This window comes from Streptomyces sp. JLBG701, assembly GCF_058544905.1.
The window spans coordinates 10,543,814-10,771,302 of sequence record NZ_CM178588.1 but is presented as its reverse complement, the minus strand read 5'-3'; the positions used below and the strand labels follow the sequence as shown (position 1 = coordinate 10,771,302).

Annotated in this window: 196 protein-coding genes, 1 other RNA gene and 12 pseudogenes (1 of these 209 cut by a window edge); 115 read left to right on the top strand and 94 right to left on the bottom strand. The window is 70.1% G+C overall.

Features of this window, described 5'->3' with window-relative positions; translation table 11 throughout:
- Positions 1-436: the 5' portion of a tyrosinase family protein gene (locus tag AC5DRG_RS49260; protein WP_491813370.1), read on the bottom strand. It extends 395 nt beyond the left edge of the window; 436 of the gene's 831 nt are visible here — the first part of the coding sequence; its start codon is at positions 434-436; its stop codon lies off the left edge, out of view.
- Between AC5DRG_RS49260 and AC5DRG_RS49255 the strand changes: the two genes are divergently transcribed.
- The gene (locus tag AC5DRG_RS49255; protein ID WP_491813401.1) at positions 323-634 is read left to right on the top strand and encodes a hypothetical protein; all 312 of its coding nucleotides are present in this window, start codon (positions 323-325) and stop codon (positions 632-634) included. The two genes, AC5DRG_RS49260 and AC5DRG_RS49255, sit on opposite strands and share 114 nt — an antisense overlap.
- Positions 635-986: 352 nt before the next feature.
- Here the strand turns inward: AC5DRG_RS49255 and AC5DRG_RS49250 are convergent, their stop codons facing one another.
- The 8 genes from AC5DRG_RS49250 to resB form a co-directional block, all read right to left on the bottom strand.
- Complete coding sequence (locus AC5DRG_RS49250) at positions 987-2,759, bottom strand: VanW family protein (RefSeq protein ID WP_491806857.1); 1,773 nt, start codon at positions 2,757-2,759, stop codon at positions 987-989.
- 437 nt (positions 2,760-3,196) lie between these two features.
- Positions 3,197-4,300, bottom strand: coding sequence for a zf-HC2 domain-containing protein (locus AC5DRG_RS49245; RefSeq protein ID WP_491806856.1), 1,104 nt, complete (start codon positions 4,298-4,300; stop codon positions 3,197-3,199).
- 108 nt (positions 4,301-4,408) lie between these two features.
- Complete coding sequence (locus tag AC5DRG_RS49240; protein ID WP_491806854.1) at positions 4,409-4,963, bottom strand: hypothetical protein; 555 nt, start codon at positions 4,961-4,963, stop codon at positions 4,409-4,411.
- Positions 4,960-5,946 (bottom strand): WD40/YVTN/BNR-like repeat-containing protein, encoded by a 987-nt coding sequence (locus AC5DRG_RS49235; protein ID WP_491806853.1) that lies wholly within the window; start codon positions 5,944-5,946, stop codon positions 4,960-4,962. Before AC5DRG_RS49235 ends, AC5DRG_RS49240 begins: the two co-directional genes overlap by 4 nt.
- Before the next feature lie 586 nt (positions 5,947-6,532).
- Complete coding sequence (locus AC5DRG_RS49230) at positions 6,533-8,152, bottom strand: multicopper oxidase family protein (RefSeq protein ID WP_491806851.1); 1,620 nt, start codon at positions 8,150-8,152, stop codon at positions 6,533-6,535.
- 75 nt (positions 8,153-8,227) lie between these two features.
- Entirely contained in the window at positions 8,228-8,695 is a 468-nt protein-coding gene (locus AC5DRG_RS49225) for a hypothetical protein (protein WP_491806850.1), read from the bottom strand.
- A gap of 83 nt (positions 8,696-8,778) precedes the next feature.
- Complete coding sequence (ccsB, locus tag AC5DRG_RS49220) at positions 8,779-9,885, bottom strand: c-type cytochrome biogenesis protein CcsB (RefSeq protein WP_491806849.1); 1,107 nt, start codon at positions 9,883-9,885, stop codon at positions 8,779-8,781.
- Positions 9,882-11,570, bottom strand: a complete 1,689-nt coding sequence (gene resB / locus AC5DRG_RS49215; protein WP_491806848.1) for a cytochrome c biogenesis protein ResB — start codon at positions 11,568-11,570, stop codon at positions 9,882-9,884. Before resB ends, ccsB begins: the two co-directional genes overlap by 4 nt.
- A 140-nt stretch (positions 11,571-11,710) precedes the next feature.
- Here resB and AC5DRG_RS49210 point away from each other — a divergent pair, with 140 nt between their 5' ends.
- From AC5DRG_RS49210 to AC5DRG_RS49175, 8 genes are all read left to right on the top strand, one after another.
- Positions 11,711-12,925 (top strand): L,D-transpeptidase, encoded by a 1,215-nt coding sequence (locus AC5DRG_RS49210; protein ID WP_491806847.1) that lies wholly within the window; start codon positions 11,711-11,713, stop codon positions 12,923-12,925.
- 79 nt (positions 12,926-13,004) lie between these two features.
- Entirely contained in the window at positions 13,005-14,432 is a 1,428-nt protein-coding gene (locus tag AC5DRG_RS49205; RefSeq protein WP_491806846.1) for a FixH family protein, read from the top strand.
- Positions 14,433-14,547: 115 nt separating this feature from the next.
- Positions 14,548-15,840 (top strand): M23 family metallopeptidase, encoded by a 1,293-nt coding sequence (locus tag AC5DRG_RS49200; protein WP_491806845.1) that lies wholly within the window; start codon positions 14,548-14,550, stop codon positions 15,838-15,840.
- A 429-nt stretch (positions 15,841-16,269) separates the two neighbouring features.
- Positions 16,270-17,004, top strand: a complete 735-nt coding sequence (locus AC5DRG_RS49195) for a hypothetical protein (protein WP_491806844.1) — start codon at positions 16,270-16,272, stop codon at positions 17,002-17,004.
- A 224-nt stretch (positions 17,005-17,228) separates the two neighbouring features.
- Complete coding sequence (locus AC5DRG_RS49190) at positions 17,229-18,098, top strand: DUF5134 domain-containing protein (RefSeq protein WP_491813369.1); 870 nt, start codon at positions 17,229-17,231, stop codon at positions 18,096-18,098.
- A gap of 253 nt (positions 18,099-18,351) precedes the next feature.
- Complete coding sequence (locus tag AC5DRG_RS49185; RefSeq protein WP_491806843.1) at positions 18,352-18,765, top strand: cupredoxin domain-containing protein; 414 nt, start codon at positions 18,352-18,354, stop codon at positions 18,763-18,765.
- A gap of 441 nt (positions 18,766-19,206) precedes the next feature.
- Positions 19,207-19,500 (top strand): heavy-metal-associated domain-containing protein, encoded by a 294-nt coding sequence (locus AC5DRG_RS49180; protein ID WP_491806842.1) that lies wholly within the window; start codon positions 19,207-19,209, stop codon positions 19,498-19,500.
- A gap of 111 nt (positions 19,501-19,611) precedes the next feature.
- Positions 19,612-21,894, top strand: coding sequence for a heavy metal translocating P-type ATPase (locus tag AC5DRG_RS49175; protein WP_491806840.1), 2,283 nt, complete (start codon positions 19,612-19,614; stop codon positions 21,892-21,894).
- Here the strand turns inward: AC5DRG_RS49175 and AC5DRG_RS49170 are convergent.
- The 3 genes from AC5DRG_RS49170 to AC5DRG_RS49160 form a co-directional block, all read right to left on the bottom strand.
- Positions 21,887-22,411 (bottom strand): hypothetical protein, encoded by a 525-nt coding sequence (locus AC5DRG_RS49170; protein WP_491806839.1) that lies wholly within the window; start codon positions 22,409-22,411, stop codon positions 21,887-21,889. The genes AC5DRG_RS49175 and AC5DRG_RS49170 overlap by 8 nt on opposite strands.
- Positions 22,408-22,647: a hypothetical protein gene (locus AC5DRG_RS49165; RefSeq protein WP_491806838.1), complete on the bottom strand. Its 240-nt coding sequence runs from the start codon at positions 22,645-22,647 to the stop codon at positions 22,408-22,410. The genes AC5DRG_RS49170 and AC5DRG_RS49165 overlap by 4 nt, the downstream gene beginning before the upstream one ends.
- Before the next feature lie 479 nt (positions 22,648-23,126).
- The gene (locus AC5DRG_RS49160) at positions 23,127-23,444 is read right to left on the bottom strand and encodes a metal-sensitive transcriptional regulator (protein ID WP_491806837.1); all 318 of its coding nucleotides are present in this window, start codon (positions 23,442-23,444) and stop codon (positions 23,127-23,129) included.
- A 319-nt stretch (positions 23,445-23,763) separates the two neighbouring features.
- Here AC5DRG_RS49160 and AC5DRG_RS49155 point away from each other — a divergent pair, with 319 nt between their 5' ends.
- From AC5DRG_RS49155 to AC5DRG_RS49135, 5 genes are all read left to right on the top strand, one after another.
- Entirely contained in the window at positions 23,764-25,623 is a 1,860-nt protein-coding gene (locus AC5DRG_RS49155) for a PA domain-containing protein (protein WP_491806836.1), read from the top strand.
- A gap of 401 nt (positions 25,624-26,024) precedes the next feature.
- The gene (locus tag AC5DRG_RS49150; RefSeq protein ID WP_491806835.1) at positions 26,025-26,720 is read left to right on the top strand and encodes a TlpA family protein disulfide reductase; all 696 of its coding nucleotides are present in this window, start codon (positions 26,025-26,027) and stop codon (positions 26,718-26,720) included.
- Positions 26,717-27,490, top strand: coding sequence for a cytochrome c biogenesis CcdA family protein (locus AC5DRG_RS49145; protein WP_491806833.1), 774 nt, complete (start codon positions 26,717-26,719; stop codon positions 27,488-27,490). The genes AC5DRG_RS49150 and AC5DRG_RS49145 overlap by 4 nt, the downstream gene beginning before the upstream one ends.
- 111 nt (positions 27,491-27,601) lie before the next feature.
- Positions 27,602-27,811, top strand: a complete 210-nt coding sequence (locus AC5DRG_RS49140) for a hypothetical protein (RefSeq protein ID WP_491806831.1) — start codon at positions 27,602-27,604, stop codon at positions 27,809-27,811.
- Between the two features lie 19 nt (positions 27,812-27,830).
- A complete protein-coding gene (locus AC5DRG_RS49135; protein WP_491806830.1) occupies positions 27,831-28,109 on the top strand; it encodes a hypothetical protein in 279 nt (92 codons plus the stop codon).
- 110 nt (positions 28,110-28,219) lie between these two features.
- Here AC5DRG_RS49135 and AC5DRG_RS49130 read toward each other — a convergent pair.
- Positions 28,220-29,410: pseudogene (locus AC5DRG_RS49130) on the bottom strand (IS110 family RNA-guided transposase).
- A gap of 239 nt (positions 29,411-29,649) precedes the next feature.
- Here AC5DRG_RS49130 and AC5DRG_RS49125 point away from each other — a divergent pair.
- From AC5DRG_RS49125 to AC5DRG_RS49105, 5 genes and pseudogenes are all read left to right on the top strand, one after another.
- A complete protein-coding gene (locus AC5DRG_RS49125; RefSeq protein ID WP_491806829.1) occupies positions 29,650-30,105 on the top strand; it encodes a hypothetical protein in 456 nt (151 codons plus the stop codon).
- Complete coding sequence (gene lnt / locus AC5DRG_RS49120) at positions 30,087-31,697, top strand: apolipoprotein N-acyltransferase (protein ID WP_491806828.1); 1,611 nt, start codon at positions 30,087-30,089, stop codon at positions 31,695-31,697. Before AC5DRG_RS49125 ends, lnt begins: the two co-directional genes overlap by 19 nt.
- Positions 31,698-31,776: 79 nt before the next feature.
- A pseudogene (lgt, locus tag AC5DRG_RS49115) lies at positions 31,777-32,575 on the top strand (prolipoprotein diacylglyceryl transferase).
- Entirely contained in the window at positions 32,572-32,823 is a 252-nt protein-coding gene (locus AC5DRG_RS49110; RefSeq protein ID WP_491806827.1) for a hypothetical protein, read from the top strand. Before lgt ends, AC5DRG_RS49110 begins: the two are co-directional and overlap by 4 nt.
- 127 nt (positions 32,824-32,950) lie before the next feature.
- A complete protein-coding gene (locus AC5DRG_RS49105; RefSeq protein WP_491806826.1) occupies positions 32,951-33,370 on the top strand; it encodes a plastocyanin/azurin family copper-binding protein in 420 nt (139 codons plus the stop codon).
- A gap of 102 nt (positions 33,371-33,472) precedes the next feature.
- Here the strand turns inward: AC5DRG_RS49105 and AC5DRG_RS49100 are convergent, their stop codons facing one another.
- Entirely contained in the window at positions 33,473-33,862 is a 390-nt protein-coding gene (locus AC5DRG_RS49100) for a DUF302 domain-containing protein (protein WP_491806825.1), read from the bottom strand.
- A gap of 274 nt (positions 33,863-34,136) precedes the next feature.
- On the opposite strand from AC5DRG_RS49100, the gene AC5DRG_RS49095 reads away from it, so the two are divergent.
- From AC5DRG_RS49095 to AC5DRG_RS49070, 6 genes are read left to right on the top strand one after another with little or no spacing between them, the layout of a single operon-like run.
- Positions 34,137-34,388: a hypothetical protein gene (locus AC5DRG_RS49095; protein ID WP_491806824.1), complete on the top strand. Its 252-nt coding sequence runs from the start codon at positions 34,137-34,139 to the stop codon at positions 34,386-34,388.
- A complete protein-coding gene (locus AC5DRG_RS49090; protein ID WP_491806823.1) occupies positions 34,385-35,161 on the top strand; it encodes a PspA/IM30 family protein in 777 nt (258 codons plus the stop codon). Before AC5DRG_RS49095 ends, AC5DRG_RS49090 begins: the two co-directional genes overlap by 4 nt.
- Complete coding sequence (pspAA, locus tag AC5DRG_RS49085; RefSeq protein WP_491806822.1) at positions 35,158-35,436, top strand: PspA-associated protein PspAA; 279 nt, start codon at positions 35,158-35,160, stop codon at positions 35,434-35,436. The genes AC5DRG_RS49090 and pspAA overlap by 4 nt, the downstream gene beginning before the upstream one ends.
- A gap of 11 nt (positions 35,437-35,447) precedes the next feature.
- Positions 35,448-36,356, top strand: a complete 909-nt coding sequence (htpX, locus tag AC5DRG_RS49080; protein ID WP_491806821.1) for a zinc metalloprotease HtpX — start codon at positions 35,448-35,450, stop codon at positions 36,354-36,356.
- A 16-nt stretch (positions 36,357-36,372) separates the two neighbouring features.
- A complete protein-coding gene (locus AC5DRG_RS49075; RefSeq protein WP_491806820.1) occupies positions 36,373-37,839 on the top strand; it encodes a glycosyltransferase in 1,467 nt (488 codons plus the stop codon).
- Positions 37,840-37,859: 20 nt separating this feature from the next.
- Positions 37,860-38,876: a galactose-1-phosphate uridylyltransferase gene (locus tag AC5DRG_RS49070; RefSeq protein WP_491806819.1), complete on the top strand. Its 1,017-nt coding sequence runs from the start codon at positions 37,860-37,862 to the stop codon at positions 38,874-38,876.
- 61 nt (positions 38,877-38,937) lie between these two features.
- Here the strand turns inward: AC5DRG_RS49070 and AC5DRG_RS49065 are convergent, their stop codons facing one another.
- The 6 genes from AC5DRG_RS49065 to AC5DRG_RS49040 form a co-directional block, all read right to left on the bottom strand.
- Positions 38,938-40,083, bottom strand: coding sequence for a lysylphosphatidylglycerol synthase transmembrane domain-containing protein (locus tag AC5DRG_RS49065; protein ID WP_491806818.1), 1,146 nt, complete (start codon positions 40,081-40,083; stop codon positions 38,938-38,940).
- 33 nt (positions 40,084-40,116) lie between these two features.
- Positions 40,117-40,737, bottom strand: a complete 621-nt coding sequence (locus AC5DRG_RS49060) for a class I SAM-dependent methyltransferase (RefSeq protein WP_491813368.1) — start codon at positions 40,735-40,737, stop codon at positions 40,117-40,119.
- A gap of 74 nt (positions 40,738-40,811) precedes the next feature.
- Positions 40,812-41,135 (bottom strand): metal-sensitive transcriptional regulator, encoded by a 324-nt coding sequence (locus AC5DRG_RS49055; RefSeq protein WP_491806817.1) that lies wholly within the window; start codon positions 41,133-41,135, stop codon positions 40,812-40,814.
- Entirely contained in the window at positions 41,132-42,787 is a 1,656-nt protein-coding gene (locus AC5DRG_RS49050; protein ID WP_491806816.1) for an MFS transporter, read from the bottom strand. The genes AC5DRG_RS49055 and AC5DRG_RS49050 overlap by 4 nt, the downstream gene beginning before the upstream one ends.
- The gene (gene ftsH / locus AC5DRG_RS49045) at positions 42,784-44,811 is read right to left on the bottom strand and encodes an ATP-dependent zinc metalloprotease FtsH (RefSeq protein ID WP_491806815.1); all 2,028 of its coding nucleotides are present in this window, start codon (positions 44,809-44,811) and stop codon (positions 42,784-42,786) included. Before ftsH ends, AC5DRG_RS49050 begins: the two co-directional genes overlap by 4 nt.
- Complete coding sequence (locus AC5DRG_RS49040; RefSeq protein WP_491806814.1) at positions 44,808-47,576, bottom strand: heavy metal translocating P-type ATPase; 2,769 nt, start codon at positions 47,574-47,576, stop codon at positions 44,808-44,810. The genes ftsH and AC5DRG_RS49040 overlap by 4 nt, the downstream gene beginning before the upstream one ends.
- A 206-nt stretch (positions 47,577-47,782) precedes the next feature.
- Here AC5DRG_RS49040 and AC5DRG_RS49035 point away from each other — a divergent pair, with 206 nt between their 5' ends.
- Positions 47,783-48,061, top strand: coding sequence for an SHOCT domain-containing protein (locus tag AC5DRG_RS49035; protein WP_491806812.1), 279 nt, complete (start codon positions 47,783-47,785; stop codon positions 48,059-48,061).
- 51 nt (positions 48,062-48,112) lie between these two features.
- Complete coding sequence (locus tag AC5DRG_RS49030) at positions 48,113-48,328, top strand: hypothetical protein (RefSeq protein ID WP_491806811.1); 216 nt, start codon at positions 48,113-48,115, stop codon at positions 48,326-48,328.
- Between the two features lie 191 nt (positions 48,329-48,519).
- On the opposite strand, the gene AC5DRG_RS49025 is transcribed toward AC5DRG_RS49030, so the two are convergent.
- From AC5DRG_RS49025 to AC5DRG_RS49015, 3 genes are all read right to left on the bottom strand, one after another.
- Positions 48,520-48,729 carry a hypothetical protein gene (locus AC5DRG_RS49025; protein WP_491806810.1) on the bottom strand — a complete coding sequence of 70 codons (210 nt, stop codon included), beginning with the start codon at positions 48,727-48,729 and terminating at the stop codon, positions 48,520-48,522.
- A 54-nt stretch (positions 48,730-48,783) separates the two neighbouring features.
- Complete coding sequence (locus AC5DRG_RS49020) at positions 48,784-48,975, bottom strand: hypothetical protein (RefSeq protein ID WP_491806809.1); 192 nt, start codon at positions 48,973-48,975, stop codon at positions 48,784-48,786.
- A gap of 169 nt (positions 48,976-49,144) precedes the next feature.
- A complete protein-coding gene (locus tag AC5DRG_RS49015) occupies positions 49,145-49,591 on the bottom strand; it encodes a transposase (protein WP_491806808.1) in 447 nt (148 codons plus the stop codon).
- On the opposite strand from AC5DRG_RS49015, the gene AC5DRG_RS49010 reads away from it, so the two are divergent.
- The 12 genes from AC5DRG_RS49010 to AC5DRG_RS48955 all read left to right on the top strand — a co-directional run bounded on the left by AC5DRG_RS49010 (position 49,553) and on the right by AC5DRG_RS48955 (position 59,823).
- The gene (locus tag AC5DRG_RS49010; RefSeq protein ID WP_491806807.1) at positions 49,553-50,536 is read left to right on the top strand and encodes a cytochrome b N-terminal domain-containing protein; all 984 of its coding nucleotides are present in this window, start codon (positions 49,553-49,555) and stop codon (positions 50,534-50,536) included. The genes AC5DRG_RS49015 and AC5DRG_RS49010 overlap by 39 nt on opposite strands.
- Positions 50,536-50,865, top strand: coding sequence for a hypothetical protein (locus AC5DRG_RS49005; RefSeq protein WP_491806806.1), 330 nt, complete (start codon positions 50,536-50,538; stop codon positions 50,863-50,865). Before AC5DRG_RS49010 ends, AC5DRG_RS49005 begins: the two co-directional genes overlap by 1 nt.
- Positions 50,866-51,303: 438 nt before the next feature.
- Positions 51,304-53,868 (top strand): heavy metal translocating P-type ATPase, encoded by a 2,565-nt coding sequence (locus AC5DRG_RS49000; RefSeq protein WP_491806805.1) that lies wholly within the window; start codon positions 51,304-51,306, stop codon positions 53,866-53,868.
- Positions 53,869-54,014: 146 nt separating this feature from the next.
- Positions 54,015-55,157, top strand: coding sequence for a DUF475 domain-containing protein (locus tag AC5DRG_RS48995; RefSeq protein WP_491806804.1), 1,143 nt, complete (start codon positions 54,015-54,017; stop codon positions 55,155-55,157).
- A gap of 330 nt (positions 55,158-55,487) precedes the next feature.
- Positions 55,488-55,736 (top strand): DUF2933 domain-containing protein, encoded by a 249-nt coding sequence (locus AC5DRG_RS48990; protein WP_491806802.1) that lies wholly within the window; start codon positions 55,488-55,490, stop codon positions 55,734-55,736.
- Between the two features lie 41 nt (positions 55,737-55,777).
- A complete protein-coding gene (locus tag AC5DRG_RS48985) occupies positions 55,778-55,951 on the top strand; it encodes a hypothetical protein (RefSeq protein WP_491806801.1) in 174 nt (57 codons plus the stop codon).
- Positions 55,952-56,032: 81 nt separating this feature from the next.
- A complete protein-coding gene (locus AC5DRG_RS48980; RefSeq protein ID WP_491806800.1) occupies positions 56,033-56,734 on the top strand; it encodes a methyltransferase family protein in 702 nt (233 codons plus the stop codon).
- 7 nt (positions 56,735-56,741) lie between these two features.
- Complete coding sequence (locus tag AC5DRG_RS48975; RefSeq protein ID WP_491806798.1) at positions 56,742-57,077, top strand: hypothetical protein; 336 nt, start codon at positions 56,742-56,744, stop codon at positions 57,075-57,077.
- On the top strand, positions 57,074-57,433 hold the full coding sequence (locus AC5DRG_RS48970; protein WP_491806797.1) for an ATP-binding cassette domain-containing protein: 360 nt from the start codon (positions 57,074-57,076) through the stop codon (positions 57,431-57,433). The genes AC5DRG_RS48975 and AC5DRG_RS48970 overlap by 4 nt, the downstream gene beginning before the upstream one ends.
- On the top strand, positions 57,328-57,759 hold the full coding sequence (locus AC5DRG_RS48965) for an ATP-binding cassette domain-containing protein (RefSeq protein WP_491806796.1): 432 nt from the start codon (positions 57,328-57,330) through the stop codon (positions 57,757-57,759). Before AC5DRG_RS48970 ends, AC5DRG_RS48965 begins: the two co-directional genes overlap by 106 nt.
- Positions 57,756-59,336 (top strand): ABC transporter permease, encoded by a 1,581-nt coding sequence (locus tag AC5DRG_RS48960; RefSeq protein ID WP_491806795.1) that lies wholly within the window; start codon positions 57,756-57,758, stop codon positions 59,334-59,336. The genes AC5DRG_RS48965 and AC5DRG_RS48960 overlap by 4 nt, the downstream gene beginning before the upstream one ends.
- A 160-nt stretch (positions 59,337-59,496) precedes the next feature.
- Complete coding sequence (locus AC5DRG_RS48955) at positions 59,497-59,823, top strand: hypothetical protein (protein ID WP_491806794.1); 327 nt, start codon at positions 59,497-59,499, stop codon at positions 59,821-59,823.
- Between the two features lie 73 nt (positions 59,824-59,896).
- Here the strand turns inward: AC5DRG_RS48955 and AC5DRG_RS48950 are convergent.
- Positions 59,897-60,512 (bottom strand): annotated as a pseudogene (locus AC5DRG_RS48950) (histidine phosphatase family protein).
- Between the two features lie 291 nt (positions 60,513-60,803).
- Here AC5DRG_RS48950 and AC5DRG_RS48945 point away from each other — a divergent pair.
- The 3 genes from AC5DRG_RS48945 to AC5DRG_RS48935 all read left to right on the top strand — a co-directional run bounded on the left by AC5DRG_RS48945 (position 60,804) and on the right by AC5DRG_RS48935 (position 63,002).
- Positions 60,804-61,028, top strand: a complete 225-nt coding sequence (locus AC5DRG_RS48945; RefSeq protein ID WP_491806793.1) for a CbtB domain-containing protein — start codon at positions 60,804-60,806, stop codon at positions 61,026-61,028.
- 19 nt (positions 61,029-61,047) lie between these two features.
- A complete protein-coding gene (locus tag AC5DRG_RS48940; protein ID WP_491806792.1) occupies positions 61,048-61,815 on the top strand; it encodes a CbtA family protein in 768 nt (255 codons plus the stop codon).
- A gap of 428 nt (positions 61,816-62,243) precedes the next feature.
- A complete protein-coding gene (locus AC5DRG_RS48935) occupies positions 62,244-63,002 on the top strand; it encodes a zinc metalloprotease (protein WP_491806791.1) in 759 nt (252 codons plus the stop codon).
- Between the two features lie 80 nt (positions 63,003-63,082).
- Here AC5DRG_RS48935 and AC5DRG_RS48930 read toward each other — a convergent pair whose 3' ends face one another.
- Positions 63,083-63,541: a hypothetical protein gene (locus AC5DRG_RS48930; protein ID WP_491806790.1), complete on the bottom strand. Its 459-nt coding sequence runs from the start codon at positions 63,539-63,541 to the stop codon at positions 63,083-63,085.
- A gap of 155 nt (positions 63,542-63,696) precedes the next feature.
- Here AC5DRG_RS48930 and AC5DRG_RS48925 point away from each other — a divergent pair, with 155 nt between their 5' ends.
- Positions 63,697-63,894 (top strand): TetR/AcrR family transcriptional regulator C-terminal domain-containing protein, encoded by a 198-nt coding sequence (locus AC5DRG_RS48925; RefSeq protein ID WP_491806788.1) that lies wholly within the window; start codon positions 63,697-63,699, stop codon positions 63,892-63,894.
- 256 nt (positions 63,895-64,150) lie between these two features.
- On the opposite strand, the gene AC5DRG_RS48920 is transcribed toward AC5DRG_RS48925, so the two are convergent.
- From AC5DRG_RS48920 to AC5DRG_RS48910, 3 genes are all read right to left on the bottom strand, one after another.
- Positions 64,151-65,332, bottom strand: coding sequence for an FAD-dependent oxidoreductase (locus AC5DRG_RS48920; RefSeq protein WP_491806787.1), 1,182 nt, complete (start codon positions 65,330-65,332; stop codon positions 64,151-64,153).
- Between the two features lie 133 nt (positions 65,333-65,465).
- Positions 65,466-66,056, bottom strand: a complete 591-nt coding sequence (locus tag AC5DRG_RS48915) for a hypothetical protein (protein WP_491806786.1) — start codon at positions 66,054-66,056, stop codon at positions 65,466-65,468.
- Between the two features lie 270 nt (positions 66,057-66,326).
- A protein-coding gene (locus AC5DRG_RS48910) for an IS3 family transposase (protein ID WP_491806785.1) occupies positions 66,327-67,579 on the bottom strand; the annotation gives its coding sequence in 2 pieces (ribosomal slippage) (positions 66,327-67,297 and positions 67,297-67,579; 1,254 coding nt in all).
- Between the two features lie 443 nt (positions 67,580-68,022).
- Here AC5DRG_RS48910 and istA point away from each other — a divergent pair.
- Both istA and istB read left to right on the top strand, forming a co-directional pair.
- Positions 68,023-69,587: pseudogene (istA, locus tag AC5DRG_RS48905) on the top strand (IS21 family transposase).
- Positions 69,588-69,661: 74 nt separating this feature from the next.
- Positions 69,662-70,504 carry an IS21-like element helper ATPase IstB gene (gene istB, locus AC5DRG_RS48900; protein WP_491806784.1) on the top strand — a complete coding sequence of 281 codons (843 nt, stop codon included), beginning with the start codon at positions 69,662-69,664 and terminating at the stop codon, positions 70,502-70,504.
- Between the two features lie 239 nt (positions 70,505-70,743).
- Here the strand turns inward: istB and AC5DRG_RS48895 are convergent, their stop codons facing one another.
- From AC5DRG_RS48895 to AC5DRG_RS48870, 6 genes are all read right to left on the bottom strand, one after another.
- The gene (locus AC5DRG_RS48895) at positions 70,744-71,043 is read right to left on the bottom strand and encodes a transposase (protein WP_491806783.1); all 300 of its coding nucleotides are present in this window, start codon (positions 71,041-71,043) and stop codon (positions 70,744-70,746) included.
- A gap of 127 nt (positions 71,044-71,170) precedes the next feature.
- Entirely contained in the window at positions 71,171-71,674 is a 504-nt protein-coding gene (locus tag AC5DRG_RS48890) for a MarR family winged helix-turn-helix transcriptional regulator (RefSeq protein WP_491806782.1), read from the bottom strand.
- Positions 71,675-72,120: 446 nt separating this feature from the next.
- Positions 72,121-72,618: a DoxX family protein gene (locus AC5DRG_RS48885; protein ID WP_491806781.1), complete on the bottom strand. Its 498-nt coding sequence runs from the start codon at positions 72,616-72,618 to the stop codon at positions 72,121-72,123.
- 46 nt (positions 72,619-72,664) lie between these two features.
- The gene (locus AC5DRG_RS48880; RefSeq protein ID WP_491806779.1) at positions 72,665-74,551 is read right to left on the bottom strand and encodes an amidohydrolase; all 1,887 of its coding nucleotides are present in this window, start codon (positions 74,549-74,551) and stop codon (positions 72,665-72,667) included.
- Between the two features lie 114 nt (positions 74,552-74,665).
- Positions 74,666-75,376 carry a YoaK family protein gene (locus AC5DRG_RS48875; protein ID WP_491806778.1) on the bottom strand — a complete coding sequence of 237 codons (711 nt, stop codon included), beginning with the start codon at positions 75,374-75,376 and terminating at the stop codon, positions 74,666-74,668.
- Between the two features lie 107 nt (positions 75,377-75,483).
- On the bottom strand, positions 75,484-76,146 hold the full coding sequence (locus AC5DRG_RS48870) for a hydrolase (protein ID WP_365411271.1): 663 nt from the start codon (positions 76,144-76,146) through the stop codon (positions 75,484-75,486).
- Between the two features lie 956 nt (positions 76,147-77,102).
- On the opposite strand from AC5DRG_RS48870, the gene AC5DRG_RS48865 reads away from it, so the two are divergent.
- Together AC5DRG_RS48865 and AC5DRG_RS48860 are read left to right on the top strand one after the other, a co-directional pair.
- Complete coding sequence (locus tag AC5DRG_RS48865) at positions 77,103-77,594, top strand: MarR family winged helix-turn-helix transcriptional regulator (RefSeq protein ID WP_491806777.1); 492 nt, start codon at positions 77,103-77,105, stop codon at positions 77,592-77,594.
- Positions 77,595-77,810: 216 nt separating this feature from the next.
- The gene (locus AC5DRG_RS48860; RefSeq protein ID WP_491806776.1) at positions 77,811-78,062 is read left to right on the top strand and encodes a hypothetical protein; all 252 of its coding nucleotides are present in this window, start codon (positions 77,811-77,813) and stop codon (positions 78,060-78,062) included.
- A 1,143-nt stretch (positions 78,063-79,205) separates the two neighbouring features.
- On the opposite strand, the gene wrbA is transcribed toward AC5DRG_RS48860, so the two are convergent.
- The gene (wrbA, locus tag AC5DRG_RS48855) at positions 79,206-79,826 is read right to left on the bottom strand and encodes an NAD(P)H:quinone oxidoreductase (protein ID WP_491806775.1); all 621 of its coding nucleotides are present in this window, start codon (positions 79,824-79,826) and stop codon (positions 79,206-79,208) included.
- A gap of 251 nt (positions 79,827-80,077) precedes the next feature.
- Here wrbA and AC5DRG_RS48850 point away from each other — a divergent pair, with 251 nt between their 5' ends.
- On the top strand, positions 80,078-80,833 hold the full coding sequence (locus AC5DRG_RS48850; protein ID WP_491806774.1) for a pirin family protein: 756 nt from the start codon (positions 80,078-80,080) through the stop codon (positions 80,831-80,833).
- A gap of 183 nt (positions 80,834-81,016) precedes the next feature.
- Here the strand turns inward: AC5DRG_RS48850 and AC5DRG_RS48845 are convergent.
- Positions 81,017-81,262 (bottom strand): annotated as a pseudogene (locus AC5DRG_RS48845) (aldehyde dehydrogenase family protein); the annotation flags it as partial.
- A 143-nt stretch (positions 81,263-81,405) separates the two neighbouring features.
- Between AC5DRG_RS48845 and AC5DRG_RS48840 the strand changes: the two are divergent.
- Positions 81,406-81,726 carry a hypothetical protein gene (locus tag AC5DRG_RS48840; RefSeq protein WP_491806772.1) on the top strand — a complete coding sequence of 107 codons (321 nt, stop codon included), beginning with the start codon at positions 81,406-81,408 and terminating at the stop codon, positions 81,724-81,726.
- 405 nt (positions 81,727-82,131) lie between these two features.
- Here AC5DRG_RS48840 and AC5DRG_RS48835 read toward each other — a convergent pair whose 3' ends face one another.
- The 7 genes from AC5DRG_RS48835 to AC5DRG_RS48805 all read right to left on the bottom strand — a co-directional run bounded on the left by AC5DRG_RS48835 (position 82,132) and on the right by AC5DRG_RS48805 (position 90,270).
- On the bottom strand, positions 82,132-83,049 hold the full coding sequence (locus AC5DRG_RS48835; RefSeq protein WP_491806771.1) for a hypothetical protein: 918 nt from the start codon (positions 83,047-83,049) through the stop codon (positions 82,132-82,134).
- Positions 83,046-85,151, bottom strand: coding sequence for a PEP/pyruvate-binding domain-containing protein (locus tag AC5DRG_RS48830; RefSeq protein WP_491806770.1), 2,106 nt, complete (start codon positions 85,149-85,151; stop codon positions 83,046-83,048). The genes AC5DRG_RS48835 and AC5DRG_RS48830 overlap by 4 nt, the downstream gene beginning before the upstream one ends.
- Before the next feature lie 15 nt (positions 85,152-85,166).
- On the bottom strand, positions 85,167-85,868 hold the full coding sequence (locus AC5DRG_RS48825; protein WP_491806769.1) for a DedA family protein: 702 nt from the start codon (positions 85,866-85,868) through the stop codon (positions 85,167-85,169).
- Between the two features lie 5 nt (positions 85,869-85,873).
- Entirely contained in the window at positions 85,874-86,653 is a 780-nt protein-coding gene (locus tag AC5DRG_RS48820) for a hypothetical protein (protein ID WP_491806767.1), read from the bottom strand.
- 808 nt (positions 86,654-87,461) lie between these two features.
- Entirely contained in the window at positions 87,462-88,679 is a 1,218-nt protein-coding gene (locus tag AC5DRG_RS48815) for a thiolase family protein (RefSeq protein WP_491806765.1), read from the bottom strand.
- Positions 88,676-89,452, bottom strand: coding sequence for a CoA-transferase subunit beta (locus tag AC5DRG_RS48810; RefSeq protein ID WP_491806764.1), 777 nt, complete (start codon positions 89,450-89,452; stop codon positions 88,676-88,678). Before AC5DRG_RS48810 ends, AC5DRG_RS48815 begins: the two co-directional genes overlap by 4 nt.
- Positions 89,449-90,270, bottom strand: a complete 822-nt coding sequence (locus AC5DRG_RS48805; protein ID WP_491806763.1) for a CoA transferase subunit A — start codon at positions 90,268-90,270, stop codon at positions 89,449-89,451. The genes AC5DRG_RS48810 and AC5DRG_RS48805 overlap by 4 nt, the downstream gene beginning before the upstream one ends.
- Before the next feature lie 881 nt (positions 90,271-91,151).
- On the opposite strand from AC5DRG_RS48805, the gene AC5DRG_RS48800 reads away from it, so the two are divergent.
- Complete coding sequence (locus tag AC5DRG_RS48800) at positions 91,152-92,513, top strand: MFS transporter (protein WP_491806761.1); 1,362 nt, start codon at positions 91,152-91,154, stop codon at positions 92,511-92,513.
- A 34-nt stretch (positions 92,514-92,547) separates the two neighbouring features.
- Here the strand turns inward: AC5DRG_RS48800 and AC5DRG_RS48795 are convergent, their stop codons facing one another.
- Positions 92,548-93,534: an ISL3 family transposase gene (locus tag AC5DRG_RS48795; RefSeq protein ID WP_491806760.1), complete on the bottom strand. Its 987-nt coding sequence runs from the start codon at positions 93,532-93,534 to the stop codon at positions 92,548-92,550.
- Positions 93,535-94,341: 807 nt separating this feature from the next.
- Between AC5DRG_RS48795 and AC5DRG_RS48790 the strand changes: the two genes are divergently transcribed.
- The gene (locus AC5DRG_RS48790; RefSeq protein WP_491806758.1) at positions 94,342-94,545 is read left to right on the top strand and encodes a hypothetical protein; all 204 of its coding nucleotides are present in this window, start codon (positions 94,342-94,344) and stop codon (positions 94,543-94,545) included.
- Positions 94,546-94,658: 113 nt separating this feature from the next.
- Here the strand turns inward: AC5DRG_RS48790 and AC5DRG_RS48785 are convergent, their stop codons facing one another.
- The 4 genes from AC5DRG_RS48785 to AC5DRG_RS48770 all read right to left on the bottom strand — a co-directional run bounded on the left by AC5DRG_RS48785 (position 94,659) and on the right by AC5DRG_RS48770 (position 98,983).
- Positions 94,659-96,125 carry an aldehyde dehydrogenase family protein gene (locus tag AC5DRG_RS48785; protein WP_491806757.1) on the bottom strand — a complete coding sequence of 489 codons (1,467 nt, stop codon included), beginning with the start codon at positions 96,123-96,125 and terminating at the stop codon, positions 94,659-94,661.
- 76 nt (positions 96,126-96,201) lie between these two features.
- On the bottom strand, positions 96,202-97,188 hold the full coding sequence (locus AC5DRG_RS48780) for a hypothetical protein (RefSeq protein WP_365414023.1): 987 nt from the start codon (positions 97,186-97,188) through the stop codon (positions 96,202-96,204).
- 37 nt (positions 97,189-97,225) lie between these two features.
- On the bottom strand, positions 97,226-97,753 hold the full coding sequence (locus AC5DRG_RS48775; protein WP_491806756.1) for a cupin domain-containing protein: 528 nt from the start codon (positions 97,751-97,753) through the stop codon (positions 97,226-97,228).
- 465 nt (positions 97,754-98,218) lie between these two features.
- On the bottom strand, positions 98,219-98,983 hold the full coding sequence (locus AC5DRG_RS48770) for a hypothetical protein (RefSeq protein ID WP_491806755.1): 765 nt from the start codon (positions 98,981-98,983) through the stop codon (positions 98,219-98,221).
- A gap of 30 nt (positions 98,984-99,013) precedes the next feature.
- Here AC5DRG_RS48770 and AC5DRG_RS48765 point away from each other — a divergent pair, with 30 nt between their 5' ends.
- Complete coding sequence (locus AC5DRG_RS48765; protein ID WP_491806754.1) at positions 99,014-100,414, top strand: VWA domain-containing protein; 1,401 nt, start codon at positions 99,014-99,016, stop codon at positions 100,412-100,414.
- 206 nt (positions 100,415-100,620) lie between these two features.
- Complete coding sequence (locus AC5DRG_RS48760; protein WP_491806752.1) at positions 100,621-101,481, top strand: AAA family ATPase; 861 nt, start codon at positions 100,621-100,623, stop codon at positions 101,479-101,481.
- Positions 101,482-101,611: 130 nt separating this feature from the next.
- Here the strand turns inward: AC5DRG_RS48760 and AC5DRG_RS48755 are convergent, their stop codons facing one another.
- Positions 101,612-103,555, bottom strand: coding sequence for a maleylacetate reductase and hydroxyquinol 1,2-dioxygenase domain-containing protein (locus AC5DRG_RS48755; RefSeq protein WP_491806751.1), 1,944 nt, complete (start codon positions 103,553-103,555; stop codon positions 101,612-101,614).
- A gap of 132 nt (positions 103,556-103,687) precedes the next feature.
- Positions 103,688-104,569, bottom strand: a complete 882-nt coding sequence (locus tag AC5DRG_RS48750) for a helix-turn-helix domain-containing protein (RefSeq protein WP_491806750.1) — start codon at positions 104,567-104,569, stop codon at positions 103,688-103,690.
- Between the two features lie 390 nt (positions 104,570-104,959).
- Between AC5DRG_RS48750 and AC5DRG_RS48745 the strand changes: the two genes are divergently transcribed.
- From AC5DRG_RS48745 to AC5DRG_RS48720, 6 genes and pseudogenes are all read left to right on the top strand, one after another.
- Positions 104,960-107,380 (top strand): SpoIIE family protein phosphatase, encoded by a 2,421-nt coding sequence (locus tag AC5DRG_RS48745; RefSeq protein ID WP_491806749.1) that lies wholly within the window; start codon positions 104,960-104,962, stop codon positions 107,378-107,380.
- A 96-nt stretch (positions 107,381-107,476) separates the two neighbouring features.
- Positions 107,477-107,859 (top strand): annotated as a pseudogene (locus tag AC5DRG_RS48740) (hypothetical protein).
- Between the two features lie 261 nt (positions 107,860-108,120).
- Complete coding sequence (locus tag AC5DRG_RS48735; RefSeq protein ID WP_491806748.1) at positions 108,121-108,993, top strand: SAM-dependent methyltransferase; 873 nt, start codon at positions 108,121-108,123, stop codon at positions 108,991-108,993.
- 349 nt (positions 108,994-109,342) lie between these two features.
- Positions 109,343-109,834 (top strand): DUF2975 domain-containing protein, encoded by a 492-nt coding sequence (locus AC5DRG_RS48730; protein ID WP_491806747.1) that lies wholly within the window; start codon positions 109,343-109,345, stop codon positions 109,832-109,834.
- The gene (locus AC5DRG_RS48725; protein ID WP_491806746.1) at positions 109,834-110,055 is read left to right on the top strand and encodes a helix-turn-helix domain-containing protein; all 222 of its coding nucleotides are present in this window, start codon (positions 109,834-109,836) and stop codon (positions 110,053-110,055) included. Before AC5DRG_RS48730 ends, AC5DRG_RS48725 begins: the two co-directional genes overlap by 1 nt.
- 3 nt (positions 110,056-110,058) lie before the next feature.
- On the top strand, positions 110,059-110,997 hold the full coding sequence (locus AC5DRG_RS48720) for an ISAs1 family transposase (RefSeq protein ID WP_491806745.1): 939 nt from the start codon (positions 110,059-110,061) through the stop codon (positions 110,995-110,997).
- Positions 110,998-111,016: 19 nt separating this feature from the next.
- Here the strand turns inward: AC5DRG_RS48720 and AC5DRG_RS48715 are convergent, their stop codons facing one another.
- Positions 111,017-112,213, bottom strand: coding sequence for a cysteine desulfurase-like protein (locus AC5DRG_RS48715; RefSeq protein ID WP_491806744.1), 1,197 nt, complete (start codon positions 112,211-112,213; stop codon positions 111,017-111,019).
- 168 nt (positions 112,214-112,381) lie between these two features.
- Here AC5DRG_RS48715 and AC5DRG_RS48710 point away from each other — a divergent pair, with 168 nt between their 5' ends.
- The gene (locus tag AC5DRG_RS48710) at positions 112,382-120,325 is read left to right on the top strand and encodes an alpha/beta fold hydrolase (protein WP_491806743.1); all 7,944 of its coding nucleotides are present in this window, start codon (positions 112,382-112,384) and stop codon (positions 120,323-120,325) included.
- 25 nt (positions 120,326-120,350) lie between these two features.
- Here AC5DRG_RS48710 and AC5DRG_RS48705 read toward each other — a convergent pair whose 3' ends face one another.
- Together AC5DRG_RS48705 and AC5DRG_RS48700 are read right to left on the bottom strand one after the other, a co-directional pair.
- The gene (locus AC5DRG_RS48705) at positions 120,351-121,505 is read right to left on the bottom strand and encodes a HupE/UreJ family protein (protein WP_491806742.1); all 1,155 of its coding nucleotides are present in this window, start codon (positions 121,503-121,505) and stop codon (positions 120,351-120,353) included.
- Positions 121,506-121,625: 120 nt separating this feature from the next.
- A complete protein-coding gene (locus AC5DRG_RS48700; RefSeq protein WP_491806741.1) occupies positions 121,626-125,591 on the bottom strand; it encodes a metallophosphoesterase in 3,966 nt (1,321 codons plus the stop codon).
- A 273-nt stretch (positions 125,592-125,864) separates the two neighbouring features.
- Here AC5DRG_RS48700 and AC5DRG_RS48695 point away from each other — a divergent pair, with 273 nt between their 5' ends.
- Entirely contained in the window at positions 125,865-127,022 is a 1,158-nt protein-coding gene (locus AC5DRG_RS48695) for a S1 family peptidase (protein ID WP_491806740.1), read from the top strand.
- A 41-nt stretch (positions 127,023-127,063) separates the two neighbouring features.
- Here AC5DRG_RS48695 and AC5DRG_RS48690 read toward each other — a convergent pair whose 3' ends face one another.
- From AC5DRG_RS48690 to AC5DRG_RS48665, 6 genes are all read right to left on the bottom strand, one after another.
- Positions 127,064-127,537 (bottom strand): pyridoxamine 5'-phosphate oxidase family protein, encoded by a 474-nt coding sequence (locus tag AC5DRG_RS48690; RefSeq protein ID WP_491806739.1) that lies wholly within the window; start codon positions 127,535-127,537, stop codon positions 127,064-127,066.
- Between the two features lies 1 nt (position 127,538).
- Positions 127,539-128,024, bottom strand: a complete 486-nt coding sequence (locus tag AC5DRG_RS48685) for a DUF1579 family protein (protein ID WP_491806738.1) — start codon at positions 128,022-128,024, stop codon at positions 127,539-127,541.
- A gap of 192 nt (positions 128,025-128,216) precedes the next feature.
- Positions 128,217-128,735 carry a hypothetical protein gene (locus AC5DRG_RS48680; RefSeq protein WP_491806737.1) on the bottom strand — a complete coding sequence of 173 codons (519 nt, stop codon included), beginning with the start codon at positions 128,733-128,735 and terminating at the stop codon, positions 128,217-128,219.
- 49 nt (positions 128,736-128,784) lie between these two features.
- The gene (locus tag AC5DRG_RS48675; RefSeq protein ID WP_491806736.1) at positions 128,785-129,207 is read right to left on the bottom strand and encodes a hypothetical protein; all 423 of its coding nucleotides are present in this window, start codon (positions 129,205-129,207) and stop codon (positions 128,785-128,787) included.
- A gap of 12 nt (positions 129,208-129,219) precedes the next feature.
- Entirely contained in the window at positions 129,220-129,450 is a 231-nt protein-coding gene (locus AC5DRG_RS48670) for a hypothetical protein (protein ID WP_491806735.1), read from the bottom strand.
- A gap of 77 nt (positions 129,451-129,527) precedes the next feature.
- On the bottom strand, positions 129,528-130,544 hold the full coding sequence (locus AC5DRG_RS48665; RefSeq protein WP_491806734.1) for an ArsR/SmtB family transcription factor: 1,017 nt from the start codon (positions 130,542-130,544) through the stop codon (positions 129,528-129,530).
- A 37-nt stretch (positions 130,545-130,581) separates the two neighbouring features.
- Between AC5DRG_RS48665 and AC5DRG_RS48660 the strand changes: the two genes are divergently transcribed.
- Entirely contained in the window at positions 130,582-130,731 is a 150-nt protein-coding gene (locus AC5DRG_RS48660) for a hypothetical protein (protein WP_491806733.1), read from the top strand.
- Between the two features lie 67 nt (positions 130,732-130,798).
- Here AC5DRG_RS48660 and AC5DRG_RS48655 read toward each other — a convergent pair whose 3' ends face one another.
- Positions 130,799-131,401 (bottom strand): hypothetical protein, encoded by a 603-nt coding sequence (locus AC5DRG_RS48655; RefSeq protein WP_491806732.1) that lies wholly within the window; start codon positions 131,399-131,401, stop codon positions 130,799-130,801.
- Positions 131,402-131,484: 83 nt separating this feature from the next.
- The gene (locus tag AC5DRG_RS48650; RefSeq protein ID WP_491806731.1) at positions 131,485-131,937 is read right to left on the bottom strand and encodes a hypothetical protein; all 453 of its coding nucleotides are present in this window, start codon (positions 131,935-131,937) and stop codon (positions 131,485-131,487) included.
- A gap of 191 nt (positions 131,938-132,128) precedes the next feature.
- Here AC5DRG_RS48650 and AC5DRG_RS48645 point away from each other — a divergent pair, with 191 nt between their 5' ends.
- Entirely contained in the window at positions 132,129-133,328 is a 1,200-nt protein-coding gene (locus tag AC5DRG_RS48645) for a sensor histidine kinase (protein WP_491806730.1), read from the top strand.
- A gap of 21 nt (positions 133,329-133,349) precedes the next feature.
- Here the strand turns inward: AC5DRG_RS48645 and AC5DRG_RS48640 are convergent, their stop codons facing one another.
- Positions 133,350-133,493, bottom strand: a complete 144-nt coding sequence (locus AC5DRG_RS48640; protein WP_491806729.1) for a hypothetical protein — start codon at positions 133,491-133,493, stop codon at positions 133,350-133,352.
- 224 nt (positions 133,494-133,717) lie between these two features.
- Here AC5DRG_RS48640 and AC5DRG_RS48635 point away from each other — a divergent pair, with 224 nt between their 5' ends.
- Positions 133,718-134,320, top strand: a complete 603-nt coding sequence (locus tag AC5DRG_RS48635) for a response regulator transcription factor (RefSeq protein WP_491806728.1) — start codon at positions 133,718-133,720, stop codon at positions 134,318-134,320.
- 62 nt (positions 134,321-134,382) lie between these two features.
- Here AC5DRG_RS48635 and AC5DRG_RS48630 read toward each other — a convergent pair whose 3' ends face one another.
- Positions 134,383-135,429, bottom strand: a complete 1,047-nt coding sequence (locus AC5DRG_RS48630; protein WP_491806727.1) for a LacI family DNA-binding transcriptional regulator — start codon at positions 135,427-135,429, stop codon at positions 134,383-134,385.
- Between the two features lie 108 nt (positions 135,430-135,537).
- Between AC5DRG_RS48630 and AC5DRG_RS48625 the strand changes: the two genes are divergently transcribed.
- Together AC5DRG_RS48625 and AC5DRG_RS48620 are read left to right on the top strand one after the other, a co-directional pair.
- Positions 135,538-136,716: a phytanoyl-CoA dioxygenase family protein gene (locus tag AC5DRG_RS48625; RefSeq protein ID WP_491806726.1), complete on the top strand. Its 1,179-nt coding sequence runs from the start codon at positions 135,538-135,540 to the stop codon at positions 136,714-136,716.
- A gap of 14 nt (positions 136,717-136,730) precedes the next feature.
- A complete protein-coding gene (locus AC5DRG_RS48620) occupies positions 136,731-137,750 on the top strand; it encodes a Gfo/Idh/MocA family protein (RefSeq protein ID WP_491806725.1) in 1,020 nt (339 codons plus the stop codon).
- A 60-nt stretch (positions 137,751-137,810) separates the two neighbouring features.
- Here the strand turns inward: AC5DRG_RS48620 and AC5DRG_RS48615 are convergent, their stop codons facing one another.
- From AC5DRG_RS48615 to AC5DRG_RS48600, 4 genes are read right to left on the bottom strand one after another with little or no spacing between them, the layout of a single operon-like run.
- On the bottom strand, positions 137,811-138,830 hold the full coding sequence (locus AC5DRG_RS48615; protein WP_491806724.1) for a Gfo/Idh/MocA family protein: 1,020 nt from the start codon (positions 138,828-138,830) through the stop codon (positions 137,811-137,813).
- Positions 138,831-138,858: 28 nt separating this feature from the next.
- Positions 138,859-139,761, bottom strand: a complete 903-nt coding sequence (locus tag AC5DRG_RS48610; RefSeq protein ID WP_491806723.1) for an ATP-binding cassette domain-containing protein — start codon at positions 139,759-139,761, stop codon at positions 138,859-138,861.
- Positions 139,762-139,766: 5 nt separating this feature from the next.
- Positions 139,767-140,846 carry an ABC transporter permease gene (locus AC5DRG_RS48605; protein WP_491806722.1) on the bottom strand — a complete coding sequence of 360 codons (1,080 nt, stop codon included), beginning with the start codon at positions 140,844-140,846 and terminating at the stop codon, positions 139,767-139,769.
- Complete coding sequence (locus tag AC5DRG_RS48600) at positions 140,846-141,859, bottom strand: sugar ABC transporter substrate-binding protein (RefSeq protein ID WP_491806721.1); 1,014 nt, start codon at positions 141,857-141,859, stop codon at positions 140,846-140,848. Before AC5DRG_RS48600 ends, AC5DRG_RS48605 begins: the two co-directional genes overlap by 1 nt.
- 326 nt (positions 141,860-142,185) lie before the next feature.
- Between AC5DRG_RS48600 and mmsA the strand changes: the two genes are divergently transcribed.
- Both mmsA and AC5DRG_RS48590 read left to right on the top strand, forming a co-directional pair.
- Positions 142,186-143,685 (top strand): CoA-acylating methylmalonate-semialdehyde dehydrogenase, encoded by a 1,500-nt coding sequence (mmsA, locus tag AC5DRG_RS48595; RefSeq protein WP_491806720.1) that lies wholly within the window; start codon positions 142,186-142,188, stop codon positions 143,683-143,685.
- A complete protein-coding gene (locus AC5DRG_RS48590) occupies positions 143,685-144,464 on the top strand; it encodes a GntR family transcriptional regulator (protein ID WP_491806719.1) in 780 nt (259 codons plus the stop codon). The genes mmsA and AC5DRG_RS48590 overlap by 1 nt, the downstream gene beginning before the upstream one ends.
- Positions 144,465-144,561: 97 nt before the next feature.
- Here AC5DRG_RS48590 and AC5DRG_RS48585 read toward each other — a convergent pair whose 3' ends face one another.
- The 8 genes from AC5DRG_RS48585 to AC5DRG_RS48550 form a co-directional block, all read right to left on the bottom strand.
- Positions 144,562-145,419 (bottom strand): sugar phosphate isomerase/epimerase family protein, encoded by an 858-nt coding sequence (locus tag AC5DRG_RS48585; RefSeq protein ID WP_491806718.1) that lies wholly within the window; start codon positions 145,417-145,419, stop codon positions 144,562-144,564.
- 154 nt (positions 145,420-145,573) lie between these two features.
- Positions 145,574-146,473: a sugar phosphate isomerase/epimerase family protein gene (locus AC5DRG_RS48580; protein WP_491806717.1), complete on the bottom strand. Its 900-nt coding sequence runs from the start codon at positions 146,471-146,473 to the stop codon at positions 145,574-145,576.
- Positions 146,470-147,417, bottom strand: coding sequence for an NAD(P)-dependent oxidoreductase (locus AC5DRG_RS48575; RefSeq protein ID WP_491806716.1), 948 nt, complete (start codon positions 147,415-147,417; stop codon positions 146,470-146,472). Before AC5DRG_RS48575 ends, AC5DRG_RS48580 begins: the two co-directional genes overlap by 4 nt.
- Positions 147,418-147,421: 4 nt before the next feature.
- Positions 147,422-148,639: a Gfo/Idh/MocA family protein gene (locus AC5DRG_RS48570; RefSeq protein WP_491806715.1), complete on the bottom strand. Its 1,218-nt coding sequence runs from the start codon at positions 148,637-148,639 to the stop codon at positions 147,422-147,424.
- Positions 148,640-148,657: 18 nt separating this feature from the next.
- Positions 148,658-149,443 (bottom strand): HpcH/HpaI aldolase family protein, encoded by a 786-nt coding sequence (locus AC5DRG_RS48565; protein WP_491806714.1) that lies wholly within the window; start codon positions 149,441-149,443, stop codon positions 148,658-148,660.
- Complete coding sequence (gene iolD / locus AC5DRG_RS48560; protein ID WP_491806713.1) at positions 149,440-151,404, bottom strand: 3D-(3,5/4)-trihydroxycyclohexane-1,2-dione acylhydrolase (decyclizing); 1,965 nt, start codon at positions 151,402-151,404, stop codon at positions 149,440-149,442. The genes AC5DRG_RS48565 and iolD overlap by 4 nt, the downstream gene beginning before the upstream one ends.
- 43 nt (positions 151,405-151,447) lie before the next feature.
- Positions 151,448-152,890 carry an aldehyde dehydrogenase family protein gene (locus AC5DRG_RS48555; protein ID WP_491806712.1) on the bottom strand — a complete coding sequence of 481 codons (1,443 nt, stop codon included), beginning with the start codon at positions 152,888-152,890 and terminating at the stop codon, positions 151,448-151,450.
- A 155-nt stretch (positions 152,891-153,045) separates the two neighbouring features.
- Positions 153,046-154,110: an NAD-dependent epimerase/dehydratase family protein gene (locus tag AC5DRG_RS48550; protein WP_491806711.1), complete on the bottom strand. Its 1,065-nt coding sequence runs from the start codon at positions 154,108-154,110 to the stop codon at positions 153,046-153,048.
- A gap of 187 nt (positions 154,111-154,297) precedes the next feature.
- Between AC5DRG_RS48550 and AC5DRG_RS48545 the strand changes: the two genes are divergently transcribed.
- A complete protein-coding gene (locus AC5DRG_RS48545) occupies positions 154,298-155,119 on the top strand; it encodes a maleylpyruvate isomerase family mycothiol-dependent enzyme (protein ID WP_491806710.1) in 822 nt (273 codons plus the stop codon).
- A 30-nt stretch (positions 155,120-155,149) separates the two neighbouring features.
- On the opposite strand, the gene AC5DRG_RS48540 is transcribed toward AC5DRG_RS48545, so the two are convergent.
- Positions 155,150-156,841, bottom strand: coding sequence for a hypothetical protein (locus tag AC5DRG_RS48540; RefSeq protein WP_491806709.1), 1,692 nt, complete (start codon positions 156,839-156,841; stop codon positions 155,150-155,152).
- 138 nt (positions 156,842-156,979) lie between these two features.
- Here AC5DRG_RS48540 and AC5DRG_RS48535 point away from each other — a divergent pair, with 138 nt between their 5' ends.
- Entirely contained in the window at positions 156,980-157,765 is a 786-nt protein-coding gene (locus tag AC5DRG_RS48535; protein WP_491806708.1) for a carbonic anhydrase, read from the top strand.
- A 60-nt stretch (positions 157,766-157,825) separates the two neighbouring features.
- Here the strand turns inward: AC5DRG_RS48535 and AC5DRG_RS48530 are convergent, their stop codons facing one another.
- Positions 157,826-158,278: a flavodoxin family protein gene (locus tag AC5DRG_RS48530; protein ID WP_491806707.1), complete on the bottom strand. Its 453-nt coding sequence runs from the start codon at positions 158,276-158,278 to the stop codon at positions 157,826-157,828.
- A gap of 84 nt (positions 158,279-158,362) precedes the next feature.
- Here AC5DRG_RS48530 and AC5DRG_RS48525 point away from each other — a divergent pair, with 84 nt between their 5' ends.
- On the top strand, positions 158,363-159,043 hold the full coding sequence (locus AC5DRG_RS48525; protein WP_491806706.1) for a lipoprotein: 681 nt from the start codon (positions 158,363-158,365) through the stop codon (positions 159,041-159,043).
- Positions 159,044-159,095: 52 nt separating this feature from the next.
- On the opposite strand, the gene AC5DRG_RS48520 is transcribed toward AC5DRG_RS48525, so the two are convergent.
- Both AC5DRG_RS48520 and AC5DRG_RS48515 read right to left on the bottom strand, forming a co-directional pair.
- Positions 159,096-160,523: an alkaline phosphatase family protein gene (locus AC5DRG_RS48520; protein WP_491806705.1), complete on the bottom strand. Its 1,428-nt coding sequence runs from the start codon at positions 160,521-160,523 to the stop codon at positions 159,096-159,098.
- A gap of 326 nt (positions 160,524-160,849) precedes the next feature.
- The gene (locus AC5DRG_RS48515; RefSeq protein ID WP_491813367.1) at positions 160,850-162,838 is read right to left on the bottom strand and encodes a DUF1996 domain-containing protein; all 1,989 of its coding nucleotides are present in this window, start codon (positions 162,836-162,838) and stop codon (positions 160,850-160,852) included.
- Positions 162,839-163,207: 369 nt separating this feature from the next.
- Between AC5DRG_RS48515 and AC5DRG_RS48510 the strand changes: the two genes are divergently transcribed.
- From AC5DRG_RS48510 to AC5DRG_RS48495, 4 genes are read left to right on the top strand one after another with little or no spacing between them, the layout of a single operon-like run.
- Positions 163,208-163,696, top strand: a complete 489-nt coding sequence (locus tag AC5DRG_RS48510) for a hypothetical protein (RefSeq protein ID WP_491806704.1) — start codon at positions 163,208-163,210, stop codon at positions 163,694-163,696.
- Positions 163,693-164,304 (top strand): hypothetical protein, encoded by a 612-nt coding sequence (locus AC5DRG_RS48505; RefSeq protein WP_491806703.1) that lies wholly within the window; start codon positions 163,693-163,695, stop codon positions 164,302-164,304. Before AC5DRG_RS48510 ends, AC5DRG_RS48505 begins: the two co-directional genes overlap by 4 nt.
- A complete protein-coding gene (locus AC5DRG_RS48500) occupies positions 164,301-165,524 on the top strand; it encodes an MAB_1171c family putative transporter (protein ID WP_491806702.1) in 1,224 nt (407 codons plus the stop codon). Before AC5DRG_RS48505 ends, AC5DRG_RS48500 begins: the two co-directional genes overlap by 4 nt.
- Positions 165,521-167,101: an amidase gene (locus AC5DRG_RS48495; protein ID WP_491806701.1), complete on the top strand. Its 1,581-nt coding sequence runs from the start codon at positions 165,521-165,523 to the stop codon at positions 167,099-167,101. The genes AC5DRG_RS48500 and AC5DRG_RS48495 overlap by 4 nt, the downstream gene beginning before the upstream one ends.
- Before the next feature lie 309 nt (positions 167,102-167,410).
- On the opposite strand, the pseudogene AC5DRG_RS48490 reads toward AC5DRG_RS48495, so the two are convergent.
- A pseudogene (locus AC5DRG_RS48490) lies at positions 167,411-167,719 on the bottom strand (SbtR family transcriptional regulator); the annotation flags it as partial.
- Positions 167,720-168,220: 501 nt separating this feature from the next.
- Here AC5DRG_RS48490 and AC5DRG_RS48485 point away from each other — a divergent pair.
- Together AC5DRG_RS48485 and AC5DRG_RS48480 are read left to right on the top strand one after the other, a co-directional pair.
- Entirely contained in the window at positions 168,221-171,079 is a 2,859-nt protein-coding gene (locus AC5DRG_RS48485) for a helix-turn-helix transcriptional regulator (RefSeq protein WP_491813366.1), read from the top strand.
- Between the two features lie 244 nt (positions 171,080-171,323).
- A complete protein-coding gene (locus AC5DRG_RS48480; protein ID WP_491806700.1) occupies positions 171,324-171,581 on the top strand; it encodes a hypothetical protein in 258 nt (85 codons plus the stop codon).
- 4 nt (positions 171,582-171,585) lie between these two features.
- Here the strand turns inward: AC5DRG_RS48480 and AC5DRG_RS48475 are convergent, their stop codons facing one another.
- The gene (locus AC5DRG_RS48475; RefSeq protein WP_491806699.1) at positions 171,586-173,064 is read right to left on the bottom strand and encodes an RNA-guided endonuclease InsQ/TnpB family protein; all 1,479 of its coding nucleotides are present in this window, start codon (positions 173,062-173,064) and stop codon (positions 171,586-171,588) included.
- 342 nt (positions 173,065-173,406) lie between these two features.
- Between AC5DRG_RS48475 and AC5DRG_RS48470 the strand changes: the two genes are divergently transcribed.
- From AC5DRG_RS48470 to AC5DRG_RS48455, 4 genes are all read left to right on the top strand, one after another.
- Entirely contained in the window at positions 173,407-176,316 is a 2,910-nt protein-coding gene (locus tag AC5DRG_RS48470; RefSeq protein WP_491806698.1) for a helix-turn-helix transcriptional regulator, read from the top strand.
- A gap of 188 nt (positions 176,317-176,504) precedes the next feature.
- The gene (locus AC5DRG_RS48465) at positions 176,505-177,119 is read left to right on the top strand and encodes a class III lanthionine synthetase LanKC N-terminal domain-containing protein (RefSeq protein ID WP_491806697.1); all 615 of its coding nucleotides are present in this window, start codon (positions 176,505-176,507) and stop codon (positions 177,117-177,119) included.
- Positions 177,120-177,224: 105 nt separating this feature from the next.
- The gene (locus AC5DRG_RS48460) at positions 177,225-178,148 is read left to right on the top strand and encodes a hypothetical protein (protein WP_491806696.1); all 924 of its coding nucleotides are present in this window, start codon (positions 177,225-177,227) and stop codon (positions 178,146-178,148) included.
- A gap of 113 nt (positions 178,149-178,261) precedes the next feature.
- Positions 178,262-178,735, top strand: coding sequence for a hypothetical protein (locus AC5DRG_RS48455; protein ID WP_491806695.1), 474 nt, complete (start codon positions 178,262-178,264; stop codon positions 178,733-178,735).
- Between the two features lie 36 nt (positions 178,736-178,771).
- On the opposite strand, the gene rnpB is transcribed toward AC5DRG_RS48455, so the two are convergent.
- From rnpB to AC5DRG_RS48435, 4 genes and pseudogenes are all read right to left on the bottom strand, one after another.
- Positions 178,772-179,148, bottom strand: an RNA gene (gene rnpB / locus AC5DRG_RS48450) — RNase P RNA component class A.
- A gap of 15 nt (positions 179,149-179,163) precedes the next feature.
- Positions 179,164-179,406 carry a 2Fe-2S iron-sulfur cluster-binding protein gene (locus tag AC5DRG_RS48445; RefSeq protein ID WP_491806694.1) on the bottom strand — a complete coding sequence of 81 codons (243 nt, stop codon included), beginning with the start codon at positions 179,404-179,406 and terminating at the stop codon, positions 179,164-179,166.
- 128 nt (positions 179,407-179,534) lie between these two features.
- Positions 179,535-180,719, bottom strand: a pseudogene (locus AC5DRG_RS48440) (MOSC domain-containing protein); the annotation flags it as partial.
- 238 nt (positions 180,720-180,957) lie between these two features.
- Positions 180,958-181,929: an aldo/keto reductase gene (locus AC5DRG_RS48435; protein ID WP_491806693.1), complete on the bottom strand. Its 972-nt coding sequence runs from the start codon at positions 181,927-181,929 to the stop codon at positions 180,958-180,960.
- A gap of 246 nt (positions 181,930-182,175) precedes the next feature.
- On the opposite strand from AC5DRG_RS48435, the gene AC5DRG_RS48430 reads away from it, so the two are divergent.
- Complete coding sequence (locus AC5DRG_RS48430; RefSeq protein ID WP_491806692.1) at positions 182,176-183,084, top strand: helix-turn-helix transcriptional regulator; 909 nt, start codon at positions 182,176-182,178, stop codon at positions 183,082-183,084.
- 91 nt (positions 183,085-183,175) lie between these two features.
- On the opposite strand, the gene AC5DRG_RS48425 is transcribed toward AC5DRG_RS48430, so the two are convergent.
- Positions 183,176-183,676, bottom strand: coding sequence for a flavin reductase family protein (locus tag AC5DRG_RS48425; RefSeq protein WP_491806691.1), 501 nt, complete (start codon positions 183,674-183,676; stop codon positions 183,176-183,178).
- Between the two features lie 400 nt (positions 183,677-184,076).
- Positions 184,077-185,336, bottom strand: coding sequence for an acyl-CoA dehydrogenase family protein (locus AC5DRG_RS48420; RefSeq protein ID WP_491806690.1), 1,260 nt, complete (start codon positions 185,334-185,336; stop codon positions 184,077-184,079).
- 70 nt (positions 185,337-185,406) lie between these two features.
- Here AC5DRG_RS48420 and AC5DRG_RS48415 point away from each other — a divergent pair, with 70 nt between their 5' ends.
- From AC5DRG_RS48415 to AC5DRG_RS48385, 7 genes and pseudogenes are all read left to right on the top strand, one after another.
- Entirely contained in the window at positions 185,407-185,979 is a 573-nt protein-coding gene (locus AC5DRG_RS48415; RefSeq protein ID WP_491806689.1) for a TetR/AcrR family transcriptional regulator, read from the top strand.
- A 23-nt stretch (positions 185,980-186,002) separates the two neighbouring features.
- Positions 186,003-186,827 carry a siderophore-interacting protein gene (locus AC5DRG_RS48410; RefSeq protein WP_491806688.1) on the top strand — a complete coding sequence of 275 codons (825 nt, stop codon included), beginning with the start codon at positions 186,003-186,005 and terminating at the stop codon, positions 186,825-186,827.
- Between the two features lie 81 nt (positions 186,828-186,908).
- Positions 186,909-187,067, top strand: coding sequence for an SDR family NAD(P)-dependent oxidoreductase (locus AC5DRG_RS48405; RefSeq protein WP_491813365.1), 159 nt, complete (start codon positions 186,909-186,911; stop codon positions 187,065-187,067).
- Between the two features lie 31 nt (positions 187,068-187,098).
- Positions 187,099-187,191 (top strand): annotated as a pseudogene (locus tag AC5DRG_RS48400) (3-oxoacyl-ACP reductase); the annotation flags it as partial.
- A 19-nt stretch (positions 187,192-187,210) separates the two neighbouring features.
- Entirely contained in the window at positions 187,211-187,507 is a 297-nt protein-coding gene (locus AC5DRG_RS48395; RefSeq protein WP_491806687.1) for an SDR family oxidoreductase, read from the top strand.
- A gap of 217 nt (positions 187,508-187,724) precedes the next feature.
- Entirely contained in the window at positions 187,725-189,233 is a 1,509-nt protein-coding gene (locus tag AC5DRG_RS48390; RefSeq protein WP_491806686.1) for an MFS transporter, read from the top strand.
- Between the two features lie 410 nt (positions 189,234-189,643).
- Positions 189,644-189,949, top strand: coding sequence for an SDR family NAD(P)-dependent oxidoreductase (locus AC5DRG_RS48385; RefSeq protein ID WP_491806685.1), 306 nt, complete (start codon positions 189,644-189,646; stop codon positions 189,947-189,949).
- A 186-nt stretch (positions 189,950-190,135) separates the two neighbouring features.
- Here AC5DRG_RS48385 and AC5DRG_RS48380 read toward each other — a convergent pair whose 3' ends face one another.
- From AC5DRG_RS48380 to AC5DRG_RS48370, 3 genes are read right to left on the bottom strand one after another with little or no spacing between them, the layout of a single operon-like run.
- Positions 190,136-191,722: a Na+/H+ antiporter gene (locus tag AC5DRG_RS48380; protein WP_491806684.1), complete on the bottom strand. Its 1,587-nt coding sequence runs from the start codon at positions 191,720-191,722 to the stop codon at positions 190,136-190,138.
- Positions 191,719-191,859 (bottom strand): hypothetical protein, encoded by a 141-nt coding sequence (locus AC5DRG_RS48375; RefSeq protein WP_491806683.1) that lies wholly within the window; start codon positions 191,857-191,859, stop codon positions 191,719-191,721. Before AC5DRG_RS48375 ends, AC5DRG_RS48380 begins: the two co-directional genes overlap by 4 nt.
- A gap of 18 nt (positions 191,860-191,877) precedes the next feature.
- Positions 191,878-192,261: a DUF2255 family protein gene (locus tag AC5DRG_RS48370; RefSeq protein ID WP_491806682.1), complete on the bottom strand. Its 384-nt coding sequence runs from the start codon at positions 192,259-192,261 to the stop codon at positions 191,878-191,880.
- A 372-nt stretch (positions 192,262-192,633) separates the two neighbouring features.
- Here AC5DRG_RS48370 and AC5DRG_RS48365 point away from each other — a divergent pair, with 372 nt between their 5' ends.
- The 6 genes from AC5DRG_RS48365 to AC5DRG_RS48340 all read left to right on the top strand — a co-directional run bounded on the left by AC5DRG_RS48365 (position 192,634) and on the right by AC5DRG_RS48340 (position 201,380).
- On the top strand, positions 192,634-193,776 hold the full coding sequence (locus AC5DRG_RS48365) for a LacI family DNA-binding transcriptional regulator (protein ID WP_491806681.1): 1,143 nt from the start codon (positions 192,634-192,636) through the stop codon (positions 193,774-193,776).
- A 374-nt stretch (positions 193,777-194,150) separates the two neighbouring features.
- A complete protein-coding gene (locus AC5DRG_RS48360; RefSeq protein ID WP_491806680.1) occupies positions 194,151-195,542 on the top strand; it encodes an ABC transporter substrate-binding protein in 1,392 nt (463 codons plus the stop codon).
- A 1-nt stretch (position 195,543) separates the two neighbouring features.
- Complete coding sequence (locus AC5DRG_RS48355; RefSeq protein WP_491806679.1) at positions 195,544-196,440, top strand: carbohydrate ABC transporter permease; 897 nt, start codon at positions 195,544-195,546, stop codon at positions 196,438-196,440.
- On the top strand, positions 196,437-197,366 hold the full coding sequence (locus tag AC5DRG_RS48350) for a carbohydrate ABC transporter permease (protein ID WP_491806678.1): 930 nt from the start codon (positions 196,437-196,439) through the stop codon (positions 197,364-197,366). The genes AC5DRG_RS48355 and AC5DRG_RS48350 overlap by 4 nt, the downstream gene beginning before the upstream one ends.
- 35 nt (positions 197,367-197,401) lie before the next feature.
- Positions 197,402-199,528 (top strand): beta-galactosidase, encoded by a 2,127-nt coding sequence (locus AC5DRG_RS48345; protein ID WP_491806677.1) that lies wholly within the window; start codon positions 197,402-197,404, stop codon positions 199,526-199,528.
- A gap of 46 nt (positions 199,529-199,574) precedes the next feature.
- Positions 199,575-201,380, top strand: a complete 1,806-nt coding sequence (locus AC5DRG_RS48340; RefSeq protein ID WP_491806676.1) for an RICIN domain-containing protein — start codon at positions 199,575-199,577, stop codon at positions 201,378-201,380.
- Positions 201,381-201,474: 94 nt separating this feature from the next.
- On the opposite strand, the pseudogene AC5DRG_RS48335 reads toward AC5DRG_RS48340, so the two are convergent.
- Positions 201,475-202,311, bottom strand: a pseudogene (locus AC5DRG_RS48335) (NAD(P)-dependent alcohol dehydrogenase); the annotation flags it as partial.
- Between the two features lie 567 nt (positions 202,312-202,878).
- Between AC5DRG_RS48335 and AC5DRG_RS48330 the strand changes: the two are divergent.
- The 14 genes and pseudogenes from AC5DRG_RS48330 to AC5DRG_RS48265 all read left to right on the top strand — a co-directional run bounded on the left by AC5DRG_RS48330 (position 202,879) and on the right by AC5DRG_RS48265 (position 219,376).
- Entirely contained in the window at positions 202,879-204,222 is a 1,344-nt protein-coding gene (locus AC5DRG_RS48330; protein WP_491806675.1) for an amidohydrolase, read from the top strand.
- Positions 204,212-205,270 carry a LacI family DNA-binding transcriptional regulator gene (locus tag AC5DRG_RS48325; protein ID WP_491806674.1) on the top strand — a complete coding sequence of 353 codons (1,059 nt, stop codon included), beginning with the start codon at positions 204,212-204,214 and terminating at the stop codon, positions 205,268-205,270. Before AC5DRG_RS48330 ends, AC5DRG_RS48325 begins: the two co-directional genes overlap by 11 nt.
- Positions 205,271-205,328: 58 nt before the next feature.
- Positions 205,329-206,090 carry a glutamine amidotransferase gene (locus AC5DRG_RS48320; RefSeq protein WP_491806673.1) on the top strand — a complete coding sequence of 254 codons (762 nt, stop codon included), beginning with the start codon at positions 205,329-205,331 and terminating at the stop codon, positions 206,088-206,090.
- Positions 206,090-206,806 carry a purine-nucleoside phosphorylase gene (deoD, locus tag AC5DRG_RS48315; RefSeq protein WP_491806672.1) on the top strand — a complete coding sequence of 239 codons (717 nt, stop codon included), beginning with the start codon at positions 206,090-206,092 and terminating at the stop codon, positions 206,804-206,806. Before AC5DRG_RS48320 ends, deoD begins: the two co-directional genes overlap by 1 nt.
- 88 nt (positions 206,807-206,894) lie before the next feature.
- Complete coding sequence (locus tag AC5DRG_RS48310; protein WP_491806671.1) at positions 206,895-207,989, top strand: BMP family lipoprotein; 1,095 nt, start codon at positions 206,895-206,897, stop codon at positions 207,987-207,989.
- 16 nt (positions 207,990-208,005) lie between these two features.
- The gene (locus AC5DRG_RS48305) at positions 208,006-209,586 is read left to right on the top strand and encodes an ABC transporter ATP-binding protein (protein ID WP_491806670.1); all 1,581 of its coding nucleotides are present in this window, start codon (positions 208,006-208,008) and stop codon (positions 209,584-209,586) included.
- A complete protein-coding gene (locus AC5DRG_RS48300) occupies positions 209,583-210,716 on the top strand; it encodes an ABC transporter permease (protein ID WP_491806669.1) in 1,134 nt (377 codons plus the stop codon). The genes AC5DRG_RS48305 and AC5DRG_RS48300 overlap by 4 nt, the downstream gene beginning before the upstream one ends.
- Positions 210,716-211,678, top strand: coding sequence for an ABC transporter permease (locus AC5DRG_RS48295; protein WP_491806668.1), 963 nt, complete (start codon positions 210,716-210,718; stop codon positions 211,676-211,678). The genes AC5DRG_RS48300 and AC5DRG_RS48295 overlap by 1 nt, the downstream gene beginning before the upstream one ends.
- On the top strand, positions 211,675-212,847 hold the full coding sequence (locus tag AC5DRG_RS48290; protein WP_491806667.1) for an esterase-like activity of phytase family protein: 1,173 nt from the start codon (positions 211,675-211,677) through the stop codon (positions 212,845-212,847). Before AC5DRG_RS48295 ends, AC5DRG_RS48290 begins: the two co-directional genes overlap by 4 nt.
- 509 nt (positions 212,848-213,356) lie before the next feature.
- A pseudogene (locus AC5DRG_RS48285) lies at positions 213,357-213,789 on the top strand (cytochrome P450); the annotation flags it as partial.
- A gap of 126 nt (positions 213,790-213,915) precedes the next feature.
- Positions 213,916-215,280, top strand: a complete 1,365-nt coding sequence (locus tag AC5DRG_RS48280) for an FAD-dependent oxidoreductase (RefSeq protein ID WP_491806666.1) — start codon at positions 213,916-213,918, stop codon at positions 215,278-215,280.
- Between the two features lie 107 nt (positions 215,281-215,387).
- On the top strand, positions 215,388-216,353 hold the full coding sequence (locus AC5DRG_RS48275; RefSeq protein ID WP_491806665.1) for a DUF1152 domain-containing protein: 966 nt from the start codon (positions 215,388-215,390) through the stop codon (positions 216,351-216,353).
- Between the two features lie 48 nt (positions 216,354-216,401).
- Positions 216,402-217,991, top strand: a complete 1,590-nt coding sequence (locus AC5DRG_RS48270; RefSeq protein WP_491806664.1) for a serine hydrolase — start codon at positions 216,402-216,404, stop codon at positions 217,989-217,991.
- 281 nt (positions 217,992-218,272) lie between these two features.
- Positions 218,273-219,376 carry a hypothetical protein gene (locus AC5DRG_RS48265; RefSeq protein WP_491806663.1) on the top strand — a complete coding sequence of 368 codons (1,104 nt, stop codon included), beginning with the start codon at positions 218,273-218,275 and terminating at the stop codon, positions 219,374-219,376.
- Positions 219,377-219,403: 27 nt separating this feature from the next.
- Here AC5DRG_RS48265 and AC5DRG_RS48260 read toward each other — a convergent pair whose 3' ends face one another.
- A complete protein-coding gene (locus tag AC5DRG_RS48260) occupies positions 219,404-220,054 on the bottom strand; it encodes a hypothetical protein (RefSeq protein ID WP_491806662.1) in 651 nt (216 codons plus the stop codon).
- Positions 220,055-220,192: 138 nt separating this feature from the next.
- Complete coding sequence (locus tag AC5DRG_RS48255) at positions 220,193-220,597, bottom strand: type II toxin-antitoxin system PemK/MazF family toxin (RefSeq protein ID WP_283968348.1); 405 nt, start codon at positions 220,595-220,597, stop codon at positions 220,193-220,195.
- A 166-nt stretch (positions 220,598-220,763) separates the two neighbouring features.
- Between AC5DRG_RS48255 and AC5DRG_RS48250 the strand changes: the two genes are divergently transcribed.
- The 4 genes from AC5DRG_RS48250 (at position 220,764) to tgmB (ending at position 223,746) form a co-directional block, all read left to right on the top strand.
- A complete protein-coding gene (locus AC5DRG_RS48250; RefSeq protein ID WP_491813363.1) occupies positions 220,764-221,870 on the top strand; it encodes an IS701 family transposase in 1,107 nt (368 codons plus the stop codon).
- A gap of 241 nt (positions 221,871-222,111) precedes the next feature.
- Complete coding sequence (locus AC5DRG_RS48245) at positions 222,112-222,423, top strand: YkvA family protein (RefSeq protein WP_491806661.1); 312 nt, start codon at positions 222,112-222,114, stop codon at positions 222,421-222,423.
- Between the two features lie 131 nt (positions 222,424-222,554).
- Positions 222,555-222,746 carry a putative ATP-grasp-modified RiPP gene (gene tgmA, locus AC5DRG_RS48240; protein ID WP_491806660.1) on the top strand — a complete coding sequence of 64 codons (192 nt, stop codon included), beginning with the start codon at positions 222,555-222,557 and terminating at the stop codon, positions 222,744-222,746.
- Positions 222,747-222,762: 16 nt separating this feature from the next.
- Positions 222,763-223,746, top strand: coding sequence for an ATP-grasp ribosomal peptide maturase (tgmB, locus tag AC5DRG_RS48235; RefSeq protein ID WP_491806659.1), 984 nt, complete (start codon positions 222,763-222,765; stop codon positions 223,744-223,746).
- 16 nt (positions 223,747-223,762) lie between these two features.
- Here the strand turns inward: tgmB and AC5DRG_RS48230 are convergent, their stop codons facing one another.
- The gene (locus AC5DRG_RS48230) at positions 223,763-224,938 is read right to left on the bottom strand and encodes a serine hydrolase domain-containing protein (protein WP_491806658.1); all 1,176 of its coding nucleotides are present in this window, start codon (positions 224,936-224,938) and stop codon (positions 223,763-223,765) included.
- A gap of 266 nt (positions 224,939-225,204) precedes the next feature.
- On the opposite strand from AC5DRG_RS48230, the gene AC5DRG_RS48225 reads away from it, so the two are divergent.
- Together AC5DRG_RS48225 and AC5DRG_RS48220 are read left to right on the top strand one after the other, a co-directional pair.
- On the top strand, positions 225,205-227,259 hold the full coding sequence (locus AC5DRG_RS48225; RefSeq protein ID WP_491806657.1) for a SpoIIE family protein phosphatase: 2,055 nt from the start codon (positions 225,205-225,207) through the stop codon (positions 227,257-227,259).
- A gap of 102 nt (positions 227,260-227,361) precedes the next feature.
- A pseudogene (locus AC5DRG_RS48220) lies at positions 227,362-227,463 on the top strand (IS982 family transposase); the annotation flags it as partial.
- Positions 227,464-227,489: the final 26 nt, after the last annotated feature.

Here is a 227,489-nt window from a genome sequence, read left to right as displayed (position 1 = left end):
CGAGCGTGCCGCCGACGTACCCGTGGGCGTCGTTGTGGCTGGCTTCGAGCTTGAGCCGCATGCTGTGGTAGTCCGGTGCACCGATGATGTCGGAGTCGCCGAACGCCAGCAGGGGCACTCCGCCCTGTACCGCTCGGGTGAGCGTCCGCGGCGGGTCGAAGGGGTTCGCGTGCTTGGGGTCGAAGGGGTCGTCGCCGCGGTAAGGGTCGGCGTTGGGGTCGTAGAACCCGGCGCTGAGCCACGGCTCTCCGACGTCTCCCGCTCTCGCTCCCATCACCTCGGGCGTGAACAGCGGGCTCGGGTCCGTCGTCCAGTCCCAGTAGTGCAGCGACAGTCGTGGTTCCACCAGCCGGATCAGCTGCTCGAAACGGTTGCACAGTTCCCGGTGCCAGGGGAGAAATTCCGGCCCTCCGTGAACATGGGTTGCCTGGTGAATCTCGTCCTGCTTGAACCAGAAACTAACTCCCCCGACGGGCAGTTCGTCCCGGGTTCCGGGATTGTGGCGGGCGTTCAACTCCTTGATGGCTCCGATGAGAGCAGCAACTTCGTCTGCGTCGACCTGAGCGATGTTGCGTCGGATCCCGTCACCTCTGATCACAGCGCCACCCTTTCACGTAAGTCGATTTTGCCCTGATAGATCCCAATATCCGCCCACACGAGTGACGTCGCAATCGGGGCCTGACAGCGCAACCCCAACTGCGTGACCGCCGCCCCAGGCGGTCCGAGCTGAGCGGTCGTTACGCTCCATAACACTGCAGCAGAAGACGACCGGGGCGATGCTGCAGCTCCGGGGGGGGGTGAGGTCCCGGCCCCTCGCTACCAGCAGTTGGAACGTGTCGAGCTTGACACCGCGCGTCGGCGCTCAAGGCTGTGCGCACACGAGGCACCGAGCGACGGGACGCCTCACAGTGCGGCTGTCGGGCGAAGGCGTCGACCAACTCCTCAGCGAACTCGCGCCCCCTCGTGCCGTCAGCGACGGCCAGACATCATTCGGCGGTCTCTCCGTCGCAGGTGACCTCGTCGCGTGGCACGTACCGGGTCTTGAAGGTCTCCCGACCGACTTCCTTGCCGCCGTCCTTGAAGACCCGGTCGACCGCCACGTCGAAGCCCTCGAGCGGGGTCTGCGGCACGCAGCTGTCTCCGGCCGCTCCCTCGCGGGTTCCCGGCTGCTTCACGTTGGTACGCGGGCCCTTGACCGATTCCACGGAGTCGTACTTCTTGGTGCCGAGGAAGGTGACCGTCACGGAGCTGTCCGTGGCCCGCGCGTCGATGTAGATGGCGTTGCCCGAGTCGTTCCTGAACTTCAGGTCGAGGCTGCCCCAGGCCACCGTGGCCTCGCGGCCCTCCGGGTAACGCTCGATGTAGAACGAGTGCGCCCCGTACTCCACCGGCTTCACCCCGGCGAAGAAGACGGCGTTGAAGACCGTGGTGGCGACCGTGGAGACACCTCCCCCGGCGGCCTTCTCGAACTGGTTGTTGTTGATGATGATGCCTTCGACGAATCCGTTGGCCTCGGTCCGCTCCCCCACGGTGCCGTTCAGGCTCCAGGTCTTGCCGGGCAGAACGACCGACCCGTCGATCAGTTCCGCGGCGCGGCCTATGTTCGTGACGCGGTAGGCGGCGGGCTCGAAGTCGACCGTGAAGGTGGATATCTTCTCCTTGATGCCCAGCCGGCCGACGTTGTCGCGGGTCAGCTTCGGCTCCACCTTCTCGGTGGCAACCGCCCCGGTGCGGGCCGCCCCGGTGCGCGTCAGCAGCGGCAGTACAGCCTCCCTGACCGCCTTGGCCGTGACCTTCTGCCCGGCCTTGGCGTCCGAGGCCACCACCACCCGCCCACCGTCCAGGCTCAGCTTCGCGTCGACCGCCTTGTCGGTGGCCGAGGCGAGCGATCCGGCCACCGACGGCTCGGCCCGGAGCCCCTCACCGTCGAGCACCGGCTTCAGCCGGTTCCCCCCGTCCGGCTTCATCGTCAGGTGCCTGCCGAGCGTCGCCGGGCTGATCTCGACCTTCCGGCCGCCCGTGGTCAGCGTGACCGGAGCCGACATCGCGGGCGTGGCGAACTCCTTCATCGCCCGGTTCACCTCCGCCGCGCCGACCCGGGGTTCGGTGGTACGGACCGGCAGACGGACTGCCTCCGTCCCCTGGCCGGGGACGGTCGAGGCCAGAACCTTGAGCGCGCCGTCCACGTCCAGGGACTGCCCGGACACCGGCTTCGCGGACACCGGCTCGCCCTCGTGGAATGTGACGCCGCCCTCCCGGACCTTGCGGTCGTGCGCCTTCGCCGTCCTGGCCAGAGCCGCGCGGGCCTTCGCCTCGTCCACACGGACCACCGGCTCGACCTCGCGATCAGCGCTGGTGAACAGGCGGCCGATCACGGTGAAGGGGTCGGACCCCGATTGCGCTGCGCGGGCGACGGTCTCCTCGCTGTCCAGGGAGAAGCCGGCCACGTCGATGGCGGCGGTGCGGTCGCCGATGCGAACCTTCACCGGCTCCGACCAGGCCCCGCCCAGGCTGCTGTCCAGCTTCTCCCGCGCCTGCGAGCGGCTCAGCCCGCCGATGTCCACACCGCTCACCCGGGTACCTCCGGGAACCTCGCCACCGGAGGCCAGCAGGCCCGCCGCATACAGCCCGCCGAAGCCGACACCCGCCGCGCCGGCCACCACCAGGGCGACACGGCCTATTCGGCGACGACCGGGCGGCGTGGTGTCGGTCGTGTCGGTGGGGTCGGCGGGCGGGCCGAGAAGCGATGAGCGAAGCACTGGTTCTCCTCGTCTGTGACGGTCGCGTGGCGCGGGCAGGGCTCGCACGGCGGGCCGCATGCCGGGTGATGATATGAGGACTTTTGCGGTGATTCTGTTAGCCCCGTCACCGAGGTCCACGAGGGGGGCGACTGTCAGCTCCCTCTCGGCACGGCGGTTCGCCGCGGGCGGGACCTCGATGCGTCGTGAGCGGCCCCGCAGCGGGCTCACCGAGCGACGGCCGGGGCGGTTGAAGTCGTACGACATGCACCGGCTACGACGGCTTCGGCCGCGCCGCCGACACGACACAGGGCGGGCCGACCACCTGAACGACGGGCACGACAACTCCTCTTCTCCGGCCGGCGTCGCTCGACCGGTCGATCCACACCCTATCCCCTGGCAAACTAAGTTACTTAGTTAATAGCCCCTACACCTGATGGGTGGGAGGTCGCACGTGCTTACCGGCCGCCGATACGCGGTCGTTCAACGGAACGGGGCTGTCGGCGACGCGGAGACGGCAGGAAGCGGGGCGCGGTCTCCCCGTACTCCTCCCAGATCACTCCGAAGCGGGCGGCGACCTCCGACTCCTCCCGGATGGCCAGGCGGCGGTAGATCCAGACCAGCACCGGGAACATGACGAGCGTCGGCAGAGTGGGCCACATGAACAGGAACCCGGCCATGATGGCGAGGAATCCGGTGTACTGCGGGTGGCGGACATACCGGTAGGGATCCCAGGTGGCCAGCCAGCCGAGCCGCGCGGCGGCGCGCAGGTGCCGCCACCCGGCGGTGATGAGCACGAAGCCGACGATGATCAGTGCGTAGGCGGCGAGGTGGAAGGGGCTGAGGTGCGGGTCGCCCTGCCAGCCGATCAGGTCATTCCACAGGTGGCCCTGGTCGTGGCTGAAGCCCAGGTCTGGGAACCAGCCGCCCAGCGGACCGGCCAACAGGTAGACGGTCAGCGGGAAGCCGTACATCTCGGTGAACAGCGCCACCACGAAGGCGGAGAAGCCGCCCAGCGCCTTCCAGTCCCGGGCGGTCCTCGGACGAAGGAAGCTCGCCGCGAAGGCCACCAGCAAGAGCGTGTCGACGACCACCAGGACCCACAGGCCGTACCCATACTGATCGTTCACCGTGCCGCCTTTCGCGAGCACTCCCAGGTGCGCCACAGTCTCGTCCGTGCCTGAGCGCCTGGCCGCGTACGGCGGAGAGATCCGTGCCCGTCCGACGAGACCTCCCTGTTCGGACCGGCCGCCCTTACGTCCGCCGACGCGGCCGCCGCTCCGCAGTGGGGCCGCTTCGTCCACGACCGGCACCTTCTCGTGCGTCCTCCGGGCCCCTCCCTCGGTGGCGGGGTGGCGTGCACCGTGGCCCACGGCCGACAGCGGCAGAGCATCGCGAAGCAGCCGGACCACGTCGGCGAGATCGTCGGACTCGGACCGGCACGTGGAACAGCGGGCGAGATGAGCCCTGACCATCGCGTCCTCCTCGGGCTCCAGTGCCCCGATCAGGTACGCCCCGAGCCACTCGCGCATCTCGTCGCACCCCGCTGCGGGACTCGGCATGCGCCCTCACCTTCTCTCGTTGCATCCGGCGTTCCGGGGCACGGTCAAGTACCGACGGCCCCGGGGCTGCCGCCACCTCGACCACCCCGGACACGCGACCACCCGCCGTCACGAGTCAGCCAGGGCGGCGTCGCGGTAGTCGGGCGGCAGCGCCCGGTCGACACGGGTCGCGAGGGCCGGTGCGCACTCGCGCATGCTCTGCCGGGTGACCAGGAGCAGGGACAGCGTGTTTCCGGTCTCGTCGTCGATCGGGAAGCGGGCCTCGGGGTAGCGCCGGGAGAAGTCGATGATCGTGTCGACGTTGTGGGTGAGCGACGTCCGCTCACCGTCTCCTCCCTTGGCACCGCATGTCGCGTCGATGTCGTGGAGAGCTTGGTGCACGGGCCGCACCTGGGCGGTGGGCGGGGTCACGAAGGACGCGGTGGGGGTCGGCGCGGCGGCGCTGGAGGATCCGCCGCCGCGGCCGGACCCGTCCCACAGGGCCACCACTGCCGCGGCGGCCAGGGCGATCACCACGATGGCGGCCACGGCCGGCAGCAGCAGGCCCGGCCTGCGGCGGGCCGGTCGGGCGGCGGTCCCGGTCGCTGCGCCGTCCACCGGGTCGGATGTGCCGTCAGGGGCGGTGGCCCGGTCGCCGTCGCCCTCGCCGTGGGGCGTCGTCACGCGGTGACCTTCCAGGTGGTGCCGCCGTCGGCGCTGCGGTAGGTCACGGCGTTCTGGCCGTCCAGCACTCCGGCGTACAGGGTGCTGCCGGTGGCGTCGTAGCCGACCGCGCTGGTGCCCTCGGGCAGGTCTGCCTTCTTCCAGGTCTTGCCGCCGTCGGTGCTCAGCTCGCCGGCGTCCATACCGACGGCGATGATCTGGTTGACGTCCTTGGGGTTCCAGGCGACGGCCATCGCGCCCATCGGGCCACCCAGGCTCTTCCACGTCCTGCCGCCGTCGCTGCTGGTCATCATCCCGTTGGACATGTCGGGGGCGATCAGCCGCCGCGGATCCTTGGGGTCGACCAGGATGGTGCCCATGAAGGAGCGGCCCGCCTCGGCGTTGACCGTCTTCCAGGTCTTGCCACCGTCGCTGGAGCTGAGCAGCCCGGCCTCCGGGGAAGCGACGTAGACGGTGTCGCCGGACGCGCCGATGCCGTGCGCATCGCTGACCGCGCTCGCGCCGGTCACCTTGGTGAAGGTCGCTCCGCCGTCGGTGGACCGGAACAGCCCCGGGTGCCCGCCCACCAGCACGGCGTCCGAGGTGGTCGCCCAGCCCATGGGGTCCGCCCCGCTCAGCGAGGGCACGTCCTTCCAGGTGCGGCCGTCGTTGCCGGAGACGGCGGCCGCCGCGTGCCCGCCGACGAAGAGCCGGTCGCCGACCACCGACACGGTGTGCAGGTCCCCGCCCACGAAGGGCTCCGTCGCCGACCCGGCCGACGCGCCGCCGGAATCGTCGCGGCTGGTCACCCAGAAGATCCCGCCCGCCGCGACCACTACCACGGCCAGGGCCGCACCGCCCCAGCGCAACCGCTGAGCCCGCTGCTCGGCGCGCCGCGCCTCGGCGACCCGCTCGGCCGCCGCTGCCCGGCGCCGCTCGGCCTTGGTGGCGGGCCCGGTGGCTCCGGCCGACGACTTCGTCTTGCGGGACGATGTGGAGGTCATGAGCGTGCTTCCTTCGTAGGGGGTCGTGACCGGAGGGCAGAAGGGGGAGGTTGGCCCGAACCATCCGCATTTCACTCGGTTCGCGTGTCCCGGCACTTCCGCCCCCGAGGGCGGAAGCCGCCACCAGGGGCGTCACAGCCTCCCGTCAGCCTGACAGCCAGGAATACTACTAGGCACCTAAGATACTTAGGTAGGTCGACAGGTGCCATTGCCGTCCCGCCAAGGTTCGCGCCAAGGCGTCGTACGCCCGTCGCCGACTACCCGCTCGGGCACCCTCGGCCCCGCGCCGGAAGCAGGCGTACTACTGAGCATCATCGAGAAGCCCCTCTCCTGGGACCCGCCGACCGAGACGATGAGCGGGTCACCTTGCTCGGACGGTCCTCTGGACGGGGAAGGTGACCCTCCCATGCTCGCCCAGGTCGGGACGCGGACCGCTGAGCCGCGTCACCGCCGGGTCGTGAACCGGCCGTTGCGGCCACCGCTGTGAAGTCGTGCCGTCCCAGAGGGACTTGGGCCACATGCGCGCCGCCGGTCCGGACGGGCCCGCCGAGACCGGCGGGCCCGTCCGTGAGACGTACGGAGAACGTCAGGCCTTGTAGGCCACGTTCGCCATCATCCCGACCTCGCCGTGGTACGCGTTGTGGCAGTGCAGCATCCACTGGCCCGGGTTGTCGGCGTCGAAGAAGACGGACAGCTTCTTCTTGGGCAGCACGATCGCGGTGTCCTTGCGGGGCCCGGAGTCGCCGATCTGGTACGTGTGGCCGTGCAGGTGCATCGGGTGCCACATGTCGGTGGTGTTGACGAAGTCGAGCCGTACGCGCTGGCCCTCCTCGATGAGGATCGGGTTCGCCTCGGGGTTCTCCATGTCGAACGGCTTGCCGTTGATGGCCCAGTTGTACTTGTCCATGCCTCCGGTCAGCTTGACCTGGTGCGTGACGTCGGTCTTGGCGGACTTCAGCCGTACGTCGTCGGCGGCACGCAGCTGGGACGCCGTCATGATCATGCCGTCGAGTTCCTTCGGGCGGACGGTCGCGGACGGCTTGCTCCCCGAGCCGGTGCGCACCAGGGCCAGACCGTTCGCGTTCTTGCCCTCGGCCACGGCGACCAGCGGGAAGACCCCGTCGCCGAGGGTGACGAGGACGTCGTACCGCTCCCCCATGCCGACCAGCAGGGCGTCCACCTCCTGGTGCTGGACCGGGAAGCCGTCGGTGTGGGTGATGGTCAGCTTGTGGCCGCCTAGGGCGAGCCGGTACGCGGTGTCACCACCCGCGTTGATGATCCGCAGCCGCACCTTCTTGCCGGGCTTTCCGGTGTAGATGTCCGGGTCGGCCGCCACCCTGCCGTTGATCAGATGGTGAGGGTACTTCACGTCGCCGGCGTCGCCGCCGAGCAGCTTGCTGGTGGCGCCCATGAGCATGAACTTCGACATGCCGCCGGACGAGGACGCGGAGGCCGACGGGGACGCGGAATCGCCGCCCATGTCCATCCCGCCCATGTCCCCCATGTCGTCCGAGCTGCTGGCGCTGGGGCTGCTGCTGTCCATGTCCATGCCGTCCATGTTGCCCATGCCCTGCTTGAGCTCGGCGAAGACCTCATCCGGCGTGCCGGTGACGCCGTCGACCCAGTCGTCGAGGAGCACGACCCACTCGTCGTCGTACGACAGCGGCTCCTTGGGGTCCTCGACGATCAGCGGGGCGTACAGGCCGCGGTCGAGCTGGACGCCGACGTGCGGGTGGAAGAAGTACGTGCCCGGGGCGTCGGCGATGAACTTGTAGGTGAAGGTGGAGCCGGCCCGGACGGCGGTCTGGACGGCGGGCGGCACGCCGTCCATGTCGTTACGGAGCGCGATGCCGTGCCAGTGGATGGACGTGGCCGTCTTGTTCGGGAGCTGGTTGGACAGTTCGGCGACCAGGGTGTCGCCGACCGAGAGCCGGACTTCCTTGCCCGGCGTGCGTCCGTCGAAGGCCCAGGTCTTGGGCGTGACGCCGCCGCCCAGGTCGATCATGGCCGATGCCGCGGTCAGGCGAAGCTTCTGCTGCCGTCCCGTGCCCTTGCGCTTCTTCGCGGCGGCGGCGACCGCCGAGCCGGAAGGATTGACCAGGGCGTTACTGCCGGAGCCGGAACTACTGCTGCACGCGGCGAGCGCGCCGGCGCCCGCGACTCCCAGTCCGGCGAACAGGACGGAGCGTCGGTTGATGCTGTTCATAGCGTGGTGTCCTCTGTTTCGAAACTGCCGATGTGGTCGCGAGGGGACGGCACATCGCGCGCCGTCCGGCGCGGCCTATATGCGCAGTTGCGAGAGGACGGACAGATCTGGCGGGGCTCGGCCGACCGTGGCGCCGGGCGCGCGTCCTGCCACGGCCTCACGAAGATCCGCGAGCGGCGAGAACTCGTTCTCGGCGGGGACGGCGAGCTGTACGGAGTCGACACTCGCCGTGGCGCAGTGCTGCATGCCCGGCGCGGCACAGCCACCGGTGTCGGCGGTGTTCGGGGAGGAGGGTTCCCAGGAGGTCGGCGTCCCCTCGTCCGGCATGACGTGGCCGGCATGGGCGGCACCCGTCACGGACGAGGCGCCCATCGCGGACATGGACGAGGCGTCCATCGTGGACGAAGCGCCCAGCACGGGGGCGGCGCCCATCGCGGCCGTCTCGTGATGGACGAGCACGGCCAGCGCGACGAACAGGGTGAGGAACACCCCGTACACCCAGCGGACGGTCGTACCGCCGCCGCGAGCTGTCCGCATCGTCATGGGCTCACCTGTCATGTGCCTTCGTCGAGGTCGCCACTATACCCCTGACGGGTATTCCAGGATCTGGTCGACCGATGCCGTTCCTACTTGGTCGGCAGCCCTCCGTACGAGTGCAGACCCGTGATGAAGATGTTGACGCCGTAGTAGTTGAAGACGAACGTGGCGAACGCCACCATGCCGAGCACCGCCGCGCGCCGCCCCTTCCACCCGGCGGTGGCACGGGCGTGCAGGTACGCGGCGTAGGCGACCCAGGTGATGAAGGCCCAGGTCTCCTTGGGGTCCCAGCCCCAGTAACGGCCCCACGCGGCCTCCGCCCACACCGCGCCCGCGATGACCGCGAAGGTCCACAGGGGGAAGACCAGGGCGGTCAGCCGGTACGCCAGCTTGTCCAGCGTGCGCGCGGACGGCAGCCGACGCCACAGCACAGCCCCTCGTCCCTCGCTCCCGCCCGCGGCGACCGCCCGCTCCCAGCGGTCGCGGATCAGGTACAGACCGCTGACCACGGCCGCGGTGTGGAACACGCCACCGGAGATGATCGCGGCGGAGACGTGGATCCACAGCCAGTACGAGTGCAGGGCGGGCACGAGCTGCGCGGAGTCGACGTACAGCACCGACACCGCGAGGCCGAGGGTGAGCAGGACCGAGAAGAGGACCGGGACTCCCAGCCAGCGCACGGGCTTGCGTGCCGCAAGCAGGCCGACGTACGCGGCCGACGCCATCAGAGCGAAGGCGGAGGAGAACTCGTACATGTTGCCCCACGGCGGCCGGCTCACCGCCAGGCCGCGGGCCAGCACCGAGCCGAAGTGGAGCAGGAGCGCGAACACGGTCAGCGAGACGGCGATCCGCCCGACGAGGTCGGCCTTGGGGCTGCCGCCGGCGGCTCCGGGACCGTCTCCCTCCTGGACCTGGGGTTGTTCCAGAGACGCGGTCGCGGGCGGCGCCAGCACTTGCGTGCCGCTTCCTGTTGCACCGCCCACGGCCGCGCTCCTTGTCCGGCCGCTCTTGCGCGCGACCGGAGTCCGCCGATCCGCCGAAGAGAGGGTGGAGGTACGAACGCCCGGCCCCCTGCTCCCGAACACCCACTCCGCGCAGGCGGCGACGAAGGCGAGCAGGTAGACGGCGATCGCCGAGTACATCAGCCCGTTGGCGAACTGGGCCAGGTTCTGGTCCGCGAGGGAGGTGCTGCTCACTTCTGCTCCTGGTGCAGGGGCTCGGGGGTGCTCACGTCCGGTCCGGCGGTCCGCAGGGTGGGGAACCGCTCACTCAACTCGTGGGCGACTTCGGCCACTTCCTCGGCTGTCCGGTCGGTCCCGCCCGGGTCCAGTCCGGCGACCGCGATCCGGACACGGCCGGACAGCATGGGCTCCACGCGCACCCACACCCGCCGGCGGCGGATGAACAGCGACGCGCACAGGCCGAGGCCCATGGCGACGGCGCTCCACAGGGCCGTGCCGTTGCTGGGGTTGCGGGCGATCTGGAAGCTCGCCCACTGCTTGATGCCGTCAAAGGTGAGCGAGCCCGCGCCGCCGGGGAGTCTCATCCGGTCGCCGGGGCGCAGCGCCCGCGCGAAGGGGGAGCCGTCGGTGTCCCGGAACTGCTTCATGCGGCTGGAGTCGAGCTGGTAGACGTTCTGCGGGCGTCCGCTGTCCAGGCCGAGGTCGCCGTGGAAGGCGGTCAGGACCAGCACCGGGTCATCCGGGGCGGGGAACGAGGACAGCGAGCCGTTCTTGGTCGGTTGGACGGTGGGCAGGAAGAGTCCGGCGAAGCCGAGACCGTCCCGCTTGCCGTTGCGGTCGACGGCGTCCGGTGCCTTGATCACGCCTACCGAGGTCAGTTTGCCGTCCTGCGGCAGGAACGCGGCGGGCCCCTGCCAGGCGACCTGGCCCTTGCCGTCGCGGACGGTCACCACGGGGGCATATCCGTGGCCGACCAGGAACACCTTGGAACCGCCCACCTCCAGGGGCTTGTTTACCTCGACCCGGGCATCGCGTGCCCGCCCGCCGTCACTCCCGGTGTAGCTCAGGCGCGCGACGAAGGAACTGGCGGTGCCACGCTGCGGACCACTGCGCTGGTACGTGGCGGAGAACCCCTTGAGCCGGAAGCCGAACGGCTGGAGACCGTCGGCGGAGGCCAGAGCGCCGGGGGTGAAGTCGTCGTACTGCGTGAGGGTGTTGGTGAAGGTGCCCCCTTCGAGGACGAGCTTCTGGCCGGTCGTGCCGAAGAGGCCGCCCACGGCGAGCGCGACGAGGAGCCCGAACAGCGCCGTGTGGAACACCAGGTTTCCGGCCTCGCGCAGGTACCCCTTCTCCGCGGCGACCGAGCCCTTCCCCTCCAGGTCGACGGCGACCCGGAACCGGCGCCGCCGCAGCAGGTCCGCGGCGGTGAGCAGGACCTCGCCCCGATCGCCCGACGCCGTCCAGACGGCATGCTGCGGCAGGCGGTCCAGCCGGCTCGGCGCGGCCGGCGGCCGGGACCGGAGCGTGCGTACGTACTGCCCGGTCCGCGGCACGACGCAGCCCGCGAGCGAGATGAAGAGCAGCAGGTAGACGGCGGCGAACCAGGGCGACGAGAAGACGTCGAAGAAGCCGAGCCTGTCGAGTACCGGTGCGAGGTCCGGATTGCGCTTGCGGAAGTCCGCGGCCTGGGCGGGTTGCCGGCCTTCCTGGGGTACCAGGGAACCAGGGACGGCGGCGAGCGCGAGCAGGAGCAGCAGGACGAGCGCCGTGCGCATCGTGGTCAGCGAGCGCCAGACCCTGCGCAGCCAGCCGACCGGCCCGAGCCCCCTGGGCTCGCCGGCCTGCGGCTCGGGATCGCTCGTAGCGGTATCGCCTTGTACGAGAGGATCGACGAGACTACGAAAGTTATTAGTAGCCACGGGGGGAGTCTGGCACACGACAGAAACCGTTCACCAGCCACCCCCGTCAACCGCGAACGGAGACCGGGAACCGGGGGCCGTCGGCGATCGTCTACGAAATCACTTAGAGCCTTAGGGAATAGGGAATGGAGAAGGGCCTCATGCGACAGCGCCTGACAGCACGACTGGGCCGCCGGACCGCGAAATCACTCGCGCTCGCCTCGGCCGCCGCCGTCGTCCTGGCCGCCTGCAGCACCGGCGGCAAGGCGGACAGCGGCTCGGACGTGGCGGCCGACGACGCCAAGAACGGCGGATCGGCCGCGATAGTCGTGCAGCCCGGCGCCGACAGCGAGAAGGTGCCGGTCAGCCGGAAGGTCACGGTGCGTGCCCAGGGCGGCTCCCTGTCGTCCGTCGAGGTCAGCTCCCCCGGGCCGGGCAGGCTGTCCGGCACCTGGTCGAAGGATAGGTCCGTGTGGACCTCGACCACGTCGCTCGCCCCCGGCGCCACCTACACGGTGAAAGCGGCGGGCAAGGCGTCGGGCGGGTCCTCCCTCACCAAGACAGCCTCCTTCAGCACCGAGGCGGCGAAGAACTCCTTCGTGGGCGAGTACTACCCCGACAAGGGCACGAAGGTCGGCGTCGCGATGCCGGTGTCGATCACCTTCAACAAGGCGATCCACGACAGGGCGGCGGTGGAGCGCAGGCTCAAGGTCACCTCCTCCCCCGCGGTCGAGGGCGCCTGGAGCTGGATGAAGGACCGTGACGGCAAGGACCGCGTCGACTACCGCCCCGAGAAGTACTGGAAGCCCGGCACCGACGTCACCCTGCGCATGGACCTGGCGGGCGTCGACGCGGGCGGCGGCGTGTACGGCACCCAGCAGCGCGTCGTGAACTTCACCATCGGCGACGCCGTGACCAGCACGGTCGACGTCAGGAAGAAGACCATGACGGTGGCGAAGAACGGCAGGACGCTCCGCACCCTGAAGGTCTCCACCGGCAAGAAGGACTTCGAGACCTGGAACGGCACGATGGTCGTCCTGAGCAAGGTCCCGACCATCCGCATGAACTCCGACAGCGTCGGCATCTTCGGCCCCGAGGCGTACGACCTCGGCTCGGTGAAGTGGGACGTCCAGCTCACCCCGTCCGGCACCTACGCGCACGCGGCGCCGTGGAACGAGGGCAAGTTCGGCGTGGTCAACGGCAGCCACGGCTGCATCGGCATGAGCACGAGCGACGCCAAGTGGTTCTACGACCAGGTCCACCTCGGCGACCCGGTCACCGTCGTCAACTCCGTCGACACGGTGGCGACCAACAACGGCTACGGCGACTGGAACGTCGACTGGGCCACGTGGAAGAGCGGCAGCGCCCTGGACTGACCCACCGATTCCCCTATACCCCCCAGGGGTATATCCTCGCCGTATCGGCCATCACCGACCATGAAGGCGGGCGAGGACCATGAACCGGCTCATCACCGCGGCGGCCGGCGGGCTGCTGGCGCTGTTCGCCATGTACTGGGACGACTCGCTGCACACGGACGTGGGCCGGGACACCTTCTGGAGCGCGCCGCACGTGTTGCTCTACGGCTCCCTGACGGTGACTCTCGCCGCCACCGCGTGGTGGGGAATCGGGAGGATGCGCGGTCAGGGCCTCCGGGCGGCCTCAGCGGACCCGCTGCTTCGGTGGGCCGTCGTGTCCGCGGGATCCATCGGAATCTCGGCTCCCGCGGACGCGGCCTGGCACATCGCGTTCGGCCGGGACGCTGTGTTGTGGAGCCCGCCCCATCTGCTGGCCGTCATCGGCACGTTCGCCCTCGCCGTCACCCTGCTCCGGGCGATCGCCGGCGAGGGCGGCGGCCCCTCGCTGGTGCTGGGGAGCGGGCTCGTGCTGGCGGCCTCGCTGGCGCCGGTCATGGAGTACGAGTCCGACGTACCGCAGTTCTCGGCCGTCTGGTTCCTGCCGGTCGCCGGGACCGGGATCACTCTGGCGATCGCGCTGATCCGCCGGTTCGACCCTCACCCCTGGGCCATCACGCGCGCTGCTCTGGTCGTCACCGCGGTGCGGCTCGCGGTGATCCCGGTCCTCGCCGGTCTCGGACACTCCACGCCGATCGTGCCGCCGGTGCTCGCCGTCGCCTTCGCGGCCGACCTGGTCCACAGGTGGCGTACGTCCTCGTGGTGGCTCGCGCTCGTCGTCCCGCTCGCCGTACATGCGGTGTACCTGCCGCTGCTTCCCGTCCTGCCGCACGGTACGACCGTCGCGGCCGACCTGATCGTTCCGTCCCTGCTCCTCTCACTGGGCGGCTCGGCACTGGTCGTACTCGCCGCCGAGGGGCTGCCGCGCACCCGGCTCCCCCTCGTACAGGCGACGGGGCTCGCGCTCGCCGCGCTGACGGTGGCACTGCCCCTGCTGTCCGCGGGGCGCGCGGCCGCCCACGACCCCGGTCAGGGGACCGAGGCGGGCCAGGCCCAGTGGCGGGTGACGGTGCGCGGATCCAAGGTCGACGTCTCCGTCACTCCCGAGCAGAGCACCACGGATGGGGCCGCCCTTGTCGCGCGACGGGCCGGGCAGAAGCTGACCGTACCCCTCACATCGTCCGGCAACGGCGTCTACCGCGGGGCCATCACGGTGCCGGAGTCCGGCCGTTGGTTCGTCTACGCCACCTTCCGTGACACCGGGGCGTCGACGACGGAGACGTGGATCCCGGTCGAGTCCGGTTCCTCCCAGCTCCTGCACGAGGCCCGGCCGCTCTACGTGCCTCCCGCCCCGCAGAAGGACGGCGCGGGCCGGACGGCCGCCACCGTCACGCTGTACGGACTGTCGGCGGTGATCCTCCTGGCCGTCGCACGCTCCGGCCGCCGCACCTCGTCACCGGTAGCGGCCTGAGCCACTTCAAGATCTTACGTAGTAGGTTAGTATCCCCCGACCGGGGGTCCGGCGGTCTCACCACTGGGCAGTCACCGCTCTCCCTTCGGCTGTCCAAGCGAAAGAGAAGGTGCCGGTGGACGAGCGTCATGAGTCGGGGATCTGGGCTCCGACAGTCCCCGTTTCCGGCACCCCGCAGACGGCATCGCCGGACAACCCCTCGTGGGGAGTCCCGTACGAGCCCTACGGCCACCCCGCCCACAGCCTCGGTACGGCGGCCGCCGACTACGACCCGCTGTTCGGCTCGATACCCGGCCCGTACGACGTCTGCGCCCCTGATCACCAGCCCCTCGCCTACGGCACGTGGCACTACGGGAACGATGGCTACGCCACGGCTCAGCCATGGGAGGCCTCCGGCTACGGCACCGAGCCGAACGGCCAGTGGAACGAGGGCCATTGGCCGGATCACACCGATCACGACTTTCCCCAGGGGAGCCCGGACGACGCCGACACGCTCGATCCGCACGACGCTGCCCCCCGCGCAGATCTCTGCGGCGTCCCCGCTCAGGAGCCGTCGGGCCGGCCCTCGCCGCACGATGAGCCGGCCGCGCACCAGGCCCGGCCCGAAGCCGAGTCCGCCCCCGGTACTCCGCCGGACCGGCCGACGACGCGCCGCGCGGGCGGCGGTGGCCGCCGAGCGCCTCGCCGGGGATCCGCGTTTCTGACAGTCGTCGCCCCCTCGGTGGCGTTCGTGGGCATGGCCGGCATCGCCGCCGCCTCCGTCGGCTTCGGGGGCGGCGGCAAGACCGCGCAGGCCGCCGCCCCCGACCCGGCTGTCGAACCCTCCGCGGCCAACAGCGGGTTCGACACCCAGCTCAGCACACTCAGCCGGGAAGCCGACGACTTCGCCGAGCGCGCCAGCCGTACGCAGGAGCGGGTCGACCTTGATCAGCGACGGCGTGAGGAGCAGAAGCGCAGGGAGGCCGAGGCGGCGCGCAAGAAGGCCGAGGCGGCCCGCAAGGAGGCGCTGCGCCCGAAGTTCGTGCTCCCCGTCACGCAGAAGGGAGTCGGCGAACTGTTCGGAGCGGCCGGATCGATGTGGTCGAGTCTGCACACCGGACTCGATTTCCCGGTGCCCATGAACACGCCCGTGATGGCGGTGACCGACGGCACGGTCGTGGCCAAGTGGAACTCGTCCTACGGGAACATCGTCGAGGTGACCGCCCCTGACGGCACGCAGACCTGGTACGCCCACCTCGCCAGTGCCCGGATCCGCTCCGGCTACGTCAAGGCGGGCACCGTCATCGCCTACGCGGGCAGCTCCGGCAATTCCTCAGGCCCTCATCTCCACCTGGAAGTCCACCCGGGCGGTGGCACCGCGATCGATCCGCTGCCGTGGCTGCGCAGCCACGGCCTCGAACCGACGTAGACGAGACGTCCGAGCAACCGGGGCGGTGACCACGCATCTCACGCACGGATGGGAACCGGAGAGCCGCGAGCGGTGTACACAGAGTTGAAAGGGATTTGCCGGCGCGCGGCCCAACAGGGATGAGCCGGAGGAGACCGATGCGGTCCCGTGCGGTAAGGCTGTCCCGTCGGGGAGGAGGCTCGGGGCGTGAGCGATGTTCTCAGCGGCGGCCCGGAGCGCCCGCCGTGGAAACCGCCGCGTTGGCTGATCGTGTCAGCGATGGCCGCGGTGGCAATCGCGGCACTTGTGGTGAGCCTCATCGCCGTGAACAGGGAAAGCACCCCGCGGTCGGCAGCGCCCCGGAGCTCGCCATCGCCTTCATCGCCTGCCGGCAGCCCCTTCCCTGACGGTCCGGACGCCTCCGTCGCACGGGATGAGACACCCGGCCTGGTGATCACGGGAGTCGCCCTGGAGCAGGGTGCACTGAACCGGCACGACCGGACGGCGAGTGCCGGTCCATGGACGGTGACGGTGCGGCGTACGGACGGATCGCTGGCGCGCGACGGCGCGGTGGTGACGTTTCCTGTGTCGAAGCCCCGAGTCGGCCGCCCGATCCGGATCGGCGGCGCAGCGGGGTGGGACCGGAACGGTGAGATCGTCTGGCCTCTCGCAGACTCGTACGCGCGTATCCGAGGGGACCTGCCGCGATCGCGGCTAGTGGCGATCGCCACCGCGACCACGGTCGCGTCCGGGCGTCCGGAGGTCAGGGCGCCGTCGGGATTCTCGGTGGTGGTGACGGGCTTCATACGCCCGCACGTCCTGCGGGAGGCACGCTACGGCTCGGGCGAGGTGGGTGAGTCCGAGGAACTCTCCAACGGCCTGACCTTCACCGGCGTGGCCCGCTGCGGCGGCTTCGAGGACCGGCTGTACACCGTGGACTCCCAGCCTGCCGGCACTGTGCGCGGCAAGCCCGCGGTCGTGGCCTCGGGGCTCGGCGGCAACGCCGTACTGGCATGGGAGCCGGAGCCCGGCGTCGTCGCCTACGTCGGCTACAGCGGTGCCCCTCTCGACGACGGCGCCATCGCCGCGCTGCGTCGCATAGCCGAGCGCACCCGCCTGCTGAGCCCGCGGCAATGGCAGGACACCCGCCCCACGACGCTCGACCAGGTCAACGACTTCGGTTGATGCGGCCTGGTCACCGCGCGGCCCAGCACGAGAACCGACCACCTGAGCAAGTCGTCAGCCAGGCCGCGACACGAAATCCCATCGGCCACCTGAACACCGTCCGGCCCCGAAACGTACTAAGGGCACTAGCAGTCAATGTCCACGCGGCGCCCCTGGGCGCTTCGTAGGACGAGGCGGCGCCGGAAGCGCGGGCCCGCCGTGCTCGGACGATCGGGAAGGTGAAGATGGGAATTCTGGCGCTCAGTTGGGCCGTGGCGGTGGTCGCCGCCCTAGTGGCCGCCGTCAGCGCGGTCCGGGTGGCAACCACGGGCGGTGAGGCCCGGTACGCGGCGGGCGGCGACCTGCTGATGGGTCTGTGCATGGCGGCCATGGCGCTGCCGGCGACCGTCGGCTGGTACGCGGGCTACGGCGCGTGGTGGGCGGTGGCGTTCGGCATCCTCGGGCTCGGCGCCGTGGCGATGGCGGTCAAGCACACGCGCACGTGCGGGTGGAAGCACGGCCGCCACTGGGTGCACCTCATCGTCGGCAGCGCGGGCATGGTGATCATGACGCTCGCCATGACGAGTACATCATCCGGACCGGTGCTCGCCCTGGGCGGCTCCTCCATGGCGAACATGCCGGGCATGGAGAACATGGCGAGCACGACCGGCACGCACGAGATGGCCGGTATGGAGTCCATGGAGGGGATGGGCTCAATGCCGGGGATGGACATGTCGGGCATGGCGAGTACCGCTGTCGACGCGGGTTCCTCCGCGGGGTCCGGTTCCCTGTGGCGGTTCGTGATCGCGGCCCTCGCCGTGTACTTCCTCCTTTCGATCGGCGCGTCCGTGTGGGCCAGGGTCCGCGGCACGGGTGGCAGCGGACGGGGAGCCCGCTCCAGGTCCACGTGGGGCCGCTGGCTGCTCGCCATGCCGGACACCGTGCTCGTCTTCCTGGCGTCGCTGACGATCTCGGTGTGGGACAGGACGGGGATGGCGCAGCGGTCCGGGCACGGACGGCGCCGCAAGCTGGGAGCCGCGCCGGACGCGGCCCTGGCGGCCCATATCGGCATGGGCGGCACCATGTCCGCGATGCTGCTGATGATGGCCGCGTGACAGCCGGTCATCGCTGACCGGCCTGGTGACGGCGCCTTCCCGGTGCGGGAGCGCAGACCACCGTGATCGACATCGGCGCCGCATCTCCGGGGACAGGAGTCAGCAGCGACCCGAATCTGCGAAGCCAATTCGTATTCAGGCTTCGGGACGGCGAGAATGGACACAAGCGATCCATGTGCCCGGGCGGGCTCGGACTCCGTGATCACCACCAGCGCAGGCCACCCGCGGGCGCCCGTCCGAAGGGTCCGGTCCTATGTCGCCTTCACAGCTCGGCAGGCGTGTCCTCCCGTTGGCGCTCGGAGCAGCCGCCGTCCTGCTGCTCGCGACCGCCTGTTCCGACGGGGACAACGAACCCGCCACGACTTCGCCCAGCCCGGCCACGTCGTCCTCGAGCCCCTCGTCCGCCCCCGCCGGCGCGGCTCGCATCACGATGGAGAACTTCGCGTTCAGCCCGGCGAATCCCCAGGTGAAGCCCGGCGAGAAGATCACCGTGGTGAACGAGGACTCCGCCGCACACACCGTCACGGCCGCGGAAGGCGACGCCTTCGACACCGGGAACATCGCGGGCGGAAAGTCCGGGACGTTCACGGCTCCGTCCAAGGCCGGCGAGTACGCCTTCGTCTGCACCTTCCACCCGAACATGACAGGCACTCTGATCGTCCGCTGAGCCGGCCGAGGCCATGCTGCCGCGGCGTCAGACCACGGGGACGGCGGATGCCGCGGGCACGCCCATCTCCGTCCTGACGCGGGTCGCTCTCACGCCGAGAAGCCCGAAAGCCACGGCCGGCCCGCCCCGGAGCAGGCCTATGGACCCGGCCGAGAAAATCCGGCGCCCGCCGGCGTCAGCGACCACCGCTCGGGGCGCACCGTCCAGATCCCGGCGGTGCATCCCGCTCACCGTCGCCTCGATGTGACGTTGTCGCCGCAGCTCGCGACGCCTACTAAGCAGATCAGTGGACAGGATCCGCTCCAATCAGATCGCGTGGGCAGCACCACAGGGTGGCGAAATACCCCCAGGGGGTATAGCGTTGCCATCCGTTGGGAGGACAGGGCGGCCAACCGCCTTTCCCGGCGAGCAACCCACGCATCCACACCTGAGGAAGTAGCCATGACCACTGAGACGAGCGCCAGCTCCTGCTGCGGCTCCGGTTCCTGCGGCTCCGGCACGACGGTCGATGTCCAGGGCGTCGGCGTCACCACCGTCTACAAGGTGTCCGGCATGACCTGCGGCCACTGCGAGGGGGCTGTCTCCCAGGAGATATCCGCCCTGGACGGCGTCACCGCGGTCCAGGCCGTCGCCAAGACCGGCGAGGTCACCGTCACGTCCGCCGCCCCGCTCGACGAGGAGGCCGTCCGCGCCGCCGTCGACGAGGCCGGCTACAAGCTCGTCAGCCGCGCCTGACGACGCCTTCGGGGCCACCACGACCCCGGACACGCGAATTCCTCCCGCGCCGGGACGTACCGCTCCGCTGATACGGACGCCGTACGTCCCGGCCTCCCCCTGGAGATACGCATGACCAGCACGGCTCCCGAAAAGACACTCCCCGGCACGGCGCCCACGCCCGCCGCCGAGGTCGAGCTCTCCATCGGCGGCATGACCTGCGCCTCCTGCGCCGCCCGCATCGAGAAGAAGCTCAACCGCATGGACGGCGTCACCGCGACCGTCAACTACGCCACCGAGAAGGCGAAGGTCTCCTTCCCGGAAGGCGTCGAGGTCGCCGACCTCATCGCCACCGTCGAGAAGACCGGCTACACCGCCGAGGAGCCGCCCCCGCCCGCATCCGACACGGGAGACGAGAACGAGGCGCAGGCCGCTCCGGCGGAGGACGGCGAGCTGTCGTCCCTGCGCGAGCGCCTGTACATCTCGCTGGTGCTCACCGTGCCCGTCGTGCTCATGGCGATGGTTCCGGCCCTACAGTTCGACAACTGGCAGTGGCTGTCGCTGACCCTCGCGGCTCCCGTCGTGGTCTGGGGCGCCTTCCCGTTCCACAAGGCGGCCTGGACGAACCTGCGGCACGGCGCCGCGACCATGGACACGCTGGTGTCGATCGGCACGCTCGCCGCGCTCGGCTGGTCGGTGTGGGCGCTGTTCTGGGGACACGCCGGGATGCCGGGCATGCGCCACGGCTTCGAGTTCACCGTCTCCCGCGGGGACGGTTCCTCCTCCATCTACCTGGAGGCCGCGGCCGGGGTGACGACGTTCATCCTCGCGGGCCGGTATCTGGAGGCTCGCGCCAAGAGGAAGTCGGGTGCGGCGCTGTGGGCGCTCATGGAGCTGGGCGCGAAGGACGTCGCGGTGCTGCGCGGCGGCAAGGAAGTGCGCGTCCCGGTGGGGCAGTTGGCGGTCGGTGACCGCTTCGTCGTACGGCCCGGGGAGAAGATCGCCACTGACGGCACCGTCGTCGAGGGTGCGTCGGCGGTGGACGCGTCCATGCTGACCGGCGAGTCGGTGCCGGTGGACGTGACCGTCGGGGACGCCGTCACCGGGGCGACCGTGAACGCCAGCGGGCGGCTCGTCGTCGAAGCGACCCACATCGGCACGGACACCCAGCTCGCGCGGATGGCGAAGCTCGTCGAGGACGCGCAGAACGGCAAGGCCGAGGTGCAGCGCCTCGCCGACCGGATCTCCGGGGTCTTCGTACCGGTCGTCATCTTCATCGCGATCGCCACGTTCGGGGCGTGGTTCGGGGCCACCGGCGACACCGTGTCCGCCTTCACCGCCGCCATCGCCGTCCTGATCATCGCCTGCCCCTGCGCCCTCGGACTCGCCACGCCGACCGCGCTCATGGTCGGCACCGGCCGCGGCGCCCAGCTCGGCATCCTCATCAAGGGCCCCGAGGTCCTGGAGTCCACCCGCCGCGTCGACACCGTCGTCCTCGACAAGACCGGCACGGTCACCACGGGCCGCATGACCCTCCAGGACGTGTACGTCGCCCCTGGCGTGGACAAGGACGAACTGCTGCGACTGGCAGGCGCGTTGGAGCACGCCTCCGAGCACCCCATAGCCCAGGCCATCGCGGTCGGCGCAAGCGAGCGGACCGGAAGCCTTCCCGTCCCGGAGAACTTCGAGAACATCGCCGGCCTCGGCGTCCAGGGCGTCGTCGACGGCCACGCGGTGCTCGTCGGCCGCGAGAAGCTCCTCAAGGAGTGGGCCATCGACCTCCCCCAGGAGCTGGCCGAGGCCAAAGCCGCCGCGGAGACGGAAGGACGTACCGCTGTCGCCGTCGCCTGGGACGGCGAGGCGCGTGGTGTCCTCACCGTCGCCGACGCCATCAAGGAAACCAGCGCCGAAGCGGTGGCCGAACTGCGCAGGCTGGGCCTGACGCCCGTCCTGTTGACCGGCGACAACCAGCTCGTCGCCGAGTCCGTGGCCAAGGCCGTCGGCATCGACGAGGTGATCGCCGAAGTCCTGCCCCAGGACAAGGTGGACGTGGTCAAGCGGCTGCAGAGCGAGGGCCGTACGGTCGCGATGGTCGGCGACGGCGTCAACGACGCCGCCGCCCTCGCCACCGCCGACCTGGGCCTGGCCATGGGCACCGGCACGGACGCGGCCATCGAGGCGGGCGACCTGACCCTCGTACGCGGCGACCTGCGCGTGGCCGCCGACGCGATCCGCCTCTCCCGCAGGACCCTGGCCACCATCAAGGGCAACCTCTTCTGGGCCTTCGGCTACAACGTCGCCGCCATCCCGCTCGCCGCCCTCGGCATGCTCAACCCAATGATCGCGGGCGCCGCGATGGCCTTCTCGTCGGTCTTCGTGGTCACCAACAGCCTGCGGCTGCGGTCCTTCAAGTAAGTACGCAAGCAACGCCGATGACCGAGGCGCCCGACCCTTCCGGCCGGGCGCCTCGGCGCTGGGAGTTCTCCGTATCCGTTCGCTCAGTCATCGCCGAGCGTGTCCAGGAAACGCCCCACATCGGCGTCGAACGTTCCAGCATCGGCACGCGGCCGGTGCGTTCCAGGAGGACGGTCTCCACCGGGACGCCGGCACGAGCAAAGCCGCCAAGACGCGACACGGGCGAGACGGAATCACGACCCGCGTTCACCACACGGCCCGGGCACCGCACCTTCTCGACCCCCGCGAAGGTGTCCTCCCCCGCCACCGCGCAAGCCGTGGGCAGGACACCGCGAGCACCCGCTCCGTCGATCAGCGGCGCCGCCACGACGGGTGGGACACCGGCGGGGTCCCACCAGCCGGGGCCAGAGACGAACCGCCGCAGCCGTGGCGTTGTCGCGATACGACGGCCCAGCGGGGCGGGCGCGGGCACACCCGCGCTCAGCGCCTCGAAGAGGGGGGAGGACAGAGCGGTCACGCGATCCGTGCGGGCGAGGGCGGGGAGGCTCTCCAGTGCAGCCGGCGTCCGCCCACTCCGTGTACGAAGAGGAACGTCTTCGCGCCCGAGCCGTGGCCGACATAGTGGAAACGGCGGCCGTGCAGGGAGAAGTCCCTTTCCCTCACAGCCCAGTCGGTGTCCCGCCGGCCCGGGTCGGCGGGCTTGGCGAAGTCGTCCACCCAAGCAACGGTGCGCTGGTACGGCAGGTTTGACACGCGGTATCTCCCGTGCCGAAGTACGGAAGCGCGCGCACGGGCAGGTCGCGTAGGAGTAGCGCTCTCCTCTGCCTGTGCGCGCGGCTGGTGGAGACGCTTCGAGTCGGGGCTCTGCCCGCCTACGGCCTCGCTGGTCGACGTTTCGCTCCCGGCGACGGCGGTCCGAAGCCGCCGCGCTGCTGCGGACCACCAGGGCCGACACCCAGTAACGGACAGTGCAGCAGCGCGGCTCGATGGGGAGGCGTGTCCCCTCCCTTTCCCGCCAGGAATACTAACCTTCTTAGGGGATGCGCGTCTCCCAGTCGCCTGAATCCCGGTCAGGGCCCGTCGGCTCATGCGGCATCCGGCAGGCCATGGCACGGGAGGGAGGAGCCGGTCAGCCGCAGCGCCCGCCCCAGAGTGCGCTGACGTCGTCCCGCCGACCAGGACGGCGTCAGCCCTCAGCGCCACGGAGGAGCGCACTAAGCCCCGGACCGGGATCACGTGCGCAGGAGCCGCGCGATGGCCTGCGACGCTTCGGTGACCTTGTCCCGGGCCACGTCTCCCCCGGCCGCCATGGCCTCGCGCACGCAGTGGTCCAAATGTTTCTCCAGCAGCTGCATGGCCACCGCCTGGAGACCCTTGGTGGTCGCCGCGACCTGCGTGAGTACGTCGATGCAGTACTGATCCTCCTGCACCAAGCGCTGCAGACCACGAATCTGCCCCTCGATACGACGGAGTCGTTTGAGGACGGCCTCCTTGTCGTCGTGGTAGCCCGGTGGCACCTGCTCAGCCTCGACTTGCTCAAGTTGCCCCATACCCCCCAAGGGTATTACGTGGCAGCGTCGGGCGGAAGGCGAACGCACTCGGCGCCGTCGTCCGTCAACGGCATGCTCTGAACCGGCCACGCCGACCTGCGATCTTCACACACTCGAAGGGCTTCCTATTCGCACGTCCTCCTCCACTGTCAGCCAGCCGTCGCGCGCCTCGCTCCCCCAAGTCCCGGCAAAATACGATCTCGTTAAAGACCTTTCCGTTGACCAACGCACTAAGTACCTTCGCGATGCCGGTCAGTTGGTGACCGGCATCACCTCGTTCAAGGGCCGGTGACCCCGGCCGCACGAGTGGAGGTCCAGCATGCGCAAGACCCACAGACGCACCGGCGTGGGCGTGTTCGCGGCGATACTCTTCGCCACGACCGCTCTCGCCGGTTCCGCACAGGCACATGACGGCGTCTCGGCGACCGACGGCGCCATCGACAACGCGGCGGCCACCCACGGCCACGACCAGCACGGCGGCAACGAAGAACACCTGCCGGCCACGCAGAAGAACGTCCGTCTGGTCAGCAAACTCAAGCTGAGCAACGTCGTCGAGGGGAAGATCGCCGACGTCGGCGTCTACAAGGGCTACGCCTACCTCGCCTCCTGGGGCGGCGTCGGCTGCGACAACACCGGCGTACACGTCGTCGACATCCGCAAGCCGAGCAAGCCCAAGGAAGTCGGCTTCATCCCGGCACCGGCGGGCAGCGCCCCCGGCGAGGGCATCCAGACCGTGCACATCTCCACGCCGTCCTTCAACGGCGACGTGCTCGTCAGCAACAACGAGATCTGCGGCGACACCGGCGTCGGCGGCATGAACATCTACGACGTCACCGACCCCACCAAGCCGAAGACGCTCGCCGAGGGTGTCGGCGACTTCACCCTCGATGGCGAGACGACGGAGATCGCCCGCCAGATCCACAGCGTGTTCGCGTGGGACGCGGGCCGCAAGGCGTACGCCGTGATCGTCGACAACGAAGAGGGCACCGACGTCGACATCATGGACATCACCGACCCGGCCAAGCCGCAACTCGTCGCCGAGTACGACCTCGACGAGACCTTCCCGCAGATCCTCCAGGCCGCCCCGGAGAACCTCACCGAGGTCTTCCTGCACGACATGGTCGTCAAGAACATCCGCGGCCGCCAGGTCATGCTGGCCTCCTACTGGGACGCCGGCTACGTCGCGCTCGACGTGACCGACCCCGAGAACATCAAGTACATCGGCGACACCGACTTCACCGACCCCGACCCCGAGGGCGCCGAGCAGGGACGCACCGTCGCGCCCGAAGGCAACGGCCACGAGGCCGAGTTCACCCTCGACAACCGGTACGTCATCGGTGCCGACGAGGACTTCGGCCCGTACGCGCTGTCGGCCCGCAACCTCGACGACGACACCGCCGTAACCGCCGGACAGGGCATTCCCCTGGAGGCGGGCAGGACCATCACTGGCGGCACGGTCTATGTCGGCCTGGGCTGCAACGACAGCCCCGCCGTCCCCGCGGGCGACCCGGCGGCCGTCGACATAGCCGTCGTGGAGCGCGGCGTGTGCACCTTCACCGAGAAGGTCGCAGGCGTCGAGGCGGCGGGCGGCTACGACGCCGTCCTCGTCTTCAACCGCACCGGCTCGGACGCCTGCGACGCGCAGAGCGGCATGAGCGTCGAGGGCACCCTGCCGACCTTCGGCGTCGCGCCGCGCAGCCAGGGCTTCGCCGCCTTCGACCAGCCCTACAGCAACGAGGACTGCCTCGCCGGCACCGGTCCCGCCGCCCTGCCGGTGGACATCGGCACCAAGGGCGACCGGCTCACCTTCACCTCGTACTTCGACGGCTGGGGCTACGCGCACCTCTACCGCAGCAAGGGCGGGAAGATGACCGAGCTGGACACGTACGCCATCCCGGAGGGCCAGGACCCCGCGTACGCCTCCGGCTCGGGCGACCTGACGGTCCACGAGGTGGCGACTTCCGGCGTCCGGCCCGACCTGGCGTACTTCGCCTACTACGCGGGCGGATTCAGGGTCACGAAGATCAAGAACGACAAGCTCGTGGAGGTCGGCCGCTTCGTCGACGAGGGCGGCAACAACTTCTGGGGCGTCCAGACCTTCAACTCCTACGGCAAGGAGTACGTGGCGGCGTCCGACCGGGACTACGGGCTCTACATCTTCGAGTACACCGGCCACTGAGTCGGCCTGGCCCGGCGGGGTCCTACACGGCGTCAGCGCCACAGCCGGGGCCCCGCCCGGCACGTCAGCCGGTGGTCCTGGAGCAGTAACCGGACACGACGAGCCGCAGCTTCAGACACAGGCCCAACACCTGCTTGAACAGGACCACTTCGGCCGTCCCCACTCCGCACACGGACCGGCAGGGGCGGCTCGAACGAATCGAAGCCACCTCTCGGAAACCCATAACAGGAAAGATACCCCCCAGGGGTAATGAGTCCAGCAGCGGCACCGCCACGGCACCCCGGGCACATGAGGGCCACCCCGCCCGCCCCCTCCGCCAGACCCCCGGGTCAAGGACACCCGAGCAGCTTACCTAAGCTACTTAGAAGCTTCTGACCAAGCTGTCGGCGAAGGAGACAGCCGTGCCCCCTACGGCACCCCGGACACAGTCCGCCCCCACAGCACCGTCGGCGGGCCGAGGCGCCGGCCGTCCACGCGCCCGTCACCGGGGCCTACGGCAGGCGACGGGCGTGATCGCGGCCGCTCTGCTGCTGGCCGCGTGCGGGACGGGCACGACATCCGGCTCGTCGGGCACCACGAAGGCGGCCGGCTCCGGCCAGCAGGCGCTCACCCAGTACCCGGCGGGCAAGCGACCCAGGGCACCGATGCTCAACGGCACGACGATCGCCGGCGACAGCCTGGACCTGGCCGACCTGCGCGGCAAGGTGATCGTGCTCAACGTGTGGGGTTCCTGGTGTGCGCCGTGCCGCGCCGAGGCCCCCGCCCTGAAGAAGGCGTCCGACGAGACACATGACCTCGGCGTACAGTTCGTCGGCGTCGACACGCGCGACACCGACGCGGCGGCCAAGGCCTTCGAACGGAACTACGGCATCACGTACTCCAGCTTCCGTGACCCCTATGGCAAGTTGCTGCTGGGCTTCAACGGCCGCATTCCGCTGTCGGCGGTCCCCAGCACCGTGTTCATCGACCGCGATGGACGGATCGCCGCCCGCATCATCGGCCGGACCACGTACACGACGCTGAGCGAACTGGTGAAGGACCTCGCCGCCGAGAAGGCGGGGAAGTCGGAGAAGAACGGCGGAGGTACGGCCAAGTGACGCTCGCCGCCGGCGTCGGCGACACGGTCATGGCAGGCTCGCTCGCTCTCGCCCTCCTCCTGGCTCTCGCCGCCGGAGCCCTGTCCTTCTTCTCCCCGCGCTGCCTACCCTTGGTCCCGGGCTACCTCTCGTACGTCGCCGGGATGTCCGGCGCGGATGCCGCCGACGCCGCGAGGCACACCGCGCGATGGCGGGTCCTGGTCGGATGCCTGCTCTTCGTGGTCGGCTTCGCCGCCGTTTTCACCAGCTACGGCGCACTGTTCGGCGGTGCGGGCGCCGTACTGCTGACACAGCAGCGCACGCTCGGCATCGTGCTGGGCTCGCTCACCATCGTGCTGGGCCTGGTCTTCGCCGGACTCCTCGACAAGCTGCCGTGGGCCGGGTTCAGCTGGCGCCCCTCCTTCCGGCCCGGCGCAGGGCTCGCGGGCGCGCTGCTGCTGGGAGCCCTCTTCGCGATCGGCTGGACGCCTTGTATCGGCACCACCCTCGCGGCCGTCCTGTCCATGGCGGCCGACAGCGCGAGCGCGGGACGCGGGGCGGTTCTCTCGTTCACGTACAGCCTCGGCCTCGGCATTCCCTTCCTGCTCGCGGCGGCGTCGTTCGACGGCGCGATGCGCCGCTTCACCTGGGCGCGGCGTCACGCGCGAGCCGTGATGCGCTTCGGCGGACTGCTGCTGGTGGCGGTGGGCGTCATGCAGGTCACCGGCTGGTGGGGACAGCTGATCGCCCGGCTCCAGACGCTGATCACCGGCTTCCAGCTGCCCCTGTGAACCGCTGCGGCCCCTGCCCGGACTGGCACCAGCCAGCCGCGTAACCTAAACTACTTAGTAGAGAAGTCATCGATAGGGCCCGTGCGACCCGCCGCCCACCGGGAGGTCCTCATGCCTCAGTCCCTGTATCCGCTACTACTGCTGGCCTGCCCGCTCGGCATGGGCCTGATGATGTGGTTCATGATGCGCGGGGGCTCGCACGCATCGCGGCGAGGCGACTCACCCTCAGCGCAGGCCGACCTCGCCGAGCTGCGCAAGGAGATCGCCGAGCTGCGCGCCACCCAGAACCAGAAGGACACCCGCCAGCCGCTGCGGAACTGAGTCAGAGACCCACAGCCCCATGGCCGCGGCGGCAGTGCCGATCTCCGCACTGCTCTTCGTCGGCATGATCTACGACACCACGCGCCTGATCACACCTCGCCAGACCCATCGGCCACCACTCGCCCGACTCCGAGGGCGGCGCGCGGCACTGGAGGCCGAGGAGCGGTGGTGCACCGGGCTGCTCCTGCACGGCCGGATCGACGGACGCTCCTATCAGCGGCGAATGAGTGGTCTCGCCCGCGGGAACCGCGTCACCCACCGCCGACGCGACGGACGGTCGAGCCGTCATTGCTACTAAGTAGATTAGCGAATTAGGATGGCGGCCAGCCGCCGACCGGAGGCCAGACTCCCCCGATGCCAGGTCTACCGGTCGGCGGTCTGATCTCAAGGAGCTTCCCAATGCTGATGTCAAGCCGCTGCCGTCACAGGTGGTGTGGCTTGGTAGCACGCTCCGTCGCGGATCATGGCCCACAGGACGTTGAGGCGGCGGCGCGCGAGCGCCAGCAGTGCCTGCTTGTGTCCCTTGCCTTTTGCGCGCTTGCGCGCGTAGAACGCCTTGGAGGCCGGGCAGCTCTTCAGGCTGGAGAGTGCGGAGGGGTACATGGCGCTGAGAAGGCCGCGGTGGAAGCGGCGAGGTTTGCGGAGATTGCCGCTGACGCGGCCGGAGTCACGCGGGGCAGGCGCCAGGCCGGCGAAGCCGGCGAGCCGGTCGGCGCTGCCGAAAGCATCCATGTCGCCACCGGTGGCCGCGATGAACACGGCGCCCATCGTCTTGCCCATACCGGGCAGGCTGAGGATCACCTCGGCGTGCGGGTGCTCGCGAAACCGGGCCTCGACGAGGGCATCCACTTCGGCGATCTCCTCATCGAGGGCCATCACCCCCTTCGCGAGGCGGACCACCATGGCGCCGGCCAGCTTCTCTCCAGGAAGGGATGTGTGCTGGGCCTCGGCCGCCTCCACCGCCGTCCCGGCCAGCGTGGAGGCACCTCGGACCTTGCGGTTGCGCAGCCATGTCTCAATCCGCCTGGCCCCGCTGCGGCGGATCGCGGCCGGTGTCTGGTAGCCCGTCAGCAGGACGACAGGACCCTTGTTGGTCAGGTCCAGCGACCGTTCCAACGCCGGGAAGATCTCAAGCAGTTGAGCGCGGAGCCGGTTGATCTGGCGAGTGCGGTCGGCTACGAGGTCGGTGCGGCGGTTGGTCAGAGTGCGCAGGTCGACGGCGACTTCGTCGCCGGGCCGCAGCGGGCCGAGGTCGCGACGCATGCGGGCTTGGTCGGCGATGATGAAGGCATCCTTGGCGTCCGTTTTGCCCTCGCCGCGGTAGGAGGCCTAGGCACGGTGCACGGTCAGGCCGGTGATGAAGACCATCGGCTGGCCGTGGCTCAGCAGCAGGCCGATCAGCAGGGCGGCCCCGCCGCCGTTGAGGTCGACAGCCCACAGGACGTCAGTGTCGAGGGCCAGGACATCGCCGATCAGTTCCAGCAGGGCGGATTCGTCGTTCAGGACCCGGCGGGACAGCAGCCGTTCGCCGTCCTGGTCGATCACCACGCAGTGATGGTGTTCCTTGCCGATGTCCACTCCGGCCCATATCCGGGGCACGGTCACCTCCGCCAGCTCGTCACGTGTTCACAGCCCAGCAGACGACCTCGCCGACGTTGCCCTACGCAGCGATCGAGTCGCATCTCCCAATTGGCGGTCGAGTCGTCGCGGGGCTCTGGGTGGCCAAGCTCCTTGAGCCAGCTGACGGTCTCACCCTCATCAGCCATGCCCAGAGCCCCTGGGTCCCGCTGATCTTACGAATGATCATTTCGAACCCACCAGAAAGGTAGGGCACTCCCATGCGCACCTGGCCCGCCCGCAGATGGGCCGTGGCGGCGGCGGTCACGGTGATCGCGGCGCTCGTCATCGGCGTCCCGACGGGAGTGGTGCCGACCCCCTTCTACACGCGCATGACCCCGGTGCTGTGGTGGAACTACCCGGTCTGGCTGGTCAGCTCCGTGCTCGAGGGTCTCCTCGTGGCCACCTACGTACGCGTCGGCCCGGTCGAAGCCCCCGAAACCGCGCCGCCCGAGCGTCCCCGCACCGCACGCGCCCTCGGCGCGGGACTGCTGTCCGCCTTCGCGGTCGGCTGTCCGATCTGCAACAAGCTCGTGGTGCTGGCGATCGGGGTCAGCGGCGCCCTGTCGTACTTCGCGCCGGTGCAACCGGTGCTCGCGGTGGCCTCCGTCGCCCTGCTGGTGCACGTGCTCGTGCGACGGCTGCGTACGGCGACCGTGTGCCGAGTGCCTTCGTGAGGATCGGCCGCCTGCGCGTCCGGCGTCCCGCCCCCGCCACGCTCCGGTCCTGGACGGCCGCCACCGTCGGCGGCCTTCTTCTCTACGCCTCGTTCCCACCGGTCGGCCTGTGGTTCCTGGCTCCGCTCGGCCCGGCCCTGCTGATCCTTTCGGTCCGCGGACGGCGCGCCAGGTCCGCCTTCACCGCGGGCGGCATCTTCGGTACGGCTTTCTTCGCCCCGCTGATCGTCTGGCTGGCCAACCTCGGCGTACTGCCCTGGCTCGCCCTGACGGCGGTCCAGGCCCTGGTCCTCGCGCTCGCCGCGATGCCGCTGCCGCGCCTGATCGCCCTGCCGGGTTGGCCGGTCTACACCGCCGCGTGGTGGGTGGCCCTGGAGGCGATACGCGGCCGGGCTCCGCTGGGCGGCTTCCCCTGGGGCCGGCTGGCCTTCGGGCAGGCGGACGCCCCCTATGCAGGCTGGGCCGCAGTCGGCGGCCGCCCAGCCCTCTCCCTCGTCGTCGCGTTCCTGGGGTCACTGCTGGTGTACGGCGTGACGGCGTGGCACGGCGGCCGCGGGGAGCTCAGCGCGGCCGCATGCCTCGGCGCGGTCGCCCTGATCGCGGTGCCGCTCACCCTCCCAGGCCCGGGGACATCCGGGCCGAGCGCCGTGGTCGCCGTCGTCCAGGGCAACGTCGAACGCGAGCGCACGCTGGAGGAGCAGGCCCGGGTGCGCGGCGTCGCGGAGAACCACGCCCGCGAGACCAAGTCCCTGGCCGACGCCGTACGCCGAGGCGAGGTCCCGCGCCCGGACATCGTCCTGTGGCCGGAGAACTCCCTCGACAGCGACCCCGAACGCGATCCGGTGCTCGGCTCCCTCGTCGCCGACTCGGTCCGGGAACTGGACAGCCCCCTCCTCATCGGCGCCATCCTGGAAGGCCCCGGAGACCGGGCGTACAACGCCGGCCAGCTGTGGCTGCCCGGTCAGGGCCCGGTCTCCGCCTACGCCAAACGCCAGCTCGTACCTTTCGGCGAGTACATCCCGGCCCGCTCGCTCTTCGGCGGCCTCGGCGCACTCCAGCTCATCCCCCGCGACTTCGTGCCGGGCACCTCGACGGCCCCGCTGGTCGCGGGGCGGGTGCGGCTCGGTGACGTGATCTGCTACGAGATCGCGTACGACGACCGGGTCCGCGACACCATACGGGCGGACGCCAACCTCCTCGTCGTACAGACGAACAACGCGACGTACGAGCGCGGCATCCAGGCCGGGCAGTCCGAGCAGCAACTCGCGATGGCCCGCATCCGCGCGATCGAGTACGGACGGGCGGTCGCCCTCGCCTCGACGAGCGGGGTGAGCGCCGTCGTCGCACCGGACGGACGGGTCATGGACCGGCTGGGGACCTGGCGCGGGGGCCATCTGGTGGAACGGGTGCCGCTCGCTTCCGGGCTCACCCTCTCCGAGTGGCTCGGCGTGTGGCCCGAGGTGCTGTTGGGGGCGACCGTTCTCGTCGGCCTGGCGCTCTCGCTGCGTCGCTCACGGGGCACCACAACCGCACCTCAGAGCCCTGCTTCCGCACCCGAGCATGACCAGCCATTTACTAATCTACTTAGCTGAATCTTCTATAGTGTCGGTATGGAACTCGCCGCACACCCCCAGCCCCTCCACCGGGGTCCTTCACCTGGGGCCGATCCCCCTGAGGGCGTACGCCTTCTGCATCATCCTGGGCGTCTTCGTCGCCGTCTGGCTCGGCACACGGCGCTGGGTGGCGCGCGGCGGCAAGAAGGAGACGATCGCCGACATCGCCATCTGGGCGGTGCCCTTCGGGATCGTCGGCGGCCGCCTCTACCACGTGATCACCAGCCCGGACGCGTACTTCGGCGCGGGCGGCGAGCCGATCAAGGCCCTGTACGTCTGGGAGGGCGGCCTCGGCGGGCGCCATCGCCCTGGGCGGCTTCGGCGCGTGGATCGGGTGCCGACGGCACGGGGTTCCGTTCCCCGCGTACGCGGACGCGGTCGCGCCCGGCATCGCGCTCGCGCAGGCGATCGGGCGGTGGGGCAACTGGTTCAACCAGGAGCTCTTCGGGCGGCCGACCTCCCTCCCCTGGGGCCTGGAGATCTCTCCGGACAATCGACCCGCCGGCTACGCGGACGTGACGACGTTCCACCCGACCTTCCTCTACGAGTCCCTGTGGGACGTCGGCGTCGCGGTGCTGGTCATCTGGGCGGGCGCGCGCTTCGCCCTGGGCCACGGGCGGACCTTCGCGCTCTACGCGGCCGCGTACACGGTCGGCCGGTTCTGGATCGAGTACCTGCGGATCGACGAGGCACACCACTTCCTGGGCCTGCGGCTGAACGACTGGACCTCGATCATCGTGTTCGCCGGCGCCGTCACCTACCTGGCGATCTCCGCCCGGCGACGGCCGGGCGTGGAGGACATCTCAGCGACAGACGCCGGGGCGGACGCCCCCGAAGCAGAGAAGGCGAGCGCATGAGCGGCAGCAACAGCATCAAGCACAACAAGCTCAAGGTCGGGAAGCTGCACACCCGGTCCGTGCCGAACAGGATCTTCGGATGGTCCCTGTTCTGGGTGAGCCTGGTGGTCGTCGTAGTGAACTGGATCGAGGAGTTCAGCGACCTCGAAGTGCTGCCCGGCGGCCACTCCGTGTTCTACCTCGCGGGCGGCATCCTGGCGGCCGTCATCGGGCTCTGGCGGGCGGGCGTGATGGACGCGAAGTCGTAGCCGAAGGGCACCGTCCGCGCCCTGAACAGCGCGGCCCAAGCTTCCGTATCTCCCATAGAGGGCCTCTCGCCGTAGATGGAGATAAGCCCGACGGCTCGCGAGCGGGCCCCCGAAGGGGATGAGCCACATGGCGATCTCGACACGAGTCGCACTCCGTACGACGGCGCTGGCATTCTCCGCCGCTCTCGTCCTGGCCGCCTGCTCCAGCGGTGGCGGCGATCAGGGCAACGACGCGGAAACCAGCGCCGGCACGGGTAAGACCGGCACGGGCACCCAGGTGACGGTCACCGAGACCGAGTACACGCTGAAGTTGTCCCGCACCTCCTTCACTCCGGGCACGTACACCTTCACGGCCGACAACGCAGGCCAGGTCGCGCACGCTCTGGAGGTGGAGGGACCCGGTGTGTCGGAGGCGCAGACCAAGACCATCCAGGGTGGTCAGAAGGCAACGGTGACCGTGACGCTCGAGAAGGGCAGTTACGAGCTGTACTGTCCCGTGGGCGGTCACAAGGGGCTCGGTATGGAGCAGCGCATCGAGGTCGGCTGAGGCGCATCGGCCGTGAGGTCTGGGTCAGCCCTGGTAAGCCACGTTCGCAGTCACCCGACAGGGGCCGCAGCCCTCCGGGGCCCTGGCCGATCCCCCGCGGCCTTACGCAAGGGACGTCAGGGCGGCCTCCAGCCGGGCGTTCGCCTCGTCGGCCACCGGTTTGAGGGCGTCCAGCCGGGTGAGGTCGACCATGGACTGCGGGTCCAGTGCCTGGACCACGGTCTTCTCGCCCGCCCTGTGGACGATCACGTTGCACGGCAGCAGCAGCCCGACCGGGCGATCCGTCTCCAGTGCCCGGTGGGCCAGCGGCGGGTTGCAGGCACCCAGGATCAGGTAGTCCTCCATCTCGGTGCCGAGCTTCGCCCGCAGCGTCGCCGTCACGTCGATCTCGGTCAGCACGCCGAAGCCCTGCGCCGCCAGCGCGGCGCGGACCCGCTCCACGGTCTCGCCGAAAGGCGCCGCCACTTCGACCCTCATCCGGTCGTACGCCATGTCCGTCGTCCCCTACCGACCCTAAATACCCGGGCGGGTATACGTGACCGGAGGTCACACCCGCACGCGCAGCCGACGTGCCGGGGCACGGCAGGGGTGGCGACAGGGCCGTATGGCCTACAGGCGCGCCCCCGGACGGCCCTACCCCCGCCGGGTATGGGGCGGGGAGGCTGGTCAATACGACAGACCTTCAGGACGCGGCCGCACCGGCAGTACCGCTACTGGTGTCGGCGCCTGCGGGGTCCGCCACCTCACTGAGGAAGGAGGCAGGACGATGATCCGCTTCATAGCCGCGAACTGGGTCTGGGTCCTGCTGGTCGTCGGCATGCTGGCGATGCACTTGGGCCACCGCGGACACGGGGGCGGCGGATGCGGCGGCCACGCCGGACACACGGGCACCGGCGCGCACGAGCACGCCCAGCACCGCCCGCCCGGTGAGCAGGACGAGCCCGCGTGGACTCCGCCAAACACTCGCCCCGACCTGACCAAGAGCCACGATGGGCATCAAGGAGGCGACGAGCGATGAGCATTCTGCGCCGTCTCGCCGAGCTGTTCCGGATCAAGGCGGGCAAGGCCCTGGACAAGGCCGAGGACCCTCGTGAGCTGCTCGACTACTCCTACGGCAAGCAGCAGGAACTGCTGCAGCAGGTCCGCCGCGGTGTGGCGGACGTGGCCACCAGCCGGAAACGGGTCGACCTGCAGATCGGTCAGCTCGAACAGTCCGCGGGCAAGCTCCAGACTCAGGCGCAGCAGGCGCTGGCCGTCGGACGTGAGGACCTGGCCCGCGAGGCGCTGACCCGCCGGGAGGCCGTGACCGGGCAGATCGGCGACCTACATGGCCAACAGGCGTCGCTGACCGCCCAGGAGGAGAGGCTGACGCTCGCCTCCGAGCGGCTCCAAGCCAAGGTGGACGCGTTCCGTACCCGCAAGGAGACGCTCAAGGCCAGCTACACCGCCGCCGAGGCCGAGACGCGCATCGGCGAGGCGGTGACCGGGCTCTCCGAGGAGATGGGCGACGTCGGTCTGGCCATGCAGCGCGCCCAGGACAAGACCGAACAGTTGCAGGCCCGCGCGGGCGCGCTGGACGAACTGCTCGCCACCGGCGCCCTGGAGGACGCCACCCTGCCGCACGGCCGGGACGACATCCAGGCCGAGCTGGACCGGATCGGCGGGACCGGCGAGGTGGAGGCGGAGCTGGCCCGGATGCGTGCCCAGCTCCCCGCGGCCGAACCGCCGCTCTCCCTGGACCCGGTCCACCCGCAAACCGCACCGCGCACCCGGGAGGAGGACCAGCCGTGATCATCCGAATCCTGGGCGAGGGCCAGTACGAGCTCGCCGAACGGCATCTCGACACTCTGAACTCCCTCGACGACGCACTTGAAACCACCGTGGAACACGGCGACGAGGCAGCCTTCACCGCCGCTCTACGGGCGCTGCTGGACGCGGTGCACGCCCTGGGCGCACCGCTGCCCGCGGACCGGCTGGTCCCGTCCGCGCTGGTGATGCCCGACGAGGAGGCGTCCGTGGAGCAGGTGCGGGCCCTGCTCGGCGAAGACGGCCTGATTCCCGGCTGAAGGTGACAGCGATGCGCTCCAAGTTCCGGCCCGACCGGCAACTGACGGTACGGATGCTGGTGACGATGTTCCTGCTCGGGCTGCTGTACGTGGCCTTCGCCGCCGCGCTGGTGGTGCTGCTGCGCTCGGTGGTGTGGGTGGTGCTCATCGCGGGCGGACTGCTGGCCGCCCAGTACTGGTACGCCGACAAGATCGCCCTGTTCGCGATGCACGCCCACGAGGTGAGCGCCGAGGAGCAGCCGATGCTGCACGGGGTGATCGACCGGCTGTGCGCGGCAGCCGACATGCCCAAACCCCGCGTCGCCGTCTCCGAGATGGACCTGCCCAACGCCTTCGCCACCGGCCGCAACGCCGACCACGCGGTGGTGTGCGTGACCACCGGGCTGCTGCGCCGGCTGGAGACGGAGGAGCTGGAGGGGGTGCTGGCCCACGAGCTGTCGCATGTGGCGCACCGCGACGTCGCGGTCATCACGATCGCCTCGTTCCTGGGCGTGCTGGCCGGGCTGATCGCCCGGTTCGCGTTCTACTCCCAGCTGTTCGGGGGCCGTGACCGCCGCGACGACCAGAACACCGCCGCCCTGCTCGCCCTGGTCATGGCCGTGTCCATCGCCGTGTACGCGATCAGCTTCCTACTGATCCGGGCGCTGTCGCGGTACCGGGAGTTGGCCGCCGACCGGGCCGGGGCACAGCTCACCGGCCGCCCGTCCGCGCTTGCCTCGGCGCTGGTCAAGGTCACCGGCGAGATGGGCCGCATCCCCACGAAGGACCTGCGCACCGCGCAGCCCTTCAACGCCTTCTTCTTCACCCCCGCCCTCACCGCGGGATCCGCACTGTCCAACCTGTTCTCCACCCACCCCAGCCTCAACAAGCGGCTGGCGGAGCTCGAGAAGGTCTCCGCCCAGTTGGGCGAGCGGACCTGACGGAAGGGACCCGAGCATGCTGCAGACCGTGGAGGTCGGCCGACAGCGCCTGGACACATACCGGGCCTGCTGCGGGGACGCGGAGATCGACGAACTGCACGCGCTGGCCGCACGGCTTCAGGGGGCACGAATCCTGCAGGTCAACGCCACCTCCTACGGCGGCGGAGTGGCGGAGATCCTGCGCTCCCAGGTGCCGCTGATGCGGGATCTGGGACTGGTCACCGACTGGAAGACCATCACCGGCACGCCGGAGTTCTTCACGGTCACCAAGGCCGTCCACAACGCGCTGCAGGGCGATCCCCGGGGTGTGGACGAGGCCGCGTGGCAGGTCTACGAGAAGGTGTCCGCCGACCTCGCCGCCCAGCTGGAGGAGTCGTACGACCTGGTGGTGGTGCACGATCCGCAGCCGCTGGCGCTGCCGCACCTGCGTGGCCGCGGCGACGCCCGCTGGGTGTGGCGCTGTCACATCGACAGCTCCCAGCCCAACCCCTCTGTCTGGGACCGGCTTCGGCCACTGCTCGCGGACTACGACGCGGCGGTCTTCACCCTGGGTGCGTTCGCACCGCCGGACCTGCCCACCGGCCGGGTGGAGATCATCCCGCCCGCGATCGACCCGCTCAGCCCCAAGAACACCCGCCTGGAGCCCGGCTTCGCCACCCGGGTGCTGGACTGGATCGGGGTGGACACCACCCGCCCACTGCTGACCCAGATCTCCCGTTTCGATCCGTGGAAGGACCCGGCCGGGGTGATCTCCGCCTACCGCCTGGTCAAGCGGCAGGTACCCGGCGTCCAGCTCGCCCTGGTGGGGTCGATGGCATCGGACGACCCCGAGGGCTGGCAGGTCTACCGGCAGATCGGCGCCGCGGCGGCCGACGATCCGGACATCTACCTGTTCACCAACCTCACCGGTGTCGGCAACATCGAGGTCAACGCCTTCCAGCGGCACGCCGACGTGGTGATCCAGAAGTCGCTGCGGGAGGGCTTCGGGCTGGTGGTCTCGGAGGCCGTCTGGAAGGGCACCCCGGTGGTCGCCGGCCGGGCCGGCGGCATCCCCCTGCAGTTGCCCGACGGCGCCGGGGGGCGCCTGGTCGCCTCGGTCGACGAGTGCGCCGACGCCGTGCTCGCCCTGCTCGCCGACCCCGCCACGGCCCGCCGGACGGCCGAGGCCGGGCGGGAGGTCGTCCGCCGCCGCTTCCTGCTGCCCCGTCTGATCGGGGACGAACTGCGGCTGCTCGCCAGCCTGCTCGACGGGCCCGCGCCCACGCCCCTGGTACTCCCCGTCGCGGGTGTGGCCGGCGAGGACCGCGACCCGGTCTGCGGGATGCGCGTCGGCGACGAGACGTCTCACCGAACCCCGTACGACGGGACGCTGTTCCGGTTCTGCTCCCCGTCCTGCCTGCGCCAGTTCACCGCCCGCCCGCAGCTGTACCTGCGTGCGGTTGCCCGGGAACGCGCCGGCGGCCGTGCCCGTCCGGAAAGTTGAGCCGATGTCCGAGCTGCGCCGTGACCCCTTCACCCGGAACTGGGTCGTCATCGCTCCCACGCGCAAGCAGCGCCCCCGCCGGATGCCCGTCCCCGCATCCGCACCGTCCGCGGCGCAGGCCGACTGCCCCTTCTGCCCGGGCCGCGAGCACGAAACCCCCGCAAGAACTCTGGCGTACGCCCGCCTCCGGCAGCGCCTGGGCCGTACGGGTCGTCCGCAACCGCTTCCCGCTCCTGGAACCCGACGGCCGCCGAGCACAAAGCCCCCGCGGCGAAGGGCTGTTCACCCGCACCGACGGCCTGGGCAGCCACGAGGTCGTCATCGAGTCCCCGCACCACGACTGGGACCTGCCCGACGGAGACGACGACGCCGTGGCCGCGGTGCTGCACGCCTACCGGACCCGCGTCCGGGTGCTGCGCGCCCGCCGGCCCGGCTTGGTGCTGCCGTTCCGCAACCACGGCGCCTCCGCCGGCAGTTCCCTGCCCCACCCGCACTCCCAGATCGTGGCCACCCCGATCGTGCCGCTGCGGCAGCGGCAGCACTTCGACGTCGCCCGCGCCCACTACGACGACACCGGCCGCTGCCTGTACACCGATGTCCGCGACGCCGAACTCGCCGACGGCGCCCGGGTCATCGCCGCCAGTGAGCACACCGTGGCGCTCGCCCCCTTCGCCCCGCGCGCGCCGTACGAGACGTGGCTGATGCCCCGCGTCCACCACGCCTCCTTCGCCGACACCCCCGACGCGGTCCTGGCCGACACCGCTCGGCTCCTACGGCGGGTGCTCGCCGCCCTGCGCCACCTGCTCGGCGACGTCGCCTACAACTACCTCATCGCCGGCGCCCCCAACGGCGAGGAAGGCACCGACTACTTCCTGTGGCACCTGCAACTGCTCCCCCACCTGACCGAGACCGCCGGCTTCGAACTGGGCACCGGCATGCCCGTCGTCACCGTGCCGCCCGAGCAGGCCGCCGCCGACCTGCGCGACGCGCTGTCCGCCGGCCTCTCCGGGACGGCTGCGGCCCGGGATGGGCGGTAACGACCTGGGGCGGTCGTAAGCGACTCAGGACGCACCGCACCGCGATCCGCCCTGTGCCAGGTCATCGCGGGGAGTCCGGGCCTTCGCCCGGTCCGCCTGTATGGGTTGGTCCGGCCTTCCCGGCGTGGACGGTCAGGGCGATCCAGCTCGCCCAGCCGATCGGCTGCAGCACCCAGTAGCCGACGATCCGATACAGCAGGGTGGCCGCGATGGCCTGGTCCGGGCGCAGGCCGGAGGCGGTGAGCAGGGTCGCCAGGCTCGCCTCGACGACGCCGATGCTGCCCGGCGTCAGGCGCAAGCTGCTCGGTATCTGGGTGAGCGCATAGGCGAGCAGCAGGCCGCGCCACGGGATGCCGATGCCCAGCGCCCACAGGCTCGCGGCCAGACAGGCGGCGTCGAACGCCCAGTTGAGCAGCGCGAGGCCGAAGGGCCGCAGCCAGGGCCGGAAGCCGGGCTGTACGGCGCGGGCTCGCACCATCAGCCGCGCGAGCGCCTCCTGAGCCTGGCGGACGCGCCGGGATCGCCGCCCGACGCCCGCCCAGGCGCGCCGGACCGCTGCACGCAAGCCCGCGAAACGAGTGATCGCCAGCGCCGCCAGACCGACGCCCACAGCGAGCCCCAGCACTCCCAGGGCCGGGCGCAGCACCGCGCCGGGGCCGCCCAGGCCCGAGGTGAGCGCCCCGGTCGCCAGGAGGACGAGCAGGCTGAGCGCCGACAGCGCTCCGGCGACAACCAGCACCGCGGCCGCGAGCACCTGTCCCACGCGGCGTCGGCGCAGTTGCCTGAAGAGCCAGGCCGCGGAGAAGGCCGCACCCCCGGGCAGCGCGCCGGCCATGGCGTTCGCGGCCACGGCCAGCGCCGTCATGGTCTTCAGGCTCAACCGCGCCCCTCCGGCGCGCAGCAGCCAGCGTTGTACGGCGGCGAAGCACACGAGAGACGCGGCCTCGAAGGCCATCGCGACCACCAGCTTGGGCGGGCTCACCCGGGCCAGGAGCCGGGCCGCCCCGGCGAGTTCGTGCCGGTGGGCGATGGCGAGCACCAGTACCCCCGCCACCACGACGGCGGCGCCCAGCCACCCCGCCCAGGCCGGGAGCCTGGGCGATCTCGGCCCGGCGGCCGTCGGCACCCGCGGGGGAGGGCGATGCGGCATTCGCCTGTGCCCACCGCCGGGGCGAGCGCGCGGCTCGGCGGGATGTCTGCGGGACATGACCGTCTCCGTGACGCCGTCGGGGTACATCGCTCAGGTCTGTCGGGGTCGGTAGGCGGCGGCGCCGATCAAGTAGTGGTCGGCGCGCCAGGTCCGGTGGCTGTGGTCGGTCATGAGACCGCGCCGGTCGAGTTCGGTGAGGAAGTCGGCCGGGGTGAACCGGTCGTCGCGGGGGTGGTCGAACAGCAGGCGGTAGGTGCGGGTGGCCAGGGCGAGGGCGGTGACCTCGTCGAAGTAGAAGGTGCCTCCGGGACGCAGGACGCGGGCGATCTCGTCGAGCGCCGAGCGCCAGTCGGGGACGTGGTGGATGATCGCGAAGTCGAACACCGCGTCGTAGGTGTGGTCCTCGGCGCCCAGCGCCCCCCGCAGATCGGTCGCGCTGCCGGTGGCCAGCCGGACGCGGTCGGCCACCGGAGCCAGGCGACGGCGTGCCCGGCTGATCATCGCGGGGTCGAGGTCGACGGCGTCGACCCGTGCCGCGCCCATGTCCCGCAGGAGCAGCTCGGTGCCGTATCCGGGGCCGCAGCCGATCTCCAGGACGTGCGCGCCAGGCGGCAGCGGGCCGCCGAAGCGCCGCATCGCGGGCACCTCGTACCAGCGTTGCAGCCAGCGCCGGGGCGGGGAGTTGACCAGTGCGGTCTCCATCCGGTTCATCAGCACGGCTCTTCCTCCTTCGTGGGCGCGCAGTGGATCGCGCCGGCGCTCGGCGAGAGTGGGCGGCCCGCGGTTCACAGCCGCAGGGCGCGGCGCAGGGCGACCGTGATTTCGTCGAACTTGGCGTCGGCAGCAGCGGGTTCCGTCTGCGCGGCGTCCAGCACGCAGTGCCGTACGTGGTCGTCCAGCAGGCCGAGGGCGACCTCGTGCAGGGCGTGGGTGACGGCGCTGATCTGGGTGAGTACGTCGATGCAGTACCGGTCGCCGTCGACCATGCGGGTGATCCCGCGTACCTGTCCCTCCACCCGGTGCAGGCGGGCAAGGTGGTCGGTCTTGTGGTCGTGGTACCCGGGCGGTGCCGGGTGCTGGGCATGGTCGCTGCCGGTGGTGGCGGTCATCGCCGCTCAACTCCCTCCTGTCGCCGGGCGGCCGGGGCCGCCGCGCGATCGTCATGCGGTGCGGGCGTGGTGCGTACGGCGGCGATCGCCAGGACGCCCGCTGCCGCGGCGATGGCCGCGTTGATCAGCAGGCCGTCGGCGATCCCGTCGGTGAAGGCGGTGCCGGTGGGACGGGTGCGGGCCAGGTCGCCGGGCCACTGGGCGGCCACGATGGCGCCCATGACGACGATGCCGAGCGACAGCCCGATCATGCGGAAGGCGTTGAGGGTGGCACTGGCGACGCCCATGTGGTGGTCCGGGATGTGGCCGAGCGTGGCGGTGGTGATCGGGGCGGTGGACAGCCCGATGCCCAGCCCCGTCACCAGCAGTCCGGGCTGCAGCTGGAGGGCACCCCAGCTGGGAGTGATGCCGGCCAGCAGCACCAGCCCGACGGCGGTGAGGGCCATGCCCACGGCGATGAGGGTGCGGGCGCCGAACCGAGGGACCAGCCAGCCCGCCATGGGGGCCACGACGGCGCCCAGCAGGGTCAGCGGCAGCAGGGCCAGCCCGGCCCGCAGGGCGGTGTCCCCGGCCGCGAGCTGCAGGTACAGGGAGAGGAAGAAGAACACGCTGCACATGACGGCGAGGCTGGCCATGCCCAGCAGGTTGCCGGGCAGGAAGTTCGGTCGGCGCAGCAGGGACAACTTCAGCAACGGCGCCGCCGCGCGGCGTTCGACGAGCCAGAAGAGCGCGAAGGCGGCCGTCGCGGCCACGAGCAGGACCCACAGGCCGACCGAGGTCCAGCCATAGGCGTTGGCCTGGGTCAGGGCGTAGATCAGGGCGGACAGGCCGACGGCCGAGGCGAGCCCGCCGACGAGATCGATCCGTCCGGTGCGGGCCACGGGCGGCGGGGCGGGCAGCGTGCGGCGGGCGATGAACCAGACCACCGCTCCCAGCGGGGCGTTGATCCAGAAGATGGACCGCCAGCCGAGTCCAGTGGTCAGCAGGGCGCCCACCAGTGGGCCGCCGGCCAGCGCGGCGGCACCGACACCGGACCACACCCCCAGCGCCAGGGAACGGGACCGGCCGGGGAAGGAGGTGGTCAGCAGGGCGAGGGCCGCCGGGCCCATCAGGGCCGCCCCGGCGCCCTGGGCGGCGCGCAGTCCGATCAGCGCGCCGCCGTCCGGGGACAGCCCGGCCGCCAGCGAGGAGACCGCGAAGATCACCAGCCCGGCCAGGAAGACTGGCCGCGTGCCGAGTCGGTCGGCGAGCATGCCGCCCCACAGGGTGAGCACCGCGAAGGTGAGGGTGTAGAGGTTGACCACCCACTCCAGCCCGGCCAGGCCCAGCCCGAACTCGCGCCCGAGCGGGGGCAACGCGACGGTGACTGCGGTGTCGTCGATCAGCACCAGGAACCAGGCCACGGAGACGACCGCCAGCACCCATCGACGCCCGGCGGTGCCCGATCCGCCCGTGCCCAACTCGTCACCGGCATCCCGGGCGGACCGGGGGCGAGCAGCCCGGGGCGCCGCCCGGTGTCCGCCGGCACTGGTGTCGTCCGGCAAGCGGCCTCCCGTACTGCTGCGCACGGACAGCACTTGAGGACTCGTCACGAGCGACATCCGCAGGCGGATCCCGGTCAGGAGCGTGACGCCGCGTCGGCCGGTGCTCATCGCGAGTCCTCCGGCTTCCTCGCCGCCGGTGCTGTCCCGGCGGACGCCGGGGCCGCCGAGCCGCCCGGCCCGCTGCGGTGCGCCGCGGGCTCCTTGGCCACGGAGACGCGGCGGGGCGCCATCGTCGTGCCGACCGCGTGCTCGTCGGGAGGCTTGGTGCCGAGCAGGTGGTAGACGGCTGTGCCGGCGACGGTCTCCTGCTCCAACAGCAGCTCGACCAGGCCTCGCAGCGCGTCGCGGTGGCTCTCCAGCAGGCCGGTGGCCTGCTGTTCGGCATCGCGGAGCAGGCGGGCGACCTCGGTGTCGATGGCGGCCTGGGTGGCCTCGGCGAAGGGGCGGCTGGAGAGGGCGGAGCCGCCTTGGCCGAGGAAGACCGAGCCGCCCTGGGGGTAGCCGACCGGGCCGAGGGCGGGTGAGAGGCCGAACTCGCGGACCATCTTGGTGGCGAGTTCGGTGGCCCCGGCGAGGTCGTTGGCGGCGCCGGTGGAACCCTGGCCGAGTTCGACGAGTTCGGCCGCGCGGCCGCCCAGGCGGACGGCGAGGGTCTGGGTGAGGTAGTCCTCGCCGTACAAGTGGCGCTCTACGAGCGGGAGTTGTTCGGTGACGCCGAGGGTCTGGCCGGCAGGCAGGATGGTGACCTTGGCGACCGGGTCGGCGCTGGGGCTGAGCGCGGCGACCAGGGCGTGCCCTGCCTCGTGGACGGCCACGGCGTGTTTCTCGGCGGGCAGCAGGACGTTGGAGCCCTCGCGGCGGCCGAGCAGGATGCGGTCGCGGGCCTGGGCGAAGTCGGCGGCGGCGATGACCTCGCGGCCGTCGCGTACGGCGGCGATGGCGGCTTCGTTGGCGAGGTTGGCCAGGTCCGCGCCGGAGAAGCCGGGGGTGCCGCGGGCCACCACGTCCAGGTCGACGTCCGGGTCCAGTTGCTTGGCCTGGCAGTGCACGGCGAGGATCGCGGTGCGTTCGGCGAGGGTGGGCAGCGGGACGGTGACCTGGCGGTCGAAGCGGCCGGGGCGCAGCAGGGCGGGGTCGAGGACCTCGGGCCGGTTGGTGGCGGCCAGGACGACGATGCCCTCGGCTCCTTCGAAGCCGTCCATCTCGGACAGCAGCTGGTTGAGGGTCTGCTCGCGCTCGTCGTTGGACACCACCTGACCGGCGCCCCGGCGGCCGCCGAGGGCGTCGATCTCGTCGACGAAGACGATGGCGGGCGCCCGCTTGCGGGCCTCGGCGAACAGGTCACGCACGCGGGCGGCGCCCACGCCGACGTACATCTCGACGAAGCTGGAACCGGCCACCGACAGGAACGGCACGTCCGCCTCGCCGGCGACGGCCCGGGCGATGAGGGTCTTGCCGGTGCCGGGCGGGCCGACCATGAGCACGCCGCGCGGGGCGCTCGCCCCGGCCCGGTGATAACGCTCGGGACGGCGCAGGAAGTCGACCACCTCGGCTACCTCCGCCTTCACGCCCTCGTAGCCGGCGACATCGGCGAAGCCGGTCTTGGGCCGTTCGGCGTCGAAGACCTTGGCCTTGGACTTGCCGACGCCGCCGAGCGCGCCGTGCTGCATCTGGGCCATGGCGCCCTTGGACATGCGCCACCACAGCCAGCCGATGATCAGCATGGGTGCCAGGATCAGCGTCCAGGACAGCAGCTGGGAGCCGCGGGACGGTGAGGGCGTGGACGCGGTGATGGTCACCTTCTTGGCCTGCAGCTTGTTCAGCAGGCTGTCCCCGGTCAGCTGCACCGGGATGGTGACCGTGTAGCGGTGGCCGTTGGTGAGGGTGCCGTTGGCCTGTCCGTCGGTCTTGATCGTGACCGTCTTGACCTTGCCCGTGTCGACCTGTTTGAGGAACTGCGAGTAGTTCAGGTCCATCTTCGGCGTGCCCTGCACGTTGGGCATGTTCACGAACAGCAGGACGGTGAACAGGGCGGCGAGGGGCCACAGCCAGTGCCGCCAGCGGGGTGGCGGCGACGGCGCGGTGGGGGTCGGCCGGTCGCCCTCCGGGGGCGGGCTGGCCTGCCGGGTCATGACCGGTCCCCGGCCTTATAGCGGTGCGGGTCGGCGCGGAAGGTGCCGGCGCAGTGGTCGGAGCAGAAGTAGTACGTCGCACCGTCCACGTCCTCGCGGTCGGCGGCGGCGTCCGGGCTGATCTGCATGCCGCACACCGGATCGGTGACCGGGGAGGAGATCTCGTGGTGCTGGTGGTGGTTGTGGCGCCGGATGCTCATGCCGTCCTCCGGTGTCGTGACGGGTTCGGGTAGCGGATGCGCGGCCGGGACGTCCACCCGAGGCTCGACCGCGGCTGCCGCGGTGGCGGGCAGCGGGGCGGAGTGATGGCGGCGCAGCCGGTTGGCGTTGGTGACCACAGACAGCGACGACAGGGCCATGGCGGCGGCGGCCAGGATCGGGCTGAGCCGCAGGCCCAGCCACGGGTAGAGGACACCGGCGGCGATCGGGATGCCGATGGCGTTGTAGGCGAGGGCGAAGAACAGGTTCTGCCGGATGTTGCGCATGGTCGCCCGCGACAGCCGGACGGCGGTGACCACCCCGGCCAGGGAGCCGGAGATGAGGGTGATGTCGGAAGCCTCGATGGCCACGTCGGTGCCGGTGCCGATGGCGAAGCCGACATCCGCCTGGGCCAGGGCGGGGGCGTCGTTGATGCCGTCGCCGACCATACCGACCCGGCGGCCCTCGGCCTGCAGTCGGCGGATCGCGTCGGCCTTGTGCTCCGGCAGCACCTCCGCCAGCGCCCGCTCCACGCCGACCTGGGCGGCGATTGCGGCGGCGGTGCGCCGGTTGTCGCCGGTGAGCATGACGACGTCCACGCCGAGCCCGCGCAGGGCGGCGATGGCGGCGACGGAGTCCTCCTTGACCGTGTCGGCGACGCCCAGGACCCCGGCAGGCGCACCGTCCACAGCGGCGAGGACGGGCGTCTTGCCCTGGGCGGACAGCTCGGCCGCGACGGGGGTGAGGGCGGCGGTGTCGATGCCCGCGTCGGACAGCAGCCGAGAGGCGCCGACCAGGACCGCGTGCCCGCCCACGGTGGCCTGCACGCCCTTGCCGGTGACCGAGTCGAAGCCGCCCACCGGGGGCACGTCCAGGCTTCGCTCCCGGGCACCGGCGACGATGGCGGCGGCCAGCGGATGCTCGCTGTCCCGCTCGGCCCCGGCCACCAGGGCCAGCAGCCCCGACTCGTCGATCCCGGCCAAGGGCCGTACGTCGGTGAGCACGGGCTTGCCCGCGGTGATGGTGCCGGTCTTGTCCAGCACCACGGTGTCCAGCTTGTGGGCGGTCTCCAGCGCCTCGGCCGAGCGGATCAGGATGCCCGCCTGGGCACCTTTGCCGGTGCCGACCATGATGGACATCGGGGTGGCCAGGCCCAGCGCGCACGGGCAGGCGATGATCAGTACGGCGACGGCGGAGACCAGCGCCAGGGTCAGCGCGGGGGCCGGGCCGACCGTGAACCAGACGGCGAAGGTGACCACCGCCAGGGCGATGACGGCGGGCACGAAGTATGCCGAGGTCGCGTCCGCGAGGCGCTGGATGGGGGCCTTGGACGCCTGGGCCTGCTGCACCATCCGGACGATCTGCGCCAGCACGGTGTCCGCGCCCACTTTGGCCGCCCGCACCCGCAACGATCCGGTGCCGTTGACCGTGGCGCCGATGACGGTGTCCCCGGCCCGCTTGGTCACCGGCATCGGCTCCCCGGTCACCATGGATTCGTCCACCGCGGAGGATCCGGACAGGACGCTCGCGTCGACCGGGATCTTCTCACCGGGGCGGATCACGACCTCGTCGCCGACCTCGACGTCCTCCACCGGGATCTCGGTCTCGGCCCCGTCGCGCACCACCCGGGCGGTACGGGCCTGAAGGCCCAGCAGGGCGCGGATCGCCTCGCCTGTGCCGGCCTTGGCCTTCGCCTCCAGCAGCCGCCCCAGCAGGATCAGGGTGAGAATCACCCCGACCGCCTCGAAGTACACCTCGCGTACGTCCTCGGGCAGCATGGAGGGGGCCAGGGTGACCAGCAGGCTGTACCCATACGCGGCCGCCGTGCCCAGCGTGATCAGGGAGTTCATGTCCGCGGCCCGGTGGGCCAGGGTCAGCCAGCCGGTGCGGTGGATCGGCCAGCCGGTGTAGAACATCACCGGCGTGATCAGCGTGAGTTGCAGCCAGTGGTTGAGCAGGATGCCCGGCACCCAGTCGGCCCCGAAGAGTTCGTGTGCCATCACCGCGAAGAGCACCGGCAGCGTCAGCACCGTGCCGAAGGCCACCCGCCTGCTCAGATCCCGGATCTCCGCGCGCCGCTCGGCGGCCTGCGCCGCCTCCTCCTCGGCCGCGGCCGCCTCGCTCGGCCCCGCGGCCGCGGGCGGCCCCTCCGCAGTGGCGGCCGGTCCCCCGTCCGTTTCCGCGCCGCCGGCCGCCGGTTCGACGACCAGCGTGCCGTGAATCATGTTCATCCCGCACGCGAAGCCGAAGGAGCCCGCCTGCCGCGGGGCGAGACGGACGGTGGTGCGCTCGAAGGCCGGCAGCGCCGCGCTGGTCGCCAGCTCCGGGAAGACCACCCGCGAGGTGCAGTCCCCCGACTCCTGCCGGTCGAACGCCAGCTCCAGCGGCACGCCCTGCCGCACCCGGATGACGTCGGGGCTGTAGCCACCCCGAACCGTCACCTCCACCCGCTGCACCCCGTCCTCCATCTGGGCCGTACGCGCACGGCGCGGGCCGAAGAAGAACCAGCCCAGTGCGCCGATCACAGCAGCGGAGGAGAGGACGACGACGAGATCGGCCACACCCATGACGGACTCCTTCGAGCCGAGGAAGGCGGTATGCCATCCACCTTCTCCCCGGGTACCCCCACCACGTAGGGGTCGTCTGTCCTCGCAGCAGGGCCGATCGGCCCCATGTGCCGACTCACTACTACGAGGGACCTTGGTAGTACCACTGCGATCAACGCGGGGCGACAGAGTCCTTCCGCTCTTCGTCGAGAGAAGGGATCACGACGATGTTCTGGTACAACCACGACCTCAACGGCTGGGGATGGTTCGGAATGTCCCTGAGCATGGTTGTCTTCTGGGGGCTGATCATCACCGCCTTCGTCCTGCTCCTCCGCAGGCCGCCCGAGCACACCGGCGTCTCCGCCCCGCCGCCCGCTCCCCCCGCCTCCGGAACCCCGGAGCAGCTGCTCGCCGAGCGGTTCGCCCGCGGCGAGATCGACGAGGAGGAGTACCGGCGCCGCCTGGAGGTGCTGCGCACCGGCGGGCCCACCCTGACCAAGCAGTGACCAGAGCCCCGTCAGGGGCGGGACCGCTCACCTCAGAGAGGATGAACTGCCATGCGAGCGATTACGCGAATCGGCGTCGGCCTCGCGGCTCTGGCCGCCGTGGCCCTCGTACCGGCGACCGCGAGGGCCGACGCTCCCGCGGATCCGGGTTCCGGGTTCGGCCAGCACGTGCGGCAGTGCGCGCAGACCATGGGGTTCTCCGGAACCCACAACCCCGGCATGCACCAGGGCCACGCCGGCTGGGACGGCACGACCTGTGCCGACTGAGCAGGCACCTGCGGTACAGGCGTGAGGACGCTCGGGTCCACGCAGACCCGAGCGGCGCCTCGTCACCACGGCTTCCTGTACGCCGATCTGCCGCTTTCCGGTGTGCCGCCATGGAATGAGGCGGTGGGGAGAAGCGCCCTGGCAGCACTCTGGGTGTCACAGCGAATGGAGACTGTGATGCACGCATAGCTTCATGAGAACACGGCGCAGTCGAGGGGCCTCGACAGCGTTTCGAGACGTGGTGGCGTCGTGGCCGCAGCAGCAGCCCTGCTGCTCATCGGGCTGTTCTCCGGCACCGCCCGGGCCGACGAGGAGGAGAGCGACGAGGCGTCGATGCTGGCCGAGCAGGCCATCTCGCTGATCGCCAACGACGCCGGCGACGGCCGGGTCTCCGAACGCATCGAGGACGCCCTCATGGCACCGAAGAAGGAGGGCGTCGACCTGGCCCTGGTCCGTCAGGCGCTCGACGTCGTCGAGCGGCCCGGCCGCACCGAGGCAGCCGACGCCCAGGCCAGGAAGCTGCTGCTGAACGCGCTCGGCGGCAAGCTGCCCTCAGCCCCGAAGCCCGGGACGTTCGCCACCGGGACCGAGACCGGCACCAGCACGATCCTCGGCGAGTTCCGGCCCGCCCGCGGCGTCTCCGACAACGGCGACGCGGTCCTGCTCGGCCTGGCCGGCGCCGCGACCGCCGGTGGGCTGTGGCTGTCCCACCGGCTGCGTCCCCCGCACACCATCCGCCAGCTTGAGCACGACACCGCCGGGGGGGGGAGCGATGACACCGCCGAGGGGGGAGCGATGACACCCCCTGTGTCAACCTCAGACCGCTTGAGCCAGTTCGGGCTGGGGCAAGAAGTGTTGTGCCGCGCCGTGTCGGGCGGGGTCGTAGGGTTCGTGGTGGAGCCAGCAGCGGTAGATCACGCGGACCCATGCGTGGGCCAGGACCCGGGTGGCGTGCGGGTGGTCCATGCCGCGGGCTCGGGCCCGCTGGTAGACGTCCGCCGCCCAGGCACTCTCGTGGCGGCTGTTGTCCGCGAAGGTCGTGATGGCCTGGCGGAGGCGTTTGTTGCAGGCCCAGCGGTAGGAGACCCCGCGCATGCGGCCGGACGCCTTGGTGACCGGGGCGACGCCGGCGAACGCGGCGACGGCGTCCGGGCTGTCGTAGGCGTCGCGGGAATCGCCCCACTCGGCCGGTTCCGCCGCGCCGTCGACGCGGTCGACGAGCGGATGGGCATCAAGGCCCTGGCGTATCCGGTCCCCGAGCACGCCAACAACCTCACCTGGAGCCTGGGCGGACTGACCGCGGTCTCGTTCGTGATCCTGCTGGTCACCGGCATCTACATCGCGCAGTTCTACTCACCCATGCCGGAGAACGCCAACCAGTCCGTCCGCGACCTCGTCACCGACGTCTGGCTGGGCGGCTTCGCCCGCGGCCTGCACTACTGGGCCGCCCAGACGATGTTCGTCATGGCACTGCTGCACCTGCTGCGCGTCTTCTTCCACGCCTCGTTCAAGAAACCCCGCGAGGGCAACTGGATCGTCGGCGTCGCGATGTTCCTGCTCACCTTCCTGGCCATCTTCACCGGCACGGTCATCAAGTGGGACCAGGAGGGGTACGAGGCGCTCATCCACAACCTGGACGTCGCCGAGCTGCTGGGCGGCGCGGGCGTCTGGTTCACCTCGGACCTCGCCGACCGGGTGCCGCTGCTGCTGCGCCTGTACACCGCCCACGCCGTGATCATCCCGGGGCTGATCCTGCTGCTGTTCGTCTGGCACGCCCTGCTGGTCAAGCGGCACAGAATCTCACCGCACCCGGATATCCCGGCGCCGGAGAGGGAGACGCCCGAGCCGTTCACCGCCCACCTGATGCGCGTCGCGTCGTTCGGGCTGGTGCTGCTCGGAGTGCTGTCCGCGCTGGCCGTCCTGGTGCCGCCGGTGATCGGGCCGACCCCGGTGGAGGGGATCGAGGTCACCCGCCCGCTGTGGATGTTCTGGTGGTTCTTCCCGATGGAGCAGTGGTTCGGCGTCGCCTCCATCGCCTTCGTCATCGTCGGCGTGTTCGGGCTGCTGTTCCTGGTGCCGTTCCTCGACCGCGGTCCCAAACGCCGGTGGCGGGAGCGGAAGGTGGCCACGGCCGCGGCTGTCGTCGTGCTCCTCGCACTGGCTGCGGTCACCGTGAACGTGTGGGTGAACAATCCGAGGGGGCACTGATGTATGCCGTCGACGCGCGGCGCGCCCGGCGCTGGTTCTGGGCCCTGCTCACCATCGCGGTGCTCGCGATGGGCGCCCTCTACCAGGGCCTGCGCTCCGCTCCCGGCCCCGGCACCGGCCTCTTCGTGGCGGTCAGCGCCCTCGTCCTGGTCGCGTCCACCGCCCAGGCGGGGCGGATCCTCACCGCGCTCGCCGGCCCGCCCCGCTTCCCGCGCCGGAAGCCGCCCGGCCGCGATGTCCCGGTCACAGAGTCCCGTCCCCAGGGGCGGAAGGAGACCCGAGCCATGGCACACCACGCTCCTCGCCGACATCACACGCGCCACCGATAGGTCATCTCAAAGAGCGCAGCACCGCGGTGCCCGGACCAGAACATTGCCGGCGCCGCGCCGGGGCGCCGGCTGCCCGTCGTCGCCGGGAATTTCCTAGTAGGGACCTCCGGCCCACTACTAATGACATTAGCCCTATATGGAGTGGTCGCCGACGGGATCAGCATGGGACGCGAGCGCGCTGTGGCAGGTCGAGTTCCCGACCACCCAGGACCGCCCCGTGCCCCGCCAGCGCGCCGGGCCGCTCCGGGACTATCCAACGCGGGCGATTTTGGTCGAGCTCGCCGACCGCCCGCTTCGGCGTCTGCGGCGGTACGGCGTTACGCCGCCTCGGATACACAGGTCACCCTGCGGAGCCTTACTAAAGCAATTAGTTTATTAGCGAGGGCTGCGCTCGATGCTCCACACGCACACCACCCGCCACCCGAAGGAGGAGTATCCATGCAGCATCACGTGGATCACCCGATGGGCCACCGCAAGGAGCGCAGCACCGCGGTGCTCGAACTGGGCGCGCTTCGGTGGGCGTCCCAGCAGAACGTCGCCGCCGCCGTCCTGGGGCGCCGACCCGGAGTGCTGGACGTCGAGGTCAACCCGGTGTCGGAGACGGCGACCGTGGTCTTCGACCCGAATCGCACCTCGCTGGCCGAGCTGCGCCGCTGGGTGGAGGAGTGCGGCTACCACTGCGCGGGCCAGTCCGTGCCCGCCCACCTGTGCGACCCGATGGCCGAGCCGGACCCGCCCGCGGCCCACGACGGGCACGCGGGACACGAGGGACATACGGCGGTCGCCGAGCCGTCGGCTCCCGTTGCCCACAAGGAACATGTCGGCCATGCCGGGCACGCGGGACACGTCGGCCATGCCGGGCACGCGGGACACGTCGGCCATGCCGAGCACGATGCGCACGCCGCACCGGAGGCGATGCCCTCTCCGCACGAGGTGATGGGTCACGGCGGGCACGGCGGCATGTCGATGGCGGCGATGGTGGCCGACATGCGCAACCGCTTCCTGGTGGCCGTACTGTTCTCCATCCCCATCGTCATCTGGTCGCCGATCGGCGAGGACGTCTTCGGACTGGACGTCCCAGTCCCATTCGGCCTGCGCGAGGACGTGTGGGCGCTGCTGCTGAGCCTGCCAGTGATCTTCTACTCGTGCACGATCTTCTTCGACGGCGCCGTACGCGCGCTCCGCGCCCGCACCCTGGACATGATGGTGCTGGTCGCGGTCGCCGTCGGCTCCGGCTGGACGTACTCGCTGATCGTCACTCTCACCGGCGGCGGCGACGTCTTCTATGAGGCGGCCACCGTGCTGGCCTCGTTCGTGCTGCTGGGCCACTGGTTCGAGATGCGCGCCCGGGGCGGCGCCAACGACGCCATCCGCACCCTCCTCGACCTCGCCCCGCCCAAGGCGCTCGTCCTGCGCGACGGCGAGCCGGTCGAGACCCCCACCGCCGAGGTTGCGGTGGGCGACCTGCTGCTGGTCCGCCCCGGCGCGAAGATCGCGGTCGACGGCGTGGTGGAGGAGGGCGAGAGCGACGTCGACGAGTCGATGGTCACCGGCGAGAGCCTGCCCGTGCACAAAGCCGTGGGGTCCCAGGTCGTCGGCGCGACCATCAACGCCAACGGCACTCTGCGGGTGCGCGCCACCAAGGTCGGCGCCGACACCGCCCTGGCCCAGATTGTCCAACTCGTCCAGCAGGCCCAGAACTCCAAGGCCCCCGGACAGCGGCTCGCGGACCGGGCCGCGTTCTGGCTGGTCTTCGTCGCCCTGCTCGGCGGTGCCGCGACGCTGGCCGTGTGGCTGCTGGCCACCGACCGCCCGCTCGGCACCGCGATGCTGTTCGCCATCACGGTCGTGGTCGTCACCTGCCCCGACGCCCTGGGCCTGGCCACCCCCACCGCGATCATGGTCGGCACCGGACTGGGAGCCAAGCGGGGCGTGTTGTTCAAGAACGCCGTCGGACTGGAGGCATCCGCCCGCATCCAGGTCGTCGTCATGGACAAGACCGGCACCCTGACCAAGGGCGAACCCGAAGTCACCGACGTCATCACCGCCGACGGCATGACCGAGACCGAACTGCTGCGCCTGGTCGCCGCGGTGGAACGGGAGTCCGAACACCCGCTGGCCGAGGCCGTCGTCCGCCACGCCGACGCACAGGCTGTGGGCGCGGTGCGCGCCGCGGGCTTCGAGAACGTCCCCGGACACGGCGCGATCGCCGATGTCGAGGGTCACCGCGTGGTCGTCGGCAACCACCGCCTGGCCGAGCGGGAAGAGATCGACCTGGGTGAACTGGCCCAGCGGCGCAAGGAGTTGGCCACCACCGGCCGCACCGTCGTCATCACCGCCGTCGACGGACGTGCCGCCGGTCTGATCGGTATCGCCGACGCGCCCCGCGAGACCTCCGCGCAGGCCGTAGCCGAACTGCACGCCCTCGGCGTCGAAGTGGTCATGCTCACCGGCGACAACCAGGCCACCGCCGACCGCATCGCCGGACAGCTCGGTATCGACACCGTGATCGCCGAGGTGCTGCCCGGCGACAAGGCCGCCAAGGTCGCCGAACTACAGCAGGGTGGCCGCAAGGTCGCCATGGTCGGCGACGGCGTCAACGACGCCCCCGCCCTCGCCCAGGCCGACCTCGGCATCGCCATCGGCGCCGGCACCGACGTCGCCATCGAGACCGCCGGCCTGGTGCTGATGCGCTCCGACCCGCTCGACGTCCCCACCGCCCTGCGCATCGGCCGCGGCACCCTGCGCAAGATGCGCCAGAACCTCGCCTGGGCCATCGGCTACAACTCCATCGCCCTGCCCATCGCCGCCGGCGTCTTCGAACCCGCCCTCGGCCTCGCCCTGCGCCCCGAGATCGCCGCGCTGTCCATGTCCGGCTCCAGCATCATCGTCGCCGTCAACGCCCTCGCCCTCAAACGCCTGCGACTGCCCACCGCACCGCCCGAGCCCGCCGAATCCACGCCGCGTACACCCATGGCTTCCGGACCGGCCCGCAGCACCTGACCAGGCGCCGACAGACAGGGCGCGACCCGGTGCGCACGTCGCGCGCACCCGTGCCCGGCCCGCTCCGCGCACCCCAGACGCCGAACAGCGCTCCCACGGCGCGGACTCCGCGCGCCGTCCACCACCCGTCAAGGGGAGGTTTCCCGGTGCAGACCCTGCGTACGTTCGGCTGGTCCTTCGGCGCCACCGCGCTCGGCCTCGTGGTCGCCCTGCTGGCCTGGGGCCCGGCGGGCCTGGCCGCGGTGGGCGTCCTCGCCATACTGGAGGTGTCGTTGTCGTTCGACAACGCCGTCGTCAACGCCACCGTGCTGCGGCGGATGAACGCCTTCTGGCAGAAAATCTTCCTCACTCTCGGCATCCTCATCGCCGTCTTCGGCATGCGGCTGCTCTTCCCGCTCCTTGTCGTCTCCACCACCACGGGCGACACACCGGCCTCCGTCCTGGACATGGCCATCAACCGCCCCGATACCTACGCCGAACACCTGGAGCACGCGAACGCGGCGATCGCCGCGTTCGGCGGGATCTTCCTGCTGATGATCGCCCTCGACTTCTTCCTCGACGAAGAGCGCGAGGTCCGCTGGCTGCGGGCCGTCGAGGGGCCGCTCGCCCGCGCCGCGCGGCTGGACCACCTCTCCGTCCTCGCCGCCCTCGCCGTGCTCGCCACCGCAGCCCAACTGCTGGCCGGCCCGAAGCAGAGCACGGTGCTGCTCGCCGGGGTGCTCGGACTGGTCACCTACCTGGTCGTCGACGGCCTGTCCCAGCTCTTCCAACGCGAGGGCGACCGCCCGGAGTCCGCCGACGAGTCACCCCAGGCCGCGTCGGCCCCGCGCGCGCCGGCCCGCGGGAGGGCGGCGTTCTTCCTCTTCCTGTACCTGGAGGTCCTCGACGCCTCGTTCTCCTTCGACGGCGTGATCGGTGCGTTCGCCATCAGCCAGAACATCTTCCAGATCGCCCTCGGCCTGGGCATCGGCGCGATGTACATCCGCTCCCTGACCGTGCACCTGGTCCGCCGGGGCACCCTGGACAGCTACGTCTACCTCGAACACGGCGCCCACTACGCCATCGGCGCCCTCGGCGTCATCCTCGTCGTCTCCATCCGCTACGACGTCCCCCAGGCCGTCACCGGCGCGATCGGCGTCGCCTTCATCCTCGCCGCCTTCCTGTCCTCCCTCGTCCGCAACCGCCGATCCCGGCAGGCCGCCGGCATCCTCGCGGCGAGCACGCCCCCGGGCCCCACCGCTTCCGTCCGTACCGGGCCAGAACCCTCACCGGGCGGCACCGAAGCCTGAGCGCTCCGCTGGAAGTCCGGTGCGTCGACCGCGGGTCCGTCGTGGCTGGTCGCGCCCGTGCGGCGGAGCCGCACATCGATACAGCCCCGCGCCCCTTTGGGGCGCTGCCGCACCGCACCGGACTGCGCCGGACCCGCTTACCGGGCCTTACAGGCGACGCCGACGGGCGGAACCGGGGCCGAACGGCCCTGCGCGGAAGGGACCCCCGGCCCACTACAGGCCCGCTCGGCCTCTGCCTGCGGAGCTCGCGCGGGAGCAGGATCAGCAGAATCCGAAATACCCGGTGGAGGTATACCAACCGTCCACCAACGGACATTGGAGGAGGACGCCATGCAGCACAAGAACTACGGCCCGTACGCGATCGCCGCGGCCATCCTCGTCGTGGGACTCGTCGCCCTGGGCGCGCCCCTGAACACCCTGCTGCTCCTGGCCCTCTTCGCCGCCTGCCCGCTGATGATGATGCTCATGATGCGCGGCATGCACGGAGGCGACGGCCACGACCAGCACAGCGGCCACGAAGGCCACCAGCACGACGACCGCCCCACCGACAGCCAGGACCGACTGCACAAGCACCTGTGACCGGCCCCCGCGCCGGTCCCGGGTGAAGGAGGTGGTGAGGCGTGATCACCACGCTGATCGGTGCACTGCTGTTCGCACTGGTGCTCACCGGCCTGGTCCGCGACACCGCACGGCTGTGCACCCTCTCCGCCCGGCACCGGCCGTCACTGGCCCGGCTGGGCGGCGGCCGGCCGCAGCCGTCGCCACCGAGCGGCAGCTCGCCCACCAGTTGCTGACCGGCCGGATCGACGCCGCCACCTATCGCCACCGGATGACCCGTCTCGCCCACCGCACGCCACACCCTGAGGGAGTTCGTCATGGCTGACGCCGCCTACGGCCTGTGGCCGCTGGTGATCCTCAACACCATCCTGTTCATCGTCTTCGCCGCCGGCTTCTTCCACCCGAAGACCAAGCGGGACTGGCGGGCCATGGGCGCCTACTCGGCGTTCCTGGTCGCCCTGTTCACCGAGATGTACGGCACCCCGCTGACCATCTACCTGCTCGGCAGCTGGCTCGGCTCCCGCTTCCCGCTGCTGAAGGACACCCACGCGGGCGGGCACCTTTGGAACGACCTGATCAACTGGCAGGGCGACCCGCACCTGAGCCCCTTCCACCTGGCCAGCTACGTCGGCATCGGCGTCGGCTTCTGGCTGATCGCCACCGCCTGGAAGGTCCTGCACGAAGCCGCCCAGCACAAGACGCTGGCCACCACCGGCCCGTACGCCTGGGTGCGTCACCCGCAGTACGACGGCTTCCTGCTCATCATGATCGGCTTCCTGCTGCAGTGGCCCACCATCCCCACCGTGATCATGTTCCCGGTCCTGGTGTACGTGTACACCAGGCTGGCCCGCAGCGAGGAACGCGAGGTGGCCAAGGAGTTCGGCGACGACTGGACCGCCTACGCCGTCCACACCCCCGCCTTCTGGCCCCACCTCCACCGTCCCGACCAGCCGCATCACGGCCCCACGGGAACGGGCGCCGACCCATCCAAGTCCCGCCCGCCCGCCGCCCGGAGGTGAACCCGTCATGGAAACCCTGGCCTGGGCCCTGGTAGCGGCACAGATCCTCACCATCGCCGCCTGCGCCACCCACTTCACCCGACGCCACCGGCGCTGGCCCACCGAACTCCCGCGCACGATTCACCGCACGGCCCCGGTCCTGCTCCTCACCGGCGCGCTGCCCCTTGCGGCTCTCCTCCCCATCGACGCACCCGCCCTGCTCTGGGACCTGTGGGGCGCCGGCTACACCGCCGCCGTCCTGGTCCACTCCGCCGCCGACACCTGGCGGGACCTGCCCGCCGCGCAGACCGCAGCCCAGTCACAGGGCACGACAGGCGTCCAAGTACGGGGGCGAGCAGCGTGAGGGTCGACACGGTCTCAGGCACGGGCTCCGCATCAGCCGAAACCACCGGCGGCACGCTTCTGGAAGCCCACGGAATCGAAAAGGCCTATCCGCGCGGAGTGTGGCCGCTGCGCCGCCGGGCCGAAGTCCTGCGTGGAGCCGACGTCACCCTGGCACCCGGCGAGATCGTGGGCCTGGTCGGCGAGAACGGCTCCGGCAAGAGCACCCTGATGAAGATCCTCGTCGGCGCGCTGGCCGCGACGCCGGCAGCGTGTCGTACGCCGGACGGCTGGGCTACTGCCCGCAGGAGCCCGTTCTCTACGAACGCCTCACCTGCGACGACCACTTCGAACTCTTCGGCCGCGCCTACGCCTTGACGGACGAGGCCGCCCGGCGCTCCCGCAGGTCCCTGTACGAGGCGCTCGGCTTCGAACGCTACGCCGCCACCCGCGCCGACCAACTGTCCGGCGGCACCCTGTCCAAGCTCAACCTCGGCCTGGCACTGCTGGCCGACCCGGACGTGCTGCTCCTCGACGAGCCGTACTCGGGCTTCGACTTCGACACCTACCTGCGCTTCTGGGACCTGGTCGCCGAACGCCGACAGACGGGCCGCTCGGTGCTGATCATCAGTCACTTCGTCACCGACGAACAGCGCTTCGACCGCATCCTGCAGCTTCGCGACGGCAGGACGGTGCCGAAATGACCCCGCTGACCGCCGCAGCGCGAGGGACCGGTCCGCTGCTCGTACGCCGCTTCCTGACCGACTACGCCCGCAACCGCGTCAACTTGCTCATGCTGCTCCTGGTACCGGGGGTGTTCGTGGCCGCGGCCTCCGGGTCCATCGCCAAGATCGGCGAACTGCTCAGCGGGACCGCCGCGCCCGGCGCGCAGGTGCAGACCGCCACCGCCGGGTGGGCGGCCGGTTTCATCGCGGCCGTCGCCATGTACTTCCAGGTCCGCGCCGCCCGTGCCGCCGACCGCCAGCTGGTGCTTGCCGGGCTGCCCGCACGCCGCCTTGCCACCGCCCGCGCGGTCACCGGCCTGGCGCTCGCCGTAGTGGCCTCAGCCGCGGCGGTGCTCACCCTCGCGGCCCGCACCGGCATCGCCCACCCGGGCCAGGTCATCGCCGGCACGTTCATGTTCGCCGTCATCTACCTGGCCGTCGGCGCCCTCCTCGGTGCCCTGGTCACCGGTCCGGTGAACGGCATCGTGCTGATCTTCTTCGTGTGGATCGTCGACGTCATGTTCGGCCCGGTCTTCGGCTCGGCGACCCGTCCGGTCGGCCGGGCGTTCCCGACCCACTTCGTCACCCTGTGGATGACCGACCTGCCCTCACACCACGCCGGTCGCGTCGGCGACCTCGGCTGGGCACTGGCCTGGACGTTCGGCGCCGCGCTCCTGGCGTGGACGGTGGTGACCCTGACCTCCCGCATCGCCCGCGCTCCCCGAAGCGTCCACCCGGGCACCATCACCGGTCAACTTCGGGCCGCGCTACGGGCGGGACTGCTGGACTGGGGCCGCAACCGAGTGCTGTGGGTGCTGCTCGCCGCCGTACCCACGATGTTCATCGTGCTCGCCACCGCGCTCGCCCCCGGCAGCAAGACCCGCATGACGGTGGACGAGAACGGCCGCCAAGTGAGCAGAGTCGTCGACCTCTCCTTCGCCGCCGGAGTCCACCCCGCCTTCATGGCCCCGATCGCCATCTCCACGCTCGCCGTCCTGGTCGGCATGTTCCTCACACTGGACTCCCGCGCCGCCGACCAGCGCCTGGTCCTGGCCGGGCAGCGCCCCGGCCCGTTGCTGGCCGCACGCCTCGCCCTCATCGCGATCGCCGCCCTGCTCATCGTCGGCGTGTCCCTGGCGGTCACCGCCGCCGTCGCCGACATCCGCCAGTGGGGCAGCTACATCGCCGCCAACATCCTCCTCGCCCTCACCTACGCCCTGCTCGGCGTGATCCTCGGGCCGGTCTTCGGGCGGATCGCCGGGGTGCTGGTCGCTTTCATGGTGCCCTTCCTCGACCTCGGCATCTACCAGGACCCCATGCTCTACGCCATGCCACCCACCTGGGCCCACTTCCTGCCCGGCTACGGCGGTTTCCGCGTCCTGACCGACGCCGTCCTCACCGGCAGCTTCGACCAGACCGGCCCGCTGCTGATCGCCCTCGCCTGGCTCGCGGGCATCACCGCGGCCGCCGCCGTAGTGTTCCGCCGCGGCATGCGCACCGCCCGGCGTACGAATGTGACGCGTCGTCCGCCGATCCCCAGGGCGCGACCAGCATGAGCATCACGGAAGCCGTGCGCCCCGTCGCGCACACCCGCAGACAGAAGCCGCAGGCGCGTCGCCGAGGATGAAAGGGACGGCATCCATGCTGCCTGCCGACTGGGACACGGTCCGGATGTTCGTGCACGTGCTCGCCGCCACCGTCTAGGTAGGCGGCCAGTTGACGCTGGCGGCGCTTGTACCAGTACTGCGGCGCCTCGGCTCGGACGTGCCGCGCGCGGCCGCCCGCCGGTTCAACCAGGTGGCCTGGCCGGCGTTCGCCGTGCTGGTGGCCACCGGCGTCTGGAACATCGTCGCCGAGCGGGACGAGATCACGGGAGGGTACGAGGTGACGCTCGTCGTCAAGCTCGTCACCGTCGCGGTCTCAGGTCTGACCGCGGCACTGCACGCACGGGCCCGCACCACGACCGGACTCGCCGTCTTCGGCGCTCTCACCGCGATCAGCGCACTCGCCGCTCTCTTCCTGGGCGTCATGCTCGCCGACTGACATCGCCACCGTGCTCCCGCTCGGGTTCGGCCCGGCCGGAGACGGTCTCGGGCACGCCGATCGGCTCCGTCATTCACTGACGTGGGGAGTTACCCGCCGAGGCGACCTGTGCCGTATCGACTCCGAGGCCGAGGGGACGTCCGCACGGCAGGTTCCATCGACCGGTCCTCCCAGAGAACTCGGTAGCAGAAAGCGGCACGCCGTCGAGCCGCCGGAAGACCGGGGCGGCAGCCCGAGAGCGTGCACCATCGCCGCGCGAATCACGGGAGGTTCGACCACCGCCGTGGTCCGGCCGCGCTCCTCCGCACGGGCGTCGAGCCAGGCGCCCACCCTGGCCATCAGGTCGCGGAGCGACTCCCCGCCGTGCGGGGCGGCTTCCGGTTCCGCCAACCAAGCGGTGACGGCGCCCGGTTCCGCCTCGGCTACCTCGTCCAGCGTCCGCCCCAGCCAGGAGCCGACGTCGAGAACGCGCAGTTGCGGCGCCTCTTCCGCTCGCAGTCCGAGAGCGCCGACGGTCTCGGGGCAGCGCGCCGACACGCCGTAATAACAGCGCGCGAACGCCGGAACAGACACCGCGCCCTCGCCCGTCCGCCGGAGCGCCACAGAATCCACAGAGGACCCGCCATCGAATCGGCCCACCGCTGCGCCTCACCCAACGCCGGTGAGATCAACATCACGCGCACCGTCACCCTCAAGCCCCCTCCCTCCCGTGATCGTCCCATCCACCGGGCACCGCACGGCAGTTGGGCCCCGGGGGCGCGTGGCGGGCACCCCCCCGTACGCCGTAGCGGCGCTGACCTGCACCCGGTACGGTCGCATGGACATGACGACGGTGCGACGGAAGCCGGTGAGACTCCGGTACGGCCGCGCCACTGTGTACTCCGCCCAAGCCCACGGCTGGGCACCGACGGGGAAGTCAGACCCCGCACCGTCGTAACGGCACCAATGACCGGGACGCGTGTTCCCCTGGAGGTTCTGCCATGGCTCAGTCCGCTGCGCCCACACCCGTCGTCGGCACCGCACCGGCGATCACCCCCGTCTCCCTCAAGGCCATCGCGCCCTGGGCCCTCTTCTTCGGCATCCTCATGTTCGTCCTGCTCTACTTCGTCGGCACCGAACAGGGCGTGACCTCGGTCTTCTCCGGCCAGGGCGTGCACGAGTGGGTCCACGACGGCCGGCACCTGCTCGGCTTCCCCTGCCACTGAGCGCGAGAAGGAGAACATCGTGGAACCCATCTCCGTACGAGCCCTGCTCGTCCGCGGCATGATCGCCGGACTCGCGGCCGGCGTACTCGCGCTCCTCGTGGCCTACTTCCTGGGCGAGCCCCAGGTCGACGCGGCCATCGCGTACGAGGACTCCCACAGCAGTGAACACGGCATGGAACTCGTCAGCCGCACCATGCAGGCCACCGGCGGCCTGGCGACCGGCGTCCTCATCTACGGCGTGGCACTCGGCGGTATCGCCGCGCTGGCCTTCTGCGTGGCGTGGGGCCGCATCGGTCGGTTCAGCCCGCGAGCGGCAGCGGCGCTGGTCTCCGTGGGCGGGCTCCTCGCCGTCTACGTGGTCCCGTTCCTCAAGTACCCGGCCAACCCACCGGCGGTCAGTGACCCGGACACACTCGGCAAGCGCACCGCCCTGTACTTCCTGATGATCGCCCTCAGCGTGCTGCTCGCCGTGGGAACCGTCATCCTCGGACGCCGGCTGGCCCCGCGTCTGGGCAACTGGTACGCCACAGTCGCCGCTTCGGCGGCCCTCGTCGTCCTGGTCGGGCTCGCATACGCGTTCCTCCCCGCGGTGAACGAAGCACCCGCCGACTTCTCCGCAACACTGATGTGGCGGTTCCGCGTCTCCGCACTCGCCATTCAGTGCGCACTGTGGGCCGGCTTCGGGCTTCTCTTCGGTCACCTCGCCGAACGGCTGCTCGTACCCGCGCCCGCCGGAGCCGGAAAGGGAGACTCGACGACCGCTCAGCGTGTTCCCGCGGCACCCTGAGACTCGAACGAACACGGAATATCAACAAGCCCAGAAGCAACAGCAAAACGGCACTCACCCCGGAACGGCCGCCGTCGCCAGCAAGCGACGGTGGCCGTTCCGTGCGTACACAACTGCCCTGCATCACGAGGTCGCTTCGGCGAAGGACGGCGCGAGCGGCCACACGCGGCCTCCGGCCGTGCAGGTCACGCCGCTGGATTTAACAATCCGTGCCCATGACAAAACTGCGGTGACTCCCCTAATCTACTTAGCGGTTGATTACCCCTGATCGACAGGAACCCCACTGGCATGTCTACGTTGCATGCCGTCCCGTCGACCGGTCAGTCACCAACGCAAGGCAGGACGCGATCTTGGCTGTGTCGGCGACAACAGGGGTGCCTTCAGGGTCGCGTGTGGCTTTCATCCCCCGACCACTGAGGAGACCCCTCGTGCGCACGAAGCTGCTCGCCGCGGCAACCGCCGCCACTCTCGCCACCCTGACGTTCGCCACCACCGCGCAGGCCAACCACTCCTGGGGCGGCTACCACTGGGCACGTACCTCGAACCCCTTCACCCTCAAGCTCGGCGACAACCTCAGCTCCACCTGGAAGAGCTACCTGAGCACGGCCTCGTCCGACTGGTCCACGTCCTCGGTCCTCGACACCACCATCGTGACCGGGCAGTCCAACAACAGCTGCCGGGCCACCACCGGCCGGGTCGAGGTGTGCAACAGAACCTACGGCAACAACGGCTGGCTGGGCCTCGCCTCGATATCGGTGACCGGCAGCACCCACATCAGCTCGGGCACCGTCAAGCTCAACGACACCTACTTCAACACGTCGACGTACAACACGCCGTCCTGGAGAACCATGGTGACGTGCCAGGAGGTCGGACACACCTTCGGCCTGGACCACCAGGACACGACGCAGACCAACGCCAACCTGGGCACCTGCATGGACTACACCAACACCCCCGACGGGCCGCCCAGCAACCTCCACCCCAACACACACGACTACGACCAGCTGGCCACCATCTACGCCCACCTCGACTCGACCAGCACCGTCGACCAGTCGGCGGCCGTCCCGCAGGTCGGCAACGACAAGGCCAGCTGGGGCAAGCGCGTGGCGCACTCCGCACACGGCGACACCTACGTCCGTGACTTCGGCGGCGGCAAGTCGGTGATCACCTTCGTGATCTGGGCAAGCTGACACCTACGCCTCGGGGCTGAGGCGGCCGGAACGTTCCGGCCGCCTCAGCCGATTCGCCTCGGGACGCCCGACTCCCCTTCTCAGTGGGCCATGACCGGCCCGTGTGACGGATCCGGGCGTCCCGCCGGCAACAGCAACGCACCGAGGGCGGCGACTGCGGCGGCGATGATCGCGCAGGCGGTGAAGGCGTCATCGAAGCCTCCGGTTCCGGCCGCCACGCCCGCGCCACCGCCCTCCAGACTCGCCCCGGCGATGGTCGAGATGACGGCGACACCGAGCGCCGCGCCGAGCTCGTGCGACGTACTCACCAGACCGGAGGCGAGGCCCATGTCCTGGTGCGGCAAGCCGTTCATCGCGGCTGTGGTGGCGCAGACGAACGCGGTGCCGAGAGCGAGCGACAACAACGCGAACCCGGGTACGAGGTCCGTCCAGACGCCGCTGTCCGCGTCCAGGCGGGTCAGCAGTGCCGCGCCGACAGCGGTCAGCGCGAAGGCGACGACGCCGACGACCTGCACATGGCGCTCACCGAAGCCGCCCATGCCTGGGTCCAGGGCGTGCGGGACAACCCCGACGTCCTGGCCATGCGCAAACCTCGTCAGCCGCGAACTGCACCACTTCCCCGAGCTCGGAACCGCCTGGCAGAAGCAGGCCCCCGGACGCCACCACCCGGCCGTGGCGGGCGCTGCAACAGCGCGTGGCCAAGGGCCGACTCGCCATCCCGGACCTGGAGGTGGCGATCATCCAGCTCTACTCACTGGTGCTCTATCCGCACCTGGTCTTCAGCGCGTACGGCACCGAGATCGACACCGCCCTCACCGACCGGCTGATCTCACGTGGGGTGGAGATGTTCCTGGACCACTACATGCCGACCGACGCAGAAGCTGTCTCCTGACGCCTGGCGATCGGCGCCTTGCCATGCGATGCCGTCAGCGAAACGCGGCCGTTGTTCCCATGTGGGCCGCCTGTGGTTCCGCGTCGACCGCCCGCGGTCTTCGGGGCGAACAGCCGCTCGGCCGGCGCCCCGAAGACAAGCCCTAAGGAGTACGTGAGGCTGCTCTACGTCGGCTCCTGGCGGGAATCACCGCCGACGGGCCAGGGCCGCACTGACGCGCCCGAGCCGACCCTGCCCGACCCAAGGGTGCGACGGCTCAGCCCCTGCTCGCAACAGCGTCCGCCAGCCTCGATGCCGCGAACTCGGTGCCGCAGGTGAACCGCAGCAACGGTCCGAAGGTCGCCGCCGCCTGGATGCCGGTGAAGTACAGCCCTGGCACGGACGACTGCAGGCCGGTGTCGAGGTGCGGGAACCCTCCTGTACGAGCCAGCCGGGCGCGCAGTTCAGGGGCGAGGAAGTCCAGCCCGTCGAGGCGGACCCGGTAGCCGGTGGCGGCCAGGACGTGGCCCGTCTCCAGTGTGCGCGTACGCCCTTCGCGATCCCTCGTGGTGAGCAGTACGCCCTCCCCATCCCCGTTCCGCCGCGCCCCGGTGATGTGCTGTCCCAGCCTCGTGGGCACGACGCCGTCCAGGCGCGGTTTGAGCCACCACGATCCGAACGGCCCGAGCACCCGCCGCACCAGCCGCAGGCGGGTGGCCGCGGGGAGGAAGCGGAAGGCCGCGGCCTGATGGACGACCGCGTAAAGCGCCCAGGAGCGCCCCAGCGGGGTGTCCGGCTGCCAGTGCGGCCCCGGTGTGGGACCGGATCCGAACACCAACTTGTCGGTTCGCGCGAGCAGTTTGACCCTCGCCCCGGCCTCGTGCAACAGCGCCGCGCTCTCCTGCGCCGACTGCCCGGCCCCCAGCACGACGACATCCCGCCCGGCAAAAGCCACGAGGTCGGCGCGCTGGGAGCTGTGCGAGACGAGCCCGTCGGGCACCAGGCCGGCAAGCGCGCCCGGAACGTAGGCGAACCCCTCCATCCCGCTGGCCACCACCACGACGCGCGCCTGCACCTCCTCACCGGAGGCGAGCTTGAGCCGGAACCCCTCGGAGTGCCGGTCGACCCCCAGCACTCGGACGTGCTCCACCTCGGGCACCAACTCCTCGGCGAACCACCGCCCGTACCGCGCGAACATCTCGACCGGAACCTGGTCGTGGCCGGACAGCCGGTCCTCCCCCGCCTGCCGGGCGTAGTCGTCCAGTGTGAATCCCGGTTCCGGCGCGCACAGCACCGACGCACTCGGCGGCGACTTCAGCAACATGCCCGCGGGCATGTTCTCGGCCCAGCTCGCCATCGGCGAGCCGAACACCCTGACACTCAGGCCGCGCGCCTTAAGGTGCGCGGCGGTGGACAGGCCGTACGGGCCCGCCCCGATGACGACAACGGTCTTGGACATGAATTCCCCCTTGGCGCAGGGCATTTGATCAACCCGCGCTCCGGCATGACATGGCAGGTCAGAACTGGACGCACACCGAAAGCCGCCGCGCACCGCAGCCATGACACGACGGCTCGGGACGCCGTGCCGGCAGTCAGATCGCGCGCAGCGGCAGGGAGAAGGGCGGACCGCGCCGGACGACGGCGCCCGCGAGGAGGAACTGAGCCGGAGAGCGTGGCGCGGACCGGGTATCGAAGTGGCGCCGCCCGGCAGCAGCGGCCGCGGTCAGGTCCAAGGACGTACGAACCGGCACGAACAGCCTGCGCAGCAGCTCGCGCAGATGCTCCCACTCGCGTGCGGCCACGTACAGCACGCGCCGTCGGCAGGTGTCGACACCGCGCAGCAGCACCGCGCACCACGAAGTCAGCACCACATGAGCGGCGACCACCGGCCAGCCCGCATGCGCGAAGGTCGGCCACAGGGCGTGGGCGGGGGTGTGGACCGCGTCGTCGGCCCGGACGAACCAGTAGCCCACCGCCACCTGCGCGACGGTCGCCAGCACCAACTGCCTCACCAGCGGCTTGTCCTGACCAGCGCCCGGCAGCGCGATGCCGAAGAGCACGAGAGCGGCGGCGGCGCGCACGCCCCACGAGGGGCTGGAGTCGAACGCCAGATGATGGACGGTTCCCGCAACGGCCGTACCGAGCACGGAGAACAGCCCGGCACGGGCAGCGGCCACTGGCACCGGACGCGGCACCCTGCCGAGACGTCGCACACGAGACACTTCCACCGAACCCCCCATGACTCACCCATGATGAGTTGGACCCGCGCTCGTGTCACCACCGCGTCGGGCGCCAAGGGCCGCTGTCACTGTCTCGTTACGCCTCCTGAGGGTCGCACCTGCTTGTAGGTACCGCAGCGAGCGCCGTGCTCCCCTCGCCCCCACACACCTCGAATCCGGTCTCCGAGATCAGGCCCACGCCCAGTTTGAACCGCCCCGGGTTCGTTGGAGATCTCAGTTGGTGGCTGTGAGCTGGGGTTTCGTGGTTGCTCGGTAGTAGTTGGCTTCGTATTCAACGGGCGGAATGTGCCCTATCTCACCGTGGAGCCGGCGGTGGTTGTACCAGTCGACCCACTCGGCGGTGGCGAGCTCGACGTGCGAGAGCGTCTTCCACGGCCGCTGCGGTTTGATGACCTCGGTCTTGAACAGACCGATCGTCGACTCCATCAGCGCGTTGTCGTACGCGTCGCCGACCGAGCCGATCGAGGCCGCGATGCCAGCCGCGTCGAGGTGTTCGGCGAGGCGAAATGAGGTGTATTGCGACCCGGCGTCGGAGTGGTGGACCAACTCGCCAGGGGCCGGCGGACGGCCGTCGCGGTCGCGCTGCCACAGCCCCATGTCCAGGGCGTCCAGGACGAGTTGGGTCTCCTTCGACAACGACGCGGACCAGCCGACAATGCGACGCGAGAAGGTGTCCACGACGAACGCGACATAGACGACGCCCGCCCAGGCCGCGACGTGTGTGAAGTCGGCGACCCAGGTGCGGTTCGGAGCCGGGGCGACGAACTCGCGGTCGAGCAGGTCCGGGGCCCGGGCGGCGGCCGGATCCGGCATGGTGGTGATGACCTTCTTGCCGCGGACGGCGCCGGCGATGCCGAGCTCGCGCATGAGGCGCTCGATCGTGCAGCGGGCCACCTCGTGGCCCTGGCGGTTGAGCTGTCGCCAGACCTTCCTGGCGCCGTAGACCCGGTAGTTGGACTGGTAGACCTCCTTGATCTGTTCCTTGAGTTCTTCGTCCCGCACGGTTCGTGGCGAGGGCGCCAACCGGCGTTTCCTGGCTGCGTAGTAGGTGGAGGGGGCGATGCTGATGCCGTGTGCTGCCAGCACGGTGCAGATCGGCTCGACACCGCCGAAGCGGTCCCGCATCTCGTCGATGAACGCTACGAGCGCGTGTGTGGCCGGTCGAGCTCGGCCGCGAAAAAAGCCGAGGCCGCCTTGAGGATCTCGTTCGCCCGCTTCAGCTCGGCGATCTCCTTCTTCAGGGCCTTGACCTGCGCGGCCTCCTCGGTCGTCGTCCCCGGCCGCTGCCCGGTGTCGATCTGGTCCTGGCGGATCCACTTGCGCAGCGTCTCGCGCGAACCGATGCCCAGCTTCTCCATCACCGCGTTCAGCGCGGCGGTCTCGGTCGGATAGCCGTCGCGGATCTCCGCGACCATGCGGACCGCGCGCCTGCGCAGCTCGGGCGGGTACATCGAGGGTCGTGCCATGACTCGGAATCCTTACACGGAATCGAGTCTCCGTTCGAACCGGGGCGGTTCATGCGCTTTCGTCCGGATGCGGGGAGGCGCTGCGCGGGGTTCCGATGCGAGCCTCGCGGCTCGCATCCCTCCCCCAAGAGCGGTCACTCTCACAGCCAGTTCCGTGACCTTGCGCTCCAAGACGTCAGGGCGCGCAAGCGCCTCATTCCACCCACGGCTGGCCATCATCTCGACCTCCGCAGGTCCTTGATCCCCCGAGCTTGGGTGGTGAGAGCGGATAGCGCAAGATCCTTGTAGGCGGACACCTCGGGTCCCGCTCCGCGGACAGCTGATCTCCCTGTTCACAGGGCTGTTCGCGTGAATCCCGAATACCAATTCCGAACTGGTGATCCCTCCGGGGGTTGGCTCGGTGCTGCCACGCACGAGTCGAGCTGTCCATCCCGGAGGGATCGTTGAGGAAGTCTGACAGGGAGATCCTGGAAATCTTCGAGGCCCTGGATGCCACCGAGTGTGCGCATTCGGCCGCCCAGCTGGCGGGGGTCGATCCGAAGACCGTGCGCAGATACGCACGGATGAGGGACAGGGGCCGTCCGGTCGACGCGGCGGTCGTGCGGCCGAAGCTGATCGACCCGTTCATGCCGAAGATCGAGGAGTGGGTCGAACGCTCGCAGGGCAAGGTGCGCGCCGACAAGCTCCACGAGCGGCTGGTCCTTCTCGGCTTCACCGGCGACGAGCGGACCACCGGCCGGGCCGTCGCAAGGGCGAAGGAACGCTGGAGGGCCGGCCATCGCCGCACCTATCGCCCGTGGATCACCGAGCCGGGGCTCTGGCTTCAGTTCGACTGGGGCTGGGGCCCGAAAGTCCCAGGTCGCAGCGGCGGTCAGTCCCGCGAGACATTGCTGTTCTGCGCGTGGCTGGCCTGGTCGAGGTTCCGGGTGGTGATCCCGACCTGGGACCGCACTCTGCCGACGGTGGTCTCCTGCCTGGACTCCGCCCTGCGGGCGATCGGCGGGGTCCCGATCTATGTCCTGACCGACAACGAGAAGACGTTGACCATCGACCGGGTCGCCGGGATCGCGGTCCGCCATCCCCAAGTCGTCGCCGCGGGCCGCCACTACGGCCTGCAAGTACATACGTGTGTCCCGTTCGACCCGGAATCCAAGGGCGGTTCCGAGGCGACCGTGAGGATCGCGAAGGCGGACCTGGTGCCCACCGACGCAAACCTGCGCGGTGAGTACGGCAGCTTCGCCGAACTCCGCGGCGCCTGCGCGGTGTTCTGCCAGCAGGTCAACAACCGCGTCCACCGCGAGACCGGGAAGACCCCTTCCTCGATGCTGGACATCGAGAAGTCCCGGCTGCACCCGCTGCCGGCCTCCCCTCACACCCTCGCGCTCGGCGAGTCCCGCCAGGTGTTGCGGGACCAGACGGTCCGCTTCGGTCCGTGCGCTATTCGACCCCGCCCGGCCTGGTCGGCCAGGAAGCCTGGGTGCGGGCGGACGGCGACGAACTCGTCATCGTCGTCGACCTGTCCCACCTCGCCCACCGGCCCGAGTGGATGCAGGGCCCCGCGGGCCTGACGGAGGTCGCCCGCCACCAACTGTCCCTGCCCGGACGGCCGGTGATCGACCTCTCCCACTACCCCGATCACCCGCAGGAGATGGACGGCGGCCCCCGCCAGCCCAGGCCGAAGCCCGTCAACGACGCGGAGAAGGCATTCCTCGAACTCGGTCCCGGCGCGAGGTCCTGGCTGATCGAGGCGTCCGCGGCCGGCACCACCAGGATCCGGGTGAAGATGGCGGCCGCCGTCGAACTCGCCGCCCTGGTCGGCGTCGGGGAGGTCGACATCGCGCTCGGTCTGGCGGCGACCGCCGGCCGGTTCGCGGAGGACGACCTCATGTCGATCATCCAGCACCGCCGTCACGGCTCCCGCCCGGCCGACCTGGTCGTCGCCGACGAATCCCACTCCGTCCAGCCAGGCACCTCGGCCTGGGCCGACTTCGGCCGCAAGCCCGCCTGATCTCCCGGTCCCGGGCCGCAAAGCGGGCCGGGACCGGGGCCCTTCAACAACCACAACCGGAAAGGACGTTGATGATGACCGCACCCGTGATGGAGTCCGCCGAGGTCGTTCCCGCACCCGCTCCGAGCCCGCTTCCTCCACCGCCTCTGGCTCCGCCGATCCCCGCCGAGCTCGATTCCGTCCTGCGGCGGATGCGGTTTCCCTATCTCCGGGCGGCCGCCCCCGATGTCCTCGCGACCGCCAGGTCGCAACGCTGGGACCCGGCCGAGGTGGTGAGGATCCTGCTGGAAGCGGAGATCAAGGGCCGCGACGAGGCGACCCGCCGCAACCACCGCAAGATGGCCCAGCTGCCGTCCGGGAAGACCTTCGAGTCGTGGCGGGAGGCCGACTCCTCGATCCCGGCGCCGACCCAGCAGGCCCTGATGACGCTGGAGTGGATCTCCCGGGCGGAGAATTTGGCGGTCGCGGGACCCAGCGGTACTGGAAAGAGCCACCTGGCGGAAGCCCTGGCGAACAAGGCGATCGACCAGGGCATGAAGGTGTCCTGGTTCACCCTGGAGTCGCTGACCGCCCACCTCGGGCGGGCGACCGTCGACAACACGGTCTCCAAGGCCGTCGCGAAGATCACCCGGTGCGACCTCATCGTCGTCGACGACATCGGGATGCTGCCGTCCGGGCAGGCTGCCGCCGAGGCGTTCTACCGCGTCATCGATGCGGCATATGAACGCCGGTCCGTAATCGTGACCTCGAACCTTCATCCGTCAGGATTCGATTCGATCATGCCCAAGACACTGGCCACCGCCGCCGCCGACCGGCTCCTGCACCATGCCCACATCGTCCTGACCGAGGGTTCGTCGCTGCGGCTGACCCAGGCCACCAGCGGTCAGGGCGTCGTCCCGCTCGCCCCGGCCGGCTGACCGCCACCCGAGGGACGAAAAGTCATACCGGACAGGGAGATCAACTGTCCGCCAGCAAGGACCTGAGATGACCGCTCACCCGGACGGGCTGATGTCCATGGACACGTGGGGCCACAAGCGCGCAACAGCGAAGAGCGTCGAACTATCCGCAGGACGGAGATCTTTCTTCGGATGTATCGCACCGCCGATCCGAAGCCGCAGATCAAGGTGCGCCTGTCGGCGGACCGCCACTGAGCTGCTCAATGGGTGGGCGATGACTTCGGCGCGGATGGCCAGCATGTAGGAATTGTCGCGGTCGGCCAGGGCTGCTCGCAGCTAGGCGTTGGTGCCGTAGGCGGCATCGGCCACCACGATCGACGGCGAGATGCCCCAGCCGGCGGGGTGTGGAGCATGTCGAGGGCAAGGCGCCACTTCTCGCGGTGCGTGACCTTGGGCGGGACGCTGGTTTTCGCCCGGCGGTCGGTGTCCGACGCCCACTCTGTGGGCAGATTCCGGCGCCCTTGCAGCGGACAGGAGGCAGTATCGCCCGCCCGCGACATCCCTGCGATTGCCTATCACGGACACGAGATGGCAAAGACTGTAATTGCTGGATCGTGACCGGCGCGCCCGACATGAAATTCCTCACGCGAAAGGGCAGTTACTGGGGTGCGGCCAAGGGAAGCAACGTCAAGCTGAAATGCCCGCGTGTCCCGACTCTGTACTGTCCGCCTTCGTACTGTTGGCCGACCGGCCGATCAGTGCCTCACTGATCTCGCGCAGCTGCTCCACCTGGGCAGGGGTGAGACGCTCGAGGAGGCGAGAGCGCACACATGCGAGTTGGAGGGGAGTCGCCGCCCGCAGGGCATCTTTTCCAGCGTCGGTCAGCCTGGCGAGGACGATACGAAGGTCGATAGGATCCGGTGCACGCTCCACCCAGCCGTGCTCCTGTGCGCGGTCCACCAGGTGGGAGAGTCTGCTTGTTGATATCCCCATCCGCCGAGCCAGCTTGGTCAAGCCCAGTTGCCCCTCAGGAGCTTCCGACAGCCAAGAAAGCATCTCGTAGTGGATCTGCCACATGCCGCTCTCGCGTCGAAATTCCTGCCCGACCCGCTCGCTGAGCCAGCGCGCCGCACTGTTGAAAGCACGCAGAGACTGCTGCGCGTCAAATATGGTCGGTTCGATTCTCTCCACAGGGGCTCCCTGAATTTCGTGACGCTGCAACGCTCGGCGCCAACGGCCCGCAATAGCGACCCATTCGCCCAACAAAGCCAACCAGTCGAAGCTTCCCTTGCTATCCCGGCAACGGATGCGTTATTTGTGCAGCAGGCATGCTGATCGTGCAGGATCCTTGCGCATGCAACGCGCGCTCGATGGCCAGGTGCAGGCGCATCTTGACCGACATGCAGAGTCGGAGCCCCACTGCGGACGTCCGGCTGCGCGTCCCGGCCCTTGCGGGTGGCCTTCGGTTCCGGTGCAGCAAGCCAGCTTTGCGATGACGTTGGGGCCCCTGACCCACTGCGGCGAGGCATCAGCCAGACTGGCCCGCACAAGCCCTACCTGGCTGAACGGTGGGCGGAGGGCTGCGACAACGCGCAAACACTGCGCGATGCGATCCTTCTCAGGCCGGCCATGTCGCGTTACTGCCGCTGGTCGGCGGGTTGTGCGAGGAGTGCTCGGGTGAGGAGTCCGCTGGCGATCCCGAGGGCGGTGGCGGCGAGGGCCCACCACCAGGCCCAAGGGGTGAGTCCCATGGCGTGGTCGACGGACCAGCGGCCCGGTCCGGTCAGGGTGAGGGCTGCGGGGGTGACCACGAGGACGAGGGGGTATTCGTAGCCGTCGTTCTGGACCCAAAGACCGTTGTGCCACTTGACGGTGATCGCGACGGTCATCACGCCGATGGCGGTGACAGCCGCCAGCGGGGTAAGCGCCCCGGCGGCCAGCAGCAGGCCGCCGACGATCTGGCCGCCGCCGGCGGCCAGTGCGGTCAGGCGCCCACCGCGGAAACCGTCGTGACGGAACTCCTCGATGCTGCCTGCAATACCGCCTCCGTTGAGGCGGAAGCTGACTTTCTGGACTCCGTGCCCTGTGATCAGTAGGCCGATGGCCAGTCGAAGGATGAGCAGTCCGGCATCCACGGCGAGCTCCTGACTTCTAACGATATGAACGGGTGGGTGGGGTGGGTCAGAGGACGAAGCAGGCGTCGAAGATCTCCGGGCTGGCTTCGGGGGTGAAGCCTCGCTGCACACGCCACTGACGGTGCTGCTCGGATTCCGCGACGGCCTGACCGAGGAGTTCGGCCTGACGGGCGCCGGAGATGGTGGGCTTGACGGTGGCTTGGTAGCCGCCGAAGTGCGCCACCGGGCTCCACAACGGGCTGATCGTCGGGATTGGCTCGTCCAGGCCCTCGTACTCGCCCGTGGCGTACACGATCCGTCCGCCGACCACCGTCAGCAGCGACTCGATGTGCGGAATGTCCTGCTCGGGGACGGAGAAGAAGTCGTCGGACAGGATCGCCAGGTCGCCGAAGAAGCCTGGCGCCAGGATGCCCTTGACGTTCTCCTCGCCGGTCAGCCGCGCTCCGTTTTGGGTGTACATCGCCAGCGCGGTCTCCCGGCTGACCCGATTCTGCGGCGGGTAGAGCGTCAGGTCGCCGACGGTGCGGCCGGCCACCAGCCAGTGCAGCGCCACCCACGGGTTGTAGGAGGACACCCGGGTGGCGTCCGTGCCGGCGCCGACCGTCAGGCCCCGGTCGAGCATGGCGCGGATCGGAGGGGCTTCTGCGGCGGCGCCTGCGCCGTAGCGGCGTACGAACGCCTCACCCTGGAAGGACATCCGGTTCTGTACCGACATCGCGCCGCCCAGTGCCGCGATCCGGTCCAGGCTCTCGCGCGAGACGGTCTCGGCGTGGTCGAACAGCCACCGTGTGTCGGCCGGGAACAGGCCTTCGGCGGCCAGCTTCTCGAAGACCGACAGATTGCGGCGGATGGTCTCGTCGTAGGTGGCGTGCAGGCGGAAGCCCCAGCCGTTCTCCATCAGCAGCCGTACGGCCTTTTCGAACTCGGCCTCGTACTCGCCCAGCTGCGGGCGGGGTTCGGAGAAGTTCTCGAAGTCCGCTGCCGACCAGATCAGGTTCTCGCCCGCGCCATTGAGCCGCAGCCACTCGTCGCCGTCGCCGGGGCGGACCATCTCGATCCATCGCTGCAGGTCGGCGATCTCCTGTCCAGCGGTCTGCGGGAACAGGTGATAGGCGATACGCAGCGAGAGTTGGCCGGCCTTGGCCAGGTCGATGACGGTGCCGTAGTTGTCGGGAAAGTTCTGGAAGCCGCCGGCCGCGTCGATGGCGGAGGTGAGGCCGAACCGGTTGAGTTCGCGCAGGTAGTGGCGGGTGGAGGTCTTGAGGTCCTCACCCTGCAGAGTCGGGGCTTTGGCGAGGGTGGAGTACAGGATCAGGGCGCTGGGGGCGGCCAGCAGCATGCCGGTGGGTTCGCCGTCGTGACCGCGGACTATCTGCCCGCCGCGGGGGTCGGGGGTGTCCTTGGTGAAGCCCGCCGCCTGCAGGGCGGCCCGGTTCATGATGGCCGACTGGTACAGGTGCAGGACGAAGACAGGGGTGTCGGGGGCGGCGGCGTTCAGTTCCGCGACGGTGGGCAGACGTCGCTCGGCGAACTGGTCCGCCGACCAGCCGCCGACCACGCGGACCCACTGGCCCTTGGGCGTGCGGGCGGCCTGCTCGCGCAGCATCGCCAGGCCCTGACGCAGGGTGGGCACACCGTCCCAGCGCAGCTCCAGCACGTAGTTCAGGCCGCCGCGGATGACATGCAGATGGGAGTCGTTCAGGCCCGGCACCACGCGCCGGCCCAACGCGTCCACGACCCGGGTATGCGCGCCGACCAGGGGTACCACCTCGGCATCGTCACCGACGACGGTGACTTTGCCGTCCTTGATCGCCACCGCGCTCGCCTGCGGTCGACCGGGATCACCGGTGTAGACCTTGGCGTTACGCACTACCACATCGGCCGCACCGGCGACGGCCTCGGGGGTCAGACCAGCAACAGGCATTGTAGGCATCAAGCCCACCTCCATCGTTGTATGTCGAGTTCTGCTGCTCAGGGGCAGCAATCAGCTCCGGCCGGGCAGGATCGGGCGGTTGGCGTCCGGTGATCCGGTCGGCTTACGGCTTGTTCAGGCCGCGTCCGGCTCCGCGGCGGGAGCGGGCCGCACGGCAAGTGCGGTGGCGGCAACGGCAGTGGTGCTGGCGAGGAGAGGCCATCCGAGGCCGTGGTGCAGGACGAGCCAGGCGCCGACCAGCGCGCCAGCCAGCATGGCCAGGACGGCGGTGACCCGGCGGCCGACGCGCGGGTTGGTGCCCCCCGCGAGCGAGGAGTCGAAGGCCAGGCCGGTGATGGTCAAGGTCAGCACCGTGGTGGTCATGTCCGGCACCGCGAGCTTGCGTACCGTGCCGTTGCGCATGCCCATGGCCAGCGCGATGAGCGCGATCAGCTCGTACAGCCTGCCTGCGGGGGCAGTGAAGGCAATCACGGTGGCTGTGGCCAGCAGCAGCGCCTCCAGGACGAGGACGGTGCGGACCCAGTGGTGGCGCGGTCGTTGACGCATCGCGAGTTCGAGCCGGCCGGCGCCTACGGCTCCGGCCATGAACGCCCCCAGTGACACCAGGGACCCGGCCACGGAGAAGCCGGGGGCTCCGACCGCGGCGAAGCCCAGGATGACGACGTTGCCGGTCATGTTCGCGGTGAAGACGTGTCCGAGGCCCAGGTAACTGATGGCATCGATCAGGCCGCTTACAACAGTCAGCACGGTCAGCACAACCGGCAGAACATCGCTGCGGCCGTGCCGGTTCCGGGAGCTGTGGCTTGTTGGTTCGCCACTGTTCACGGTGACTCCTTGGAATGGTTGCCCGTTCGGTGGGCGGGGCGGCCGGTCCTCCTGCTTGGGTGGAGGCCCGCCGCCCCGCTGTACCCGGTGGGGCAGTGAGACAGGGGTCAGCCGGCAGCGTGGGCGCCGATGACCGACTGGGCGTAGACGACGCCGAGGCCGTAGGCGCCGCCGTGCTCCTTGACGATCTCCATGACCGCGCCGTAGGTCTCGCCGCGGGCCCAGTCGCGCTGCAGCTCGAGCAGGACCTGGATCCAGGTGACCGGGACAGCGCCGGCCTGGATCATGCGCTGGATGGCGTGCTCGTGGGCCAGCGGGCTGACACCGCCGGAGGCGTCGGTCACGACGTAGACCTCGTAGCCCTGGCCGAGCGCGGACAGCGCCGGGAGAACCAGGCACACCTCGGTCCACAGACCCGACAGGATGATCTTCGTGCGGCCCGTGGCCTTGATGGCCTCTACGAGCGCGCTGTCCTCCCACGCGTTCATGGTGGTGCGGTCGATGATCTCCTGGCCGGGGAAGACCTCGGCGAGCTGCGGCAGCAGCGGGCCGGAGAACGACTCGGCGGCGACCGTGGTCAGCACGGTGGGGACGTTGAAGGCCTTGGCGGCCTTGGCCAGACCCACGGTGGCGTTGATGATCGCGCCGCGGTCGCCGCTTCCGGTGCCGAAGAACATCTGCGGCTGGTGGTCCACGAACAGCATCACCGAGTTGTCCGGCGTCAGCAGGTCCGGGCTCGGAGCGGCGGTGACCTCAGAAATGTTGACCATGATGGCTTCCTCTCTGTGTTCATGTGCCTGTGGGGGTTCGGTGGCACGGTGCTCGGCCGGGGGGTGCCCGAGCGCGTTCCGGGCCTTGTCGAACAGACCCCGCAGTCGATTGGTGGCCGTTGACATGACGACCTCCCTTGACGCTGCCGGGCGGTTGGTTCCGACCCGGCCTGTGCACATCATTAATACCTCTTGCGAGCGAGATATTTCCATACAAGAGATTTAATTTTTGACGACCTCGGATCGACGTGAGAGGTACCTGCCGACATGGATGCCGACGCCGAACGCGGATGCCACGAGGAGGCCCAACCGCCCCCAGGGGTGCTTCGCGCCGCACGGGGCGCCCGGACATTGACCCCGAACGCCCTCCGCCGCAGGGCCGCGCCTGGGGCGGCCCTGCATCCAAGGGCCCGAATTGCCCGGCCGTTCGCGGACCTCGATCTCAGATACTTGGTCGCGATGAAGCAGGGAGTGCACGTGGACGATGCCGCCTACCTGTCCGGCCACCCAGGCATCAAAGGAATCGCAGCACCCTCGAACCGCACGCCGAGCGTGATCGACGTCCGAGGCCCGCGACTGGGCGGCGGCACCGACCATCTGCGACAAAGACCACAGGAAGGCCTTCGTCGGGATACCCAACGCGACCGGCACTCCCAACTCGGCACAGAAGAGCCCAATCCGCACTTCTCTCGTGCCCTGGATGATCCGAAAGGGAAGGGTGCATCGTGCCCAGCACCAACGTGTCGGCGCCCCATACGAGACGAGGCATCGAGGCCGGTCTCAGCGTGATGACGCAGCCGACAGCTGACGCACGGCCGCTCCCGCGAGTGGCTGTCGCGACCGGAAGTGCCCATACGCAACGACGACCACATTTTGGTTTCGCTAGCTAAATACTCTCGCGTGAGACATTGGGTACGCTGAACCCGGCAGGCGCAGTTAGTGGAGAGCGAGCGAGGATGTCCAGCAACGTCCAGCACGATCCGGCGGCCGCACGCGCGGCGGTGGACGACGACGAGATAGTGACGTGGTGGGGGTTGGTCATCGAGGGCTACCTTGTGACCAATGGCAAGCTCATGGATGAAATCGCCGAACGTTTCGCTCTTACGCCCGCGTCCTTCGACATCCTCCTGCGCCTGGTCCGCACCGAAGGGTTCCGGAAGCCGATGACCCAGCTGGCCCGGGAGGTAGCGCTGTCCAGTGGGGGGTTCACCAAAGTCGCCGATCGGCTCGTAGCGGCCGGGCTGATCAAACGTGAGCCGTGCGAGACCGACCGGAGGGTGACCTATGTCACCCTGACCACCAAGGGGCGCGGGCTTGCCGAACGTGCCCGCGCAGCCTGTGCCGACGTCCTGAGGGAACGCGTTCTGGCGCCACTGGGAGAGAAGCGAGCCAAAGAACTCGCCAATGCGATGCGCGTGCTGAGAGAGGCCAACAGCACGGAGTCATGAACGGGGCTTCTCCCGAACCCCGGCCCTGTCCGGGTGATCTTTGAGTATCAGCTCGCGGCCTCAGATGCGGTGGATCGCAGAGGCGGAAAATCGTGGGCTCGAATACACGTCGCCACACCCCACGCCGCGTACTGGTACTCGGTGCCCACGCGCGCGAGGCCACGTGTGCTTTCAGAGGGCGTGGCCCACTGGTCGTGGAAGACCTTCGCTGGACTGGTGGCGATCCAAGTCGCGCGGTCCATGGCACTGATCGTCGCGATCCGCGTGTTCCTGACCCCCGAGAACGCCGGCCTGTTCGGCTCGGCACGCGACAGCCTCGTGAACGTGCTCGTCGTGCCGGCCTTGGTGTACATCCTGTTCAAGATCCCTGTACCAGGGTCAGCACGGACCAGCGCCGGTGCGGGCAGTCGTACGGGACGCACCGGCACCAGCCCAAGTTACGGTTTCTGTCAGCGATTTCGTGAATGACCAGGTCGAGCCGCCGCTCCGGCGGGGCTTCCCTGGCCATCAGGGCTGCGTGCTGATCGCCCGGTGAGGAAGACTGCGGAGTGCCCCGCAACGCCGGCGGGGCACTCCGCAGTGCCTACCGCCGGTTAGGCGCAGCCGAAACCGCGAGGGTATGACGACCCGGTCTGGCTCCTTCACCAACGGCGCATCCGGATCCAGCGGTTCACCCTCGGCGTACCGCGCATGTTCACCGTGGCTCCGGAGGACTCCGGAGTCGTGGTTCTTCGCTCCAACTCCCGTACAGACCAGGTGAATGCGCTGCGGTCGCTCGATGTGGCCGAAGGCGGAGACCACATGGCGGCCGATATCTGGCGCATGTCCACAGGCCGCAGGCCCGTACCCCGCTGCTTCTGGGGCCAAAGTGTCAACGGAAGCCTTGATCGCTCCGGTCAGCTGAGGACGGACTGTCAGTTCCACGACTCAAAGTGAGTTTCCCCTGCCAGCTCCGCATCCCGTCGCGACGTCACACAGCGGGCAATCCGGCGGCGCGCGGACAACACTGGCTGCATCTTCTGGTCCGTGTCCAGGCTCCGGAACTGGCTCAGCCAACTATTCCTGGTCGTGGCCGACCCGGGTCGCGCGATCGGATGTAGGTCCCTGGCTGGAACATTTCCCTGGCGTGCCGAACAGTGCCCGATCAGTCCGCCGCCGACGCTCCAGCAGCAAGAGGAAGAACGCCCCTTCGGGATCTTCAGATCGAGGTCGCCGGCCTTCGTGGTCAGCAGTCGGACACCATGTCCGTTTGCGACAGATCGTGCGATGGTCGGAGTGCCCGCCCGGGGCGGCATCGATGGCCTCGGCCACCTCCGCCCCGATGAGCTCCTGCAGGATGTGCTCGCACAGCACCCCGCTTGCGTGCGCTGGTGCAGACACGCGGGCGGGGGCAGCGGTGAGCACGGGCGCCCGGTGCCCGCTCAGGTGTGAACCCGGGGATGGGGTCCGATGTGCGGTTCGCGGTGGAGTACCCGCATGTACGCCAGGCAAGAGGCGGGCGTCTGCCTGCCGACAGAACGAAGATCGGTGGGATCCGTGACGGCCGTCGGCCGCACCTCCTTGTGCGGCCGACGGACCGGATCTTGGGGCGCTTCCGGAGAAGCGGCCGGTTCAGACGGCGGCGAGGCCGGCCTTGAGGCCGGAAGCGATCTTGACGACGCGCTCGGCCTGGACGCGGGCGGCGTTGCGGGTGGTGTCGTCGACCGGGTTGTTGCCCTGGGCGTCGACGTGAGAGGTGCCGTACGGGTTGCCGTCGGCGAACTTGGCGGGGTCGGTGTAGCCGGGGGCCACGACGATGCCGCCGAAGTGGTGAACGGAGTTGTACAGCGCGAGGAGGGTGGATTCCTGGCCGCCGTGGGCGGTGGCGGTGGAGGTGAAGGCGCTGTACACCTTGTCGGCCAGCTTGCCCTGGGCCCACAGGCCGCCGAGGGTGTCGATGAACTGCTTGAGCTGCGAGGCGACGTTGCCGAAGCGGGTGGGGGAACCGAAGATCACCGCGTCGGCCCACTCCAAGTCGTCGGGCGTCGCAACGGAGATGTCGGCGGTGGCGGCGGCGTTGGCGGCCCAGGCCGGGTTGGAGTCGATCGCGGCCTGGGGGGCCAGCTCGGCGGCCTTGCGCAGGCGGACCTCGGCGCCGGCCTTCTCCGCGGCCTCGGCGATCTCCTTGGCGATCGTGGCGACCGTGCCGGTGGAGGAGTAGTAGATGACGGCGAGCTTGGCGGGGGTGCTCACAGCTGTGATCTCCGTTCGTTTGGTGTCTTGTGCGCGGTGTCGGTTGAAGATGCCCATGACAGCTTTCGCCCTAGTGCGGAACACTCATCGGGTGGTGGTTGAACCGTAAACCATATTGGTTGAACCGTAAACCACCTCGGCCCACATCTCGGCGGTGCGGGAATAGCCGCGCCTACGGATTGGTATAACGTTCAACTACATGTGCGGTCTGATGGCCCGCCCCCATCGACGACAAGGACAAGGACAACGCCATGGCCTCCGCCCTCGACATCCACCGCGCCGGCGAACGTTTCCACACCCGCGCCGGCTGGCTCGACTCCCACCACTCCTTCTCGTTCTCCCACCACTGGGATCCCAAGAACACCCACTTCGGACTGCTACTGGTCTCCAATGACGACGTCGTCGTACCGGGCACCGGCTTCGACACCCACTCCCACCGCGACATGGAGATCATCACCTGGGTGCTCGACGGCGGTCTGGTCCACCAGGACTCGACAGGCCACAACGGGGTGATCTACCCGGGCCTCGCCCAGCGGATGAGCGCCGGCGCCGGCATCCTGCACAGCGAGAAGAACGACTCCTGGACCCTCACCGGCGAGCTCGCCCACCAGGACCCCGTCCACTTCATCCAGATGTGGGTCGTCCCCGACGAGACCGGCATCAAGCCCGGCTACGAGCAGCTCGACATCAACGACGAACTCGCCCGCGGCGGCTGGACGACCCTCGCCTCCGGCATGCCCGAGCACAACAATCAGCGCGCCATCGGCATCCGGCAGAAGCACGCCGCCCTGCACGTCGGCCGCATCCGCCCCGGTGAGACCGTCCCGATCGTCACCGCCCCCTTCACCCACCTCTTCCTCGCCCGCGGCAGCGCCGAGCTGGAGGGGGCAGGCCCCCTGGCCACCGGTGACGCGGTCCGCATCACCGGCGCGGAGGGCCAGCGCATCACCGCGGGCCCCGACGGCGCCGAGGTGCTGATGTGGGAAATGCACGCTGCCGCGGCCTGACAACCCACAGACCCGGGAACGTTCTTCCCGCTGACCTGACGGGGTGTCGACGTGAAGTCCGCCTCGGCGTGTGCGGGGGGTCTGCCGGGCCGTGGCACCGCCGCCTCCAGCGCGGCTGTCCGGCCCTGACGGCGCAGCCGCTGCCATGATGCTCGATGTGGCGGTGGCAGCGCCCTGAGCCGCTCACGCAAGGGAGACGACGACCGACTTGGTCTTGGTGTACGCCTCCAGTGCCTCCGGGCCGGATTCCCGCCCGTAGCCGGACTGCTTGACGCCGCCGAAGGGCATGGCGGAGTCCCGCATGGCCCAGTCGTTGACCCATGCGGTGCCGGTCTCAAGTCGTGGGGCGACCCGGTGGGCACGGCTCAGTCCGGTCGTCCGCAGACCGGCGGCCAGTCCCTACGGCGTGCTCTTCGCGAGGGCGATCGCCGCCCTCGCGGTGGTGTTCAAGTTCGTCGAATCCGCCCAGGCCCGCCGGCACGCGGTCACCGGAGCGCGTCTCGTCGCCCTGGTCCGCGGGGGCGCCAAAGCAAGTCCCAGGTGGCCACCGTGGCACGGCGCAGGAGGGGCCCATGGTGAGCGAGTACGAAGGACACCAATACGTCGGTGTCGACCTGGACCGCAGACGGTCGGTGATCGTGCGTCAGACAGACGACGGTATCCAGCTGAGCGCGGTACGCATCCTCAACGACCCAGTTACCCCAGGCCTGCAGATCGAGCAGGCCGAAAGCCACCCGGACGTGGTACTGGAGGGCACCTACGGCTGGTTCGGGCGCGGCAGGCGCGCGGTCGGGCAATTGTCTGACCCCCTGCACGGCGCAGTCGTGGTTTTGATTGACCCGGCCTGCCGCACGTCGCACCGCTCCCTGCGGCCCCACGCCGCGAAGGAATGACCGGCAGCCGAGCACGGCCCTGCCCTCACGATGGCATCCCGCCGGGTGGTGCAGCCGATCAACGGACCGGAACTCGCAGGTCACGCCGGGCACTTCGACCGGCTGGGGCACTCCCGGCGTCTGACCGGGCCACTTCGCGTGACGCGCCGACGGGGAGATCGTCGCGAGCCAGGTACCGGAGGGCGGAGCGCATGATCGCTTGCACCACCTCGCGGGACGTGACCGCCGTCACCCCGTCAAGGGCTGGAGAACAACGACACCACAACCGCATCCCCGGCGAACCACTCCAGACACCCGCCGTCACCGTCTCCCCGGCGGCGAGCTGACCACCTCTACCCAGAACCTCGCATTATAGCCGGAAACAGGGCACTTCACGTACACCGCCCCTTCAGGAATGACAGATGTTCAGCTCCGCTGTTCGGCCTGTCCCTCGCCCAGGACGACGGCGCTGGTGCGGTTGGTGTTGGCGTCCTGGAGGCAGCCACGCAGGCGCATCACGTCGTGCGGCGGCAAGGCGGGGCGGATGACACCGGCGTAGACACCGTCCCGCATGTGGTCCAGCTGCGCGTTGTCGTTCTGGGCGGCGGTGGACCGGCGGCAGGTCTCCCACAGGTCGGTCGCGGCGAGCTGGACGGCCTGGGGACTCTGGTCGCCGTGGGTCTCGACCCGGAAGACCATGGTGGTGCTCCCCACGCCGGGGGCCGGTTCGGGCCGGGTCTGGGTCGCGTCCGCCAGGGCGTACCACAGCAGGGGCACCAGGAGCAGGCCGCCGACGGCCATCGCGACGGCGAGCGCCTTCCGGCCGGTGCGGGCCGGCGGTACGGCCGGGCGACTCTCCAAGGGGACGGTCGCGGTGATCGGCGGGGCGGTCAGCGCCGTCAGGCGTCCGGCCAGCCACCGCTCGGCGCCCGGCCGCGCGGTGGCTCCGGCCACCTTCTGGATGACCAGGGCAAGCCCGGACAGGGCCGCGCCGGCCACCATCAGCACAGGGACGAAGACGAACGTGCGGTGGGTGCCGTTCAGCTCCGTACGGTCGACGGCGGCAAGCCAGTTGAAGCGGTTCGGCACCGGTTCACGGGTCTGTTCGAGGCGCTTGCGCACCTCCTCGATGCGGGCGTCGGACTGCTCCAGCCGATCCTCCAGGCGGGTCAGGCGGGTGAGCAGCAGGACGGTGGCGAGGAAGACCTCGACAACGATGAGCAGGGCCGCGGAGATCAGGGCTCGCTGCCATTCCCAGCGGGTCAGGTAGAGCACGGTGTAGTAGCCGGCGTAGACGGCCGACAGACCGCCGAAGGTGTAGCCGACCAGTCTGATGACCTTCATGCCACCGACTCCTCACGTATCGAAGCGGGTTCCGACGCCATGCCGAGGGCGTCGCCCACGGTCACCTCTCCTGTCCCGCCGTCCACGGTCAGCGGCGTTCCGGAGGGGAAGCGGTCGACCGCTCCGGGCACGCCCACCGCGGTGGGCACCCGGTATTCGCGGGCCAGCACGGCGAGGTGGGACAGGGCGCTGCCAGTCTCCGCGACGAGCCCGGCGAGGCCCGGCAGCAGAGGGGCCAGGGCGGGGTCGAGAGAGCGGACGACCAGCACGGGACGGTCGGGGCGTGCGCCGTGGCCATCCCAGGCCGTACCTGTGCCAAAGCCGCTGCCGGCCCCCTGTCCCTCGCCCGAGGCCCGGTGTCCGGGCGGGAGTTGGGGCACGGGACGACCCTCGGCCAAGCGGAAGACGGCGGGCAGCGGACCGGTGTCCGGCCGGGGCAGCCGCTCGGCGAGGTCGGCCGGCAGTCCTTTGCCGTCCGCCGCCCTGACCAGCTCCTCCCAGCGCAACAGCACCGGACGGGACAGCCCGAGCTCGCACTCACCGGCGTCGAGTCGCTGCGCGAGCTCCCGCACCATCTGCGCCTGCATCTCCTGCACCCAGCGGATGCGTAGCCGCAGCCCTTCCCGCACAGGCAGCGCGCCCACGCCCCGCGGCGCCGTGGTCCACCCGATCTGTCCGGGCAGCGGGGGACGGTCGCCGAGGGTCGGAGGCAGCAGGGCCAGCAGAACAGGGTGGCGTTCCATGAGCTGCTCGTCGCTCAAGCCCCGCCTACGGCCCTCGGCCAGTTCAGCGAGCGCCTCCCCCGCTGCCGTGACACCGGTGCCCGCGCCGAGCAGCGCGCCCGCCAGGGACTCCTGGGCGTGCAGAGAGGACAGGACCTGTCGACCCCAGGCGATGGCGTCCAGCAGCTGCCCGCTGAGCATCTCCCGGGGTGGGGGGAAGTCAGCCAGCTGCCGGTCCGTGTCCGCCATGAGGTCGATCGCCAGCAGCGGCAGTGCCGAGCGCAGCCGGCCCGTGCGCCAGGCCGCGGACGCACGCCGTGCCCCCGGCGCCGGGTTGATGAAGTCCAGGACCGGATGAGCGGACGGTACGGCGCCCAGCAGCCGTAGATCGGCGGCGGCCCGTCCTTCCACGGTGGTCACCAGCGGAAGTCTGCGCAGCCGACGCCGCGGTGCCGCCCCGGCGATGTCGAGGGCGAGGGTGAGGCCGTGGGACATCGGGGCGACCCACAGGTCCTCCTCCAGCGGCTGGAGCACCCCGGGCAGGGTCTCGGCGACCGGACCGGGGCCCAACAGGCGTGCGCCGCGCGGCGGTCGGGTGGGCATCGCGGTGATGGGCCGGGCCTGGAAGAGCCACAGCTTTCCGTCGGCGTCGAAGCCGAACTCCATGTCCTGGGGACCGTCGAACGCCCGCTCGGTCTTCTTGGCCAGTTCCACCAGCTTCACCCGCCGCCGATGGGACAGGAGCCGGTGGCCACGTGCCTCGGCCGGATCGGTGCGCACCAGTCGGGCCAGGCGGGTCAGTTGGTAGCGCACGCCCTGGGTGCTGCCGTCGACGAGTTGGTGCGGTCCGCCGGGCACCGCGCTGATGAGGATCCGGTCAGTGCGGCCCTCGACGGGGTCGGCGCCGAACATCACACCGCCGACGGCGGATGCGAGCATCGGCTGCACCAGCACCGCCATTCCGTCATCGTCCGGGATCTCCCCCGGTGGGCGCAGCGGCCTGACCCGTCCGGCGGAGTCAAGGACGATCTGCACCGCGATGGCGAACTCCTCCCAGCCCCGTACGTTCAGCAACGACTCGAACCGCCCCGCCATGGAGGAGTCCTCGGTGTCCTCGTGCGCCGAGGAGGAACGTACGACCAATGGCCGCTCCCGGTCCTCCGGGCCGGCCAGCGCCCGCCAGGCGGAGCGCACCGCATCCTCCCCGGTGGCCGCCCCGGGCGCCCGATCGGCGGGCACCAGCACGAAGCCCGGCAGCACCGACAACCCCGCCACCGCGGCACGCGCCAGATTGGCTGCCTTCGCACCCGTGACGGCCGCGTTCTTGGCGTGTTCTGCGTCCAGCGGTACGACCGCCAGTTCCGCAACCTCGAATCCCATGGGCCACTGCTCCTTTCAAGAGGTCGACTGTGAAGAGGTGGAGAGGACGGGCACCGGATCTTGTCCGGGGCGCCGAAGGGCCTCACCGGACGCCACCACGGGAGCCAGCGTCCGCGCGCTGCCGCGACGGCGCTTGAGGATCCGCGCGGCCACGAAGAGCGCCACCGCCAGGACGGCGAGCACCGCCAGGCCGATCAGACCAGCCGAGTGCAGGAACTCCGTGGCGGCGGCTCCGGCGAAGTAGCCGAGGAGCACGTTGCCGATGCCCCAGGTCAGCGAGGCGAGAGTGCTGAAGACGAAGAAGCGGCGGTACGGCATGCCGGACGCCCCGGCGGCGAAGGGCAGGAAGGTCCGTACGAATCCGATGAACCGGCCCAGGACGACCGCCGCCCCGCCATGACGCGTCAGGAAGCCATGCGCCTGGCCGATCCGGGTGCCGGGCCGGATCCGGCGTACCAGTCGGGCGTTCGGGCGTCGCCCGTACCAATGGCCCAGGGCGTAGCCGAGACTGTCGCCGGTCATGCCACCGGCCACGACGAAGGCGGCGAGGAGCACAGGGTTGAGATCACCTCGGCCCGCGATCGCGGACGCGACGAGGATGACGGTCTCGCCGGGCAGCAACAGACCGATGAAGGCGCTGGTCTCACCGGCCGTCACGGCGAACACGACGATGTACGACCACCATCCGGCCGCCTCGATCAGAGCACCGACGTCCATGACCATCAGCCCGCCTGCCGCAGCGGTACGCGCTCCGAGGCGACCCCAGGCCGCGTCACGGCACGCGAGCCGTCCACGGCCCCGCCCGACTGCCTCTCTTCCCGCCCGGGGAGGCGCCCTGTGGCGTACCACGCCAGGAGCGGTCCGACTGCGGCCGGCAGGGCAGCGAGCAGAGGGCGGTCCGTGGTGGCTACCGCCGCCGCGACCGCGGACAGCGCGATCAGCATCACGCCGGTCCGGGGCCAGATCTTCGTGGTGGCGGTGGCAACCGCCCATGCCATCAGGACGTACCAGCCCGCATGTACACCGGGGAGCGCCAAGTAGTCGCGGATCAGGGACGTCTCGCGCACCGGCCATCCCCGCACCGCGGCGAAGACGCCGAGACCGGCCGCACCGGACAGCAGCAACGCGGTGGCAAGGCGCACGTAGAGTCCTTGGTCCCGCCGGGCCAGCCAGAGCAGAATCAGCACCGCCATGGGCACGGGGGCGAAGGCAACGATCCAGGCCAGTGCCTGTGCCGCAGCGTGTGCGAACGCCGCTCCCCACTCCGCGACGGACGCCCCGTAAGGGCCGAGACGTCCGGCGGCGGACGACATCCAGCCGCCCTCGGCGAAGGCCTCCGAACGGGCGGACACGGTGAGGAGGACGACATGCACGAGCAGCACCGCCACCACGCCCCCCGCCGCGCACAGCGGGATGCGGATCTCTCGCTGCGCGGTCCGGCCGGACACCGGCGTACGCCGTGTGCCACGGTCGCGGGGGACGTAGGTGACGACGCAGCTCATCGGGAGGCTCCGGTACCGTGCGCCGCGCCACTGAGGCGCCGCGCCCTGGCCGCTTCCCACAGCGGTACGACGCGATCGGTCTTCTGATCAACCGTTCTCGGCGAGGGGGACGCGCCGTCCTGAAGCAATGCGGACTGGGTCACGGCAGGCTCCTGATCAGTCAGGGGCGCGTCACTCAAGGGACGCGCCGACCACCCCCGTTCACTGATCAAGCCAACCGGGCAATACTCTCCGAGTATTTCCCGCTCCTTATATGACGTGCGACACTCGGCGGGCGGCTTCGGGTATCACTGGCCACTCAAGCCTTCGCAACTGACCGGCATCAATTCCTTGGCCTCTAAATGCACCGCGGCGAAGCCCTTTGATCCGGCCAGTCAGAAGGCGCCCTTCGGCGGCGAGGCTGGTGAGGGCCGAGAGCCCTTGGCAACGCTCTCGTCTTTACGCGATGTCTCTCGCTGCTCCTCGTGGCGTTCGTCTCGTTCGTCTTGGGAATCACGCCGCGCAGTCGGAACTCGATTCGCGCTCTCGTCGGCCTCTCGGTGCCGGTGATGAAAGGAAAGGAGCCCGCCCGAGAATAAGAGGGCAACCGGCGGCCGGCCCGCAACGAGAATCGGTCGCCAAGCGAACGTAGGTGCTGCCGCCATATTCGCTGCCAAGGAAACGCCGAAGCCAAGGATCGTTGCCGGCAGAGGCAGCCCGTCGACGGTGGAGACCGCTCAAACCGCCCGAGCCACCGGGTGTGCCTCGAGATCGCCGACCTGACAGGGTGAGCGAGGAAGTACGGGGCAGCTGGAGGCCGCAGTTGGGGTCAGCGCTCGAGCACGAGGGCAAGGCCCTGTCCGACGCCGATGCACAGCGTGGCGACGCCGGTGCCGGATTCCGCTGCAGCAAGCTGGTGGGCGACGCCGCCAACCAGGCGGGCGCCAGAGGCACCCAGGGGGTGGCCGATCGCGATCGCGCCTCCGCGCGGGTTGAGGATTTCGGGGTCGAACTCCGGCCACTCCGCGACACACCCCAAAACCTGTGCTGCGAATGCCTCGTTCAGCTCCAGGGTGGTCACATCGGTGAAGGTGCGGCCGGCCTTGGCCAGGGCCCGCTTCACTGCTTCGACGGGGCCGAGGCCGAAGTACTGCGGTTCGATGGCGGTGACAGCTGCGGCACTGATACGGGCCAGTGGCTGACGCCCGCACGCCCTGAGGCCTTCATCGTCGACCAGGAGCAGGGCGGCTGCGCCGTCGTTGAGGGGGGAGGCGTTGCCTGCGGTGACGGTGCCGTTCTCGGTACGGAATGAAGGCCTCAGCTTGGCCATGGCATCGAGAGAGGGGTTGTCCCGCACGCTCTCGTCACGGGAGAAGAGCACCGGTTCGCCTCTGCGCTGCGGGACCGGAACCGGTACGACCTCCGCATCGTAGAGGCCGTCCTTCCATGCCTGGGCAGCCTTCTCATGGCTGGCCAGCGCGAAGGCGTCCTGCTGTTCCCGGGTGATGCCGTGCTTCTCTGCGATCAGCTCCGCGCTCTCACCCAGCGGGATGGTCCACTGCGGCTGCATCTTCGGGTTGACCATGCGCCAGCCCAGCGTTGTGGAGTACAGCTCGGCGTGCCCGGCCGGGAATGGCCTGTCGTTCTTGGGCAGGACGTAGGGTGCGCGGGTCATCGACTCGACTCCGCCGGCCAGGGCAACGGAGGCGTCGCCGAGCGCGATGGCTCGCGCGGCTTGGATGACGGCCTCCAGCCCGGAGGCACACAATCGGTTGACTGTGACTCCTGGCACCGTCACCGGCAGACCGGCCAGCAGCGTGGCCATGCGGGCCACATTGCGGTTCTCCTCCCCGGCGCCGTTGGCGTTACCGAGGAAGACGTCGTCGATCCGGGCCGGGTCGAGGTCGGGTGTGCGGGCCAGCAGTTCACGGATGGCGTGGGCAGCCAGGTCGTCCGGGCGCAGGGAGGCGAGGCTGCCGTTGTACCTGCCGACCGGGGTACGGACGGCGTCAACGATGTAGACGTCGCGAAGACGGTCGTTGCTCATGCGGCGTCGCTCCTTCCGGCGGCCTTCAGCGCTCGCAGAGCGGTGAGTTCCTCGGGGGTCGGGGGTTCGGTGGTGATGACCTTGTCGGCGCTCTTCAGCTCCCAGCCGGTAGCGGCACGAACCTGCTCGACAGTCACCCCAGGGTGCACCTCGGTCAAGTGGAGTTCGGCGGTGGCCGCGTCGGGACGCAGGATGCCGAGGTCGGTGATGACAGCGACCGGGCCGGCGCCGGGCATGCCGAGCTTGGCCCGGTCGCCAGGGCCGCTGCCATGGCCGAGGGTTGTCATGAAGTCGATCTTCTTGACGAAACTTCGGGTGCTGTGGCGCAGCACCATCAGTACCTTGCCGCAGTTGGCGGCGATCTCCGGGGCTCCGCCGGCTCCGGGCAGGCGCGCCTCGGGCTTGTCCGGGCCGCGGTCGACGACCGTGGTGTTGATGTTGGCGTAGCGGTCGATCTGCGCGGCGCCGAGGAAGCCGACGTCGATCCGGCCGCCCTGCAGCCAGTAGTTGAACATCTCCGGCACGGAGACCACCGCGTCCGCGGTCTCGGCGAGTTCCCCGTCCCCGATGGACAAAGGCAGCCGGGTGGGCTTGGAGCCGATCGTGCCCGACTCGTAGATCAGCACCAGGCCGGGGTTGACGGTGGCGCGGGCGAGGTTGGCGGCCGTGCTGGGCAGCCCGATGCCGACGAAGCAGTTCCTCGCCCCGGTCAGCGCGCGGGCGGCGTTGACCTCCATCAGCTCGTCCCGGCTGAATTCCATGCTCTCGGTCATCGGGAGACCGCCCGGGCGCCGAGCACGTTCTCGTCGAGCCACGCGGTGAAGGCCTCGCGGTTCCGGGAGATCGGGTCCCAGTCCCGGTAGAAGTCGTTGTCGCGCACCGAGTATCCGGCCGCGTACGAGGGGTGGGCGCCGCCGGGCACGACGGCGACCACGTCGATCACCCAGGTAGGCAGGACCACGCCGCCCGGGTGGAGCTCGAGATCGTCCACGACCTCTTCCACGGTCACGAGGGACCGCTTGGCGGCGAGCACCGCCTCCTTCTGCACGCCGGTCAGGCCCCACAGCTGGACGTTGCCGTTGCGGTCGGCCTGCTGGGCGTGGATGACGGTGACATCCGGGTTGAGGGCGGCGACGGCGGCCAGTTCCTCGCCGGTGAAGGGGCAGACGACGGTGGAGACGGTGTCGGTGCGCTTTGGCAGGTCACTGCCGCGGTAGCCACGCAGGGCCGCGAACGGCAGCTTCTGTGCCCCGGCGACATAGCGGTTGGCCATGCCGGCGTGGCTGTGCTCATCCAGCTCCAGCGGTCTCGGCCAGCTGTTCTCCACTGCGTCCCGGAAGCGGTGCAGCGAGCCCACTCCGGGGTTGCCGCCCCAGGAGAAGACCAGTTTCCGCACCAGCCCGGCACCGATCAACTGGTCGTAGATCACATCCGGGGTCATCCGGACGAGAGTGAGGTCGGTGATCCGCTGGCGGATGATCTCGTGTGCGGCCGCGTACGGGATCAGGTGCGTGAAGCCTTCCATCGCGACGGTGTCCCCGTCATGGATCAGCTCCGCCACCGCTTCCTGCAGCGTGAGTTGTTTGGCCATCGCTCTTGCCCATCGTTCGCGTAGTGATCATTACTGCCGCTCGGGTCCCGGCCCCAGCCTCCGGCGCGGAGTCGCCTGCTTGGCAACCGCTCCTCGGTCCTGCCCGTGGTGCGCCTGACAGAGGCGGCCGGTGAGACCGGCGGTGCGGGGACGTGCCCTGCCCGCCTGCCCACTGTGCTCTTGGTGCGTCGGCCAGTGTTTTCAGGGGCGTGGCCCGGTCCGCGGCCCAGGGGCGCGCTGGGCACCCAGCCCGTGCGGACTAACTGAGGAGGAATCCCCGCATACGGCTCTCCGTACTGCGCGGCCTGGCAATGCCCAGGATTGTTCGGCATCGCTGCTGAAGAAGTATGGATCGCATCACCGCCGGATCTCCTGCACGATCCTGCCGCCGCCGCTGCACGAAACACGCGGCGGTGCCATCCGTGCCGGCGCAACTCGGCCAAATTCATGCCCGGCTGGGCATGCAGCACACGCGTGAGGTGCTCCTGGTGGGGGCGCGGACCCCTCCGGCTCCCCTGCCGAAGCACCGACTCGAGCGCCCCGCACCCTCCTCGGCGCCGCCGCGCCGGGCTGCGCCGCTTCTGCTGATCCTGCCCACGCGACATCTTGCGCGTTTCGTGCAGCTTCGACAGCACGATCGTGCAGGAGTTCTCCCTTTCGCGTGCTGATACTCCGTGCAGCCGGGGCGCAGCACGCAGAGAGCCGCTCGTGGGAATGCCATCCGCCTCCGCCACTCGCCATCCGACAGTCAGCCGGGGGCCGGCGCAGGTGTGTCCTCGGTATCGCGAACGACAGTCGCTGACCTCAGCGATGCCTTCTGTCAGCTTACCGCCGCCGAAACGGCACCCAGCGTCCAAGGAAGTTCACCGAGGGAGACGTTCATGAAAATGCCCACCAGCCGTCTAGAGGAGTTCGTAGTGCCCGAATCCGGCCCCGAAGTGCCGGTATCTTCGACCGCCGGATCCGCGCGGCGCTACGAGGTGCGCATCGTCGTGCTTCTCGCCCTCGGCTTCGGTCTCGTCGGACTGGACCGCAACATCATCGCCCCCTTGTTTCCCGCAATGGTCAAAGACCTCGGCCTGAACTACCAGGACCTCGGCGTCATCAGCGGCGTTCTGGCCATCTGCTGGGGCCTGGCATCGATCTTCGCCGGAAACCTCTCCGACCGCATCGGGCGACGCAAGATCCTCATTCCGGCGGTCGTCGGGTTCTCTCTCGTCTGCGGCTTCACCGGGGCCGCGTCCGGCATGGGAATGCTGCTGGTGCTACGCGGTGCCATGGGACTCTTCGAAGGCGCCTACACGCCGACGAGCATCGCGCACACCTCGGAGTCCTCGACACCGTCGCGCCGCGGATTCAACATGGGACTCCAACAGAGCCTGTTCGCACTCCTCGGCCTCGGCATCGGCCCGATCATCGCCACCCAGCTGCTCGTCGTGGTCCCCAGCTGGCGATGGGTCTTCTGCCTGGTGACACTGCCCGGGTTCGTCCTCGCCTTCCTGTTGTACCGAACCGTACGGGAGCCCGAGCACACGGCCGTCGCGAGCCGCGAGCGGGCAAGTGCCGAGGCCGCTGAGATGAGCAGGGGCACCCGCCCGGCCTGGCGCAGGGTCTTCGCCGAACGCAATGTCGTCCTGGCCACAGCCATGTTGTTCGGCAACTTCTCCTGTGTCTTCGTCATGATCACCCTCATGCCGAACTACCTCACCGACCATCTCGGCCTGTCCGCCACTGACATGGGACTCGTCCTGTCAGCCTTCGGATTCGGCGGGTTCGCCGGCTACGTCGCGCTGCCTGCGCTCTCCGATCGGCTGGGCCGGAAACCGGTTCTCGTCGCGGCCTTCGTCGTCGGCATTGCCGCGCTCGTCGTATTCCGTACCCTCGACGCGAACCTGCCGGCCCTGTACGTGCTGCTGTTCGTCGCCGCCATCTGCGAGTTCGGCGCCCTGTGCCTGCTGTCCGGCCCAGTGGTCACCGAGGCCGTGCCCTCAGCCCTGGTTGCCTCCGCAGCCGGATTGCCGATCGGCATCGGCGAGATCACCGGCGGCGGGCTCACTCCGGTCATCGGCGGGTTCATGGCCCAGCACTTCGGTATCCAGTCCATCATCTTCGTCGCGATCGTCGGCCTCGCAATCAGCTTGACGATGTCGCTGTTCCTGCGCGAAACGGCGCCCGCCCGGGTCAGGTCCCACAGTGACCAGGAGACAGCCCGCACAGGTGTCACCGGAGCCACGACAGGGTGACGACCGCCGCGGCGGTCGTCACGGCCGATTCGACTCATACGAACCAGCTTTCTCTTTCTCCGTAGGCATCGCCTGCACAGATCCACCTTCCGGGGAGGGCGGCGTCAACCGCCCTCTCCGAGGGATGTCGGTGGCCAGTTGGAGTGGCTCTTCCAAGATTTTCGTGAAGGCAGTCTGTGCCACACCCGCTGTCGGTGCATCCCTCGCTCCACCGCTGGTTGAGATAGGGGGCATAGCGGGCGATACCGTGGCGGCCACGGCGCGGGTGCTGGGCGATCATGTCGTCGGCGGTGGCGGCCTGTGCGTAGCGGCGTACCGTCTTGCGGTCCAGGCCGAGTTGGGCGGCGATGCGGTCGATGCCGACGCCCTTGTCGTACAGGGCGTGGACCTCAGCGTGCCGACGCCGGGTCTGTGCTGCCTGCACACCCTCGGGCCTGGCGGCCTCGACCGGGGCGGGCCGGGGCTCGGCAGGCGGGTCCAGGCAGTTGCGGTGCGCGGCGACGGCCTTCTCGACGGTGTCGCACAGGTTCTTCCAGACATGCCACCGATCTGCGATCTGGACAGCATCGGGAGCTGCGGCGGAGGCGGCCGAAGCGTAGGCGCCGGCACGGTCCCGGCAGATTGCCTCGATGCCCTCCCGTGTGGCAAGCCAGCGGGCGAAGGTGTCCGCTTCCCGGTCTTCCAGCAGGTCAACGGGTGCGCCGGTCTCGCAGTCCACCAGCACACTGCCGTACACGTACGAGCGTTTGAAGGCGAAATCGTCCACACCGAGCACGCGGGGCGTCGGCGCGGGCGGGTCCGGCGTCAGCATGACCAGGCGCAGGATGGTGGTCCTACTTACCGGCGCGGGCAACAGCGCCGCGAGCCTCGCGCCCGGAAGGCCGGACAGCACAATGCCGATCGCCGCGAGCAGACGGTGAAGTGGCGGCGCGCGCCTTTGGTAACGCTCCGTCAGCCCCTCAATCTGCTCGGCGAACGTCACCCGCTCACAACGGGAGTTGTCGCAGAACAGGCGCCGCACCGAGTGATCACGACCATGCTCCCGCCGACCGCGCCGTCGGCCAACGTCCGCCGGTATCCGCTGTGTCGCCGTCTTGATCGGGCCCCGCAGTCCGGGCACGGCAGCTCCACCTCGCCGCGGGTACGCGCCACGATGCGTAAGCCATGGGTGCGGCGGTAGGTCGTCGGCAGCCGGGCGGGATGTTTCTGCTTCGCCCGGCACGATGCGGCGGTCGGGCGGATGCCGAGGGGACCGAGCTCGTCGAAAGCGAAGGTGCGGTCCGGGCGCTCGTTGATGGCCTACTCGATCCGCTCCATTTCGGCGTCGGAGTCCGATTCCGAGTCCGTGGGACTCTTCCAGATAGCCGATGGGGAAGAACCGTCAAGCGGCTTCAGCGGGTTGATCGTCTGGTGGGATGGGGGCGGCGACGGTTCCGCGTGCACCAGAGGAGCGATCACCAGAGCCGTGCTGCCGTCGGCCGGGGCCAGCTGCGGACTGGTTGAGCCCGCCTCCCTGCAGGCGCCAGATACGGACACCAGCCGGCGAACGTTCCCGGTCAACGCGCCAGCTGGTCCGATGCTCCATGGTCGTGCGCGCACACCAACGCGCGGCGGGGCCCCGAAGAGGGGCCCCGGCCAACGACTGCAGACCATGCCCTGCGCCGGTCCCGCGGCGAACCGATCACACCGGCCGAAAGGCAGCGGCCCGACGAGAACTACCGCTTCTGGCGGCACGGCTCGCACCCTCACCCACGACGTCGAGCGCGAGCGGCTCCGGCCACCGGCGGCGATCTGCCCGTCTTCCGGCAGGCGTCGTCCGACCCCTGAGATGGACCGCACGCAACTGGCGCGACATCTGATCGAGAAGGTCCACGTGACGGTCATCGACGACAGCGAACGCCACCGCCCGGATCATCAGGGGCCGGTGAACACCGCACGAGAGGCGAACTCGTCTGCCCCGTCACCTCTTTGGTCAACTGCCCAGCCGGGCCTGGATGCGCTCGCGGCTGCGTTCATGCTCCTTCCGAGCTGACACAGGCGGCCAGGTACCTCGTCGGACACTCGGCTCAGGATGCCGAGTCGAAGACGACCCGGCCGGTGTCCATCTCGTGAACGCGAGGCCCGGAGCCGGACGGCGAGCAACGCTCAGTCCTGGTCGTACAGCCTTGGCAGTTCGGCATCGACATTGATCCACACCGCTTTGGCCTCGGTGTACTCGTGCATGGCCTCGAAACCCATCTCGCGGCCGTACCCGGACCGGCCAACGCCGCCGAAGGGCGAGCCGGGGTTCACCCGCTTGTAGGAGTTGACCCACACCATGCCGGAACGCAGCTCACGGGCGACCTTGTGGGCGCGGGAGAGATCACGGGTCCACAGCCCGCCGCCGAGGCCGTACTCGATCGCGTTGGCCAGGTGCAGTGCCTCCTCGTCGGTGCGGAATCGGTGCACTGCCACGACGGGTCCGAAGACCTCCTCCCGGGCCACGCGGTGCGCCGGATCGGCCGCGATCACCGTGGGCTCCAGGTAGCAGCCGTCGGCGAACTCCGGGCCTTCGGGCGCCTTGCCGCCGGTGAGGATCTCGTCACCGTCGGCGCGCGCCGCGTCCATGTACGTAAGGACGCGGTCGCGGTGCATGGCCGAGGTGAGCGGACCCATCTGCGTCGTCGGCTCCTTGGGGTCGCCGAGGCGCACGGAGCGGGCCAGCGTCGTGAACCGGTCCAGAAAATCGTCGGCGATCGACTCGTGCAGGATCAGCCTGCTGCCCGCGATGCACGCCTGACCCTGGTTGTGGAAGATGGCGAACGCCGAGCCCTGCACCGCGGCGTCGAGGTCCGCGTCGCTGTACACGATGTTGGCGCCCTTGCCGCCCAGCTCCAGGTGCACCCGCTTGAGCGTGTCAGCCGCCCCCCGGGCAACGCCCTGGCCGACGGCCGTGGACCCGGTGAAGGAGACCTTCCCGATCCCGGGATGTTCGACGATGCGCGCGCCGGAGGTCGCCCCGTACCCGGTGACGATGTTCACCACACCCGGGGGGAAACCGACCTCGGCCATCAGCTCGGCCACCCGCAGGGTGGACAGCGGAGTGAGTTCGGACGGCTTGAGCACCACCGTGTTGCCGGCGGCCAGCGCCGGGCCCATCTTCCAACTGGTGAACATGAGCGGGAAGTTCCACGGCACGATCTGCCCGACCACGCCGATGGGTTCGCGAACGACGTAGTCGAGGAAGCCGCGCTCGACCGGAATCACCGAGCCCTGCATCTTGTCCGCCATGCCGCCGAAATAGCGGAACGTGGCCGCCGTGCGCGGAACGTCCAGGACCCGGGTGTCGCGGATCGGGTGCCCGGTGTCACGGGTCTCCAGCAGCGCCAGCTCCTCGGCATGTTCCTCGATCGCGTCGGCGAGCTTGAGCAGCAGCCGGCCGCGCTGCTCGCCCGACCAGTGCCGCCAGGTCTCGAACGCCTTGGTGGCGGCGTCCACCGCCCGGTCCACGTCGGCGGCACGGGCCTCGGCCACCTGAGCCAGCAGGCTGCCGTCATGCGGGTCATACACATCGATGGTGGTGCCGTCGGCGCCGTCGACGAACTCGCCGCCGATGAAGAGCTTGGTCTGCACAGTGTTCTCTCTCCGCGGTGGATCGGGGCGCGCCACGCGTCGCCGTGGGCGCGTGGCGCGGCCCGGGAACGGGGGGTCAGAAGTCGATCGGGTACGTCGGCGTCTTGCCGCTGGCGATCAGGTCGGGCAGGTCGGGGCTGGCGTTCTCCCAGACCAGCAGCATCGACCTCTTGGGCGAGTAGCCCTGGTGGCGGATGTCGGCCGGCATCGCGGACACATCGCCGGCCTTCATCACCACGCGGGACCGCACCGCACCGGTGTCCCGGTCTTCGACCTCCCAGGTGATCTCGTCGGACAGCTGGACGAACCACTCGACCCGATCGTTGCCGTGGATGATCGGCAGGATGTACTCCTCGGTGGTCGGGCAGAACAGCGAGTCCTTGCACGCGCTGGCCACCGACGGGTTCCACGTGACGTCCGACCGGGAGAGGTAGGCGAAGAGGTTGAAGGAGGACACCTCGCCCTCGAAGCCCTCTTCCGCCTCCACCAGCGGCTCGTCCTGCACCACGTCGGCGAGCATCCGATTCACCGGGTAGCCGTTGTCGTCGCTGCGCAGCGGTGCGTCACCGGGCAGGCCGACCATGCGCTGCGCGGTGACCCTCTCCCGGCGGACCGCCTTGGTGTTGTCGCCGTTCTTGATCCCGAACGCGGAGCCGGTCTCGTGGGGGGAGGCGAACGGGTCGAACGTCTCGTTGGTCCAGTCGTCCAGGACGGACGTGAACGTCTCCCGGATCAGCGGGGTCTCGACGGTCTCGCTGTAGTCCAGCTCGGCCTTGCGGTAGGCGTCGTTGTAGCGGCCCGCGAAGATGTCGACCTTGCCGTAGTGGTTGACGGTGCCGAAGACTCCGTCGAAGTTGACGGTGCCGTAGAAGAAGTCCCACGCGATGTCACGCTGCATCGCGCGCAGGAAGGAGTCCACGCTCATCATGTGGCTGCCGGTGGGCCAGGTGATGTAGGCGAAGTACTCGTCCCGGCGGAAGTGGAACTGACCGAGGGTGTACTCGCGGTAGCCCACCTCGTTGGGCTGGGACGCGATGACGGCGGGTTCAGCGGTCGTGGTCATGGTTCGGTCTCTCCCTGCGTGTGGAAAGGCTGTTGGCTCAGAGCGACTGGGCGATCTCGGCCCAGCGGTACTGGGTGTCAGGACTTGCGATGGTCTGCTGAAGGATCACGCTCGCCCGCCCGGCCGAGAAGCGGTACGCCGCGCCGGCCGGCAGCAGCGTCATGTGGCCGCGGCGCGCCACGATGCGTCCCATACGGCGGCCGACCGGTTCCCCGGCCAGCGCCACCGAGCCCTCGGCGTCGGCCGGCAGGGGACTCTGGTCCAGCTTGACGAGGGTGATCTCCACTTCGCCGTCCATCACCAGGGCGAACTCGTCATGGGCCGCCGTGCGCCACTCGCTGATGCCCTCGGCGCGGATCGCCTCCAGGACGTACTGCATGTTCTTGCCGACAGCGACCTTCTCGTACGGCTTCGCATGGCTCGCCACCTCGAACACGTTCGAGAAGGCGTAGTGCCGCGGGTCGTCGTTGACGATCTCGACGCCGCCCTTCTCGTAATGGCCGAGCGAGCCGAACCGCGTGACGTATGACGACTTTTCCTTGCCTTTGAGGGCTGACAAAGCCATGCCTCACTCCACTTCTTTCAGCGATTCTTTCGTCAACGAATGACCATTAAAGAGAGCAGTAACTTTGCTACTGCACATAAAATTTCTCGCCGTTCTCAATGCGCCGAGAGCGCATCGCGGCGGCAGGCAAGTCGGAGACGTGCCGCACCGAATCCGCCGGATCGGCCGGCTCAGGGGCGCTCTCGAACGGCGTGCGACTGCGGCTCAGGCACACGACCTGTGGGGTGATTGCGGGGTCCCGCACCGAACGCGGTCCTCGCCCGTGGGGCGGAGAAGACGGGTTCCTGCATTTGGCTCTCCGTGATGCGCGGCTCTGGGTGCGTGTCGTGCACCACTCCGACGAGTATGCGCAGCGCCGTATGCGGGGTCCTGCACGTTCCTGCCGCCCCGTCTGCACGAAAAACGCGTGTGCTGGTGCCGGAACGCGGCGGCAACGGGACGCCGGTCCCGGGGGCTAGCGCCGGGCTAGCGCACGCGGGCGTGAAGCAGGGGCGTCGGCCCGACCGCGACCGCGCGCAGCTGGGCGAGCAGGTCTGCGGCGTCCTGCTCGTCGGCAAGTGTTGCCCGCAGGGTGTCGGCGCCCGCGCGGGCCAGCTCGAGCGCCTGCTCCTGGGCGTGCTCGAGAGTGCCGAAAAGACCGGTGGTCTTCGGGTGGCGCGTACCGGAGAGCGCAGGGTCGCGCTGCGCGCGCGCCTCAGCCTCGCTCATGGTGCGGCCGATGGACACCGTCAGGGCGACGGAGAGTACCGGGGAGCGCCTTTGGCCGCCGCGCCGCTCAGACGCGTCGGCCAGCGCCTTCAGCATCGCGCCCCGGTCCGCCGCCCGGTCGGCGACGACCACGTGGCCGGCGGCCTCCTCGTCGTACCAGGGCACGAAGACCCTCTGACGCCACTGTTCGGGCCCGCCGACAGCAACGACCAGCCGGTCCCGGAGCCCTGCCGGTGCATGGATCTCCAGCAGCAGGTCGTGGGGCAGCTCGCCGTCACACAGTGCCGTGACGCGCTGTACCAGGGACTCCGCCCTGCCGCCGACGACGAGTCCCACCCGGCCTGGTCGCGCGCTCTCCACCAGGGCGGCCACATCCGGCACCGCAGTGCCCTCTGGAGCGGGCAGCCACACGTACCGGAAGCCGAGGCGGGCCGCGAGCAGCGCGGCGTGCCGCAACCGCTCGCTGTCGTGCTCCGCCCGGAGTGTGAGCCCGAGGTCCAGGAGGGTGTTCGGCACTATCATAAATAACTCCCATCAATTACCATTTCTGGCATGTCTCATAACGATCGTAAATCGTACAGCCACCCGGTGCCACCGTCCACGGCTGCGGGAATTGTGGTCGCTTTCTGCGGGGGCCTGCGCGCTGCAGGTGTTTCCGTGTCAACGGGAGAGACGATCGATGCCCTTGCCGCGCTGGCGGCGGTGGATTCCTCACGGCGCGACCTCGTGCGGGCTGCGCTGCGGGCGGCACTGCTCAAGGGGGACGCTCAGGGCCATGTCTTCGACCGGCTCTTCGACCTGTTCTTCCCCGCGTCGCGCGCCGAGCGGCGGGAACCCGAGCCGGACCCAGCCGGTGGCAGCCGTCCATCCGGCGTGGGGGACCTGCGGGACCAACTGGCCGAGGCATTGCACCGGGGCGACGACGACTCGGTCGCCGTCGCGCTCGATGACGCGGTGGAGCGCTGGGCGGGCATCGACGACCAGGCAGCGGGCAGCGAGCGGCACCACTTGCAGCGCGTGCTGCGTCGCCTGGATCTCGGCCGTGTCCTCCACCAGCTCATGCGCGGTGCGCCGGACCGGACGGAGCTGGAGCGGCAACTCGACAATGCGCAGGCGCAGGCGCAGCTGGAAGAAGTGCTGCGCATTCTGGAGAAGCTCGTCCGTGAACGCCTGCATGACGCGGGAGGCCACGACGCGGTGCACCGGCCTCCCCCGGAGGAGTTGCAGGATGTGCCCGTCATGTACGCGTCTGCGGATGAGTTGGCCGCGCTGCGCGCCGTCGTACGGCCGCTCGCCCGGCGTATCGCCACGCGGCTGGGACGTCGGCGTAGCCGTGGGCGCGGGCATCTCGACATGCGGCGCACTATCCGTGACAGCATGAGTTATGGCGGTGTTCTGCTGACGCCGCGGATGCGGCGGCGCCATCCGTCCAAGCCCGATCTCGTGGTGCTGTGCGACGTGTCCGGATCTGTCGCGCGGTTCGCGCCCTTCACGCTGTCGCTCCTGCACGCGCTGCACGAGGAGTTCCGCCGGGTACGGTCGTGGGTCTTCATCGACGGAATCGTCGAGGTCACCGACTTCCTTCAGGCATCGCCCGGCGTTGTCGACGTTCATCACCTGCTGGGGCGCCGCGGCCTGATCGCCGCCGACGGCCGCAGCGACTACGGACGCGCGTTCGGCGAGTATCTGCGGCGCTGGCCGGAGACCATCACGGGGAAGACCACCGTGCTGGTGATCGGGGATGCCCGTACCCACGACCGCGTGCCCGCGCTCGCGGAGGCCAAGGAGTTGCACCGGCTCAGTCGGCGACTGTACTGGTTCAATCCCGAACCGCGCCTCGAATGGGACACCGACGACTCCAGGCTGTCCATCTACGCCGCGCACGCCACCCGGGTCTTCGAAGTGTCGACGCTGCGCCAACTCGGCGACGCCGTCACCCACATCGCCGTCTGACACGTGATGCCGGATCCTGCCGTCACCGCTGCGGCGCCCTCGCACCCGTCCGGTTGTCCAGGCCCTGCTACGCCCCGACCGCCAGGTTCGCCGGCCCGCGAACGCCGGTCCCCACCACCCCTTCCTGGATTTCCCGGCACCTACGGCCGTCGATCAGGAAGCGCTGTGATCACGCCAACGCACACCGCACGAACAGGACATCATTCATGACAGGGTTCTTGACCATAGGCGACGTACACAAGGAGCTCGCGGCGACGGGCTATCTCGCCGACGACTCCATTGCGACCACCGCTTTCCTCGCCGACCGGCTGGGAAAGCCGCTGCTGGTCGAGGGACCGGCCGGCGTCGGGAAGACCGAGTTGGCCAAGGCAGTGGCGCAGGCCACCGGCGCCGAACTGGTGCGGTTGCAGTGCTACGAAGGCCTGGACGAGGCGCGGGCACTGTACGAGTGGAACTACAAGAAGCAGTTGCTGCGCATCCAGGCAGCACGCGACGGCTCCGCCTGGGAACAGGTCCACGACGACGTGTTCGGCGAGGAGTTCCTGCTCGACCGTCCCTTGTTGACGGCCATCCGCCGCCCTGAGCCCACCGTGCTGCTCATCGACGAGGTGGACAAGGCGGACCTCGAGATGGAGGGCCTGCTTCTTGAGTTGCTGTCGGATTTCCAGGTGACCATCCCGGAATTGGGGACGATCGCCGCCGTACGGCGTCCGTTCGTCGTGCTCACCTCCAACGCCAGCCGTGAGCTTTCCGAGGCGCTCAAGCGCCGATGCCTGTACCTGCACATGGACTATCCGACGCCGCAGCGGGAGCGCGAGATCGTGCTCGCCCGCGTGCCGCAGGCCGCCGAGCAACTGGTGGAGCAGATCGTCCGGACCGTGGCCGCGCTGCGCGCTCTCGACCTGCGCAAGGCGCCATCGATCGCAGAAACCATCGACTGGGCGCGGACCCTGATCGCCCTTGACCGTGAAGAGCTGGACAGTGAAACGGCCCGGGGGACGCTGGGCGTCGTACTCAAGAACGTCGCCGACCAGGAGCGGGCCGTCGAGGCGTTGTCCTTGGGCTGATGGTTGCCGAAGCTCGGCCTGTTGGGCAGCCGCGTGCTGCCCAACAGGCCCGCGGCTGCTGTGGCGACATGCGCAAAGCCCGGTGGCGGCAAGGATTTCCTTGCCGCCACCGGGCTTTGCGCGAAGAGGTCTACGAGGCGGAGGCGAGGCGGAACGTGTAGTCCAACCGCTGCCAGGGGCCGTCGAGGAGGCGGCCGTCGGGGGTGGGGCCCTTGTGTTCGTGGAAGTCGGCGATCAGGGTGTCCTTGACGCCGAAGACCGTGTCGCCGTCGATGTAGTCACCGCCCGCGACGAAGAGCTGGGTGATGAGGGCCTTGTGGCCGGGAGCGCTGATCATGAAGTGGATGTGCGGGGCGCGGTAGGGGTGGCGGCCGCTGTTCCTGAGCATCTGGCCCACCGGGCCGTCGTCGGGGATGGGGTATGCCACGGGCACGATCGACCAGAAGGTGAGCCGGCCGTCGTTGTCGGTGTGGAAGCGGGCGCGCAGCACGGGGCCGTCCAGGTCGGGCAGCTGCACGTCGTAGAAGCCGTCTTCGTTGGTCTGCCAGACGTCGACGACCACATCGGCCAGTGGTGTGCCCTCGGTGTCGGTGACCCGCACATCCGCGTACAGGGGCGTTCCTGGCAGGCCGTCGGCGATGTCGTCGCCGTGCTCACGCGGCGGCGGGCCCTCGACGTAGAACGGGCCGAGAACCGCGGAGGCTGTGGCCTGCGCAGTACGGGAGTTGGTGAGGGCGTCCACCGCGCTGGAGATGCCGAGCGTGTCGGAGAGCAGGATGAACTCCTGCCGGGTGGGGCTGCACATCTGTCCGGTGCTGGTCAGGAAGTCGATGGCATGGTGCCATTCGTCCTGGGTCAGGTCGTTGTCCGCGGCAAAGCTGTGCAGGCGACGTACCAGGTCGGTGAGCAGCTGCCGGGACCGGGGCTCGGGAGAGCGGCCGAAGCTCGCCGTGACCTGGCCGAGCAGCGTGTGCAGCTGCGCGGCGAGCGGGTCGGCAGGCAGCGGGCGGTCGCCGGACCAGGCGTTGTCCAGCAGGGCGGTGATGCCCTCGCGGGTCACGGGCCGGGGGTTGGGATAGGGCTTGGCGGTGGCCAGTTCCACAGCGCGGGGAAGGTCGTCGGCGGCCAGGCCCAGCTCGCGCAGGGACAGCGGGCCGCCGAGCTGGGCGATCAGGTCGTACACGGCGGTGGGCGCGTCCGGGAGGACTCCGGCGGCCGGCCCGGCCAGCGCACCGGCGATCCGCCGCATCGCCTCCGCGGCGCCGGGTGCGTTGTACGCCATGGCATGGGGCAGTACGGCCGTGTGCGTGGGCGCGTGCGGCAGGTTGAAGGAGCCGCCGAGGGTGTGGCACAGCTTGTGGTGCAGTCCCATGCCGACCGTGCCGAGGCAGGTACCCGCCAGCCAAGCGGCCTGCAGCGCGTCGGCGCGGGCGTCGCGGTCGGCGGGATCGGCGACGATCCGCGGCAGGGCGCTGCCCAGCAGCGAGATCGCCCGGAGTGCCAGCTCGTCGGTGACGGGGTTGGCCTGTGGCGCGTACAGCGCCTCGACGGCATGTGCCATGGCGTTGATGCCACTGGTCACCGACAGGGGTACCGGCAGTCCGAGCGTGAGCTCAACGTCGTAAATAACCGTCTTGGGCAGAATCTCCGGGGAGGAGCGGGTGGTCTTGACGCCGTTTTCGGTCTCGCCCAGGACAGGAGTGACCTCGGAGCCGGCGTAGGTGGTGGGGACGATGATCTGGGGCAGCCCGGTGCGCACGGCCAAGGCCTTGGACAAGCCGGTGGTCGAGCCTCCGCCGACCGCGACCAGACAGTCCGCGTCCAGGTCGTCGGCGATCTGGCGGGCGTGTTCGGTGACGTCGACCGGGGTGTGCATCGTGGCACCGGTGAACGTACCGGCTGCCAGGGGTCCCAGCGTCTCGCGCGCCCGCTCGGCCAGGTCGGCCTGGCCAGGAGTGGCCAGGACCAGTGCCCGGGCCCGGCCCAGATGCTGGACCTCCTGGCGAAGACGGTCCAGGGTTCCCTCGCCGAACACAATTCGTGCGGTGGTACTGGAGTAGAGGAATTCCCGCATGCGGCTCTCCGTACTGCGTGGCATGGCGATGCCCGGCTTGTTCGGGATCGCTGCTGAGGAAGTATGGAGGCGATCGCCGCCGGATTTCCTGCACAATCCTGCCGCCGCCGCTGCACGAAATGCGCGACGGTGTTATCCGCGCCGGCGCAGCTCGGCCGGGGTGCTGCCCAGCTGGGCACGCAGCACACGCGTGAGGTGCTCCTGGTGGGAGAAACCGCAACAGGCGGCGACGTCGGCAATGGGCAGCCCGCTCGTGCGCAGCAGCCGCGCGGCCTGCTCCACCCGCAGCCGCATCAGGTAACGGTGAGGGGGCTGCCCGGTACGGGCCTTGAAGGCATGGGCGAACCGGCTGACGCTCAGCCCCGCCGCAGCCGCCAGCTCCTCCAGCGGAAGCGGATCCGACAGCCGCGCGTCCATCAGCTCCCGCGCCACGGTGAATTGCCGGTCGGTGAGGCCGACAGGCTGGGCAGGGGCGGCGGGAGCGCGACGGCGGTCACTGTGGCACCAGGCCAGCTGGATGGCGATAGTGAGGCCGAGCTGGTCGGCGTAAGTGCGGCTGGTCGGCTCCCGGTCGCGCACCACACCGTCCAGGGCCAGGACCAACTGCTCCAGCAGAGGATCGGTGACGCCGAACTCCTCGGTCAGCCGCACCGTCCCGTCCGACTCGCCGGCGGCCTGCTGCAGTGTCTCTTCCGAGAGGTAGACGTGGACGGTCCGCAGCTGGTCACCCAGCTCCACATCCAGCGCGGTCCCCGCCGGGTGCAGGAACAGCCCGCCCGGCGGTACCCGACGGGTGTCGGTCAGTCCCCGCCGTCCGCGGCGTACCGTGACCGGGCCGTCCAGGTGCAGGATCAGCAGGTGGCTCGGCGCCCCGTCGAATGCGTTCCGGTACGGCTGCTCGGCCTGAGTGGACAGGTAAAGCCCATTCCAACCAAGGCCGGCACTCGTACGCGACGGACGTACCCACGGTTGTCTGAGGATGCCAAGGGTGTCCTGGACGCTCAGCTCTTGCATCGGATCCGGCTCCCTGCCCGACAACACTGGCGGACTCTCCCACTGCGGGTAGGTTAGTCAGCCCAGAATACGGGACAAACCATCTGCGGTGAAGCCCGTGGGGCGCAGGAGGCTCCCCTGCCGATCACCCGCCGGTCGTGTAATACAGGCCGACGGCTCGAGGCCCGGTGGCGACACGCCCCCTCCCGCCGTGCAGCAGGAGCGCTGGCCACGTCAGGACTGCAGCACGCCGGACAACCCCGCCGACAGCGTCGCCATGTGCGCGTCTTGAGCGAGGAGAAGCTGCGAACGCGCGGGGGTCGTGCTTGGCAGGAAGCCGCCGACGGGGTTTGGAGGCACTATGGCGATAGACGAAGCACGACATCGTCAAGGGCGAGATGAGCGGTGATCATGCGATATCGGACCACGCCTGGCGACCGGCCGGGCGACATCCCGGGCGCCGCATTCGCAGCCACGGCCACCACCGATGAGTGGGGCATCGTGACGGGGTGGAGCGAGGGCGCCCGGCAGATGCTTGGCTACAGCTCTGAGGACATCGTGGGCATGCCGGCGGCCGACATACTCGCCGAGAACGTGAAGGAGCTGGCCCGGCAGCCCCTGGACGGACAGATGGAGAGGTGGAGCGGAAGGGCAACGCTCCGGCACCGGGACGGCCATCGCGTGGAGGCACTGCTGCTCGCGAACCGCCGGGTGGCACAGGACGGAACCGCCGAATGGTTCCTGGTGTCGGCCGTGCCGGGTCCGCCCGCTCCCCGCCACAGCCACAGGCTGGTGGAGTGGGCATTCGCCCAGTCGCCGTACGCCCTCGCCATCTACGACACGGATCTGCGGCTGGAGCGGGCGAACACCGACATGGAACGCATACTCGCCCTTCCCGAAGACCAGATGCGCGGGCTGCGCATATCCGAGATGGCAACGGGCCCCGAGGCCGACAGGACCGAGGAAGCCATGCGGCTGGCACTGACCAGTGGCGAACCGCAGCTGCTGGAGAGCTACTTCCGCGCACCCGGCGAAAGCCGTAAACACGCCTGGTCGGTCTCGGTCGCACCGCTGAACGACCACACCGGCCGGCTGCGCGGTGTGTGCCACGTGGCGCGGGACATCACCGCGCAGTACGAGGCCCGGCAGCGACTGATGCTGCTCAACGAGTCCGGTACCCGCATCGGCACCACGCTGGACATCACACATACAGCACAGGAACTGGCAGACGTGGCCGTCCCCCGGCTCGCGGACTACGCATCCGTCGACCTGCTCACGTTCCTGCATCGTGGCGACGAGCCGCCCGCCGGACTGCCGACCGGCCTGCTCACCCTGCGCCGCACCGCCCAGCAGTCCGTCCTTGAGGACTGCCCCGAGGCCCTGGTCAAGGCCGGAGCCGTCATCACCTATCCGGCGTTCTCCGCGCCGGTCGAGTGCCTGGCCACAGGTCGCCCCGCAACGTACGGCATGACCGACTCCGCCATCACCCGCTGGGCGGCCCACGACCCTGCCGTGGCCGCCTGGATCAGCGAGTACGGGATGCACTCGGTGATGACAGTGCCGCTGCGTGCCCGCGGCGTCACTCTCGGCATAGCGTTCTTCGCCCGCCACCGGCGCTCGGCGCCCTTCGAAGAAGACGACCTGCTGCTGGCCGAGGAGCTCACCGCCAGAGCGGCCGTCTGCATCGACAACGCCCGCCGCTACACCCGTGAGCGCACCACCGCCGAAACCCTGCAGCGCAGCCTGCTTCCCCGGACACTCCCGCAGCAGGCGGCGGTTGAGACCGCTCACCGCTACCTGCCCGCCGGTGCCCGGGCCGGCGTAGGCGGTGACTGGTTCGACGTGATCCCGCTCTCCGGTGAGCGGATCGCCTTGGTCGTCGGCGACGTGGTCGGCTATGGCCTGCAGGCCTCCGCCACCATGGGCCGGTTGCGCACCGCCGTACGCACCCTGGCCGACATCGACCTCCCGCCCGACGAGCTCCTCACCCACCTCGACGACGTCGTCGTTCGCCTGTCCGCCGAAACGTGCACCACCGAGGACGCCGAGATCGCCGGAGAGGTCGGCGCCAGCTGCCTGTACGCCGTCTACGACCCGGTCTCCCGCCGCTGCACCCTGGCCCGGGCAGGCCATCCACCGCCGATTGTGGTCGCCTCGGACGGGACTGCCCACACCCTCGACCTGCCTGCCGGCCCGCCACTCGGCCTAGGGGGCCTGCCCTTCGAAGCGAGCGAGATCGAACTGCCCGAGGGCAGCCTCCTTGCCCTGTACACCGACGGCCTGATCAAGAGCCGCGGCCGCGACGTCGATGAGGCCCTCGACACCCTGCGCAGTTCCCTGGCCCGGCCTGCCTCCTCCCTGGACGCCCTCTGCGACGCCGTGCTCGAAGCCCTGCTCCCTGCACGCCCTGAAGACGACATCGCGCTGCTCCTCGCCCGTACCCGCGCACTCCATGCCGACCAGGTCGCCACCTGGGACGTCGCCTGCGATCCCGCCGTCGTCGGCCAAGCTCGCCGGGATGCCTCCGGCCAGCTGACCGCGTGGGGGCTGGACGAGGCCATCTTCATCACCGAACTGGTGGTCAGCGAACTGGTCACCAACGCCATCCGCTACGGCCAACCTCCCATCCAATTGCGGCTCATCCGCGGCGACAGCTTGATCTGCGAAGTCTCCGACGCCAGCAACACCGCACCGCACATGCGCCGGGCCCGCGTCTTCGACGAGGGCGGCCGCGGCCTGCTCCTGGTCGCCCAGCTCACCACACACTGGGGAACCCGCCACACCCGCACCGGCAAGACCATCTGGGCCGAGCAAGTCCTCCCAGCTCACTGACACAGCGGCGACGGGCGTCTCACTGTGCAATCGCCCGCCGCCGCCCAGCCACATGCCTGCGCCGTCACCTACTCGTCGACCGGCTTCTCCGCCGCGATCGCGCAGGAGATCACCGAAGCCGCCGAAAGGGCCGACGCCGAGATACGTCTGCTGACGGCGGCCGAAACCGGCCTGCGAGGCGGCCATCGCCTCCAATGAGACCTGGGCCGCGCACGCCGCCGCCAGCGCCGGTATCCCCGTGGCCACTCCGGCTGACGTCGAGTGGGCCAATGCGGTGATCTCCATGCACCACTTCCGGCGGCCTCATCGTCTCCCCCGGCTACACCGACCCCGTCAAGTTCGTCGACGGCAACCCCTACGGCACCTCCCACGTGGACACCCAGGGCAACCACCCCATCGGCGATCAGACCCGCGACGCCGTCGGCCACCAGGCCGAACGCGTGGTCCGGGTCGCGACCGCCCTCAAGGCAGGTCTCTGACGATCCTCATGCGGGTGTGCCTCGGCGGCCCTCGCCGGGGCACACCAGCTTTCCTTCCCAACTGGGTCTCATTCTGCGGGCCGCACACCAGGATGCATGTGCGCAGCGGCAGCGCCTGAAGCTGGTGGAGAGCTCGCCGACTTCGGCATCCGGCCCGACGGAGAGCGCCGAGATCACGGCATCGACTTCGTCACACCCCACCAACGCGGCCACGACTCCAACAGACACTCTCACTGGCCCCGAACCAAGGGAGAGTGATCCATGGAGCACAGGTCGACCCAGACCGCAGTGGGCCCGATGGTGATCGTCGCGATCGACCAGGGCGAGGAACACCCGTTGATCCACGACGAATTGGCCCACCGCATACTGCCGACCAGGATGAAGGCACTCGTGGCCCTCCCACACTGGCGCCTGGTGCGACGTTGGATGGTGGGAGCCATGGAGAAGAAGGCGCCCGGCATGTGGGCGAGCTTCCTGTGCAGGAAGCGGTACATCGACGACAAGTTGCTCGATGCCGTGGAGGAGGGCATCGACGCCACCGTCATCCTGGGAGCGGGCCTCGACACCCGGGCCTACCGGCTGTCTGCCCCGACCAAGGCTCCGGTCTACGAAGTCGACCTGCCGGACAACATCGAGCGCAAGCGGACCCTCTTGCACAAGCCGTACGGGAAGGCCCCCGACGGCGTCACCCTGGTGCCGGTCGACTTCGAGACCCAAGATCTCGCGAGCGCCCTCTCGGCCCAGGGCTACGGCAGCGACGCAAAGACCTTCTTCGTCCGGCAGGCGGTGACTCAGTACCTGACCGAGGACGGCGTGCGAAAGACCTTCGACTTCCTGGCCACGGCGCGCCCCGGCAGCGGTCTGGTCTTCACCCACCTCCGCAAGGACTTCCTGGACGGAACCGCTCTCTACCGCGCCGAGGCCCTCCACCAGCAGTACAAGGTGAAGCGTCGGCTGTGGCACTTCGGACTGAACCCCGATCAGATCCCCGCTTTCCTCGCCGAATACGGCTGGCGCGATGCCGAGCAGCCGAGCCCGCAGAAGTTCACCGACCGCTACGTCAAACCGGCCGACCGGAACCTGCAAGTCTCGGAATCGGAAGTTGAGCGATCGGTCTACGCCGAGAAGATCTGACGCTGCCGCCCCTTGGTACTCCGGCGGGAATGGTCAAGTCCCACTGGAGTACTCGCGCTGAGCATCACAGCCCCGCAGCAGTACTGAACCGAGCGCTGCCGACTTGATGCCGGCCGATCCGCATCACGGCACGCCGCCGATCAGGACCCTCGACTCGGATGGCGTCCGATTTATGGCTAAGCAAGGTCGACTTCGGCAAGATCGAAAACCTTCGCATCGCGCCATGCCGCGGGAGGGGGCGGCGGCATCCCGCCATGGCGCGAAACCGCCGCCCGCCCTCCGACCCAGCCTTTGCTTCACCTATCGAGATTCGATAGATTCCCATCGTAGCTCGATGAAAGGATGGGCCATGGGAAAGCTGACAGTGCGCGCGCTGCGCGCCGTGCTCGTGGTGGTGCTCACCGGCACCTTGTTCGTACAGGCATTGATGGTGTGGGCGTTGGTCAGCGGGAGTGACCCGGAGGACGGGTCGCTCCCGCTGACCCCGCTGCGCGTGATCACGATCCTGGGCATCGGGACGGCCCAGGTCGCCCTGGTCTGTGTATGGCGACTGGTGACGATGGTGCGACGCGGAACCGTGTTCTCCCACGCCGCCTTCCGGTACGTGGACGTCATCATCGGCGCGATCGTCACGGCTGCTCTCGTGTGGTTCGCGGTCACGGCCCTGAATGCGCCCGGCCAGCGGGACGACCCGGGCGTCACCCTCATCATGGGCGGGATTGGCGTGGCCATCCTGGGAGTCGCCCTCATCGTGCTCGTGCTGCGGATGCTGCTCGCCCAGGCCGTCGCCCGCGACGTGGAAGCGGCGCAGATGCAGGCCGAGTTGGACGAGGTGATCTGATGCCGATCGCCGTCGACATCGACGTGATGCTGGCCAGGCGGAAGATGTCCGTGGGCGAACTCGCAGACCGCGTAGGGATCACGCCCGCCAACCTGGCGGTACTCAAGAACGGCCGCGCCAAGGCGGTGCGCTTTGCGACGCTCGGCGCGCTCTGCGAGGTGCTCAAGTGCCAGCCCGGCGACCTGCTGCGCTGGGAGGCCGAGGACACCGCGGGCGAATGAACCGTGCCTGCCGACGCGCCCTCGCCGATTCCGCTCGCCTTTGACCAACTCCGCGAGCATCCCGGGGCCGTACCCGGGGAGATCCCGGGCCTGCTGGAGCCTCTGGCCGAGGTCCCCGACCCTCGCGATCCGACCGGCGTACGGCACGCTCTGGTCGTCATGCTTGCGCTGACCGCGTGCGCGGTTCTGGCCGGAGCGACCTCCCTGCCGGCGTGGGGTGAGTGGATCACCGACGCCCCGCAGTCCGTCCTGGAGCGTCTCGGCGTACGGACCGATCCGCTGTCCCCGAAGTGGTGCCTGCCGGCGGAGGCGACGGTACGTCGGCTGCTGGGCCGCATCGACGGCGACGCGTTGGACCGGGCGGTGGGCCGCTGGCTGGCCGACCGGCGCGCTGGGGCCGATGGCCGGCTGCACGCAGTGGCGGTCGACGGCAGGACCCTGCGCGGAGCGGCCAGGGCCACGGGCCGCAAAGTTCGTCTACTCGCCGCCTGCGACCACCTCGCCGGCCTGGTCCTGGCCCAACTCGACGTTGGCGAGAAGACCAACGAGATCCCCTGCTTCCGGCCGCTGCTGGAGACGCTCGCCGATCTGGCGAGCGTGGTCGTGACCAACGACGCCACGCACACCCAGCGCGAGCACGCCAGCTACCTGCTCGGCCGAGGCGCGCAGTACATCGTGATCGCGAAAGGGAACCAGAAGAAGCTCCACAAGCAGCTCAAGCCCCTTCCCTGGAAGCAGATCCCGCTGCAGGGCCGCGCCCACGACACCGGCCACGGCCGCGGTGGGATCCGGCTGTCGGCGTCCAACTTCCCGCGCCAGTACCTGCGCCACATCAACGCGGAGCTGTGGCTGGCCCAGCTGGGCTCCACGCACACCTGGGACGACCCGGCCACCTTCACCGAGGACACCACCTGGGCGATCGAAGCCCCCTGGGCTCCCTGAGACGTCGGACGCGGACCGGTCAGAGGCTTCCCAATGCCTCCAGCAGCCGGTCCACGTCCTCGACGCAGTTGTACGGCGCCAGCCCGAGGCGTACGCCGCCCACGTCCCCCAGTCCCAGCCGGCGCGCGGGCTCCATGGCGTAGAACGTGCCGGCGGGGGCGTCGATGCCCCGCTCTGCCAGGTACTTCGCCACGGCTGCCGGTTCATGGCCGGCCAGGGTCAACAGCAGGGTGGGGGTGCGCTGTTCGGCCCTGGAGTGGACGGTGAGGCCGCGGATGTCCGCCAGGCCTCCTTCGATGCGGCTCCGCAGGGTCTCCTCGTGGGATTCGAGCGCTGTGTAGGCGGCGAGCAGGCGTGCGCGGCGGGAGCCCGACGCCTGCGGTGACAGGGCCGCGAGGAAGTCCACGGCCGCGCGGGCCCCGGCCAGCAACTCGTAGGGCAGCGTGCCCAGTTCGAAGCGTTCGGGGACGGCGTCGGTCGAGGGTGCCAGCTTGTCGGGGTGCAGCGTCTCCAGCAGGTCCGGGCTGCTCGCCAGGACGCCGAGGTGCGGGCCGAGGAACTTGTACGGCGAGCAGACCAGGGTGTCCGCGCCCAGCGCGGTCAGGTCGACGGCCGCGTGCGCGGCGTAGTGCACGGCGTCGACGTGCAGCAGAGCCCCGGCCTGGTGGGCCAGGCCCGCGATGGCGGGGAGGTCGGGCCGGGTGCCGATGAGGTTGGACGCCGCGGTGACGGCGACCAGCCGGGTGTGCGGCGAGAGTGCGGCCGCGATGTGTTCGGGGTGGAGTTCGCCGGTGAGCGGGTCGAAATCGGCCCAGCGGACGGTGGCGCCGACCGCCTCGGCCGCCTGGACCCAGGGGCGGATGTTGGCATCGTGGTCGAGGCGGCTGACGACCACCTCGTCGCCAGTCCCCCAGGTCTTGGCGAGGGCGCGGGACAAGTCGTAGGTGAGCTGGGTGGCGCTGCGGCCGAACACGATGCCGCGCGGCTGCGCGCCGACCAGGTCGGCCAGTGCCTCGCGGGCGGCGGTGACGATCGCCTCCGCGTTGCGCTCGCCTTCGGTGACGAAGCCACGGTTGGCCAGGGGATGGGCCAGTGCGTCGACCATGGCGTCGATGACCGGCTGCGGGGTCTGGGTGCCGCCGGGTGCGTCGAAGCGGGCGGTGCCCGACTTCAGGGCGGGGATCTGCGCGCGGAGGGCGTCGACGTCGAGGGCCATGCGTACTCCAGTCGGGAGGGAGAGCGACAAAAGGGTGGGGCGGGGGCCGGTGTTTCACCGCCCATCCTGCCCGCGATCATCCGAACCTCCCTATGCATGTCCTGTCACAGAACTCGCATTCGGCTGACGTACGGTTGCCGGAAAAGTCCTGTGTTCGAAAGGGTGGGGATGACGGGGGATTTCCGGGGCGAGTTGGTGCGTGCGTTGCCCGGCACTTTGAGGGAGCACGCCGCTCGACTGGGAGGCAAGACCGCCTACCGGGATGCCCATCGGACCGTCACCTATGGGGAATTGGAGGAGCGGACCGGTCGGATCGCGGGGCATCTGGTTCAGCTCGGGGTGCGGCGTGGGGAGCGCGTCGCGATCCATCTGGGCAATCGGGTTGAGCTGGTGGAGTCCTGTCTGGGTGCGCTGCGAGCCGCGGCTGTCGGCGTGCTGATCAACCCCGGTGCGTCGGAAGAGGAGTTGGCGTACGCACTCGACGACTGCGGTGCGATGCTGGTCGTCACCGAGGAGGCGCTGCTGCCGGGAGTGGAGCGGCTCGCGGCGGGGCGACCCGGGTTGCGGGTGGTGGTCGTAGGACCGCGCGACTCGGATGCGGGTGCGGTCGCCTTTGAGGATCTGGCCGGCACGGATTCGGGTCTGCTGCCCCGGGACGACCTGGGGTTGGACGATCCGGCCTGGATCCTCTACACGTCGGGGACCACCGGCGAGGCCAAGGGTGTGGTCTCCACGCAGCGGTCCGCTCTGTGGTCGGTGGCGGGGGCGTATGTGCCGGCGTGGGGGCTGCGGGAGGCGGATCGGCTGTTGTGGCCCCTGCCGATGTTCCACTGTTACGCGCATTCCCTGTGTCTGTTGGGGGTGGTGTCGGTGGGTGCGAGCGCCCGTCTCCTGGAGCGGGGTGCGGACGTCGCCCAGGCTCTGACCGCCGAGCCGTTCACGCTGCTGGCCGGGGTGCCCGCCACCTACCGGCTGCTGCTGGAGTCCGTGCGTGGGACGGCCGCCCCTTTGTCCTCCTCGTTGCGCGCGTGTGTGACAGCGGGCTCGCCGTGTCCGCCCGGGCTGCGGGCCGAGGTCGAGGAGGTGTTGGGCGCTCCGCTGCTGGACGGCTACGGCTCCACGGAGACCTCCGGGAAGATCGCGGTCGATCTGCTCGACGAGTCCGGCGACAAGGCGGCCGGCGGTACTCCGCTGCCGGGGCTCGCGGTGCGGCTGGCCGATCCGTTCACCGGGGACGAGGTCGCCGACGGGGTCGAGGGGGAGATCTGGGTTCGCGGTCCCTCTGTGATGGCCGGCTATCACGAGCGGCCGCAGGCCACGGCGGAGGCCTTCACCGACGGCTGGTACCGGACCGGTGACCTCGGACGGCTCACGGCGCGGGGGCGGCTGAGGGTCACCGGCCGGGTGAAGGAACTGATCATCCGGGGCGGTGAGAACGTCAACCCGACCGAGGTGGAGCAGGTGTTGCTCGCCTGCCTCGGTGTCGCCGACGCGGCCGTCGTGGGCCGCCCGCACGACGTGCTCGGTGAGGTGCCAGTCGCCTTCGTGGTGCCCGGGCCCGACGGTGTCGACACCGCGCGGCTGATCGACGTCTGCCGGGAGCGGCTGTCCGGGTTCAAGGTGCCGGACGAGATCCACCAGACCGCGACCGTCCCGCGTACCGCCTCGGGGAAGATCGTCCGGCCTGCGCTCGCCGAACTGCTCGCCGAGCAGCTTGTCCGGCAGCGGGCGGATGCCTCGGCCGCGCTGGCCCGGCGGCTGGCGGCAGAGTCGGACGCGGTGCTGGAGCTGGTTCTCGAAGAGATCGCGCGCACGGCCGGGGTGCCCGCGCACGACCTCGATCCGGAGCGGCCGTTCACCGCGCTGGGGTTGACCTCGCTCGGCGGTGTGCTGCTGCGGGACCGGCTGGGCGCGGCGACCGGGCTCGACCTGCCCGCCACGCTCGTGTTCGACCACCCCACTCCCGCCGCCGCGGCGGACTGGTTGCGCCGGACGCTGGGCGGCGACTCCCGCCCCCGGCCCGCGCGCACGCCCGGCGAGGGCATGCACAGCGAGCGGGGAGAGCCGATCGCCATCGTGGCCATGGCCTGCCGCTATCCGGGCGGCGTCACCTCCCCCGAGGACCTGTGGCGGCTGCTCGTGGACGGCTCCGACGCGACCTCCGACTTCCCCGACGACCGCGGCTGGGACGTGGCCGGGCTGTACGACCCCGACCCGGACCGGACGGGTACCTCCGTCACCCGCAGGGGCGGATTCCTGCACTCGGCGGCCGACTTCGACGCCGCGTTCTTCGGCATGTCGCCCCGCGAGGCCCTGGCCACCGACCCGCAGCAGCGGCTGCTGCTGGAGACCGGATGGGAGCTGCTGGAGCGGGCGGGCCTCGATCCGGCCGGGCTGCGCGGTAGTGACACCGGTGTGTTCGTGGGCCTGATGCACACCGACTACGCGGGCCGTCTGCTGCACCGCGGCGGGCATGAGCTGGAGGCCCATCTCGCCCTCGGCTCGGCGCCCAGCGTGGCCTCGGGCCGGATCGCGTACACCCTGGGCCTGCGCGGGCCGGCCGTGACGCTGGACACCGCCTGTTCGTCGTCGCTGGTGGCGCTGCACGCCGCGGCTCGGAGTCTGCGCGAGGGCGAGTGCTCGCTCGCCGTCGCCGGCGGGGTGACGGTCATGGCGACGCCCGAGCCGTTCCTCGCGTTCAGCAGGCTGCGCGGACTGGCTCCCGACGGCCGGTGCAAGCCCTTCGCGGCGGCGGCCGACGGCACCGCCTGGGGCGAGGGCGTCGGCCTTCTCCTGCTAGAGCGCCTGTCCGACGCACGGCGGCACGGGCATCAGGTGCTCGCGGTGCTGCGCGGCTCGGCCGTCAACTCCGACGGTGCCTCCAACGGCCTTACCGCGCCCAACGGTCCGGCACAGCAGCGGGTCCTGCGTACGGCGCTCGCGGACGCGGGGCTGGCCGCGGCGGACATCGACGCGGTGGAGGCGCACGGCACGGGTACCGCGCTCGGCGACCCCATCGAGGCACAGGCCCTGCTCGCCGTCCACGAGGACCGCCCCGCCGAACGCCCGCTGTGGCTGGGTTCGTTGAAGTCCAACCTCGGGCACACACAGGCCGCTGCCGGAGTCGGCGGCGTCATCAAGACCGTACTGGCGATGCGGCACGGACTCCTGCCCAAAACCCTGCACGCCGACGAGCCCTCACCCCGGGTGAACTGGTCCTCCGGCGCCGTACGGCTGCTGACCCGGCAGCAGGAGTGGCCGCATGTGCCGGGACGGCCGCGTCGGGCCGGGGTGTCCGCGTTCGGGATCGGCGGGACCAACGCGCACGTCATCGTGGAAGAGGCCGAGGAGAGCGAAGAGGCCCGGGACAGGACAGTCGTACGGCCCCCTCGCCGGGCTGCGACACCTCCGCTGCTGTTGTCCGGCGCGAGCCCGGCCGGTCTGCGGGCCCAGGCCGCACAGGTTGCCGCCGTGCTGCGTGAGCGGGGCGAACTCGACCCGCTGGACGTGGCGTTCACCCATGCCACCGCCCGGGCCGCCCTCCCCCATCGGGCCGCCCTGCCGGCTGACGACCGCGAGCGTCTGCTCAACGCCCTGGAGTCCCTGGCGTCGTCCGCCGCTCCGCACCCGGCGGGCGCTGCTGGCCGGCTGACCCTGCTGTTCACCGGGCAAGGTGCCCAACGGCCCGGAATGGGAAGGGAGTTGCACGAGGTGTTCCCGGCCTTCGCGGTCGCCTTCGACGCCTTGTGCGCGCGCTTCGACGCCCATCTGGAGCGCCCGTTGCGCGCGGTCATGTGGGACGCCGGGCAGGAAGCGCTGTTGGACCGTACCGATTTCGCGCAGGCGGCCCTGTTCGTCTTCGAGGTGTCCCTGTTCAGACTCCTCCAATCATGGGGTGTACGGCCGGACTTCCTGGCCGGGCACTCCGTCGGCGAGCTGGCGGCGGCGCACGCCGCCGGGATCCTGTCCGAGGCGGACGCCGTCGAACTGGTGGCGGCGCGCGGGCGGTTGATGCGCGAACTGCCGCAGGGCGGTGCCATGGTGACGCTGGAGGCCACCGAGGCGGAGATCATGGACGAGCTGACCGCCGGTGTCTGCGTCGCGGCCGTGAACGGCCCGCGCGCGGTCGTCGTCTCCGGCCAGGAGGAGGCCGTCCTCGCCCTCGCCGAGCACTTCGCGTCGCTCGGGCGCCGTTCGACCCGGCTGCGGGTCAGCCATGCCTTCCACTCCGCGCTGATGGAGCCGATGCTCGCCGAGTTCGGGAACATCGCGGGCAAGGTGACCTACCGGGCGCCGCGCATTCCGGTGGTGTCCGGGCTGACGGGGCGTCAGGGTGTCGGCGATGAGCTGCGTTCGGCCGAGTACTGGGTGCGTCAGGTGCGTGAGGCCGTACGGTTCGGGGACGTCGTACGCCATCTGGTGGACGAGGGGCGGGTGACGGCGTTCGCCGAGATCGGCCCGGACGCGCAGCTCACCGCCCAGGCCGTCACTGCTCTGGCCGACGCGGGCGAGGGCCTGCTGTTCACGGCCGCGGCCCACCGGGGTGGCACCGAGACGGAGCCGCAGGCGCTGCTGTCCGCACTGGGTCGGCTCCACGTCCACGGCGTGTCGGTGGACTGGCCCCGGGCGTACGCCGACAGCGGCGCCCGGCGGGCCGACCTGCCGACCTACCCCTTCCAGCGCCAGCGTTACTGGCTGCCGGACACTCCCGTCGAACCAGTGGTCTCCGGCCATGCCATGCTGCGCCAGACCCTCACCGTGCCCGGCACGCAGCAGGTGCTGAGCAGCGGCTGGCTGTCGGGGGCGGCCCAGCCGTGGCTGCGCGACCACGTCATCGCCGGCCACACCCTCGTACCCGGCGCCGCCTTCTGCGACCTGGTCCTCCACGCGGACGACGCCTGCGGTCTCGACGTACTCGAAGACCTCGCCCTCCTGGCGCCGCTGCTCCTGCCGGCCGCCGACGCCGAACGCGTCCAGATCCAGGTGGCCTTGGGCGAGCCGGACGCCACCGGGCGCCGCAGCGCGGACGTGTACGCCCGACCGGAGTCGTCCGGCGCACTCGGCTCCTGGACCCACCATGCGACCGGACGGCTCGGCCCGGCCGTCCCGGGAGAGCGGGACCGGGCGGCTTCACCGGCCGCGTGGCCGCCGCCGGATGCCACACCCGTCGATGTCACCGGCGCCTACGAGCGGTTGGCCGCCGCCCAGCACGCCTACGGGCTGGCGTTCCGGGGCGTGAGCGCCCTGTGGCGGCGGGGAGAGGGGCTGTTCGCCGAAGTCGGCCCGGTGTCGGACGCACAGGCCCGGCAGTTCTCCCTCCATCCGGCGCTGCTGGACGCCGCCCTGCACGCCGGGCTGCTCGCCGAACCGCCCACCGGCCAGGCGAGGATGCCCTTCGCCTGGAGCGGGATGAAGCTGTACGCCACCGGTGCCACGGCGCTGCGCGTCCGCATCGAAACCACCGGGGCGCACACCGTCGCCGTGGACCTCGCCACCCCCACGGGCACGCCAGTGGCCCGACTGGAATCCATGACCACTCGTCCGCTCCCGGACCCGGGAGCAGGCGCCACCGTGGCCCGAGACCTGTACCGACTGGATTGGACCGCTATCCCGACGCCGGACGAAGTGTCCGAGTCGAAGGTGGAGTGGTCCCACCTGATGGTGGTGCAGCCCGACGACCTCGGCCTGAGTGCCGTACTCCCCCTGCCACCGGCGGACACGCCTGCCTCGGAGACGGTCGTGGCCTCGCTGACCACGGACGGCGTCGACGGCGCCGAACCGGCCGCCGCAGCGCACGCCCTGGCCGCACGCGCCGTGGAACTGCTGCGCACGCGGCTCGCCGGTCCGGGCAGGCTGGTCGTGGTGACGCGTGATGCCGCCGCCGAGGTGCCCGATCTGCCCGCCGCCATGGTGTGGGGTCTGCTGCGGGCCGCGCAGGCGGAGTACCCCGGGCGCCTGATTCTCGTGGATGTGGACGGGCGGCCCGAGTCGCTACGACTCCTGCCTGCGGCCCTCGCCACCGGCGAGCCCCAACTGTCCATCCGTGACGGCGTGTTGAGTGTCCCCCGACTGACACCCACGGCCGGTCCGACGACCGGTGGCACGCTCGGCACGGGCACCGTCCTGATCACCGGCGGCACCGGATCCCTGGGCACACGCCTGGCCCGGCATCTCGTCTCCCGGCACGGGGTCCGGCATCTCGTGCTCGCCAGTCGGCGTGGACCACAGGCGCCGGGCGGGCAGCAGCTCAGGGCCGAGCTCGAACAGGCGGGAGCCCAGGTCGACCTGGTGGCCTGCGACACCGCCGACCGGGGCCAACTGGCCTCCCTCGTCAAGGAATTCGGGCACGGCCTCACGGCCGTAGTGCACGCGGCCGGCGTACTGGATGACGGGGTCCTGGAGGCGATGACGCCCCAGCGGCTGGCGACGGTCCTGCGGCCGAAGGCCGACGCGGCCTGGGATCTGCACGAACTGACCAAGGACCTCCCGCTGACGCACTTCGTCCTGTTCTCCTCGGCGGCCGGCCTGCTCGGCAACCCCGGCCAGGCCAACTACGCGGCGGCGAACTCCTTCCTGGACGCCCTCGCCCGGCATCGCGCCGCGCTCGGGCTGCCCGCGCTGTCCCTGGTGTGGGGACCCTGGGCGGATCCAGACGGAATGGCGGCCCGTACCGAGCGGATCCAGACCGGTGCGGTGCGCGCGGTGTCTCCCGAGCAGGGACTGGCCCTGTTCGACGCCGCGTTGGCCGACGGCGAGGCCGTCCTGGCGCCGCTGCCCCTGGACCGCACGCCCGGCTCACTGACGGCCGGGACGCCGATTCCGCCGCCGCTGCGCGGCCTGCTGCGTCAGGCCCGGCCGACCGCGTCGCCCGGATCCCCCGGGGACGACCACCCCGACAACGCCGCCGGGGCCTGGCTGGACCGGCTCGCGCCGCTGCCCGTGCCCGAACGGGCGCCCGCCCTGCTGGAGTTGGTCCGCGCCGAGGTCGCGGCCGTGCTCGGGCACCCGGACGCGAACGCCGTCGACCGCGGCTTCCCCGAACTGGGCCTCGACTCGCTGATGAGCGTGCTGCTGCGCAATCGGCTCAGCCTCCTGACCGGCCTGCCGCTGGCGGCGACCCTCGCCTATGACCGACCGAGCGCGCAGGAACTCACAGAGCACCTGTACGAGGAGTTGAGCGCCGTCCTGCCGACGGAAGCCGCCTACTCCCGGGCGACCACGACCAAGACGGCGCCCACTCCCCCGACGACGCCCGTCGAGAGTGTGGCTTCCCTGCCCGGCACACGCCGCCACCGCGTCGGCCAGTCCTTGCCCGCCCTCTACCGCCGGGTCTGCCAAACCGGCGACGTGATCTCGGCGATGCACATGGTGGCGACCGCATCCCTCGCCGCGCCCACCTTCGGCCCCGACGCAGCCGCCGGGCACACGGTGGCGCCACTGACGCTGGCCAGGGGCGCGAGCGGCCCGGCGCTCGTCTGCGTTCCGGGTTTCGCCACCACCCTCGGCAGACCCTGGCACGCCGGACTCGCACCCGGCTTCGACGGCGAACGGGACGTCCTCGAACTGCGCCACCCCGGTATCGACCACGGCGACGCGGTGCCACGAGACCTCGACACCTTCGCCGAGCTGCACGCCTCGACCGTGCGACAGCAGCTCGGCGAGCGTCCGTACGTCGTCGTGGGCCACTCCATGGGTGGCACGGCCGCCCACGCCCTCACCACGCGTCTCGCGGCGGACGACACGCCCCCCGCCGGGCTCGTCCTGATCGACTCGTACCACATCACCCCTGCCCGGGAAGCCGAACCATGGCTGCTGGCCCTGCCCGCCCTGTCGGTCGGCGACCACTTCGACACCGTGGTCGATGACCTCACCCTGCTGGCTCTGGGGGCCTACACCCGGATGTTCCGCGGCTGGGAGCCACAACCCACCGATGTCCCCACCCTCTTGATCCGTGCCACCCAGCCGCTGCCCGACATGCCGCAGGAGTGGAAGTCGTCCTGGCCAACCCCCCACGACACGACGGCCGTTCCCGGTACTCACCTCAGCGTCCTCGACGACCACGCCCCCACGACCGTAGAGGCCATCCGCGCCTGGACGGCAACGCTCGGCTAGGCGCAGGCCGCGCAGCCCACCCCCGTCACGCCGCGACGGCTACCCGGTCCCAGAACCAGTACAGGCTGACGATCACGATGGGCGCGGTCAGCGCGGGCAGGGCCCAGCGGTGTGCGGGGGTGCGGCGCAGGAGGAGGAGCAGCGGGAACACCACGGCGATGATGCCCAACTGCACTGCCTCGATACCGACGTTGAAGCTGAGCAGCGACAGCAGGAGTTCCCAGGACCAGCTGTCGTCGATGCCGAGCGCGCCCGCGAAGCCCAGACCGTGTACGAGACCGAAGACGAAGACGGTCGGCAGCCGCCAGCGTTCGGTGCCTTCGCGGTCGCGCAGTACGAGGTTGGCGAGCGCCACGGCGGCGATGGAGGCCGCGATGACCGGCTCCACCAGTGAGGCTGGCACGTTGACGGCGCCCGTGGCCGCCAGCAGGAACGTCACGCTGTGCGCGGCGGTGAACGCGGTCGCCGTCCTGACGACGTCGCGCAGGCCGCGGGCGCCGATGAGCAACGACAGCAGGAAGAGGATGTGGTCCAGGCCGAACAGCAGGTGTTCCGCGCCGAGCACGAAGAACTCCGCGATCTGGTGGGACTCGTGGTGCCCGCCGGCTTCGAGGGTGGGCTCGGCGGCCGTCAGCACCTGGGAACCCCGCCGGCCGTCGATGTCGTAGTGAACGATCGTCTCGGTGCTGTGGACGAAGCTCTCGCCGTCGGGGAACAGGGCGCTGGAAACTGTGTAACTGCCCTCGGCCGCCGGGCAGTTGTAAGCCAGGACGAGGACGGCGAACGGCCGGGTGCCCCGGGTGCGGACGTCCGCGGCACTGGTGTTGCGTGGTGTGCAGGCGGTGCCGTCGCGGGCGATCTCGAAGCGTCCGGTGACGTATTCGGTGACCGCGTCGGCGTTGGTCTTGAGTTGGTGGAGCTGCGCGGTGCGGCCCTTCGCCTCGTATGCCTCGGCGTAGAGCCAGGCCGACTTCATCAGCAGGTCGTATTCGAGGTCGAGGGTCGCCTCGACGTGGTCCTCGGTGCCCTGTACCTCGACGTAGGCGGTGGATGTCGCGTCGTGGGCGACCGCGGGTGCCGGATGGACGAGTACGGCGAAGAGGACCGCGACGGTGGTCAGGAGCGCCGCGCGAAGCCGGCCGGGGCGCGGCCGTGGCGGTCGGGTTGAGGGATCGGGCATGGAGGTCCCGGTTCTCGTGGGCGAGTTGGTGGAGTTCGGTGGGCCCGCCGTCCCGGGCCGGTCAGGGCCGGGACGGCGGGCGTGGTTGCCGGAGTGTGCTGCTACCGGCGGGTCAACTGGTCATCGGCTGGCGGTGGTTGGCGTGAACCACGGGTAGTAGGGGCTGTCGGGGTCCCAGGTGCCGGGGCGGCCGTCGGCGTCCTTGGTCACGAAGACGCTCGGCTCGGAGGCGGTGACGCCGCCGCCGGTGGAGCGGGCCGTGACGAACCACGCGTGGGTCGTGCCGGGCTTGAGGCCCTTCCAGGTCACCGAGGCCACCTCGCCGGAGTCGACCTTCGTCCTGCCGATGACGTCCACGGGGTTGTAGAGCGCCAACGAGTCGGTCCGGAAGGTCGTTTCGCGGGTGGTGAGGTCGACGGGGAGGACCATGTTGTCCTCGGTGCCGTCGTAGCGGTGGAGGGTGTCGTACTCGGTGGCGCCGAACTCGTCGAGCAGCGGCGAGTAGGTGTCGACGGTCAACTCGGAGCGGTCGACGTCGAATTGGAGCATCCGGAAGAAGCTCGCGCCGAACTGGAGTTGGGTGTCGGGCTGGTAGCCGCCGATCTCCGTGAGCCCGAGGCGGTCCGCGGAGACCGTGTAGAACTGGTAGTCCGCGAGCAGCTCGACGACGTCGTGGGAGATCTCGCCGACCTTCGGCTTCACGTTGGTGCCGACGCCGTGTTCGTGGCCGGCGAGGATCAGGAACACGTTCGGGTTGTCCTGGACCACCTTCTTGTACAGCATCGAGCCGTCGGGCGCGGAGAACGTGGCGCCGCGTCCATCGGGGTTGCCGCTCGGTGCGAGGTAGTCGTGCGAGAGCAGGATGCCGTTGCGGTCGGGGTAGCGCTTGAAGACCGAGTCGGCCCATTCGGCCTCCTCGCGCGTCACCCCGTACGACAGGCCGACCACGACGAAGTCGACGCCGCCGGCGGAGAACAGGTCGTAGTGGTTCTGGTTGTCGCCCTCGCGCCACGGGCCGCCGTACTCGGCGTGCTCCCAGCCCTGCGAGAGCGCCTGGTAGCGGTCAGGGCCGTAGTACTGGTTGTAGATCGCGTCCGGGCCGTTCTCGGTGCCCGACTGGTTGTCGTGGTTGCCCGCGATCACACCGTTGGGTACGCCCGCGTTGTCGAGGATCTTCTGCTGCTTCGAGGACACCTCGAACTCACCGACGGCCTGCTGCTGCGCGGCCTCGTCGGCGGGCTTGCGGATGTTGTTCTCGATGATGTCGCCGGTGTGGGCGACGTAGGCGATCTTCCGCTCGTCCTTGTTGGCGGCGACCCAGCGCGTGACATCGCCGTACGCCTTCTCCCAGACCGCGCGCTCCTCGGCCGTCTCCTGTTCCACCGCGCCCTCGGAGAGGTACTGCGTGTCGGTGTAGTGGACGATCGAGAAGTCGTACGAGGAGGGGTCGGCGAACTGGTTCGGGTCGCCGGCGTCGATGTCGTCGGCGAAGGGGTCCTCGCCGGTCACCATGGCGTGGACGCGCTGGTGGTCGACGTACTTGGGGTCGACGACGACGGTCAGCACGGTGTTGCCCTCGGCGGCGCCGCGGGCGCCGGTCAGGACGTCCCACTTCTTCGTCCCGGTGTTCCACACGCGCAGCGCGGCGAGCCGTTCGGGGTCGATGACGCCCTCCCAGCGCAGCACCGGCGCGTCGACGTGGCCCTTCACCTGGATGTCGAAGCGCTGGAAGGTGACGTCCTCGGCGGCGGGCGCGTCGAGCGTCTTGCCGTCGGCGGGGGCGAGGCCGGTGGGCCTGACCTTCTTCTCGCCCCTGACCTTGAGCGTGGTGGGGACGGACGTGGCGGTGCCCTCGTAGACCTGGTTCGGGGTGAGGATCTCGGCCTCGGAGAACGTGGCGCTGACCGGGCCGCCGTCGGGTTCGGCAACCTTCGCCGAGAGGGTCACGTCGCGGCCCGCGTCGGTCGTGCCGGAGGCCGGGGTGAGGTCGGCGGGGGTGTCGGGGATGCCGGCGGAGGTGAACTTCACCTCGCGGGCGCCGGTGTTGGCGAGGCCGTCGGTGCCGGACACCGACAGCGTGTGCTCGCCGGCCGACAGTCCGGGGCCGACGGCGGCGCCGAGTTGGATCGGGGTGCCGTCGAGCTTGACGTCGGGTCCGCTGACCACGCCGGAGAGGTCCTCCAGGCGGACGTCGAGGACGACCGACGCGGTGATCTTCTGGCCGGCGGCCGGGGTGCTGGCGGCGACCGCGGGTGCGGAGTTGTCGGTGACCAGGACGCGGGTCGCGGTCTTGTCGGTCCTCGATGTGGCGGCCAAGGTGTGCTTGCCGTCGTCGAGCCCGCTCGTGTCGAGGTCGGCGCGCAGGCCCTGGGCCGGGCCGTCGACGTAGAACTCCAGGTCGATCTCCGTCAACGGGTTGACGTTGTCACCGCAGTTGCCGTCGCCGAGGCTGTACGACCCCTTGAGCATCCGGCCGGTGGCGGTGCCGTTCGCCGGGGTGAGGGTGATGCCGGAGAGGGCGAAGTCGTCGTGGTTGTCGCCGCACGACGTCGGGTACGTGCCGGTGACGAAGTCGATGGTGTTCCAGCCGGGGACGAGCCACTCGTTGGGGAAGGTCAGGTTGACCTGGCGGCTGACGAAGTCGCTGTCGAGCAGCTGCTTCTGTCCGTTGACCAGGATGTGGTTCTGGTAGCGGGCCTCGATCGAGTTGGTGCCCACGGTGAAGCCGAGGGTCGCGTTCCCGGAGCCGAGGGTGTCGGAGACATGCACGGCCGGGGCGTCGATCGTGTAGTGCAGGTCCACTTCGCGCAGGCGGGCGTCGCTGGTGCCGCAACTGCCGTCGCCCATGGCGTACGAGGCCGCGATGTCGTGGCCCGTGACGGTGCCGCCGTCGAAGGTGAGGGCGAGGTTCGCGATGTCGAAGTCGTCGCGGTTGTTGCCGCACGTCTCCTTGTACGGGCCGGTGACGACCTTGATGGTGTTGTCGCCGGGGACCAGGTGGCGGGCCGGGATCACGATGTCGACGCGCTGGCTCACCCAGGTGCCGCCCAGGTCGATGCGCTTGCCGTTGACCAGCAGGTAGTTGTCGTACTTGTCGTCGATCGAGTTCGACCCGACGTCGAAGGAGAACGTCGCCGCACTGTTGCCGAGGTGCGCCTTGGTGAGGGGCGCCGCGCCGTCCACGGTCAGCGACTCGACACCGCCCTCGGTACCCGCGGGGAAGGTCGCGAACACCGGCTGCGGGCCCTTCACCAGGGTGCCGTCCTTGGGCATGAGCCGGGGCGCGCCCGCTGGGGCGTTGTTCACCGTCACGGTGTTCTCGACGGTCTTGCCCGAGGTGGTCGTCGCGGTGAGGGCGTGCTCGCCGTTGGTGAACTTCGCGGTGTCCAGGGCGGCTTCGAGGCCCGTGGTTCCCTGGGGGTCGCCGAGGACGAAGAAGGTGAGCGTCGCCTTCGTCAGCAGTGAGGTGTTGGTGCCGCAGCTGCCGTCGCCGAAGGAGTACGTGTACTCGTTCTCCTCGCCGTCCGCGACCTCGCCGAGCAGCTCCAGGGTGATGTCGGAGAGGACGAAGTCGTCGTAGTTGGTGCCGCAGGCGCTGTCGACCGTGCCGGCGAGGATCTCGATGCTGTTCTCGCCCTTGACCAGGTGCTCGTTCGGGATCTCGATGGTGCCCCGCTCGTTGACGAGGTCGCCGATGTCGGCCCGGTAGTCGCCGTTGACCAGCACGTGGTTGTGGTAGCGGGCCTCCGTCGAGTTCGACCCGACGTCGAAGCTGAGCCGGGACACCCCGACCGTCCGCTCGGCGTCGACCGCCTGCCCGTCGACCGAGAGTTCCGTGACGGAGTCACCGGCCAGGGTCGGCGTGGCCTCGATCTGTTCCGTGCCCTCCAGATACGCCCCGTCGCCGGGGGTGAGCGTCGGCAGACTCGTGCTGTCCGCCGACTCGCTCAGCGCCGGTGTATCGGCGTCGGCGTAGGCCGTCGTCAGGTTCCCGCTGACGAGGAGCAGAGCGGCGAGAGCCGCCCCCGCGAGCCGTCGTCCGCCTGAACCGCCACCCGGCCGTCTTCGCCCCTGAGTTGACCCCATCAGCAGTCGCCCCTCCCGATCGCCGCAAACCGACGGGCACGCAGTGACGACGCGATGCACGACATGCCCATGACGGATCCTGGGCAGCGCGGATGAACGGAGTGAAATCTTCCGTCAACCATCAGGAGAAGGAGACCTCGCCGAGAACAGGGCCAGATATTGGTATGGACCTGCCAAGGGTCACCCGCTATTCTCGTTCACGCAGCTCTGAGAGCGCTCTCACTTGCCCTTCGCCCCACTCACCGATCACCGGATCGACGAAAGGCAACTCCCTTGAGACGCAGAACAGTTCTCCATGCCGCGCTGTCCACCGGCCTCCTCATGAGCGCCGCGGCCACCGGGCTCACCGAAGCCGCCGCCGACGACACGTCCCTCGCCCCTGCCTCCGCTTCGCAGGCACCGGCCTCCCCCGCGCTGATCGCCGGTATGCAGCGCGACCTCGGCCTCACCAAGAACGAGGCGATCACCCGACTCACCGAAGAGTCGACGGCACGCAACGTCGAACGCGCCGCCCGGCGTGCCGCCGGCTCCTCGTACGGCGGCTCGTGGTTCGACGCGAAGAGCGGACGGCTCGTCGTGGCCCTCACCGATGCCACTCGTCGCGATGCCGTCGAGGCCAAGGGTGCACGAGTCGCCCTCGTCGAGCACAGCGAGCGTCAGCTCGACGCCACGATGGCCCGCGTCGACGCGCTCAACGCCCCCGACGGTGTGGGCAGTTGGCACGTCGACCCCAAGTCCAGCACGGTCGTCGTCAATGTGGTCTCCACGCACAAGGACGACAACGATGTCCGGGACTTTGTCGCCCGCGCACGCAAGGCCGGTCCCGTCAGCGTGCGGGAGACGAAGGAGGTTCCTAGCACGTTCGCCGCGGGCACGGTGGGCGGCGACCCCTACTACACGGGCAACGTCCGCTGCTCCATAGGGTTCTCCGTGTACGGCGGCTTCGTCACCGCGGGCCACTGCGGACAGCCCAGCGCCGCGGTGTACGGCTGGGACGGCAGCTATGTCGGCAACTTCCAGGGCTCCTCGTTCCCCGACAACGACTACGCCTGGGTCAACGTCGGCAGCGGCTGGTGGACGGTACCGGTCGTGCTCGGCTGGGGCACCGTCTCCGACCAACTCGTCCGCGGCTCGGGCGAGGCGCCGATCGGGGCGTCGATCTGCCGGTCCGGTTCGACCACGCACTGGCACTGCGGCACGGTCCTCGCCAAGAACGAGACGGTCAACTACAGCCAGGGCGCGGTCTATCAGATGACCAAGACCAGCGTCTGCGCCGAACCCGGCGACTCGGGGGGCTCGTTCATCAGCGGCGACCAGGCACAGGGCGTCACCTCGGGCGGCTGGGGCAACTGCAGCAGCGGAGGCGAAACCTGGTACCAGCCGATCAACGAGATCCTCAACCGCTACGGGCTCACACTCCACACGGCGTGACCCCATCGCACCGGCCCGCCCCCTCGCGGGCCGGTGCGACGTCAGGTGAGCGGCACGGGGACGCGGTGGTCGGGGCGGCCGTCCTTGGCGAGGATCCAGTGCGAGTCGGCCGTGGCCCGGTAGAGCCGTATCCCCGCGCTCGGCCCGATGTCCTGGCTCGTCCAGGCCCGGCCTCCGTGGGCCAGCGAGCGGCGGGAGAACGCCTCGATCCCCCGACGGGCGCTCTCACCACCCTCCATGAGCTTCGCGACGGCGTGCATGTACACGCCTTGTCCGGTGCCGATCGCCGCCTGCGAGTCGAAGACCACGATGCCGACCTCGGGGCGTACGGCGATGTTGTGCGAGTGCGTGGCGTGGGGCGAGGAGACCCAGAAGAACTCGGTGAAGTCGATGTGCGCGAAGTAGACGGGCGAGCCCCATGGTCGTCCCGCCGCGTCGGCGGTGGACAGGACGAGGTAACGGCCGGCCTCGATGATCTCCCGTACGGTCCGCGCGGCGGGTCCACCGGCGTTCATGTCAGCCCACCCTGCGGTAGGTGAGGGCGAAGTCGTGCTCCCATGCGCCGCCGTCGTGGCCCATTTCCCAGGCACCGGTGATGGTGTTCGCGTCCTCGCTGAACGTGCCGACGAAACGCTGCCGGAAGTCCAGGGGCGTGAAGTCGGACGACTCCCGCGTGAGCGTCCACACACGCTTGGTGAGGCTCATCGCGTACAGGCGCGCCACGCCGCGGGAGTCGTAGTAGTGCTGGGTGTACGCGCCGGTCTTCGGATCCGCCCCGACGATCATCAGGCTGTCGGGTACCTCGGGGATCGGGATCTCGGTGCGCTGGAGCAGAAACCGCCGGCCCAAGGCCCACTCGAACCGGCTGCGCGCCCTGAGCCCGTCCCCGGCCACGTCGGACGGTCCCGGCCCGTCCCCGGGAAAGCGGGCTTCCACGGCCCACTCACCGACGAAGACGTCCAGGCGGGCCAGCATCTCTTCCCGCTCTTCGGTGTCGGTCACGACGACCACTCCGCTCTCACGTCACGGTTGCGTTCCTCTCATGGATACAGACCGCGACGGGCGGGCGGACTCATCGCTCAGAGGGTGTTTTTGCGGTCTGGGTGCAGAGCACGACCGGCTCGCCGCGAATTGCGTCGGCGAGTCGGTCGAGTGCCGCTGCTCACGCCTCGGTGGCCGGTTTGAAAGACGGGGTCAGAAGCCGCACGGCCAGAGATAGTCGTACGGATACGGATTGAACGAATATGGCACATTGTCGGCGGGGATGTACTCCCTCGAAGTTCCGTCCGCGCTCGTGAAAAATGCGTAAGCGTCACCGGTTTGGTTGTTGGTGACGCCGCCGGCGTCGATGAAGGCACCCAGCGTCCGCTCGCTGCAATAGTAGAGCTCGAAAACGGCGTGCTTGCCGTCGCCCTGTCCAACCGCGATGCACAGATACCCGCTCGGGCAGTTGTTCAGACGGGAGCTCCGCTGGGCGTTGGTCTGGTTCCTGTAGACGTGCTCTGCGGGAAGCGAGTTGGTGTAGAGGGGGGACACGGTGGGCGTCCAGGCAGCTATCCCGATGTCGCCTGCGGGTGAAGATGACTCTCTTGTCGCTGCGGCCGCGGTTGACAACTGGGCTGTCAACGTCATGGCCGCGAGCAGGAAAATCGCAGCCATGAGCGCCAGCACCCCCTTCCGTGCAAGGCGGTGTCCATCCGTGAGAACTGTCATCTCTATCGCTCCTCTGCCGATTTGCCAATGGATGGTGTGCCTTACTCCGTCAGCACTCCCGTAGGCCATCGATCTTGTTCGTGACGTTCTCGATGTAGTAGCTCGCCATCACTCCCCCATAGCTGCGGGGAGTGATGACCCATAGCCAGTAGGGGTTTCCTCCGACGGTCTGGCCCAGCTGCTGGCAGTAGACGTAGACCGAATCCGTGGACGAGACCGTGTCCGCCACGTGGGGGCAGTTGGTGACCGACGGGTATTCGGTGCACTGCCACGGGGTTTGTTCGCGGACGTTCACGTTGTTCGCCCACACCCCGTAGTAGCCCTCCCCGTGGCCGTCCGCATGGGCCACGCCGGCCGTCGACAGGCCCGCGCCCGCCGCGGCCAGCACCACGGCGCTCGCGGTCGCCGCGGTTCTGACGGTGAGGCTGCGGCCGACCGATCGAAGCGCGGCCGCCCTGTGTGTGTCCGACACTCGAATTCCCCCTCAGAGATCCCTGTCCGCCACCTCGATGGCGCCCTGCGGATCCGAGACCCTGTTGTACGTCATGGAGACCGTGTAGCCACTGTCGTGGTAGCCGCCGGGCGCCCAGCCGTCCCACGGGCTGTCTCCCGCAGGGGCTGCCGCCGCCGTACCGGCTCCGGCCAGCAGGCCGCCGATCGCCAGTACCCCGGCCGCGAGTGCGGCTGCCAGCTTCTTGCGCGTCATCTGCGTCATCCCCCATCTGCTCGTGCGGTGCGTGCGCTCATGCTGTCGTCCGTCGCCGCGCTGCCGCCACACGTTGAAAACCTGCTCTAAACGTCGGGCGGAGTGCCCCGTGGGCTCTCGAGGAGGGCGAGCCCGGCGGGTGTGATCGTGTGCAGGACGTACTTGCTGCGGCGCACGCTCAGCAGCAGGCCGGCCCGGCGCAGCACGGCGGCGTGATAGCTCGCGGCCGCACCGGAGATGCCGAACCGCTCGGCGAGTTCGCCGGTCGTGCGGCCGGTCACGACGTCCTCCAGGATCGCGGCTCGGGTGCGGCCGATGAGGGCGCCCAGTTCGGCGCCGCGTTGCGTGCCGGGGTGGTCAGGATCCCGGTCGCGGGCCCAGCCGAGGGTGTGCTGGATCGGATAGACCAGTACCGGCGGCAGCTCGGGATCGGCGAGGGTGACGGCTCTGCGGGAGCAGAAGAAGGACGGCTGAAGCAGCAAACCCCGTCCGCCGAGCCGCAGTTCGCGGTCGATCGGGTAGTCGGCCTCCAGCACGGGCGGCTGCCAGCGCAGTACGGGCCGCAGGCTCGCCAGGAGCCCTTCGGTTCCGCCTTCCAGTACGGCTCGGGCGCGGACTGCGCGGTCGGCGTCCACCTGCCCCCGGATGTGCCGTCGAAAGGGAGCGATCGCATGACGGTGGTAGGAGCGCAGGGCATCTCCCAAGCGGCGCAGGGCGGCGGGGTCGCCGTCGGCCAGGGTCCGGGAGCCGACGCGTAAGAGGTGTAATCGGCCCGGGGTGAGGGCGAGTCGGGTCAGATCGCCTCGCAGGACGGACCGGGGTGTGCTGAGTACGGTCTCGACCGCGTCGGCCAGGTCGACGGTGCCGCCCAGGTCGGGGGTGAGGAAGTCGGGTGAGTAGCCGCGTGGCGGCAGCAGGGCGGCGAGCATGCGGTGGGTCGGGGGCAGCCGGCGCCGGACGATGCGTCGCCACTCGCCGAAGGCCAGGGGGTTCTCCTCCGTGATCAGGATCTGGAAGCTGTTGGTGATCTCCCACAGGGGGTCGGGGGCGGCGGCGACACGGACGCGCGCGATGTCTTCGGTGGTGAAGTGCACTCGCAGCATGGGATCTCCGATGGTGGTCGGTCATCGGTGAGCGGCGGTGGACCGGTCGGGCGCGCCGGCCGGCCTACGACGAGCCCTGCCGCCCGGGACACACCGGCTGCTCTTCTCCGGTGAACCCAGCCTGCCCGCAACGGCGTTCAAGGACATCGCACGCGTGGAGACGGCCGTGCTGCTCCGCCGGGAGTAGCGCCGCTCCCCGACGGCCGCCGTAGCGATCCGTCGGGGAGACTGCGGGGCTGTGGGCGCTCGGTCGCTCACGGCAGGAAGACCAGTTGGACGGCGACGCACACATCGATGACACCGCACCACTCGGCGAACGTACGCGAGACGATTCCGTCGAGTCGGTCGAGCCTGAGGTGCGCGAAGTCCCACACGCCGTGGAAGAACCAGCCGGCCGCCACCAGCCAGCGGCCCACCTCGGGGTCCAGGACCAGCCCCAGCACGGCGAGCGCGCAGAACACGAGCGCCCCCACGGTCTGGATCCGGAAGACCGTCCGCCCGTGCGGAGTGCCCCGGAGGGCTCCGAAGACCAGGAAGGCCAGCGCGAGGGCGATCAGGGTCTCGGACTGGGAGACCAGGTCCTGCGCCCGCAGAGCGACCATGAGCACCAGGCCCACTCCGAGGGCGGGCCAAGTCAACCGGGGCTTACCGAGTTGATGGACGATCAGGTAGAGCAACGGCAGCAGCGGCAGGGCCTCACCGAAGGCCTCGACCGATCCGTCCACGTCCCCCGATCCGCCTGCGATCACGCCCACGATGGAGAGCGTGAGCGCGAGGATCGTGGGCCAGCGCCGGATCAGGAACTGGGCCGGGGAGCGGTCTTCGGGTGTTGCTTTTTCAGGTGTCGCGGCAGTCATGACGTACCTCCTGGGCACGGTTGTGCGAGAGCGGTGCGGTGTGCGGAATGAGGGATGCGGGTCGGCCAGGAAAGCGGCGCGGATCAGCCGCCGTACGCGCTCGGGCGGCGGAGCATGACGAGGAGCATGAGCGGGAGCATCGCGAGGTGCTCGAAGGCGATCATCGACTCGACGTCGACGACGCCCAGCCAGAGCAGCGGGATCAGTGCGAGTGCGGGCGCGAACATCGCGCCGCTCATCTCCAGGCAGTCCGCCCAGCGGTGACCGCGGTGGCGCATCCAGACGACCATGGCGACGGACATGTCGAAGGCCATTTCCAGGGACGTCAGTTCCGGGTGGAGTGGCGCGGAGAACTCCACTCCCGCGAGTGCCAGGACGCCGCGCGTCGCCGAGCCGAGGACCAGCATTCCCACGGCCATCGCGACGAGCATCTCCAGGTAGTGGCGGGCGAAGTGCCACCGGCGGTGCGCCGTTGTGCCGCGGCCGGGCGTGGTGTCCGTGGCCGGGGTGCGGGACGTCTCGTTCTGTACGTGCATGACGGTGCTCCTCCATACGGGGGTGGGGTACTTCTCACGCCCTCCACACTGCCGACGGGCGCGGACCGCCCGTAGTGTCGAAGTGGCATGTGTGCGCGTGGAGTTGTCACCGCCCCGGCATGACATCTGTCATGGCGAAAGCAGTGGTTCGGCACTCGGTCCGGCCGTTCCTCCGCTGCGACAATGACCGGATGCGTGACAAGCCGGACGAGCGCGGGGCGGCGGGGCTGAGCAGCCTGCGCCGCTACACGTGGTGGGCCGTGCCCGGCACCACCGCGTTCGTTCTCGTCCTCCTGATCGGCGACTGGATCCTGGACGGCGACTGGCCGTTGTGGACCCGGGCCCTCGGTGCGCCCGCCCTGGTGGTCGAGACGTTGGCGAGCGTGGTGCTGCTCAGCAGGCGGCTGGAACCTGCGTCGGTGGCCCCTCGCCCGTCCATGGGCTGGCTGCTCACCGCGGCCGGGGCAGCGGTCGTACTCGCCGTGCTCCCGCTGACGCAGCGGGAATACGGGGTGTGGGCGGTGGCGCCCGCGGTGCTGGTGGCGATCGTCGCGACCTATGTCACGCCGCGCCCCAGACGGCAGTTGATCGCCGGGGCGGTGGTTCTTGCTGCGCTACCGGGAGGTGTCGTCAGCCTGGCCGCCGGGGACGGCGAGCTGGCGTACGCGACGCTGTTCCCGGCCGGGCTGGTCGCCACCACCGTCTGGCTGATGCTCGGGCCGGTGTGGGCCTGGGACATCGCGGGCCGACTGGACAGGGCGCGGTGGCTGGAGGCGGAACTGGCCGTCAAGGACGAGCGGCTCCGCTTCGCCGGGGACCTGCACGACATTCAGGGCCACCACTTGCAAGTGATCGCGCTCAAGAGCGAGTTGGCGGCCCGGCTCGTCGCGGCCGACCCTGCGCGCGCCGCCGCCGAGATGAGGGAGATACGCCAACTGTCCGCCGAGGCCCTGCGCGACACCCGTGCCGTGGTGCAGGGCTATCGCCGTACGACGCTGGACGACGAGATCGCCAACGCGACCCGGGTGCTGGCGGCGGCCGACATCCACGCCGGCATGACCCTCGCCGAGCCGGAGACCGAGGCCGACCTGGCCGAGTCCGTCCGTCACCTGCTGGGGCTGGTCATGCGCGAGGCCGTCACCAACGTGCTGCGGCACAGCCGGGCACGGAACGCCGCGATCGACTACCGCGTCACCGGGGGTGTCACCCGCCTGAGCGTCAGCAATGACGGCGCGGACGCACGCCCTGGCGCCGGGGACGGGACCGGACTGCGCACGCTGGCCGAGCGGTTGAGGGCCGCTGGCGGCGAGCTGAGCTGGGAGCGCGACGGCGAACGCTTCAGCCTCATCGCCGAGTTGCCCGCGCACCCTGCGGAGGGGAAGGCGTCGTAGAGGCGTCGTCCGCGAACTCCCCTAGCGGGACTGCGCGGTGAGCAGCCACGACACCCTCGGCGGAAGGTGCAGCACGATGTTGTCGCCTCCGGCGCGCCGGGGGACGGCGTGCGTCGTGGGAACGTCCTCCGTCAACTCCCTTAGCGGGCCTGCTCGGTGAGTCACCGAGGTGCACCCGTGGGCCGCGCGACGCCATGTGGTCGCTGCCGGGCACCCAGCGCACGACGGCGTGCGTCTCAGGGGCGCCCTCCGCCAACTCACCGAGCGGGCCTGCACGGTGAGTCACCGAAGTGCACCGGTGGACCGCACGGCGCGATGTCGTCGCCGCCAGCCCACCCGGCGGGCCCCGGCGTGCGATGATGCCGCCGCCGACGAAGGGGGGAGGCGACATGATCCGGCTGTTGCTCGCCGACGACGAGGATCTTCTCCGGAGTGCCCTGGCCGCCCTCCTCGCGCTGGAGGACGACCTGACGGTGGTCGCCGAAGCGGCCACCTCCACCGATGCCGTACGGCTGGCCCGCGAGCACCGTCCCGACATCGCGCTGCTCGACCTGGAGATGCCGCCCACCGACGGTCTTCGCGCCGCCGAGGAGATCCGGGCCCACCTCGACATCCCCGTCATCCTCGTCACCCGGCATGCCCGCCCCGCCGTGCTGCGCCGCGCCCTGACCGCCGGTGTCCGGGGCTTCGTGCCCAAGACCACCCCGGCGGCCCGACTGGCCGAGATCATCCGGGACATCGCCGCCGGACGCCGCTACGTTGACCCGGACATCGCCGCCTCCGCCCTGACCGAGGACGACTGCCCCCTCACCGACCGCGAACTGGAGGTCCTGCGCGCCGCCCGCACCGGCGCCTCGGTCGCCGAGATCGCCGCCGCGGTCCACCTGGCCCCCGGCACGGTCCGCAACTACCTCTCCGCCGCCATGTCCAAGCTGGGCGCGACCACTCGCCACGCCGCCGCCCACGAAGCCTGGCAGCAGGGCTGGATCTAGGGGTCGTCCCGTGACTGCCCGGGCGCAAGCGGTCCACACCCGGGCGAAGCTCGCAGCGGGTTTCAGTCGACGACCGCCACGGACGGAGCGCCCGGTGGCATGTTGAACGGCGTGACCACCTGGATCGCCGAGGGCAGGGAGGGGCCGTCGTCGGGGAGTGCCTTGTGGGCGCGCATGATGATCTGGCAGGCGCGGCGCATGTCCTGGCGGAGGTCGTGGTGGAGGACCGCGGAGAGGCGGCGCTCGCGCAGCAGGCGGGTGTTGTCGTGGTCGAGGTCGTGGGCGATGAACACGGCGCAATCCCGTCCGAGCGCGTCGAAGGCGTCGAGGGTGGCGAGGTTGCCGCCGCCCGCGGAGTAGACGGCGATGATGTCGTCGTCGCGCTTGAGCGCCTCCAGGACGAGATCGTGCTGGGTGGCGTCGAGGCCGTCGCTGTCGGTGACCTCCACCAGGGATCGCCGGGGGTCGGCGAGGCGCATCGCGCTGCGGAAGCCCATCTCGCGTTCCTCCTCGCCTCGGAAGGAGCCCCGGCTGATGGTGGTGAGCACGTTGCCGGGCCGCTTGCCCAGCCACTGCCCGAGGAGGTAGGCGGCGGTGGCGCCGGCCGCGCGGTTGTCGATGCCGACGTACGCCAGGCGTGGGCTGTGGGGCAGGTCGGTCACCAGGGTGACGACGGGGATGCCGGCCGCGACCAGCCGGCCCACCGCGGCCGCGATCTCCGGCTCGTCGGGTGCCTTGAGGATCACGCCCTGCGTGCCACGCTTCGCGATCTTGTCCAGGGTTCCGATCAGTTCGGCAGGAGGGCAGGTCTCGCGGAAGTGGAAGCGTGAGCGCACGTGGGCGGGATGCAGGGAGGGCAGTTCGGCTTCGAGCGCCTCGCGTACGGCGGTGGAGAACCGCTCCGGGGTCTGCATCACGATGTCGATCATGAAGGTGCGGCCCCCGAGCCGGACCTGGCTCTGCTGACGGTCCAGATCCTTGATGGCTTCGTGCACCTCCCTGACGGTGCCCTCCGTCACATTGCCCCGCTCATTGAGGACGCGGTCGACCGTGGCCGTGCTCAGTCCGGCCTGCCTGGCGATTTCCCTGATCGGGTAGCGGTGTCGCATGACTGATCCCAGAGTCTGATGATGGACTTTTGATGCACTGATAAGCATTGAATGATGGGTTCGTGTTCTCAAGACTGGCAGAAATGCCCGGACTGCGAAAGGACCTGGATGTCTTCCACAGCCGCCGGAGTGCGGACTTGGTTGACCGAGGCGGACTGCGATCTCGACGCGTTCCGCTCGCTCGTGGAGCAGCGCACCGACCCCGCCGAGTACCCCTCGGCCGAGCGGGTCGAGCAGAACGTCCCGCTCTACGACAGCGATCGGCTCCGCGCTCTGGCGACCTCCACGGACGGCCGCCGGAGCGTGCAGGACGAGTTGGTCCGGGCTCTGCTGGACGGGCCCGGCATCGTGGTCCTCAAGGGCGCCTTCACCGACGCGGCCGTCGTGGACCGGGCGTCCGAGGCCTTCCGCGCGCTGATCGAGGAGGAGCGTGCGAGCGGCGTGGCCCGCGGCGACCACTTCGCCGAGCCGGGCGCGAACGACCGGGTCTGGAACGCCCTGGACAAGGTGGCCGTACGGGCGCCGGAGGTGTTCGCCGACTACTACGCCAACGACATGCTGGCCCTGATCTCCGAGGCCTGGCTCGGCCCCGCCTACCAGGTGACCTCGCAGGTCAACGTGGTCAATCCGGGTGGGGCCGCGCAGAACGTCCACCGTGACTACCACCTCGGCTTCCTCTCCCAGGAGCGCGCCGCCGCCTACCCCGCGCACGTCCACCGCCTCTCCCCCGTGCTGACCCTGCAGGGCGCGGTGGCCCACTGCGACATGCCCGTCGAGTCCGGCCCGACCCTGTACCTGCCGCACTCGCAGAAGTTCGAGCCCGGCTATCTCGCCTGGCGACTGCCGCAGTTCGTGGAGTACTTCGACGCCCACCACGTCCAACTCCCCCTGGAGAAGGGCGACGCCGTCTTCTTCAACCCGGCGCTCTTCCACGCCGCCGGACATAACCGGTCGGCCGACATCAGGCGCATGGCGAACCTGTTGCAGGTCTCCTCCGCCTTCGGCCGGGCCATGGAGACGGTGAACCGCGAGGCGATGGCGAACGCACTGTTCCCGGTGCTGCTGCGCCGCAAGTCCGAGGGCGCCTCGGAGGACTGGCTGCGCCGCGTGATCGCCGCCACCGCCGAGGGCTACCCCTTCCCCACCAACCTGGACCTCGACCCACCGGTCGACGGTCTCGCCCCGCCCTCCCAGGCGGACACCGTCCGCCAGGCCGTCGCCGAGGGCTGGGACCCCGAGCGACTGCGCCAGGAACTGCAGGCGGCTGCCAAGCGCCGCCAGAGCTAAGAGGACACACAGTCATGACAGATGAACCCCTGCGGATCGGCGTCCTGGGCGCCGCCCGGATCGCCGACCTGTCGATCGTCGGACCGGCCCATGCGACCGGCCACCGCCTCGTCGCTGTGGCCGCCCGCGACCGCGCCCGGGCCGAGGCCTTCGCCACCACACACGGCGTGGAACGAGTCGTCGACTCCTACGCCGACCTTGTCGCCGACCCGGAGGTCGAGGTCGTCTACAACCCGTTGGCCAACAGCCTGCACGGGCCGTGGAACCTGGCCGCTCTCCGGGCCGGCAAGCACGTCCTCACCGAGAAGCCGTCCGCGAGCAACGCGGCGGAGGCGGCCGAGGTCCACGAGGCTGTCGCCAAGGCGGGCACGGTGTTCATGGAGGGCTTTCATTACCTGTTCCACCCGGTCATCCTGCGCCTGCACGAGCTGCTGGGCAGCGGGGAGTTGGGCGAGCTCCGGCACGTCGAGACCATGGTCGCCATGCCCGCGCCACCGGACAGCGACGTACGGTGGTCGCTTCCGCTGGCGGGCGGCGCGCTGATGGACCTCGGGTGCTACAGCCTGCACGCCCAGCGCGTGCTCGCGCCCTGGGCGGGCGGGGCGCCCCGGCTGGTCGCCGCGCGCGGCGGTGAGAAGGCGGGGGCCGCGGGAGTCGACGAGTGGCTGGATGCCGATCTGGAGTTCCCGGGCGGCGCCACGGGCAGCGCCCGCTGCCACATGGCCCACGACACCTGGCAGATGAGCTGCCGCGTCGTGGGCTCGCGCGGCGAAGCCACGGTGGTGAACTTCGTCCAGCCCCACCTGGACGACCGGGTCATCGTCCGTACGGCCGCCGGTGAGCGCACCGAGGAACTCGGCCGCCGGTCCTCGTACACCTACCAACTGGAGTCCTTCGCCGCCCACTTGCGGCACGGCGCACCGCTGGCACTCGACGCCGACGACGCGTTGACCACCATGCGGCTCATCGACGACTGCTACCGGGCGGCCGGGTTCCCGGTCCGGCCGCGTACGCTCCTTCCGCACATCGGCTGAGCGGTACACGGCAGTTGAGGGCGGTACCCGTGGGTACCGCCCTCAACTGCCGTGTACCGCCTACTGGTAGAAGCCCGGCCGCTCGATCAGCTCGACCTCGACGCGCCGCCCCTCCCGCTGGGAGAGCACACCCGCCTCGCATACGGCGGCTGCCGCGTAGCCGTCCCAGACGCTGGGGCCGGTGACCTCGCCGCGCCGGGTGGCGTCCACCCAGCCCTGGACCTCACGGTCGTAGGCGTCCTCGAAGCGTTCGACGTAATCCGGTGTGATGCGTCCGCCCCAGCGGCCGGCGGCGCTCAGCCGCGGCCCGTGCTCGTCGCCGATGCGTACGGTGCCCCGCTCGCAGACCGCTTCGGCGTGCACCTGGTAGCCGTAGCCGCAGTGGCCGAAGATCTCGACGTCGACCAGGGCGCCCAACTCGGTTTCGAAGAGGACGAATTGAGGGTCGTTCATGCCGGCCGGAGCATGTGATGTCGGGGCCGGCTTGTGCACGGTGACCGCGGTGATCTCCTGATCGAGGAGCCAGCGGGTCACGTCCATCTCGTGCACCACCGAGTCGTTGATGAGCATCTCGTTGGTGAACCACGGCGGCATGGACAGGTTCCGGTGCCGATGGTGCAGCATCAGTGCCCTGCCCAGCTCCCCGCTGTCGAGGAGCTGCTTCAGCTTCATGTATTCGGCGTCGTACCGCCGCATGAAGCCCACCTGGATACGCCGGTGGCCGAGCCGCTGCTCCGCCTCCAGGACGCGCTGGGCGGAAGCCGCGTCGGGGGTGAGCGGCTTCTCGCACAGCACCGGCAGGTCACGGCCGAGGGCTTCGAGCAGGGCCGCCTCGTGGGCCGGCCCCGGGGAAGCGATGAGGACGGCGTCCACATCCTGCGCCGCCATGGCTGCCGCGGGTTCTGTGTACGCCGTGCAGCCTTCGATGGCGTCCGCGAGCGTTTTGGCGCGCTCCGCCTCGATGTCGACGACGGCTGTTACGCGTGCCCCGCTGACGACGTCGTGGAGTCTGCGCACATGGTCCGCGCCCATCTTGCCGGTGCCGACGACGGCAACACCCAGTGCTCGCTGAGGTGGCATGTTCGTGATGTCTCCGGTGCTGGTGAGGTCAGTTGGCCTGGGGAGCGCCGACCTGAAGGGCGTCCGCTTCGGGGAGTTCCTCGATGTCGACGCCGCGGACCTGGGCCAACTCGTGTTTGAGCGCGGCCAGTTCGGTGCCGCCGGCCATGTGGTTGGTGAGTTCTTCGAGGGTGATCTCGACGCGTTCGGCGGACAGTTCCATGGTGCCCAGGCGCAGCACGCTGAAGTGATCGCCGACCATGTAGGCGTGGTGCGGGTTGTGGGTGATGAAGATGACGCCCAGGCCTCGGTCGCGGGCGGCGGCGATGTACTTCAACACCACGCCGGACTGCTTGACGCCGAGGGCGGCGGTCGGCTCGTCCAGGATCAACACGCGGGCGCCGAAGTACACGGCGCGGGCGATCGCCACGCACTGGCGCTGGCCGCCGGAGAGGGTGCCGATGGGCTGGTCGAGGTCGTCCAGGATGATGCCCATGTTGCGGAGTTCCTCGTCCGCGGTCTTCTTCATCTTCTCGATGTCGAGGCGGCGGAAGGGCCACGGGCCCTTGGTCATCTCGGAGCCGAGGAAGAAGTTCCGCCACACCGGCATCAGGGGTACGACGGCCAGGTCCTGGTAGACGGTGGCGATGCCGAGGTCGAGGGCCTGGCGCGGGGTGGAGAAGTGCACCGGTTCGCCGTCGACGAGGAAGTCGCCCTCGGTGTGCTGGTGCAGCCCCGAGATGATTTTGATCAGGGTCGACTTGCCGGCCCCGTTGTCACCCAGAACACAGGTGACCTGGCCGGGATGAACCCTCAGGTCGACGCCGTGCAGGGCGTGGATGTTGCCGTACGCCTTGCCCGCGTTGCGCAGTTCCACGAGGGCGGCTTCGCCCGTGGACACGCTGTCGTCGAGGATCGCGCCGTGCGTGCCGGTTCCGTTGATGCTTGTCATTCCGTTTACCTCCGGGTCGCTGTGCGCTGGACCCACAGATTGATCAGGACGGCGCCGAGCAGCATCACGCCGAGGAACGCCTTGAACCAGTCCGGGTTCCAGCCGGCGTAGACGATGCCCTGCTGCACCATGCCGAACATGAACGCACCGAAGACCGGACCGATCGCGCTGCCGGCACCGCCGGTCAGCAGACAGCCACCGATCACGGCCGCCGAGATGTAGATCAGCTCCTGCCCGACGCCCTCACCGGACTGCACGGTGTTGAAGGTGAAGAGCTGGTGCATGCCGACGAACCAGGCACCGAAACCGACCAGCATGAACAGCGAGATCTTCGTGAAGGCCACCGGCACACCGACCGCCCGCGCGCTCTCCTTGTTGCCGCCGACCGCGAAGACCCAGTTGCCGTACTTGGTGCGCAGCAGGACCCAGGTGGCCAGGGCCGCGAAGACCAGCCACCACACGATGGTGATCTTCACCTGGACCCCGCCGAGCTCGAAGGACGACGCGAAGATCTTCTTCGCCTGGCCGAAGCCGTCCATGGAACTGATGTCGTCGGTCGCCACGTTGCCGGTGACCAGCTTGGTCACCGCGAGGTTCACACCCTGCAGGATGAGGAAGCTGCCCAGAGTGACCAGGAAGCTGGGCAACCCGGTCTTGACCACCAACCAGCCGTTGAGGAAGCCGATCCCCAGCGCCACCAGGAGCGCGACGATCACGCCCACCCAGGCGTTCATGGTCAGCTGGTAGCTGAGCATGGCCGCGGTGAGCGCCGAGGTGATCACCGCGACGCCTGCCGACAGGTCGAACTCGCCGCCGATCATCAACAAGGCCACCGGCAGCGCCATGATCCCGATGGTCGACGACTGGTACAGCACGTTCGCCATCGAGCTGCCGTCACGCACCGGCGGCGCTGTCACGAGGAAGAACACGTACACCGCGATCGCACCGAGGAAGACGCCCACCTCAGGACGGGCCAACAGCCTGAGCACCAAGGGGCGTTCCTCGGTCCGCCCATCCTTCGCATGGGCCGGCGGAGCCGGCGACGGGGAGCCCGTCGCCGGTGCCGTTGTCTGGGTCACGGTCATCACCGGGTTCCCTTCGCGGCGAACTGGGCGATCTCCGCGACGTTGGTCTTGTCGACGAACGCCGGGCCGGTCAGCACGGGTGCCTCGCCGCCGCCCATGTAGTTGCCGTTGTTCTTGTAGAGCCACAGCGAGTCGACCGACAGGTAGCCCTGGAGGTAGGGCTGCTGGTCGATGGCCCACTGGATCTTGCCGGACTTGATGGCGCCGACCGCGTCCTTGTTGAGGTCGAACGTGGCGAGCTTGGTGTCGGTGCCGGCGTCGGCGATGGACTGGATGGCGGTCATCGCGAACGGGGCGCCGAGTGTCGTCACGTAGTCGATGGAGCTGTCCTGCTTGAGCTTGGCCGTGATCGTCGACTTCACCGAGGGCATGTCGGTGCCGTTGACGTAGAGGATGTCGGTCTTGCCCTCGAACGTCTTCTTCACGCCCCCGCAGCGGGCCTCCAGCGCCACCTGCCCCTGTTCCATGATCACGCAGACGGTGTGCTTGGCGCCGGCCTCGTTGAGCCTGCGGCCGAACGCCTCGCCGGCGATGCTCTCGTCCTGGCCGAAGTACTCGAGCAGGCCCTGCTCCTTCCAGTCCTGCACGCCGGTGTTGAAGCCGACGACGGGGATGCCGGCCTTCACGGCCTGGGCGACCACGGCCTTCATGGCGTCAGGCTTGGCGAGGGTGACGGCGATGCCGTCGACCTTCTGGTCGATGGCGTTCTGGACCAGGTTCGACTGGTTGGGGCCGCTGGGGTCGCTGGAGTAGACCAGCTTGACGTTGTCCTTGGCGGCGGCGGCCTCGGCGCCCTTGCGAATCGTGTCCCAGAAGGTGTCACCAGGGGCGGCGTGCGTGATCATCGCGATCGTCATACGGGGAGTGGTGGCCTTGCCGGCCGAGACAGCGCCCGCGCTCTCTTCGGCCTGCTTACCTCCGGAGCTGCTGGAGCATCCGGCGACGAGCAGTGCGGCGGCGGCCGCCGCTGCGACGACGGGGGCGATTCTGCGGGGGTGGAAGGAACGGTCCATCTTTCCGGCACCTCACTGTGCTGCAGGGGAAAGGGAGAGGCGGCTGATCGAGCGAACACCGCGGATCACATGCCGTTAACACGGCTGTTTCCTATGACGAGATAGAACCGTCACGCCACCCTGAGGTCAACGTTTGTAATGACATCATTTATCCATCAGGGCAAGATGTCAGAACAATTACTTGACGCTGGTTGCGCTTGACCTCTAGACCTGAAATGAAATCAGGCAAGAGATCCGTGAATGAACACATCCTTTGATGTAATAACCATGGGTCGAACGGGCGTCGAGATGTATCGTCCGGCCGTCCGAAAGGAAACCCGCACCCGATGAAGAACCTCCACCACTGGATCAACGGCAAGCCCAGCGAAGGTTCGTCCGCCCGCTACGGCCCCGTCCACAACCCGGCCACGGGCCACCAGGAGAAGCAGGTCCCCTTCGCCTCCGTCGACGAGGTCGACGCGGCGGTGGCCGCCGCGAAGGACGCCTACGCGACCTGGGGTCTGTCCTCGCTGGCGAAGCGGACCACGATCCTGTTCAAGTTCCGGGCGCTGCTTGACGCCAACCGGGACGCGATCGCCGAGCTGATCACCGCCGAGCACGGCAAGGTGCACTCCGACGCGCTCGGCGAGGTCGCGCGCGGCCTGGAGATCGTGGACCTGGCGTGCGGGATCACCGTGCAGCTGAAGGGCGAGCTGTCCACCGAGGTCGCCAGCCGCGTCGACGTGTCCTCGATCCGCCAGCCGCTGGGTGTCGTCGCCGGGATCACGCCGTTCAACTTCCCGGCGATGGTCCCGATGTGGATGTTCCCCCTCGCCATCGCGTGCGGCAACACCTTCGTCCTCAAGCCCTCGGAGAAGGACCCCTCGGCGGCCCTGAAGATCGCCGAGCTGCTCGCCGAGGCCGGCCTGCCGGACGGCGTCTTCAACGTCGTGCACGGCGACAAGGTCGCCGTCGACCGCCTCCTGGAGCACCCGGACGTCAAGGCCGTCTCCTTCGTCGGCTCGACGCCGATCGCCCGCTACATCCACACCACCGCCGCCGCCAACCACAAGCGCGTCCAGGCCCTGGGCGGCGCCAAGAACCACATGCTGGTCCTCCCCGACGCCGACCTGGACGCGGCCGCCGACGCCGCCGTCTCCGCGGCCTACGGTTCGGCGGGCGAGCGCTGCATGGCCATCTCCGCGGTCGTCGCGGTCGGTGCGATCGGCGACGAGCTGGTGGACAAGATCCGCGAGCGCGCCGAGAAGATCAAGATCGGCCCCGGCAACGACCCCACCTCCGAGATGGGCCCCCTCATCACCAAGGTGCACCGCGACAAGGTGGCCTCCTACGTCACCGGCGCCGCGGCCGAGGGCGCCGAGGTCATCCTGGACGGCACCGGCTACACCGTCGACGGCTACGAGGACGGCCACTGGATCGGCATCTCGCTCCTGGACAAGGTGCCCACCACCGCCAAGGCCTACCAGGACGAGATCTTCGGCCCGGTCCTGTGCGTGCTGCGCGTCGACACCTACGACGAGGGCGTCGCCCTCATCAACAGCTCGCCGTTCGGCAACGGCACCGCGATCTTCACCCGGGACGGCGGCGCCGCCCGCCGCTTCCAGCTGGAGATCGAGGCCGGCATGGTCGGCGTCAACGTCCCCATCCCGGTCCCCGTCGGCTACCACAGCTTCGGCGGCTGGAAGGACTCCCTCTTCGGCGACCACCACATCTACGGCAACGACGGCACCCACTTCTACACCCGCGGCAAGGTCGTCACCACCCGCTGGCCCGACCCCGCCGACGCCCCCACCGGCGTCGACCTGGGCTTCCCCCGCAACCACTGATGAAGACCGGGCGCCGGAAGACGGCCGACGACGGTACGACCGTGCTCGCCATCGCCATCGACCGCATGAGCCCGGTACCGCTGTACCACCAGTTCGCCCAGCAGTTGGAGCAGGCCATCGCGCATGGCCTGCTCCTCCCGGGCACCCTGCTCGGCAACGAGGTCGAACTCGCCGAACGGCTCGGTCTGTCACGGCCGACCGTCCGGCAGGGCATCAAGGCCCTGGTCGAGAAGGGCCTGTTGGTACGGCGGCGGGGCGTCAGCACCCAGGTCGTGCACAGCACGGTCAAGCGCCCTCTGGAACTCACCAGCCTCTACGACGACTTGGTTGAGGCCGGGCAGGCACCGAGCACACGGGTGGTACGCAACGACCTCGTGCCCGCGTCCGCCGAGGTCGCCGTGGCTCTGGGCATCAGGGAGGGCGACAGCGTGGTCCGGTTGGAGCGGATCCGGTACGCGAACGGACTCTCCGTGGCCGTCCTGCGCAACTACCTGCCGGCCGGCCTGCGGCTCGACCTGGACACGGAGCTGCTGGAGGCCACGGGTCTGTACCGGATCCTGCGCGCGGCCCGTATCACTCTCCACAGAGCTCACCAGTCGATCGGCGCCCACGCGGCCACCGCCGAGGAGGGCGAACACCTCGGGGAACCCGAGGGCGCGCCCCTGCTCGCCATGCGGCGCACGACGTACAACGCCGCTGGGGAGGCCGTGGAGTACGGCACGCATCTCTACAACACGGCGCGCTACGTGTTCGAGTTCCAACTGCTCATGAGGAGATGAGGAAGCAGGGCCTGGGCGGCCCATCCGCAGCGGCAGGCAGAGGGAAACAGGGGTGGCGGGGACGACCGTGGTTTCGTCCCCACCACCCCTGTGGCTTTTACTTCACCTCGTTCACCAGCGCCGCCGCGGTCCGGTACGCCGCCGCGGCGGCCTCCCGCACCGGCAGCGCTCGGTGCGCGTCGGAGAGGATCTCCACGCCCCAGGGGCCGCGAAAGCCGGCCGTCCGGAGCGCGGCGACGATCCCCGGGAGGTCGAAGGTGCCCTCTCCGCACAGGCGGCGGCGATGCACGGTGTCCTCGAAGAGAGTGCCGACGACCTGGCTGTCGGCGTCGTTGAGCTCCACGCCCACGATCCGTGACCCGGGTACCTTGGCCAGGTCGGCGGGCGGGGTGTGGGCGCGTTCGGTGTGCCAGACGTCGATGATGAGCCCGCCCGCCGGGTGGCCGGCGGTCTCGACGAGCCGGAGTCCGTCGTGCACGGTCTTGAGGTTGGACCAGGGCAGGGGCTCGACGCCGAGCCGGGCGCCCACACCGTCGGCCTGCGCCGCCAGTGTGGCGAACTCCTTGGCCCAGACGTCCAGGTCCCAGGGCTCGTCCGCCACGTCGGGGCCGATCTTGAAGGTGCGTGCGCCGAGCGCCTCGATGGCCCGCAGCATGCCGACGCGGACGGTGTCCGACGCGGCCCGCCGGGGTCCGTCGGCCCACCAGTCGGTGAGGAGCTCCAACTCGATGTGGTTGATTCCGTTGTCCGCGAAGAGCGACCGGATGCCGGCGAGCCCGTACTCGCGCTCGGCCTCCGCCAGGTCCCAGTACAGCAGCCCGAAGGCCGTGAATCCGGCGTCGCGCGCCGCTTCCACGCGTTCCCGCAGGTTCAGCGGACTGCGCTGGTCTTCCTGATCGGGAGCGGCGTCGCCGGCGGTGGTCCAACAAGTGGCCAGAAATTCGTCAGCGGTCATTTCTGTTTCCCGGATTCCCTATGTTCGGATTCCTCATATTCGGAAAAGACGCGGCACCCAATCGCCTCGGCATGGTTGGGTGCCTCACCCTCTCCGGTCAATCCCTCAGAACACATCAAAAATACATCAGGACCGTATTCAGACCTGTATACGGCTACGCGACACCGCGCAGAACCGAGCGCAGATGCTCGGCGCTGGCCCACACATCCTCAACCGGCCCCTTCGCCTTGGGCTCCTCGGTCAGGATGGTGTCCTGTTCCAGGACGTACCAGCCGTCGTAGCCGCGCGCGCTGAGGTGGGTGACGATGGCTTCGACGTCCACGTCTCCCGCTCCCAGCGGGCGATACATGCCCTTGCGTACGGCCTCGGTGTAGCTGAACTGTCCGGACTGGACCTTGGCGGCGAGGGAGGCGTCCACGTCCTTCATATGGGTGTGGGCGATGCGCTCGGGCGCCTGGCGGGTGAGCTCGGCGGGGTCGGTGCCGCCGATGAGCAGGTGCCCGGTGTCGAGGCAGAGCGAGATCGCCGAGTGCTCCAGGACCCGCCGGACCTCGTCGCCGTTCTCGATCATCGTGCCGACGTGCGGGTGCAGGACTGCGCGTACGCCGCGTTCGGCGGCCAGCGCGGCGAGCCGGTCGAGGTTGGACAGCAGCAGCTTCCAGCCGTCGGCGTCGAGCTCGGGTCGGGAGTCATAGCCGTCCTGGCCAGTGACGGCTGACAGGACGAGCACCTCCGCCTTCGAGGCGGCGTAGCTCTCCAGGAGCTGTTCGGTCTCGGGCAGCGGGTCGTGTCCGGGCACGTGCAGCAGCAGCGGGGTGAAGCCGCCGACCGCGTGCAGGTCGTGGTCGGCGAGCGTCCTGGCCATGGCGTCCGGCTCGCCGGGCAGGAAACCCTCGGGGCCGATCTCGGTGGCGGCCAGGCCGACCTCACGCATTTCGTTCAGTACGCGCTCGGGCGTCAACTGGTAGCCCCAACCGGGGACTTCGCACACGCCCCAGGAGATGGGAGCGCCGGCGATCCTGTTCAAAGACGGGTTCACGGGTGAGGTGGTCATGCCGTGGCCTTTCGGAGGTTCCAGTCGGGGTTGGCGACCGCGGCCGGCGGGCGGCCCGCGAGGACGTCGGCGACACCGCGGGCGGCGTCGACGAAGGTCAGGGTCATCGCCCGGCGTGTCATACCCATCAGGTGCGGGGTGAGGACGACGTCGGGGTGGTCGAACAGCGGGTGGTAGAGGGCCGGTTCGGGGTCGAAAACGTCCAGCCCCACGCCCGAAAGCCGGCCCGACTCCAGGGCGGCCAGGGTGGCGTCCGGATCGAGCAGGCCGCCGCGCCCGCAGTTGATCAGGATCGCGCCCGGTTTGACGCGGGCCAGCAGCCGCTCGTCCACGAGGTGCCGGGTCTCCTCGACGAGCGGTGCGTGCAGCGTGAGCACGTCGCTCGCCTCGGCCAGTTCACCGAGGTCGGCGCAGGCGAACTCGGCGGGAGGCGGGCTGAAGGGGTCGTAGGCGAGTGTCCGCATGCCGAAAGCGGCGGCGAGTTCGCCCACTCGGCGGCCGATACGGCCGTAGCCGACGATCCCCAGGGTGGCGCCGTCCAGGTCGCCGACCGGTATGGCGTTCCGCGTGGCCCAGCGGCCGTCCCGCACCAGCTCGGTCAGCGGTTTCAGCCGCTTGGTCAGGTGCAGGGCCATGGCGAAGACGCCCTCGGCCACGGCCCGGCTGCCGCTGTTCGGGGTGATGACCACGGGGATGCCTCGGACGGAGGCCGCGGCGACATCGACCAGATCGACGCCGACACCGGTACGGGCGATGACCCGCAGCCGGGGAGTCTGCCGGAGGAAATCCTCGTCGACCCGCCGGTCGGCGCGGACGATGGCCCCCTCGGCGACCGCGAGGTCGTCGGGCGTGGGATCGGTGACGAAGGTGACCCGCTCCCCCAGGATCGGGCCCACCGTGTCGGTGTCGACGGGGCCGAGGGCCACCACGACATGATTGCTCATACGATCAACTCCGCGCCGGATGACCGAAGTTCGCCCCCGGCACCTCGGGCACCGGCTGCCAGGAGCCGCTCTCAGCGGAGGCGGCGGCCGCCGCGATCACCTCGGCGACGGCGTGCGCGTCCTCGATCGTCGAGTTGTGGTGCTCGATGCCGGCGACAGCGGCGAGAAACTTCTTGGCCTCTATGACCTTGAGGTCGTCGTAGCCCATGCTGTTGCCAGGGCCGGGCTGGAAGCTGGCGTAGTCGCCCATGTATCCGTTGCCGAGCACCGTGGTGTAGCCCTGGTGGGGGCCACTGCGGTCGAGGGCGACGCGTAGTTCGTTCATGCGCTCGAAGTTCCAGGCGACCGAGCCGTCGGTGCCGTAGATCTCGAAACCGATGCCGCACTGCGGGCCGACGATGATGCGGGACGCCTCCAGGGTGCCGACGGCTCCACCGCTGAAGCGGACCAGCGCAGCGCTGTAGTCGTCGTTCTCCACGGTGGCCATCTCGCCGTCCTCGATCACCGCGAAGTGCGTGCCCGAGCCCATAGGCAGGATCGGGCGCTCGGTGTAGACGGTGCTGGTGAGGGCGGAGACCTCGTCGATCGGGGCGACGACGTAGCTGACCAGGTCCACGACGTGGCTCAGCAGGTCGCCGAGCGCGCCGTGCCCGGCCAGATCCCGCTTGAAGCGCCAGGACAGGGCGCCCTTGGGCTCGGAGGCGTAGCCGGAGAAGAAGGTGGCGCGGACGTTGGTGATACGGCCCAGGCGGCCCTCGGCGATCAGCTCGCGGGCCCGCTCCACGGCGGGGGCGTGGCGGTAGTTGTAGCCGATGGAGGTGACGACCCCGGCGGCGCGGGCGGCCGCGGCGACCTCGGCGGTCTCCTCGGCGCCGCGTCCGACGGGCTTCTCGATCCAGAACGGCTTGCCTGCCTTGGCGGCGGCGATGCCGATCTCGTGGTGCAGGAGGTTGGGCGCGCAGATCGAGACGACCTCGACGTCCGGGTCGTCGAGGACGGCGCGGTATTCGGTGCCGGCCTTCTCGTAGCCAAGGACGTCACGCGCGTAGGCCGCCCGGTCCGCGGCCGTGTCGGCGGCGTGGACGAGGCGTGGCTTGATGCCGAGTTCGGGGTAGACGGACGGCAGGGCCTGGTAGGCGCGGCTGTGCAGCTTGCCCATCCAGCCGACGCTGATCAGTCCGACGCCTATCTCGCGGGCGGCGCCCGGGGTGTTGGGGGTCATTGATGTCTCCTGGTGGTACTAGGCCCGGGCGTCGCCGAGGGCGGCCGACAGGGCAGCTGCGAGCAAGGTGGAATCGGAGCCGATGCCGATGAACGTCCAGCCCTCGGCCCGCTTGGCGGCCGCGGCCGCGCCGTCGGGGACGAGGATTCCGGACGCCTTGCCGTGGTCGGCGGCGGCCTTGTGGACGCGCTCCAGCGCCTCCCGGTAGACCGGGGCGCTGAACTCGCCCGGCACGCCGAGGTCATGGCTGAGATCGCGGGGGCCGACGAACAGCACGTCGGCGCCGTCGAGGGCCGCGATGGCCTCGACCTCGTCCAGCGCGCTCGCCGACTCGATCTGGACCACGCCGAGGATCTCCCCCTCACGGTCCAGGGCTTCGGGGTCGAGTCCGAAACGGCAGGACCGGTTGTAGGTGGCCACGCCCCGATCCCCCGCCGGCGGGTACCTCAAGTGCCGTATCGCTTCCTGGACTTCGGCCGCCGTGTCGAGGCGCGGGAGCATGACTCCGGCGACGCCCTGGTCGAGGACGCGGCCGATGCGGATCCGGGCCACGGACTCGACGCGTACGACGGTCGGCACTCCGTAGGCCGCGGCGGCGGGGACGGTCGTACGGACCTGCTCCTCGCCTCCGGCGCCGTGTTCGAGGTCGAGCAGCACCCAGTCGGCTCCGGCCGCGGCGCACACCTCGGCCGAGACCGGGGAGGCGAGGCCGACGAAGGTGCCCAGGGTGGCCTCGCCGGCGGCGAGCCGGGCGCGCAGGCGGCCGTGGTCGAGGGGAGAGTGATCGAAACGTGCGGAGCTCATCCGTACCACCTCTGGGAAGCCAGACCCTCTTCGTACTCGCCGCGCAGCTGCGCGACCGCTTCCTGCTCGGAGACCTCGGCCGGGGCCACGTCCCACCACACGCCGGCGCCGGGCAGGTCGGCGTGCGGGATCACGGGGACGACCAGGACGACCGGGCCGTTGTGGTCGCGGGTCTCGGCCAGCGCGGTACGCACCTCGTCGGCGGTCGTGGCGCGGAGGGCGCGGGCGCCGAGGCCCTCCGCCGTCTTGACGAGGTCGACCTGGAGGTAGTCGCCTTCCAGGCGGGCGGGCTTGCCGGAGCCGATCTCCAGGCTGCCGTCGCGGTAGCGGAACTCGTTGCCGAACTCCCGCCCGTTGCGCCCCATTTGGAGTCGGTGGATGACCTGGTAGCCGTGGTTCTCCGGGATCACGATCGTGATCGGGAGCCTCTCCTGGGCGGCCGTGACCAGCTCGGTCGGCGCCATGAGGAAGGTTCCGTCGCCGAGCAGGGACAGCACACGCTTCGACGGGTCCGGCTCGGCGAAGCGGACGCCGATCGCGGCGGGCAGTTCGTAGCCCATGCAGGAGAAGCCGAACTCCAGGTGGGCGAACCGGCTTTCGGTGGCGTCCCACACCTTCTGCAGGTCACCGGGCGGACCGCCGGCGGCGGCGATGATCGTGTCGCCGGGCTGTGCGTGCTCCTGGAGAACGCCGATCAACTGGCCCTGAGTGAGGACCGCGTCGGTGTCGCGTACGACATCGGTGTCGTCGGGCAGCGACGCGAAGTCGAAGGAGGTGTCCGGGTCGAGCGCTGCGGCACGCTGCCGCTGCCACTGCTCGTCGAGGGTGCGCACCTTCTCCTGCCAACTGGCCGACGTGGTGGTGCCGTTCGCCCGCACGACCTCCGTCAGCGCGGCCAGCGCCCGCTTGGCGTCGGCCACGATGCCGGTCGCGCCCAGGCGGCCCGCGTCGTGCACGTTGACGTTGATGCTCGCGAAGCGCACGTCCGGGTTCTCGAAGATGGAGTGCGAGGCGGTGGAGAAGTCCGTCAGACGCGAGCCCACCGTGAGGACGAAGTCGGCTTCCCGGGCAAGGACGTTGACCGCCGGAGTGCCTTCCAGGCCGATGCCACCGAGCTGCCACCACGCGCGGCGCTGGACGGCGCCCTTGCCCGCGAAGGTCTCCGAGACGGGGATGCCCGCTACGTCGGCGAGGGCCTCCAACTCCTCGGTGGCACCGGAGTACACGACCCCGCCACCGGCGATGATCAGCGGCTTCTCCGCCTCGGCGAGCATCCGCGCGACCACCGCGACCTCGTCGGCGTCCACCGCCGGGCGGCGGATCGGCCAGTCGCGCTCGGCGAAGAACGCGACCGGGTAGTCGTACGCGTGGGACTGGATGTCCTGCGGGAGGGAGACCACGACCGCGCCGGTGTCGACGTCGGTGAGGGCTCGCATCGCCGCGGGCAGCGCGGTGAGCAGCTGCTCGGGCCGGGTGATCCGGTCGAAGAAGCGGGAGACGGGCCGGAAGGCGTCGTTGACCGAGGTGTCGGCCTCGATGGGGTGTTGGAGCTGCTGAAGTACGGGGCCCTGGTGGCGAGTTGCGTAGGTGTCACCCGGCAGCAGCAGAACGGGCAGCCGGTTGACGGTGGCGAGGCCCGCGCCGGTCACCATGTTGAGGGCGCCGGGGCCGATGGAGGCGGTGACCGCCAGCGTGGAGTGCCTGCGCGTCGCCTTTGCGTAGGCCGTCGCGATGTGGACCAGTGCCTGCTCGTTGCGGCCCTGGACGAAGGGGAGTTGGTCGCTGAGCTGGTCGAGGGCCTGGCCGAGGCCCGCCACGTTGCCGTGGCCGAAGATGCCCAGCGCGGCCGGTATGAGTCGCCGGCGGTGGCCGTCGGCCACGGAGTACTGGCGGGAGAGGTAGGTGACGACGGCCTGGGCGACGGTGAGGCGCACCGTGCCCTGTTGCGTCCGGTCGGTCATGAGTCGGCTCCTGATCGGGGGTGTGTACGGGGACGCGGCTGGGTCACCAGGGGCGGCCGTGCAGCACGATGGTCTTGACCTCGGTCATCTCGCTGATGGCGGCGCGGGGGCCTTCCTTGCCGTAGCCGCTGCCCTTCAGGCCGCCGTACGGCATGAGGTCGGCGCGCCACAGGGGGGTCCAGTTGATGTGGACGGAACCGGCGTCGATCTCCCGGATGGCGCGGACCGCGCCGGCGACGTCGGAGGTGAAGATGCCGGCGCCGAGGCCGTAGGCGGTGCCGTTGGCCTGGGCGATGGCGGTCTCCCAGTCGGCGGCCGAGCTGACGGCGATCGCCGGACCGAACAACTCGTCCTGGCTGAACGGCGATTCGGGGTCCACGTCGGCGACCACGGCAGGCTTCACCACGGCGCCGTCGCGCTCTCCGCCGGTCAGGACGCGTGCGCCGTCCGCCCCGGCCTGTGCGATGGCCCGCTCCACCCGTTCCGCCTCGGCGGTCGTGATCAGGGAGCCCATGGTCGTCTCGGGGGACGACGGGTCCCCGGTCCGTATGGCCTCGACCTTGGGGACGAGGGCGTCGAGGAAGTCGCCGGTGATGTCGGGGTGCGTGATCACTCGCTGGACGGAGATGCACACCTGTCCGGCGTTGACGTAGCCGCCCAACGCGACGGCGCTGGCGGCCAGTTCGAGGTCGGCGTCGGGCAGGACGACGACCGGGCAGGAGGCTCCGAGTTCGAGGGAGAGCTTCTTCACCCCGGCGACCCGCGCGATGTGCTCGCCGGTCGTCGTGGAGCCGGTGAAGGAGATCTTCCGTACGCGGGGGTCGGTGACGAGGAGGTCCCCCAGCACTCCGCCGGAGCCGACGAGCACCGACAGCACGCCCTCGGGAAGCCCGGCGTCCACGAAGCACTCGGCGATTTCCAGCGCGGTCAGCGGGGTCGAGGTGGCCGGCTTGAGGACGACCGCGTTGCCCGCCGCGAGCGCGGGGGCCAGTTTGTGGAGCACGAGCAGAGACGGGTAGTTGAACGGCGTGATGGCCACGACCACTCCGCACGGCTGGCGCAGCGTGAAGCCCACCTTGTCCTGCCCGGTGCCGCGGTTGGCGTCCAGCGGCAGGGTCTCGCCGTAGAGCTGGGTGCCCTCGAAGGCCGCGAGCCGGATCAGGTCCCCGGATCGTGACGCCTCGCCGGTGGCCTCGGTGATGGTCTTGCCCGACTCCGCGCTGATGGTCTGCGCGATCTTGGCGGCTCGCTGGTCGGCGAGGTCCGCCGCGCGCAGCAGGATCGTCATCCGCTCGTGAGCGGGTGTACGCCGCCAAACCGCGGCCCCCCGCTCCGCCGCGGCCAGGGCGACCTCGACGTCCTCGGGGCCGGCCACGGCCACGGTGCCGACGGTCTTGCCGTCGAAGGGCGAGGTGACGTCCCAGGTCCGTCCCGACCCTGCCGATTTTTGCCATCGGCTTCCGATGAGTAGTTCCACAGGCGCCATTGCCTTCTCCCTCCAGAAACCGTCAAGGCTGGCCCGGGGCGCTGATCAGCCGACGGCCAGGCCGTTTACATGGGCGCAACGGTAGGTGGGCCTCAGGGCAATACTGAAGGGGTGGAATCCATCATTATCACGTCATTGCATACATCTTTTTTCCATCAACTGTTGTGTACTGCTCGGTGTGCCCGCCAAGCTTCGTAGTGCTCCAGGACCGTCTGCTCGATCGGCCGGTAGGTGACGCCCAGCTCGCGCACACTCCTGCTGTTGTCCACGCGGAATCGGATGCCGAGGTGCTTGCGGATGTAGTCCTGGGTCAGACCGAAAGCCGGACCCAGGATGCGTACCGGCCAGTGCGGGAGTGCCGTACGCGGCAGACGGAGATCGCGCGGGTACCGGGTGCGGAGGATGCGGGCCATGTCGTGGAAGGACGTCATCGTCTCGGCCGCGAGGATGTAGCGGCCGTGCGCGTCAGGGTTCTCCGCCGCCGCGATGTGCGCGTCGGCGACGTCTCGCACATCGACGGTCGTGAAGCTGAAGTCCGGTGCGCCGTAGAAGAAGTAGCCCTTGAACAGCTCGTCCAGCAGGAACAGGCTGCCGGACTCCGACGCGGGGGCGAGTGAAGGGCCCAGGATCAGGCCGGGGTTGACGGACACCATGCGCCAACGGTCCTGGGCCGCCTCCGCCTCCCAGGCGGCGCGTTCCGCGACCGTCTTCGCGTAGTGGTACGGGTTGTTCTCCACCGTGCTCGTGGTGTTGAAGTACCTCTCCGACAGCACCTGGTCGTCCATGTCCAGGACGTCGGCGTAGTCGCCGAAGACCGCGCCGACGGTGGACGTGAAGACCAGCCTGTCGACCGTCGGCGTCCTCTCCACGCTCGCCAGTACGTTGCGCGTGCCGAGCAGGGCCGGGTCGACCATGTCCCGGCGCCCGTCCTTGATCTTCTCCGGCATGAGGAACGGCGACGCCACGTGAAAGACCACCCGGCAGCCGCACATCGCCTCGTCGAAGGAGTCCGGCGTGAGCAGGTCCGCCTCGAACAGGGTCAGCCGGCCGGGAAACTCCTGCTCCAGTTCCCGTAGCGGCCGCACCTTCGCCGTGTTCGCCGTGCTGCGCACCGTCGTGTGGACCCGATACCCCCGCTCCAGCAGCCGCCGCACCAGATGGCTGCCCACGAACCCGCTGCCGCCGGTCACCACAACCGTCGTCTCCGCACTCGCACCCACGTACTCGCTCCTCCGCCGGGCCGGTCACTTGTCGATCAGGGTCGGGCATGCGACGGCCGGAAGGGAACAGCGGACCACGGAGCCGCACAGAGCAGCAGGTCGCCCAAGGTCTTGTCACCGCCTCGCCTGCCTGTTCTCCTGTACGCCGTTGATCGGCGCGAGTGGCGAGGGCGAGGAAGGCAGCGGCGTGGAATCAGTGGCTGGGCAGAACGTACGGGGCGCTCTGCCCGAGGGGCTCGGCGGGGCCGTACGGGACACCGCCGAGGAGATCGCCGTACTGCTGCGACAGGGCGCCGACATGGAGTCGCGGGTGCCCGGGGCCGAGTGGACCGTCGGTCAGGCGGCGGCGCATCTGGCGCTGGCCAACGAGCTGATGGCGGACATCGCGGCGGGGCGCCCGCGCGCTTACGGGGACGGCACGCCGCAGAGCCTCGCCGCGGCCAACGAGCGGGCGCTGGCGGAGTTCGGCGAGCGGGACGCCGAGCCGCTGGCCGCGATGATCGTGGCACAGGCCGACGCCTGCGTGCGGGCGCTGGAGGAGGGCACTGTGGAGGGGACCGTTGTCGCTCCGCTGGGTCCCATGAGCCCGGACGTGCTGGGCTCCTACCTGCTCACGCACATGCTCGGTCACGGCTACGACCTGGCCCGTGCCCTGGGTCGTACGCACATGATCGACCGCGTCCGGGTCGGGCTGACCCTGCCGTTCATGTTCACGGCCATGCCACGCGTGACCAACACCGCCCGCACGGCCGGGCTGACCGCCTCCTACGCGATCCGACTTTGGGGCGGCGGCGGGTTCGGCGTGACGGTGGCCGGCGGCGCGGTGTCCGTCAGCCCGCGGCCCTCGGCCCGCCCGGACTGCATCATCCTCATCGAACCGGTCACCTTCCTGCTCATGGCACTCGGCCGCCAGGGCCAGGCGGGCGCCATCGCCCGGGGCCGCATCCTCGTCCGGGGCCGCAAACCCTGGCTCGCTCCCCGCTTCCCGGCTCTCTTCACAGCGCCCTGATTCGGGCGCGGGCACGGATCCGCCAGCGCTTCACAGTTCCGTCGGGCAACAGCCGGACGCTGCGGCAGGCCCCGCCGTCCGTTCGGTACGGCAGAAGCAGGACGCCTCGATCGGGACGTCCGCCATCGCCGCGGCGATCTTCAGTTGCTGGGCCACGATCTGCGCCTCCCCCGTCTTGCCGAGGCGGGTCAGGCACTCGTGGAAGCCCTGCAGGGCCCAGACGTTGCCGGGGTGCTGGACGGCGCGTGGGAGTGTGTCGTCCAGGCCCAGGTCGGCGCGGTAGACCGCCTCGGCCTCAGGGACGCGCCCCTGTTCCAGGAGCAGGGCACCATAGGCGTGCCGGACGGGCTGCATCCAGCCCCAGGGCTCGTCGTAGGGAAGGTGGTCGGCCAGGTCGATCGCCCGTTCCAGCACGGCGAACGCGATGTCGAAGTGGCCCTTGCGGTACTCCAGTTCACCGTCGAGCATCGCCGCGGCGACGGCGAGGACGTCGGCGCAGGTGTTGTTGAACAGGGTGCGCGTCTCCGGGACCCTGGCCCGCGCCGCGCGCAGCAGCTCGCGTTCGGTCCCGGCCTCGGTGATCCGGCCGGTCGCCGACAACGCGACGCCACGGGCGTAGTGCAGCATCGCGGTCGTCACGCTGTAGAGCTCGGGGTCGGTGGGCAGGGGCAGTTGGAGGATGTCCGCCCAGCGGCCGAAGCGGATCAGCACGTGGACCCGCATGGCCAGGAAGCCCTCCAGCCAGTCGGCCATGGGCGGGCTCTGCACGCGCAGCAGGTCCTCCGGGATGGACGCCTCCAACTCGGCGGCGGTCTCAAGCGCCGTCCGGTATTGGCCGAGGAACATCGCGCCGTAGATCTTGAAGTGGTGGTTGTGCGCGCGGTACAAGGTGTAGAAGTTCATGGCGCCGGAGCGTGCGCGGAACTTCTCGTCGGCGGTGATCGCGCTGCTGTTGTCCGACACCACGCGCCGGTAGTCGCCGCACAGCACGTCCAGGTGCGAGGGCATGTGCTGAAGGTGGCCGGCGTCGGGTACCAGGCCACGCAGCCGGTCGGCGACCGGAAGGGCCTTCTCCGGGGCCGGGGACATCTCCATCAGGTGGATGTAAAGGTGCAGGACGCCCGGGTGCCGTGCCCCCTCCTCGGTGGCGAGCGCGCGCTCCAGGACGGCCTTGGCCGCCAGCGTGCGGGCGCCTTCGGCGGGCTCGCCGGTGGGGAGGTCCCACAGCTGCCAGGGCGTGAGGTTCATCAGGGCGTCGGCGTACAGGGCGGCGATGTCGCAGTCGTCCGGGGCGAGTTCGTAGACGGCACGCATGCTCTCGGCGTAGGGCGCGTTCCACACGGAGCAGTCCGCGACCGCCCGCGCCTGCGGATAGCGGGTGCGCAGGGCCTCGATCAGGGCCTGTTCGACGGGTGTGGCGCCAGCTGATGCGCTTGTGTGCGCGAGTTCCACGGCGGCGTGGGTGCGTTCGACGCTACGTTCCAGGTCCTCGCCGTCGAAGGCTTCCCACGGCTTGTTGTAGTTGGGGCCGAGCGCATACGCGATCCCCCAGTGGGCCATGGCGCAGCCGGGGTCCGCCGCGGCGGCGGCCTCGAAGCAGCGGACCGCTTCCTCGTGATGGAAGCCGTACGTCCACACCAGGCCGCGGTCGAACCACAGTTGGGCTTCGGCGGACGTCGTCGTCACCGGGCGGGTGTGGGTGCCGAGGTCGTAGTACTCCATACGCCCAAGCCTCGCAGGCCAAGGGATGCCCTTGAGCACATCAAGTACGGTTCAGCACCTGATCATGAATGCGTCATGGGTGACCATGATTCGGCAACGCGAGGGATAAGTACCGGAACCGCACATACGTTCTCCGGCGTGAACTCTGACGTCACCCCCCACATTCCCGTCGGCCTTGAGCCGACCGCATCCGCCGCCGCACGCCCGACTGCGGCGATTCCCGCCCGGCGCGCACTCCTGCGCACCGCGCTGACCGGGGCCGCGGCCCTCGGTGTCGGCCTCGCCGCCGGTGCCTCCCCCGCGTCCGCGAACACCGTCGCCGCGGACACCCGCACCCGGCCCGACACCCCGCAGGAGGCGCTGCGGGAGCTGGCCGCCGGCAATCTGCGGTGGCGCACCTACCGCGAGAAGCACCCGGACGAGACCCCCGCGGTCCGGCAGGCGTTGACGGCAGGTCAGCACCCTTTCGCGATCGTGCTGGGCTGCGTCGACTCCCGAGTGCCCCCGGAGCTGGTCTTCGACCAGGGCCTCGGCGACCTGCTCACCGTACGCACCGCCGGTGAGGTGCTGGACGAAGCCGTGCTCGGCAGCATCGCGTACGGAGTACTCGAACTGGCCATACCCCTGGTCCTGGTCCTCGGTCACCAGTCGTGCGGTGCCGTGCGCGCCGCCGTCGAGGCGGACGAGTCCGGCGAGCAACTGCCCGCCCACATCCAGTACTTGGCCGATCAGATAGACCCGGCCATAGACCACACGCTGGAGGGCGACGCCCGCATCGACGCGACGATCGACGCCAACGTACGACTCGTCCGCTCCCGCCTCGCCGCGGTACCCGACCTCGCCGCCAAGGTCACCGCCGGCGAACTCGCCATCGTGGGCGCCCGGTACGAGCTGACCAGCCAGCTCGTCCACCGTCTGGCCTGATCTCCGGCGACGGGCGAGGGGCGGCGCGGACCGGATGACCCGCGCGCCCCTCGCCCGATCTCAACTCATCAGCGCGGCAGCGAGAGTTGCCCCGAGTTCCCAGCACGCCTCGATGTCGGTCTTGTGCGGTTCGCCGGTGACGGCCACGGACTCTGCTCTACGTCGCCAGCCCAGGCCCGTTGTGATCGACTCGATGCCCCGGACCGCGCCGGTGACATCGCTCCCGCCGTGCACGTAGTAGCCGAACGGCCGCCCGCGCGTGGCGTCCAGGCAGGGATAGTAGATCTGGTCGAAGAAGTGCTTCAGCGCCCCTGACATGTAGCCGAGGTTCGCCGGGGTGCCGAGCAGATATCCGTCCGCTTCGAGGACGTCGGACGCGGTGGCGGACAGGGCCGCCCGCCGTACGACCCGCACGCCCTCGATCTCCGGTGCCGTCGCCCCGGAGACGACGGCTTCGAACATCGCCTGGCAGTTCGGCGAGGGCGTGTGATGAACGATCAGCAAAGTGGCCACGCACCGAACCCTGCCGTCCCCCTTCCTGCGGATGCAAGCGGCTCCGATACAGTGTCCCGCCCGAGTGAATGGGGAGGGGCTGCTATGCAGGTCAGGGCGGGGAACGCGTGGCGTGGACTGGTGCAGGTCGCTTTGTTGGCGGGGGTGCTGACGGGCTGCTCGGAGGCCGCGGAGAAGGACACGAAGGCGTCGGCGACGGCAGGCACGAGCGGTGCGGTCGCCGAGAGCGGCGGCACCATCGGTGACGCCGGCTCGGCCTGTGAGCTTCCCGTCACCTTCGACATCGCGGAGGACTGGAAGGCGGAGGCCGTCGACTCGGGGACGGCCGAGGCCACCGCCGGCCCCTCGGACGGTTCCGACGACGAGCTCAGCGACGAGATCGCCGACGCGCTGCTGCGCCAGGGACCGGTCACCGCCGCGTGCGAGGTCGACGCCAAGCCCGCGGGGAACATCGGCTACCTCCGCGTCTGGACCGGCGAGCCGGGCGACGACAACGCCCGCACGGTCCTTGAGGCCTTCGTCGCGGCGGAAAGCGGCGCGAGCAAGGAGACGTACCGCACGTTCGAGGCAGGCGATCTGGCCGGCGCCGAGGTCGAATACCTCTACACCAGCGAGTTCCTGGACGAGACGAAGAAGGAACGCGCCCTCGCCGTCGTCACTCCCGACGGACCGGTCGTCCTGCACCTGGGCGGCCTGGACGACGAGGAGCACGAGGAGATGCTCCCGGCCTATCAGCTCGCGAAGCAGACCCTGCGCGCCAGTTGAGTACCAACAGACCCGGGACCCCGGAGAGAGTCCGAGGTCCCGGTCCGACATCTCACACGTGCGGTCGGCGTCCCTTCTCCTGGTGCGGGAACGTCTGGTCCGCGCCCGGGAGCGTGGGCTTCGGCAACGTTGCCACTTCCTCCTTCGCCTTCTCCAGCTGCTCGGCCGTGTCGTCCGGCAGCCGGGGTGAGCGCGGACGGGCGTCGCGGAAGCGGAACGCGGTCGTGAAGTCGCCGAAGGTGTCACGGCGCCAGTCGCTGACGTTCGGCTCCTCCACCCCGGTGAACCGCTCCAGGAACTGCAACGCCGAGGTGTGGTCGAAGGCCTCCGAGGCGACCCAACCACCCACCGTCCAGGGCGAGACGATGATGGCGGGCACCCGGAAGCCACCACCGATCGGCAGCCCCTGAATGAACTCGTCGGGCGTCCCCGCGGGCGGGGTCGGCGGGACCACGTGGTCGAACAGGCCGTCGTTCTCGTCGTAGTTGAGGATGAACGCGGTCTTGCGCCACACCTTCGGGTTCGAGGCGATCGCCTCGATCTTCGACGCCACGTAGTCGGCACCCGCGGCCGGGAGATAGTCCGGGTGCTCCGACTGGTAGCTGGTCGGACAGATCCACGACACTGTCGGGAGGCGGTCGTTGCGGGCGTCGTCCTCGAAGGTGCCGTGCGGCTGCGGGCGTACGCCCCGCTCGTACAGGTCGGAGCCGGGCTGCGCGTTCTTGAACGTCGCGAACTGCTCCAGCATGTTGGTGCCGTAGTCGTCTTCCTCCTGGTACACCTTCCAGCTGATGCCGGCGGCCTGGAGACGTTCCGCGTACGTCGTCCAGCGGTACGGCGTCGGCGCGACGTTGCTGATGATCGGGCCGCCCTGGGTGCCGGCGGGGTCGATCGAACCGGTCATCCACATCAGGCGGTTGGGCCAGGTCGGGCCGAACACCGAGCAGAAGTAGTTGTCGCAGATGGTGAAGGTCTCGGCGAGGGCGAACTGGAAGGGGATGTCCTCGCGCGTGTAATAACCCATCACATACGGGCCGTTGACGCCGTCGGCCTTGCGGTGGGCCGACAGCCACTGGTCCATCTTGCCGCCGTTCCATGCCTGGTGCTGTACGGACCAGGCATGGCTGGTGGACGGGATGGCCTGGGCACTGGTCGTGCGGGTGTCCAGGTGGAAGGGCAGGAGGTAGCCCTTCGGGTTCTCGGCGTCGGGCTGGTAGAAGACGCTGCGCCCGTTGTCGAGCTTGAGGGCGTGCGGGTCGGCGAAACCGCGGACGCCCGACAGGGTGCCGAAGTAGTGGTCGAAGGACCTGTTTTCCTGCATCAGCAGGACGACGTGTTCGATGTCTCGCAGTGAGCTGTGCTTCGGCGGTTCGGCGGCGACGGCCTTCTGGACGCTCGGCGGGAGGAGGGAGAGAGCCGGGGCGCCGCCCAGTGCGCCGGCGGCCGAGCCCAGGAGTCTACGACGGGTCAACTCAGCCATGATTACCCCTTTTTGAGCAAGAGAAGCGCTCGGGAGTGACGGCAAGGCCCGGGTGGGGAACGGGCCGCCGCTCACTCTCCGCCCGGTACGGAACAGGGCATCAGGGGCAGGCGGTGAACATGTCGCCAACGCGCGGGAAGGGGTTGGCCAAGCCATGACCCGGGATGGCGGGGCGTTGCCGAGCGGTTGCCCGGGCTTGGGGGACGAATGGCCGGCCCATGAACCGGAGTCCCGACAGCACAGGGACGATGCCGCACAGGAAGCGCGGGCTGCCCCTCAAGGGAGGGACAGCCCGCGCGTGTTGTGTGGTGTTTCCGTGGGGCGCGTTACATCGACCCGCGTTGGGCGCGTCGTAGCACCACGAACCCTCCGATCAGGAGGATCGCTCCGACCGCCGCCGGCCACAGCTGGGCGCCGGTGTCGGCCAAGTTGCCCTGTGCTCCCTGGGGTTGGGTCTGCGCCACGGTGGTGGCCGGGTCGGGGACGCCGGCGGTTTCGTTGGCGGCCGCTCCGTCGTCGTCACCGCTGCTGCCCGCCGGCGGAGTCGACACGGCCGTGCCGACAGCTTCGGCCTCCGTCGGTGTGTCGGCCTTGGGTGACAGGGTCGCGGCGGGCTGGGACGTGGCGTCGTCCGCCGGTTCGGTGTCCGGGGTGTCGGCCGGGGGCTGCGTGGTCTCCTCGTCGGCCGGATCAGCCGGATCGGCCGGAGTGGCGGGGGGCTCCTCGGCGTTGTCGTCGGTCGGAGACGCGGAGGGCTCTTCGCTGGGCTCGTCCGAGGGAGGCGCGGGGTTCTCGGTCGGCTCGTCCTGCTGGCCGCCGCCGTCGCCCTGGCCGCCGTCGCCCTGCCCGCCGTCGTCACCCTGGTCCGCGCCCGCGCCGCACTGGCGGCCGGAGTTGATGCAGTCGGTCATCTCGCGCATCAGGTCTTCGTCGAAGACGTTGATGAAGTCGCCGTGGTCGGTGACGGGCTTGTGGAGCTGCTCGGGGAAGGAGTCCACCGCGAACAGCGGGACCGTGCGGCCACCGTCGTCGAGGCTCGGCGCGTCGACGTCGTAGACGATGCGCTGGACGAGTTGCGGGATGGCCTGGAAGCCGGTCGCGCAGCTGCCGTCGGCGGCGGCGAAGGCCACGTGGGTGCGGTGGTTGGCGCTGTCGATGTTCCGGCCGTCCCAGCAGCTCTGGAACTTGAAGGTGCGCACCACGTCACTGCCCTGGGGGCAGAGGGGGTACTTGTCCTTCAGCTGCCGGTCCTCGAAGCCGGTGCAGCTCCAGGACGCGTTGGCGTTGGCCGTGCCGTTGACGAAGGCCTTGGCGTCGCCGGTGATGATGCGCAGCAGCCGGGGCATGGCCGTGACCTTGCTCTGCGGGCTGCCGACGAACGTCAGCGTGACCTGCTTGGGCGTGACGATCTCGCCCGCGTTGCCCTCGATGCCGCCGCCGGGGGCGCCCGCGTCCTGCTCCTGGGTGCCGTTCTGCAGGCGCAGCACGGGCCAGTAGTACGTGGACTTGTCGCCCTGGTCCTCGCAGCTGGTGTCGCCGTTCGCCAGGTCCTCGTCGCTCGCGAAGGCGTTGTTGGCCTGATTGCCGACGTAGTCGTGGAAGTGGTGGGCGCCGTTGGAGACGCCAGGGGCCACGATCACGTTGTCGGAGTTGAACAGGCCGCCCTCGTTCACGCCGCAGCTGGTGGTGAACGTGCCCCGTGAGGCGTTCTGTTGGGCGCTCGGGCTGTTCACGTTGGGCTGGACGGTCTTGATGTCGACGAAGTCCGCGGCGACGGGGCCGTTTCCGGCCTGTCCGCCGTTCCCGGGCTCCTGCTCGCCGTCGCCGGCCTGCTGGTCGTCGCCGTCGCCCTCGTCGCCGTTCTGCTCATCGCCGTTTTGGTCGTCTCCGGTCTGCCCGTCACCGGTCTGGGGGTCGGCCGCCTGCAACGTACAGGGCGCGAAGGCTTCGAGGCCCTCGGGGCGGTCCCCCACGCGGTCGATGGCGATGGCGATCCGTTCGATGACCGCGGCGCGCTTGTCCTTCAGCGGATTCATGATCGCGTTGTCGGCGAAGGCGGCGTCCTGCTGTACGGCCTGGGCCGATTCCTGGAGTTGCCGGTAGGCCGCCGCGATCTGCTCGTCCAGGAGGGCGAGTTCCTTGTCGACCTCCGCCCTCGCCTCGTCCGGAACGGCTGTCAACTGGGTGCCGACGTCCGGGCAGTCGATGGTCCCGGCGCCAAAGGTCCCGGACGCCTGAGCCGCGTCCCCACCCGAGCCCCCTTCGGTCGCGGAGGCGTACACGTTCGCCGCTACCAGTCCGCCGCCGCCCAGCATCAGGGCGACCGCGGCGAAGGTCGCGCGCCGGGCCCCTGTGGGACGTCTGCGTGTGTTGCGTCTCAAGGCAGTGCTCCTACCCGTCTGCTCTCCGGCTTGGCATGGAAACCCCCGGCCCTATACGGAGACGGGTCCCGCTGTGTTCAAACGGCTCAGAAATTCACAGCAACCTCGTACGAGAGGCATATGCGGCGGTGCGCGGAGGAGCCGGCCGCGCCTGAAGGCCGGGGCGGGCCACCGGTGTTGCGGCTTCCGGCTCGACTGCCGGATCGGCTGCCGGATCCACCACCGGACAGGAATCCGGGCTTCCAACCCGCGGAGGCGTGAACTATAGTTTAGATCGACCGAGAGTGAGCGGGGCGTAGCAGCGTGCACGGAACAGACGACAGACCCGAGAGCGGAGCGCCGGAGAGGCGTGAGCCGCTTCCCGCGCCCTGTGCGGGAGCGCCGTTCGCCGACCGGCTCAACTTCCTCTTCGACCGGGTCCGCGCGCCGGGGGCCAAGGAGTTCAGCAACGCGCACGTCGCCCGGACGATCTCCTCTTACGGCGACGCGAGCTACACCGGCGCCTGGATCGGCAAGCTCCGGGGCGGCGAGGGAACACCGACCATCACCATCGTGCCGCTGCTGGCCCGGTTCTTCGGTGTGGAGGCCGCGTACTTCGTCGAGGACGAGGTCACCCGCAAGGTGGCGGACCAGTTCGAGCTGCTGCGCAAACTCAGCGAGGCCGGAGTCAAGGACATCGCCCTGCGTGCCATGGGCCTGTCCGACAAGAGCTTGCTCAAGGTGCTCGAAGCCATCGACATCGTGCGCGAGCAGGAAGGCCTGCCCGCCGCCCCGGAGAAGGATCTGCCATGACGGTGTTCCGGGGTTCCGACGGCAAGTCCGGGAGAAACAGCCGGATATGGCTGGGCCGTCGAGGACGCGAGGGCGAGCGTGAGGCCGACGAGGTCGAGCAGCGCGGTCGGGCGTTCGTCGAGGAGTTGGGCCTCCCGCCGGTCGACAGCGTGCTCGATCTGGTGCCGTTCATGGAGGAGCGCCTCGGCCGCTCGATCCGGCTGATGCCGTTCACACCGGATCCCGCCGACCCCGACTCCCTGGACGCCACCGCTCCGTGCGGCCTGTGGCTCGCCACCGAGGAGACCGACTACGTCTTCTACGACACCGGGATCAGCCGCCCGCACGCGGAGGTCATCGTGGGCCACGAGTTCGCCCACATGCTGCGCCGTCACCGCGGGAACCCCTCGGTCGGCGTCGGTGATCTCGGCGGTCTGATCAGCGCGATCGACCCCCGTACGGTTCAGCTCGTGCTCGGCCGGACCCGCTACAACGATCCCGAGGAGTTCGAGGCCGAGATGCTCGGATCGCTGCTCCAGGAGCACGTGAGCACTTCCCGCTCCGGGGCCTGTGAGGGCACCGATCCCATAGCCCGCACGCTGCTGCGCCGACCGGACAGGACTTCGTGAAAGACATACTCCATCCCGTGTGCCTGGCGATCGCGGGCACCGGGTTCCTTCTCCTGCTGCGGGACCTGGGCAGACGCCGCCGTGAACCGGCGCTGGTCGCCCTGGCCTTCACCTACGGCTTCTCCGCGCTCAGTTACGCCATCTCGCTCACCTGGGTGTGGGTGCGCATCGACGGTGTCTTCGGCGTCACCAACATCGCCGTGCCGCTCGCGCAGAGCTGTGTGATCCTCGTCCTCACCCTCCAGTCCACGGTCCTCGCGTACTGGTCGAAGCCGCCCGAGCAGGCCCGCCGCCGCAGCCGTGCGCTGTTCACCGCGGCAGCCGGAGTCGTCGCCGGCATGTGGGTGCTGTTCGTCCTGCTGACCCCGGCGACGACACGGCCGACGGACTTCTCCCTGTACTACGCGCACGACCCGTTCTTCCAGGCGTACGTGCTGCTGTACTTCGGTACGTACTCGGTCGCGGAGATCTATCTGGCGCGGTCCTGCTGGAAGTACGCGCGTACCGCTTCGACCCCGTCGATCGGGCGCGGGCTGCGGCTGATCGCGGTCGGTGCCGCCATCACCCTGGGGTACAGCTCGATCCGTATCGCCGCCGTCGTGGGTGCCGAGGCCGGGTTCAGCGTCGCGTCGCTCGACCCGGTCGCGTGGGCGTGCGGGGACATCGGCGCCACCCTGACCCAGATCGGCTACTTCCTGCCCGTCCTGGCCCTGCGAGCCACCGCCGTCCGCGACTGGACGACCGCGCACGTCCGTTACCGGCGGCTGCGTCACCTGTGGGCCGCTCTCGACGCGGCAGACCCGGGTATCACGCTGCGCCGGCCGGCCCGTCAGCGCACCGACCTGCTGCACGGTCGCAGCGTCCACTTCCCGCTGCTGCGCCGCCGGGTGGAGATCCGCCAGGGGCAGAAGCTGCTGCGCCGCTATCTCGACCCGGCCGCCCGTGAACGCGCGGAGACCCGGCGCCGGGCGGAGGGCCTCGCCGATGCCGACCTCGCGGCGGCCGTGACCGCGGACCAGATCCACGACGCGCTCGTCCGTCACCGCGAGAGCGCGCCCGTGGACTCCCCCACCGAGTACGCCGACGCCGCCCTGTCCCTGGCCACCGCCGAGGACGAACTGCTCCATCTCCAGCGCGTCGCCGCCCACTTCACCCCACCCGTGTTCGACAGCCACGACGATTCCACCCCCCACAGCACCGCATCAGGAGCCCGGACGTGATCCTCCGCCGCACCCTGTTCCTCGCCTCCACGGCCCTGGCCGCGGCGGCCTGTCTGGCCCTCAGGCCGACCAGTGCACGCACCCGTGCCGACACCGGCGCCGGCACGTCCACGAGCTCTCCCACCGATCTGCATCTCGCCTCGGCCCGCGAGCAGCTCGGCGCGCTGCGCAGCGGCGGGGTCAGCAGCCGGGACCTGCTGGAGCAGTACCTCCGCCACATCGAGCGGGCCAATCCCGAGGTGAACGCCGTCGTCACGCTCGACGTCGAGGCCGCCCGCGCGGCCGCCGACGCCGCGGACCGTCATCTGGCGGAGACCGGGCGTCCGCTCGGCGCGCTGCACGGACTGCCGATCACCGTCAAGGACGCGCTGGAGACCGAGAGGATGCGCACCACGTGCGGCTCCCCCGACCTCGCCGGCCATGTGCCCGACCGGGACGCGGACGCCGTCGCCCTGCTGCGCGCGGCCGGGGCGATCGTCGTAGGGAAGACCAACGTGCCGACGATGTGCCAGGACATCCAGACCTCGAATCCGCTCTTCGGCGCGACGAAGAACCCGTATGACGGCACCCGGACAGCAGGGGGTTCCTCCGGTGGGCCGGCCGCCGTCGTCGCCGTCGGCTTCACCAGTCTCGAAGTGGGCTCCGACCTCGCCGGTTCGCTGCGCCTCCCGGCCGCCTACTGCGGTGTGTTCGCGCTGCGTCCCAGCCACGGCGTCGTCCCGACCCGCGGGCACATCCCCCGTCCGCCGGGCTGGCTCACCAGCTCCGACATGCTGACCGTCGGCCCCCTCGCGCGCTCCGCCGAGGATCTCGACATCCTCCTGGACGTGCTCGCCGCGCCGTCCCCGGCCGAGGCCGCCGCCTGGCGGATCGAGCTCCCGGCGCCCCGGCACAGCCGGCTCGCGGACTATCGGGTCGGCGTCTGGGCGGACGACGCGTACTGCCGCGTCGACAAGGACGCCCGCGGTCTGCTGGACGCGGTGGCCGAGCTCGTACGCTCCGCGGGCGCGACCGTCGACGACAGCGGCCGCCCGGTCGAACTCGCCGCGAGCGACCGGCTGTTCCAGCGCCTCATGTACGCCACCGCGAGCGCCACCGCCTCCGACGCCGCGTTCGCCGACGACATCGCCGCGGCCGACAAGGTGCCCGCCGACAGCCCGGGCAGCCTCTTCCTCCGCTCGCGGACCATGCGCCACCGCGACTGGCTGCTCGCCGACGAGGAGCGCGAGAAGCTGCGCGTGGCCTGGGCCGAGTACTTCACCGCCCACGACGTCCTCATCACTCCCGCCGCCCCGACCGCGGCCGTCGCCGACCAGACCTCCGTGCCGGTTCCCGACCGGCATATCACCGTCGACGGGGAGCGACGCCCCTACTTCGACCAGACCGCCTGGTTGAACATGGCCGGCCCCGCCGGACTCCCCGCCGTCGTCGTCCCCGCCGGACAGACCGCCGAAGGGCTGCCGCTGGCGGTCCAGATCATCGGCCCGTATCTGGCCGACCGCACGGTCCTGGACGTGGCCAAGCACTTGACGGAGCTACTGCCCGAGCCGGTGCGACCTCCCGCGTTCACTTCGTAACCGCGCAACCGCGCGCCTGAGACCCGGGTCGTCCAGCCCCCACGGGGGTGGGGCAGGGCGGACCCGCGCAACAGAGGGCCCCGACACTTGTGCCGGGGCCCTCTGTTGCTCTCTGCAGAGCCTGACGAACTCAACGCAAAGAGGTACGAAAAGAGCCCGGATACCGACGGGGGTGACAGCATCCGGGCCTGTTGATCAGCTTAATCCCAAAGGGCGGGTATTCGGCAACTCCCCGGGCACAACAATCAGTCGACCGGGCCCCCGGACTTCTGCCGCGCACGGTGGGGTCCCAAGCCCCGCAAGACCTCTGGTGGGCGCCGGGACCGTGCGGCCGAGCGCGGCCAGTGCGAACAGGACGTCGTCCGTGCCGACATCCGCGCGGACCGTGCCCTGTTCGCGCCCCCGGCGCAGCAACAGCTCCAGGGTCTCCCGGTTGTGGGTGTGCACCTCGCACAGGGACTCGACCCCCTCCAGGTGGGTGGTCATGAGGTCGTTGGTGCCCCGGTCCGCGGCCAGTACGCCAAAGACGGCCTGGAGGTAGCCGGCCAGGCCCGCCCAGGCGTCCTCGGCGGCCCGCGCCTGTTCACCGGCGGCCATCGTGCCCGTCAGCAGGTCACGGACCAGGTGGTGCTGTCCACGCTGGTCGCGCTCGGGGTGGTGGGCATCGCGGTGCTGCGGCAGCGGCGGACCGCCAAGCGCGCGATCTCCGCGGCGTAGGCGAGGGGGCAGGGCCCCATGTGCTGGACCTGATACGGCTGGTGCCGCAGCTCTCCTGCTGCGGCACCAGCCGTTCGCAGCACCGGAGCGAGGTCTGGACTGGAATTGTGCAAAACGTTTTGGATCCCTAGCGTCCGGTTCGGACGGAAGGATCCACATGATGCGCCGACTGATCGGGACGTCCTGCTCGGTGCTTGTGGTGCCCGAGCAGGGGGACCGGCAGCCCGCCTCACCCATGACCGAGGACCCGCTCGACGCTCGGTACGACGAAGCCCGCTCACGCGTCGTGCTCCGCCGTCAACTCCCGCGAGGAGGGGAGCGGTTCCGATGTACATCGTCTACGTAAGATCACTGTGTGCAGAGCCCCCGACGGCCGCGGGGCCGGGGAGAACGGGTGTGGATGTGACTCCGCTGGTGAGCCGGACGGCCGAGCTGGAGCGCCTGGACGAGGTGCTCGACCGGACACTCGGTGGGGACGGCGGTCCGGCCGTGGTGGACCTCGCCGGGGCGGCGGGCATCGGGAAGAGCCGGCTCATGGCCGAGTTCTGCCGACGGGCGCAGGTCCGGGGGATGACAGTGCTGCGCGGCCGGGCCACCGAGTACGAACAGCACATCCCGTACCAGCCGTTCAGCGAGGCCCTCGCAGACCACGACGGGGACCTGACGGATCCGGGCGCAGCCGGGGGCGGGCGCGGCGACCGGTTCGGGCTGTACCGGTCCGTGGCGAAGTCGCTGGTACGGATCGCCGGGACCGGACCCGGCCACGGCCTCGTCGTGGCGCTGGACGACCTGCACTGGGGGGACCCGGCGTCCCTGGAACTCCTCGACCACCTCGTCCGCCATCCCCCGCATGCCCCCGTCGTGATCGTCGTGGCGCGTCGCGACCGCCAGACCGCGGCCTCCTTCGCCGCCGTACTCACCCGGGGTATCGACCTGGGTACGGTGCTCCGGCTGGACCTCGGACCGCTCGCCGAGCGCGCGTGCGTCGAGGTCCTGGCCCCCGGGCTGGTCCCCGGCCTGCCGCCCGGCCGGGCGGCAGAGCTGTACGCCGCCAGCGACGGCAATCCGCTGTACTTCCTTGCCCTCCTTCAGGCCGGACAGGCCGGACAGTTCCGGGGGCACAGTTCACCACCGCGCTCCGCCGGGCTCGGCTCCCTCCTGTTGGACGAGCTGACGCCGCTGACCGTCACGCAGCGCCGCACCGCCGAGGCGGTGGCCGTCCTCGGCGACCAGGGAACCGCCGCGCTGCTGGCCGTGGTCACCGGCCGGGACGAGGCCGCGGTCCATGCGGATCTGGTCGCGCTGGCCGGCCGTGATCTGCTGCATCCGGGTCCCGGCGGTCGGTGGACGCTGCGCCATCCGGTACTGCGGGCCCTCGTGCACGAGAACACCGACCCCCGGTCGCGGATCCGTATGCACCGCCTCGCCGCGGCCGGACTGGCCGACGCGGGCGCTCCCGCTGCCGCGCGCGCCCACCACGTCGAGCAGTCGCTGACCGGCTGGGACCCGGAGGCGGTCGCCGTACTGGCCGAAGCGGCCGAGCGGTCCGCCGCCACCGCGCCCGCGAGCAGCGCCCACTGGCTGGAAGTGGCGCTGAGGCATCTTCCGGACACACCGCCGTACGCCGCGCTGCGCCGTGATCTGATGCTGCGGCGGGCGCGTGCGCTGGGCGTGTGCGGGGGGCTGCGGGAGAGCAGGGACCTGCTGCACGAGGTGATCGCGATGTCGCCGCCGGGCGAGGCAGGGGCGCCGGGCGTGCGGGCTTCCGCCGTGGCGCTGTGCGCGGTGATGGAGCGCCACCTCGGCCGCTATGCCGAGGCGGTCGCCCTGCTCCGCCGCGAACTCTCCCGTACGCCGGGCCCGCCCCCCGCCGATGCCCTGGAACTCGGCCTGGAACTGGGCTCGTCCGCGCCGCATGCCACCGCGTACCCGCAGGTACGTGCCGATGTGGCCCGCACCCTCGACCTGGCCCGGTCGCTGGGCGACGAGGTCGCCGAGACCGGCGCGCTCGCGATCGCGGCCCTCGGGGAGACGTACGAAGGTGAGATGCTCCCGGCCAGGACGGCCACCGACCGGGCGGCGGCGCTCGTCGACGCACTGACCGATCACGACCTCGCGGGCCTGTGCGAGCCGCTGGCCCGCCTTGGCTGGGCGGAGGCATTCCTGGAACGCTACTCCGATGCCGAACGGCACGCCGACCGCGGCCTGGCCGTCGCCCGCCGCGGCGGCAGGCTCTACGTCCTGCCGCACCTGCTGCTGTGCAAGGCGCACGTCCACATCCAGACCCTCCGGCTCGACTCGGCCGTGGAACTCGCCGACGAGGCCGAGACCATCGCCCGCGGCATCGGCAGCGACGAACTCCTGGCCTTCGTCCTGGCCAACAAGGCCTACGCCCTGACCTACGCCCTCCCGCCCGATGACCGGACCGCACTGGAAGTGGCCGAGGAAGCGGTCGCGGCGGCGGGTACGGGCACCCACTGGTGGGCGTCCATCGCCTGGTGCCTGCTCGGCCAGGCCGCGCTCCATGCCGGTGATCCCCAGCGCGCCCGGACCGCCCTCCTCCGCGGAGGAGGAGACGACCAGAACGCGCTCCAGCCGTCCATGCGCCCGCTCATGCTGGAGGGCCTCGTCCTCTCCGCCGTCGCCACCGGTGACGCGGACTCCGCCAGAACCTGGGCGGAGCGGGCCCGTAAGGAGGCGGAGCAACTGGGTCTGGCGTCGCAGCGTGCCTCGGCCCTGCGCAGCACCGCCCACTGTCTGCTCGGCGACGGCGACACGGCAGCGGCGGCCGGGCTGTTCGAGGAAGCCGCTGCCCTCGCGGCCCGCGGTGGAGCGGTCCTGTGGGAGGCGTTCAGCTTGTTGCTCGGCGCCCCCGTGACCGCTGCCGCCGGTCACCCGGACCGTGCCCGCGCCATGAGGGAACGAGCCCGGCGTCTCGCCGTGACCGGCGGTGCCCGTCTGCTGACCGGCCTGGCGGACGCGATCCTTCCCACCCTGTCCGGGCCGCCGGCGGCCGACGACGGGCCCGGCGCGATGCCCCTGTCCCTTTCCCCACGCGAGCGTGAGATCGCCGCCCTGGTAGCCGAGGGCCTGACCTCCTCCGCCATCGCCGCCCGGCTCTACCTGAGCCCCCGTACCGTCGAGACTCATCTCGGCCGCATCTACCGCAAGGCCGGCGTCACTTCTCGGGCCGCCCTCGCCGCCCTCCAGACCCGGTCCGAGCTGCGCGACGGGACGACCGGGACCGCCGGGGTCACCTGACTTCCCGGTCACAGCACTACGTAGGCGGATTGCGTAGTTTCACCGATGCCCCCAGGACACGCGTCTGGAAGTGTCGCCGTTCAGGCCCCGTCCTACGCCCCGTGTATTCCGTGGGACCGGGGCGCTTCCCCGGTTCCGGTGACTGGGCAGGCCCGTTGTCGGTGGCGCGGGACCAGGGTCGTGGTCTCATCCTCGGTTGCCTGTTCACGGCCGGGGTTTCAGCTTCGCTGGGGGACACGGAACGATGCGCACCGAACGTGTGGAGCTGCCCGGTTATCGGGAGGTCGCGCTCAAGACGGACAGCCGCGTGCCGGCCACGGCCCGCGACCGGCAGCGGTTCATGCGCGAAGTCCCGGCTGCCGGTCAGGTGTCGGACCATCCGAACGTGGTAGCGGTGTACGACGCCGGGGTCGTGACCAGCTGGGACGCGGGGGGCCCGAAACCAGACCCACTCGAAACCAGATCGAAGCGAAAGGATGCCCATGCGTTGGCGGAGCAGTGACAGTTCATGGTGTGTCGCCGGCATCGTGTTCGGGTTGCTCCTCGCGGGTTTCGGCGCCGGCCGCATCGGGCCGGCGTACCACCGCGAGCACCGGGCTCGGGTCGTGTCGGCGTGTATCGCCGAGCGTGGTGTCGAGCAGTGCCTGCCGACGCGGACCGCCGCAATCACAAAAATCGTCAATTGACATCCTCCACCTCTTAAAAGAGGGGATTCCAACCCGGGTGGGCTGAGGTTCACGGACGCTCGAGCGGCTGGTGGCCGTTGTCGTCCCTCCGGCACCGGCTGATCGCCGGGGGCGGGGGATTCCGCCCTGTCCTGCCGCGACGTTCAATGCTGCGTTCTCATCGGCGTTGCAGGTGAACCCGCAGGACACACAGACGAACTCGGCTTGGCTCTTGCGCGAGTTCTTCTCGATCCATCCGCAGGCGGAGCACCGCAAAGAGGTGAAGGGTGCCGGGACGTCCTCGACCCGGCCCGGAGCCTTGTGCTCCGTACGCTGCCGCAGCAGGCCCCAGCCCTGGGCGAGGATCGCCCGGTTCAGCCCGGCCTTCTGCCTGACCTTCCTTCCGGGCTGTTCGAGGGTCCCCTTCGCGGAGGCGGTCATGTTCTTGATGTTCAGTTTCTCGAAGCGCACCAGGCCATAGGTGCGGGCGAGCATGGTGCTGGTCTTCTCGCACCAGTCCTTGCGCCGGCCGGCTTCACGGGCCTTGAGTCTGGCGACCTCGGCGTATGCGGCGGTCTTGGCCTGGCTGCCCTTGGGCGCACGGGCTGCGCGGCGTTGGTGCTTGCGGATCTGGGCCCGTTCCTTGACGGTGAGCTGCGGGCAGTTCAGCTTCCGTCCGTCCGAGAGGGCAGCGGTGATTTTCACGCCCCGGTCGATGCCGATGACTTCGCCCGTTGCGGGTGCGTCGATCGGTTCGGGGACGACGGCGAATGCGATGTGCCACTGGTTGTTGCGGAAGGTGACACGGAACGTCTTCGCTATCGGCAGCCCGGCACGGGTGAGCCGGAACCGCACCCACCCGCAACCGGGCACCCTCACTTGAGCCCACCGGCGGTTGAGCTTCTGGACGACCACCGAGCGCCCCATGACCTGCCTGCCCTTGGCATTCAGCTTCGGCGCACCGTCCACGTCGAACTCCGGCACACGGTCGGTACCGATGACCCGAAATCCCTCATGCACGTACTTCTTGCGCCACTTCGGCTCACCGAACCAGGCCATGAACTTGGCGTTCTTGGCCTGGGCGAAGTCCTTCAAGGCCTGCTGCTGCACATCGGCATTCCCGGGCCGCAGCCAAGCATTGTCATGCCGGGCCTCGGTGAGCTGCCGGCACTGCTCCGCGAAACCGGGCGCAGACCTGCGGCCCTTGTACCAGTGCGCATGCTGCTCCACGGCAAGGTTCCACACGTACCGGGCGTGCGCGCAGTGGCCGAGCATGACGCCCGCCTGCTCGCCCGTCGGATACATGCGGAAACGTGACATGCCGTCACCCTAGCGGCACGGACGGCATGATCAAGTTCATGCTTCGCCTCCCCGCAGACCATCACCAACGGCTGACCGAGCAGGCGGCCGCCACTGACCGGGGCTGCGTCCGCAGGCGGCAGTTACCTGTGTGCCCTCTGGATGTTGCCTTCGTGGCTCACAGTGTTGTCACAGCGATGTTGTACAAACGTCCCATGGACCGGAAACCGGAGGTCAGCGCTCCGTCCCGGGCCGGGGTCGCCGGGGCGGTCGGGAACCCTGGGTGCGTGGTCCGAGTTCGTCCGGATGGGGGGAGGGATCGTAGTGGCTGAGGCGTATGACGGGCCGGGGCGGAGTGCGGGGATGGCTCCGTTCGTCAGCAGGTCCGTGGAGATCGACCTGCTGGATTCGGTGCTGGAGCGGCTCGGGGAGGGCGGTCCGGCGGTCGTCGATGTCACGGGTGAGGCCGGTATCGGCAAGAGCCGGCTGCTGGCGAAGTTCTGCGCGCGGGCGCGCCGCCGGGGGCTGACCGTGCTGCGTGGCTGGGCCGCGGAGTACGAGCGACACAGCCCGTTCCGGCCGTTCGCCGACGCGTTCGCCGACCTCGACGCGCGAGCACTGCGGGCCCTGCCCGTGTTGGCGGAGCTCCCCCCGGTACTGCGGGGCGACATCGAAGGACCCGGCGGGCCGGGTGCGGGTGACCGTTTCGGTTTGTACCAGGCGACCGCGTCCGTACTGGGCCGGCTCGGCGGCGCCGGCCTGGTGGTGATACTGGACGACCTGCACTGGGCCGACCCGGCGTCGCTGGAGCTTCTCGGCCATCTCGTCAGGCACCCTGTGCCGGCCCCACTCCTGCTCGTTGTCTCACGCCGTGACCGTCAGGCACCGGCAGCGCTCGCCACCGCGCTGGCCGACGGCGTGGACACCGGGGCGGTGCTGCGGCTCGCTCTGGGGCCGCTCGACGAACGCGACTGCGTGGAAGAACTGGCCGGCGACCTGCCGCAGCCGCAGGCCGCCGAGCTCTACGCGGCAAGCGAGGGCAACCCTCTGTACTTCCTCGCTCTCCTTCAGGCCCATCGCGGGGCCCGGCTGCCCCGGACGCCCTTCTCGACGCCTCCGGCCCCCGCCTCGTACGGCGGCCCGGACGGTCTGCCCGCCGGCCTCGAAGCGCTGCTGCTCACCGAGCTGTCACCGCTGAGCCCGATGGAACGCCTGACCGTCGAGGCCGCCGCGGTCCTGGGCGACCACGCGACTCCCGCCATGATCGGCGCCCTCACCGACGCCGACGTCACGGACGTCATCCCGGCGCTGAACCAGGTGATGCGGCGTGACCTCGTCCGGTCGGGCCAGGGAGGACGACGGCTGGTGCTGCGCCACCCGCTGATCCGGACCCTGGTCCACGAGAGCATCAACCCCTGGCGGCGCGAGGAACTCCATCGGCGGGCGGCAGCGGAACTGGCCCGGGCCGGCGCGTCCGTCGTCGAGCGGGCACACCACCTCGAACAGTCGCTGACCCGCTGGGACCCGCAGGCGGCCGCGGTACTGACCGAGGCCGCCGAGCAGACCGCCGCGACCGCTCCCGCCACCTCCGCCCACTGGCTGGAAGTCGTGCTGCGGCTTCTGCCGGACACCCCCGAACACCTCGCCGGGCGCCGCAGACTGATGCTGCTGCGCGCCCGCGCGCTCGGCGTGAGCGGCGGACTGAAAGAGAGCCGGGACCTGCTGCACCAGGTGATCGACATGCCTGGTGCGGACGCTGACGCCGACGCCGTCCGCACCTCCGCGGTCGTCCACTGTTCCCTGGTGGAACGTCATCTCGGCGGTTTCGCGGAGTGCGAGGCGATGCTGCGCCGCGAACTGGCCCGGTCGCCTGGACGACCGCGTTCCCAGACCATCGATCTCCGCCTCGAACTGGGCTTCTGCGGGCTGATGTCCGCTGTCCGCTTTCCGGATATGAGGTCGGAGGTCGCGGAGGCTCTGACCATGGCACGTTCTCTCGGTGACGAGATCCGTGAGATGCGCGCCCTGTCGCTCGCCGCCATGGGCGAGGCGTACGAGGGCGACGTGGCCGCGGCCCGGAGGTTCGCCGAACCCGCGGCCCGACTCGCGGACGCGCTGACCGACAACGACCTCGCCGCCCTGTGCGAATCCCTGTGCGTACTCGGCTGGGCCGAGGCATTCCTGGAGAGCCACACCGACGCCGCGCGGCACGCCGACCGGGGGCTGGACATCGCCCGGAGTACCGGCCAGCTCTACCTGTTGCCGCAGATCCTGGTGTGCAAGGCCTATATCGACCTCACCGCCTGTCGGATCACGCCCGCGTTGGAGCTGGTCGAGGAGGCCACGGCCATCGCGCGGGCACTGGGCAGCGGAGAACTGCTGGCCTTCGCCCTGGCGTTCAGAGCCCAGATCCTGCTACAGGCCCGTCCTCCGGGAGATCCCGGCCCGCTGGACTGCGCCGAGGAAGCCGTGGCAGCGGCCGGTACGAACGACAGCTGGTGGGCGTCGCTGGCCTGGTGCATGCTCGCCTACGCGGCGCTGAGCGCCGGCGATCCGCACCGGGTGCCGGACGTCCTGCTGCACGCCGGCGGTGGCAACGGTATGCGGCGGCTGCAGCCCTCGGTACGCCCCACTTATCTGGAACTGCTCGTCACCGCCGCCGTCGCCACCGGTGACGTGGAAAAGGCCGAACGCTGGGCCGAGCGCGCCCACAAGGAAGCCGAACAACTCGGCCTGCCGGCCCAGCGGGGAGCAGCCCTGCGCAGCCTCGCCCAAGTCGCCGCGCACCGCGGTGACACGGCCGCGGCGGCCCGGATGTTCGCCGAGGCCGCAGCAGACAGCGCAGGGGCCGGAGCAGTACTCCGGGAGGCGCAGTCCCTGCTCCTCGGCGCCCCGCTCATGAAGGCCGCCGGGGACGGCTCCCGGGCAGCCGCCATGTGGCACCGGGGCTCCCGTCTGGCCTCGGCAGGCGGCGCACGGCTGCTGGCCGACCTGGCCGAACGGGTGCGCCCGGTGGTGTTCGGGGGTCCGTCCCGCACGTCCGAACCGGTCGGCGGCCTGACGGCGTTGACCGCACGCGAACGGGAGGTCGCCGGTCTGGTCGCTGAAGGACTCACCAACCAGACGATCGCCACGAGGCTCTACCTCAGCCCACGCACCGTCGAGAGTCACATAGCCCGGGTCTACCGCAAGACGGGAGTGTCCTCCCGCGCCGCGCTGGCGTCCCTGGTGACCCGCAGCGGCGCGGCGTCCCCGGCGCCGGACGGTACGTAGATCCGTTGCGCAGTTCAACCGATGTCCCTGTGGCGGGCAACTGTGACAGTCGGACCCATGCGAACTGGTCTTGGTCACCGTTCGGCACCCGTCCCCCCCATCGACGGGCTCAGTGCGGTTCTCCATACTCGGCCCGCCTCGGTCCGCTCAAGCAACGGCTGGTGGCCGAGGAGGACCTCTGATGCCGGGTGAGCCCGCCTGATCGTCCCTCCCGCGTCCAGGGCTGGAAGCTGCACGTCTCGGCTACCCCGCTGTCCGCCCCCGTGACACTGCACAGGTCGGCGCAGGTGCCGGTACGGCGCGGGTGCGCGTTCAGGTTCGCGGCCCGCACGGAACACGTGGCAGGGGGAGCCTGTGGCCTGTGCGCGCACGATCCCGCGCGGCGCTGGTCGTTGGGTCAGGTCACGGCGTTCCTCGCCGATCCGGCGCCCCCGTCGGCGTCCGCCACTGTCGCTGATACGCCAGCGGTACGTGACCGAGTACGGTCGGACCAGTTGATCGAGGGCGGTCATCCGGACGACGACGAACTTGGAGAGCACACCGCGCAGTTCGCGCCGGCATTGCCAGTGCGCCGGCCCAACCCGGACGTGTTCCATGGCACCGCCGGTGCCGGGCGGACGACTCCCCTGCACACCGCCCAGCACCGCGGCTTCGACCAGACCCTCGCCAAGGCCGAGGTCTCCGCGATCACCAAGGACCCCTGGGTCGCCCGCGTCACCACCACCGACCTGACCGGCGACACCCCCTGGTGCAGAAGGTCGCAAGTCCTGTTCGGAAACTCCGCGGCCGGCGAAAACACGTAGCCGATTGCGTAGTTCTACTGATTTCTTCAGTGCCCGCTTAGGGGAGGGTCTTGATCGAGGATGAACCGTGCGCGACCGGAGAGCCACTGAGTACAGGTCGGGATGATGACGTTGCTGGAGTCTGCAGGAGACCGGGTACGGCGGCTGGTCCGCGCCGTCACCCCGACGGGACGTGACCGGCCGGCTCGGTATGCCGCCGCTCCGGTCACCGCCTTGCTGGCGGCCGTCGCGCTGCTGGCGGCCGGCTGCTCGGGCGACGGAGACGGCACCGACGCATCGGCCGCCACGCCCTCCGTGACCGGCACTGCCACCGCTGCCCCGACCACCCCGTCGGCCACGCCCTCCCCGCCCTACCCGACCAACGCCAAGGGCTGCCACCCCCACGGGGAGTGGACGACGGAACAGGCCGTGACCTGGGTGCGCATACATGCCGATGTCCCCGCCGCGGGCGTCGACACCTCCAAGGACCCGGTCACAATCGACGAGAGCGTGGAGGGCTACTCCGGCCCGCTGTGCGAAACGGTCACCGTTCAGGTGGAGTTCTGGAAGCTCACCTACGGCTCGGCGGGCGCCGGAGGGGCCACGACCAGCGCCACGGAGGCCCCGCCGGACTACTACTTCGACATGGACTCCGTGAAGCGGACCGAGCTGCGCGTCGACGGACGCAAGGAGCGCCTCGTGAAACCGCCGGAGAAGCTCTACGCCGGCGACCGCAGCGTCTGCGTGGGGGCTCTGGTCGCGGTGTACGTCGGCGGGCCCCTCAAGAGCAAGGAACTGCCCGAGCAGATCAGCACCGGGTCCGGGAGCCTCGGCATCGCCGGCGGAGACGTGAAATTCAGGACCGAGCGGGTGGCCGAGTACGAGCTGTCGCCTCCAGCGGCGCCGCAGGTCTGCAGCCCCGAGGGCAAGCCCACCGCCGACCCGTACGACGTGCCCGACACCACGGGTGTGCCCGACCCGCTGTACCCGACGCCGACGTTCAGCTTCGACGTGGACGACGTCCTGCGCTCCCCGAGTTACGGAGATTGAGCAGGTGGGGGCCTGGCGACCGACGGGGCCGTGGGTTCACGGAATAGCTGGTGAGGGAAGGACTGATCGATCATCTTGACGGTCCGACAGGTATCTGACAAAGGGAGGCCGCTATGAGTAAGCGGGAATTGGGGCCGTATCCAGGTCTGAGATATGCGCACATGGTGTCCAAGGACGTCCACAGCAGCCATGTCGTCCGCCAGTTCGCTCTTTATCCGATCGACATCGAGCGGCCGGAGAAGGGCCGGCGGGTGGAGGCGCTGGAATGCGGGAGCTGCCAGAAGCCGCTGAAGTTCAAGGTGCTCAGCGTCGCGGCGACCAGGAGCCGCCGGCGGGTATGGCTGGTGCTGGGCCTGGCCGGGGTAGCGGTGGCGCTCGGTTTCGGGGTGGCGATCTTCGAGGTCGGCGGGCAAGTGGCCGAGGAAGGGACCCCCAACCCGGTGGGCCCGCTGGCACTGGGCTTCCTCGCCGGGTTCCTTTGCGGGACCGTCGGCCTGAGCTACTGGCGGTACGAGGACGGGGTGCGCGGGCCCGGCTCGCCGCTGATGTCGCTCGGTGGGCACGCTCTCCGGTGGCCGCCCAGCTAGCTCGTTAAACTTGGATCACACAGTCATGAACCCCACAAAGCAACGCTGACCTGCAGCATACTCTCGAAGATCAACTTATCTAGGAAACTCGGGCTAGGGCTGGCGTTGCCGTCGGTCTCGTGCGGTCTACCCGCGGACTCGGGCGGGCAGCCCTCAAACGTCTGCGCAGAGTGCGCTTTTTACGGCGCTCCTTTTGATCTTGCTCCGGGTGGGGTTTACCTAGCTGCCCAGGTCACCCTGGGCACTGGTGGTCTCTTACACCACCGTTTCACCCTTACCCGGCGCCGAAGCGCCGGGCGGTCTGTTCTCTGTGGCACTGTCCCGCAGGTCGCCCCGGGTGGCCGTTAGCCATCACCCTGCCCTGTGGAGTCCGGACTGCCATGGTGAGGCGTATCAGCCTGCCCAGGACGTCGGACTTCGGTTGCGGCTCATCCGTGGACCTCCACGTCCTCGACCGGCACCGCGCAGCACAACAACGCCTGGTCGGCTTCCAGTCGGGCTGCCGGTTCGGTCAGGTGGGCGACCTTGCCGGTGACGCGCTTGCGGCAGGTTCCGCAGGTGCCTGAGCGGCATACGGAGGGAAGCTTGAGGCCTGCCGACTCTGCTGTGTCGAGGAGTGTGCCGCTGTCGGCGGTCCAGGTGGTGCGGGTGCCGCTGGCCGTGTAGTGCACGGTGAATGGGCCGGGTTCGGGTGGCGGCCGCTCGTCGAGGGCCACCGGGCGAGGGGAGAAGAAGCGCTCGTCGCGTACGGCGTCTGCGAGGACGCCCGCGGAAAGCAGGGCCGTGGGACGGTGGCGACGAAGCGCTGCGGGCCGCAGAGGTACGCCTCCACCGTGCCGTCGGCCGCCAGTTCGCGCAGGTCGGCGGTGGTCGGGCGGCCGGGGTGGGCGCCGTACGGCAGTCCTGCGGCGGGCTCGGTGACATGCAGGCGTGCCGTGGCGTTCGGGAGCTTCGCCAGCAGGGCGAGTGTCTCCTCCCACAGCGGGGTCTCCGCGCTCGTGCGGACGACGTTCAGTACGGTGACCGGCCGATCGGGGTTGGTGTCCAAAAGGCCGCGCAGGACGGGGAGCGCGGGCGTGATGCCGATGCCCGCGACTGCCAGCAGGAGGGAGCGGCGCGTGTCGGCGGCGGTGAGTTCGTCGCCGTAAGGTCCCGACAGGAGCACGTGGGAGCCGGTCGGGAGGGCGTGCAGGCGGCCCGACACCCGGCCGTCCTCGACCCGCTTGACACTGATCCGCAGTTCGGAGTCGGTGGCGCCGGTAAGGGTGTAGCACCGCCACAACGGGCCCGTCTCGTCGGCGAGATGGAGGCGGAGGTGCTGTCCGGGACGGCATCCCGGACGGGCCGGGTCGCGGACGGCGAAGGTGGTGACCGTGGGGCTCTCCTCCGTGCGCCGGATCAGTTCGGCGTACCGGGGGCGGCCGGGTTGCGCCAGGCGTGCGGTGTACCGGGGATCCGAGGGCGCGCGGCCGCGGTCGACGAGCTGGTCTCCCCGCTCGATCCGGCCGCCGCGTACGGCCCGGGCGTACACCCCGCAGTAGAGGTGGCCGAAGCGGGAGGCGAGCAGTGCCGGGACGTTCAGGTCGCGCACTGCCGATCCGGGCCGGACCGTCGTGGCCCGGCAGCGCTCGGTGGGGAAGGTGAACTCCAGCTCCGCCTCGCCCAGTTGGGCCCGCGCGCCGGGCAGGTCCAGCTCGCGCCAGGCGCCGAGGCCGGAGAGGTACAGGTTGGCACGGAAGCGGAGCGGGTCGACGGGGACACCGGCCGCTTGCGCCAGCGCCTCCACCGTGTCGAGGTGGATGACGGACAGCGGCGCGTCGGACCAGTCCCACAGGGCCGCCCCGGGGCACAGCAGCCGCACGGGGCCGAAAGGACCAGGGGGGAACCACTCCCGGATCGACTCGTCGGACGCTCCTGGGTCGTCGGATGCGATCCGAACCTCGCGGCCATCGGGAGCGGCGAGCCAGAGGCCGTCCGGCTCCATCTCCAGTCGGTACAGGCCGAGTTCGGCGTGCTTGCGCAGACGCAGCAGCACCTCGCTGGAGATCCAGCCGTGCGCGTTCGGGACAGCTCCGCACGCCAATGTCGGTCGCGCCAATGGCCACCAAGACGCCAAGGCCAAGGACGGGCATCTCGGTGTCGTTGTTCAGCTTGCGCAGCGGGCGTGGCCCAGTCATGGAACGTGCTCTGCGTAGCCGTGCTGCCGGATATGGGTGGCTGTCTCAGCGTCCGAGCAGCCGCATGGCGTCCTCTTCGTGGTGGTCACCGGAGGCCGGAGTGAGGTTGTCGAGCTTGGCGATCTGGTCAGTGCTCAGCTCGATGCCGTCGGCGGCGGTGTTCTCCTCGACGCGTTCGACGCGCTTGGTGCCGGGGATCGGGGCGATGTCGTCGCCCTGGGCCAGCAGCCAGGCCAGAGCCACCTGGGCCGGGGTGGCCCCGGCCTCGTCGGCCACAGCCTTGACCTCGTCGGCCAGGCGCAGGTTCTGCTCGAAGTTGCCGGGCAGGAACCGCGGGTTGTTCATGCGGAAGTCGTCCGCGTCCATCCAGTCGGTGGAGCGGATCGCGCCGGTCAGGAAGCCGTGGCCGAGCGGCGACCAGGGCACGAAGCCGATACCCAGCTCCCGCGTGGTCGGCAGGATCTCCGCCTCCGGGTCACGCGACCACAGGGAGTACTCGGTCTGGAGCGCGGTGATCGGGTGTACGGCGTGGGCCCGGCGGATCGTGTCGGGCGCGGCCTCGGACAGGCCGATGTGGCGGATCTTGCCCTCCTGGACCAGCTCAGCGAGGGCCCCGACGGTGTCCTCGATGGGCGTGTTCGGGTCGACGCGGTGCTGGTAATACAGATCGATGTAGTCGGTCCCGAGGCGCTTCAGCGAGCCCTCGACCGCGATCCGAATGCTCTCCGGGCTGCTGTCGAGGCCCTCGCGGCCGGTGTGCGAGATGAACCCGAACTTCGACGCCAGCACCACCTGGTCACGGCGGCCCTTGAGAGCCTTGGCGACGAACTCCTCGTTGGTGAAGGGGCCGTATACCTCGGCGGTGTCGATATGGGTGATACCCAGGTCGAGCGCGCGGTGGACGGTGCGGATGCCCTCGGCCTCGTCGGTGTCCTTGCCGGTGTAGAAGGCGTTCATCGGCATCGCGCCGAGACCGATACGGGAGACCTCCAGGTCACCCAGTTTGATGTGCTTCATGGTTGCCGCTCCGTGGGGTTCACGTGTACCTGCGGGTTTCCGGCATGCCGCATTGCTGTCGCACGCCGGAACGGGGACGCGGGTGGGTCTCCCGCGCGAGAAGCCTGATCTTCAGACCTAGTCCAGCCTGCTGGACGGGCTCGCCCGGTGGCAGGGCGAGCTGTGCCGGGGAGCGGAGTTCCGGGGTGCGACAGGGCCCCCCAACCGCCTTCCGAGGAGGTCACGAGCGCCTGCACACTCGACGACATGACATCTCAGCAGCAGTACGGCACCGAGCTGGGCCGCTTCCTGCGCGCCCGCCGGGCCCGGGTGACCCCCGGGCAGGCCGGCCTGCCGACAGGCGCCGGTGTGCGCCGCACCCCGGGCCTTCGCCGAGAGGAACTGGCCATACTGGCCGGCATCAGCATCGATTACTACGCCCGGTTGGAGCGCGGCAAGGAGACCCGGCCGAGTTCCTCCGTCGTCGACGCCCTCGCCCGTGCCCTCCTGCTGGAACCGGACGAGGCCGAGCACCTGCACAGCCTGGCCGCCATCGCCGCCCGGACCGCACCAGAACCTCCGGCCGCACCGAGCCGGACCGTACGGCCCGGCGTCAAGCTTCTGCTGGAGAACCTGCGGCCGGCCCCCGCGTATGTGGTCAGCCGCACGAACGACCTGCTCGCCGCGAACCCCGCCGGACTCAGGCTCCTCGCCGGGATCGAGGAATGGCCGGCCAAGGAGCGCAACATCGCCCGCTATGTCTTCCTCCACCCCGCCGCCCGCGACCTGTTCGCCGACTTGGACAACCAGGTCCGTGGCTGCGTCGCCCACCTCCGCGCCCTGGCCGGCACCGACCCCGACGCACCGGACCTGACCCGACTGGTCGGCGAACTCCTGCTGAAGAGCCCGGAGTTCGCCCGCCTGTGGAAGCGTTACGACGTCAAGAACCGCTCATACGGCCAGAAGGCCTTCCACCACCCCGAGGTCGGCGACCTCACCCTCGGCTTCCAGTCCCTGCAGCTGGAGGGCACCCCCGGCCACCACCTGCTCGCCTACAACGCCGAACCTGGTACCCCCGACCACGACGCGGTCGCCCTCCTCGACCTCCTGGCCCACCAGCCGGCTTCCAGGCCCGCGACACCGGGCACGGCATCGCCCACCTCGCCCTCGCCCTGACACAAGACTCTCCGCGCAGGCGAAGACGCCGGCTCACTGAAAGGGCGTCCAGCGAGGGCACGGCTCCGCCCCCTCGGCCCCGGGCCGACTGTCAGCGGCCTGGTACGAGCTCGAGGGGATGGAAGTGGCGCTGGTAATAGAGGGTCGGGGTGCCCTCGCTCAGGCGGACGCTGTCGACGCGGCCGAGGAGGATCGTGTGGTCGCCGGCCGGGTGGATCTCGTAGGTGCTGCATTCGAGAGTGACAGCGGCGCCGTCGAGCGTGGGAAGTCCGTGCTCATCGGGGGCGAATCCGGGGTGCGCGAACTTGTCGGCGCCCCGGGTGGCGAACCGCATGGCGAGTTCGGTGTGCTCGTCGGTGATGACGTGGACGAGCCAGCGTTCGGCGCCGGTGAAGGCGGGGTGGCATTCGGCGCTGGCCGCCAGGCACACCAGGATCAGCGGGGGTTCCATCGAGACCGAGCAGAACGAGGTCGCCGTGAAGCCGCGCCATTGTCCGGTCTCGTCGGCGGTGGTGACGATGGTGACGCCGGAGGGGAAGGAGGCCATGGCCTCTCGGAAACTGTGTGTTTCGGTGCTGATGGTGTCTGTCATAAGTGCGTTCACTCCCACCGAGTGTGTGATGGAGATGGAGCCTCGCGCGTGGTGCGCAGGGACTTGATCGGGTTCGGGTGGCGCCGTCGAAGGTGGCTCCCGGCGGCGCTCCGGCAGTAATGGAGTCGGCCAAGCTGACCGCGTTCGACGGGGCGTTCGTGTGCCTTGGCCGGGTCCGGGCTCAGCGTCGCGGCTGCGGATCTGCACGTTCTGGTGGATCTGCTGAACCCGGACCGGGCTCGCGTCTGCGATGGTCGCTTCGCACACGGGACAGGGGCCGCCTCCTTGCTGGTGCCCTCACTTCGCGCCCGCTTCAGTCAGCAGCCGTGCCGCAGGGCTGCCTCTGCGACCAGACGCACCGGCGACGAGGGCGGCCCTTCACGTCGAGACCGTGTCGGCCTCAGAGCACGCAGCCGATGTGCGCCTTGGTGAACGGCAGTTCGACCGGGGCTCCGAAGAGCGTGGCCGCGTACAGGCCCGCCTGGTTCTCGTAGATGGCGATGGGCTGGTTGCGCATGCCCATCAGGTCGCGCAGGTAGTGCTGGAACAGCTTGTCGCTGCCCATGACGGCGCCGCCGCCGACCTCGAACACCTTGGCGACCGCGGCGAGGCACTGGGCGATGGCTTGGGAGGCCTCGAACCGGGACTGGAGGCGTGTCTCGTTGGAGATCGGCTTGCCCGCGACGACGTCGGCGTAGATGGGGTCCCAGGTGCGCGGGATGCGCGAACGTGTGTCCCTGACCAGGGTCACGGCCTCGGACAGCCGGGTGTGCAGGACCGTGTTCTGCGCGGCGGCCGCGCCGGTCACGGCCGACACGCGGCGCCTGTTGTCGTCGATGAAGGCGTCGAGCGCACCGGTGGCGGCGCCGATAGCGCAGGACGCGATGTTAAAGGCCCACATCGACACCCAGGGCAGCTCGAAGATCGGGCCGGTGTTGACGGCCTTGCCCGGCTCGGTGTGGTGGTAGAGCGCTTCGACGGTCAGGGTCCGGTGCTCCGGGACGACGGCGTCGACCGTGACCTCCTTGCTGCCGGAGCCCTGGAGTCCCGCGACCCGCCAGCTGTCCTGGTCGATCTCGAAGTCGGAGGCCGGCACGAGGAACATGCGGAACTCGGGGCCTTCGCCCTCTTCCGGAATCGCGCCGCCCAGGATGGTCCACTGGGCGTGGTCGACTCCGCTGAGGAACTTCCACCGCCCTGTTAGACGGAATCCGTCGCTCACCCGCTCAACCTGGCCGGTCGGGGCGAACGACGAGGCGGCACGGGCATCGAGGTTCGCACCCCAGACGTCCTGCTGTGCCTGCTCGGAGAACAGCCCGATGTACCAGGCGTGGCCGCCCAGCAGCGCGCCGACCCAGCTGCTGGCGGGACACGCCGTGCCGAGCCGTACCAGCCCCTCTTCCCAGGTCGTCGGGTCGACCTCGAGGCCGCCCCACTGCCGGGGCTGCACCGCGCGGAAGACACCGGCGTCCGCCATCGCCCTGATGTTCTCCTCGGGCACGCGCCGCAGTTCGGCGGCCTTGAGCGTGTTGGCCCTCAGCAGCGGCAGGATGCCGTCGATGCGCTCCAGGTAGCGGGCGGATTCGGCGGGGGTTCCGGGTTCAAGGGCCTCGGTGGGCTGGGACGGCTCGAGAAGGTCGGTGTGGGGGGTTGGTGACATGGGTCGCTTCTCCTCAGTTCGTGATTACTAAGGCTTGCCTTACTTCAGTAGTACGCTACAGTTTCGTACTATGCAATCCCAAGCGAAGATCAGAGAACGCGAACGCCACATCCTCTACGTGGCCGTGGAACTGCTCAGCGAGGTCGGCTTCGACCGGCTGACGTTCGACGCCATGGCGGCCAAGGCGAGCGTGTCCAAGACGACCCTCTACCGACGCTGGCCGACCAAGCACGAACTGGTCATCGACGCCGTACGCCGCCGGGTGGGCTTCTCCTTCACCGTGCCCGACCAGGGCAGTTTCCGCGCCGACGTACTCGAGGCCCTTCGGCTGGTCAGCAACTGGCTCAAGCGGGACGGCGCCATGCTGCGCAACCTCGTGGACGCCGGCCGGCGCGACGCGGACCTGCGCGAGGCGACCGAACGTCAGCTCGCCCAGCCCCTCGACGGCATGTGGGAACAGGTCATCGACCGGGCCCAGGGCCGCGGCGAACTGCGTACCGATACGGACCCGTCCTGGCTCAGCGAGCTGGCACAGGGCGTGCTGATCAACCGGACCCTCGTGGCGGACGTCCCCGTCACCGACGCGTTCCTCGAACGCCTGACGGACGAAGTCCTCCTTCCCTCCTTCGCCCACCCCGCCTGACCCACCCCACCGGGAGCTCCACCATGCCCCGACACAAGTCACCCGCCAGCCGCAGGATGCTCCACGCCGAGGTCACCCGCACCCAACGCACCAGCCCGAGCTTCATCACCCTCACCATCCAGGGCCCCGACCTCGCGGACTTCGACCCCATGGGCTTCGACCAGGCCTGCCGGCTGTTCTTCCGCCGCGACGGCCAGCAAGAACTCGCCATGCCGACCGCCTCGCACAACGGCTGGCTGGCCCAGTTCATGCTCATGCGGCCGGCCGTCCGCCCCTGGGTCCGCCTCTACACCGTGCGCGCGTTCCGCCCCGAAGCCTGCGAGATGGACCTCGAGTTCGTCGTACACGGCGACCACGCCGATCACGGCGACACGGGCCCCGCCTCCGCGTTCGCCTCCCATGCCCGGCCCGGCGACCCGGTCGGGCTGTTCCCCGAAGGAATCGGCTACCTCCCCACGCCAACCGCCCAGTCCCAGCTGCTCGTCGGCGATGAAAGCGCCGTACCGGCCCTGCTGTCCATCCTGGAACAGTCACCGGCCGACCTCACCGGCGACGCCTACCTGGAAGTGCCCACCTCCGAGGACATCCGGCCGATCGCGGCACCCGCCGGAGTCACCGTCCACTGGCTCCCCCGCGACGACCACACCGCCGTCCCCGGACAACTGGCCCTGAAAACGGTCACGTCCTCCTGGAAGCTCCGCCCGGATCAGCGCATCTACTGCTGGGTGGCGGGCGAGAGCGGCCTCCCCACCGGCCTGCGGCGCCACCTGGTCAAGGAACAGGGCGTCCCGAAGAACGACGTCTCCTTCCTCGGCTACTGGAGGCACGGCAAGCGCAGCCCCGGCTGAACGGGCCGATCGCCTTCCCCCTGACGCGAACCCGACGCTGTCCCCGCAGTTCAAGGCGTTCCAAGAGCGGAGCATCGTGAACTGAAGGAAACCGGCGCTCTCACCTTCTCCGCGGACCTGAGCACCGTCGAGGGCGCCACCGCCCTGATGGACCACGCCCTCGCGGAACTGGGCGGCATCGACCTGCTCGTGAACAACGTCGGGGCGGAGATCCTGTCCCCGGTTCCTCGAGACCGATGACGCCCGCTGGACCGCCTCCCTCGACCTCAACCTGCTCAGCGCCGTCCGCGCCACCCGGGCCGCACTGCCCAGCCTGATCGAACGCCGCGGCTCGATCGTCAACATCTCCTCCGTCATCGCCCGGCAGCCCGGCACAGGCATGAGTGTCTACGGCGCGGGCCACGGCGGGTCTGGCCTCACTCGGGAAGGCCCTGACCGAGGAGTTCGGCCCCCAGGGCGTGCGCGTCAACACCGTCACCCCCGGGGTGACCCGCACCGCCGTGTTCAAACAGTACGCAGCGCTCCTCCCCCAGATGCCGGAGGCCTACAACATCACCAGTGGTCACATCGACGAACCCGAGGAAGTCGCGGCCCTGGTCGCGTTCCTCCTCTCCGACGTCGCCGGCAACGTCCTCGGCGCCGACTACGTCATCGACGGCGGCACGGTCAAGGCCCTCTGATCCCCGTCGCCAACTCCGCACCGGCCCTGAGAGTCGCTGATTCGAGCGCAAGGCCGCCCGCTCGGCCACGTGGTCAGGCGGGCATACAGCTCGGCGGACCGGCCGGTTCACGGCTCCTACGCCGACCGCACCACATGACGAGCTCCATCGACGCAGCCGTCCCGCCCCTCGACACCGGACTTCACCTCACCCAGCACCACTCACCTGGAGATTCGTCATGTCCTCAACCGCCGACCGCACACGTGGAACAACCACCGCGTCCGCCCTTCCGCCCGCCGACGCACCCCATCGCCACCGCTGGTGGATCCTCACCGTCATCTGCGCGGCCCAGCTCATGGTGGTCCTGGACGCGACCATCGTGAACATCGCCCTGCCCTCGGCCCAGCAGGACCTGGGTTTCTCCGACGGTAACCGGCAGTGGGTCGTCACCGCCTACACCCTGGCCTTCGGCAGCCTGCTGCTGCTCGGCGGCCGCATCGCCGACCTCTTCGGCCGCAAGGCGACCTTCCTGACCGGGCTGGTCGGCTTCGGCGGAGCATCCGCCCTGGGAGGCGCCGCGACCAGCTTCGAGATGCTCGTCGTCGCACGTGCCGGGCAGGGCCTGTTCGGCGCCCTGCTCGCTCCGGCTGCCCTGTCCCTGCTGACCGTGACCTTCACCGATGCCAAGGAACGTGCCAGGGCGTTCGGGGTCTTCGGCGCCATCGCCGGGGCCGGCGGAGCCGTCGGCCTGCTGCTCGGCGGCCTGCTCACCGAGTACATGGACTGGCGCTGGACCCTCTACGTCAACCTCGCCTTCGCAGCCGTGGCCTTCGCCGGCGGCGCGATCCTGCTACAACGCACCACCCGCGACAAGTCCGCCACCATCGACATCCCCGGCGCCGTCCTCGTCAGCGCCGGCCTGTTCGCCCTGGTCTACGGCTTCTCCAACGCCGAGACCCACGACTGGAGTTCGGCAGCAACCTGGGGCTTCCTGGCCGGCGGCGTCGTCCTGCTCGGCGTGTTCGCCTGGTGGCAGACCCGCGCCGCCCATCCCCTGCTGCCCCTGCGGGTGCTGCTCGACCGAGACCGCGGCGCCTCCTTCCTGACCATCCTGATCACCGCCGCCGGCATCTACGGCGTCTTCCTCTTCCTCACCTACTACCTGCAGCAGAGCCTGGGTTACACCCCCATCAGGACCGGACTGGCCTTCCTGCCCCTGGTCATCGGACTCGGGATCGCCGCCTCGCTCGCCTCCACGGTGCTGATCCCCCGCATCGGCCCCAAGGCAGCCGTGCCGCTGGGCATGGGCACCTCCGCCGTCGGCATGGTCTGGCTGACCACCCTCGACCTCCACAGCAGCTACCCGACGGACATCATGCTTCCGCTGCTCGTGGCGGGACTCGGCCTGGGCCTGGTCATCGCCCCGGGACTGGCCCTGGCCACCTCCGGCGTGGGCGCCGAGGACGCCGGTGCCGCCTCCGCCGCCGTCAACACCATGCAGCAGGTCGGCGGCTCTCTGGGCACCGCCCTCCTCAACACCCTCGCCACCGGCGCCGCCACCGACTACCTGACCGACAAGAACCCCAAGGACCCCGCCGTCCTCGCCCAATCCAGCCTGGAGGCCTACTCCACCGCCTACTGGTGGTCCGCCGCTTTCTTCGCAGCCGGCCTGATCATCACCGCCGTCCTCTACCGACGCGGCGTACCGGCCACCGATACCGACGCGGCCCCCGTCGTGCACATGTGAGGTTGCCGGTCAGGACCGTGCCTGCGATACGAAGCCCCGGACCCGCCCGGCACCGCTGGCGTCGGTGCGCCGGCCGTGCAGATCGCCATGAGCCGCGATGCCAAGGTGATCGCCGGCGCCGTTCCTGCGCGGAGGCGGGGTTCGTCGCCGGGCCGACCGACGCAGAGGTGGACCCTGGTCGGCCGCACCGGCAATCCGGAGGCCCAGGTTCGCACGCTCGCTCCTCCACCCGAGGGCTTCAACCCCGACGCCGTCGCAGGTCAGGACGTCGCTGTCCACGTCCCGCGGGCCGACCCGAATCGCGCAGACCCTCACCGCGCCGGCCGACGGCGCCACCTCCGGCGCACTGCGGGTACCGGTCACCGCCGTCCACCCGCTCTTGCCGGCTCCTCCACGAAAGAGATCTGATCGTGCCCACTGTCGCCGTCATCGGCGTCCGCCCCGGCATGGGCCTGTCCATCGCCCGCACCTTCGGCAAGCGCGGCTTCGACGTCGCCCTCATAGCCCGGACCAAGGGGAAGCTGGAGAACCTCGTCGAGCAGCTCGGCCAGGAGGGCATCACGGCCGCCGCGTTCCCCGCCGACGTACTGGACCGCCCCTCCATCACCGAGACCAAGAAGCCCGTCGCCACTCCCACGCACTCATCGCCGACGCCCTCGGCATCGCACCTGACGTGCGGCAGGTCACCGCGGCGCAGGCGAGCGCGCTGTCGATGACCGTGTCCGCGATGCGTCAACTCCGAGCTGTATTGCGGGCGTTCAATCGTTCGCCTGAACGTTGGATTGAGGCTTGGGGAAACAGTGCCCATCCGTGCGGGGCGACGGCCTCCTCGACGTGCCCAGTTTCAGCAGCCGACATAGAGGCGGGACGGGGTCGCCGTCGGTGAGTCCGGCCCTTGCCACTCAGTCCGCCGCCCGGCGCCGGGACAGCCGTACCTCCTCGATGTCGAGTTGCCGCTGGACCTGGCGCAGCACAGTGTCGTCGATCTCGTTGTCGTCGCGCAGGCGGAGCACGGTGGCGCGTTTGCGGGCGAGGAGGGCCAGGCGCAGGGCGGTGTAGTGGCGGTCGTGGCGCAGGGCTTCCTCGTCCTCAGTCTCGCCGCCGCCCGCGCGGACGAGGAGGAGGTGGGTCTCGTACTCCTGACGCAGGCGTTCGGCGACATCGGGGGCGGTGCCCAGGTCGTCGGCGACCTGCGGGAGTGCCTTGAGGGCCTCCTCGGTCGCGGTCGTCTCGGCGAGGAAGCGTTCCTCCTCCACCGAGGTGTCGTGGGGCAGTCGGGCCCAGCGCACCACGGCCGGCAGCAGCAGTCCCTGTACGACCAGGGTGGTGACGATGACCCCGGAGGTGACGAAGACGATCGTGTCGCGGTCGGGGAAGGGTGCGCCGGAGTCGAGCGTGGTCGGCACTGACAGGGCCACCGCCAGCGAGACCGCACCCCGGAAGCCGGCGATTGAAGTGACCACCCGGGCACGGTAGTTCATCCGGCGCAGGCGCTGTTGCGGACGGCGATCGAGCAAACGGATCAGGTACGGGACGGTGAAGTTGAAGGCGAAGCGCGCCGCGACGACCACGGCGGAGACCGCTCCTACGGCGATGAGGGCGTGGGTGAGATCGCTGCCGTGCAGTTCGCGTACGGCAGCCTGTGCCTGCAGGCCGACGAGGACGAACAGGGAGCCGTTGAGCAGGAAGGTGGCCAGCGACCAGGATTCCTCCGCCTGCCGACGCATCGCGGCCCCGGCCACGCGAGGCCCGGCCTGACTCATGATCAGCCCCGCGGCGACGGCCGCGAGCACTCCGGAGGCATGGATCAGTTCGGCGAGCAGGTAGGCCGCGAACGGCGTGAGGATCATCGTCACATTCCCCAGCAGCGGGTCCTCGAAGACCCGGCGCACCCTGATCACCAGCCATGCGATCAGCGTTCCGGCCGCGGCTCCACCGACGTAGGAGACGACGAACAGCCAGGTGACGTGCGGGACGGTGAAGTGCTCCTCGCCAACCGTGGTGCCGACGGCCAGGCCGAAAACCACCAGTGCGGTGCCGTCGTTGATGAGGCTCTCGGCGCGCAGCAGGGTGACGTTGCGTCGGGGCAGGGCCTTGGCGAGGACTCCGACGGCGGTCGCGTCGGTAGGAGCTACGGCCGCACCCAGCACCCATGCCGGTCCCCAGGCCAGGCCCAGTTCGTGCGCCACGGTCGCCACGGCTCCGGCGGTGCCGATGACCAGCACGGTGCTCATCAGGATGATGCCGCGCAGGTCCCGCCGGATCTCCCGCAAGGATGTGGTCAGGCTCTCCCAGTACAGCAGCACCGGCAGGAAGATGAGCAGCACCGCCTCCGGCGGAAGCTCCACCTCGCGCAGCGCGGGCACGAAGCCGAGCAGCGCGCCGAAGACCAGCAGCACGACGGGCGGGGCGATCCGGTAGCGGTCACCCAGGGCGTTGCCGAGGAGCACCGCCGCGCCGAGGACCACGACGAGTTCAAGACCGATCACTGCATGCCTCCCAGCCGGGTCAGGAGTCCGATGACCGACTGCGCGACGTCGCGGGGATCGGGATCACGGCTGTCGGCCATGATCGGGGCGTGGGGCTCGCCGGGCGACGTGGCGGCGTGGGCGATGACGTTGGACATTGGTCTTCTCCCGCGGTTTCAGCGAGGCAGGAGCCGCATGGTCGTCGAGCCCGCGGTGGAGCTCGTGATGCGCTGGATGGTGTTCGCGGAGTAGCGGCCGTACTTGGTGCGGTAGGCAGCATTGACCGCGTCGTTGATCTCGCCGTCGACGTCCTCGAACGTCACGTCCTTCTCGACCCCGCCGGCCTCGACACGGCCCTCGTGTCGGGCTCGGGTGCCGCAGAACCAGGCGGAGGCGGGGCCGTTCACGGAGCGGACGTAGATGTCGTCGCCCACGCGCACGACCCAGATGGTGCGCCGGCTGCTCAGCTCGCCGTCCCGGCGCCGGGAGGCGACCTCGAGTTCCTCGGCCGATCCGACGCGGTCGAGTTCGTCGTCGGACCAGGGAGCGGTCGTGGTCATCAGTTCATCTCCTCGGTTCTCGGATGGCTTCTGCTGCGGCGCGGGCTTGAACAGGTCAGGGCGCGAGGGCTCCCCTTGACGTAAGACGATCTTCAATGGGCATCAAGCCTGGTCAGAGTTCCCGCATCACGGCAGACCGTGCCATGCCGGAAGTCGGTGTTCCAGGGTGTGACAGGTCCCCCCACGCCGCCGTGGCGGCCAACAACCGGCGCCCACAGCCCCGATCCTGTCGGCGGCCCGGACCCGACGGAACGTTACGGATACGTTCCGGACTCTTGACGGCCACCGTATGACTGCGTAGACATGACCGCGCAGTCAGACAAACGGCGTCTGACAGAATCGGGCTCGATCGTGCGGCCATCGGGAGACTTCATGACGCGAGGTACAGGACGGGACGGAAGCCCCGGCGCGCCGCGCAGCGTGGACGTGGCCCGGGTGGCCGGGGTCTCGCAGAAGACGGTGTCGAGGGTCTTCAACGACGAACCGTACGTCTCCGCTGCCGTACGCCGACGTGTCCTCGACGCAGCCGAGCAGCTCGGCTACCGGCGCAACAACGCCGCCCGGGCCCTGGCCTCCGGACGGACCCGCTCGATCGGCGTGGTGACCCTGGGCACGGCCCTGTACGGTCCCGCCTCACTGCTCATGGGTGTGGAGCGGGTCGTCCGGGACACGGGCTACGCGCTCCGCGTGGTCAACACGATGGAGGGCGACCCGGCGGGCCTCGCCGGCGCCGTCGACTCGCTCCTCGACCAGGGCGTGGACGGCATCGTCATCTCCGAGCCGATCGACGAGGACGGCGGCGAAGGAGACCTCTCCGCCCGCGTCGACGTGCCCGTTCTGGTCCTCGGCGCGCCACAGCCCTTCGCGGCCTCCACCGTGTTGTTCGGGGGACGCGGCGCCGATCGGATGGCACGGGCGGTCGTCGAGCATCTGCTGGACCTGGGGCATCCGACGGTCCATCACCTCGCCGGTCCCCAGCGGTGGTACGCCGCCAAGGACCGTCTCGAGGGATGGCGGTCGGCCCTGGCCGCGCACGACAGGAGTGAGCCGCCGGTCATCGAGGGCGACTGGTCGGCCGCCTCCGGCTACGCGGCGGGCCGGCAGCTGGCCGCCGACCCCGAGGTGACGGCGGTGTTCGCCGCCAACGACGACATGGCCATCGGTCTGATCCGAGCTCTGACGGAAGCCGGCCGGAGTGTGCCGGAGGACGTCAGCGTCGTCGGCTTCGACGACATCCCGGTCGCCGCCTATGTGACTCCTCCCCTGACCACGGTGCGACAGCCGTTCGACACGGTGGCGCAGGAGGGGCTCAAGCGACTCGTGCACGCCATCGAGAACCCGCAGGCAGAGGCTCTGCCGGCGAGCGATCCACCGGTCGACCTCATCGTGCGTGCTTCGACCCAGCCCCCGCCGCCCCGGACGCCCCCAGGACGTCGACGACATAGCGCCTCCCGATCCCGTGGAGAGGCGTCCAGTCTCCCGCTCCCGGAGAAGGGCCCGTCCACCCACCACTGAACGGCGCCGATCAGTTCGGGCTTCGGAGCCCGGGCCCGGCGCGTGAGCCGAGGGGCTGGCCGCCGTACTGGCCGTAGCTCAGCCCCTGCCCAGCCCGACCGCGTCCCCGCCACCGCGGACGACCCCGCCACCCGGACGACGCGCGCACTCCCTTCACCCAGCGGCTCTCAAGCCGCGTGGCCGCAGCGCACTGCGGCCCGTCCCGCACACACCTGCGTGCCCCACACCGGTCGCAGCCCGCGCAACCAAGCTTCCCGAACCCGTCGGCTTCGACGCCCAGATCGTCACGCCCACGCCTGTTTTCTCCTTCGTCATCCCTTTCCGCACGCCCTCCCTCGGCGTGCTGTCCCCTTCGCCATCGGCGGGAGTTCACCATGCCCACATCCGGATCCTTCGCCAGCTCCTCCTCCATGAACCGTCGCCTGTTCCTCACCGCGACGGGCGCCCTGTCGCTCGGCGCCGCCCTCACGGCCTGCGGCGGTGGTGACTCCGACGGTTCCTCCGCGGCCGCCAAGCCGGTCAGCCAGGCCGACATCGACAAGGCGATGCAGACACCGACCGAGCTGACGTTCTGGACCTGGGTCCCGAACATCGCCAAGGAGGTCGCCCTCTTCGAGAAGAAGTACCCGGCCATCAAGGTCAAGATCGTCAACGCCGGCCAGGGCACCCCGCAGTACACCAAGCTGCGTACGGCCCTGAAGGCCGGCAGCGGCGCACCGGACATGGTGCAGATCGAGTACCAGGCCATCCCGACCTTCACCATCACCAACAGCCTCCTGGACCTGCGCCCCTACGGTGCCTCCGCCCTCAAGAACCAGTTCGTCGACTGGACGTGGGGCCAGGTCAGCGGCAGCGACGGCGAGGTGTGGGCGGTCCCCCAGGACACCGGACCGATGGGCATGCTGTACCGCAAGGACATCTTCGACAAGCACGGCATCGAAGTCCCCACGACCTGGGACGAGTTCGCCGCGGCGGCCCGCAAGCTCCACAAGGCCGACCCCGACGTCTACCTCACCAACCTCGCGGCGAACCAGCCCGCCGCCTGGCACGGCCTGCAGTGGCAGGCGGGCGCCAAGCCCTATGTGACCTCCGGCAAGAGCGACATCGCCATCAGCGTCGACGACGCCGTCTCCCGCAAGCTCGGCGAGTACTGGGGCGGGCTCGCCAAGGAGGGGGTCATCGGCGTCGAGCCGGACTTCACCGACGCCTGGTACGCCGCGCTCAACAAGGGCAAGTACGCCACCTGGCTCACCGCCGCCTGGGGCCCCGTCTTCCTCTCCGGCTCCGCCAAGGCCACCGCGGGCAAGTGGCGGGCGGCCCCGCTGCCGCAGTGGGACGCCGCCAAGCCCAGCTCGGGCAACTGGGGCGGCTCCACCACCGCGGTGATCCGCTCGACCAAGAACCCCATCGCGGCAGCCGAGTTCGCGAAGTTCCTCAACTCCGACCCGGCCAGCGCGCGGATGTTCGCCACCGAGCAGTTCTTCTTCCCGGCGACCAAGGCCCTTCTCACGGATGCCGAGTTCATCGGCCAGGCGCCGTCGTTCTACGGCGGCCAGAAGGTCAACCAGCTGTTCGCCGACATCAGTTCCACAGTCAACTCCTCCTTCCAGTGGCCGCCGTTCCTCGACCAGGCGGCCACCGACTGGACGGAGACGGTCGGCAAGTCCCTCGCCGACAAGACCGACACCGTCCGCGCGCTCGGCACCTGGCAGTCACGACTGACGACGTACGCCAAGGGCCAAGGCTTCACCGTCAAGGGGAGCTGAGATGGCTGCCACCACCGCGGCCCCCGCCAAGGGCAAGCGCCGCGCGGCAGGACCGCTGTTCGTCGCACCGTTCATGGTGCTCTTCCTCCTGCTCTTCCTCGCCCCGCTCGGCTACGCCGCCTACCTCAGCTTCTTCCAGGAACGCCTCATCGGCGGCACGGCGTTCGTCGGGTTGGACAACTACGTCAAGGCCGTCCAGGACCCGCAGCTCATCCACGGCGTCGGACGCGTCGCGCTGTTCTTCGTGATCCAGGTCCCGGTGATGCTGGTGCTCGCCCTGCTGTTCGCCCTCGCGCTGGACAGCGGGCTGCTGCGGCTGGCCCGGGTGATCCGGCTGGGCATCTTCGTGCCGTACGCGGTGCCCAGCGTGGTCGCCGCGCTCATGTGGGGCTATCTGTACGGCCCGGACTTCGGCCCGTTCGCCCAGCTGAGCCGGGACCTGGACCTGCCGGTCCCCCAGTTCCTCAGCGAGAGCTGGATGCTCGGCAGCCTCGCGAACATCGTGACCTGGGAGTTCGTCGGCTACAACATGATCATCCTGTACGCCGCCCTGCGCACCATCCCCACCGAGCTGTACGAAGCAGCCGCCATGGACGGCGCCGGCGCCTGGCGCATCGCCTGGTCCCTCAAACTCCCCGCGCTCAGGCCGGCGCTGATGCTCACCCTGCTGTTCTCCGTCATCGGCAGCTTCCAGCTCTTCAACGAACCGAACCTGCTGATGAAGGTCGCCCCGGACGTCATCAGCAGCTCCTACACCGCCAACCTCTACGCCTACTCCCTCGCCTTCACCGGCCAGCAGGTCAACTACGCGGCCACGGTGTCCTTCCTCCTCGGCCTCGTCATCGTGATCGCCTCCTACGCCATCCTGCTCACCGCGAACCGCAGGAGGACCCCGTGACGACCACGACCCCCACGGTCACCGCCGTCCCGGTGACGGACACGGTTCCCGTCGCACCTCGGCGACGCCGTTCCCGTTCACGCCGCAGCACCCCGCTGACGATCGCCATGCTGGCCGCCCTGGCCTACTTCCTCCTCCCCCTGTTCTGGCTGCTGATCGCCTCCACCAAGAGCACCCAGGACCTGTTCAACAGCTTCGGCCTGTGGTTCTCGGACGCCCCGCAGCTGCTGGCGAATATCAAGGCGACCTTCACCCAGGATGACGGCGTCTTCGTGCACTGGCTGCTCAACACGGTGATGTACGCCGTGGTGAGCTCCGTCGGTGCCGCCCTGCTCGCGGCCGCGGCCGGGTACGGCTTCGCCAAGTTCCGTTTCCGCGGCGACCGGTTCGGCTTCAACCTGGTCCTCGGCGCCGTCATGGTCCCCACCACCGCCCTGGCGATCCCGACCTACCTGCTCTTCGCCGAGGCAGGCCTGGTCAACACCCCCTGGGCGATCATCCTGCCCTCCCTCGTCAACCCGTTCGGCCTCTACCTCATGCGCGTCTACGCCCAGGACGCCGTACCCGACAGCATCCTGGAGGCCGCCCGCATCGACGGCGCCGGCGAGGCCCGGATCTTCTTCACGATCGCTCTGCGCCTGCTCGCGCCGGGCCTGGTCACCGTCCTGCTGTTCACGCTGGTGGCGACCTGGAACAACTACTTCCTGCCGCTGATCATGCTCAACGACCCCAATCTGTACCCGATCACGGTCGGCCTGTCCTCCTGGGCCGCCCAGGCACAGAACGGCGGGGCCGGGGCCAGCAGCGACATGCTCGCGCTCGTCGTGACCGGCTCCCTGATCTCGATCCTGCCCCTCGTCGTGGCCTTCCTGCTGCTCCAGCGGTACTGGCAGAGCGGCCTGGCCGCCGGCGGCGTCAAGCAGTAGCTCAACTCCCCCACTTTTCTCCGGAGGTTTCCTTCATGGCGGCTCTGCCTGCCCGCGTCCTCTTCGGCGCCGCGTACTACCACGAGTACCAGCCCTACGAGCGCCCCGACGAACGCCTCAAGACCGACCTGGACCTCATGTCCGACGCGCATGTCACCGTCATCCGGGTCGGCGAGTCGGTGTGGTCGACCTGGGAGCCCGACAACGGGCGCTTCGATCTCGAGTGGCTCCAGCCCGTCCTCGACGGCGCCCACGAGCGCGGCATCGCCGTCGTGCTCGGCACCCCGACGTACGCCGTCCCGCCGTGGCTCGCCCGCCAGTACCCCGAGATCACCGGCGAGCGGCGCACCGGCGAGCGCATCGGCTGGGGTGCCCGCCAGGAAGTCGACTTCACCCACCCCGCGTTCCGCTTCCACGCCGAGCGGATCATCCGCAAGATCGTCGCCCGGTACGCCGACCACCCCGCGGTCATCGGCTTCCAGGTCGACAACGAACCCGGCCTGGAGCTCTTCCACAACCACGGTGTCTTCCAGCGCTTCACCGACCATCTGCGTGCCAAGTACGGCGACGTCGAGACCCTCAACCGCGAGTGGGGGCTGGTCTATTGGTCGCACCGCCTGTCGACCTGGGCCGACCTGTGGACCCCGGACGGCAACGCCCAGCCCCAGTACGACGTCGCCTGGCGGGAGTTCCAGGCCCGCCAGGTCACCGAGTTCATCGGCTGGCAGGCCGACATCGTCCGCGAGTACGCCCAGCCCGAACAGTTCGTCACCACCTGCATCTCCTACAAGCGCCCCGGGGTGGAGGACGACGAGCTGACCGACCGGCTCGACATCGCCACCGGCAACGCGTACTACGGCATGCAGGACGATCTGCTGCTGCCCGACCCGACGCCCGACGGCCACGAGCAGATCTGGCAGACCACCGGCGTCTGGGCGCTGTACCAGACCGCGGACTGGATGTTCTCCTCCCGCCAGGCACCCTTCCTGGTCACCGAGACCAACGCCGGCTCCATCGGCATGCCGTGGGACAACCGCCCCGCCTACGACGGCCAGTGGCGTCAGGCCGCCTGGGCACTGGTCGGGCGCGGGGCCCGCATGATCGAGTACTGGCACTGGCACACACTGCACTTCGGCGCGGAGACCTACTGGGGCGGCATCCTGCCCCACACCGGACAGCCCGGCCGCACGTATGCGGAACTGGCCCGCCTGGGCGCGGAGTTCGACGCCGCGGGCCCGCTGGTGGCCGGGCTCGAACCGGACGCCGACATCACGATGGTGTACTCGACGCCGAGCAAATGGCTGATGCAGAAGTACCCGCCGCTGGCCACGCCGGACGGCGAGCCCGACCCGACCGCCTACCACCGCATCTTCGACCCCTTCTACCGCGGAGCCTTCGACGCCGGCCGCCAGGTCCGCATCGTCCACGCCCGCCAGCTGCACGACCCGCGCGGCGAGCGGGAGGAAGTGGCGCCGGAGGAAGCCGCCCAGCGCCATCCCGTCCTCGTCGTCCCGGCGCTGTACATCGCCGCCGACTCGACACTCGACTGGTTCGCCGCCTACGCCGAAGCCGGCGGCCACCTGGTCCTGGGCCCGCGCACCGGCTATGCCGACCACGAGGCACGGGCCCGCCACGAGCCGGCGCCCGGACGGCTGGTGGAGGCCGCCGGTGTCCACTACGACGAGTTCAGCAACCTGCTCCGAGCAGTCCCCGTGCGCCCGGCGTCCGGCGGACCGCTCGACCTTCCCGAGGACGCGACGGCGACCCACTGGGCGGACGGCCTGACCGTCACCGACGCCGACGTCCTCGTCGAGTACGACCACCCGCACTTCGGCCGCTGGCCCGCCGTCACCACCCGCCGCCACGGCGCGGGCCGCGTCACCACCGTCGGCACCGTCCCCGGCCGCGACCTCGCCCAGGCACTGGCCGCCTGGATGACACCGGCTCCCCGCAACGCGTGGACCGACCTCCCGCAATCCGTCACTGCCACGACCGGCACCTCACCCGACGGACGCCGCGTCCACATCGTCCACAACTGGAGCTGGGAACCCGCGAGCGTCCCCGCCCCGGTGGACCTCACCGACGCCCTGACCGGCGCCGCCCTGCCCGCGGGCACGGCACTGGACCTCGGCGCCTGGGACGTCCGCGTCCTCGTCTCCTGATCCGACCCCTTACCGCCACCACCGTGGCCATCCCCCAGGAGGGGCAATGCACGGCAGAAGCGCAGGAAAAGCGCTGGGAACCTTCGTCGCGGCATCAGCGATGCTGGCGATACCCGTCTCCAGTGCGCACGCGTACAACCCGACGGGCGGGATCCTCTACCAGCTCGGCAGCGAACCGTGCCTGAAGGGGCGGGGCAACTGCGCGATCTACCCGAAGTCGGCGCAGCTGCCGAGCGGGCGTCTGGTCGCGTCGTTCGAGAAGTCCACTGTCGTGTCGGCGACGGGCAGCGCCGACAGACAGACTCTCCCCGTGTACAAGAGCGACGACCACGGCACGTCGTGGCAGCCGCTGTCGGAGGTCAAGGCCCCCGCATACCTCTCCAGCGACCCCAAGTACGCGAAGTACACGAGCAATTGGACGAACCCGTACCTCTACACGCTGCCGCAGGACGTCGGGAACCTGAAGCAGGGCACGCTGCTCCTCGCCAGTGTCGTCTCGGGCGACGACTACTACTACAAGGAGCACAAGGCAGCCGACCCGAACTGGACACCGTCCAACGACGGCGACCGCAAGGACCTGGCGATCGCCCTGTACTCCAGCACCGACGACGGTGCGACCTGGAACGTCCTCAACATCGTCGCGACGGGCGGCTGGCAGGGCGGCAGCGCGGGCGCGGTCGGCCAGAACATCGCCGCCGCGAACACGAACAAGCAGGTGGATCCCCTGTGGGAGCCGTACCTGATGGTCTACAAGGGCCAACTCGTCTGCTACTACTCCGACGAGAACGACTACACCGGCTTCAACGCGACCACCGGCGTGCCCACCCTGGACCCCGCGAACGACACCGCCCCCGACTCGATGGGCCAGATCCTCGCCCACAGAACCTGGGACGGCCGCAGCGCACAGTGGAGCGCGCCCGTCGTCGACATCGCCGGACTCACCCAGAACATGGGAGGCAGCAAGACGGAGATCGGCGGCGGCCGGCCGGGCATGACCAACGTCGTACGCACCGCGGACGGCAAGTGGATGCTCCCCTTCGAATACTGGGGCGGCGGGGCCAACACCCGGTACGTGCTCGCCGACAACCCACTGGAGTTCTACCGCGGTTCCGCCACCGGCACGGACGTCGCCTCCCTGCCGGTCGACACCGGCTCCCGTCCGCTCGCCAGAAACGGCAGTCCGGTGATCATCAGGCTGCCCGGCGGGCGCCTGGTCTACAACGCGGCCGGCAGCGGCAGCGTCTGGGTCAACGAGAGCGGACGCAGCGACGGCACGTGGAAGGAGTACCAGACGACCTCACCGGCCGGTTACAGCCGCAACCTGCAGTACGTCGAGGGCACCGGCCGCATCGCGATCCTCAACAACCAGGGCGCCTCGACGCTCGCCTACGCCGAGGTCGACCTGGGCCGATCGGCCGGCGCCTACTACCAGTTGGTCAACCGCAAGACCGACCAGGTGATCGGTACCGGGAACAACACCAACGACGCGAACCTCGGCAACGGCGACGTTCCCGACGTCGTCCTGGAGGACCCCGGCGTGGCGGCGAACCCGGACACCCAGTACTGGCACGTGGTGACCGAACCGAACGGCGGCACGACCTTGCTGAACAAGTCGGGCGGCCGCGCGGCGGCCATCTGGACGGGTAACGCGACGGCCGGCCAACGGATCGGCCAATGGGTCGACAACAGCGCCACCGGCAGCTGGAACCTGATCAGGACCAGCGACGGGTTCTACAAACTGCAGTCGGTCAAGAACACGAACCTGTACCTGACCGGAGCGTCCGACGGAGCGGCGCTGACCTTGCAGAACGCGGCCACGGACGGCTCGCAGGACTGGGAGCTCGTCCAGTAGGCTCCCGGCCTTCGCGGTCGGCGACACCCCGTACGAGGGCTCTCGGGGGCGCGGCTCCTCGTACGGGGTGGTCTCAGGGGGACATGGCCGCAGGTCAGGCCAGCGTCGACGTCTCGATCACGAACCGGTACCGCACATCGGAGGCCAGGACACGCTCGTACGCCTCGTTGATCTTCTCGGCCGGGATGACCTCGATCTCCGAGCCGATGCCGTGCTCGGCGCAGAAGTCGAGCATCTCCTGGGTCTCGCGGATGCCGCCGATCAGCGAACCGGCGAACGACCGGCCCTGCAGGATCAGCGAGAACACCTGTACCGACAGCGGCTCGGCGGGGGCGCCTACGTTGACCAGGGCACCGTTCACGGCCAGCAGGCCGAGGTAGGCGTCCAGGTCGAGCTTCGCGCTGACCGTGTTGACGATCAGGTCGAAGGTGCCGGCCAACTGCTCGAAGGTGGCCGGGTCACTGGTGGCGAAGTAGTGGTCCGCGCCCAGACGCAGACCGTCGTCCATCTTCTTCAGCGACTGCGACAGCACGGTGACCTCGGCGCCCATCGCGTGCGCGAGCTTCACGGCCATGTGGCCGAGCCCGCCGAGACCGATGACGGCAACCTTCTTGCCCGGGCCCGCGCCCCAGCGGCGCAACGGGGAGTACGTCGTGATGCCCGCGCACAGCAGCGGGGCCGCCTCGTCGAGGCCGAGGCCCTCGGGAATCCGTACGACGAAGTCCTCGGTCACGACGACGTGGGTGGAGTAGCCACCCTGAGTGATCGTGCCGTCCTTGTCGACGGCGCCGTAGGTGAGGGTGTTGCCCTTGAGGCAGTACTGCTCCTCGCCCCGCAGACAGGACGCGCACTCGCCGCAGGAGTTGACCATGCAGCCGACGCCGACCCGGTCGCCGACCGCGTGCCGGGTGACCTCGGAGCCGACCTCGGTGCCAAGCGGCCGGCGACCCATGAGGCCGTGACAGAGCGGCCTTGCTGCACATGACGGTGGCAGCCCAGCCGACCTGTCGGGCACCGTCTAGCGGGGAGGAGATCACGCCCGCGCTGGGTGGCCGGACAGTGTGTTGCCCGCCTGGCGACTGGGCCAAGGACGAGCAGGAACAGGCCGGACGTGTGTGACGAATCGGCTGCCGATGGTCAGACATGACGTGGAGCAGACCGAGCAGTGTCCGGTGCCGTACTCGGGCAGCACGCAGGCGGGCATCTGCGTAGAGCTGAACAAGGCCCGCAAAGGAACTTGTTGCCGCTGACCGCGGTGGCCAGGAACTGGCCGGGACCACCCAAACCTCTACCGGCTCAGCCACGTACCGACAGACCGTCGTGATGCCGACGCCGAAACCGGCCGCCAGTCGGGTGTGGGCGTGACCGCGCTGCAGGTGGACCCCTCATGAGCGACAGCGCGCTTCCCGAGCCGCACACGAGCTGAGGGACTCAACATTGCAGGGGTTGTGCAAAACGTTTTGGATCCTTAGCGTCCGGTTCGGACGGAAGGATCCGCATGATGCGCCGACTGATGGTGACGTCCTGCTCGGTGCTCGTAGTGCCCGAGTGGGGCTCCTGCCGAGTGGAGACGGACCAGGACATCCTGGTCGAGGACGGAGTGATCGCCTGGCTGGGCCCGGCAGGCTCCGGGCCGGAGGCAGCCGGGGCGGAGACCGTTGACGGCACGGGACTGGTCGCCGTGCCCGGGCTGGTGAACGCCCACACTCACGGCCCGATGGTGCTGATGCGCGGCGCTGCCGAGGACGTGAGCGTCGAGGACTGGTTCAACGAGCGGGTGTGGCCCATGGAGGCCAACCTCACCCCTGCCGACATCGGCCTCGGCGCGGAGCTGGCCTGTGCGGAGATGCTGCTCAGCGGGGTGACCACGTTCGCCGACCACTACTTCCACGCCGAGCGGATCGCCGATGCCGTCGTGCGCACCGGAATCCGGGCCGACATCGCGCCGACCTTCTTCAGCAGCCGGGGCCGCGCGGCCCTGGAGGAGAGCGCCGGGACCGCCGCCGCCCTGCACGGCGCGGGCAACGGACGGATCACCGCGTCGCTGGGCCCACACGCGCCGTACACCGTCGAGGACGCGGATCTGGTCCGGGTCGCGGAGCTGGCCCGGGACCTGGGCCTACGGATCCACATCCACGCCGCCGAGCACCTGGAACAGACCGAGTCGAGCCTCGCGCGGCGTGGCATCAGCCCCATCGGGGTGCTGGAGCGGACCGGTGTGCTGGACGCGGGCGCGCTGATCGCACACGGCTGCGGCATCACCCCGGACGACCTGCCGCTGCTGGGGGTGTACGGGGACCGTACGGGCGTGGCCTGCTGCCCCAAGGTGTATCTGAAGCACGCCCTGCGTCCGCTGACTCCGGTTCGGAGCCTGTTGGACGCCGGAGTCGCCGTCGGGGCCGGGACGGACGGGGCGGCCGGACACAACACGCTCGACGTGTGGGAGGCGATGCGGCTGGTCGCGCTGACCCAGAAGCAGGCCGAGCGGGACGCCACCTGGATGACGGTCTCCGACACGGTCCGGCTGGCCACGCGCGGCGGGGCCCGGGCGCTCGGGCTCGGGGACCGGATCGGCGCACTGGAGCCGGGCCGGGCCGCGGACATCGTGCTGGTCGACCTGGGCGGAGCACACTGCCGACCGGTGCACGACCCGGTGGCGGCCCTGGTCTACAGCGTGCGGGCGAGCGATGTGCGCACGGTCGTGGTCGACGGACGGGTCGTCGTGCGCGACGGCCGGCTGCTGACGGTGGACCTGCCGGGGCTGCTGGCCGAGATCGAGGCACGTGTGCCCGCGCTCCTTGACACCTCGCACGGCAGGGCGGTGCAGCACTATGACCCGTGAGCAGGACGAGGACGGGGGGCGCCGCCGGCTGCGGCGGCCCGCGTCGATCAAGGACGTGGCCGCCGCCGCCCGGGTGAGCCCGACCACCGTGTCGCACGTGCTGAGCGGCAACCGGCCGGTCGCGGAGGAGACGGCCGACCGGGTCCGCGCGGTCGTCAGCCGGCTCGGCTACGTACCGGCCTCGACGGCCCGCAATCTCCAGGCCGGTTCGACCAACGTCATAGGGCTGCTGGTGCCCGACATCACCAACCAGTTCTTCGCCGAACTCGCCAAGGGGGTCGAGGACGCCGCCCACGACCTGGGCTATGGGGTCATCCTGTGCAATACGGAGTTCGACCCCGACCGCGAGGACCGCTATCTGGAACTGCTGCGCGGCCGGTTCATCGACGGCATGGTGTACGCCTCGGGATCGCCGCCCTCCCATGGCCGGCTGGCGTCGCTGCTCGGGCGGTTCCCCATCGCCCTGGCCGACGAGGTCGTCCCCGGTCTGCTGGAGCAGACCATCCTGGTCACCGCCGACCACCGCGCGGGAGGCCGGCTGATCGGGCAGCACCTGAGGGAGCTGGGCCACCGCCGGGTGCTGGCGATCAGCGGCCCGGTGGACCTGGTCAGCAGCCTGGAGCGGATCGCCGGTTTCCGGGAGGCGTTCGGTGACGCGGGGGTCACCGAGGTCGAGGGCGCTTTCGTCGAGCGGTCCGGCTACCACCTGGTCGCCGCGGCCCTGGAGGACGGCGGCCCGCGCCGTTTCACGGCGGTGTTCGCCGCCAACGACCTGATGGCGCTCGGCGCGGTCGCCGCCCTGGAGGACGCGGGCCTGCGCGTCCCCGACGACGTCTCGGTGGCCGGCTTCGACGACATCATGCTCGCCTCCCGTGTCCACCCCCGCCTCACCACCGTCCACCAGCCCGCCTACGACGTCGGCCGCACGGCCGGCGCCCAGCTCCTGAGCTACGTCCACCGGGACGAGGTGCCGCCCGCCTCCCGGCACATCCTGCCGGTCCAGCTGAAGGTCCGCGCCAGTACGGCGCCCGTGCGCCCGGCCCCCTGAGCGGGGCGCTGCCGTCGCCCCGCCACCACGCACACCTCGCATGAAAGGTCGTTCCGCGATGCCCCATGTCCTCGTCGTGGGTGAGTCCTGGTTCACCCACTCCGTCCATCAGAAGGGGTTCGACTCCTTCTTCACCTCCGAGTACGTCGAAGGCGCCCAGGTCTTCCTCGACTCGCTGCGCGACCGCGGCCACACGGTGACGTACGTTCCGGCGCACGAGATACCGAGCAGGCTGCCCGCCACGGCCGAGGGACTGAAGCCCTACGACGTCGTGGTGATCAGCGACGTCGGGGCCAACAGTTTCCAGCTCACGCCGGACACCTTCGCCCGCTCGGTGCCCACGCCGGACCGGACGGAACTGCTGCGGGCCTACGTCGAGCGCGGCGGCGGCCTGCTGATGGTGGGCGGCTATCTCACCTTCACCGGCATCGACGCCAAGGCCCGTTGGGGGCGAACGCCGCTGGCGGCCGCGCTGCCGGTCGGTCTGCACGACCGGGACGACCGGGTGGAGCTCCCCGCCGGGGCTCCACCGCGGGTCGTCGCCCGGCACCAGGTGGTCGACGGGATGGACGGGACCTGGCCGGATCTGCTCGGCCTCAACGAAGTGTCGGTACGGGACGGAGCGGAGCTCCTCGTCGAGTGCGCGGGCCATCCGCTGCTGGCCGTGGGCGGCTACGGTGCGGGAAGGTCGGCGGCCTTCACCTCCGACCTGGCACCGCACTGGGCCCCGCCCGCCTTCCTGGACTGGAAGGGCTACCCCGAACTGTGGGACCGGCTGGTCCGCTGGCTGGCGCAGGCCCCGGTGGGGGACGTCGCCTGATGGTCACCCCCCACCTCTCGGCCGGCCCCGGCGACTTCGCACCGGACGTGCTGATGCCCGGCGACCCGCGCCGGGCACGCCGTATCGCCGAAACGATCCTCCAGGACGCCCGGCTGGTCACCGATGTGCGCGGCATCGAGGGATACACCGGAACCTACCGAGGCGTGCCCCTGTCCGTCCTGGCCTCCGGCATGGGGATGCCGTCCGTCACGATCTACGCCACCGAGCTGTTCCGGTTCTACGGCGTGCGCACCATCGCGCGGGTGGGCACCGCGGGCGGCATACCCGCCTCGGTGGGGCTGCGGGACGTCGTCGTGGCCACCGCCGCTCATACCGACTCCGCGATGGGCAGCCACCGTATCGACGGGGTGCACCTGAGCCACACCGCCTCCTTCCGCCTGGCCGCGGCCGCCGCACAGGCCGCCGGGACCGGACGGCACGTCCATGTCGGGCCCGTGTTCACCACCGACCACTTCTACCTGGAGCGCCCGGCGCTGTTCGAGCGGCTGAAGGCCCACGGCACGCTGGCCGTGGAGATGGAGGCCGCGGGCCTCTACGCGACCGCCGCCGCCGAGGGCGGCCACGCGCTCGCCGTGCTCACGGTCAGCGACCATGTGCGCCACGCGGAGGCGCTCACTCCCGCCGAACGCGAGACGGACTTCGACCATGCCGTCACCATCGCGGCCACCGCACTGCTCGCGGAAACAATTTCCTAACACGACGGCCATAGCCAAAACGTTTTGCATTGCATAGCTTTCGGCCAATGACAAAGACCGGCCCCGCTAGAGAAAGAAAATCCAGACGATGAACAAGAGCAGAATTCTGGGGGCCGTCGCGGCGCTCTCCCTCACCCTCGCCGGATGCGGTGCGTCGACCGCCACGGATTCCGCCTCGTCCGGGAAATCCGGAAAGCTGAGAATCAAGTTCGTCATCAACGGAAACCTCGGTGACCGTTCCTTCTTCGATTCGGCGTACGCGGGCCTGAAGAAGACGGAGAAGGACCTCGGCTACAGCCTGAAGGTCGTCGAGCTGGGCAGCGACCGCACCAAGTGGTCCTCCGGTTTCGAGGACGCCGCCGCCGGCGACGACTACGACGTGCTCGCCGCGGGCACCGTCGACACCGTCGGCTTCGTCTCCGAACTGGCTCCGGAGTACCCGGACAAGAAGTTCTGGCTTTTCGACGGATCCGTCGACTACACGGGCAAGAGCGGCTGTTCCAACAAGTGCGCGAACGTCTACTCCGTCACCTTCAAGCAGAACGAGGCCGCTTATCTTGCGGGATTCCTCGCCGACAAACTGGTGGCCGCCAAGGCTCTTCCCGGCAGTGCCGGCAACGGGAAGGTGGGCGTGATCGGCGGGGTGAAGATACCGGTCATCGAGGACTTCGTCATCGGCTTCAAGGCAGGCTTCAAGGCGGCGGGCGGGAATCCCTCCTCCGGTGTCCTCGTGCAGTACGTCGGCGGCGACAACCCGTTCGGCGACCCGGCCAAGGGCAAGCAGATCGCCTCGGCGATGTACGGGCAGGGAGCCGAACTGGTGTGGCCCGTCGCCGGGTCCTCGGGCCTCGGCGTCTTCGAGTCGGCCGTAGCCACCAAGCGGTACGCCTTCGGCGTCGACTCCGACCAGTACAAGACGCTCACCGATCCCGACCAGCGGCAGACGGTCGTCACCTCGATCCTCAAGAACGCCGGCAACGCCCTTTACCTGGCGGCCAAGGCGAACAAGGCCGGCACGCTGGCCTACGGGAAGCCCGCCGCCGTGGGCCTGGCCGAGGACGGCGTGGGCTACGTGGACAACGCCAACTTCGACACGCTCGTCCCGGCCGCCGTGCGCGCCGAGCTCAAGGCGCAGGCCACGAAGGTCAAGTCCGGTGCCGTCAAGGTCCCTTCGGCCTTCTGACCTCCGAGGAACGCTGGTGGAACCCATGGAGAAAACCGACGAGACCGTGGACGGGACGCTCGACAAGGCCCCGGTCGCCCTGGAGGCCGTGGGCCTCGGCAAGACCTACCCCAACGGCACCCGCGCCGTCAGCGACGTCGACCTGGTGGTACCCGGCGGCGAGATCAGGGCGATCGTCGGACAGAACGGCGCCGGCAAGTCCACCCTGATGAAGCTGCTGTACGGACTTGAGCGGCCGTCGGCCGGGCATCTCAGCGTGCACGGACGGCGGGTCGGATTCACCGGGCCGCAGGATGCCATCGCCCTGGGCGTGGGCATGGTCCACCAGAACCTCATGCTGGTCCCGTCGTTCACCATCGCCGAGAACGTCGTCCTCGGCGTCGAGCCGGGCCGGGCCGGCCGGGTCGACCGCGCCGCCGCAGCCGAACGTACGGCCGCGCTGGCCGAGGAGGCGGGGCTCGCCGTCGACCCGGAGGCCAGGGTCGACGCGGTGTCCGTGGGGATGCGCCAGCGCGCCGAGATCCTCAAGGCCCTGCACCGCGGCGCCCGCATCCTGATCCTCGACGAGCCCACCGCCGTACTCACGCCTCAGGAGACCACCGACCTCTTCGCGGCGGTCCGCAGGCTGCGCGACTCGGGCATGACCGTGCTGTTCATCTCGCACAAGCTCAAGGAGGTACGGGAGATCAGCGACCGGGTCACCGTGATGCGCGCCGGGTCGGTGATAGGCACCGTACGCACCGAGGAGGCGACGTCCGCGCGGCTGGCGTCCATGATGGTCGGCCGCGAGATGTCCCTCGACGTGCCGAAGCCCCCGGCCCGGCCCGGGCAGCGCGTGCTGCGGGTGCGCGGACTCGCGGGCCCGTCGGTGCACGGCGTGTCCCTCGACATCGCGGCCGGTGAGATCGTCGGCCTCGCGGGCGTCGAGGGCAACGGCCAGACCGAACTCGTCGAACTCCTCGCCGGACTGCGCCGCCCCACCGCCGGATCGGTCACCGTGGACGACGCCGATGTCACCCACCTCGACGCGGCCGGCCACCGCCGGGCCGGCATCGCCCACGTACCCGAGGACCGGCTGTCCAACGGGGCGGCCCTGGACCGTTCCATCGCCGACAACCTGATCGTCGACCGCCACGACCGGCCCCCCGTCGCCCGCCGCGGCTTCCTGCGCACCCGTCGCATCCGCGAGCTGGCCGAGGACCTGATCGGCCGTTACGCGATCCACGTCCCGCACCCCGACGCGGCGGCCGGGGCACTGTCCGGCGGCAACCTGCAGAAGGTCGTCGTCGCCCGCGAACTGTCCGCCCGGCCACGCCTGTTGCTGGCCGCACAGCTCACCAGAGGCGTCGACATCGGCGCCATGCACTTCATGTACGAGCGGCTCCTCGAAGCCCGTGACGCGGGCGCGGCGGTGCTGCTGGTCTCCGCCGACCTCGGTGAACTCCTTGCGCTCTCCGACCGGTTGCTGGTGATCAAGGACGGCCGCCTCGTCGCCCGCTTCGACGACCCGGCCGGACTCACCGAGGAGGCCACCGGTTTGTACATGCTCGGTGTGGAGCGGCATCCGGACGAGCGGATCACGGCGGGTGTCCGATGACCTCGATCCTGGAACCGGCGGCGGAGGAGCAGAGCCGGCCCGAGACGCAGGGCCGCCGGGAGTTCCTGGCCACCCGGCGCCGTACGGTGGTCGTCGAGCTGACGATGACGGTGCTGACCGTCGCCGTGGCCGTCCTCATCGCATTCGTGGTCGTCCTGGCCACCGGCAAGGACGCCACCGGCGCACTCAACGCCCTGCTCACCGGCCCGCTGGAGCGCACCCCCCGGATCGGCCGCTGGCTCGCCGACGCCACCACCCTGGCGCTGCTCGGCCTGTCCGTGGCGATCCCCTTCCGGGCCCGGCAGATCAGCCTCGGCGCGGAGGGCCAGGTGTACGCCGGTGCCCTGGCGAGCGCCCTGGTGGCGATCAACCTCCATCTGCCGCCCGTCGCCGCCGTCCTGGTCCCGCTGGGCGCCGCCGCCCTCGCCGGGGCCACGCTGGGCGCGGTACCGGGGGTGATGAAGGCCCGCCTCGGCGCCAACGAGATCGTCGCCACGCTGATGCTGAACGCCGTCGTCGTACGGGTCTTCGACTATCTCCTCACCGACCATCTCAAGGCACCCGACAGCAGCGCCGTACAGTCCGCCCCGGTACGCCCCGACTCGGCGCTGCCGCTCCTCTCCGACTTCTTCGGCGTCCCCCTGGACCAGGCGAACATCGGGCTGTTCGGCATGCTCGCGGTGGCCGCGGCCGTGTGGTTCCTGCTCGCCAGGACGCCGCTCGGCTACCGCATCCGGATCACCGGCTCCAACCCTGACTTCGCCCGGTACGGCGGCCTCGACGTGCCGCGCACCATCGAGTGGAGTTTCGTCATCGGCGGCGCGCTGGCCGGACTGGCCGGAGCGCACCTCGCGCTCGGGATCTACGGCGGGCTCCAGCCGGACATGGCCGGCGGCCTGGCCTTCGAGGGCATCGTCGTGGCCCTGCTGGGCCGCAACAACCCGGTCGGCGTGGTCGCCGCCGCGCTCCTCTACTCCTACCTGCGCGTCGGCGGCGACGTGATGGAGCAGCAGACGGATGTCGGCTCCGAGGCCGTGACCATCATCCAGGCGGTCATCGTGCTGCTCGTGACCGCCCGGGCACTGCCCGAACTCGTCAAGCGGTACCTCGCCCGAAGGGAGGCCCGCTGATGGGTCCCGTCCTCGATGTCGTACTGAGCACCGGATTTCTCGCGGCGATCCTCGGGGTGTCGACGCCGTACGTCCTCGCCGCCCTCGGCGGGCTGCTGGCCGAGCGGGCCGGAGTGCCCAACATCGCCCTGGAGGGCTCGATGCTGTCGGCCGCCTGCACCGGTGCGCTGGTCGCCGGGTACAGCGGCTCGGTCTGGGCCGGAGCCGTCTGCGGGATCGCCGCCGGCGCGCTCCTCGCGCTGCTGCTCGGCGTGCTGCACCTGCACCTGGGCGCGGACGCCATCATCGCGGGCATCGGCCTCAACCTCCTGGCCGCGGGCGCGACCGCGTACACCGTGTACGCGCTCCTCGGCGACAAGGGCGGGACCAGCCGGCTGCACAGCGGGGCGCTGCCCTCCGTCCGCCTGCCCCTGGTCGAGGACGTTCCCGGCCTCGGTGCGGTGCTCAGCGGACAGAACGTGCTGACCTGGGCCGCCCTCGCCGCCACCCCGGCGGTCGCCTGGCTGCTGTACCGGGCCCGGTTCGGCTTCCACCTGCGCGCGGTCGGCGAGCACCCCGAAGCGGCCCGCTCGGTCGGCATCCACGTCCACCGGGTCCGGTTCCGCGCACTCGCGCTCAGCGGCGCACTGGCCGGGGCGGCCGGAGTGTTCCTGAGCATGGGCGCCGTGTCCTTCTTCGTCACCGGCATGACCGCCGGCCGCGGCTACATCGCCCTGGCCGCCGTCTTCCTCGGCGCCCTGCGCCCCTGGGGCGTCTTCCTCGCCGCCCTCGGCTTCGGCACCGCCGAGGCCCTCGCCGTCCAGCTCGGCAACCTCGACATCCCGTCCCAGCTGGTCTCCGCGATCCCGTACGTCTTCACCCTGCTGGCACTCGCGTTCTTCGCCTGGCGCCGCCGCCGCACGTCACGAACCGCTGCCGCTCCCCCACCACTGGCCGCCCTGCCCACCTTGGAGACCACATGAGCATCCGCGCCGCCCGCGCCCGGATCATCGCCACCGCCGTCGTCCTCGCCGCTCTCCCCGCCCTGGCCGGCACCCCGGCTGCCGCCGCCCACGACAGCGGCGTACGGCTGGACTTCCTCGGCGAGCGGGAACTGCCGAACGCGATGGCCTTCCAGGGCACCACCGTCGGCGGGCTGTCCGCCGTCAGCTACGACGCGAAGACGGGCACGTACTACCTGATCAGCGACGACCGGTCGCAGACCGGCCCGGCCCGCTTCTACACCGCTCACATCGACTTCACCCACGACGCCCTCAAGGGCATAGAACTCACCGGCACCCACCCCTGGCTCCGCCCGGACGGCACCACCTTCCCACCCACCTCGACCGCCACCTCCACTGTGGCGCCCGACCCGGAGGGCATCGCCGTCGACCCGCGCGACGGCAGTCTGGCCTGGACGAGCGAGGGCGAGCGCATCGTGCCGTCCGACGGACCGGCCCTCCTCGGCGATCCCTGGATCCGCCGAGCCACCACGACCGGCGCCTACACCGGACAGCTCCCACTGCCCCCGCAACTGCACATGAACTCCCAGGAGTTCGGCCCCCGCAAGAACCAGACCCTCGAAGGAGTCACCTTCACCCCGGACGGACGGCGGATCGTCACCGCCATGGAAGACCCCCTCTACCAGGACGGCGACGACCCCACCTCCGAGCACGGCGCGCTCACCCGCATCACGGTTCACGACGCACACACCGGACAGCCGCTGGCCCAGTACGCCTACCCCCTGGAACCACTGTTCGCCACGCCGCCCGCGGGCAGCACCGACACCAACGGCGTCAGCGACATCGTGGCCGTCGGTCGCGACCGCTTCCTGGTCCTCGAACGCGCCTCGATCTACAGCGACAACAACTGGAAGGCCCGCATCTATCTGGTCGACCTCCACGGCGCCACCGACGTCCTCGGCCGCGATTCCCTCGCCGACACGTCCGCGCAACCCGTCCAGCCCGTGGGCAAAACGCTCGTGACCGATCTGTCCGACGTCCCCGGGCTGACCCGAGTCGACAACGTCGAGGGCATTACCCTCGGCCCCCGACTCCCCGACGGCCACCGCACCGTCGTCCTGGTCTCCGACGACAACTTCGCCGCACGCCAGGTGACCCAGTTCATCGCCTTCGCGGCTCACGGCATCTGACGGCGTGCCGGGCCTGCGGCACCACAGGATCCGCCGCTTCGACGACGACAGTTCGCTCGCCGCGGAGGCGGTGCGGTTGTCGAGAGCGGTGCGAAGTCATCGTGTACCGCGCGGACGGGCTGTCCCAGCTCCGCGGAACACACGAGTCCGGAGCCATGAGCACCGGGAACTGTCCGGCGGATCATGTGACCGCTGCATGGTGTGGTCGTCGTACTCGCTGCAGGTCGGGCAGTCGGTCCTCGCGCTCGCTGACCCGGCCGCTCAGCCACTCATGGACTCTCCAGTCAGGCACTGCCGCTGCCGGCACCTGAAGAAGCCACTCCATCAGCTTGCGGCGCTCCCGCTCCAGCCGGCCCTGACGCCCGTACCAGCGCCGCCCGAGGGAGCGTCACAGACAACCGCAGACACACCGCGCGGCGTTTCGCTCGGGGCACTCACCGAGAACTACCCCTACGACGGCGCCGACGAACCCGCGGCACCGCGACCGTCCCGGAAAGCACCAGCTCACGGCGGAACCCGATCCCGGCCAACCCGCCCTCGACACCGACGAGTTGACCGGCATGGCCTTCCTCATCCTCGTCGCCGGCCACGAGACCACCGTGAACCTGATCTCGGCGACCGTCCACGCCCTCCTCACGCACCCGGACCAGTTCGACCTGCTCCGCGCCGACCCGGACCTGATCGGCGCCCGCATACCAGCCGGTGACGGGGTGCAGGTGTCGCCGGCCGCCGCCTCACGTGATCCGCACCACTTTCCCGACCCCGACCGTTTCGACCTACGACGACAGGAGCGGGGGCACCTCGGCTTCGGCCACGGTCTGCGTCACTGCCTCGGCGCACCCCTGGCCCGTACCGAAACAGCTGCGGCACCTGCGGGTCCTGCTCACGCACCGCCCCGATCTCACCCTGGCCGCACTCCCCCTGCGTTTCGGCCGTGGATAAACGACACCACGACACCCCATAAGCCAGGCTTATGAGCCCATAGATCGGACCCCCGTACTGACTTAGGCTTGCCTTAGTTTAGGGTTGCCGACGAGTCGCCTGTCATCGCTCGAAGGGAACCTGAACATGCCCCGCCCCCTGCGGGTAGCCATCGTCGGAGCCGGCCCCGCCGGGATCTACGCCGCCGACGCGCTGCTGAAGTCCGATGTGGCCGCCGAGCCCGGTGTGTCCATCGACCTCTTCGAGCGGATGCCGGCCCCCTTCGGGCTCATCCGCTACGGCGTGGCTCCCGACCACCCGCGGATCAAGGGCATCATCACCGCCCTCCACCAGGTTCTCGACAAGCCGCAGATCCGCCTCTTCGGCAACGTCGACTACCCCACCGACATCAGCCTGGACGATCTGCGCAGCTTCTACGACGCGGTGATCTTCTCCACGGGCGCGACGGCCGACCGGGCCATGTCCATACCCGGCATCGACCTCGACGGCTCCTACGGCGCCGCCGACTTCGTCTCCTGGTACGACGGTCACCCGGACGTGCCGCGTACCTGGCCGCTGGAGGCGGAGAAGGTCGCCGTCCTCGGCGTCGGCAACGTCGCGCTCGACGTGGCGCGCATCCTCGCCAAGACGGCGGACGAGCTGCTGCCGACCGAGATCCCGGCGAACGTGTACGACGGGCTCAAGGCCAACAAGGCCCTGGAGGTCCACGTGTTCGGCCGCCGTGGCCCGGCCCAGGCGAAGTTCTCCCCGATGGAGCTGCGGGAGCTGGACCACTCCCCCAACATCGAGGTCATCGTCGACCCCGAGGACATCGACTACGACAAGGGCTCGATCGAGACCCGGCGCGGCAACAAGCAGGCCGACATGGTCGCCAAGACCCTGGAGAACTGGGCCATCCGCGACGTCGGCGACCGCCCGCACAAGCTGTTCCTGCACTTCTTCGAGTCGCCCTCCGAGATCCTCGGCGAGGACGGCAAGGTCGTCGGCCTGCGCACCGAGCGCACCGCTCTCGACGGCACGGGCAACGTCAAGGGCACCGGCGAGTTCAAGGACTGGGACGTCACCGGCATCTACCGCGCCGTCGGCTACCTCTCCGACAAGCTGCCCAAGCTGCCCTGGGACATCGACTCGGGCACGGTCCCGGACGAGGGCGGCCGGGTCATCGGCGAGACCGGCGAGCACGTGCAGTCGACGTACGTCACGGGCTGGATCCGGCGCGGCCCCGTGGGCCTGATCGGCCACACCAAGGGCGACGCCAACGAGACGGTCTCCAACCTGCTCGCCGACTACGCGGGCGGCCGTCTGCACGAGCCGGTCGCGCCCGCTCCGGAGGCCGTCGACGCCTTCCTGGCGGAGCGCGAGGTCCGCTTCACCACGTGGGAGGGCTGGTACAAGCTGGACGCCGCCGAGAAGGCCCTGGGCGAGCCGCAGGGCCGCGAGCGCGTGAAGCTCGTCGAGCGTGAGGACATGCTCCGGGCGAGCGGCGCGTAAGCCTGATCCCTGATCGAGGGTTGTCGGCGAAGGGGTCGGAGGCCATGCCTCCGACCCCGTCCCCGTATTCAACTCCCGTGATCCCAAAGGTCTGTTAGCGTCCCCCGGTGTTCTCCCTCCACGAACCCCCGCTCTTCACCAGGCTGCGCGACGCGCGGCGGATACTCGTCGCTGGTGCGGGCGGTGGTTTCGACATCTACGCCGGGCTTCCCCTGGCACTCGCACTGCGCTCGGCCGGCAAAGAGGTCCATCTCGCCAATCTGTCCTTCGCCGACCTGTACGGCCTGGACCTGGACGTGTGGCTGGAGGAGGACGTCGCGGCCGTCCGGCCCGACACGGCGGCCCGCGGGGACTACTTCCCCGAGCGCTCGCTCGCCCGCTGGCTCGAACTGCGGGGCCTGCCGTCCACGGTGTACGCGCTCTCCCGGGTCGGTGTGCGGCCGCTGCGGGCCGCGTATCGCGCGCTCGTCGAGCATCTGGGCGGCGTCGACGCCATCGTGCTGGTGGACGGTGGAACCGACATCCTCATGCGCGGCGACGAGCACGGACTGGGTACTCCGGAGGAGGACATGGCCAGCCTGTCCGCGGTGAACGGTCTCGCCGAGGTGTCGCACCGGCTGGTGGCGTGTCTGGGCTTCGGCGTCGACGCCTACCACGGGGTCAACCACTCCCTGGTGCTGGAGAACCTGGCCGCCCTGGAACGCGACGGCGCCTACCTCGGCGCGTTCTCCCTCTCGCCGGGAAGCGAGGAGGGTGCCCTCTACCTCGACGCGGTGGCCCACGCCCAGCGGTCCACTCCGGAGTACCCGAGCATCGTCAACGGCTCGATAGCGGCCGCCGTACGCGGTGACTTCGGCGACGTCCAGTTCACCGAACGCACCACGAACAGCGAGTTGTTCATCAACCCGCTGATGGCCCTGTACTTCTGCGTGGACGCCGTGGGCCTCGCCCGCCGCAACCTCTACCTCGACCGGCTGGAGAGCACCTCGCTCACCCGGCAGATCAGTTCGATCATCGAGGAGTTCCGGGACGAGCTGCCGCGCCGGCGCCAGCCCCGCGCCTACCCGCACTGACGGGCCCCCAGCAGGACAAAAGCCGTGGCCGGGGCTTGAATGGTGACCATGGGTGTTCGGCGTGAGGCGACACACCACCGCAGGAAGGCGCGGGCCGCCGCGGCCCTGGCTCCCCTCCTCCTCGTCGCGTGCGCCACGTCCGCCGGCGCCGCCGCTCCCCCGCCGCAGCCACCGCCCCAGCTCACGAAGGCCCAGGTCGACGACGCCGTCGGCAAGCTGGACGGCATCGTCCGGGACGGGATGGACAAGACCGGAGTGCCGGGAGTGGCCGTCGCCGTCGTGTACCAGGACCGCGTCGTCTACCTGAAGGGCTTCGGGGAGCGGCATGCCGGTGAGTCCCCGACGGTCGGCCCGGACACGGTGTTCGAGCTGGCCTCGCTGTCGAAACCCCTGGCGTCGACCGTCGTCGCCGGAGCCGTGGGCGACAAGGCCATCGGCTGGGACGACCCGGTCGCCGAGCAGGTGCCCGGCTTCGTCCTCAAGGACCCGTGGGTGACCGGACACGTGACGGTCGCGGACCTGTTCGCGCACCGCAGCGGCCTGCCCGACCACGCCGGCGACCTGCTGGAGGACCTCGGGTACGACCGGACGTACATCCTCCAGCACCTGCGCCACGAGCCGCTGACGCCGTTCCGCGCCTCCTACGCGTACACCAACTACGGCGTCACCGCCGCCGGCAAGGCGGTCGCGAACGCCAAGGACACCAGCTGGGAGAAGCTCGCCGAGGACACCCTCTACTCGCCGGCCGGCATGAACGCGACCAGTTCCCGCTTCAGCGACTACGAGAAGGCCGAGGACAAGGCCGTCACCCACGTCCGGGATGCCGACGGAACCTGGGACGCGAAGTACGTACGCGACGCCGACGCCCAGGCACCCGCGGGCGGCGCCAGCTCCACCGCCCGCGACATGTCCCTGTGGCTGCGTCTGCAACTCGCGAACGGCAAGCTGGGCGGCGAGCAGATCATCGCCGCGGAACCCCTCGAACGCACCCACGTACCCGCGATCGTCTCCCAGCCTCCGCCCGCACCCGCGGGCCGCGCGGGCTTCTACGGGCTCGGCTGGAACGTGAGCTACGACGATCTCGGCCGCCTGCGCCTGAGCCACTCGGGCGCCTTCGCGCTCGGCGCGAACACCAACGTGACCATGCTGCCGGGCGAGCGGCTCGGGATCGTCGTCCTCACCAACGGCGAGCCGGTCGGTCTCGCCGACTCGATCGCCCTGAACTTCCTCGACACGGCCCAGCACGGCAAGCCGACCGCCGACTGGCTGAACCTGGTCGCCCAGGTCTACGAGCACGAGGAGCAGGCCGCCCGCTCTCCCACCGACTACACCAAGCCCCCCGACGACGCGGCCGCCGCCCGCTCCGAGGACACCTACACGGGCACGTACGACAACGACTACTACGGCCCGCTGACCGTCACCGCTTCGGACGGCGTCCTCACCATGCAACTGGGGCCGAAACCGATGAAGTTCCGTCTGACCCACTACGACGGAGACGTCTTCAGCTTCGAGACGGTGGGCGAGAACGCGAGCGGGCTCTCCGGTGTCACCTTCCGCGGCGACTCGGACGGCAAGGCGACCCACGTCACGGTCGAGGCCTTCGACGAGAACGGTCTGGGCACCTTCACCCGGGGTTAGGTCCCCGCCGTCCGGGCGCGCGGGCGCCGGTGCGGCGGACAGGGCCCACCCCGATGCGGATGGTGGGCAGGCCCTGTCCGCCGGGACCATTCTGGGGGCGGAGTCCCGCCCGGAACATGGGTGAAGGGCCGCGACCTGGACGGTTCGGGCACACCCCGTGCGTGCGGCGCACATCCCGTGTGCCGGGCGGTGCGGCGGCCTCCGGCCCCCCCGCCCGACATTCCGCGACCTGCGGCGACGATACTGGGAGACGTACACCGCCCCCGCTCGCAGAAAGACTCATGTCGAACTCCTCCTCCGCCCACCCGACCGTCCCGCCCACCGTGTGGCTGGCCCGTGGCCGCCACATCGGTCCCTCCGCAGAGGACGTGCTGCGGCGGACCCTGCGACAGCACAAGGACAGCGGGGTCATCGACGACCATCAGGAAGTGCCCCACACCGGGGACTCCCCGGAGCTGACCTTCGAGGCACGCTGGCGGGTCCGGGGCGCGGTGACCGTGCGAGCCCGGATCACGGTCGGACCGTTCGACAGCTCGACCGGCGGGCAGGACTGGGCGCTCGTCGCGGAGGCGGAGAGTCCGTGGGACCTGCGATGGCCCTCGCCGGCCACGATGTTCTGGCCCGGCACACCCGAGGCCACGTGGGACCACGAGGCCGCCGCCACGGAGCTGCGCTTCCGGGACCTCAACCCCCTGCCGTCCGACGACAAGGCCATGAAGCGCCTCCTCAAGAGCGGCGCGCGCGACACCTGGGGCATCCATGTCGTCGTCCATGAGGCCATGACACCGGACGAGCGCGGGCTGACACCCCTTGCGGAGCTGCTGCCGCCGGGCCTGCGGCACCGCGTGGTGGAGCACCGGGCGGCGCCGCATCAACTGCGGTCCGTCAACTGGGCGTTGGACGACCTGGGTGTGCGGGTGCCGCGGGGCGGTGCCGTGGTGCTGCCCGGCATTCCGGCCCCGCACGGTTACGACGGCGACGACTTCGCCGTACGCAGTGTGTTCCTGGACGGTTCCCAGCCCACCGAGCTCATCGAGAAAGTGACGGGTTACGCCGTACTGCCGAGGCCGTTCCCGGAAGGGGCCGAGGCCGCCGTAACCGCGCTGCGGGAGGACTGGCGGCTGCTGAGGATCGAGGAGGAACTGGCCCGGGAACGCAAGCTCGTGGCCATGTACGCCGAGGCGCTCGACGCGATGACCAAGTCCCGCGACCTGTACCGGGAGGCCGCCGAACAGGCCCACGAGGCGCTCGCCGCCTACCGGGAGTCCTCGGGGGCCGTTCCCGAGGAGCGGGACCGGCCGGGGGCGCCGACCGGTTCGCCGCTCCAGCAACTGAGCCGGACGTTCGACCGGCTCAAGGGCGCCAACCGGCGTCCGCGGTCGTGACGTCCGCGCGGGCGCTGGTCGGCGGGGTCAGTCCGGGGTCCGGTGGGACTCGGCCATCGGGCGGACGTCCAGGACGCTGACCGGCCTCTTCGGCGCCAGCGCCACGACCAGGGCAGCCAGCGCGGCCAGGGCGGCGACGGTCGCCGTCAACCGGCGGTCCAGGGCGGGGCCGCCGTGATGTCCATGGCCCTGGAAAGGCCCGCCGAATGCAACCGGCCCTCCAGCAACTGGGCCGCGGCCAGGGCCGCCTGCACCGCCACACCCGCCGCGAGCACGGGCATCATCAGCCGCAGCGCCAGGAAGAGGGCCAGCAGGACGCACAAGCCTCGACGCGCCGAGTGCGAACGCGTACACGTCGAGGGGCGCGCCGTCGCGGTGCAGCGGGAAGTACGCCACCCCGCACAGCAGCAGGGCTACCGCCGCGCGGCGGGCGGGCCAGGACACCGGGTCGGCGAGCCGGGCGGGCGCACGGTGGCGGCAGGGGCGGTCGGCACTGCCCATGAGGCTCTTGCCGCGGGCGGTGTCGGGAGACTCGGCGGCATGGAGGGACTCGGTCCGTTCCCCGTCAGCCGTGTCGGGGTAGGGCTGGGCCGCGTTCTCGGCGCGCTCCCGGGCCAGGCGCCCGATCAGCTCCACGAGTTCCTCGACGGTCCGGCCGGCGGCCGCCGCGCGGATCACCTCGTCGGTGCTGTCCGCACGGCGTGGCGGCCGGGTCAGCAGGGCGACCAGCCGCGTGATGAGAGGGGCGCCGAGGCGACAGTCGGACAGCGTCGACCATCTGGCCGAGACCGCCCACGCCGTCGGCTCCTTCTCCCTCTACCCGAGTTCACCGAGACGGAGGGCGTCCCTTATCTCGCTGAGCTTCGCGGTCGTCGCCGGGGTCTGCTCCTGCGCTTGTTCAGCGAGTCGGAGGGCATCGTCAATCTCGCTGAGCTTCGCCGAGGACAGGACGGCCGCCCGCTCTATCAGGTCGTCCCGTGACACAGTGGTCAGCCACGTGCAAGGGGTGAAGCCTGGACGCGGGAACGCGAGCCGCAGCACGCCTTCGAACGGCACTCCTTCACCGGCGCCCACCATCACTTCGATGCCCAGACCGCTAATGTCGACGCCCGCCGGAGCGACGACCTGCATCACCCGGATCCCGGACGCGTCGTCTCCCGACAGCAGTACGACCAACCTCCGCTCGTCGAACTGGACCCACCAGACTTCGCCACGTTGCACAAGTCCTCCAGACACAGGACGGCAGACAGACGCTGCGCGAGCCTGACGCGCTGTGGAGACGGGTGCGGCCACCGTTGATCATCGGTGTGTGAAGACTGAAGATCACGCGGTGACCGCAGGTCACAGCGTAAACCCTGCCCACTGGCAGGAGGCGTTCGAGGGCCTGATGAGCCGGATAGCGGGACGGTTCACGCGGGTCGAATCCCGGCGCCGAGCCCGGAAGTTGGTACTCGACCTGCTGTCGGACCTGCCGCGCAAGAACTGCTGGACCATCGCCGAGTGGGCCGGGGACAGGACCCCGGACGGCATGCAGCACCTGCTCGGGCGGGCCAAGTGGGACGCCGACCAGGTCCGCGACGACGTGGGTGACTACGTGGTGGAGCATCTGCACGACGACGAGGCGGTGCTGGTGGTCGACGAGACCGGCGACGTGAAGAAAGGCACCGACACCGTCGGTGTCCAGCGCCAGTACACCGGCACCGCCGGACGCGTCGAGAACAGCCAGGTAGCCGTTTACCTCGCCTACTCGACCCCGCGAGGGCACGCGGCGATCGACCGGGAACTCTATGTTCCGCGTTCCTGGACCTCCGACCCCGACCGCTGCCGGGCCGCCGGACTCGGTGACAAGACGGAGTTCGCGACCAAGCCAGAGCTGGCCGCCCGCATGGTCACCCGATTCCCGGACGCCGGCCACCGGGCCGCATGGGTCGCGGGAGACGAGGTCTACGGCGGCAACCCGAGGCTGCGCGCCGCGCTGGAGGAACGCGGCACCGGCTACGTCCTGGCGGTGGCCTGCTCGCACGAAGTCACCACAGGCGCCGGGAAGTTCCGCCCGGACACGCTGGCCAGGAAGGTGCCCAAGAGAGCCTGGCAGAAGCTGTCCGCAGGGGCCGGAGCCAAGGGCCACCGCTTCTACGACTGGGCCGTCATCGACCTCACCGACCCCCGGCCCGGGAGCCAGCAGTTGCTGATCCGCCGCAACCGCAGCACCGGCGAACTCGCGTACTACCGCTGCTCGCCGGCCGCAGTGCCGCTGACCACCCTGGTGCGCGTCGCCTTCCTCGCCGTCGTCCGCGCGAACGAACACGACCGTCATCCCTCACCCGACGAGCTGATACCGCTCACCTGCAACGAGATCCAACGACTGTTCATCACGCTCGTCATCCAACACGTCTTTGACCCTGTCCACCGGCTTGGCTGGTCCGTCTGGCGACGCCGCCACCAGGCCCGATCCCAGACCAGCCACTACCGACGACAAGCCGCTCAAGCATGAAGATCACGATCTACGGCTGGAGTATTAGAAGGGTGCGGCCGCCCTCGCGCCCCCACCCGGCGCCGCACAACCCTTTGGAGACCATTGCCGGGCACCCTGGCCGCACCCTGCCACTCAGGTGAGGCACAGATGTGACGACCGGCACACGGATGAGGACCGTCCGGGCGATACAGGCGCCGTATCCGGGAATCCGAAAAGAGAGCAGGCACATCGGGGACACCCGCCCGGAGACGAGGAACCCATGGATACGACCACCACTGTGATCGTCGTCGCCGCGTTGCTGGCGGCGGTCCTACTCGCGCTGGCCATCGGACTGCTGGTGCGCCTTGTCCGTACGCGACGCGTCCTGCGGGAGGCCGGACTGCCGACCGGGTCGAAGTGGGTTTTCTGGGGCGCCGTCCTCTACTTCGTGCTGCCCGCGGACCTGCTGCCCGACCCGGTGTACCTGGACGACATCGGCGTCCTGCTGCTCGCTCTGCGCACCATGCGCGGGCAGGCGCGCAAGCAGTCCTCCGGCGAATACGACCTGCCGGTCGAGCGTCCCCGCCTGTGATTACGCAGCGTAAGGAAACCAATCACTCGTTCGATTCGTATAAGTCCATGGAAGCCGAAGGGATTCAACGGGCCAGGCGACTTCGCGGGTGACCCCGCGTGTTCGAGGCGGCACCGGACGAGGGAGAGACGATGCAACCGTTCGCGCTCAACTACGCACGCCCGGCGGTGGAGTTGGAGGCCACCGTTCCGTACATATACGACTCCGGAATGCAGTTGAACGTGCTCCTGGACGGCCGGGTCGCCGCCGCCGATCACGCCCTGTTGAGAGAGCTGGGGACCACGACGTCCACCGCCGGCTCGAAGACCCACTTCGACGACTGAACACGGACCGGCAACAATGACCGTGCTGATCCTGACCAGTGAACAAGACGTGACGGCGGACATGGTGGTCGTGCACCTACACACGTCCGGCGTCCCGGTGGTCCGGCTCGATCCCGCCGATCTGACCGCCGACGTCGCCCTCTCTGGCGAGTACGTGCACGGCGCCTTCCGCGGACATCTGTCGTCCGCGGGGCGCCTGGTGAGCATGAGCGGCCTGCGCTCGATCTGGGTGCGCAGGCCGGGCACCGCTGCCACCAAGGTCCCCGCGCCGTCCAACTGGCTGACCGAGGAGGCCTCGCAGGCGCTCTACGGCATGCTGCGCAGCTCCGAGGCGCGCTGGATGAACCACCCCGACGCGGCCCGCCGGGCCCGTCACAAGCCCTGGCAGCTCCGCCTCGCCCAGCGCAGCGGACTGCCGGTGCCGGCCACACTGATCACGACCTTCCCGCAGGCCGCCCGCGACTTCGCGGAGCGCTTCCCCGACCTGGTGGTCAAACCCGTCTCCGGCGCCCACCCGCAGGAGCCCCCCAGGGCCGTGCCGACCAGCCGCGTCGCGCCGGACGCGGACTTCACGGCCGTCGCCTACGGCCCCACCCTGCTGCAACGGCGGGTCGCCAAGCGTGCCGACATCCGGCTGACCGTCGTCGGCGAGCGGATGCTGGCCGCCCGCAAGGCGACCCCGGCGGACGCCGACCCCGACGAGGTCGACGTCCGCTTCGCCACGACGACCGCTCCCTGGCGGCCCGCCGACGTCCCGCCGCGCCTCGCGACGGCCGTCCGCACCTACATGCGGGATGCCGAACTGACCTACGGCGCCTTCGACTTCGCGGAGGACGCGGACGGCACCTGGTGGTTCCTGGAGTGCAACCAGTCGGGCCAGTTCGGCTTCGTCGAGGTGGACACGGGCCAGCCCATCGCGCAGGGCATCGCACAGTGGCTGGCCGAGCCCGCCGCGCAGCCTCAGCGGCACGTCAACGGCCGTGACACGACGGTACGTTGACCCGTGGACGCGGGCTTCACACGCGGTGCCCCCGCAGCAGCGCGCACACGGCCGCTCCCGCCACCGTGCGGAACCTGCGCAGCAGTTCCGGGTTCGACCGGTTGACCTGGGTGGTCAGAGTGAGGGTGAGCGAGTTCCGGCCGTCCGGTGTCGCGGCCATCAACTGGGTGTATCCGGGGGTGTTGCCGGTGTGCCCGAGCACCGTGCCGCACCGGGTCGCGTAGCGGAAGATGCCCAGCCCGGCCTTGTTGGTGCCGGGCCCGGCGGGTTGGGACTCCCCCTCGACCCACCGGCGCTGTTCGCGCAGGGCGGCGGCCGAGGTCAGGTCGCCTGCCGCGTAGCCGCGGATGAACCTCGTCATGTCGAGCGGGGTGGAGATGATCCCGCCCGAGGCCCACAGGCCCGAGGTGCCGACCAACTCGCTGACGTCCTCGGGCTCGGATCCGCCGACGTCGTAGCCGCGCATGTACGGCTCGGGCATCTCGTACCCCGGGGGAAGGCTCGTGTCCCGCAGGCCGAGGGGGCGGTAGACGATCCGGCGGAGCAGATCCTCGTAGCGTCTGCCCGTCGCCGCCTCCGTCATCAGGGCTACGGCGATGTTGTCCGAGTTGGAGTAGCGGTACCGCGAGCCGGGGCTGAAGTTCAGCCGCTTGTCCGCCACGAAGTCGAGCAGGCGCCGGGAGTCGAATTGGCGGTGCGGGTCGGCGAGGAGCAGCCGCAGGAACCGTTTGTCCTCGCTGTAGTCCGGCAGGCCGCTGGTGTGGTTCAGCAACTGCCGCAGCGTCACCGACGACCAGGCTTGCGGGAGCCGGGGCAGGCGGGTGCCGATCGTGTCGTCGAGGCCGAGTGCCTGACGCTGCACCAGGTGCAGGGCCACGGCGCCGCTGAAGGCCTTGCTGGTGCTGGCGGTGCGGGTGTGGTCGCGGGGTTCGATCGGCCGGCCTGTCGTGATGTCGGCGACTCCGGCGCGCAGGACACGGCGGATGTCTCCGTTCTGGAGGACGGCGATGACGCCGGGCGGGCCGCCCGGAGAGGCGACCAGTTGTTCGAGTTGACGTCTCAGGCTTTGGTCGGGTCCATGGCCGGGTCCATGGCCGTGATCCTGATCGGCGCTGGCCGGCGTCACGACGAGGCCGGCGACGCAGGCGGCGGCCAGGAGGGGGACGAGGTGGAGACGGGTACGCGTACGCATGCGTGGTGTGCGGGGAAGCGGCATATGAATTCCTGGTGTCGGCGGCGAATGGGTTCGTGACGAACGTGTTCGTGAGAGACGGGTTTGTGACGAACGTGTTCGTTCAGCATCGGCGGCGGGGTGGCTGCCGGCCCGCGCTCGTGCTCCATACGGCCCTGTGTTCACGCCGCGTCAGATGTTGCCCTTCGGACCGTCCTGTGACGTAATCGGAGATCCCGTGGACGGATCTTGGCGGTGCCGATGCCGCCCCGGGAGGAGCGGCTGGGATGCAGGGGTATGCGACGGGGGACGGTGACGGGGTCACCGCGGCGCCGGGAGGGCTGCTCGACCTTTTGCGGGTCGCGGCCGTGGTCCTGGACGCGGGCGGATACATCACGCTGTGGAGCCCGGAGGCCGAGGGGCTGCTCGGATACCCGGCGGAGGAGGCCCTCCAGCAGCGCGCGGACCGGCTGCTGGTGTCGCCGGACGACCAGGTGCGGGCCCGGGAGCTGTTCGCGCAGGTGGGGTCCGGTGCCCGGTGGGCGGGGGTGTTCCCGCTGCTGCACCGGGACGGCAGCGAGCGTCAGGTGGAGTTCCGCACGATGCAGCTTCGCGACAGCCAGGGCGAGCCGCATCTGCTGGGGCTGATGGCGGACGCGACGACCGTGCGCGGGGTCGAGCGGGATCTGGCCCTCTCGCACAGTCTGGTCAATCAGACGCCCGTGGGAATCGCGGTGTTCGACACGAACCTGCGGTGGGTGGGCGTCAATCCGGCGCTGGAGCGGATCAACGGAGTGCCGGAGGAAGCGGTGCTCGGCCGCCGGGTGGGTGAGGTCCTGCCGGATCTTGACGTGGCGGCCATCGAGTCGCGTATGCGGCATGTCCTGGCCACCGGCAATCCGCTGCTCGACCAGCAGACGGTCGGCCGGACGGCGGCGGACACGGAGGATCGCGCGTACTCGGAGTCCTACCACCGCCTGGAGGACGCGGAGGGGCGGGTGCTGGGGCTGGCCATGGCCGTGCTGGACGTCACCGAGCGGCAGCAGGCGGCCACCGAGGTGGCCCAGGCCCGGCAGCGGCTGTCGGTGGTCGCGGACGCGGGGGTGCGGATCGGGACCACGCTGGATCTTCAGCAGACCGCGCGGGAACTGTCCGACGTGGCCGTGCCGCATCTGGCGGACCTGGCGGCCGTCGACGTCCTGGAGTCCGTGGTGGCGCACGGCACGATCACTCCCGTCGCCGGGGACGCTCCCGCCGAGTTCCGGGCGCTGGCCGTCGCCGCCGGGTATCTCACCGACGCCATCCACGCCGCGGATCCGGTGGGCGAGCTGGCCACCTACAGTTCGACCCGCATCATCACCCAGTGCGTGCGCGAAGCCCGGCCGGTCCTCGTGGAGCACGTCGATCCGCCGATGATGCGGCGCATCGCGAGGGACGCCCGAGCGACGCAGACGCTGCACGCGGCGGGCGTCCACTCGTACTTGGCGGTTCCGCTGATGGCGCGGGGCGAGGTGCTCGGCACGCTCAGTCTCTACCGCACCATCAACTCCCGTGCCTTCGACGACCAGGACCGCCTCCTCGCCTCCGAACTCGCCGCCCGCGCCGCGATCTGCATCGACAACGCCCGCCTGTACGGGCGCGAACGGACCACGGCGTTGACCTTGCAGCGCAGCCTGCTGCCGCCCGCGCCGCCCCAGCGGGAGGGCCTTGAAATCGCCGCCCGCTATCTGCCGGCGCTGAGCGAGGTCGGCGGTGACTGGTACGACGTACTGGCGCTGGGGCCAGGCCGGACCGGCCTGGTGGTGGGGGACGTCATGGGCAAGGGAGTCCAAGCCGCCGCAATCATGGGTCAGTTGAGGACCGCCACCCGCGCCCTGGCCCGCCTCGATCTGCCGCCGGCCGAGCTGCTGCGCCACCTCGACGACATCGCGAGCACGCTCGGCGACGCGATCGCCACCTGCGTCTACGCCGTGTGCGACCTCGACCGGGGCACCTGCACGCTGTCCAGCGCGGGCCACCTACCGCCGGTCGTGGTCCGGCCCGACGGCACGGCGGAGCTCGTCGACATCCCCGGCGGCGTCCCCCTCGGCGTCGGCGGCGTCGACTTCGACACCGTGGAACTCGACCTCGCCCCGGGCTCACTCCTCGCCCTCTACACGGACGGACTGGTGGAGAACCGGAGCGAGCCGATCGACACCGGCCTGCAGACCCTGACCCGCATCCTCCAGGGCACCCGCCAGTCCCTGGAGAGAACCAGCGACATGCTCCTCAGCGCACTGCGCCCGGAACCCGACGACGACGTGGCACTGCTCCTGGTGCGGAGACAGGGTGCGCGGCCCTAGACGAATGAGTCCGATGTCGGGGCCGGTGCGCGAGCTTGAAAAGAGGGCGCTCAAGATCATTTTGTGACGCAAGACCTGAACACCCTCTTGACCGCGCTGTACATGAAGATCGACGACGAGATCGGAGGGACCCGGTGGATGGGACGGCCACCGCCGATGACCGACTCCGAGCTCGTCTGCCTTGCCGTGGCGCAAGCCCTGCTCCGCAGGTACAGGTCCAGGCACGCCGC

What these genes read in the sequence shown, in the direction of transcription:
- AC5DRG_RS49245 (WP_491806856.1), bottom strand. Translation starts at nt 4,300, where the DNA reads ATGCCGAGTCCCGCAGCGGGGTGCGACGAGATGCGCGAGTGGCTCGGG.
- AC5DRG_RS49235 (WP_491806853.1), bottom strand. Translation starts at nt 5,946, where the DNA reads ATGACCTCCACATCGTCCCGCAAGACGAAGTCGTCGGCCGGAGCCACC.
- AC5DRG_RS49230 (WP_491806851.1), bottom strand. Translation starts at nt 8,152, where the DNA reads ATGAACAGCATCAACCGACGCTCCGTCCTGTTCGCCGGACTGGGAGTC.
- AC5DRG_RS49225 (WP_491806850.1), bottom strand. Translation starts at nt 8,695, where the DNA reads ATGACGATGCGGACAGCTCGCGGCGGCGGTACGACCGTCCGCTGGGTG.
- AC5DRG_RS49210 (WP_491806847.1), top strand. Translation starts at nt 11,711, where the DNA reads ATGCGACAGCGCCTGACAGCACGACTGGGCCGCCGGACCGCGAAATCA.
- AC5DRG_RS49205 (WP_491806846.1), top strand. Translation starts at nt 13,005, where the DNA reads ATGAACCGGCTCATCACCGCGGCGGCCGGCGGGCTGCTGGCGCTGTTC.
- AC5DRG_RS49190 (WP_491813369.1), top strand. Translation starts at nt 17,229, where the DNA reads ATGGGAATTCTGGCGCTCAGTTGGGCCGTGGCGGTGGTCGCCGCCCTA.
- AC5DRG_RS49185 (WP_491806843.1), top strand. Translation starts at nt 18,352, where the DNA reads ATGTCGCCTTCACAGCTCGGCAGGCGTGTCCTCCCGTTGGCGCTCGGA.
- AC5DRG_RS49180 (WP_491806842.1), top strand. Translation starts at nt 19,207, where the DNA reads ATGACCACTGAGACGAGCGCCAGCTCCTGCTGCGGCTCCGGTTCCTGC.
- AC5DRG_RS49175 (WP_491806840.1), top strand. Translation starts at nt 19,612, where the DNA reads ATGACCAGCACGGCTCCCGAAAAGACACTCCCCGGCACGGCGCCCACG.
- AC5DRG_RS49160 (WP_491806837.1), bottom strand. Translation starts at nt 23,444, where the DNA reads ATGGGGCAACTTGAGCAAGTCGAGGCTGAGCAGGTGCCACCGGGCTAC.
- AC5DRG_RS49155 (WP_491806836.1), top strand. Translation starts at nt 23,764, where the DNA reads ATGCGCAAGACCCACAGACGCACCGGCGTGGGCGTGTTCGCGGCGATA.
- AC5DRG_RS49140 (WP_491806831.1), top strand. Translation starts at nt 27,602, where the DNA reads ATGCCTCAGTCCCTGTATCCGCTACTACTGCTGGCCTGCCCGCTCGGC.
- AC5DRG_RS49135 (WP_491806830.1), top strand. Translation starts at nt 27,831, where the DNA reads ATGGCCGCGGCGGCAGTGCCGATCTCCGCACTGCTCTTCGTCGGCATG.
- AC5DRG_RS49125 (WP_491806829.1), top strand. Translation starts at nt 29,650, where the DNA reads ATGCGCACCTGGCCCGCCCGCAGATGGGCCGTGGCGGCGGCGGTCACG.
- AC5DRG_RS49110 (WP_491806827.1), top strand. Translation starts at nt 32,572, where the DNA reads ATGAGCGGCAGCAACAGCATCAAGCACAACAAGCTCAAGGTCGGGAAG.
- AC5DRG_RS49105 (WP_491806826.1), top strand. Translation starts at nt 32,951, where the DNA reads ATGGCGATCTCGACACGAGTCGCACTCCGTACGACGGCGCTGGCATTC.
- AC5DRG_RS49100 (WP_491806825.1), bottom strand. Translation starts at nt 33,862, where the DNA reads ATGGCGTACGACCGGATGAGGGTCGAAGTGGCGGCGCCTTTCGGCGAG.
- AC5DRG_RS49095 (WP_491806824.1), top strand. Translation starts at nt 34,137, where the DNA reads ATGATCCGCTTCATAGCCGCGAACTGGGTCTGGGTCCTGCTGGTCGTC.
- AC5DRG_RS49090 (WP_491806823.1), top strand. Translation starts at nt 34,385, where the DNA reads ATGAGCATTCTGCGCCGTCTCGCCGAGCTGTTCCGGATCAAGGCGGGC.
- htpX (WP_491806821.1), top strand. Translation starts at nt 35,448, where the DNA reads ATGCGCTCCAAGTTCCGGCCCGACCGGCAACTGACGGTACGGATGCTG.
- AC5DRG_RS49075 (WP_491806820.1), top strand. Translation starts at nt 36,373, where the DNA reads ATGCTGCAGACCGTGGAGGTCGGCCGACAGCGCCTGGACACATACCGG.
- AC5DRG_RS49065 (WP_491806818.1), bottom strand. Translation starts at nt 40,083, where the DNA reads ATGTCCCGCAGACATCCCGCCGAGCCGCGCGCTCGCCCCGGCGGTGGG.
- AC5DRG_RS49060 (WP_491813368.1), bottom strand. Translation starts at nt 40,737, where the DNA reads ATGAACCGGATGGAGACCGCACTGGTCAACTCCCCGCCCCGGCGCTGG.
- AC5DRG_RS49055 (WP_491806817.1), bottom strand. Translation starts at nt 41,135, where the DNA reads ATGACCGCCACCACCGGCAGCGACCATGCCCAGCACCCGGCACCGCCC.
- AC5DRG_RS49050 (WP_491806816.1), bottom strand. Translation starts at nt 42,787, where the DNA reads ATGAGCACCGGCCGACGCGGCGTCACGCTCCTGACCGGGATCCGCCTG.
- ftsH (WP_491806815.1), bottom strand. Translation starts at nt 44,811, where the DNA reads ATGACCCGGCAGGCCAGCCCGCCCCCGGAGGGCGACCGGCCGACCCCC.
- AC5DRG_RS49040 (WP_491806814.1), bottom strand. Translation starts at nt 47,576, where the DNA reads ATGGGTGTGGCCGATCTCGTCGTCGTCCTCTCCTCCGCTGCTGTGATC.
- AC5DRG_RS49035 (WP_491806812.1), top strand. Translation starts at nt 47,783, where the DNA reads ATGTTCTGGTACAACCACGACCTCAACGGCTGGGGATGGTTCGGAATG.
- AC5DRG_RS49030 (WP_491806811.1), top strand. Translation starts at nt 48,113, where the DNA reads ATGCGAGCGATTACGCGAATCGGCGTCGGCCTCGCGGCTCTGGCCGCC.
- AC5DRG_RS49025 (WP_491806810.1), bottom strand. Translation starts at nt 48,729, where the DNA reads ATGCGTTCGGAGACCCGGCCGTCGCCGGCGTCGTTGGCGATCAGCGAG.
- AC5DRG_RS49010 (WP_491806807.1), top strand. Translation starts at nt 49,553, where the DNA reads ATGGGCATCAAGGCCCTGGCGTATCCGGTCCCCGAGCACGCCAACAAC.
- AC5DRG_RS49005 (WP_491806806.1), top strand. Translation starts at nt 50,536, where the DNA reads ATGTATGCCGTCGACGCGCGGCGCGCCCGGCGCTGGTTCTGGGCCCTG.
- AC5DRG_RS49000 (WP_491806805.1), top strand. Translation starts at nt 51,304, where the DNA reads ATGCAGCATCACGTGGATCACCCGATGGGCCACCGCAAGGAGCGCAGC.
- AC5DRG_RS48990 (WP_491806802.1), top strand. Translation starts at nt 55,488, where the DNA reads ATGCAGCACAAGAACTACGGCCCGTACGCGATCGCCGCGGCCATCCTC.
- AC5DRG_RS48980 (WP_491806800.1), top strand. Translation starts at nt 56,033, where the DNA reads ATGGCTGACGCCGCCTACGGCCTGTGGCCGCTGGTGATCCTCAACACC.
- AC5DRG_RS48975 (WP_491806798.1), top strand. Translation starts at nt 56,742, where the DNA reads ATGGAAACCCTGGCCTGGGCCCTGGTAGCGGCACAGATCCTCACCATC.
- AC5DRG_RS48960 (WP_491806795.1), top strand. Translation starts at nt 57,756, where the DNA reads ATGACCCCGCTGACCGCCGCAGCGCGAGGGACCGGTCCGCTGCTCGTA.
- AC5DRG_RS48945 (WP_491806793.1), top strand. Translation starts at nt 60,804, where the DNA reads ATGGCTCAGTCCGCTGCGCCCACACCCGTCGTCGGCACCGCACCGGCG.
- AC5DRG_RS48930 (WP_491806790.1), bottom strand. Translation starts at nt 63,541, where the DNA reads ATGGGCGGCTTCGGTGAGCGCCATGTGCAGGTCGTCGGCGTCGTCGCC.
- AC5DRG_RS48920 (WP_491806787.1), bottom strand. Translation starts at nt 65,332, where the DNA reads ATGTCCAAGACCGTTGTCGTCATCGGGGCGGGCCCGTACGGCCTGTCC.
- istB (WP_491806784.1), top strand. Translation starts at nt 69,662, where the DNA reads ATGACCGCACCCGTGATGGAGTCCGCCGAGGTCGTTCCCGCACCCGCT.
- AC5DRG_RS48895 (WP_491806783.1), bottom strand. Translation starts at nt 71,043, where the DNA reads ATGTCGCGGGCGGGCGATACTGCCTCCTGTCCGCTGCAAGGGCGCCGG.
- AC5DRG_RS48880 (WP_491806779.1), bottom strand. Translation starts at nt 74,551, where the DNA reads ATGCCTACAATGCCTGTTGCTGGTCTGACCCCCGAGGCCGTCGCCGGT.
- AC5DRG_RS48870 (WP_365411271.1), bottom strand. Translation starts at nt 76,146, where the DNA reads ATGGTCAACATTTCTGAGGTCACCGCCGCTCCGAGCCCGGACCTGCTG.
- AC5DRG_RS48865 (WP_491806777.1), top strand. Translation starts at nt 77,103, where the DNA reads ATGTCCAGCAACGTCCAGCACGATCCGGCGGCCGCACGCGCGGCGGTG.
- AC5DRG_RS48850 (WP_491806774.1), top strand. Translation starts at nt 80,078, where the DNA reads ATGGCCTCCGCCCTCGACATCCACCGCGCCGGCGAACGTTTCCACACC.
- AC5DRG_RS48840 (WP_491806772.1), top strand. Translation starts at nt 81,406, where the DNA reads ATGGTGAGCGAGTACGAAGGACACCAATACGTCGGTGTCGACCTGGAC.
- AC5DRG_RS48835 (WP_491806771.1), bottom strand. Translation starts at nt 83,049, where the DNA reads ATGAAGGTCATCAGACTGGTCGGCTACACCTTCGGCGGTCTGTCGGCC.
- AC5DRG_RS48830 (WP_491806770.1), bottom strand. Translation starts at nt 85,151, where the DNA reads ATGGGATTCGAGGTTGCGGAACTGGCGGTCGTACCGCTGGACGCAGAA.
- AC5DRG_RS48825 (WP_491806769.1), bottom strand. Translation starts at nt 85,868, where the DNA reads ATGGACGTCGGTGCTCTGATCGAGGCGGCCGGATGGTGGTCGTACATC.
- AC5DRG_RS48820 (WP_491806767.1), bottom strand. Translation starts at nt 86,653, where the DNA reads ATGAGCTGCGTCGTCACCTACGTCCCCCGCGACCGTGGCACACGGCGT.
- AC5DRG_RS48815 (WP_491806765.1), bottom strand. Translation starts at nt 88,679, where the DNA reads ATGAGCAACGACCGTCTTCGCGACGTCTACATCGTTGACGCCGTCCGT.
- AC5DRG_RS48810 (WP_491806764.1), bottom strand. Translation starts at nt 89,452, where the DNA reads ATGACCGAGAGCATGGAATTCAGCCGGGACGAGCTGATGGAGGTCAAC.
- AC5DRG_RS48805 (WP_491806763.1), bottom strand. Translation starts at nt 90,270, where the DNA reads ATGGCCAAACAACTCACGCTGCAGGAAGCGGTGGCGGAGCTGATCCAT.
- AC5DRG_RS48800 (WP_491806761.1), top strand. Translation starts at nt 91,152, where the DNA reads ATGAAAATGCCCACCAGCCGTCTAGAGGAGTTCGTAGTGCCCGAATCC.
- AC5DRG_RS48790 (WP_491806758.1), top strand. Translation starts at nt 94,342, where the DNA reads ATGGACCGCACGCAACTGGCGCGACATCTGATCGAGAAGGTCCACGTG.
- AC5DRG_RS48780 (WP_365414023.1), bottom strand. Translation starts at nt 97,188, where the DNA reads ATGACCACGACCGCTGAACCCGCCGTCATCGCGTCCCAGCCCAACGAG.
- AC5DRG_RS48775 (WP_491806756.1), bottom strand. Translation starts at nt 97,753, where the DNA reads ATGGCTTTGTCAGCCCTCAAAGGCAAGGAAAAGTCGTCATACGTCACG.
- AC5DRG_RS48770 (WP_491806755.1), bottom strand. Translation starts at nt 98,983, where the DNA reads ATGATAGTGCCGAACACCCTCCTGGACCTCGGGCTCACACTCCGGGCG.
- AC5DRG_RS48765 (WP_491806754.1), top strand. Translation starts at nt 99,014, where the DNA reads ATGTCTCATAACGATCGTAAATCGTACAGCCACCCGGTGCCACCGTCC.
- AC5DRG_RS48760 (WP_491806752.1), top strand. Translation starts at nt 100,621, where the DNA reads ATGACAGGGTTCTTGACCATAGGCGACGTACACAAGGAGCTCGCGGCG.
- AC5DRG_RS48755 (WP_491806751.1), bottom strand. Translation starts at nt 103,555, where the DNA reads ATGCGGGAATTCCTCTACTCCAGTACCACCGCACGAATTGTGTTCGGC.
- AC5DRG_RS48750 (WP_491806750.1), bottom strand. Translation starts at nt 104,569, where the DNA reads ATGCAAGAGCTGAGCGTCCAGGACACCCTTGGCATCCTCAGACAACCG.
- AC5DRG_RS48745 (WP_491806749.1), top strand. Translation starts at nt 104,960, where the DNA reads ATGCGATATCGGACCACGCCTGGCGACCGGCCGGGCGACATCCCGGGC.
- AC5DRG_RS48735 (WP_491806748.1), top strand. Translation starts at nt 108,121, where the DNA reads ATGGAGCACAGGTCGACCCAGACCGCAGTGGGCCCGATGGTGATCGTC.
- AC5DRG_RS48730 (WP_491806747.1), top strand. Translation starts at nt 109,343, where the DNA reads ATGGGAAAGCTGACAGTGCGCGCGCTGCGCGCCGTGCTCGTGGTGGTG.
- AC5DRG_RS48725 (WP_491806746.1), top strand. Translation starts at nt 109,834, where the DNA reads ATGCCGATCGCCGTCGACATCGACGTGATGCTGGCCAGGCGGAAGATG.
- AC5DRG_RS48715 (WP_491806744.1), bottom strand. Translation starts at nt 112,213, where the DNA reads ATGGCCCTCGACGTCGACGCCCTCCGCGCGCAGATCCCCGCCCTGAAG.
- AC5DRG_RS48710 (WP_491806743.1), top strand. Translation starts at nt 112,382, where the DNA reads ATGACGGGGGATTTCCGGGGCGAGTTGGTGCGTGCGTTGCCCGGCACT.
- AC5DRG_RS48705 (WP_491806742.1), bottom strand. Translation starts at nt 121,505, where the DNA reads ATGCCCGATCCCTCAACCCGACCGCCACGGCCGCGCCCCGGCCGGCTT.
- AC5DRG_RS48700 (WP_491806741.1), bottom strand. Translation starts at nt 125,591, where the DNA reads ATGGGGTCAACTCAGGGGCGAAGACGGCCGGGTGGCGGTTCAGGCGGA.
- AC5DRG_RS48690 (WP_491806739.1), bottom strand. Translation starts at nt 127,537, where the DNA reads ATGAACGCCGGTGGACCCGCCGCGCGGACCGTACGGGAGATCATCGAG.
- AC5DRG_RS48680 (WP_491806737.1), bottom strand. Translation starts at nt 128,735, where the DNA reads ATGACAGTTCTCACGGATGGACACCGCCTTGCACGGAAGGGGGTGCTG.
- AC5DRG_RS48670 (WP_491806735.1), bottom strand. Translation starts at nt 129,450, where the DNA reads ATGACGCAGATGACGCGCAAGAAGCTGGCAGCCGCACTCGCGGCCGGG.
- AC5DRG_RS48665 (WP_491806734.1), bottom strand. Translation starts at nt 130,544, where the DNA reads ATGCTGCGAGTGCACTTCACCACCGAAGACATCGCGCGCGTCCGTGTC.
- AC5DRG_RS48655 (WP_491806732.1), bottom strand. Translation starts at nt 131,401, where the DNA reads ATGACTGCCGCGACACCTGAAAAAGCAACACCCGAAGACCGCTCCCCG.
- AC5DRG_RS48650 (WP_491806731.1), bottom strand. Translation starts at nt 131,937, where the DNA reads ATGCACGTACAGAACGAGACGTCCCGCACCCCGGCCACGGACACCACG.
- AC5DRG_RS48645 (WP_491806730.1), top strand. Translation starts at nt 132,129, where the DNA reads ATGCGTGACAAGCCGGACGAGCGCGGGGCGGCGGGGCTGAGCAGCCTG.
- AC5DRG_RS48635 (WP_491806728.1), top strand. Translation starts at nt 133,718, where the DNA reads ATGATCCGGCTGTTGCTCGCCGACGACGAGGATCTTCTCCGGAGTGCC.
- AC5DRG_RS48630 (WP_491806727.1), bottom strand. Translation starts at nt 135,429, where the DNA reads ATGCGACACCGCTACCCGATCAGGGAAATCGCCAGGCAGGCCGGACTG.
- AC5DRG_RS48625 (WP_491806726.1), top strand. Translation starts at nt 135,538, where the DNA reads ATGTCTTCCACAGCCGCCGGAGTGCGGACTTGGTTGACCGAGGCGGAC.
- AC5DRG_RS48620 (WP_491806725.1), top strand. Translation starts at nt 136,731, where the DNA reads ATGACAGATGAACCCCTGCGGATCGGCGTCCTGGGCGCCGCCCGGATC.
- AC5DRG_RS48615 (WP_491806724.1), bottom strand. Translation starts at nt 138,830, where the DNA reads ATGCCACCTCAGCGAGCACTGGGTGTTGCCGTCGTCGGCACCGGCAAG.
- AC5DRG_RS48610 (WP_491806723.1), bottom strand. Translation starts at nt 139,761, where the DNA reads ATGACAAGCATCAACGGAACCGGCACGCACGGCGCGATCCTCGACGAC.
- AC5DRG_RS48605 (WP_491806722.1), bottom strand. Translation starts at nt 140,846, where the DNA reads ATGACCGTGACCCAGACAACGGCACCGGCGACGGGCTCCCCGTCGCCG.
- AC5DRG_RS48600 (WP_491806721.1), bottom strand. Translation starts at nt 141,859, where the DNA reads ATGGACCGTTCCTTCCACCCCCGCAGAATCGCCCCCGTCGTCGCAGCG.
- mmsA (WP_491806720.1), top strand. Translation starts at nt 142,186, where the DNA reads ATGAAGAACCTCCACCACTGGATCAACGGCAAGCCCAGCGAAGGTTCG.
- AC5DRG_RS48590 (WP_491806719.1), top strand. Translation starts at nt 143,685, where the DNA reads ATGAAGACCGGGCGCCGGAAGACGGCCGACGACGGTACGACCGTGCTC.
- AC5DRG_RS48585 (WP_491806718.1), bottom strand. Translation starts at nt 145,419, where the DNA reads ATGACCGCTGACGAATTTCTGGCCACTTGTTGGACCACCGCCGGCGAC.
- AC5DRG_RS48580 (WP_491806717.1), bottom strand. Translation starts at nt 146,473, where the DNA reads ATGACCACCTCACCCGTGAACCCGTCTTTGAACAGGATCGCCGGCGCT.
- AC5DRG_RS48575 (WP_491806716.1), bottom strand. Translation starts at nt 147,417, where the DNA reads ATGAGCAATCATGTCGTGGTGGCCCTCGGCCCCGTCGACACCGACACG.
- AC5DRG_RS48570 (WP_491806715.1), bottom strand. Translation starts at nt 148,639, where the DNA reads ATGACCCCCAACACCCCGGGCGCCGCCCGCGAGATAGGCGTCGGACTG.
- AC5DRG_RS48565 (WP_491806714.1), bottom strand. Translation starts at nt 149,443, where the DNA reads ATGAGCTCCGCACGTTTCGATCACTCTCCCCTCGACCACGGCCGCCTG.
- iolD (WP_491806713.1), bottom strand. Translation starts at nt 151,404, where the DNA reads ATGACCGACCGGACGCAACAGGGCACGGTGCGCCTCACCGTCGCCCAG.
- AC5DRG_RS48555 (WP_491806712.1), bottom strand. Translation starts at nt 152,890, where the DNA reads ATGGCGCCTGTGGAACTACTCATCGGAAGCCGATGGCAAAAATCGGCA.
- AC5DRG_RS48540 (WP_491806709.1), bottom strand. Translation starts at nt 156,841, where the DNA reads ATGGAGTACTACGACCTCGGCACCCACACCCGCCCGGTGACGACGACG.
- AC5DRG_RS48525 (WP_491806706.1), top strand. Translation starts at nt 158,363, where the DNA reads ATGCAGGTCAGGGCGGGGAACGCGTGGCGTGGACTGGTGCAGGTCGCT.
- AC5DRG_RS48520 (WP_491806705.1), bottom strand. Translation starts at nt 160,523, where the DNA reads ATGGCTGAGTTGACCCGTCGTAGACTCCTGGGCTCGGCCGCCGGCGCA.
- AC5DRG_RS48515 (WP_491813367.1), bottom strand. Translation starts at nt 162,838, where the DNA reads ATGCTGGGCGGCGGCGGACTGGTAGCGGCGAACGTGTACGCCTCCGCG.
- AC5DRG_RS48505 (WP_491806703.1), top strand. Translation starts at nt 163,693, where the DNA reads ATGACGGTGTTCCGGGGTTCCGACGGCAAGTCCGGGAGAAACAGCCGG.
- AC5DRG_RS48480 (WP_491806700.1), top strand. Translation starts at nt 171,324, where the DNA reads ATGCGCACCGAACGTGTGGAGCTGCCCGGTTATCGGGAGGTCGCGCTC.
- AC5DRG_RS48475 (WP_491806699.1), bottom strand. Translation starts at nt 173,064, where the DNA reads ATGTCACGTTTCCGCATGTATCCGACGGGCGAGCAGGCGGGCGTCATG.
- AC5DRG_RS48470 (WP_491806698.1), top strand. Translation starts at nt 173,407, where the DNA reads ATGGCTCCGTTCGTCAGCAGGTCCGTGGAGATCGACCTGCTGGATTCG.
- AC5DRG_RS48460 (WP_491806696.1), top strand. Translation starts at nt 177,225, where the DNA reads ATGACGTTGCTGGAGTCTGCAGGAGACCGGGTACGGCGGCTGGTCCGC.
- AC5DRG_RS48455 (WP_491806695.1), top strand. Translation starts at nt 178,262, where the DNA reads ATGAGTAAGCGGGAATTGGGGCCGTATCCAGGTCTGAGATATGCGCAC.
- AC5DRG_RS48435 (WP_491806693.1), bottom strand. Translation starts at nt 181,929, where the DNA reads ATGAAGCACATCAAACTGGGTGACCTGGAGGTCTCCCGTATCGGTCTC.
- AC5DRG_RS48430 (WP_491806692.1), top strand. Translation starts at nt 182,176, where the DNA reads ATGACATCTCAGCAGCAGTACGGCACCGAGCTGGGCCGCTTCCTGCGC.
- AC5DRG_RS48425 (WP_491806691.1), bottom strand. Translation starts at nt 183,676, where the DNA reads ATGACAGACACCATCAGCACCGAAACACACAGTTTCCGAGAGGCCATG.
- AC5DRG_RS48420 (WP_491806690.1), bottom strand. Translation starts at nt 185,336, where the DNA reads ATGTCACCAACCCCCCACACCGACCTTCTCGAGCCGTCCCAGCCCACC.
- AC5DRG_RS48415 (WP_491806689.1), top strand. Translation starts at nt 185,407, where the DNA reads ATGCAATCCCAAGCGAAGATCAGAGAACGCGAACGCCACATCCTCTAC.
- AC5DRG_RS48410 (WP_491806688.1), top strand. Translation starts at nt 186,003, where the DNA reads ATGCCCCGACACAAGTCACCCGCCAGCCGCAGGATGCTCCACGCCGAG.
- AC5DRG_RS48390 (WP_491806686.1), top strand. Translation starts at nt 187,725, where the DNA reads ATGTCCTCAACCGCCGACCGCACACGTGGAACAACCACCGCGTCCGCC.
- AC5DRG_RS48375 (WP_491806683.1), bottom strand. Translation starts at nt 191,859, where the DNA reads ATGTCCAACGTCATCGCCCACGCCGCCACGTCGCCCGGCGAGCCCCAC.
- AC5DRG_RS48370 (WP_491806682.1), bottom strand. Translation starts at nt 192,261, where the DNA reads ATGACCACGACCGCTCCCTGGTCCGACGACGAACTCGACCGCGTCGGA.
- AC5DRG_RS48365 (WP_491806681.1), top strand. Translation starts at nt 192,634, where the DNA reads ATGACGCGAGGTACAGGACGGGACGGAAGCCCCGGCGCGCCGCGCAGC.
- AC5DRG_RS48360 (WP_491806680.1), top strand. Translation starts at nt 194,151, where the DNA reads ATGCCCACATCCGGATCCTTCGCCAGCTCCTCCTCCATGAACCGTCGC.
- AC5DRG_RS48355 (WP_491806679.1), top strand. Translation starts at nt 195,544, where the DNA reads ATGGCTGCCACCACCGCGGCCCCCGCCAAGGGCAAGCGCCGCGCGGCA.
- AC5DRG_RS48345 (WP_491806677.1), top strand. Translation starts at nt 197,402, where the DNA reads ATGGCGGCTCTGCCTGCCCGCGTCCTCTTCGGCGCCGCGTACTACCAC.
- AC5DRG_RS48340 (WP_491806676.1), top strand. Translation starts at nt 199,575, where the DNA reads ATGCACGGCAGAAGCGCAGGAAAAGCGCTGGGAACCTTCGTCGCGGCA.
- AC5DRG_RS48330 (WP_491806675.1), top strand. Translation starts at nt 202,879, where the DNA reads ATGATGCGCCGACTGATGGTGACGTCCTGCTCGGTGCTCGTAGTGCCC.
- AC5DRG_RS48325 (WP_491806674.1), top strand. Translation starts at nt 204,212, where the DNA reads ATGACCCGTGAGCAGGACGAGGACGGGGGGCGCCGCCGGCTGCGGCGG.
- AC5DRG_RS48320 (WP_491806673.1), top strand. Translation starts at nt 205,329, where the DNA reads ATGCCCCATGTCCTCGTCGTGGGTGAGTCCTGGTTCACCCACTCCGTC.
- deoD (WP_491806672.1), top strand. Translation starts at nt 206,090, where the DNA reads ATGGTCACCCCCCACCTCTCGGCCGGCCCCGGCGACTTCGCACCGGAC.
- AC5DRG_RS48310 (WP_491806671.1), top strand. Translation starts at nt 206,895, where the DNA reads ATGAACAAGAGCAGAATTCTGGGGGCCGTCGCGGCGCTCTCCCTCACC.
- AC5DRG_RS48300 (WP_491806669.1), top strand. Translation starts at nt 209,583, where the DNA reads ATGACCTCGATCCTGGAACCGGCGGCGGAGGAGCAGAGCCGGCCCGAG.
- AC5DRG_RS48295 (WP_491806668.1), top strand. Translation starts at nt 210,716, where the DNA reads ATGGGTCCCGTCCTCGATGTCGTACTGAGCACCGGATTTCTCGCGGCG.
- AC5DRG_RS48290 (WP_491806667.1), top strand. Translation starts at nt 211,675, where the DNA reads ATGAGCATCCGCGCCGCCCGCGCCCGGATCATCGCCACCGCCGTCGTC.
- AC5DRG_RS48280 (WP_491806666.1), top strand. Translation starts at nt 213,916, where the DNA reads ATGCCCCGCCCCCTGCGGGTAGCCATCGTCGGAGCCGGCCCCGCCGGG.
- AC5DRG_RS48270 (WP_491806664.1), top strand. Translation starts at nt 216,402, where the DNA reads ATGGGTGTTCGGCGTGAGGCGACACACCACCGCAGGAAGGCGCGGGCC.
- AC5DRG_RS48265 (WP_491806663.1), top strand. Translation starts at nt 218,273, where the DNA reads ATGTCGAACTCCTCCTCCGCCCACCCGACCGTCCCGCCCACCGTGTGG.
- AC5DRG_RS48250 (WP_491813363.1), top strand. Translation starts at nt 220,764, where the DNA reads ATGAGCCGGATAGCGGGACGGTTCACGCGGGTCGAATCCCGGCGCCGA.
- AC5DRG_RS48245 (WP_491806661.1), top strand. Translation starts at nt 222,112, where the DNA reads ATGGATACGACCACCACTGTGATCGTCGTCGCCGCGTTGCTGGCGGCG.
- tgmA (WP_491806660.1), top strand. Translation starts at nt 222,555, where the DNA reads ATGCAACCGTTCGCGCTCAACTACGCACGCCCGGCGGTGGAGTTGGAG.
- tgmB (WP_491806659.1), top strand. Translation starts at nt 222,763, where the DNA reads ATGACCGTGCTGATCCTGACCAGTGAACAAGACGTGACGGCGGACATG.
- AC5DRG_RS48230 (WP_491806658.1), bottom strand. Translation starts at nt 224,938, where the DNA reads ATGCGTACGCGTACCCGTCTCCACCTCGTCCCCCTCCTGGCCGCCGCC.
- AC5DRG_RS48225 (WP_491806657.1), top strand. Translation starts at nt 225,205, where the DNA reads ATGCAGGGGTATGCGACGGGGGACGGTGACGGGGTCACCGCGGCGCCG.